The organism is Chryseobacterium sp. FG46, assembly GCF_057809135.1.
Genome location: NZ_JBMDJJ010000004.1, coordinates 1 through 210,569, shown reverse-complemented (window position 1 = coordinate 210,569; position 210,569 = coordinate 1). Strand labels below are relative to the sequence as shown.

General features: G+C 37.1%; 190 protein-coding genes, 1 pseudogene and 2 riboswitches. Of the genes and pseudogenes, 113 read left to right on the top strand and 78 right to left on the bottom strand.

The features are described 5' to 3' along the window. Positions 1-133: 133 nt before the first annotated feature. Positions 134-1,624, bottom strand: coding sequence for an RIP metalloprotease RseP (gene rseP, locus ACODR7_RS05245; protein ID WP_488837832.1), 1,491 nt, complete (start codon positions 1,622-1,624; stop codon positions 134-136). Positions 1,625-1,730: 106 nt separating this feature from the next. After that, positions 1,731-2,171 carry a DUF6646 family protein gene (locus ACODR7_RS05240; protein WP_076595321.1) on the bottom strand — a complete coding sequence of 147 codons (441 nt, stop codon included), beginning with the start codon at positions 2,169-2,171 and terminating at the stop codon, positions 1,731-1,733. 222 nt (positions 2,172-2,393) lie between these two features. Between ACODR7_RS05240 and ACODR7_RS05235 the strand changes: the two genes are divergently transcribed. Continuing rightward, positions 2,394-3,146 (top strand): nitrilase-related carbon-nitrogen hydrolase, encoded by a 753-nt coding sequence (locus ACODR7_RS05235; RefSeq protein ID WP_488837830.1) that lies wholly within the window; start codon positions 2,394-2,396, stop codon positions 3,144-3,146. Positions 3,147-3,279: 133 nt separating this feature from the next. Here ACODR7_RS05235 and ACODR7_RS05230 read toward each other — a convergent pair whose 3' ends face one another. From ACODR7_RS05230 to ACODR7_RS05220, 3 genes are read right to left on the bottom strand one after another with little or no spacing between them, the layout of a single operon-like run. Beyond that, positions 3,280-3,579 (bottom strand): thioredoxin family protein, encoded by a 300-nt coding sequence (locus tag ACODR7_RS05230; protein WP_411414543.1) that lies wholly within the window; start codon positions 3,577-3,579, stop codon positions 3,280-3,282. A 13-nt stretch (positions 3,580-3,592) separates the two neighbouring features. Next, positions 3,593-3,970 carry a rhodanese-like domain-containing protein gene (locus ACODR7_RS05225; protein WP_488837827.1) on the bottom strand — a complete coding sequence of 126 codons (378 nt, stop codon included), beginning with the start codon at positions 3,968-3,970 and terminating at the stop codon, positions 3,593-3,595. A 4-nt stretch (positions 3,971-3,974) separates the two neighbouring features. Further along, entirely contained in the window at positions 3,975-5,384 is a 1,410-nt protein-coding gene (locus ACODR7_RS05220) for an MBL fold metallo-hydrolase (protein WP_488837826.1), read from the bottom strand. A 346-nt stretch (positions 5,385-5,730) separates the two neighbouring features. On the opposite strand from ACODR7_RS05220, the gene ACODR7_RS05215 reads away from it, so the two are divergent. The 12 genes from ACODR7_RS05215 (at position 5,731) to ACODR7_RS05160 (ending at position 20,203) form a co-directional block, all read left to right on the top strand. Further along, a complete protein-coding gene (locus ACODR7_RS05215; protein ID WP_488837824.1) occupies positions 5,731-7,257 on the top strand; it encodes a helicase HerA-like domain-containing protein in 1,527 nt (508 codons plus the stop codon). A gap of 148 nt (positions 7,258-7,405) precedes the next feature. Then, a complete protein-coding gene (locus ACODR7_RS05210) occupies positions 7,406-8,629 on the top strand; it encodes a 3'-5' exonuclease (RefSeq protein ID WP_488837822.1) in 1,224 nt (407 codons plus the stop codon). 260 nt (positions 8,630-8,889) lie between these two features. Continuing rightward, a complete protein-coding gene (lysA, locus tag ACODR7_RS05205) occupies positions 8,890-10,092 on the top strand; it encodes a diaminopimelate decarboxylase (RefSeq protein WP_170872057.1) in 1,203 nt (400 codons plus the stop codon). 254 nt (positions 10,093-10,346) lie between these two features. After that, complete coding sequence (locus tag ACODR7_RS05200; protein ID WP_488837819.1) at positions 10,347-12,080, top strand: thiamine pyrophosphate-dependent enzyme; 1,734 nt, start codon at positions 10,347-10,349, stop codon at positions 12,078-12,080. Positions 12,081-12,219: 139 nt separating this feature from the next. Further along, complete coding sequence (locus ACODR7_RS05195; RefSeq protein WP_488837818.1) at positions 12,220-12,702, top strand: hypothetical protein; 483 nt, start codon at positions 12,220-12,222, stop codon at positions 12,700-12,702. A gap of 178 nt (positions 12,703-12,880) precedes the next feature. Then, positions 12,881-14,317 carry a tRNA (N6-isopentenyl adenosine(37)-C2)-methylthiotransferase MiaB gene (gene miaB / locus ACODR7_RS05190; protein ID WP_276966890.1) on the top strand — a complete coding sequence of 479 codons (1,437 nt, stop codon included), beginning with the start codon at positions 12,881-12,883 and terminating at the stop codon, positions 14,315-14,317. Between the two features lie 10 nt (positions 14,318-14,327). Next, a complete protein-coding gene (locus ACODR7_RS05185; RefSeq protein WP_488837815.1) occupies positions 14,328-14,840 on the top strand; it encodes a hypothetical protein in 513 nt (170 codons plus the stop codon). Then, positions 14,812-15,615 carry a tetratricopeptide repeat protein gene (locus tag ACODR7_RS05180; RefSeq protein ID WP_488837814.1) on the top strand — a complete coding sequence of 268 codons (804 nt, stop codon included), beginning with the start codon at positions 14,812-14,814 and terminating at the stop codon, positions 15,613-15,615. Before ACODR7_RS05185 ends, ACODR7_RS05180 begins: the two co-directional genes overlap by 29 nt. A gap of 25 nt (positions 15,616-15,640) precedes the next feature. Continuing rightward, the gene (locus tag ACODR7_RS05175) at positions 15,641-16,927 is read left to right on the top strand and encodes a sigma-54 interaction domain-containing protein (RefSeq protein WP_488837812.1); all 1,287 of its coding nucleotides are present in this window, start codon (positions 15,641-15,643) and stop codon (positions 16,925-16,927) included. Between the two features lie 13 nt (positions 16,928-16,940). Further along, on the top strand, positions 16,941-17,645 hold the full coding sequence (locus tag ACODR7_RS05170) for a hypothetical protein (RefSeq protein ID WP_076595335.1): 705 nt from the start codon (positions 16,941-16,943) through the stop codon (positions 17,643-17,645). After that, a complete protein-coding gene (locus ACODR7_RS05165) occupies positions 17,635-18,186 on the top strand; it encodes an LptE family protein (RefSeq protein WP_488837810.1) in 552 nt (183 codons plus the stop codon). Before ACODR7_RS05170 ends, ACODR7_RS05165 begins: the two co-directional genes overlap by 11 nt. A gap of 1 nt (position 18,187) precedes the next feature. Continuing rightward, positions 18,188-20,203, top strand: a complete 2,016-nt coding sequence (locus ACODR7_RS05160) for a DUF8458 domain-containing protein (protein WP_488837809.1) — start codon at positions 18,188-18,190, stop codon at positions 20,201-20,203. A gap of 37 nt (positions 20,204-20,240) precedes the next feature. Here the strand turns inward: ACODR7_RS05160 and ACODR7_RS05155 are convergent, their stop codons facing one another. The 4 genes from ACODR7_RS05155 to ACODR7_RS05140 form a co-directional block, all read right to left on the bottom strand. Continuing rightward, entirely contained in the window at positions 20,241-20,849 is a 609-nt protein-coding gene (locus ACODR7_RS05155; protein WP_488837808.1) for a DUF4126 domain-containing protein, read from the bottom strand. 81 nt (positions 20,850-20,930) lie between these two features. Continuing rightward, positions 20,931-21,302 (bottom strand): ribonuclease P protein component, encoded by a 372-nt coding sequence (gene rnpA, locus ACODR7_RS05150; protein WP_488837806.1) that lies wholly within the window; start codon positions 21,300-21,302, stop codon positions 20,931-20,933. Continuing rightward, the gene (locus tag ACODR7_RS05145; protein WP_488837805.1) at positions 21,302-22,033 is read right to left on the bottom strand and encodes a tRNA threonylcarbamoyladenosine dehydratase; all 732 of its coding nucleotides are present in this window, start codon (positions 22,031-22,033) and stop codon (positions 21,302-21,304) included. The genes rnpA and ACODR7_RS05145 overlap by 1 nt, the downstream gene beginning before the upstream one ends. Further along, on the bottom strand, positions 22,026-22,652 hold the full coding sequence (locus ACODR7_RS05140) for a TatD family hydrolase (RefSeq protein WP_488837803.1): 627 nt from the start codon (positions 22,650-22,652) through the stop codon (positions 22,026-22,028). Before ACODR7_RS05140 ends, ACODR7_RS05145 begins: the two co-directional genes overlap by 8 nt. 97 nt (positions 22,653-22,749) lie before the next feature. Between ACODR7_RS05140 and ACODR7_RS05135 the strand changes: the two genes are divergently transcribed. The 6 genes from ACODR7_RS05135 (at position 22,750) to ACODR7_RS05110 (ending at position 28,894) form a co-directional block, all read left to right on the top strand. After that, positions 22,750-23,379: a TetR/AcrR family transcriptional regulator gene (locus tag ACODR7_RS05135; RefSeq protein WP_110368414.1), complete on the top strand. Its 630-nt coding sequence runs from the start codon at positions 22,750-22,752 to the stop codon at positions 23,377-23,379. A gap of 103 nt (positions 23,380-23,482) precedes the next feature. Then, positions 23,483-24,478, top strand: a complete 996-nt coding sequence (locus ACODR7_RS05130) for an outer membrane protein assembly factor BamD (protein ID WP_076595346.1) — start codon at positions 23,483-23,485, stop codon at positions 24,476-24,478. Between the two features lie 42 nt (positions 24,479-24,520). Continuing rightward, positions 24,521-24,844, top strand: coding sequence for a DNA-directed RNA polymerase subunit omega (locus ACODR7_RS05125; protein ID WP_002983982.1), 324 nt, complete (start codon positions 24,521-24,523; stop codon positions 24,842-24,844). Between the two features lie 123 nt (positions 24,845-24,967). Next, complete coding sequence (gene coaBC, locus ACODR7_RS05120; RefSeq protein WP_488837801.1) at positions 24,968-26,173, top strand: bifunctional phosphopantothenoylcysteine decarboxylase/phosphopantothenate--cysteine ligase CoaBC; 1,206 nt, start codon at positions 24,968-24,970, stop codon at positions 26,171-26,173. A gap of 36 nt (positions 26,174-26,209) precedes the next feature. Next, the gene (gene porD, locus ACODR7_RS05115; RefSeq protein ID WP_488837799.1) at positions 26,210-27,115 is read left to right on the top strand and encodes a type IX secretion system protein PorD; all 906 of its coding nucleotides are present in this window, start codon (positions 26,210-26,212) and stop codon (positions 27,113-27,115) included. Between the two features lie 129 nt (positions 27,116-27,244). Then, entirely contained in the window at positions 27,245-28,894 is a 1,650-nt protein-coding gene (locus ACODR7_RS05110; RefSeq protein ID WP_488837798.1) for a DNA repair protein RecN, read from the top strand. 90 nt (positions 28,895-28,984) lie between these two features. Here the strand turns inward: ACODR7_RS05110 and ACODR7_RS05105 are convergent, their stop codons facing one another. Together ACODR7_RS05105 and ACODR7_RS05100 are read right to left on the bottom strand one after the other, a co-directional pair. After that, entirely contained in the window at positions 28,985-29,215 is a 231-nt protein-coding gene (locus ACODR7_RS05105) for a restriction endonuclease subunit S domain-containing protein (RefSeq protein WP_488837796.1), read from the bottom strand. 35 nt (positions 29,216-29,250) lie between these two features. After that, complete coding sequence (locus ACODR7_RS05100; protein ID WP_488837794.1) at positions 29,251-29,367, bottom strand: helix-turn-helix domain-containing protein; 117 nt, start codon at positions 29,365-29,367, stop codon at positions 29,251-29,253. A gap of 617 nt (positions 29,368-29,984) precedes the next feature. Here ACODR7_RS05100 and ACODR7_RS05095 point away from each other — a divergent pair. The 13 genes and pseudogenes from ACODR7_RS05095 (at position 29,985) to ACODR7_RS05035 (ending at position 46,347) form a co-directional block, all read left to right on the top strand. After that, positions 29,985-31,544 (top strand): T9SS type A sorting domain-containing protein, encoded by a 1,560-nt coding sequence (locus tag ACODR7_RS05095; RefSeq protein WP_488837793.1) that lies wholly within the window; start codon positions 29,985-29,987, stop codon positions 31,542-31,544. 12 nt (positions 31,545-31,556) lie between these two features. After that, positions 31,557-34,301 carry a hypothetical protein gene (locus tag ACODR7_RS05090; RefSeq protein ID WP_488837792.1) on the top strand — a complete coding sequence of 915 codons (2,745 nt, stop codon included), beginning with the start codon at positions 31,557-31,559 and terminating at the stop codon, positions 34,299-34,301. A 70-nt stretch (positions 34,302-34,371) separates the two neighbouring features. Further along, positions 34,372-37,917 (top strand): DUF6443 domain-containing protein, encoded by a 3,546-nt coding sequence (locus tag ACODR7_RS05085; RefSeq protein WP_488837791.1) that lies wholly within the window; start codon positions 34,372-34,374, stop codon positions 37,915-37,917. Between the two features lie 3 nt (positions 37,918-37,920). Further along, positions 37,921-38,304, top strand: coding sequence for a hypothetical protein (locus tag ACODR7_RS05080; protein WP_488837789.1), 384 nt, complete (start codon positions 37,921-37,923; stop codon positions 38,302-38,304). 35 nt (positions 38,305-38,339) lie between these two features. Next, complete coding sequence (locus ACODR7_RS05075; protein WP_488837787.1) at positions 38,340-39,395, top strand: RHS repeat-associated core domain-containing protein; 1,056 nt, start codon at positions 38,340-38,342, stop codon at positions 39,393-39,395. Positions 39,396-39,407: 12 nt separating this feature from the next. Then, positions 39,408-39,943 (top strand): annotated as a pseudogene (locus ACODR7_RS05070) (STM3941 family protein). Beyond that, positions 39,918-40,520: a hypothetical protein gene (locus ACODR7_RS05065; protein ID WP_488837785.1), complete on the top strand. Its 603-nt coding sequence runs from the start codon at positions 39,918-39,920 to the stop codon at positions 40,518-40,520. Before ACODR7_RS05070 ends, ACODR7_RS05065 begins: the two are co-directional and overlap by 26 nt. 331 nt (positions 40,521-40,851) lie before the next feature. Further along, a complete protein-coding gene (locus tag ACODR7_RS05060) occupies positions 40,852-42,318 on the top strand; it encodes a DUF5687 family protein (protein ID WP_488837783.1) in 1,467 nt (488 codons plus the stop codon). A gap of 3 nt (positions 42,319-42,321) precedes the next feature. Further along, the gene (locus tag ACODR7_RS05055) at positions 42,322-43,038 is read left to right on the top strand and encodes an ABC transporter ATP-binding protein (protein WP_488837781.1); all 717 of its coding nucleotides are present in this window, start codon (positions 42,322-42,324) and stop codon (positions 43,036-43,038) included. Between the two features lie 18 nt (positions 43,039-43,056). Next, positions 43,057-43,995 carry a Dyp-type peroxidase gene (locus tag ACODR7_RS05050; protein WP_488837779.1) on the top strand — a complete coding sequence of 313 codons (939 nt, stop codon included), beginning with the start codon at positions 43,057-43,059 and terminating at the stop codon, positions 43,993-43,995. Between the two features lie 122 nt (positions 43,996-44,117). Next, the gene (locus ACODR7_RS05045; protein ID WP_488837777.1) at positions 44,118-44,678 is read left to right on the top strand and encodes an RNA polymerase sigma factor; all 561 of its coding nucleotides are present in this window, start codon (positions 44,118-44,120) and stop codon (positions 44,676-44,678) included. Then, positions 44,665-45,276, top strand: coding sequence for a hypothetical protein (locus ACODR7_RS05040; RefSeq protein ID WP_488837776.1), 612 nt, complete (start codon positions 44,665-44,667; stop codon positions 45,274-45,276). Before ACODR7_RS05045 ends, ACODR7_RS05040 begins: the two co-directional genes overlap by 14 nt. Before the next feature lie 30 nt (positions 45,277-45,306). Further along, positions 45,307-46,347 (top strand): porin family protein, encoded by a 1,041-nt coding sequence (locus ACODR7_RS05035; RefSeq protein ID WP_488837774.1) that lies wholly within the window; start codon positions 45,307-45,309, stop codon positions 46,345-46,347. Between the two features lie 75 nt (positions 46,348-46,422). Here the strand turns inward: ACODR7_RS05035 and fumC are convergent, their stop codons facing one another. Continuing rightward, positions 46,423-47,817: a class II fumarate hydratase gene (gene fumC / locus ACODR7_RS05030; RefSeq protein WP_488837772.1), complete on the bottom strand. Its 1,395-nt coding sequence runs from the start codon at positions 47,815-47,817 to the stop codon at positions 46,423-46,425. A 227-nt stretch (positions 47,818-48,044) separates the two neighbouring features. Here fumC and ACODR7_RS05025 point away from each other — a divergent pair, with 227 nt between their 5' ends. From ACODR7_RS05025 to ACODR7_RS04950, 16 genes are all read left to right on the top strand, one after another. Then, entirely contained in the window at positions 48,045-49,652 is a 1,608-nt protein-coding gene (locus tag ACODR7_RS05025; RefSeq protein ID WP_277115522.1) for a fumarate hydratase, read from the top strand. A 93-nt stretch (positions 49,653-49,745) separates the two neighbouring features. Next, on the top strand, positions 49,746-50,030 hold the full coding sequence (locus tag ACODR7_RS05020; protein ID WP_170872059.1) for a hypothetical protein: 285 nt from the start codon (positions 49,746-49,748) through the stop codon (positions 50,028-50,030). Between the two features lie 249 nt (positions 50,031-50,279). Continuing rightward, the gene (locus ACODR7_RS05015) at positions 50,280-53,117 is read left to right on the top strand and encodes an alpha-amylase family glycosyl hydrolase (RefSeq protein ID WP_488837770.1); all 2,838 of its coding nucleotides are present in this window, start codon (positions 50,280-50,282) and stop codon (positions 53,115-53,117) included. 92 nt (positions 53,118-53,209) lie between these two features. Further along, positions 53,210-53,314: riboswitch (SAM riboswitch) on the top strand. A gap of 94 nt (positions 53,315-53,408) precedes the next feature. Beyond that, on the top strand, positions 53,409-55,841 hold the full coding sequence (locus ACODR7_RS05010; RefSeq protein WP_488837768.1) for a TonB-dependent receptor plug domain-containing protein: 2,433 nt from the start codon (positions 53,409-53,411) through the stop codon (positions 55,839-55,841). A gap of 7 nt (positions 55,842-55,848) precedes the next feature. Continuing rightward, complete coding sequence (locus tag ACODR7_RS05005; protein ID WP_488837766.1) at positions 55,849-57,147, top strand: APC family permease; 1,299 nt, start codon at positions 55,849-55,851, stop codon at positions 57,145-57,147. Positions 57,148-57,466: 319 nt separating this feature from the next. After that, entirely contained in the window at positions 57,467-58,552 is a 1,086-nt protein-coding gene (gene prfA, locus ACODR7_RS05000) for a peptide chain release factor 1 (RefSeq protein WP_110367628.1), read from the top strand. A gap of 77 nt (positions 58,553-58,629) precedes the next feature. After that, positions 58,630-59,307, top strand: a complete 678-nt coding sequence (locus tag ACODR7_RS04995; RefSeq protein ID WP_488837765.1) for a hypothetical protein — start codon at positions 58,630-58,632, stop codon at positions 59,305-59,307. 92 nt (positions 59,308-59,399) lie between these two features. After that, on the top strand, positions 59,400-61,502 hold the full coding sequence (locus ACODR7_RS04990) for a prolyl oligopeptidase family serine peptidase (protein WP_488837764.1): 2,103 nt from the start codon (positions 59,400-59,402) through the stop codon (positions 61,500-61,502). A gap of 137 nt (positions 61,503-61,639) precedes the next feature. Continuing rightward, positions 61,640-64,675, top strand: a complete 3,036-nt coding sequence (locus ACODR7_RS04985; RefSeq protein WP_488837762.1) for a reprolysin-like metallopeptidase — start codon at positions 61,640-61,642, stop codon at positions 64,673-64,675. 138 nt (positions 64,676-64,813) lie between these two features. Further along, positions 64,814-66,934 carry a methylmalonyl-CoA mutase gene (gene scpA / locus ACODR7_RS04980; protein WP_488837761.1) on the top strand — a complete coding sequence of 707 codons (2,121 nt, stop codon included), beginning with the start codon at positions 64,814-64,816 and terminating at the stop codon, positions 66,932-66,934. A gap of 42 nt (positions 66,935-66,976) precedes the next feature. Then, positions 66,977-67,963: a M28 family peptidase gene (locus ACODR7_RS04975; protein ID WP_488837759.1), complete on the top strand. Its 987-nt coding sequence runs from the start codon at positions 66,977-66,979 to the stop codon at positions 67,961-67,963. Positions 67,964-68,360: 397 nt separating this feature from the next. Further along, entirely contained in the window at positions 68,361-69,098 is a 738-nt protein-coding gene (locus ACODR7_RS04970; RefSeq protein WP_488837758.1) for a hypothetical protein, read from the top strand. Between the two features lie 27 nt (positions 69,099-69,125). After that, positions 69,126-70,517, top strand: coding sequence for an RtcB family protein (locus ACODR7_RS04965; RefSeq protein ID WP_488837756.1), 1,392 nt, complete (start codon positions 69,126-69,128; stop codon positions 70,515-70,517). 76 nt (positions 70,518-70,593) lie between these two features. Next, the gene (locus ACODR7_RS04960; protein ID WP_488837754.1) at positions 70,594-71,139 is read left to right on the top strand and encodes a hypothetical protein; all 546 of its coding nucleotides are present in this window, start codon (positions 70,594-70,596) and stop codon (positions 71,137-71,139) included. A gap of 3 nt (positions 71,140-71,142) precedes the next feature. Continuing rightward, positions 71,143-71,841 (top strand): peptide chain release factor H, encoded by a 699-nt coding sequence (gene prfH, locus ACODR7_RS04955; protein ID WP_488837752.1) that lies wholly within the window; start codon positions 71,143-71,145, stop codon positions 71,839-71,841. Beyond that, on the top strand, positions 71,828-72,334 hold the full coding sequence (locus tag ACODR7_RS04950; protein ID WP_488837750.1) for a tetratricopeptide repeat protein: 507 nt from the start codon (positions 71,828-71,830) through the stop codon (positions 72,332-72,334). The genes prfH and ACODR7_RS04950 overlap by 14 nt, the downstream gene beginning before the upstream one ends. Positions 72,335-72,381: 47 nt before the next feature. Here ACODR7_RS04950 and ACODR7_RS04945 read toward each other — a convergent pair whose 3' ends face one another. Both ACODR7_RS04945 and ACODR7_RS04940 read right to left on the bottom strand, forming a co-directional pair. Next, a complete protein-coding gene (locus ACODR7_RS04945; protein ID WP_034692685.1) occupies positions 72,382-72,669 on the bottom strand; it encodes a c-type cytochrome in 288 nt (95 codons plus the stop codon). A 22-nt stretch (positions 72,670-72,691) separates the two neighbouring features. Further along, positions 72,692-72,985 (bottom strand): c-type cytochrome, encoded by a 294-nt coding sequence (locus tag ACODR7_RS04940; RefSeq protein WP_076595387.1) that lies wholly within the window; start codon positions 72,983-72,985, stop codon positions 72,692-72,694. A 195-nt stretch (positions 72,986-73,180) separates the two neighbouring features. On the opposite strand from ACODR7_RS04940, the gene meaB reads away from it, so the two are divergent. Next, on the top strand, positions 73,181-74,173 hold the full coding sequence (meaB, locus tag ACODR7_RS04935) for a methylmalonyl Co-A mutase-associated GTPase MeaB (RefSeq protein WP_488837747.1): 993 nt from the start codon (positions 73,181-73,183) through the stop codon (positions 74,171-74,173). Here meaB and ACODR7_RS04930 read toward each other — a convergent pair. After that, complete coding sequence (locus ACODR7_RS04930; protein WP_488837745.1) at positions 74,170-74,718, bottom strand: DUF4251 domain-containing protein; 549 nt, start codon at positions 74,716-74,718, stop codon at positions 74,170-74,172. The genes meaB and ACODR7_RS04930 overlap by 4 nt on opposite strands. A 105-nt stretch (positions 74,719-74,823) precedes the next feature. Here ACODR7_RS04930 and ACODR7_RS04925 point away from each other — a divergent pair, with 105 nt between their 5' ends. Continuing rightward, positions 74,824-75,630, top strand: a complete 807-nt coding sequence (locus ACODR7_RS04925) for a M48 family metallopeptidase (protein WP_488837743.1) — start codon at positions 74,824-74,826, stop codon at positions 75,628-75,630. 86 nt (positions 75,631-75,716) lie between these two features. Beyond that, positions 75,717-76,031 carry a hypothetical protein gene (locus ACODR7_RS04920; protein ID WP_488837742.1) on the top strand — a complete coding sequence of 105 codons (315 nt, stop codon included), beginning with the start codon at positions 75,717-75,719 and terminating at the stop codon, positions 76,029-76,031. A 36-nt stretch (positions 76,032-76,067) separates the two neighbouring features. On the opposite strand, the gene ACODR7_RS04915 is transcribed toward ACODR7_RS04920, so the two are convergent. The 11 genes from ACODR7_RS04915 to ACODR7_RS04865 all read right to left on the bottom strand — a co-directional run bounded on the left by ACODR7_RS04915 (position 76,068) and on the right by ACODR7_RS04865 (position 86,232). After that, complete coding sequence (locus ACODR7_RS04915; protein WP_488837740.1) at positions 76,068-76,679, bottom strand: outer membrane beta-barrel protein; 612 nt, start codon at positions 76,677-76,679, stop codon at positions 76,068-76,070. Further along, positions 76,663-77,478: an ABC transporter ATP-binding protein gene (locus ACODR7_RS04910; protein ID WP_076595393.1), complete on the bottom strand. Its 816-nt coding sequence runs from the start codon at positions 77,476-77,478 to the stop codon at positions 76,663-76,665. Before ACODR7_RS04910 ends, ACODR7_RS04915 begins: the two co-directional genes overlap by 17 nt. Next, positions 77,478-78,230, bottom strand: a complete 753-nt coding sequence (locus tag ACODR7_RS04905) for an MlaE family ABC transporter permease (RefSeq protein WP_076595394.1) — start codon at positions 78,228-78,230, stop codon at positions 77,478-77,480. The genes ACODR7_RS04910 and ACODR7_RS04905 overlap by 1 nt, the downstream gene beginning before the upstream one ends. A gap of 103 nt (positions 78,231-78,333) precedes the next feature. Beyond that, positions 78,334-79,704: an exopolysaccharide biosynthesis polyprenyl glycosylphosphotransferase gene (locus ACODR7_RS04900; protein ID WP_488837737.1), complete on the bottom strand. Its 1,371-nt coding sequence runs from the start codon at positions 79,702-79,704 to the stop codon at positions 78,334-78,336. 43 nt (positions 79,705-79,747) lie between these two features. Next, positions 79,748-80,377, bottom strand: coding sequence for a 7-carboxy-7-deazaguanine synthase QueE (locus ACODR7_RS04895; RefSeq protein ID WP_277115512.1), 630 nt, complete (start codon positions 80,375-80,377; stop codon positions 79,748-79,750). Positions 80,378-80,384: 7 nt separating this feature from the next. Beyond that, positions 80,385-81,269, bottom strand: a complete 885-nt coding sequence (locus tag ACODR7_RS04890) for a bifunctional 5,10-methylenetetrahydrofolate dehydrogenase/5,10-methenyltetrahydrofolate cyclohydrolase (protein WP_488837735.1) — start codon at positions 81,267-81,269, stop codon at positions 80,385-80,387. Positions 81,270-81,316: 47 nt separating this feature from the next. After that, a complete protein-coding gene (gene pgi, locus ACODR7_RS04885; RefSeq protein WP_488837733.1) occupies positions 81,317-82,957 on the bottom strand; it encodes a glucose-6-phosphate isomerase in 1,641 nt (546 codons plus the stop codon). A gap of 206 nt (positions 82,958-83,163) precedes the next feature. Further along, positions 83,164-83,769 (bottom strand): hypothetical protein, encoded by a 606-nt coding sequence (locus ACODR7_RS04880; protein ID WP_488837731.1) that lies wholly within the window; start codon positions 83,767-83,769, stop codon positions 83,164-83,166. Next, positions 83,759-84,268 carry an RNA polymerase sigma factor gene (locus ACODR7_RS04875; protein WP_488837729.1) on the bottom strand — a complete coding sequence of 170 codons (510 nt, stop codon included), beginning with the start codon at positions 84,266-84,268 and terminating at the stop codon, positions 83,759-83,761. The genes ACODR7_RS04880 and ACODR7_RS04875 overlap by 11 nt, the downstream gene beginning before the upstream one ends. Positions 84,269-84,292: 24 nt before the next feature. Further along, positions 84,293-85,168 carry a TraB/GumN family protein gene (locus ACODR7_RS04870; RefSeq protein ID WP_488837727.1) on the bottom strand — a complete coding sequence of 292 codons (876 nt, stop codon included), beginning with the start codon at positions 85,166-85,168 and terminating at the stop codon, positions 84,293-84,295. A gap of 152 nt (positions 85,169-85,320) precedes the next feature. Further along, complete coding sequence (locus ACODR7_RS04865; RefSeq protein ID WP_488837725.1) at positions 85,321-86,232, bottom strand: DUF4349 domain-containing protein; 912 nt, start codon at positions 86,230-86,232, stop codon at positions 85,321-85,323. A gap of 208 nt (positions 86,233-86,440) precedes the next feature. Between ACODR7_RS04865 and ACODR7_RS04860 the strand changes: the two genes are divergently transcribed. After that, on the top strand, positions 86,441-87,799 hold the full coding sequence (locus ACODR7_RS04860) for an acyl-CoA dehydrogenase family protein (protein WP_488837724.1): 1,359 nt from the start codon (positions 86,441-86,443) through the stop codon (positions 87,797-87,799). Positions 87,800-87,857: 58 nt separating this feature from the next. Here the strand turns inward: ACODR7_RS04860 and ACODR7_RS04855 are convergent, their stop codons facing one another. Further along, the gene (locus ACODR7_RS04855) at positions 87,858-88,235 is read right to left on the bottom strand and encodes a DoxX family protein (protein ID WP_488837722.1); all 378 of its coding nucleotides are present in this window, start codon (positions 88,233-88,235) and stop codon (positions 87,858-87,860) included. Between the two features lie 151 nt (positions 88,236-88,386). On the opposite strand from ACODR7_RS04855, the gene ACODR7_RS04850 reads away from it, so the two are divergent. Beyond that, positions 88,387-88,629 (top strand): bacteriocin-like protein, encoded by a 243-nt coding sequence (locus ACODR7_RS04850; RefSeq protein ID WP_131436563.1) that lies wholly within the window; start codon positions 88,387-88,389, stop codon positions 88,627-88,629. A gap of 97 nt (positions 88,630-88,726) precedes the next feature. Here ACODR7_RS04850 and ACODR7_RS04845 read toward each other — a convergent pair whose 3' ends face one another. Both ACODR7_RS04845 and lon read right to left on the bottom strand, forming a co-directional pair. Then, on the bottom strand, positions 88,727-89,839 hold the full coding sequence (locus ACODR7_RS04845; RefSeq protein WP_488837720.1) for an AI-2E family transporter: 1,113 nt from the start codon (positions 89,837-89,839) through the stop codon (positions 88,727-88,729). Between the two features lie 204 nt (positions 89,840-90,043). Further along, positions 90,044-92,449, bottom strand: coding sequence for an endopeptidase La (gene lon, locus ACODR7_RS04840; protein ID WP_488837718.1), 2,406 nt, complete (start codon positions 92,447-92,449; stop codon positions 90,044-90,046). 260 nt (positions 92,450-92,709) lie between these two features. On the opposite strand from lon, the gene ACODR7_RS04835 reads away from it, so the two are divergent. The 11 genes from ACODR7_RS04835 (at position 92,710) to serS (ending at position 106,244) form a co-directional block, all read left to right on the top strand. Beyond that, on the top strand, positions 92,710-94,863 hold the full coding sequence (locus ACODR7_RS04835; protein ID WP_488837717.1) for a SurA N-terminal domain-containing protein: 2,154 nt from the start codon (positions 92,710-92,712) through the stop codon (positions 94,861-94,863). A 128-nt stretch (positions 94,864-94,991) separates the two neighbouring features. Further along, positions 94,992-95,942, top strand: a complete 951-nt coding sequence (locus ACODR7_RS04830) for an MlaD family protein (protein WP_488837715.1) — start codon at positions 94,992-94,994, stop codon at positions 95,940-95,942. Between the two features lie 8 nt (positions 95,943-95,950). Further along, positions 95,951-97,288 carry a 4Fe-4S dicluster domain-containing protein gene (locus tag ACODR7_RS04825; RefSeq protein WP_488837713.1) on the top strand — a complete coding sequence of 446 codons (1,338 nt, stop codon included), beginning with the start codon at positions 95,951-95,953 and terminating at the stop codon, positions 97,286-97,288. A gap of 89 nt (positions 97,289-97,377) precedes the next feature. Next, on the top strand, positions 97,378-98,163 hold the full coding sequence (locus ACODR7_RS04820) for a (Fe-S)-binding protein (protein WP_076595410.1): 786 nt from the start codon (positions 97,378-97,380) through the stop codon (positions 98,161-98,163). A 20-nt stretch (positions 98,164-98,183) separates the two neighbouring features. Next, positions 98,184-99,320: a hypothetical protein gene (locus tag ACODR7_RS04815; RefSeq protein ID WP_076595411.1), complete on the top strand. Its 1,137-nt coding sequence runs from the start codon at positions 98,184-98,186 to the stop codon at positions 99,318-99,320. Positions 99,321-99,406: 86 nt separating this feature from the next. Next, positions 99,407-99,895 (top strand): hypothetical protein, encoded by a 489-nt coding sequence (locus ACODR7_RS04810; RefSeq protein WP_488837711.1) that lies wholly within the window; start codon positions 99,407-99,409, stop codon positions 99,893-99,895. A 99-nt stretch (positions 99,896-99,994) separates the two neighbouring features. Then, positions 99,995-101,128: a glycosyltransferase gene (locus tag ACODR7_RS04805; protein WP_488837709.1), complete on the top strand. Its 1,134-nt coding sequence runs from the start codon at positions 99,995-99,997 to the stop codon at positions 101,126-101,128. A 5-nt stretch (positions 101,129-101,133) separates the two neighbouring features. After that, the gene (locus tag ACODR7_RS04800; protein ID WP_488837707.1) at positions 101,134-102,387 is read left to right on the top strand and encodes an MATE family efflux transporter; all 1,254 of its coding nucleotides are present in this window, start codon (positions 101,134-101,136) and stop codon (positions 102,385-102,387) included. Positions 102,388-102,453: 66 nt separating this feature from the next. Then, positions 102,454-104,352: an asparagine synthase (glutamine-hydrolyzing) gene (gene asnB / locus ACODR7_RS04795; RefSeq protein ID WP_488837705.1), complete on the top strand. Its 1,899-nt coding sequence runs from the start codon at positions 102,454-102,456 to the stop codon at positions 104,350-104,352. A gap of 38 nt (positions 104,353-104,390) precedes the next feature. After that, positions 104,391-104,909 (top strand): hypothetical protein, encoded by a 519-nt coding sequence (locus ACODR7_RS04790; protein WP_488837703.1) that lies wholly within the window; start codon positions 104,391-104,393, stop codon positions 104,907-104,909. A 66-nt stretch (positions 104,910-104,975) separates the two neighbouring features. Beyond that, the gene (gene serS / locus ACODR7_RS04785) at positions 104,976-106,244 is read left to right on the top strand and encodes a serine--tRNA ligase (protein WP_488837702.1); all 1,269 of its coding nucleotides are present in this window, start codon (positions 104,976-104,978) and stop codon (positions 106,242-106,244) included. Positions 106,245-106,294: 50 nt separating this feature from the next. Here the strand turns inward: serS and ACODR7_RS04780 are convergent, their stop codons facing one another. The 9 genes from ACODR7_RS04780 to ACODR7_RS04740 form a co-directional block, all read right to left on the bottom strand. Further along, on the bottom strand, positions 106,295-107,032 hold the full coding sequence (locus tag ACODR7_RS04780) for a hypothetical protein (RefSeq protein WP_488837700.1): 738 nt from the start codon (positions 107,030-107,032) through the stop codon (positions 106,295-106,297). A gap of 20 nt (positions 107,033-107,052) precedes the next feature. Beyond that, a complete protein-coding gene (locus tag ACODR7_RS04775) occupies positions 107,053-107,778 on the bottom strand; it encodes a sulfite exporter TauE/SafE family protein (protein ID WP_488837698.1) in 726 nt (241 codons plus the stop codon). Further along, positions 107,769-108,221 carry a FixH family protein gene (locus ACODR7_RS04770; protein WP_488837696.1) on the bottom strand — a complete coding sequence of 151 codons (453 nt, stop codon included), beginning with the start codon at positions 108,219-108,221 and terminating at the stop codon, positions 107,769-107,771. The genes ACODR7_RS04775 and ACODR7_RS04770 overlap by 10 nt, the downstream gene beginning before the upstream one ends. A 10-nt stretch (positions 108,222-108,231) precedes the next feature. Continuing rightward, on the bottom strand, positions 108,232-109,686 hold the full coding sequence (gene ccoG, locus ACODR7_RS04765; protein ID WP_488837694.1) for a cytochrome c oxidase accessory protein CcoG: 1,455 nt from the start codon (positions 109,684-109,686) through the stop codon (positions 108,232-108,234). A 95-nt stretch (positions 109,687-109,781) separates the two neighbouring features. Continuing rightward, positions 109,782-110,663 (bottom strand): cbb3-type cytochrome c oxidase N-terminal domain-containing protein, encoded by an 882-nt coding sequence (locus tag ACODR7_RS04760; protein ID WP_076595422.1) that lies wholly within the window; start codon positions 110,661-110,663, stop codon positions 109,782-109,784. 10 nt (positions 110,664-110,673) lie between these two features. Next, positions 110,674-110,874 (bottom strand): cbb3-type cytochrome oxidase subunit 3, encoded by a 201-nt coding sequence (locus ACODR7_RS04755; RefSeq protein WP_076595423.1) that lies wholly within the window; start codon positions 110,872-110,874, stop codon positions 110,674-110,676. Between the two features lie 22 nt (positions 110,875-110,896). Further along, positions 110,897-113,158, bottom strand: a complete 2,262-nt coding sequence (gene ccoN, locus ACODR7_RS04750) for a cytochrome-c oxidase, cbb3-type subunit I (RefSeq protein WP_076595424.1) — start codon at positions 113,156-113,158, stop codon at positions 110,897-110,899. A gap of 21 nt (positions 113,159-113,179) precedes the next feature. Continuing rightward, complete coding sequence (gene ccoS, locus ACODR7_RS04745) at positions 113,180-113,392, bottom strand: cbb3-type cytochrome oxidase assembly protein CcoS (protein WP_488837691.1); 213 nt, start codon at positions 113,390-113,392, stop codon at positions 113,180-113,182. A gap of 109 nt (positions 113,393-113,501) precedes the next feature. Further along, entirely contained in the window at positions 113,502-115,880 is a 2,379-nt protein-coding gene (locus tag ACODR7_RS04740; protein ID WP_488837689.1) for a heavy metal translocating P-type ATPase, read from the bottom strand. 88 nt (positions 115,881-115,968) lie between these two features. On the opposite strand from ACODR7_RS04740, the gene ACODR7_RS04735 reads away from it, so the two are divergent. From ACODR7_RS04735 to ACODR7_RS04675, 13 genes are all read left to right on the top strand, one after another. Next, positions 115,969-116,682: a Crp/Fnr family transcriptional regulator gene (locus tag ACODR7_RS04735; RefSeq protein ID WP_034692595.1), complete on the top strand. Its 714-nt coding sequence runs from the start codon at positions 115,969-115,971 to the stop codon at positions 116,680-116,682. Between the two features lie 61 nt (positions 116,683-116,743). Next, positions 116,744-117,559 (top strand): 3-methyl-2-oxobutanoate hydroxymethyltransferase, encoded by an 816-nt coding sequence (gene panB, locus ACODR7_RS04730; RefSeq protein WP_103232094.1) that lies wholly within the window; start codon positions 116,744-116,746, stop codon positions 117,557-117,559. A 3-nt stretch (positions 117,560-117,562) separates the two neighbouring features. After that, positions 117,563-117,877, top strand: coding sequence for a hypothetical protein (locus ACODR7_RS04725; protein WP_047377337.1), 315 nt, complete (start codon positions 117,563-117,565; stop codon positions 117,875-117,877). Between the two features lie 11 nt (positions 117,878-117,888). Next, positions 117,889-118,566, top strand: coding sequence for an RluA family pseudouridine synthase (locus ACODR7_RS04720; protein WP_488837687.1), 678 nt, complete (start codon positions 117,889-117,891; stop codon positions 118,564-118,566). 25 nt (positions 118,567-118,591) lie between these two features. Further along, entirely contained in the window at positions 118,592-119,434 is an 843-nt protein-coding gene (locus ACODR7_RS04715; protein ID WP_488837685.1) for a hypothetical protein, read from the top strand. A gap of 106 nt (positions 119,435-119,540) precedes the next feature. Beyond that, positions 119,541-119,637, top strand: a riboswitch (TPP riboswitch). 57 nt (positions 119,638-119,694) lie between these two features. Further along, positions 119,695-119,901, top strand: coding sequence for a sulfur carrier protein ThiS (gene thiS, locus ACODR7_RS04710; protein WP_488837684.1), 207 nt, complete (start codon positions 119,695-119,697; stop codon positions 119,899-119,901). Positions 119,902-119,925: 24 nt separating this feature from the next. After that, positions 119,926-121,737 carry a phosphomethylpyrimidine synthase ThiC gene (thiC, locus tag ACODR7_RS04705; RefSeq protein ID WP_488837682.1) on the top strand — a complete coding sequence of 604 codons (1,812 nt, stop codon included), beginning with the start codon at positions 119,926-119,928 and terminating at the stop codon, positions 121,735-121,737. After that, positions 121,734-122,321 carry a thiamine phosphate synthase gene (locus tag ACODR7_RS04700; RefSeq protein WP_488837681.1) on the top strand — a complete coding sequence of 196 codons (588 nt, stop codon included), beginning with the start codon at positions 121,734-121,736 and terminating at the stop codon, positions 122,319-122,321. Before thiC ends, ACODR7_RS04700 begins: the two co-directional genes overlap by 4 nt. After that, complete coding sequence (locus ACODR7_RS04695) at positions 122,297-123,037, top strand: hydroxymethylpyrimidine/phosphomethylpyrimidine kinase (RefSeq protein ID WP_488837679.1); 741 nt, start codon at positions 122,297-122,299, stop codon at positions 123,035-123,037. Before ACODR7_RS04700 ends, ACODR7_RS04695 begins: the two co-directional genes overlap by 25 nt. Before the next feature lie 2 nt (positions 123,038-123,039). Continuing rightward, positions 123,040-123,654 carry a thiamine phosphate synthase gene (thiE, locus tag ACODR7_RS04690; protein WP_488837677.1) on the top strand — a complete coding sequence of 205 codons (615 nt, stop codon included), beginning with the start codon at positions 123,040-123,042 and terminating at the stop codon, positions 123,652-123,654. Beyond that, positions 123,651-124,427 (top strand): thiazole synthase, encoded by a 777-nt coding sequence (locus ACODR7_RS04685; RefSeq protein ID WP_488837675.1) that lies wholly within the window; start codon positions 123,651-123,653, stop codon positions 124,425-124,427. The genes thiE and ACODR7_RS04685 overlap by 4 nt, the downstream gene beginning before the upstream one ends. A gap of 9 nt (positions 124,428-124,436) precedes the next feature. Further along, on the top strand, positions 124,437-125,555 hold the full coding sequence (gene thiH, locus ACODR7_RS04680; RefSeq protein WP_488837673.1) for a 2-iminoacetate synthase ThiH: 1,119 nt from the start codon (positions 124,437-124,439) through the stop codon (positions 125,553-125,555). 50 nt (positions 125,556-125,605) lie between these two features. Beyond that, on the top strand, positions 125,606-126,313 hold the full coding sequence (locus tag ACODR7_RS04675; protein ID WP_488837834.1) for a HesA/MoeB/ThiF family protein: 708 nt from the start codon (positions 125,606-125,608) through the stop codon (positions 126,311-126,313). A gap of 168 nt (positions 126,314-126,481) precedes the next feature. Here the strand turns inward: ACODR7_RS04675 and ACODR7_RS04670 are convergent, their stop codons facing one another. Continuing rightward, positions 126,482-128,704 carry an outer membrane beta-barrel protein gene (locus ACODR7_RS04670; RefSeq protein ID WP_488837672.1) on the bottom strand — a complete coding sequence of 741 codons (2,223 nt, stop codon included), beginning with the start codon at positions 128,702-128,704 and terminating at the stop codon, positions 126,482-126,484. A 122-nt stretch (positions 128,705-128,826) separates the two neighbouring features. On the opposite strand from ACODR7_RS04670, the gene ACODR7_RS04665 reads away from it, so the two are divergent. Continuing rightward, complete coding sequence (locus ACODR7_RS04665; RefSeq protein ID WP_488837670.1) at positions 128,827-129,060, top strand: LytTR family transcriptional regulator DNA-binding domain-containing protein; 234 nt, start codon at positions 128,827-128,829, stop codon at positions 129,058-129,060. Positions 129,061-129,119: 59 nt separating this feature from the next. Here ACODR7_RS04665 and ACODR7_RS04660 read toward each other — a convergent pair whose 3' ends face one another. Further along, entirely contained in the window at positions 129,120-131,387 is a 2,268-nt protein-coding gene (locus ACODR7_RS04660; RefSeq protein WP_488837669.1) for an aconitate hydratase, read from the bottom strand. A 318-nt stretch (positions 131,388-131,705) separates the two neighbouring features. Beyond that, a complete protein-coding gene (locus ACODR7_RS04655) occupies positions 131,706-134,489 on the bottom strand; it encodes a bifunctional aconitate hydratase 2/2-methylisocitrate dehydratase (protein WP_488837667.1) in 2,784 nt (927 codons plus the stop codon). 287 nt (positions 134,490-134,776) lie between these two features. Here ACODR7_RS04655 and ACODR7_RS04650 point away from each other — a divergent pair, with 287 nt between their 5' ends. The 8 genes from ACODR7_RS04650 to ACODR7_RS04615 all read left to right on the top strand — a co-directional run bounded on the left by ACODR7_RS04650 (position 134,777) and on the right by ACODR7_RS04615 (position 144,348). Further along, positions 134,777-135,547 carry a WG repeat-containing protein gene (locus tag ACODR7_RS04650; protein WP_488837665.1) on the top strand — a complete coding sequence of 257 codons (771 nt, stop codon included), beginning with the start codon at positions 134,777-134,779 and terminating at the stop codon, positions 135,545-135,547. Positions 135,548-135,947: 400 nt separating this feature from the next. Then, positions 135,948-138,065 carry a TonB-dependent receptor gene (locus tag ACODR7_RS04645; protein ID WP_488837664.1) on the top strand — a complete coding sequence of 706 codons (2,118 nt, stop codon included), beginning with the start codon at positions 135,948-135,950 and terminating at the stop codon, positions 138,063-138,065. A 179-nt stretch (positions 138,066-138,244) separates the two neighbouring features. Continuing rightward, on the top strand, positions 138,245-138,997 hold the full coding sequence (locus ACODR7_RS04640) for a hypothetical protein (RefSeq protein ID WP_488837662.1): 753 nt from the start codon (positions 138,245-138,247) through the stop codon (positions 138,995-138,997). Continuing rightward, positions 138,985-139,527, top strand: coding sequence for an acyl-CoA thioesterase (locus tag ACODR7_RS04635; RefSeq protein ID WP_034692538.1), 543 nt, complete (start codon positions 138,985-138,987; stop codon positions 139,525-139,527). Before ACODR7_RS04640 ends, ACODR7_RS04635 begins: the two co-directional genes overlap by 13 nt. Positions 139,528-139,690: 163 nt before the next feature. Next, positions 139,691-140,620, top strand: coding sequence for a 2-hydroxyacid dehydrogenase (locus ACODR7_RS04630; RefSeq protein WP_488837661.1), 930 nt, complete (start codon positions 139,691-139,693; stop codon positions 140,618-140,620). A gap of 171 nt (positions 140,621-140,791) precedes the next feature. Then, positions 140,792-142,054 (top strand): serine hydrolase domain-containing protein, encoded by a 1,263-nt coding sequence (locus ACODR7_RS04625; RefSeq protein WP_488837659.1) that lies wholly within the window; start codon positions 140,792-140,794, stop codon positions 142,052-142,054. 25 nt (positions 142,055-142,079) lie between these two features. Then, on the top strand, positions 142,080-143,885 hold the full coding sequence (locus tag ACODR7_RS04620) for an Ig-like domain-containing domain (RefSeq protein ID WP_488837657.1): 1,806 nt from the start codon (positions 142,080-142,082) through the stop codon (positions 143,883-143,885). Between the two features lie 4 nt (positions 143,886-143,889). Then, positions 143,890-144,348, top strand: coding sequence for a heme-binding domain-containing protein (locus ACODR7_RS04615; protein ID WP_488837655.1), 459 nt, complete (start codon positions 143,890-143,892; stop codon positions 144,346-144,348). Between the two features lie 103 nt (positions 144,349-144,451). On the opposite strand, the gene ACODR7_RS04610 is transcribed toward ACODR7_RS04615, so the two are convergent. From ACODR7_RS04610 to ACODR7_RS04590, 5 genes are all read right to left on the bottom strand, one after another. Beyond that, entirely contained in the window at positions 144,452-144,964 is a 513-nt protein-coding gene (locus ACODR7_RS04610; RefSeq protein WP_277115483.1) for an NUDIX hydrolase, read from the bottom strand. After that, positions 144,961-145,875, bottom strand: a complete 915-nt coding sequence (xerD, locus tag ACODR7_RS04605; protein ID WP_488837652.1) for a site-specific tyrosine recombinase XerD — start codon at positions 145,873-145,875, stop codon at positions 144,961-144,963. Before xerD ends, ACODR7_RS04610 begins: the two co-directional genes overlap by 4 nt. 6 nt (positions 145,876-145,881) lie before the next feature. Further along, positions 145,882-146,304, bottom strand: coding sequence for a deoxycytidylate deaminase (locus ACODR7_RS04600; RefSeq protein WP_488837651.1), 423 nt, complete (start codon positions 146,302-146,304; stop codon positions 145,882-145,884). Positions 146,305-146,358: 54 nt separating this feature from the next. Further along, positions 146,359-147,126, bottom strand: a complete 768-nt coding sequence (locus tag ACODR7_RS04595) for an enoyl-CoA hydratase/isomerase family protein (RefSeq protein WP_488837649.1) — start codon at positions 147,124-147,126, stop codon at positions 146,359-146,361. 105 nt (positions 147,127-147,231) lie between these two features. Then, positions 147,232-148,719 (bottom strand): catalase, encoded by a 1,488-nt coding sequence (locus ACODR7_RS04590; protein WP_488837648.1) that lies wholly within the window; start codon positions 148,717-148,719, stop codon positions 147,232-147,234. Between the two features lie 134 nt (positions 148,720-148,853). Between ACODR7_RS04590 and ACODR7_RS04585 the strand changes: the two genes are divergently transcribed. From ACODR7_RS04585 to porY, 9 genes are all read left to right on the top strand, one after another. Further along, positions 148,854-149,804, top strand: coding sequence for a LysR substrate-binding domain-containing protein (locus ACODR7_RS04585; protein ID WP_488837646.1), 951 nt, complete (start codon positions 148,854-148,856; stop codon positions 149,802-149,804). A 236-nt stretch (positions 149,805-150,040) separates the two neighbouring features. After that, on the top strand, positions 150,041-151,321 hold the full coding sequence (gene metK, locus ACODR7_RS04580; protein ID WP_488837645.1) for a methionine adenosyltransferase: 1,281 nt from the start codon (positions 150,041-150,043) through the stop codon (positions 151,319-151,321). An 85-nt stretch (positions 151,322-151,406) separates the two neighbouring features. After that, entirely contained in the window at positions 151,407-151,898 is a 492-nt protein-coding gene (locus ACODR7_RS04575; protein ID WP_488837643.1) for a hypothetical protein, read from the top strand. Positions 151,899-152,093: 195 nt separating this feature from the next. Then, entirely contained in the window at positions 152,094-152,684 is a 591-nt protein-coding gene (locus ACODR7_RS04570; RefSeq protein ID WP_105684157.1) for an RNA polymerase sigma factor, read from the top strand. Between the two features lie 202 nt (positions 152,685-152,886). Further along, the gene (locus ACODR7_RS04565; protein WP_488837641.1) at positions 152,887-153,582 is read left to right on the top strand and encodes a YjjG family noncanonical pyrimidine nucleotidase; all 696 of its coding nucleotides are present in this window, start codon (positions 152,887-152,889) and stop codon (positions 153,580-153,582) included. Positions 153,583-153,784: 202 nt separating this feature from the next. Then, positions 153,785-154,234, top strand: a complete 450-nt coding sequence (locus ACODR7_RS04560; RefSeq protein WP_488837639.1) for a PepSY-like domain-containing protein — start codon at positions 153,785-153,787, stop codon at positions 154,232-154,234. A 112-nt stretch (positions 154,235-154,346) separates the two neighbouring features. Beyond that, on the top strand, positions 154,347-154,475 hold the full coding sequence (locus ACODR7_RS04555; protein ID WP_488837638.1) for a hypothetical protein: 129 nt from the start codon (positions 154,347-154,349) through the stop codon (positions 154,473-154,475). Positions 154,476-154,637: 162 nt separating this feature from the next. After that, entirely contained in the window at positions 154,638-155,309 is a 672-nt protein-coding gene (locus tag ACODR7_RS04550; protein WP_488837636.1) for a response regulator transcription factor, read from the top strand. Beyond that, positions 155,309-156,595 carry a PorY family sensor histidine kinase gene (gene porY / locus ACODR7_RS04545; RefSeq protein ID WP_488837634.1) on the top strand — a complete coding sequence of 429 codons (1,287 nt, stop codon included), beginning with the start codon at positions 155,309-155,311 and terminating at the stop codon, positions 156,593-156,595. The genes ACODR7_RS04550 and porY overlap by 1 nt, the downstream gene beginning before the upstream one ends. A gap of 68 nt (positions 156,596-156,663) precedes the next feature. On the opposite strand, the gene trpS is transcribed toward porY, so the two are convergent. From trpS to ileS, 7 genes are all read right to left on the bottom strand, one after another. Further along, positions 156,664-157,632: a tryptophan--tRNA ligase gene (trpS, locus tag ACODR7_RS04540; protein ID WP_488837632.1), complete on the bottom strand. Its 969-nt coding sequence runs from the start codon at positions 157,630-157,632 to the stop codon at positions 156,664-156,666. 275 nt (positions 157,633-157,907) lie between these two features. Beyond that, entirely contained in the window at positions 157,908-158,552 is a 645-nt protein-coding gene (locus ACODR7_RS04535; protein ID WP_488837630.1) for a SanA/YdcF family protein, read from the bottom strand. Between the two features lie 14 nt (positions 158,553-158,566). Beyond that, positions 158,567-159,208, bottom strand: coding sequence for a lipoprotein signal peptidase (locus ACODR7_RS04530; protein ID WP_488837628.1), 642 nt, complete (start codon positions 159,206-159,208; stop codon positions 158,567-158,569). Further along, the gene (locus ACODR7_RS04525) at positions 159,208-159,402 is read right to left on the bottom strand and encodes a DUF2683 family protein (RefSeq protein WP_076595465.1); all 195 of its coding nucleotides are present in this window, start codon (positions 159,400-159,402) and stop codon (positions 159,208-159,210) included. The genes ACODR7_RS04530 and ACODR7_RS04525 overlap by 1 nt, the downstream gene beginning before the upstream one ends. Positions 159,403-159,419: 17 nt before the next feature. Continuing rightward, positions 159,420-159,665 carry a DUF6576 domain-containing protein gene (locus ACODR7_RS04520; RefSeq protein WP_488837626.1) on the bottom strand — a complete coding sequence of 82 codons (246 nt, stop codon included), beginning with the start codon at positions 159,663-159,665 and terminating at the stop codon, positions 159,420-159,422. Positions 159,666-159,743: 78 nt separating this feature from the next. Next, complete coding sequence (locus ACODR7_RS04515; protein WP_002983772.1) at positions 159,744-160,124, bottom strand: TraR/DksA family transcriptional regulator; 381 nt, start codon at positions 160,122-160,124, stop codon at positions 159,744-159,746. Between the two features lie 58 nt (positions 160,125-160,182). Next, positions 160,183-163,578, bottom strand: a complete 3,396-nt coding sequence (gene ileS / locus ACODR7_RS04510; RefSeq protein ID WP_488837624.1) for an isoleucine--tRNA ligase — start codon at positions 163,576-163,578, stop codon at positions 160,183-160,185. Between the two features lie 397 nt (positions 163,579-163,975). Between ileS and ACODR7_RS04505 the strand changes: the two genes are divergently transcribed. From ACODR7_RS04505 to ACODR7_RS04490, 4 genes are all read left to right on the top strand, one after another. Next, positions 163,976-165,664: a M23 family metallopeptidase gene (locus tag ACODR7_RS04505; RefSeq protein WP_488837622.1), complete on the top strand. Its 1,689-nt coding sequence runs from the start codon at positions 163,976-163,978 to the stop codon at positions 165,662-165,664. Positions 165,665-165,756: 92 nt separating this feature from the next. Further along, on the top strand, positions 165,757-167,049 hold the full coding sequence (gene flxY, locus ACODR7_RS04500) for a flexirubin biosynthesis putative acyl-CoA ligase FlxY (RefSeq protein ID WP_488837621.1): 1,293 nt from the start codon (positions 165,757-165,759) through the stop codon (positions 167,047-167,049). Positions 167,050-167,210: 161 nt separating this feature from the next. Next, positions 167,211-167,696, top strand: coding sequence for a hypothetical protein (locus tag ACODR7_RS04495; protein ID WP_488837619.1), 486 nt, complete (start codon positions 167,211-167,213; stop codon positions 167,694-167,696). Positions 167,697-167,798: 102 nt separating this feature from the next. Next, on the top strand, positions 167,799-168,404 hold the full coding sequence (locus tag ACODR7_RS04490) for a hypothetical protein (protein WP_488837617.1): 606 nt from the start codon (positions 167,799-167,801) through the stop codon (positions 168,402-168,404). Between the two features lie 33 nt (positions 168,405-168,437). Here the strand turns inward: ACODR7_RS04490 and ACODR7_RS04485 are convergent, their stop codons facing one another. Next, positions 168,438-169,694, bottom strand: coding sequence for an NAD(P)/FAD-dependent oxidoreductase (locus tag ACODR7_RS04485; RefSeq protein WP_488837615.1), 1,257 nt, complete (start codon positions 169,692-169,694; stop codon positions 168,438-168,440). Between the two features lie 98 nt (positions 169,695-169,792). Here ACODR7_RS04485 and flxA point away from each other — a divergent pair, with 98 nt between their 5' ends. From flxA to ACODR7_RS04440, 9 genes are all read left to right on the top strand, one after another. Further along, complete coding sequence (gene flxA / locus ACODR7_RS04480; protein ID WP_488837613.1) at positions 169,793-171,313, top strand: flexirubin biosynthesis tyrosine ammonia-lyase FlxA; 1,521 nt, start codon at positions 169,793-169,795, stop codon at positions 171,311-171,313. 78 nt (positions 171,314-171,391) lie between these two features. After that, positions 171,392-172,123: a flexirubin biosynthesis SDR family reductase FlxB gene (gene flxB / locus ACODR7_RS04475; RefSeq protein WP_076595473.1), complete on the top strand. Its 732-nt coding sequence runs from the start codon at positions 171,392-171,394 to the stop codon at positions 172,121-172,123. Position 172,124: 1 nt separating this feature from the next. Then, positions 172,125-173,345 carry a beta-ketoacyl-[acyl-carrier-protein] synthase family protein gene (locus ACODR7_RS04470; RefSeq protein ID WP_488837611.1) on the top strand — a complete coding sequence of 407 codons (1,221 nt, stop codon included), beginning with the start codon at positions 172,125-172,127 and terminating at the stop codon, positions 173,343-173,345. Positions 173,346-173,349: 4 nt separating this feature from the next. Further along, positions 173,350-173,604 carry an acyl carrier protein gene (locus tag ACODR7_RS04465; RefSeq protein ID WP_034692469.1) on the top strand — a complete coding sequence of 85 codons (255 nt, stop codon included), beginning with the start codon at positions 173,350-173,352 and terminating at the stop codon, positions 173,602-173,604. Positions 173,605-173,721: 117 nt separating this feature from the next. Next, positions 173,722-174,606: a lysophospholipid acyltransferase family protein gene (locus ACODR7_RS04460; protein ID WP_488837608.1), complete on the top strand. Its 885-nt coding sequence runs from the start codon at positions 173,722-173,724 to the stop codon at positions 174,604-174,606. Between the two features lie 160 nt (positions 174,607-174,766). After that, the gene (locus ACODR7_RS04455; protein ID WP_488837606.1) at positions 174,767-176,293 is read left to right on the top strand and encodes a phytoene desaturase family protein; all 1,527 of its coding nucleotides are present in this window, start codon (positions 174,767-174,769) and stop codon (positions 176,291-176,293) included. A gap of 1 nt (position 176,294) precedes the next feature. After that, entirely contained in the window at positions 176,295-177,983 is a 1,689-nt protein-coding gene (locus ACODR7_RS04450; RefSeq protein WP_488837604.1) for a C45 family autoproteolytic acyltransferase/hydrolase, read from the top strand. Further along, positions 177,980-178,345 (top strand): hypothetical protein, encoded by a 366-nt coding sequence (locus ACODR7_RS04445; protein ID WP_110367684.1) that lies wholly within the window; start codon positions 177,980-177,982, stop codon positions 178,343-178,345. The genes ACODR7_RS04450 and ACODR7_RS04445 overlap by 4 nt, the downstream gene beginning before the upstream one ends. Positions 178,346-178,351: 6 nt before the next feature. Beyond that, complete coding sequence (locus tag ACODR7_RS04440; protein WP_488837602.1) at positions 178,352-179,605, top strand: alpha/beta hydrolase; 1,254 nt, start codon at positions 178,352-178,354, stop codon at positions 179,603-179,605. 51 nt (positions 179,606-179,656) lie between these two features. On the opposite strand, the gene ACODR7_RS04435 is transcribed toward ACODR7_RS04440, so the two are convergent. The 19 genes from ACODR7_RS04435 to DarG all read right to left on the bottom strand — a co-directional run bounded on the left by ACODR7_RS04435 (position 179,657) and on the right by DarG (position 194,005). Continuing rightward, on the bottom strand, positions 179,657-180,829 hold the full coding sequence (locus tag ACODR7_RS04435) for a DUF2062 domain-containing protein (protein ID WP_488837600.1): 1,173 nt from the start codon (positions 180,827-180,829) through the stop codon (positions 179,657-179,659). A gap of 4 nt (positions 180,830-180,833) precedes the next feature. After that, the gene (locus tag ACODR7_RS04430; RefSeq protein WP_488837598.1) at positions 180,834-181,310 is read right to left on the bottom strand and encodes a hypothetical protein; all 477 of its coding nucleotides are present in this window, start codon (positions 181,308-181,310) and stop codon (positions 180,834-180,836) included. Between the two features lie 5 nt (positions 181,311-181,315). Beyond that, positions 181,316-181,687 carry an ApeI family dehydratase gene (locus ACODR7_RS04425; RefSeq protein ID WP_083688797.1) on the bottom strand — a complete coding sequence of 124 codons (372 nt, stop codon included), beginning with the start codon at positions 181,685-181,687 and terminating at the stop codon, positions 181,316-181,318. Between the two features lie 80 nt (positions 181,688-181,767). Then, positions 181,768-182,403 (bottom strand): flexirubin biosynthesis protein LolB2, encoded by a 636-nt coding sequence (gene lolB2 / locus ACODR7_RS04420; protein ID WP_488837596.1) that lies wholly within the window; start codon positions 182,401-182,403, stop codon positions 181,768-181,770. Further along, the gene (gene lolA2 / locus ACODR7_RS04415; protein ID WP_488837594.1) at positions 182,369-182,995 is read right to left on the bottom strand and encodes a flexirubin biosynthesis/transport protein LolA2; all 627 of its coding nucleotides are present in this window, start codon (positions 182,993-182,995) and stop codon (positions 182,369-182,371) included. The genes lolB2 and lolA2 overlap by 35 nt, the downstream gene beginning before the upstream one ends. Then, positions 182,988-183,743 (bottom strand): polysaccharide deacetylase family protein, encoded by a 756-nt coding sequence (locus ACODR7_RS04410; protein WP_488837592.1) that lies wholly within the window; start codon positions 183,741-183,743, stop codon positions 182,988-182,990. The genes lolA2 and ACODR7_RS04410 overlap by 8 nt, the downstream gene beginning before the upstream one ends. A 69-nt stretch (positions 183,744-183,812) precedes the next feature. After that, positions 183,813-184,085: a hypothetical protein gene (locus tag ACODR7_RS04405; RefSeq protein ID WP_076595483.1), complete on the bottom strand. Its 273-nt coding sequence runs from the start codon at positions 184,083-184,085 to the stop codon at positions 183,813-183,815. After that, positions 184,078-184,911 (bottom strand): alpha/beta hydrolase fold domain-containing protein, encoded by an 834-nt coding sequence (locus ACODR7_RS04400; protein ID WP_488837589.1) that lies wholly within the window; start codon positions 184,909-184,911, stop codon positions 184,078-184,080. The genes ACODR7_RS04405 and ACODR7_RS04400 overlap by 8 nt, the downstream gene beginning before the upstream one ends. Before the next feature lie 47 nt (positions 184,912-184,958). Further along, positions 184,959-185,681 (bottom strand): helix-turn-helix domain-containing protein, encoded by a 723-nt coding sequence (locus ACODR7_RS04395; RefSeq protein ID WP_488837587.1) that lies wholly within the window; start codon positions 185,679-185,681, stop codon positions 184,959-184,961. 42 nt (positions 185,682-185,723) lie between these two features. After that, complete coding sequence (locus ACODR7_RS04390; protein ID WP_488837585.1) at positions 185,724-186,785, bottom strand: beta-ketoacyl synthase N-terminal-like domain-containing protein; 1,062 nt, start codon at positions 186,783-186,785, stop codon at positions 185,724-185,726. Further along, positions 186,782-187,981 (bottom strand): beta-ketoacyl-[acyl-carrier-protein] synthase family protein, encoded by a 1,200-nt coding sequence (locus ACODR7_RS04385; protein ID WP_488837583.1) that lies wholly within the window; start codon positions 187,979-187,981, stop codon positions 186,782-186,784. The genes ACODR7_RS04390 and ACODR7_RS04385 overlap by 4 nt, the downstream gene beginning before the upstream one ends. Before the next feature lie 84 nt (positions 187,982-188,065). Next, the gene (locus ACODR7_RS04380) at positions 188,066-188,323 is read right to left on the bottom strand and encodes a phosphopantetheine-binding protein (RefSeq protein WP_034692439.1); all 258 of its coding nucleotides are present in this window, start codon (positions 188,321-188,323) and stop codon (positions 188,066-188,068) included. 83 nt (positions 188,324-188,406) lie between these two features. Next, on the bottom strand, positions 188,407-188,946 hold the full coding sequence (locus ACODR7_RS04375; protein ID WP_488837581.1) for a 3-oxoacyl-ACP synthase: 540 nt from the start codon (positions 188,944-188,946) through the stop codon (positions 188,407-188,409). A gap of 10 nt (positions 188,947-188,956) precedes the next feature. Beyond that, positions 188,957-190,114: a beta-ketoacyl synthase N-terminal-like domain-containing protein gene (locus tag ACODR7_RS04370; RefSeq protein WP_488837579.1), complete on the bottom strand. Its 1,158-nt coding sequence runs from the start codon at positions 190,112-190,114 to the stop codon at positions 188,957-188,959. Next, positions 190,111-190,539 carry an acyl-CoA thioesterase gene (locus ACODR7_RS04365; RefSeq protein WP_488837577.1) on the bottom strand — a complete coding sequence of 143 codons (429 nt, stop codon included), beginning with the start codon at positions 190,537-190,539 and terminating at the stop codon, positions 190,111-190,113. Before ACODR7_RS04365 ends, ACODR7_RS04370 begins: the two co-directional genes overlap by 4 nt. Further along, positions 190,529-191,797 carry an ABC transporter permease gene (locus tag ACODR7_RS04360; RefSeq protein ID WP_488837575.1) on the bottom strand — a complete coding sequence of 423 codons (1,269 nt, stop codon included), beginning with the start codon at positions 191,795-191,797 and terminating at the stop codon, positions 190,529-190,531. Before ACODR7_RS04360 ends, ACODR7_RS04365 begins: the two co-directional genes overlap by 11 nt. After that, a complete protein-coding gene (locus tag ACODR7_RS04355; RefSeq protein WP_488837573.1) occupies positions 191,784-192,542 on the bottom strand; it encodes an ABC transporter ATP-binding protein in 759 nt (252 codons plus the stop codon). Before ACODR7_RS04355 ends, ACODR7_RS04360 begins: the two co-directional genes overlap by 14 nt. Before the next feature lies 1 nt (position 192,543). Further along, positions 192,544-193,539 carry a BtrH-related acyltransferase DarH gene (gene darH / locus ACODR7_RS04350; RefSeq protein ID WP_488837571.1) on the bottom strand — a complete coding sequence of 332 codons (996 nt, stop codon included), beginning with the start codon at positions 193,537-193,539 and terminating at the stop codon, positions 192,544-192,546. A 61-nt stretch (positions 193,540-193,600) separates the two neighbouring features. Beyond that, the gene (gene DarG, locus ACODR7_RS04345) at positions 193,601-194,005 is read right to left on the bottom strand and encodes a flexirubin biosynthesis protein DarG (protein WP_488837569.1); all 405 of its coding nucleotides are present in this window, start codon (positions 194,003-194,005) and stop codon (positions 193,601-193,603) included. A gap of 300 nt (positions 194,006-194,305) precedes the next feature. Here DarG and ACODR7_RS04340 point away from each other — a divergent pair, with 300 nt between their 5' ends. Further along, positions 194,306-194,485: a bacteriocin-like protein gene (locus ACODR7_RS04340; protein WP_089695162.1), complete on the top strand. Its 180-nt coding sequence runs from the start codon at positions 194,306-194,308 to the stop codon at positions 194,483-194,485. A gap of 437 nt (positions 194,486-194,922) precedes the next feature. On the opposite strand, the gene ACODR7_RS04335 is transcribed toward ACODR7_RS04340, so the two are convergent. The 5 genes from ACODR7_RS04335 to ACODR7_RS04315 are packed head-to-tail and all read right to left on the bottom strand — an operon-like array spanning position 194,923 to position 201,556. Further along, positions 194,923-195,366 (bottom strand): hotdog family protein, encoded by a 444-nt coding sequence (locus tag ACODR7_RS04335; protein ID WP_488837567.1) that lies wholly within the window; start codon positions 195,364-195,366, stop codon positions 194,923-194,925. A gap of 7 nt (positions 195,367-195,373) precedes the next feature. Next, positions 195,374-195,805 (bottom strand): hotdog family protein, encoded by a 432-nt coding sequence (locus tag ACODR7_RS04330; RefSeq protein WP_488837565.1) that lies wholly within the window; start codon positions 195,803-195,805, stop codon positions 195,374-195,376. Then, positions 195,805-196,944, bottom strand: a complete 1,140-nt coding sequence (darB, locus tag ACODR7_RS04325; RefSeq protein ID WP_488837563.1) for a dialkylresorcinol biosynthesis protein DarB — start codon at positions 196,942-196,944, stop codon at positions 195,805-195,807. Before darB ends, ACODR7_RS04330 begins: the two co-directional genes overlap by 1 nt. A 1-nt stretch (position 196,945) precedes the next feature. After that, entirely contained in the window at positions 196,946-197,860 is a 915-nt protein-coding gene (locus tag ACODR7_RS04320) for a dialkylresorcinol condensing enzyme DarA (RefSeq protein ID WP_488837562.1), read from the bottom strand. 42 nt (positions 197,861-197,902) lie between these two features. Then, the gene (locus tag ACODR7_RS04315; RefSeq protein ID WP_488837560.1) at positions 197,903-201,556 is read right to left on the bottom strand and encodes an MMPL family transporter; all 3,654 of its coding nucleotides are present in this window, start codon (positions 201,554-201,556) and stop codon (positions 197,903-197,905) included. A gap of 192 nt (positions 201,557-201,748) precedes the next feature. Between ACODR7_RS04315 and ACODR7_RS04310 the strand changes: the two genes are divergently transcribed. From ACODR7_RS04310 to topA, 4 genes are all read left to right on the top strand, one after another. Further along, on the top strand, positions 201,749-202,756 hold the full coding sequence (locus ACODR7_RS04310; RefSeq protein WP_488837558.1) for a hypothetical protein: 1,008 nt from the start codon (positions 201,749-201,751) through the stop codon (positions 202,754-202,756). Between the two features lies 1 nt (position 202,757). Continuing rightward, positions 202,758-203,897, top strand: a complete 1,140-nt coding sequence (locus ACODR7_RS04305; protein ID WP_488837557.1) for an EpsG family protein — start codon at positions 202,758-202,760, stop codon at positions 203,895-203,897. Positions 203,898-204,099: 202 nt separating this feature from the next. After that, positions 204,100-207,546 (top strand): T9SS type A sorting domain-containing protein, encoded by a 3,447-nt coding sequence (locus tag ACODR7_RS04300; protein ID WP_488837556.1) that lies wholly within the window; start codon positions 204,100-204,102, stop codon positions 207,544-207,546. A gap of 276 nt (positions 207,547-207,822) precedes the next feature. Next, positions 207,823-210,384: a type I DNA topoisomerase gene (gene topA, locus ACODR7_RS04295; RefSeq protein WP_488837554.1), complete on the top strand. Its 2,562-nt coding sequence runs from the start codon at positions 207,823-207,825 to the stop codon at positions 210,382-210,384. The last annotated feature ends 185 nt before the right edge of the window (positions 210,385-210,569 follow it).

The window sequence follows — 210,569 nt, the reverse complement described above, 5'->3', positions numbered from 1 at the left end:
CAGCGACCCTCTGATTAACAGTCAGATGCTCTAACCAACTGAGCTAAGGAGGAATGTCCTTTGTTTTAAGTGGTGCAAATATAGGACGAATATTTATACCCTACAAATATTTTTAAGAAAAATTTAAAAAAAATTATAATTTCCCTGTAAATACCTTGAAGATGTCGCTTCCGAAGATCAGTAACATCAATCCTAACAGGAAGATAACTCCAATCATCTGTGCATTTTCCAACACTTTCTGTGGAACTGGTTTTCCTACAATCATTTCATATAAAGTAAATAAAACGTGTCCACCATCAAGTCCCGGAATCGGAATAAGGTTCAGGAATGCCAACCATACAGAGAACATTGCTGTAAAGCTCCAGAAAGCAACCCAGTTGATTTTAAAGCTTCCGTCAGCATCTTTATCTACAGGCATATTCTTTACAATGGCAATAGGACCTCCAACGTTCTTATACCCCTGAACTTTAGAGTTGAACATAATCTTGAATTGCTTAACCTGGGTGGTTAATGCTTCAATAGTTCTTGTAAATCCTCTTGGAATAGCTTCCCCGAAAGAATATTTTTTATTGGTTACAATATCTTTCGCAATGCTTTTTGTATCAATTGCGATCCCTAGTTTTCCGTTTTTATCAACAGAAACTGCCGGTAATGTCTGTAAAGCTCCGTTTCTTTCAACATCTACAGAAACTGTTTTTCCTTTATTTTCGCTTAAAAGAGTACTTACTTCATCAAAGAATGCTGCTTTTTTACCATTGATTCCTACAATTTTATCTCCTTTCGCAAGACCTGAAGCCTGAGAAGAAGGAGTTGCTAATGAATCAATAACCATAGAAACTCTTGGAGTGATGTATAGTTTTGCTTCCCTCTGCTTAAGAACATCTGCAACACCGTCTGCATTCACCGGGAAAGTAACTTCCTGCCCGTTTCTGTTTACGGTAACATGATCTCCTAAAAGAATATTGATAGAAGTGTTTTCAAGTCTTTCCGCTGGTTTTCCGTCTACACTGATGATTTTGTCACCATTCTGGAATCCCATTTTCTTTCCTGCAGAAGTAGCTTCAATACCGTTGTTAAATTTTGTGATATCCGTATAAGTTTCTCCGTTGAAAAAAGATAAACAGCTGTAGATGAGCCACGCCAGGAAAAAGTTAACCGTAACTCCTCCCAACATAATGATAAGTCTCTGCCAGGCAGGTTTGGATCTGAATTCCCATGGTTCTGCCGGTTTTTTCATCTGGGCAGTATCCATACTTTCGTCTACCATTCCTGCAATCTTCACATATCCTCCGAAAGGAAGCCATCCGATACCATATTTGGTTTGTTCAGGATGTTTTCTCCAGTCGTTGTCCGGAAGTTTTGATATATCGATAGGAACTTCTTCCTTCTTTCCGTTCACCTCTATTACTTCAGAATCCGGCAGGTTCTTGGATAGAAATTTATACTGCCATTTTCCGTTGATTTTCTTCATAGAGAATATGGAGAAGTAAGGATCAAAAAACAGGAAAAATTTCTCTGCTCTGGTCTTGAACCATATTGCTGGTAAAAAATGCCCAAGCTCATGAAGAAGCACAAGTATAGAGATGCTCAGAATGAACTGAAAAAGTTTGATTGCTATTTCCATTAATAAATTTTAGATTTTAATTTGCAAAGGTAACAATTATCAAAACTATGCCAAATAAAAAAGCTCCCCGAAACGAGAAGCTTTGTCATATTTAAAGACGATTTGATTATAAATTGAAAGAAACACCAAGGCTGCCATTATTACCTACCTCTGCAAATACTCCTATTTTCTCCGTAAAGAAATAACGGGCTCCTATGTGAGCTCCTACTCCAAAGTCTTTCCCAAGCACTCCAAGGTCTACTCCTGGATAAATGTCCCATTTAGCGGGCAAATTTAAAGCATCCTGTAAGTGAAAATTCAGTCTTCCGAAAACAAAAACACGATTATCCTTATCGTTATTTTTGTAATTATCAAAGTAACCGTTAATTCCGGCCCCTACTGAAATAAGTTGATTAAGTCCATAGTCATAAGTTCCCGTTATTCCGGTTCCGTATCCCCACGCACTCAGCCCCAGTTGTATTTTCTGATCCCCTTTTCCTGTCCAAGCCTGAGCATTAGCCATGGCACCAAAAAAGAAGATCGTCACCATAAAAAACAATTTCTTCATAAATTTCTAATTTTAAGGATAATTATAAAAAATATCTCTATCAAAAATGAAACCGAAAGAATATCTGTATTATAAAAATGGGAGACTTTAATAAATTATTAAGAAATATGGCTCTTTTTTCGGGGAAGAAACTAGCCTTTGAGCTATTTAATTCTCCTTTTGTAAAGATAAAAGCTGTATTTTTATACATCATATTTGGAATAATTTAAAAAAGAAAAAAAGATGAAAGTTGTAGGGCTAAATTTAGATATCATCTGGAAAAATAAAGCTGAGAATTTTAAACTCATAGAAAACGAACTGCAAAATGTAGAGGCAGATCTGTTTCTTCTCCCTGAAATGTTTTCAACAGGTTTCTGTATGGATGCTTCCGAAGTATCGGACAGGAATAATGAATCACTGGAGTTTTTGAAAAAGATCTCAAAAGAGAAAAATGCAGCATTCTGCGGAAGTAGTCCGGTAGAACAAAACGGAAACTTCTACAACAGAATGTTCTTTATAAGGCCGGATGGTGAAACAGCTTTCTACGATAAAAGGCACTTGTTTTCTTTTTCAGGAGAAGATAAAGTATATACACCCGGGAAGGATAGGGTGATAGTTGAATATCAAGGGATAAGATTCCTGCTTCAGGTCTGCTATGATCTGCGTTTTCCTGTTTTTGCAAGAAATAATGATGACTATGATGCTGTTTTATATGTTGCCAACTGGCCTGAGAAGAGAGTGGGAGCATGGGAACATCTGTTGAAAGCAAGAGCTATTGAAAATTTATCTTTTGTATTTGGTTTAAACAGAATCGGGACAGATGGAAATAACCTTTTTTATCAGGAAAGTTCTCACTGTTTCTTTGCTGACGGAAAAGAAATTTCTCAAAAGCAAGGTAATCTCGTAACCGCAGAATTGAATATGGAGGAACTGAAAGATTTCAGAAACCATTTCCAGTTTCTGAATGATAGAGATTCTTTTTCTATTAAATTTTAGATTTTTCCCACAGATTTCGCAGATCTTCACAGATTTTTAATTTCTATATAAAGAAAATAAGTATAAACATCTGTGAAAATCCGTGCGATCTGTGGGCATAATAAAAACAAAAAAACTGTGGAAAACCACAGTTTTAAGTATATTGTTGTAAAAGTTGTGTAAGGGTATTCACATCATGAACACCACTTTCCTTCCATAGCATTTCTCCTTTTTTGAAAATTGCCAGTGTAGGTACTCCACGCACTCCATATTGAGCTGCCAGTGCGGGATATTGATCTACATCTACCTTTATAATCCTGGCTCCTTCGCCTATATTTTCCTTTACCGTATTTAATACCGAAGACTGTACTTTACAAGGCTGGCACCATGTTGCGAAAAAATCTATCAGAACAGGTCTTTCGGAATCAATGATTTCCTGAAATTTTTGTGACATAATTTGGGGTTTATTAGTTTGCTTTTTTGTTTGTTTCGTCCTGGATTGCCTTTACATTTTTCCAGGTTGTACCATCATAAGCTTCCACACCATTTTTCTTCAGAATTTCCATCGCCTGATCTGCCTGAATTCCTTTATTGCAAAACACAACAACTTTTTTACCTTTTAGAGTCTCTATCTTGTTTTGAATCTCTGCCAATGGAATGTTAATGGCATTTTTCGCTGTTCCTGCTGCGTACTGCTCCGGAATCCTGACATCTATCAACATTACATCATAACTGTTGACAACTTCTTTAATGCTGGTTGTAGGGATTGCTGTCGCAGGTGATGTCTTACAGCTGCTTAGCATAAAAGCTAATGCTAAAAGTAATCCGGAAAACTGAATTTTCATGATCTTACAAGGTCTTAGATTGACATACGAAATCTGTAGTTGGGAGCTTTTCCGTTTTTTTGATTCCGTTAAAACCACCTTCTATTTCAGTGAAGTTTCTGATTCCGTATGAGTTAAGTATGCTTGCTGCAATCATGCTTCTGTATCCGCCGGCACAGTGAAGGAAGAAATGATCAGAATCATCAATGGTACGTGCCCAGTCACTGATAGTATCCAATGGCTTGTTATAAGCATTGTCAATATGCTCTGCAGAATATTCAGTCAATTTTCTTACATCAATTATGGTAGCTTCTTCTGTAAATTGCTCCGCAAATTCAGCCGGAGTTATTCTTTTGATCTCATCCGTCTCCTTTCCTGCGTTTTTCCATGCTGTAAAACTTCCCCTCAGGTATCCAATCACATTGTCAAAGCCTACTCTGCTTAGCCGGGTGATAACTTCCTCTTCGGTGCCCTCGTCAGTAACTAATAATAAAGGGTGCTTTACATCTACGATAAGAGTTCCTACCCATGGTGCGAAATCTCCTTTCAGTCCTATATTGATAGAGTTGGGAACAAATCCTTTGTGGAAGTCCGCTGGTCCTCTTGTATCTAAAATTAATGCCCCTGATTCTTCTGCCAGTGCTTCAAAGTCTTCCGGTGCAATGGGCTGTAAGCCTTTGTTCATTACAACATCAAGGCTTTCATAGCCGCCTTTGTTTAACGCGACATTCATTCCGAAATATTTTGGTGGAGCTGTTAAACCATCAAGAACTTCTCTGATGAAAGATTCTTTATCCGGTTGATTAAGAGCGTAATTGGTCTTCTTCTGGTTTCCCAGAATATCAACGGTCTCCTTCTGCATGTTTTTTCCACACGCAGATCCAGCTCCGTGAGCCGGATAAACAGTAATGCTGTCATCCAATGGCATGATTTTACTCTGAAGACTGTCATACAGAATCCCCGCAAGATCTTCCTGGGTAAGGTTAGTTGCCTTCTGTGCAAGATCCGGTCTTCCCACATCTCCAAGAAACAGTGTATCACCTGTAAAAATAGCAGTTTCAACACCATTTTCGTCTATTAAAAGGTAAGTGCTGCTTTCCATGGTGTGTCCCGGAGTGTGCATTACCTTTATCTTCACTTTCCCGATCTCAAAAATCTGATTGTCTTCAGCAATGATGGCATCAAATTCCGGAGCAGCAGTAGGTCCGTATACAATGGGAGCACCTGTCTTCTTGCTTAAATCCAAATGTCCTGATACGAAATCAGCATGGAAGTGAGTTTCAAAAATATATTTTAAAGTGACATTGTCTTTTTCGATACGATCCAGGTAAGGTTTTACTTCTCTTAAAGGATCAATAATTATTGCTTCATTCTCTGATACAATATAATAGGCACCCTGAGCCAGACAGCCCGTATATATTTGTTCAATTTTCATTGGAGTCTTTTTTTAATGAGTTAAAGATACGAAGTATTAGATAAATTCTAAATGAAATGTTAAATCCCATTGATAGTTTCTTTCAATACTTTGTTAAACGCGCGTTTAGTATGTTTTGTTGTTTTTCAGCAAAAAGAATGCCTTACATACAGATAATGGCAAATGCTGTTTTATATCATGTTAAGTTCTTATGATCTTCCTCATATTAAAAAACAGTAATCGTGGTTTAAAATTTGATTGTCTAAGGACAAATTTATTATCAAAAGGAATAGACAGAAGTTCTTCAGAAAATATCTTTACATATTTTACAAAAAATTTTATATTTATAAGTTAAAAAAGCGATCAAATGGCAGACAAAACACAATTTGTTGAAGAACTCAACGCTAGATACACTCCGAAAGGAGAACATATAATATTAGGAAAAGGAATGTTGGATGGTGAAGTGGTCACAGAAGTAAATGTAACCATTCCACTGAAAACAATTAACCGCCACGGTCTTATCGCCGGAGCTACCGGAACCGGTAAGACAAAAACATTACAGGTCTTTGCAGAACAGCTTTCTCATGCAGGAATTCCATCTCTGGTTCTGGATATTAAAGGAGACTTCTCCGGAATTGCAGAAGCAGGGCAAATGAATCCTATCATTGAGGAAAGATATGCCAAAACCCAGCTTCCTTATAATCCTCAAGGCTTTCCTGTAGAATTAATGAGCATTTCCGGAGGAAAAGGAGTGAAATTAAGAGCTACCGTTACAGAATTCGGACCAGTTTTATTAAGCAAAATCCTTGAATTGAATGATACGCAGCAAAGCATCATGTCTATTGTCTTCAAATACTGTGATGATAAAGGACTTCCCTTGATCGACCTTAACGATCTGAAAAAAGTGCTGCAATATGTAACGGATAATGCACAGGGAAAAGCAGAGCTGGCAGCCAATTACGGATCCATTGCATCAGCATCTCTCGGTGCTATTTTAAGATCTATTGTTGCTTTGGAACAGCAGGGAGCGGCAGGGTTTTTCGGAGAATTAAGCTTTGATGTTCATGATTTATTAGAAACAAGGGATGGAAAAGGAGTAGTGAATATTCTTAGAGTAGCAGATATTCAGAATAAGCCACAGCTTTTTTCGACGTTTATGCTTTCACTTTTTGCTGAAATTTATATGACGTTTCCGGAAGAAGGAGACAGTGGGAAACCAAAGCTAGTCCTTTTTATAGACGAGGCTCATCTGATTTTCAATGAAGCTTCCAAAGCCCTTCTTTCACAGATCGAAACAATGGTAAAATTAATCCGTTCCAAAGGAGTAGGAATTTATTTTATTACTCAGATTCCTGGGGATGTTCCTGAAAATGTACTTTCTCAGTTAGGACTGAAGATACAGCATGCGCTGAGAGGCTTTACGGCAAAAGATAAAAAAGAAATTACCAAAGCGGTTGAAAATTATCCTACCACAGAATATTACGATGCTTCCAGCCTGATCCAGAATCTGGGAATTGGAGAAGCATTTGTGACGGCTTTGGATGAGAAAGGCATACCAACACCATTAGTACATACTTACCTGATCTCTCCGGAATCGAGAATGGATGTTCTGAGTGAAACGGAAATCTCTGATCTGACTTCAAAATCAGCACTTGTAGCAAAATATGAGCAGGCGTTAGATAGAGAATCTGCTTACGAAATGCTTACCAACAGAATGGAACAGGCTGCGCAAAACCCGGCACCTACACAAAAGACAAAGCCGGTGAAGGAAGAACCTGGAATGTTTGAGCAGGTATTACAGAGTAAAGCAGGCCGTACTTTTACCTCCACATTAATGAGAGAAGGAGCAAAAGCTCTTCTCGGCATGTTCGGTCTGGGAGGCAGAAGAAGATAATTTTGAAAGTTAACTTGCTGTATTTTGACATATTTTTTGTTATTTTAGCAGGTTATCTTTACATAACAGTAAAAATAGAACCGGATTTTATTGGGGAATAAGATCGGTTTTACATATAAATGACAAAACAGCAGTTAACACACATTCAATGTATTCAATTATAGATATAGAAAGTAATGGTGCAGGTTATAGAAATGAATGCATTATAGATATCGCCATCTACAGATATGACGGTCAGAAAATTACAGACCAGTTTATATCTCTGGTAAACCCTGAAGGTGATATTACCCCTTTTGTACAAAAGCTGACCAGTATTACCCCAAAAATGGTCAAAACTGCTCCGAAATTTCATGAAATTGCCAAAAGAGTGATCGAAATTACTCAAAATACAACCCTGGTAGGCCATAATATTGATTTTGATTACAGGATGCTTCGCCAGTCATTCAAAAGGCTTGGTTATGATTTTAAAATCAATACTTTAGATACAATTCCGTTAGCAAAAAAACTGATTCCTGATGAAGTAAGTTATTCCTTGGGAAAACTGGTAAAATCATTGGGTATTCCATTGACCAACCATCACAGGGCGGAAGGCGATGCAAGAGCTACATTAGAACTTTTCAAACTTCTGATCTCAAAAGATATTGAAAATGAGATTATTCAGAAGCAGCATGATGAGTCTAATGCCAAAACGTATATCAACAAGATCAAAGAACTTACCCAGGATCTTCCTAATGACAAAGGTTTTGTGTATTTTCAGGATGAAGCAGGACGTATTATGTTTTCTGATTATGTTCAGGATATCAACAAATTTTCCAAAAAGGTTTTCAATTCCAAATCAAAAAAATGGGAACAGATCCAGAAAGAAGTTGAACAGATTAATTTTGAGCTTACCGGAACAGACATTATTGCCAAGCTGATTTTGAATTCCAAGAATATTAAAAAGAAAGAGGTTCTGCCTTTTGGGCTGTATTTCAGAAATAAAAAATATCTGGTTGAGAAAAATACACTTAATAAAACTGAGAAGCCGGTCTTGAAATTCAGATCATTTACTCAGGGAACAAAAGCTGTTCAGTTCATAGGTTCTCAGGAAGAATTTAAAGATTTTTCTGTATTGAAACAGAAAATTGAATTCAGAAAAAGGAATGAGCTTTGGTTGGGACCAGGAAGGAAATTAGGAGAAAAGTTATTTTTAATCATAGAAAACGGGAAAGTGATTTCCTTTGGTTTCTATGAACTGTTTACGCAGATTCAGACGCTGAGTAAACTGGCTAAGTTGAAAATTGATCTTTCACTATCTTCCACAGATTTGAATAACGAATTGCAGCTGGCACTGCTTCGTGGGGATTTTGAAACATTGCCACTACCGAAGTAATAGAGTGTCTACACTTTACAGATTGTATTCTGAATAGGATGCATTCAAATCAAGTTTCTTGAAATAGAAAATAAATAGTATTTTTGCAAAAAATAAATAGAAGCAATGCAAAATTTTAAACAAAATAAAACTGGAAAAAAGGGAGCTGTAAAGTTCTCTAAGGTTTGGAATATTTAAAAGAGTTGTCTTGCATAAAAAATAATCAATGTGGCAGGCTCTTTTTTATAAGAATCTGCCTTTTTTTATGTTAAAATGAAATTATGAATTCAAAAGAATTATTAAAGATTGCCAATGAGTTTGGCACACCAGTGTATGTTTATGATGCTGAATCCATCAAAATTCAATACGAAAAACTGACTTCTTCATTTTTAAAACACACTAAGTTCTTCTACGCTGCGAAGGCTTTAACGAATATCAATATTCTTAAGTATGTAAAGAATCTGGGTGCCTCTTTGGATTGTGTATCTATTAACGAAGTTAAGCTGGGCTTAAAGGCAGGTTTTTCGAAAGAAAAGATATTATTTACACCCAACTGTGTTGACCTTGCCGAAATAGAAGAAGCAATGACTTTCGGAGTTCATATTAACATTGATAACATTTCTATTCTTGAGCAATTCGGGAATAAATACGGAAACACTTATCCGATTTTAGTAAGAATCAATCCGCATATTTTTGCAGGAGGTAACTATAAGATTTCAACAGGGCATATCGATAGTAAATTCGGGATTTCCATTCACCAGGTTCGTCACATTGAAAGAGTGATGAAAAGTACCAACCTTAATGTTGAAGGGCTTCACATGCATACAGGAAGTGAAATTAAAGATCCGGATGTATTCCTTCAGGCTTTGGAGATCATGCTGGAGCTTTCTGAACATTTCCCGAATCTGAAATATCTGGATATGGGAAGCGGATTCAAAATCCCTTACCAGGATAGTGAAGAAGAAACTGATGTGAAAACATTAGGAAAAAAAGTTGAAAAAGTAATTTCTGAATTTTCAAAATCTACAGGAAAAAAATTCGAATTATGGTTTGAGCCTGGAAAATTCCTAGTGGGAAAAAGCGGATATTTACTAGTGAAAGCCAATGTGATCAAGCAGACGACAGCAACTGTTTTTGTTGGTGTGAATTCCGGATTTAATCACCTGATCCGTCCTATGTTCTACGATTCTTACCATATGATTGAAAACCTGTCCAATCCAAAAGGAGCAGAAAGGATTTATACGGTAGTAGGAAACATCTGCGAAACAGATACATTTGCATGGGACAGAAAACTGAATGAAGTAAGAGAAGGAGATATTCTTGCCTTCCATAACGCGGGAGCTTACGGTTTCGAGATGAGTTCCAACTTCAATTCAAGATTAAAGCCTGCTGAAGTATTATTCTTAGACGGAAAAGCTCATTTGATCCGTAAAAGAGACGAGTTTGAAGATTTATTGAGAAACCAGATTGAAATAGTGATGTAAAATCCGAAGCATATTTTATAAACAGCTGCCTTTTTGGGCGGCTGTTTTTTTTGTTTTACTGGTGGGCTAAACCTCACGGGTTTTCAAAACCCGTGAGGTTTCAATAGAAAAAGAACTCAAAATTAATTTACAAGTATTTAACATTGAATTAGGGATGAAGTCTCAACTTTATTAGCTAAATTTGATAGAAGTAGGGATTTACATTCATTACAATTCTCATTTTTCATAAAAAACAACACCAAAACAGACTAATTATGGCTAAAAACATAGCAGAGCAAATTGTTGAAATGCTCGAAAATGCCCATGTGAAAAGAATTTATGCAGTAACCGGCGACAGTCTTAATCATCTGAATATTGCCGTCAAAAAAAGCAGTATCCAATGGATTCATGTAAGACACGAAGAAGTAGGGGCTTATGCCGCAGCGGCAGAGGCTGAGCTTGATGGTTTGGCAGTTTGTGCCGGAAGCTGCGGCCCCGGACACGTTCATTTGATCAATGGAGTATATGAAGCTCATCGCTCTCATGTTCCTATGCTGGTGATTGCTTCCACCATTCCCAGTGATGAAATGGGCATGGATTACTTTCAGGAAACCAATACGATAAAGCTGTTTGATGACTGCAGCTATTATAATCAAATGATTACAAGACCTGAACAGGTACAGAGAACCGTGCAAACTGCTATTCAGCATGCTATATCCAAAAAAGGAGTTGCGGTAATAGGTCTCCCGGGAGATGTTTCTGAGCTGGATGCCGAAGAAGGCTCTACTTCCACCCAAATCTTTAAAACCAATCCTGTGATAAGACCATCGGATGATGAGCTGAAAAGCTTGTCGGAACTGGTGAATAAAAGCAAAAAAGTAACCCTATACTGTGGGATAGGTGCTGCTGAAGCCCGTGATGAGGTGATTGCTTTGTCAAAGCTGTTAAAGGCACCTGTAGGATATTCATTCCGTGGGAAAATGGCTATTCAGCCCAATAATCCCAATGAGGTAGGACTTACAGGATTACTGGGATTTCCTTCTGCCTATCACGCCATGCATGAAGCCGATCTTGTCATTCTTTTAGGGACAGATTTTCCTTATCAGAAATTCATGCCTGTAAAGAATAAAATAGTACAGATTGATGAAAGTCCTGAAAGATTAGGAAGAAGGGCAAAACTGGAGCTGGGGCTTTCCGGAGACGTCAAAGAAACCATTAAAGCGCTGCTTCCTTTACTAGAAGAAAAAACGGATGCTCATTTTCTGAATGAACAGCTGGCGTTTTATGATAAAGTAAAAGAAAACCAGCTGGAATATGTAAAGGATTTTGGAAAAGAGAACGCTATTCAGCCTGAATATGTAGCCCACACTTTGGATAAGCTTGCTGAAAATGACGCTATCTTTACCGTAGATACAGGAATGTGCTGCGTTTGGGGAGCCCGTTTTATTACAGGAACGGGTGAAAGAAAGATGCTGGGATCATTTAATCATGGCTCAATGGCTAATGCAATGCCAATGGCGATAGGGGCAGCCTTGGCTCATCCTGAAAAACAGGTAATTGCTCTATGTGGAGACGGAGGATTATCTATGCTGTTAGGAGATATGGCTACTATCTTTCAGTATAAACTTCCTGTGAAACTGATTGTATTCAACAACAGAACCCTTGGAATGGTAAAGCTGGAAATGGAAGTTGGCGGAATGCCAGACAATGAAACAGATATGATTAATCCTGATTTTGCCATGGTAGCACATGCAATGGGCTATCCCGGGAAAAATGTTCACCTTCCCGAAAAAGTGGAAAATGCTATCAAAGAATGTCTGGATCACGATGGACCTTATCTGCTGAATATTTTTACCAATCCCAATGCACTGGCTCTTCCTCCTAAGATTGAATTTGATCAGATCATGGGAATGTCCAAATCTATGGCTCAATTGATGCTTGGTGGTAAAATGGATGAGGTTTTTGAAACGGTAAAAAGCAATTATAAACATATTAAAGGTCTGCTGTAAGATGTAAAGAGCAATGATTTCAAAATTGGTCTCTCATTCACAATATATAAACTTTAAAACTTCATACTTTGTGTGAAGTTTTTCTTTTTTATAAAGAAGCTAAATATTTACCTTTGCTTATTATATAGGAAACAAAATTATGAGAACAATACTTTTATTTTTGGCTTTGTGTGTGGTGAATTTTTCCTTTGCACAGGATCAGGAAGAACGTGATGATTCTTTTATCAGGGAGAGCAATAAAAATGTTCTGAAAATAGATATCAAAGAACCTTTTATGCAGGTGGCTGTAAAATGTAATGATTTTAAACCCGCAGCCTATGAAGGAGGTGTTGCAGCCTATAAAGATATACTGAATAAATATATGTATGCCTATCTGAATTCTGATTTCTATGCTTTGACGGGAGATTTTACATTTACCTTAGTGCTTGATGAAAAAGGAAAAGTAGTTGATGTGAAAGGAATGCCTAAGGTGACCAACAGCGAAGTTTTCTTTGACGATATGCAGTACGTCGTAAGAAGGATAAAGAGAAACTGGATTCCGGCTTCGTGTAACGGGAAGCCAGTAGCTTCGCAGATTAAAGTTAAAATGAACTTCTCTTCAATGTCTGCAGATATCGATTAGGATTTATTAGTTTTCTTTTTCAAAATTAAAGTAAAGGGAGGTTCAATGAGAGAATTCCAACACTTTTTCAATTTATGATTTTGTTAAAATAATAGCGCTGACATTCTGTCACAATATTTTGTATCTTTGCAAACTTATTCGTTCGTAATTTTAAATTACGAACCTTAAATCGATTATCGTGCAGGAAAAATATATAGACGAAACAAAACAGGGCGAAGCTTTTGCTATTGCAGAAAGACCGGAGAACTCTAAAAAACTGTTTTTAGAAAGCTATGGTTGTCAGATGAACTTCTCTGACTCTGAAATTGTTGCATCCATTCTCAATGAACAGGGCTATAATACAACGATGAAAGTTGAAGAAGCTGACCTGATTCTTTTAAATACATGTTCCATCCGTGAAAAAGCAGAACAGACGGTAAGAATGCGTCTTTCTCAATTCAAAAATCTGAAAAAAGAAAAACCGAATATGACGGTAGGCGTTCTGGGATGTATGGCGGAAAGGTTGAAAACCAAATTCTTAGAAGAAGAACAATTGGTAGACCTTGTTGTAGGTCCGGATGCCTATAGAGACTTGCCGAATCTTTTAAAAGAAACTGATGACGGAAGAGATGCTATCAACGTAATTCTTTCCAAGGAAGAGACTTATGCAGATATCAATCCTGTTCGTTTAGGAGGAAACGGTGTTACCGCATTTGTTACCATTACCAGAGGTTGTGATAATATGTGTACATTCTGTGTAGTTCCTTTTACCAGAGGAAGAGAAAGAAGCCGTGATCCACACTCTATTATTGAAGAATGTAAAGATCTTGCCAATAACGGATATAAAGAAATTACCCTTTTAGGACAAAACGTAGACTCTTACCTTTGGTATGGAGGAGGTCCAAAGAAAGATTTTGCCAAAGCTTCTGAAATGCAGAAAGCAACAGCTGTAAACTTTGCTCAATTGCTTGATCTGGTGGCTAAAGCCGTACCGGAACTGAGAATCAGATTCTCTACTTCTAACCCTCAGGATATGAGCCTGGATGTATTCAGAATGATGGCAAAACATGACAACATCTGTAAATATGTACACCTTCCTGTACAAAGCGGAAGCAATAATATGCTTGAAGCAATGAACAGACAGCATACCCGTGAAGAATATCTTGATCTGATCAGAAAAGCGAAGGAAATTGTTCCGGAAGTAGCATTCTCTCAGGATATGATTGTTGGATTCTGTAATGAAACAGAAGAAGATCACCAGGATACCTTAAGCCTGATGAGAGAAGTAGAATATGACTACGGTTATATGTTTGCCTACTCGGAAAGACCGGGAACTCCGGCTCACAAGAAAATGGAAGACAATATTCCGGCTGATGTGAAGCAGAGACGTCTTGCTGAGGTTATTGCCCTTCAGGGAGAGCTTTCAAAACAAAGAATGAAATCTTACGTAGGAAGAGAACACCAGATTCTGATTGAAGGAATTTCCAAGAAGAACAAAAACCAGTGGAAAGGAAGAAACTCTCAGAATGCCGTATGTGTATTCGATCAACTGGAAGGACAGAAAATAGGTGACATTGTGAACGTTTTTGTATATGACAATACGCAAGGCACACTTTTAGGGAGAACAGTGAAGTAAAAAAAATCGGATGAAAAATCTTTTGTTTCTTTTATTTCTATTGCCTCTCTTGAGTAACTGCCAAACAGAAAAAGCATCTGTTTCAAAGTATCCAGCTCAGGTGGGCGATATCCTTTTTGACAAAAGAACTGATGATCCGAATTTTAAAAGATGTATTCCTGAAAATAAATATGCTTATCAATATTATAATGATTCTAAAGGATTTCAGTATAAGGATGAAAAGCTTGCGATTATTGAAAAACTTGCTAAAACTGATCTGACAGCAGATGGAAAATTCAATGGATATATAGTTGTAAGATTTTTAGTAAATTGTGAAGGAAAGACGGATTTGTTTAGAGTAAAACAAATTGATTCTGAATATCATGAAGTAAATCAGGACAATCAGTTGAAAGATAAACTTCTTAGTTTTACAAAGTCTTTGGACGCATGGATTCCTAAAGAAATAGAAGGAAAAAAAATAGATTATTATCAATATATTAACTATAAAATAGTAGATGGAAAAGTTTCAGAAATACTACCTTAGTGTTTTATTGGTAATACTTTACAGCAGCCATCTTTCTGCTCAGGTCAATTGTACTGCTGTAGAAGGGGAAAACTGTAAAAAAGCCTGTGAAATATTTAATTATTGGGGAGAATTTCAGGGATTCAGAGAATCTCAGGAAAAATTAGAACAAGCAATTGAGCTTTGTCCTACCTTTTCAAATGCGTATATGGAAAAGGCTGTTCCGTATTTGAAAAGAGGAGATTTCGAAACTTGGAAACAACTTATCGACAAAGCTGTAGAACTAGAGCCCCAAAAACATTTAGGGTACAGAGGTTGGTGCAAATATCAGTTTCTTCGGGATTATAAAGGAGCAATTGCAGACATCGAAGCGTTGGAAAAAATCTATCCTACAGGATATTTAGGATATTCGGCTAACGGTGATTATGAACTTCACATTGCAAAAGCAATTTGCTATTCTGCCTTGGGGCAGAAGGAAAAAGCCATAAGAATTATTGAGCAGCAAATTTCTGCAAAAGACCACAACATTGGATTTTTTGATTATTATCAGCTTGGAGTTACTTATTTTGAGCTAGGAAAATACGACAAAGCACTAGAAAATTTCGAAAAGCAAAGCAGGCAAAACGATTTTGCTGAAAATATATATTATAAAAGTAAAGTTTCAAAAATCAGGAATAAAGATTATTTAGATTTAAAAAAGTTAGCTTTAAAAAGCTATGACGAGGGTAAAACCATGAAAGATGGCTATACTCATCATTTCAATAAAGTTTACAGAGCTCAGATTGAAGAGCTGTAAAAAGTTAAATTTAAAAATCTAAAAAATGAACGAGCTACAAAACATAAAAAACCGTTTCGGAATTATCGGAAACTTTCCTGCACTCAACCGTGCCCTGGAAAAATCTATCCAGGTTGCACCCACAGATATCTCTGTACTTGTAATTGGAGAAAGTGGGGTGGGAAAAGAATTTATTCCTAAAATCATTCATTCAGAATCCAGAAGAAAACATCAGCCTTATATCGTAGTAAACTGCGGAGCAATTCCGGAAGGAACCATAGACTCTGAATTATTCGGGCACGAAAAAGGAGCCTTTACAGGGGCAACAGCTACGAGAAAAGGGTATTTTGAAGTGGCAGACGGCGGAACCATCTTTTTGGATGAGGTAGGAGAACTTCCTCTGCAGACTCAGGTACGTCTTTTAAGAGTTTTGGAAAGTGGTGAATTTATGAAAGTAGGTTCTTCACAGGTGCAGAAAACCAATGTGAGAATTGTGGCAGCTACCAACGTTAATATGATGAAAGCCATCCATGACGGAAGATTCCGTGAGGATTTATTTTACCGTTTGAATACTGTTCAGATTGATATGCCGCCTTTGAGAGAAAGAAAAGGAGATATCCATTTGTTATTCAGGAAGTTTGCTATAGATTTCGCTGAAAAGTACAGAATGCCGGAACTGGAACTGGAGCAGAGTGCTGTTCATTACATAGAAAGTTATTCTTTCCCCGGAAACGTCCGCCAGCTAAGAAATTTAGTAGAGCAGATGACCGTTGTGGAAAGAAACAGAAATATTACTGCTGAGAAACTTGCCGAGTATATTCCGATGGAAACCCATCTTCCAATGGTAGTAAATACTCAAAGCACACCTAAACAGAGTGATTTCGGAAGCGAAAGGGAAATCATGTATAAAATTCTGTTTGACATGAGGAATGATATTAATGATTTAAAATCCTTAACTTCGGAACTTATCAAGAACAGAGGAACAGCAGACCTGAGCAACCATGAGAAAAATCTGATCAACAGAATTTATACTTCTGATAGTCAGCCGCAGGTGAATTCCGGATCAATGTTATATTTTGAAAATAATAATGATACGCCGGCCGTTCAGACTCCTACGATTATTTCGAACCCTGATGACAGCTATGAAGATATTGAAGATATCGAAATTGAAGAAAACAGACCGGAATCCCTTTCTCTTCAGAATAATGAAAAAGATTTGATTATCAAAGCTTTGGAAAAGCATAAGGGACGTAGAAACAGAGCTGCAGACGAGCTGGGAATCTCACAAAGAACTTTATACAGAAAAATAAAACAATATAACCTGGAAGATTAACACAACATAAATAATGAAAGTCAATTTAAAACCTAAACCGGTCAATTTTAAGCTCGGAGAATATATTAACAAAGGGGTCGAACTTTTAAAGAAAGATTTCGGGAATATTTTTGTAGCATTTTTAGTGTGCTTTATCATGTCCATTATTCCGTTCTGCGGCTTATTGGCGATGGGCAATTTATACAAATATCTTCAAAGGCTGAACAGAAACCAGCCGGCAAGTCCCGGAGACATCTTTGATTTTAAAGACTTCATGCCTTATTTCATGTTGCAGTTAATTGTTTTCGGTGGTGTTTTACTGCTTTACATTCCTTTATTTGCTGTGCTGGGAATATCGGGTGCAATTTCCGGTAGTGATGAACCCAATCCAATGGTAATGCTTTTTGTATTTCCTTATATGTTTTTATTAATTGCGGCTATCTATTACTTTGTATTGAAGGGCTTTTATATCATACCACTAATCAGTCTCAAAGGAATAAGGGAAGTAAAAGAAGCCTGGACTATTTCAAAAATAATGAGCAAAGGAAACCTATTGTCAATTTTTCTTTTCTCATTGGTAGTGGGTATTTTGTCCCAGATTGGTATTATTGCTTGCGGGATAGGAATTTTTCTTACCTTACCATTCTTATACACAGCAAATTATTGTGCTTATGAAGATGCTATTCAACAAATTGAATATGATGAAATTATTGAAATCGGATCTAAAAATGAATTTTAAAATTAACAGTATCAGCCTGAAACAGTCATTGTTAACAGTGATGCTTTTTGCATTGCTGGGAATTTTAAACTCATGTTACAGCTTTACAGGATCGTCTCTTACAGATGAAAAGACAGTTCAGATCAATGAATTTCCCAATAATGCACCGCTTGTAAACCCTGCATTATCACAACAGTTTTCTACAGCAATACAAAACAGATTCCTTCAGAGAACCACTTTGAAAGGAACAAAAGAAAATCCTGATATTCTCATAGAGGGAGAAATTACTGACTATTCCATTACGCCTACCACAATTAGCTCCAATACCCAGACAAATCCTTCGGGTGGGGTGATTCAGCAGGCACAGAATAAACTTACGATTACAGTAAAGGTACATTATGAAAATAAAATTCATCCGGATGCAAGTTTTGACAGAACATATTCTGATGAAGCGGCTTTCAACAGTGATGTATCCCTAAGTCAGATCGAAGACCAGCAGGTAAAACTGGTAACAGATAGAATTATTAATAAGATATTTAACGACATTGTAGCGAACTGGTAAGATGAATCCAAGAGTTTTAGAATTAATAAAAAATCCGAAAAATATTCAGTTAGAAGACCTCGGTCTTTTGAAAGAAGAGATTCACACTTTTCCTTATATTCAGAATATCAGGGCACTTCACCTTTATGGGGTGCATCTGTACGAAAAAGAAAACTATCAGAAAGAGCTTTCTATCACGGCAGCGTATACTACTGATAAAAAGATTTTGTATCAACTGATCAATGGAAAGATCAGACAGGAGGTTAAATCTGAGATTGCTGAAGAGAAAAGACTTTCTAAAACAATTGAAAAACCTGCTCAAATGATACCAAAGACCCAATCCTTCCCTATCAGGAGAGAAGAGGAAATGTCTTTGGAAAAACCATCAGAGGAGGAGACAAATATTTGTGTGTTACCTACAGCACAAGAAGTTAAGCAAATCTATGTAAATGGTGAACGAAACAGAATTTTATTTGAAGGAGAAGAAAACTTCCTGGATGAAGAAAATGCTGAAATAATAGATCTTGAATCTACTCTGGAATCGGGAACATTGGTAACGCAAAAGGCAGAAGCTGTAATGGAAGAGCCGGCTCAGCAGGAAGCAGTATCAATACAGATTGAAACTGAGGAGAATGCCGGAGAAGGCTTTACCCCGGAAACCATCATCCACGAAGAGCAGATTTCTTCAGAAAAAGAGGAAGAGAAGATTGAAGAAGAGGAAAATACCAGCTTTCATGAGGTTGACCTATTACAACCTGCGGAAAGCATTGAAGCAGAAATAGTAGAAGAACCTATACATACAGAAGCAACGAATCATGAAACTATGCCTGTTTCAGAAGAAGAGCATGCTGTTGAAGAAGTATCAGATGCGGAAGTAAGTTTCCATGGAACAGAATCATTTATGCCGGACGTTAAAATCCAGGCCAATAATGAAGAAATAGCGGAGACCGCTGAAATTTCCCAACCGAATGTAAATAAGCACGAGGAGGAAATGAGACGTCTGATTGAGGAAGTTGAAAAGAAAATGAAGGAAGCCAAGCCTGTTGTTCAGGAAGAAAAGACAGAGCCTGAAGCTTCTGAAGATCATGAGATTAGCTTCGCTGATACCCAAAGCTTCCATTTCTGGTCAACAAGTGAGGATAAGCCTGAAGAAATAAAAGAAGAGTCTGTAAAGGAAAATGTTGTTGAAGATCAACCGCCTGTAACTGAGGAAACTGAACCCGAGACTGCAGAAGAAAAAATACAGGAAATACCGGAAGTGCAGACTGCATGGAAGCCAATGAGCGTGGAATCCAATTTGCCGGATTCACTCATCAGTAAAGCAGAAAAAGCATCTACCCCCGAAATTAAAACTCAGGAAACAGAAGATGCAGCTGTTGCAGAACCGGAAGTGGCTATTGAAGAACCAAAATCAACGGAAACAAATGAAATTGTTGCAGGAGCTGCCCAGGAAGAAATTAAGCCGGTAGAGAAAGAAATTTCTGAAGCTGAAGAAGATCATTCTGCCCCGGCTGAATCAGCTCAGGAAGAAAAAACGGAAACAGAAAAGCCAAAAGAAGATGTTCCCGTGATGAATGTTTCTTTCTTTGGAACCGATATTTCTACCCTTAAGGTTGAAGAAAAGAAACAGGAACCTGTAGAAAAAGTACAGGAGGTTACTATGAAAAATACTACTCAATCATCAATAGACAGTAATGTTCCGGGCTTTATCAATACATGGCAGAGCTGGCTTAAGATTGGCAGAGCAGAAGAAATCGTAAAGGAAAAAACCGAAATCAAAGAAAAGGCTATTGAAACCTTTATTGAGAACAATCCCAGAATCAGTCAGTTAAAAGAAGAAAGCACCTATGTTGTAAAAGAAAAGAATGACGATATCTCGCATCTGATGACAGAGACATTGGCCAATCTTTATTTTGAACAGAAACTCTATACAAAGGCAATAAAAGCATTTGAAATATTGATCAGAAAAAGTCCTGAAAAGAAAGAATATTTTGAATCCAAAATACAGGATATCAAGGATTTCAGAAGTAAAAATTAAAGAAAAAGGTACTGGTGAAAACAGTACCTTTTTTATTTTATAATCTCTGAGAAGTATCTTTACTATTTCTTAATTTTTTCCAGGCCTTTCGTCCCAATACGATTACAACAATTAACGTGATGATGGCAAATATTGCGGCCATTACCGGGGCAGCCATTGCAAGAATAGACATGATACCTGCACCTGCTGTCTCCGTTGTTCCCACCATGGAATTTCCCAAACCTCCGGTAGTCGCAGTAGAAGCGGCCCTTATTCCTGCAAATCCGGAGCTGATAGTAGCTGCTGTACCTCCACCGGCAATTAATGCCAGTGCCCATTGTGGAAACGTGCCAAGTTCAGCAAACTGACTGGCAAATAATATTGAGCCAGCCACTGTTGCCATAGGAATAGAAACGGTATCCAGCAAATGATCAACAAAAGGGATATAATAAGCCAGGATCTCAATAATAGTGGCTATTCCTGTTGTAATAAGCGTAGGAAGGCCTGCAAGCCATTCAAAATGCTCATTCATAGGAATCCAATCAAAATAAGAAGCAAGGCTTACAACAAACATGGGAAGAAATACCCGGAAGCCTGTAGCTGCCGCCAATCCAATACCTATAAATGCACTGATTATATAAGAAAAATAGGGAACATTGTCTAACATATTAATTTTCAGATTTACTGTTTTCCCTAAAAATACAAAAACTATGCGAAGATTTATATGAAACTTCAGTTCATATAAAAATTACTTTCTCTGAGCTTCACAAAGCTTTATAAACTGAGCCTCCACATCCTTGAATTTCGGAGGCATTTCAGGAGAAACCCAAAACAGCATTGCCATAGTTTTTTCTCCAAAGGCTTGCCTGAAAAGATCTTTATTCAGACGATAACACTCTCTCAGTAACCTTTTGATACGATTCCTGTGCACAGCTCTTTTAAAGTATCTTTTAGAAACAGAAACTCCGAATCTTGCAGCTTCTACCGGAAGATTAGGTTTATCTTTCAGAACAATGATCCGCAGATTTCCGTTCGTTCTCCATTTGCCTTTTTCAAAAAGCAAACTGATCTCCGTATTTTTTTTGAGCTTTTCCACTCCTGGATATTTGAAGTTCTGCATTAATCTTTCGTCTTTTTTACTAAATGATTAATCACTTCAGCGGCTGCATACAATCCGAAAATTGCAGGAATAAAGCTGATGGTGCCATAGAATGATCTCTTATAATTGCTTCCATCCGTCATTTTCAGGCTTTCTTCCTTTTGAATTTCATTAGAGAAAACACATCGTATGCCTTTATTGATCTTTTCCTTTTTTAATCTTTTTCTCACCTGTCTGGCAAGAAAACAGTTGTGGGTTTTACTGATATCCCTTACCATCACCATGCTTGGGTCTACTTTTCCTCCTGCTCCCATAGAACTTACAATCTTGATTTTTCTTCTTCTGGCAGCTTTCATCAAACAGATTTTCGGGGTCACACTGTCTATACAGTCAAGGATGTAATTAAACTTTTCAGAATCAAGTACTTCATCCATTCTTTCAGGGTTCAGAAACTCATTAATCCTGGTTAAATTAAGTTGTGGATTGATATCAAGAAGCCTTTCAGCAACAACGTCTACCTTGTGCTTTCCAACAGTAGAATGCAAAGCAGGAAGCTGTCTGTTGATATTCGTAATATCTACCGTGTCACCATCCACAATGGTCATATTTCCTACGCCGGCTCTGGCAAGAAATTCTGCGGCAAAAGAACCTACTCCGCCTAAGCCTACCACAAGCACATTGGCTTTGATCAGTTTTTCCAATCCATCCTCTTTTATCAAAAGTTCAGTTCTTTCCAGCCAGTATTTATCCATTTTTTATTCCGTGTAAATTTTCTAAAATTTGTTCATTAAGTTGTTCCAAAGAAACTTTTTTTATTTCCGAAACTTTACTATACAATTCTTCGATATTAAAGTCTTCATTGTCAGTTTCTAAAAATATTTTGTCTAAAGGAGTGTTTTTCAAAATGTCCTGCAAAGATAAATTATACAAAACAGCTTTTCCAAAACTCAGATAAAAATTATTGGTAAGAAGATCTTCAGCAATTTTCTGTTTCTTGTTAAAACCATGAATGATCATGGGCTGTTCCGCTTTCTTTTTAAATGAAATAACCTCATAAAATTTTCTTACACAATGAATAATCATAGGTTTTTTTACTTCATTGGCTATGTTAATCTGCCTTAAAAAAACTTCTTCCTGAATTTTCTGATCAATAGAAACCAAAGAATCCAGACCACATTCACCAATGGCAAAACAGTTTTCAAACACCATGTTTCTCATCCATGAGAACTGCTGTTCGAGATTGTTAACATCAATATCCTGGGGATGAATTCCAATAGAATAAGGGGAATCAGGCGGAATTTGCTCAATGTTCAGATTGTAAATTCCGTTTCTGATATATTTTTTATGATGGTGAAAATCAAAAAATTCCATATTCAAAAGTAAGTATTTTTAAGATTTAATCTAAAATCATTAAACAATCGTTTATAAATGTGTTAAAAATTTCTTAACTTTACTCAAAGTGCACTTCATGAAAAAAAAATTTACAGAAAAACAGATTCACATACTGGATATTGCGGAAGAACTTATCGCAAAAAAAGGATACGAAGGAACCTCTGTGAGAGATATTTGCTCTAAAGCCAATATCAACGTTGCCATGATCTCTTATTACTTCGGTTCCAAGGAGAAGATGATGTCTTATCTCTATCAGTACAGGGTGCTGAAGACCAGAGAGAACTTTTCAGAATTTGCAGATACCATCAAAGAGGGTAAACCGGAAATGCAATTGCGGGAAATGATTAAATATATCGTTTCTCAGCTTTTCAAGTATAATTATTTCCATGGTTTTGTGACCCAGGAGCTCCGTCATACAGAGAACCTGAAAGATGAACTGCTGGATTTTTATCAGTTATTTGTAAAAAAACTTGATGAAGTCATTAAGAAAGGGGTCGCATCAGGTGTTTTTACTTTTACCCCCAAACCCGAAGACATTCTTACCATGATTATCGGATCCACTTTATTTGTGATCAGGAATAAAAACTTTTATGAGCTGTATGTTCCGAGTAAAAATGAGGAAACCTACACCAAAGAGGCGGAGAAAAAGGTGAGAATGAATCTTTTATTAAGTGTTTTTGCGATTTTGGGATACGCTGCAGACTAAAATTACGTTAAATATTCATAAAAAAAAATCTATTGGCAAAAAAGTTATATTTTTGCAAATTAGTAAATCGGCTGTATAATCCGAAAACTGTTGAATTTTATATATGAAAAAATATATTTTAGGTCTTTTTGCTGTAGCGGTGGTTACATCTTGCGTAAGCCAGCAGGAAAGAGCAATGAGAAGTGCTGATAAAGAATTTATCTTAAAGGCAGCTAATGAAAATTTTGCTAAGAAAAAGTGGAAAAATGCATTGGCACTTTACGACAGACTTGCCAATCTTGTGGCAGGAACAGATGATTTTCCTAATGTAGGTTTCAACACAGCTTATGCCAACTATTATGACAAAAGTTATAAACTGGCAGGTCACCAATTTAAAAATTTCGCAGTAAGTTTTCCAAAAGACCCCAGAGCAGAAGAAGCGGCATATATGTCTGCCCTATGCTACTATGAAGGTTCTATGGATTATAACCTGGATCAGTCAAGTACAGAATTAGCGATCAATGAGCTTCAGGAATTCCTGAACAATTATCCTAACTCTGAAAGATCTAAGAATATCAGCCAGTTAATTGATGAATTGTCTTATAAACTTGAATTTAAAGCTTATGAAAACGGAAGACAATACTACAAAATGGGTGAGTATAAAGCAGCAAATGTAGCTTTTGACAATGTTTTGGAAGATTTTCCAAGTACAAAACTTCGTTCAAAAATTTATGACTATATCATGAAATCACGTTATGAACTGGCGATGAAATCTGTATATAATCTTAAAGATGAACGTATTGAGAGTGCACTTACTTACACAAAGCTGGTAGAGAAAGAGCTTCCTAACACAGAATATTCTAAAACTGCAGCAGATCTTAGAGAAAAGCTGGAAAAAGAAAAACAAAACTTCGCAGTTGTTAAAAAACAAACTGAAGCAAGAATGGCAGCTTTAACTGCAAGACAGAAAAAAGAAGCTGAAAAACTGGCAGATAAGAATAAAGCTGACCAGCAGATCAAAGATCAGATCAGCAATGAAAAGAAAGCAATGCAGTTACAGAGGGACAGTGCAGCACTTAAGACCCCTCCTCCTGCAGCGACTTTCAAAATTCAAAGATAATTCGTAAATTTGCCATCTTAAAATAAAAATAATTTTCTCAAAATGAGTGTAAAAGATACAAAAGCAGAAGTAAATACAATTACTTACGATAAAGATAAGATTGAAGATAAAGTAGGTTCAATCTATGAAGCTATTGTTATCATGGGAAAGAGAGCAGAGCAGATCAATGCGGAGATCCGTACGGAACTTCACAACAAATTGGATGAGTTTGCTGTTCACAATTCTACATTAGAAGAGGTTTTCGAAAACAGAGAACAAATTGAGATCTCTAAACATTACGAAAAGCTTCCGAAGCCAACTTCAATTGCTATTGAAGAATGGTTAAATGATGATGTCTATTTCAGAAAAACAGAAGAAAGAAAGTAATCTTCTGTATTTTAATAAATCAAGGTCATAAAGGAATTCACTTCTTTTATGACCTTTTGTTGTTTAAAACCTGATTGTGTGGGAAAAAATAAGTACTTTAGTGTTTCAAAAAATTAGAACTCAATGAGTGTTTCCGGTAAAAAAATACTGATCGCTGTCTCCGGAGGAATTGCGGCTTATAAAATCCACTTTCTCATCAGGGATTTTGTGAAGAAAGGTGCCGAAGTACAGGTTATTATGACTCCTGATGCAGAAAACTTTGTAACGAAGCTAAGCCTGTCTACATTATCCAGAAAACCGGTGTATTCGGACTTTTACAGTGATAACGGAACATGGAACAGCCATGTGGAAATGGCTCTGTGGGCGGATGTTATGATTGTAGCTCCATGCACAGCCAATACATTGTCTAAAATGGTTCACGGGATGTGTGATAATCTCGTTATTGCAACGTATATGTCCGCGAAATGTCAGGTATTCATTGCACCAGCAATGGACCTTGATATGTACGCACATCCGTCTACAAAAAAGAATCTGGAGCTGGCAGAAAGCTTCGGACATAGTATTATTCCTGCGGAAAGCGGAGAGCTGGCCAGCGGTCTGATCGGGCAGGGAAGAATGGCAGAGCCGGCAACAATTTTTAATGCTGTTGAGCATTATTTTAATTCAGATATTCAATCCCGAAGCCTTGAAGGAAAAACAGTTTTAATTACTGCAGGACCTACCTATGAAGCGATAGATCCTGTAAGATTCATCGGAAACCATTCATCCGGTAAAATGGGATTTTCTCTTGCAGAAGAAGCTTCAAAAAGAGGAGCAAAAGTAATCCTGATTTCAGGACCGAGTGTTCAAACCCTCAACGACCCGAATGTTGAACTTCATAAAGTGACTTCAGCCAAAGAAATGCTGGCCAAAGTATTTGAATTTTACGATACAATAGACATCGGAATTGCCAGTGCGGCAGTAGCAGATTATGCACCTAAAGAAGTGGCTCAGGAAAAGATTAAGAAAAATGATGAAAATCTGACGATAGAACTGGTGAAAAATCCGGATATTCTTAAAACAATGGGAGAAAAGAAGACCCATCAGTTTTTGGTAGGATTTGCATTGGAAACCCAAAATGAAGAAGAAAATGCCAAAGGAAAACTGGAAAAGAAAAATCTTGATATGATCGTTCTCAATTCCTTGCGTGATGAAGGAGCCGGTTTTAAAAATGACACCAATAAAATTAAAATATTTACCAAAACAGAGAAGAAGGAATTCAATTTGAAATCCAAGGATGATGTAGCGAAAGATATTCTCAATTTTGTTGAGACTCAACTTTTAAAATAATTTTAATAAATTTCCGTTCTCAATTTTTAATAGACAATGAAAAAAATTATAAGTTTATTTTTTCTGTTATTTCTATGCACCCAAAGTTTTTCTCAGGAGCTGCTGTCCACGGTACAGGTCAACTCCAATCAGTTGGGAGGAAGTAATCAGCAGGCCTATAAAGCATTGGAAAAAAGCCTCCGGGACTTTATCAATAATACAAGCTGGACAGGCAAAAAGCTTCAGAATTTTGAAAAAATAAAATGTGCTTTTTCTATTGTTATTTCTGAAAGAGACGTGAATAAATTCAAAGGAACTATTGTTATTCAGGCAGTAAGACCTGTTTATAATACCACCTACGAGTCTCCTTTGATTAATCTTCAGGATCAGAGATTTGCGTTTGAATATATTGAAAATGAGAGTCTTATTTTTAATGAAAGACAGTTCTCCGGCAAAAATCTTACGGATGTGATCAGTTTCTATATTTATGTTATTCTGGGTATGGATGCGGATAGTTTCCAGTCTATGGGAGGATCACAATGGTATGCGAAAGCGCAGCAGATTGCACAGAATTCCCAAAACAGGAACTATGAGGGCTGGAATACCATCAATGAGCCGAGAAGCCGTTCTATTTTGATCAACGAAATTATGAACCCTAACTGGAATCAGTTACGTTCCACTATTTATACGTACCACAGAGCAGGGCTGGATAACCTTTTCAATCAGGATCAGACTGCCGGGAAAAAAGTCATTTTTGATGCACTGATGCAATTAAAAATGTATGAGAATAACTTCCAGCAGGCATTCTTCTTTAATCTGTTCATGGATACCAAGAGCGATGAAATTTTCAATATTTTCAATTCCGGGAATAATGGAGGACTGATTCTTAATGATCTTAAACAAACAATGATCATCCTTTCACCGAAGAATATAGATAATAAGTGGAATAAATGGAAAGTCTAGGATTTCTGAGTAAGTTTAAAAACAGTTAGCATTATGGATGAGTGAACAGTCAAAAAACGATTTCTTAACTCATTAAAAAAACTTATTTTTACAGTTCAAATTCAAATTGGATCATAACCCGGATTATCAATGCTTTCGAGAATTTACATTAAAAACTTTGCCCTGATTGATACCCTTGAAGTATCATTGAAAAATGGTTTACAGGTCATTACCGGAGAAACGGGGGCGGGTAAATCTATTATTCTAGGTGCTCTCCGACTTATTTTAGGCGAAAGAGCAGATGTAAAATCCATTGCCAAAACTGAAGAAAAAAGTGTGGTGGAAACCGAGTTTTCTCTTAACAATCAGTTTAAAAAATTCTTTATTGAAAATGATCTGGACTACGAACTTCAGACGATTATCCGAAGAGAAATACTTCCTTCAGGGAAATCCCGGGCATTTATCAACGATGTACCGGTAACGCTGGATATCCTTAAAGAACTTTCTTCACAGTTGATCGATATCCATTCACAGTTTGAAACATCCAATCTTTTTACCTCAGAATATCAGTTTAAAATTATCGACGGACTTTCTGAAAATAAAAAGATTATTGAAGAGTATCAACAGGAATTTTCTGAGTTTCAAACGCTGAAATTGTTGTTGAAAAAATTAAAAACCCAACTTTCAGAATCCAATAAAGAAAGTGATTATAAAGAATTTTTACTCAACGAACTGGAAGAACTGAAACTTGATGATGTTGATTTTGAAGATGTTCAGAACCAGCTTTCCATTCAGGAAAATGCGGGAATGATCTCTGAAAACGTGGGGCAGATTCTATCAAGGTTTCATCAGGAGGAAATAGGAATTCTGTCATTCTTTAACGAAGCGACCAGCAAACTTTCTAAAATTTCCGAAGTTTCTACGAGCTTTGCTGAACTTGATGAAAGGCTGGAAACCTCTTTTGTAGAACTTAAAGACATCATTTCCGAACTGGAACATGAAGCGGAAAGAGTGGAAATCAATCCTCAAAACCTGATCTACCTTACCGATCTTAATAATAAAATCAACGCTTTATTCCTTAAACATAATGTTTCAGATCTTAGTGAACTCATTGAGATCAGAAACCAGCTTGCCGGAGACCAGAAAGGGGCTTCAGAATTAGAAGAGCAGATTGAAGAAACTGAGAAAAATATTTCTCAAAAGGAAAAAACACTTCAGAGTCTTGCTTCAAAACTTTCAAAAAACAGACATAAGAATGTTCCTGTTTTCATTAAAAAAGCAGAAGGACTTCTTAAAAAGCTAGGTCTCGAAAAGGCAAAAGTGGATATAGAATTACAGGACGCAGATGATTTCAATCCGTTTGGAAAAGAAAATATCCAGCTGTTGTTCCAGGCCAATTCAGGGTTCCCTTTAAAACCGATTCAAACGGCCATTTCCGGAGGAGAAAGATCAAGAGTAATGCTTGCAGTGAAGAAGATTATTGCAGAAAGTGATGAACTGCCCACCTTGATTCTTGACGAAATAGACACCGGAGTTTCAGGAAAAGTAGCTGAAGAAATCGGAAACCTGATGAGAGAAATGTCTGAAGATATGCAGCTGATTGTTATTTCCCACCTGGCGCAGGTTGCTGCCAAAGGAAATGATAATTACAAAGTTGTAAAACAGGATATTTCCGGCAGAACACAATCTACTATTATTCCTTTGAGCAGCGAAGAAAAACTGAACGAAATTGCGCAGTTACTTTCCGGAAGCAAAATTACGGAAGCAGCGCTGGCACAGGCTAAAGAATTAATAGGCTAATTCAGCCAATTATAAACCCGATTTCTCACCTCTGTAAACAGTTAGTATTAGCGATGTCATCCTGAGCCTGTCGAAGGATTTACTATTTTCCTAACTCTTCAATTCTTTTTTCAGAGCTTCTATGGCTGTATCTTTTTGCTGGATTTCCTTTTTCAGCATCTCAATGAATTCTTTCTGGCTTTCTAATAAGAATTCAGGAATGTTACAATAAAAAGTTCCTCCTATATTTCCGAATGAGCTGCTAGTGACAGTATTTTCAAAATAATTGTTTGTATTCTTTATATCGGTTTCTTTTATATCATCAACATGGGTATCCTGCAATTTTGAAATTCTTTCCCATTCCTCCTCAGAAGTTTCTACCTCCCCTTTTTTTTTCTGCTGTATTGGGTCTGGCTGATGTTAAGATATTCTGCCAGGTCTTTCTGGGTGAAAGCCTTTTCGTTTCTTTTTCTGATTAACTCTTCCTTTACCATAACGCATTTTTTACAAATGGAGAAATTATTCGAATATAACCGGATATAGAGGAATAAAAAAATCTGCTGTCCTATAATAAAAAATGAGTTACTTTGAGGAATTAAAATTCACGAAAAGATGAAAAATAGTATTGCAATAGCATTTATCCCCGGTTAAATTATAATGGGCAGGTCGCTGCTTCGGAACTATAATTTTAAAACAAATATGTCCTGTTAACTATTAGCTTCCAGTGGAGATTAATCTGGTCCTATCGGGATCTGCTGTTAATAAAAAAATGATGTCCCCGTCACCCATGAAGCTCCGGAGGAGCGACCTGTTAATTCATGCTGAAAATATTAAAATTTTCAATTTGTTGATACTTTTATCACACAGTCATGTTTCAATACTATATTTTTTTTTACAGTGGCGAAAATGTATTTGTAATACGACATGTTCTGTCGCTGCGCATAGATATTTTTGTATCAGAATGAAATAAAATTCAATATAAATAAACAGGATTTGATTATGAATAGTATGATTTGCATTAAAGCACACAAGAGTGATTTTTGTGTCTTAAAAAGTATTAAATTTACGCAGTTTTAATAAACTAATTACTAACTCAGAAAACAACACGGGAATGAGAAAATTTTATCTCGGCACATTTACTTTATGTGCAGCCTTGGGCTTATCTGCCCAGGAAGTAGTCTGGCAGAAGGACATCAGATCCTCTACCCAGGATTTTTTAAGTCAGGTTACTACAACCATTGATCAGCAGTATTTGATCACAGGTAGTTCTATACAGTCAGGAAGCGGGAAGCTGGAGGCTGGAAGTAAGCAGAACACGGGTTACGATTTTCACTTAATCAAACTTGATCAGCAAGGGAAAGAATCCTGGGAAAAATATTTTTCCGGACAGAATCATGATTATTTATCAGCAACTGTTACTACACAGGATGGAGGATTTCTTTTAGCCGGAACTTCTTATTCGGGAAAAGGACTCGACAAAAAAGAGGATTCCAAAGGAGGATCTGATATCTGGTTGATCCGTATCAATGAATTTGGGGATGAACTTTGGCAGAAAACGTTAGGCAGTTCTTCTGATGAAGAAGCAAGGGCTGTGATTCAGACTACTGATTTAGGATTCTTTGTGGCAGGATCCTTCGTCTCCGCTCAGGATTCCAAAATGAAAGGCTACGGTTCAAAAGATGCTTTGATCACAAAATTAGACAAAGATGGAAAAGAATTATCCCACCTTGTGTTAGGCGGAAAAGGTTTAGATGAAGTCGAGAAGATGATTCCAACAAAAGACGGAGGAGCCTTACTCGGAATTTATTCCAGAAGTGGTATTGGAGGATCAAAACAGACAGAGAATTACGGTGAAGGAGATTTTTACATTATCAAACTGGATAAAAATTTGAAGGTTCAGTGGGAAAAAAACCTTGGAGGCAAAGGGGATGATCATTTGAGAACATTAGCGTTAACCTCTGATGGATATGTCATCGGTGGCGAATCCAGATCAGAAAGATCAGGAAACAAAACGGTAGGAATAGAAGAAGGAACAGACCTTTGGCTTGTCTTTTTAAAGGAAAATGGCGATGAGAAATTCCAAAAGTCTTACAGTTTCGGAAACCGTGATTTGCTTATGGGAATGAACGTTATTCATTCAGCAGACGATCAATCTTCAAAAGGAATTCTTTTAGGGGGCTACACTCAGGCCGAGGGAAGAATGGAAACCAATGATGAGACTTTCTGGATGCTATACCTTGACCAAAACGGAAATGAACAGTGGAGAAAACATGTAAAAGGAGAATCCAGAAAGAAGGAAGAAAGGCTTTCTGATTTAAAGCTGAACAGAGATGGTTCTATTGTTTTAGCAGGAACTAGTGCAGAAGAACTTGGTAAAGAAAACTGGAAGATCGTAAAGCTTGGAGACAAGCAGATTGATCAGCTGATTGAAAAATACGATATCAAGATCTATCCAAACCCTGTCTCTGATTATGCTTATGTAGAAATTGGCTTTGATTTCAAAGATGCGGATATTCTTTTGTATGACATGAGTGGAAGGCAGCTTCAGAATCTGAAAACCAAGAACAAAGTGACTAAGATCAATACCCAGGCTTTGGTTCAGGGAGCTTATCTGGTGACGATAAAAACGGATGCCAATAAAACGGCAAATGCTAAACTGATTAAGAAATAAAAACACAGAATCATGAAAAAAACATTGCTATTACTGGTATGTATTTTATATTTTACTTTATATACCGGACAAAGTGCAAATATTGAAATTACACGGCCAACACCCTCTGCTGCAGGGCTGTCTACTTACACTACAATGCCTGTTTCGATACAGACCGGAATACCGGATATTTCTTATCCGTTAGTTAGCCTTGGAACGGGTAATAAGCCGGTTAGCATCAACTTAGGAATTAGTTATCATGCAGGTAATACCCTGAATGATGAATGGGTGAGTGAGGTAGGAAGAGGATGGTCGTTTTTAGGAGGCGGTGTTGTTTCCCGGGAGATCGTGGGAGACTTTGACGAATCATTTGATGATAGCAGTTATAGTCATTATATCAAAAATGAATTTAATGATATTTATAACTTCAGTACTCCTGAAGAATCGGGAAAATTTAAGATCGTCAGGGATATTGCCAATAATACGTTTAGTGTTGTAAAGCTTACCCCCTATACCTCTAAAGTAGAATATCAACGTACTGCCAATCAGGCAACTCTTATTTTAAACTCCTTTACGATAACAAGTGAAACGGGAACTCAATATATTTTCAGGGATTATGATATTAACCAGATGACGGTATGGAAATTCGAGCGTCCTTTCGGAGCTCAATATGCCGATCAGAAATACAGAAGTGCTTTTTATCTTTCCTATGTTCTTGACGAAAATGGTCAGGAACTGGTAAAGTATAATTATTTACGGGATCTGAAATATGCTCCCGGTTCAGGAAATCAGATTATCGATACAGAATCCAATAAACTAAGCCGTATAGAAGTGAAAGGGCGGGGAATTATAGAAATTAATTATGACAGAAATGAAGAATATGCTGAGCACAATGATATATTTGCTATTACCGGTATTGTATTAAAGACTGCAAATAATATTTTTGTAAAGAAATATACGTTCGATTATTCTTATAAGCCTGCAAGCGGGTCTCCTGCACTCCGGCGGTATTTGAATTCCTTCAGCCAGGTAGACCAGAACGGAGCTGTCATTGAAAAATATGCATTTACTTATGAGAATATATTCTATACTGATCAAAATAACCTGTCGGTGAATAGTGGTATTTCTGAATTGAAAAGAATTCAGTTACCAACGCGTGGAATGATTGAATATAATTTTGATTTTCCGACGATGGATACTAAAAGAACAGAAACGCTTCCCATTCCTAAGGTACTTCTCACAGATATTTCATTTACAAGAGCCAATGGACAAAGAAGATATGCTTTTACCTTAACAGATACCAAAACTCTTGATATAGATGCTTCGGGGATTGGGCAGGTAGCAGCTTTTTCTTGGGCGATTCAATTCTCGAAAAAAGAAGGAAGTACCTATGTGATTTCACATAGTTTGGGGGAGCCTATAGAACCTGTCCCAGGTTTTGAATATGTGCAAAGCAGAACATTTGAACCTGGGGAGTATTATCTTGATTTATATTGTAATGATATGTCATGTCCTACTACTACATTAAGTGATCCCGCTGTTGTTCAGATATGGCGTGAGGGGGACGGTCCGGCTGTTCAGGTCATTATTAAAGAACGCCAGATGACAGGTCCTGCAAGGATTAAAAACATCAAATATTATAATGCTTCTGTTATAGATGCTGCCAATCCTCCTGCACCTGCGAAAATAGAAGAATACGAATATAATAAGTTTGATGATCCCGGGGTTTCCAGTGGGGCTTCGGTGGGAGATACCAGAATTTATAAAAATGTAAAAGTTTCCAGGGGCAATAATATGGGGTATACCAAATATTATTTTAAAGCACCGGACGCTTATCCTCAGCAGGGGGATTTCTGGCCTCATTACAATCTTACCCGCGAAGGTCTCCTTGATAAAAAAGAAGTTTATAATGCCTCGAATCAAAAAATATCTGAGGATGCATATGATTATACAATAGAAGAATTTGACGGGCCGCTCTATAATTTACTTTCATTACAGGTAAAAACGTCATGGATCAAGAACAATAAAGTGACCTCTAAAAGTTATTTTGATTCTGGAACAATAGAGATGAAGAATGAGATCTTCAGAAATACCCATAACAATAAACCTAATCTTGAGCGGACTACTTCTTTTGATGGCAGTATCCAGGAGACCGCCTATCAATATGCGCTGGAGAAAAATAATCAGAAGCTGCTGAGCTCCAATATGGTTGGTCTGCCTTTAGAAACAACTTCCGTACTGAAGAAAAACGCTGCTGATCCCGGAAAAATAATGGCAAGAACAGAAACCATATATGAAAATCCGGGAAATAAATACCCCTCTTCAGTTAGATCGTATGATTCTCAGAATCTTTTATCTTCAGAAGTTACTTTCAACAGATATGATATCAGGGGGAATCTGGAGCAGTATACCACTAAGGACGGAATTCCTGTTTCGATGATCTGGGGCTATAATAAAACACAGCCTATTGCTAAAGTAGAGGGAGCTGCTTATGATCAGGTCCTTCCGTATTTGGGAGATATTATAGCAAAATCTGATGCGGCTGTTATCTCAGAACAGGATCTTCAAAATGCTTTGGATGCTTTCAGAAACAATGCCAATCTTAAAAATTATCAGATCACCACTTATGTATATGATTCCCTGGCAAGGATGAAAATGACGACTCCGCCTACGGGAATCCGTGTGATCTATCAATATGATACGGCAGGAAGGCTTGAAAAAATAGAAGATGAAACCGGGAAGCTGCTGAAGAAATACCAGTACAATACCGGACATTGATCATGAAGGATGAAGACTTTACTATAAGAATTTGTACATCCAATTTTTAACATCTAATATCTTAATTAAGATGAAAAAGCTAACACTTATATTCGGTTTCTTGTCCTTAGGCTTCTCAAACGCCCAGACAACGACAACAGAAAACTTTATATCGGCTACAGACTGTATGAATGAAGACTGTAGCAAAAACACACAAACAGTACAGTATTTTGACCTTCTGGGAAGACCCAGACAGATCGTGAATGTGAAAGCAACCCCATTAGGAAGGGATATAGTAACTCCCATTGTCTATGATGACCAGGGAAGGAAGACCAGAAGTTACCTCCCTGTTCCCCAAAGCTCTACATCTAACGGAGGGATGTACTCCCAGACTCAGGGGATGACCCCTTATCCGGTGGCTGATGTAACGAATATCTATTCCGGAGAAAAGATCTATACTGAGACTGTTCTTGAAAACTCTCCGTTACAGAGGGTTTTACAGCAAAAAATGACGGGGAACGACTGGAACGGAAAGGCTGTACTCTTGGGTTATGATCTCAATACGGCTGCTGATCATGTAAAAAAATACCAGGTAACAGCAGGTTGGGATACTGCGGGAAAACTCTACAGAAATGAATTACAGTATACCGTCGCAGAATATGCAGCCGGTCAGCTCGTAAAAAATACCGTTACCGATGAAGATGGTCATAAAGTGGTTGAATTTAAAGACGGATCCGGGCAGACCGTGCTTTCAAGGAAAATAGTGGATGCTGCCCAAAATGCAGATACCTATTACGTATACAATGATTACAAGCAGCTTGCCTATGTTATCCCGCCATTGGCATCAGCCGCAGCTTTGAATTCCGCAGCAGTAGATAATATATGCTATCAGTATAAGTATGACAGCAGAAACAGACTGGCAGAGAAAAAGCTTCCCGGAAAAGGCTGGGAGTACATGGTCTATGATAACCAGAACAGGCTGGTAGCTTCGCAGGATGCCAATCTTAAGGAAAAAGGACAGTGGATGTATGTAAAATATGATCAGTTTGGAAGAGTGGCTTTTACCGGAATAGCTTCCGGGGGAGAAAGAAATACGGAGCAGGGGCTGGCTGATGGAATCCCAAACAATAATGTGAAAATAAGCAGTTCGGTGGTCTTCAACAGGCAGGGAATGGATGTCTTTTATGATCCTGCCACTACCTATCCCCATGCTTCCAAATGGGTCACATTATTATCCGTGAATTATTATGACACCTATCCTGCTTACAGCTTTAATCCTGCTTTTCCCCAGACGATCCAGGGAGCTGCCGTTTTAAAAGATACTCCTGTTAATGGTAAAAGCAGCAAAGGACTTCCGGTGATGGGTTTTGTGAAAAATATTGAAGATGATAACTGGACAAAAAACTATATTTACTATGACCAGAAAGGAAGAACCGTAGGTTCTTACAGCATCAACCACCTTGGGGGATATACCAAAACAGAATCTGAGCTTGATTTTGCAGGAATTGTCCAGCGCACCAAAGTATATCATAAAAGACTGAATACGGATGCGGAAAAAGTAATTACTCAAACCTATTCCTATGATCATCAGAACAGGTTATTGGTGCATAAACATAAAGTAGATAATAACCCTGAAGAAATCCTGTCTCAGAATACCTATAACGAGCTTTCTCAGATTATCACCAAAAAAATAGGAGGTACAAATGGAAGTACTCCTCTTCAAAGTATAGATTATATGTACAATATAAGGGGATGGCTTACCAAAATCAATGATCCTGCCAATCTGAACGGAAAACTTTTTGGGTATGAGATCAGGTATAATACCCCGGCAAATCCGGCACAGGCTCCGGCAAAATACAATGGGGCGATTTCGGAAATAGACTGGAAAACATCCAATGATCAGATACTGAGAAGGTATGATTATCAATATGACGCACTCAACCGGATGAAAAAAGGAATTTATTCGGAGCCCGGTTCATCCGTACCACAGAACAGTTTCTTTAATGAAGCTTTGAACTATGACCAGAACGGGAATATCACAGCATTGCAGAGGAATGGGAAAAGTACGGCAGGAATGGCGGAAATGATAGATAATCTTAGCTATTCCTATACCGGCAACCGGCTTATTTCCGTTGCGGATGCCTCTTATAACTATAAAGGCTATCCTGATACTTCGGGAAAAACCATTACCTATGATAATAACGGGAATATGACCGCCCATCAGGACAAAGGTATTTTGCAGATTAATTACAATTTCCTGAACCTTCCGGATTATATGATGTTTGATAAGATGTACTATACCCGGGGGCTTTGGCAGAATGAAAATACCTATTATTTTTATAAAGCAGACGGCACAAAGCATAGAAAGGAGCATAGATACAGTGAAAATTCTGTATACAGAAAAAAAACGACGGATTATCTGGATGGGTTCCAGTATGAAGAAGTACAGAATGTAACGCCGTATACACTGAAATTTGTGCCTACCGCAGAAGGCTATTACAGTTTTCAGGATAATAAGTATATTTACAATTACAAAGACCATTTAGGAAATGTACGCTTAAGCTACTTCAACAATGGGAATGGAGCAGAAGTTCTTGAAGAAAACAACTACTATCCCTTTGGGATGAAGCATGAAGGGTATAATGTATTGGCTGGCAATCCTGCCTATAATTATAAGTATAACGGGAAAGAATTACAAAAAGAAACCGGCTGGCTGGATTACGGCTGGCGACAGTATATGCCGGAAACAGGCAAATGGAACGGGATAGATCAGCTGGCAGAAGCCTATACTTCTACAAGCACATATGCGTATGTTGGCAATAACCCGGTTTCACAGTTTGATGTAGACGGAAGATGGATGGATGATAATGGACATATCGACACTTCAGGAAATGCAAATCCTTTCAGAGATATGGCTCAGTCTCAGATGAGGATGACTCAGTTTATGGGACAAAATCCAGGAGAAGGTGCAGGCGGTGGTGGTTACACTTTTACTGGAACAGATGCCGGTTCCATATTCAATTATTTTGTAAATAGAGGAAACTTCTCCGAACTTAGCATTGGAGATGGTAATTTAACTTGGTGGAAGGGAACACCTACTTTAACCTCTTATAGTGGAACAGATATACATGGAGATATAGATCTTGGTATAGGATATAATGCAAAGTTTACTACTTATCAGTCTAGCTTTTTTGGAGATTTCCTTGAAGGTGTTAGATATTCAGATAAAAGTAACTTTTTATCAGCATCTGCGTTAATCGGCTACGGAGGCCTCCATCTAAATAAATATGAGGTTTTTTTAAAATTAGGAGCAAAAGGAGGATCTATAAGTACTCTAAGAAATTTATCAAAAAATTTAAAAACAATTGGAAAAGCTGGAAAGTATTTAGGGTATTTAGGCGTAGGTTTAAGTGTAATAGAAGATGTTTCGGATAACAAAGTAGGTTGGGGAACTGTCGCGAAGGTGGCCTTAGGTGTTGGACTTATATATGCAGGACCTATAGGTATAGCATATGGCATTACAGATTTAGCCGTAGGAGCTATAACAGGCACTACTATTACTGATAGAATTGCTTCAGGTATAGACAATAGTCGATTAGGTACTGATTTTAATATTTTTAGTTCATTAAATAAATAATTTATGAAAGATTTTTTTGACTACCATTATTATAGAGTTGCAAAATTTTATTATAAGAGGGATGGAGCAGATGCTACAACAGCATTAATAAGTGTATCATCTGTTCAGGCATGGATTGTAATTAATATTCTATTATTTATAAAGGGATTATTTCTCCAAGATATAAAACTTAAATATGGTTGGATTATATTTCTTATTGTGATGGTTGGAATTTTAATTTACAATAAGGTAAAATACAAAAACAAATATTTTGAATTAAGAAATAAATGGGCTGATGAGAATAAAAAAGTTAAGGCGAGTAAAGGATTAATAATTATTCTAACAATTATTATTTCATGGTTATTGATATTTTTTAATTTATTCATATTAAAAATAATCCACCAGTGATGATACTCAAAACTCACGAGTGACAAATTAGAGTATTGGTTTTCAATACTCTAATTTTTAAATATAACAGCGAAAAACTTCAGGAAACAGGTATGTACAGTTACGGCTGGAGACAGTATATGCCTGATTTAGGACGATGGAACGGTATGGATCAGTTGTCTGAAATATATGCTTCCACCAGTCCTTTTGCCTATGTAGCCAACAACCCAGTTTCAATGCCTGATCCTGATGGCAGATGGATGGATGCCAATGGGCATATCGACACTTCCGGAAATGCAAATCCTTTCAGAGATATGGCTCAGTCTCAGATGAGGATGACTCAATTCATGGGACAAAATCCGGGAGAAGGTGCAGGTGGTGGTTACACTTTTACTGGAACAGATGCCGGTTCCATATTCAATTATTTTGTAAATAGAGGAAACTTCTCCGAACTTAGCATTGGAGATGGTAATTTAACTTGGTGGAAGGGAACACCTACTTTAACCTCTTATAGTGGAACAGATATACATGGAGATATAGATCTCGGCATAGGGTATAACGCTAAATTTAAGGACATTCCATTAGATGCCTATAAAAACTGGGCAGATTGGGGAGCAAGTACTGCTGGAGGAGGATTTAAATATCTTGTCAAAAAGAGAACAGCACTTTATGATAGTGGATATTGGATAGATAATCTTGGACAAATGAGAAGTACAGCCTATGCAGGAAGAGCCAGAGGATCGTTGATAGGACTTAGAAGTGATTATGTGCGAACCACTACAATGCTTGGGAAATATTCCAAAAGAGCTGGTTATGTAGGATATGGAATCAGTGCTGCACAAATAGGATATGGAATGTATAAAGATGATTGGAAGTTTGGAGTTAGGGCCCAGATAGCAACAGCGAATGTGGCTGGAGGAATGGCTGGAGCAGCCGCAGGAGCTTGGGCGTTAGGTAAAGTTGGTGGATTCATAGGAACCCTTGTTGGACCTGAGGGAACAATTATTGGTGCCGCAGTTGGAGGCATTGTAGGAGGCATTGTAGGAGGAGTTTGGGGTGGTGATATTGCAGAAGGTTGGGCAAGTAGTGTGTTGAATAAAGCAGATTATTAAATATAATAAATAATGAATACAATTGAAATAAAAAGCAGTAAAACAAAATTAATATTATTAGTATCAGGCTCAATGATATTTATGATATTAGGTGTCTTTTTAGCCGTTAGTCCTCACAAATTTGCTTCTTCTATATTTAGAAGTGTAACATTCATACGAATGGTAGGAATTGTAGCAATATTGTTCTTTGGATTATGCTTGATAATTTTAATAAAAAGCTTGCTCACAAAGAAATTTAATCTAATAATAGACGAAAAAGGAATTATTGATAATTCTAGTTATGTAAGTGTAGGTGCAATTTTTTGGAGTGATATTAACTCAATAAAAAAAATGATGTTATGTCAACAAAATTTTTACTTATTAATGTAAAAGACCCCAATAAATACTTAAATAAAGAAAGTGGTATAAAGAGAAAAATATTAGAGAGAACATATAAAACATATGGTACGCCTATTTCGATTTCTTCCAATACACTATCTTATAATTTTGATGAGCTCGAAAAAGCAATTTCCAAATTTTATAATGAATATCAGAGTGCTCCGAAGTAAAAATAAAATAGTAGAAATACATGGAAAAAACTTGGAACTATATTCACTACTTTATTTATTTATTTATTTATTCGAAGTTAAAGCTTCCCAAATAATAACTTATCCTATTACACTAATTTTTGATTTGATTTATAAAATTCCTTTTATAGCAAATACGCTCAAAAAGAAAAATAGTTCACCAGAAGAAATAAGACTAGCTAGTGAAAATGCAATAAACAACCGTGTATATGGACAAAATATAACTATTTCAGGTATTCAAATGGGAGGTTTAATAATTCTTATAGAATATGGATTATTTAATATTTTTCAGGCAATATTAGGGAAATCGTTAATACAAATCTTTTGGGAGCCAGGAAGTCCCTATAAATGGATACTTGTAATAGCACTGTTAGCTGTGCCTTGGATTATTAATGAAAAATTACTGTTTAAGAATAATAAATATTTAAAATACTTTGATGAATTTGATAGAGAGCCTAAAAAAATAAGATATAAACATGCTTGGATTAGTTTAGGAATTATTATAGGAATTATCACGTTCTTTGTCTTAAGTTTTATTCCATTGTCAAAAGTATATTAATTAGATAATGTTCCAAACAGGTTGGTAATAAATTAGAGTATTGGTTTCCGGCAATGTTTCAGATATGTTGGCACGCAATATCCATGGAAATTATAAAAGGAAATCTCCATTAAATATTCAGAGAAAGAGTAACTATAACGGTTGCTCTTTCTATTTTTATGAAATAAACAGCTCTTTATGAATGTAAAAATCTATTGTGAAAGTTTTGTTCTCCTATATTGATAGTACAAAAAACATAAGATATCTTTATCTTTTATGAAAATTTATTTTACTTCTGATTAAATCTGTAACATATTTTGCATTATATTGACTAATGTAAAAAAACTAACATATGTTTCTAAAGTTCCTTAGGCTTGAAATTAAAAGCTTTTTTCGTGGTACATCTTTAGGGATCAATCTGACCATGAAAATTCTCCGTTTCATAGGAATTCTCTACTTTATAGGATGTCTTGTGGGCGGAGCATTTATTGCCTTTTTCTACATTCAGGAGGAAAGGCATCAAAATCCTTTACAAGTAGTTTCAAAATTCATGATCGCCGCCTGGATTATTGACCTTGTCCTTAAATATCTCTGGCAGGAAATTCCCACACAGAACATTAAACCATTCCTAACGATGAATATCCGGAAGAATACCTTGGTCAATTATATGCTGGCCAAGACCTTTCTTTCCGCATTCAGCTGGCTGAGTTCGTTATTCTTTATTACATTTTCACTGATTGCTATGTTCAATGGATATAGTATTTTGGGAATTTTGTTATGGCTTACAGGGGTGATTTCATTGTTATACCTGAATAATTTTATCAACATTTTTTTCAACGGTAAAGAAACTCTGGCAGTGATGATAGGAGTATGTTTTCTTGGCATAGGAGCTTTGGCATATTACAATATTGTTCCGGTTTTATCATATTCTGAGTCGGTTTTCTTTAGTTTCTATGAAAAGCCATACATTGTACTGATCCCTGTTGTTTTGTTCGTGATACTGTGGTGGATCTGTTTCCGTTACCTTCGTAATGAGTTTTATCTGGATCAGGGGCTTGAAGCGAAGAAAACAGTCGGGAAAACAGAAAATATTGCCTTCCTGAATAAATACGGCGTTATCGGGACATTCATCAATAATGATATTAAAATGTTGAGACGAAATAAAGTACCCAAAGGAATTTTGCTGGGCAGCTTTATGTTTCTGTTCTACGGATTGCTGATGTTTACTTCTTCAATGTACAAAACACCCGCAATGATGATGTTTATGGGGCTTTTTGTAACAGGGGGGTTCCAGTTTCTGTTTGGCCAGAGAGTTCCTGCTTTTGACAGTTCCTATTATCCGTTGATGATGACCCTGAATGTTCCCTACAAAGAATATCTGAAAGCAAAATGGTGGCTGATGAATATTGTAACAGGAGCTTCTGTGATTATAGCTGTTTGTTATGCCTATTTCGGGTGGGAAGTCTACGTTACATTTTTTGCAGCAGGATTATATAATATCGGTGTGAATTCTCAATTTACCTTGTGGTCCGGAGCCTTCAATAAAACTCAGATTGACCTTAATACAAAAGAAAAAAGATTGGGACAGAAAGGAAGCTTCAATATGATCGCCATGTTTCTGCTGATTCCTAAAATGTTACTTCCGATGGGTGTATTTGCCTTAACAAAATATATGTGGGGAATTACCGGAGGAGTAATCAGTATTGCCATTATCGGAATTATAGGATTTTTCCTGAGAGAGAAAATCTTCGATATTATCGTAAAACTTTACAAAAAAGAAAAATACAGCACACTGGATGCATTTAAAAATATAAGTTAAGCCATGATCAACATACAAAATTTATCCAAAACATACGGAACAGCAACCGTTCTTAATATTGAAAATCTTGAAATTCCCAATGGTGAAACATTTGGTCTCGTAGGAAATAACGGAGCAGGAAAAACAACGCTTTTCAGCCTCATGCTGGATCTGATTCAGGCTACCACAGGATTTGTAAGCATTGATGGAATTAAAGTCCATGAATCCGAAGCCTGGAAAAATAAAGTCTCAGCCTTTGTAGACGACACCTTTCTCATTGGTTACCTTACACCGGAAGAATATTTTTACTTCATCGGAGAGCTGAGAGGCCAGAACAAGTCTTCTGTAGACGAATTCCTGAAGCCTTTCCATGATTTTTTCAATGGTGAAATCCTGAAATCCGGGAAATATGTCCGAGACCTTTCAAAAGGGAATCAGAAAAAAGTAGGGATTGTGGGAGCTATTATTGGAAATCCTGAAATTATTATTCTTGATGAACCCTTTGCCAACCTTGATCCGTCTACCCAGATAAAACTTAAAAACCTGATCAAGGAATTATCAAAACAGGATGGTGTTACTTTTCTTATTTCCAGCCATGATCTTTCCCATACCACAGAAGTCTGCAACAGAATCGTGGTGGTGAACAAAGGGCTTCTGGTAAAAGATATTCAGACCAATCCGGAAACATTGAAAGATCTGGAACAATATTTTGCAGATCAGGTGGCAGTTTCGGATATTTAATACCACAAAAAGACAGGTATGAATACAATAGAATCACAGAATGTAACAGATTATCCTAACAGCAATACCATTTTCATGGTCTGGAAACTTAATAACAGCCCGCAGCTGAAAGACGTTTTTCAGGAACTATGCGCTTTGGTTTTAAATCTTAATAATTCAGTGTTTAACCGTTTTCCGGACAGCAGGGCAAGCTGTGTCATGGGAATTGGTGCAGAAGCATGGAAAAAACTGGAACTTCCAACCCCTCCACCAAAGGAATTAGTGAATTTTGAAGATATAAAAGGGATAAAACATACGGCTGTTTCCACTCCCGGAGACCTTCATTTTCATCTGAGAGCGGATAATAAAAGCCTGATTTTTGATATGGCTGTTGAGATCTCCCAATTATTAAGCTCAGTGGCAGAAAGTATTCTGGAGGTTCACGGATTCAAATACTGGGATGCACGTTCCATTCTTGGTTTTGTAGACGGAACGGAAAATCCGCATGGAGACGACCGGGATTATTTTGGAAAAATAGGAGATGAAGACCCTCAATATAAAGGAGGAAGTTATCTTTTCGTTCAGAAATACCTTCACAATATGGATGCCTGGAAGAGCTTGTCTACAGAAGATCAGGAAAAGGTCATCGGAAGATCAAAGGAAAATGATATTGAAATGTCTGATGCGGTAAAACCATCAAATTCGCATATTGCTTTAGCCAATATCGAGGGTGAAAATGGTGAAGAACTGAAAATAGTCAGAGATAATATGCCTTTCGGAAATCCCTCTACAAATGAGTTCGGAACTTATTTTATTGCCTATTCAAGTACATTTACAACAACAAAAAAGATGTTGACCAATATGTTTATCGGTGATCCTCCGGGAAATTATGACAGAATTTTAGATTTTAGCACAGCAGTGACAGGAACGCTTTTCTTTGTTCCTACCAGAAATATGCTTGATGAATTTTCAGGATAAAATGTAAGGCTGTCTCATTCTAAGACAGCTTTTTCTTTAATTAAATACTTCAACCAAGTTTTTTTTCAAAACTTGTAACCTTTTTTTGTTTTGATTGTCTTTAGTATAGAAACAATATAAGCATGAAACTCTTGTTCGGAAATAAAAAGAATGATTTATTGAGCCTCCTGAAGAAACAGGATCCGGCTGCACAGAAGATCTTCTATGAACAGAATGTCAGGAAATTTCTGAGTGTAAGCAAAAGCTATGTGAACGATTTGTATCAGGCGGAAGATTGTCTCATAAAAGCATTCTGTAAAATTTTTAAACATATAGAAAGCTTCAGAGGAGAATCGAATCTGGATAGCTGGGCAAGAAAAATTGTTGTGAATGAATGCCTGAACTTTATCAAAAGTCATAAAACAGTTTTCTATCTGGACGAGATCAACCCGTCTTTTCATGAAGACGTATATGATACAGAGATTGATTGTGATTTTAATGCGCAGGATCTTTTGGATCAGCTGCCTGATGCCTACAGAATGGTTTTTAACCTCTATGTGCTGGAAGGGTATTCTCATCAGGAAATTGCGGATACTTTGCAGATTTCAATTGCAGTGAGCAAGACACAGCTCTTCAGAGCAAAAGAAAAATTAAGAAAGATCTATTTTCAACAACAAAAAAAAGTGAAAAATGAAAACGTCTAAAGATACTATTGAATTTCAGATCAAAAAGCAGATTGAGGAAAGAGAAATTACTCCATCAAGGGATCTGTGGTCCGAAATTGAGCTTCAGAATAACAATAATCCACATTCCGGATCAAAAATGAACTGGCTTTTAATAGCGGCTTGTCTGATTTTGACATTCAGTTTGGGAAGCGTTCTTTTTTTTCTTAATCAACCTTCAGAAACCAGCCCGGTAATTGTAAAAGTAACAGGAGAAAATACAACAGAAGAAATGATAAAAGTTCCGGCTCAGAATACTGTTCCTTTGGCAGTTGAGCATAATAATAAAAAGGAAATAAGGAAAACACTTTCCCAGGATAAACAAGAAGTGATTTCTCCTGTGGCAATCGGCCAGACTCTACCTATTCCTAAAGAAACTCTTCCTTTGAAGAAATTGGATATCACCCAGATTTCCAATCCTAAACTTATGGCAAAGGCCGATTCTTTAAAAACTCCGGTTAAAAAGAAAAAATATGTAGACCCATCCACGCTTCTTTTCTCAGTAGAGCATAAAGATGTCATTGAAAAAACAAAAGATGGAAGTAATGTGGCAACTACTATTGATCTGAATGCCAGATAATGTATCCGTAAAAATTTAAAAATTAATATTATGATCAAGAAATTAATCGTAATGGGATTACTATGTTCTTTTTCAGCATCATTTTATGCACAAAAGACCTTTAATATTAATCTGTCTTCTAAAAAAGATACAGAGGTAAGCCCCATTGTAAAAGAAAAAGTAGAAGAATATGCAGCAAAAATCAATACCATTATTCAGGAAGAGAAAAAACTGATGGAAGATGAACTGTTGGTTCTACGGGCGAAAAACCTGGATAAAGCAGATTTTGACAGAGAAAAAGCTAAGATCGCAGACCGTTATTCCGAAAAAATGGATAAGAGAATTGAAGAGCTGGGATTCGATCTGGATGATGTTATTCAGAAGCAGGTAAGATATTCTCTCCTGAACACTGATGTGACTTCCAAAGAAGAGCTTAAAGAAGAATTGCTTAAAAAATTCCGTCCCAGCAGAAGCTTTACAGGGTATTTCTCTTACGGAATTATGACTTTAACAAACAGTTCTCCGGATAATGAACTCGATAAAAACATAGGATACGCCAATAATCTGGAGTTTGGCCTGAAACTGAACTACCAGCTCAGCAGAACAAGCCCATGGGCCATTGTTTCCGGATTAGGGTTTTCATGGAGAACGGTAAGAGCAGATAATAATATGCTTTTTACAAGAAGTACAGATCAGGGAGTTGCTTTGGGACAATACAATGGAAACCTTGAGAAAAGCAAGCTGAGAACAGGATATATCATGGTTCCTCTTGGAGTGCAGTATAATTTTTCTAAACTTAAAAATGCCGGAATGGATATCCAATACCGCAGTTATTATACCGGATTTAAGGTAGGAGCCAATGTATACGGTGGTGTAAAAATGTCTACCAATAATATTGTAAAAGGAAATGATGGCGAAACAAGAGACCGCGGAAATTATCAGGTAAATCCTTTTGTATATGGAGCGCAGATTACGTTTTCATACAACAGCTTCAGCCTGTTTGTGAAAAAAGATTTCAGCAACTTCTTTAAAGACAGTTATTTCAAAAATGATAAAGCGCTGATATTCGGGCTGGCTATTGGATTAAATTAAATAGATTTTGACAGCAAAATGAAAAACTCCGGGAAAGGCTCCCGGAGTTTTTGCATTGTATCAGTTATAGAATCATTATTTTAAGCTTCCTACCATATCTTCAGGTTTTACCCATTCGTCAAACTGTTCTGCAGTTAATAAACCAAGATTAATAGCCTCTTCTTTCAATGTTGTTCCGTTTTTATGGGCTGTTTTAGCAATTTTAGCCGCATTTTCATATCCGATATGAGTATTTAAAGCCGTTACAAGCATTAAAGATTTGTCTACCAGTTCTTTAATTCTCTCATGATTCGGCTCAATACCTATTGCACAGTGATCATTGAATGAAATACATGCATCGGCAATCAGTTGGGCAGACTGTAAAAAATTATAAGCCATCACCGGTTTGAAAACATTCAGTTCATAGTTTCCCTGAGTCCCCGCAAATGAAATGGTAGTATCATTTCCTAAAACCTGGGCACAAACCATCGTCATTGCTTCATTCTGAGTAGGATTTACTTTTCCGGGCATAATGGAAGATCCCGGCTCATTCTCTGGAATATGAATTTCCCCGATTCCGGAACGGGGACCTGATGCCAGTAATCTTATATCCTGAGCAATTTTGTATAAAGAAACAGCCAGCTGCTTTAACGCTCCGTGAGATTCAACAATGGCATCATGTGCAGCAAGGGCTTCAAATTTATTTTCTGCAGTAACAAAAGGATGTTTGGTAAATTGAGCGATATATTCTGCTACTTTTACATCATAGCCTTTAGGAGTATTCAAACCTGTTCCTACAGCAGTTCCTCCCAATGCCAGTTCAGAAAGATGAGGCAATGTATTTTTTAAAGCTCTCAATCCGAATTCCAATTGAGCCACATACCCGGAAAATTCCTGTCCAAGAGTAAGTGGAGTAGCATCCATCAGATGGGTTCTCCCGATCTTTACAACATCTTTGAATGCTTTTGACTTCTCAGCCAACGTGTTTTTTAGTTTCTCAACAGCCGGAATGGTTACTTCCACTACTTTTGTATACGCTGCAATATGCATGGCAGTAGGATAAGTATCATTCGAAGACTGGGATTTATTCACATCATCATTCGGATGAATTTCAGATTTTTCACCTAATGTTCCGCCGTTATTGACATGGGCCCTGTTGGAAATCACTTCATTCACATTCATGTTCGACTGTGTTCCGGAGCCCGTCTGCCAGATTACCAAAGGAAACTGGTCATTCAATTTTCCCTCCAGAATTTCATCACATACTTTCGCGATCATATCTCTTTTTTCCACAGGAAGCACTCCAAGATCCGTGTTGGCATAAGCTGCAGCCTTCTTCAGATAAGCAAATGCTTCAATGATTTCGTGCGGCATTGAACCTTCAGGTCCTATTTTAAAATTGTTTCTTGAACGTTCCGTCTGTGCTCCCCAAAGTTTATCTGCAGGTACCTGCACTTCTCCCATGGTGTCTTTTTCTATTCTGTAATTCATAGTGGTTAAAATTTGTACGATCTTTTATTTTTAAGGCCAAAAAAATGTTGATATTATTCATGTTTAATAAAAAAAATAATGTTTTGGCTTTGTTTATTTAGCTTTTATAAAGGTACTTATAAACTCATAAACCTCCAATTTATAATCATTATAAATATCAATTTAAGTGACTGATTTTACTCATATTTTTTTAAAGGAGGTGTATTTTTGTACAAACAAAAAATTGAATGGATTTTAGATATCAGGATCCGTATCCTATTCAGAAAGATGATACGGTGTACAAAAAACTTACATCAGACTATGTGAAGGTTGAAAAACTGGGTGACAGAGAAATTTTAACAGTAGATCCGAAAGGACTGGAGTTATTGGCTGAAGAAGCAATGGCAGATGTTTCTTTCATGCTTCGTTCTTCACACCTGGAAAGCCTTAGAAGAATCATTGATGATCCTGAAGCTACCGATAATGACAGATTTGTTGCCTATAACCTTTTGCAGAATGCTGCAGTAGCTGTAGAGGGAGCTCTTCCTTCATGTCAGGATACAGGTACAGCAATTGTAATGGGGAAAAAAGGAGAAAATGTTTACACAGGAGTAGATGATGGTGAATACCTGAGCAAAGGAATCTTCAATACCTATCAGAAGAGAAACCTAAGATATTCTCAGGTGGTTCCTTTGACGATGTTTGATGAGAAAAATTCCGGATCAAACCTTCCTGCACAGATTGATATCTATGCTAAAAAAGGAGATTACTACGAATTTTTATTCTTAACAAAAGGTGGAGGTTCTGCCAACAAAACATTCTTGTATCAAAAGACAAAATCTTTACTGAACGAAAAATCTCTTGAAGAATTCATCAAAGAAAAGATTTCAGACCTTGGTACGGCTGCATGCCCGCCTTACCACTTAGCATTGGTAATCGGAGGAACTTCAGCAGAAGCCAATCTTGCAGCTGTTAAAAAAGCGTCAGCAAAATATTATGACAATCTTCCTACAGAAGGAAATGAGGCCGGACAGGCTTTCAGAGACCTTGAATGGGAAGCAAAAGTTCAGAAAATCTGCCAGGAAAGTGCCATCGGAGCACAGTTTGGAGGAAAATATCTTACGCATGACGTAAGAGTAATCAGACTTCCGAGACACGCAGCATCCTGTCCTGTAGGAATGGGAGTTTCTTGTTCTGCAGACAGAAATATCAAAGGGAAAATCACAAAAGAAGGGATTTTCCTTGAGCAATTGGAACAGGATCCGAAAAGATTCTTACCTGATACTCCTCCACACCTGGAAGAAGCTGTTGAAATTAACCTTAACAAGCCAATGCCGGAAATTCTTGCCGAACTATCTAAATATCCGATCAAAACCAGATTAAAACTGAACGGAACTTTAATCGTAGCAAGAGATATCGCTCACGCAAAAATCAAAGAAATTATCGACAGCGGGAAGCCAATGCCGGAATATTTCAAAAACCACCCAATTTATTATGCAGGACCTGCAAAAACTCCGGAAGGAATGGCTTCAGGAAGTTTCGGACCTACTACTGCCGGAAGAATGGATGTTTACGTAGACGAGTTCCAAAGCCATGGCGGAAGTATGATCATGCTGGCAAAAGGAAACAGAAGTAAAGATGTTACCAATGCCTGCGGAAAATACGGAGGTTTCTATCTTGGATCTATCGGAGGGCCGGCTGCCATCCTTGCCAAAGACAATATTGTATCTGTAGATGTTGTAGACTTCCCTGAATTAGGAATGGAAGCCGTAAGAAAAATTGAAGTAAAAGACTTCCCTGCATTCATCATCACCGATGATAAAGGCAACGATTTCTTCGCAGATCTTGCCCACTAATTAGTTTAAAATTAAAATAAATAACAAAATAGAACGCTGATCTTTTGTGTAAAAGGGAAAAAAGTTCTATTTTTGCCTAAAATCTTTAAGAGAATGATAACGATATTATCAGCATTTTGGCCGTTCTACCAGTTCCTTTGGACTATATTCTTCATTACTATGTTCTTAGTAGGATTCTGGTGTATTTTCATGTTCTTCGGATTAGTAATCCCAATGTGGCTAACTGAAGGTTTGAAAGAGTATTTCGGAAAAGTAAAGCCTTTCGACCCTGAAGATATCAGAAGAAAGCTTATTTCTGAGCAGGAAGGTGTAGAAGTTATCTATAGCGAGCCTAAAGGAAACGGACCTTTCCTTCACGATCACGGACATCATCATTAATTGATTGTCATTGCTTTTTCACCTGAATTCTGAAAAAGTAATATCAAAGCAAAACAACATATATAAACCGCTTAAGCAATTAAGCGGTTTTTCTATTTATTATTCCTCAGGCTTTCCGGAGATATTCCGAATTTGTTTTTGAAGGGCCGCGTAAAGTTTTTCTCTTCTGTAAATGAAATATTTGATGTGCAGCGATGAAAATACTCGTCATGAAGAAAAATTTATACTATATTCGATAAAAAATAATAAATGAAAAAGTTTTATTCTGTTGTTTTTCTGCTGATTACATTGGGTGTTTTTGGGCAGATCAATTATACGATTTCTCCCAATCCATTCAATGAATCTGATGCTGTTACGCTTACGGTTCCGGGAGATCAGATTGATGAATCTTCCTGGGGAGTTTCCAATAATGCCATTTATATCTGGACATGGTCTTTTGATACCAATTATCAGAACAGTCAGGATTGTCCTACCAATGGAAGCTGGAACAATTCCAATGACCTGAATAAGCTGAATTATAATGCGGCAACAGACAGTTATTCACTTACTTTTGCTCCCACAGCTTTCTTTGGAAGAACGGGGATAGGAAGGTTTGGGTTTTTATTAAAAGATAAGACGGGATCACACCAGACTTCACCTGATATTTTTGTAAACGTAGGTACTTTAAGCTTAACGCTTACAAATCCATTAGTGAACAGCCTCACTTCAGTTCCTGTAGGAAATTCCATTACTGTTACTGCTACAACCAGTACCAATGCAACATTTCAGTTAAAAGCAAACGGAACTGTTGTTAATTCTACAACAACTCCTTCACAATCTTATTCTTACAGTTATACAGTCACTCAGGATGCCAGTATGGAACTTGTGGCAACACAGGGAATCAATTCCAAGGCAGCGGCATTTATTGTACAGGTTCCAAGAAATGTTGTTTCTCAGGCAATACCCAACTGGATCAGACAGGGAATCAATTATGATCCGACAGATCCTACCAAGGTGGGATTGGCTTTATATGCTCCGGGGAAAAGTTTTGTACATGTCATCGGAAGTTTCAATAACTGGACGGTGAATGATACGTATCTGATGAATAAAGATACCACAAATCCTGATCTGTACTGGATTGAGCTCAATGGAATTACCCCTCAGCAGCTCAATACTTTCCAATACAGAACCAATGATTTAAGAAAAGTAGCAGACCCCTATTCGCCGCAAATCTTATCTTCCTATGATGATCCTTGGATTTCGGCTTCTACCTATCCAAATTTGCCTGCATTTCCTGCCGGACAGGGCTTTGAAGTGTCAATATTTAAAACAGGTCAGACCGCTTATAACTGGCAGGTTACCAATTTTCAAAGACCTGCGAAACAGGATCTTGTAGTCTATGAATTACTATTGAGAGATTTTACACAGGAAAAGAACTGGCAGTCATTGATCAATAAAATTTCCTATTTAAAAAACTTAAAAATCAACGCTATAGAATTAATGCCCATCATGGAATTTGATGGAAATCTTTCATGGGGATACAATACTTCCTTCCATTATGCACTGGACAAAGCCTATGGTACTCCCGAAAAATTCAAAGAATTTGTAGATCTATGCCATCAGAACGGAATTGCAGTCATTCTGGATGTTGCATTTAATCACGCTACAGGACGTTCTCCTCTGGTAAGACTCTGGAATGTAGACCCGGATGGTGATGGCTATGGAGATGTTGCGGCCAACAATCCTTACTTCAATCAGGTTCCGAAACATTCATACAACGTATTTAATGATTTTAACCATACAAGCCTTTCAACGCAATATTACGTTGAGAGATGTCTTGAGCAATGGCTGACTGAATATCACATAGACGGATTCCGCTGGGATTTAACCAAAGGATTTACACAAAGCTGTTCCGAAAATGATGAACCCTGTACCAATGCCTATCAGCAGGACAGAGTGGATATTATGAAGCATTATGCAGACAGACAGTGGGCGATTGATCCCAATTCTTACATGATCTTTGAACATTTGGGAACAGATGCGGAAGAACAGCAATGGGCCAACTACAGAATAGCCGAAGGAAAAGGCGTTATGCTTTGGAACAAGCAGACAGATCCTTACAATCAGAATACGATGGGATATAAGGAAAACAGCAATTACGATCGAATGAACCACAGTCTTCACGGTTTTACCAATATGAGTGCTGTAGGCTACGGAGAAAGCCACGATGAAGAAAGACTGATGTTTAAAAATCTTGCATACGGTGCAGTGAACGGAAGCTACAATGTGAAAGACCTGAATACCGCTCTTGAAAGAATGAAAACCTTCGGTGCTACTTTCTTTACTATTCCAGGTCCGAAAATGATCTGGCAGTTTGGAGAATTAGGATATGAATTCAGCATCAACAGATGCGCAGACGGAACTATCAATAACGGATGCAGAACCGATGAAAAGCCTGTTGCATTCACTTTAGGATATGATACCAATGCGAACAGAAAGGCTGTTTATGATACATGGGCTAAAATCATCAATATCAGAAATACCTATCCGGTTTTTAAATCTAAGACCTACAGTATAGAATCCAATAACCTTACGAATGATCCTAATGGTCTCATCACAAGAATTTATGTATATGATGCAGCTATTACAACAGGAATAAAGAATGTTGTCGTATTGGCTAATTACACAACCTCAGCACAGAATGTAGTCCCTTATTTCCCTTACACAGGTCAATGGCAGAATCTGATGGACAACAGTATTTTGAATGTAGCTTCCACAACAACTCCGGTCACTTTACAGCCGGGAGAATTCAGAATCTTTGGAAATTATACAGGAGCTTTGTCTACTATAGATACCAATGCTGCCAATAAGTTATCCCTTCAGATTGCAGATAATCCTGTTCGGAACGGAATCGCTAAACTCATTTTCAGTAAAGCAAAAAACGGAGAGATTCTGATTTTTGATATGACGGGTAAAAAATTGGATACTTTCAAACTGGATAAAGAGAATGGAGCTTATAATATGAAGGTTAATTATCCGGCAGGAACGTATCTTGTGCAGTTGAAATCGGATACAGGAATAGCTATTCAAAAGATGATGATTCAATAAGCTAAAACATAGAATAATAATAAAGGCAAATTTGCAGATCAGCAGATTTGCCTTTTTTTGTAAGTTCAGAAAAATAGTCTACTTTTGCAGTAGATTTATCAAGAAAGGTGGAGGGATTTGGCCCGGAGAAACCTTAGCAACCTGCACAATTCCAGCGTGTAAAGGTGCTAATTCCAACCCTTTGGGAGAGATAATTGAAGTCAATACTCTATATGAATTCCATTTCTTGAAGTCTTGTATATCTGCGGAAAGATCCGTCAGATTGGTAGTATTAATTGGCAAGAACAAAAAATGAAAAAATTAAGCACAGCTGTACTATTGCTTGGAGCAATTCTGGTAGCCGCTCAGGAAAGTGAGGAAAAAGGAAAACAGATCGAAGATATCATCATCGTCGGAAACCGAAATGTTAAAAGAACAAAGCTGGAAACGCCGGTTCCTGTAGATGTTATCAATATCGATAAAATCCAGAGAAGTTCTCCGCAAATGACCGCCCAGGATCTCCTGAATTATGTGATCCCTTCATTTAATGCAGTGAGACAGTCTGCTTCTGATGGAACAGAGCATATTGATCCCGTAACGTTAAGAGGAATGGGTTCTGATCAGGTTTTAGTATTGCTTAACGGGAAAAGAAGACATTCTACTTCTTTGGTCAATTATCAGAATACAGTAGGAAATGGCTCTGTAGGAACAGATTTGAGCACTATTCCGGTTATTGCTATTGACCGGATTGAAGTCCTGAGAGACGGAGCCGCCGCACAATATGGCTCTGATGCTATTGCGGGAGTCATCAATATTATTCTTAAGAAAAATGCCGGAGCTTCAGCAAGTCTTACCTACGGATTAACCGGAAGAAATGATGGTGATACTTACCAGGCAGGAGTTAACTATGGAACTTCATTAGGAAAGAAAGAAGGGTATATTAATCTTTCATTACAGCTAAGCCACAGAGGAAAAACCACAAGAACACAAAATCACGACCTGGATATTTTCGGAGATAATTTTGCGTATGAATTTGCAGGTGACGCTGAAGCTGTAAAAGCAGCCAGAGCTGCGGATGATGCCGAAATTGAAAAAAGAGGGTTGACCCGTGATGATTTTAATTTTCAGATCGGAGATGCCCAGATCAGACAGGGACAGCTGTTTTTCAATTCAGAATACCCTTTTAATGATCATTTTAAACTCTATTCTTTCGGAGGTTTCAGTATTAAAGAAGGAGAAGGGTTTGGCTTCAGAAGACTGCCAAGCGAAAAGTCTAATGTGGTTTCATCCATTTACCCGAATGGTTTTCAGGCAATTCTTGGGTCTCAGGTATATGATATTTCTTATGCTGTAGGAGCAAAATATAATGTTAATGACTGGCTATTCGATGTAAGTAATACATTCGGGAGCAATACCTTCAATTATAATGTAAGCCATACCAATAATGCTTCTCTAGGAGCAAAATCACCAACAGATTTTTATGCCGGAGCACACAGCTTCCTTCAGAATACGGTGAATCTTGATGTTTCCAAAAATATAAACCGCTTCAATATTGCTTTCGGTGGTGAATTCAGGTTTGAGCAATACCAGATCAAAGCGGGTGACGAAGCATCTTATACTCAATATGACGTCAATGGAAACGTTGCCACTGAAGGATCTACAGTGTTGGGAGCAGGCGGATCTCAATCCTTTATCGGATTTTCTCCCAACAATGCACTAAAGAAAGACAGACATTCCACCGCGGTATATGCAGATATTTCTTATGATTTAGATAAAAAACTCAATATTGACGCCGCTGCCAGGTTTGAAAATTATTCGGATTTCGGAAATACCTTGAATGGAAAACTTGCGCTACGATATGAATTTGTAAAAAATTATGCCATAAGGGCAGCTGTTGGGACAGGATTCAGAGCACCATCATTGCAACAGCAGTATTTTAATAATTCCTATGCGGATATTTCTACTTCCGGTTCAAAGATTGTGACCAAAGGAATATTCAGCAACGATAGCGAAGCCGCTAAAATTCTTGGATTTGATAAACTCAAACAGGAAACCTCAGTCAATGCAAGTGCAGGATTGACATTAAAACCATTAAAAGGACTGTTTATTACAATAGATGGTTATTTCATTAAAGTAAAGGATAGAATCGTGATTACCAGCAATATTACAGATAAAAGGCTGGATCAGTTTAAGGTAGAAAGCGGAAGATTTTTCGCCAATGCTATTGATACAGAAACGAAAGGAGTAGATGTAGTGGTTTCCTATGACTGGATTCTTGGGAATGGAAAATTAAATATGAATCTTGCCGGAAACTATACGGAAACAAAAATTACAGATTTTCATTTTCCTGAAAACTTAGGAACGCCTCAGGATCAGTTTTTTGGTCCCGATCAGATCAATATCATTGAAACACTGTCTCCCAAAACAAAAGCTTCATTAGGATTAAATTATGGAATCGGAAAATTCAGTTTTCTCGTAAGAAATACCTATTTTGGTAAGGTAATAAGAGATGGTTATCCGTTTGGAGACGTGCAGGAATTCTCACCAAAAGTAGTGACAGATATCAGCGTTGGGTATGATATCACCAAAAGTATCAATTTTACAGTAGGAGCCAACAATATATTTGATGTCTTTCCGGACCGCCAGATTTATAAAAATTCATATTATGGAGTATTCAAATATGCACCGGTTCAGATGGGAACGTTGGGGAATTATTTCTTCGGAAGGCTTAATTTTAACTTTTAATCATTAAATGAGTACTGCCTCACATCAGATTGGCTGGAAAACAGCCGCAGCCATTGTCGTTTCCAATATGATCGGAACCGGAATTTTTACCACCCTGGGATTTCAGCTTTCTGATATTACCAATACCTACAGCATTTTCCTGCTGTGGAGCATCGGAGGAGTTCTCGCTTTGTTCGGGGCTTTTTGTTACGCAGAACTGGGTTCCCATTTTAAAGGAAACGGAGGCGATTTTATTTATCTCAAAGAAACCTATCATCCGATATTCGGATATCTCATAAGCTGGATTTCACTCATCATAGGATTTTCCTCTCCCGTAGCGCTGGCAGCTTTGGCTATGTCAAAATATCTTTCGGTATTTGATTATAGCTTCGGAAACGGTTTTGCGATATCTGTGATCTTTCTGGTTGCGGCCGCACTGTCATTTAGCTTGAAAACATCCAGCAGGTTTCATAACTTTTTTACCTTCATTAAGATAGCTTTTATTATTGTACTGATTATTCTTGGAGTAGGAATTTCAAATTCACCACAGATGGGCAATAGTCTTAATTTCAGCGACAGCTGGCAGAATGAGATCATGCTTCCTGCCTTTGCTACCTCTCTGGTATTTGTGACCTATTCCTATACAGGCTGGAATTCAGCTTCCTATATTGCCGGAGAAATAAAGGATGTGCAGAAAAACCTTCCGAAATCATTGATTATAGGAACTGTTTTTGTGACGGTGAGCTATATTCTGGTGAATTATATTATGCTGAAACATGCTCCTGTAAATCAGCTGGCAGGAAAAGAAGATGTGATGGGCGAAGCAGCAGTCAATATGCTTGGACCGGCTTTTGGAAAAATTGTCAATATTTTTATTGCTCTACAGCTGGTTGCAACGATTAGTGGGTATCTATGGGTAGGATCAAGATTAACACAGGCTTTTGCAAAACATACCTACATCTGGAAACCCTTATCTGCAGGTAACGAAAAAGGAATTCCGGTAAGAGCTATTTTTACCCATGCCGTGATTGCAGCCATCATTATTTTAACGGGAAGCTTTAAAGAAATTTTTGTTTATACTGCTTTTATTTTACAGCTTTTCGCAAGTCTTGCGATCTCAACGGTTTTCTTCCTGAAGAAAAAAGACAGAAAAATCTTTAAATCTAATGCTTTTCATATTTTTCCGGCTGTTTTTCTGTTATTCAGTATGTATATCCTTTATTTTACATTCATTCATAATCCTAAAGAAAGCCTGATAGGATTAGGAATTATTGCAGTAGGAATTGTTTTATATGTAATAGACAGAAGACTCTCCAAAAGATCTTAGAGCCTGAATTCAATATCATACACCATTTTATAATTAAGTTTTTCGCCTATCCCTTTTATTGATAATAGCATCGACAGGCTCAGCCTGACAATGCTCAAAAATTTGGGTTGGTATTCGGCTTGTCACCCTGAGCCTGTGGAAGGGTTCTTAATAAGAAAACCTTTGTTAATCATTAATCTCTAGTATTGATTAAAAGGATAAGCCAGAAAGTTTTTTTGACTGTTTGCCCTTTTACCCCTAATGCTCAAAAATTTATGATGATTCGGAATTTTAATTTTGAATTAATAATGCTTATCTTTGCACCCACAAAATTTCTACAATGTCTAAATCATTAATTCCAAAATTAGAAGCTATAAAACAAAGATATAATGAGGTGGCAGACCTTATTATACAGCCTGATGTCATTTCAGACCAAAAAAGATATTCTTCTTTGAACAAAGAATATAGTGATTTGGGAAAAATTGTAAGAGTTTATGACCAGTACAAAGGCGCTTTGGACAGTATCGCAGAATCTGAAGAAATCATTGCAGATGGTTCAGACAGAGATCTGGTAGATCTGGCTAAAGAAGAAAAAATGGAATCTCAGGCTAAACTTCCGGGATTGGAAGAAGAGCTGAAAGTATTGCTGATCCCTAAAGATCCTGCCGATGACAAAAACGTTATCGTAGAATTACGTGCCGGAACAGGAGGTGATGAGGCAGCTATCTTCGTGGAAGATATCTATAGAATGTATACCATGTATTTCAAAACAAAAGGATGGAGACATGAAGTGACAGATTCTAACGAAGCAGCGAAAGGATACAAAGAACTGATCATGAAAGTGGAAGGAGAGGGTGTTTACGGAATCATGAAGTTTGAATCCGGAGTTCACCGTGTGCAGCGTGTGCCTGAAACAGAATCTCAGGGAAGAGTACACACTTCCGCCATTACCGTTGCTGTTCTTCCTGAAGCTGAAGAAGTAGATTTCGAACTGAATCCTGCAGATATTGAAATGCAGACTTCCCGTTCAGGAGGTGCCGGAGGTCAGAACGTAAACAAAGTTGAAACGAAAGTTCAGCTTACCCACAAACCTTCAGGACTTGTTGTGGTTTGCCAGCAGGCTCGTTCTCAGCTCGCTAACCGTGAGTTGGCAATGGAAATGCTGAGAACAAAATTATACGATATCGAATTGCAAAAAGTGCAGGGGGATATTGCAGCACAGCGTAAGTCTATGGTGTCTACAGGAGACCGTTCTGCAAAAATTAAAACCTACAATTACCCGCAAGGTAGAGTTACAGACCACAGAATCAATAAGTCTATGTACAACCTTGACGCCTATATGAATGGTGATATTTCTGAAATGATTGATGCAGTAATCATGGCAGAAAATGCAGAGAAGATGAAAGGGGAAGAAGAAAATTATTAAAATTACAATCAATAAAAACAAAGCCTCTGACTTTTCAGGGGCTTTGTTTTTCCCAATAACAAAACAAAATATCAACTATGAAAAATTACAAAATTATTTTCCTGCTGCTGCTTACCGTGATGGGACAGCAGCTGATGGCTCAGACAGAAGTAAAAAAACCTAAAGAAGCCTTTGAACTCTTCTTTGGAACTTTTGTAAATAATGATGACACGGCATTGAATAAACTGAATGATTATTTAAAACCTACAGTAGACGGACAGATTGCCTATCAGGTGGATTTTAAAGAAACTTCACAGGAAATGATCAATGGCAGTGTAGATAATTTTCTTGCCGCTTTTCCTAAATCTACAGCAGCAGATTGTAAAAAAGAAGCTGAAGATTATTTCAACGCTATGTTTGGAAACTTTAAAACCGGAAAACTTACCGTTAAAGACGTAAAAGTAGTTCCGAATGAGCATGTTGAAGGGCAAAAAATTGCAGAAATAAACTATTCCGTAAGCTTCCTGGTGCCATCCAAACTGACTTCGGGCCCCAAAGGAGATCTGAAAAAAATAAAAACGGAAGACCTTAAAAAATATTTAATTCAGGCAGTTCAGGACTTTAAAAAGGCAGATAAAACTGTTACCACAGATCAGAAATTCAGCTTATACGAACTGAAAGAAGGTGATAAAATATATTACTGGAACGGAAGCCCGGATGAGATTGTTTCCAACCTTACCGATTTTTATTTTGAAAGCTTCGGAGCCAATGAATAACTCTATAAGATCATAAAGAATAGAAAGTCCCGATATAACGGGACTTTTTTTATTTCATATACTTTACGTATTTTTGAGAAAAACCGATCAGTATGAATTTTAAACCTATATTGTTAACGGCTGGAGTACTATTTTCAGCATCTTTTTATTCTCAGAAAATGAATTATCCTAAAGCGTTAAAAGGAAGCCAGACAGATACCTATTTTGGTACCGCTGTTTCTGATCCCTTCAGAGATCTGGAAAATGATTCCGAACCTACCAAAAAATGGGTGGACGAAGAAGTGGCTTACAGCCGGAATTACCTTTCTAAAATTCCGTTCAGGGATAAAATTAAAAATCAGTTGAAGGAAATCTGGAACTATGAAAAGATTTCAGCACCTTTCAAAGAAGGAGATTATACCTATTATTATAAAAATGACGGTCTGCAGGCACAGTCTGTTTTATACAGAACGAACAACAAGACCAATGCTACAGAAGTATTTTTAGATCCTAATAAATTTTCAGAAAAAGGAACTACTTCTCTTTCCAATCTTTCTTTCAACAAAAAAGGAAATCTTGCGGCGTATTCTATTTCTGAAGGCGGAAGTGACTGGAATAAGATCATCATCATTGATGCTGTTACCAAGAAACAAATTGACGAGACTTTACTGGATGTGAAATTCAGTGGAATTTCATGGCAGGGAGACGAAGGTTTCTATTATTCAAGCTATGATAAACCGAAAGAAGGAACTGTACTTTCCGGAATGACGGATAAGCATAAAGTATACTTTCACAAATTAGGAACAAAACAGTCTGAAGATAAACTGATTTTCGGAGGTGAAAAGACACCAAGAAGATACCTGAACGCTGGTGTTTCTGAAGACCAGAGATATCTTATCATTTCTGCAGCTAATGCAACCAATGGTAATGAATTATATATCAAAGACCTGAAAAAAGGAGGAGACTTTGTACAAATTGTAAGCGGATTCGATATCAATGCTGACATTGTAGATACACAAGGTGATGATCTTTTCATTTTTACAGATAAAGATGCCCCGAATATGCGTCTTGTAAAAACTACAATCGCTAATCCGGCTCCTGCAACATGGAAAGATGTAATTCCACAGACAGAAAATGTACTGGGAATCTCTTCTGGGGGAGGCTATTTCTTTGCAACTTATATGATTGATGCCATAGATCAGGTAAAGCAGTTTGATAAAACAGGAAAACTGGTTAGAGAAATTACACTACCGGGTAAAGGAAATATTTCAGGATTCGGAGGAAAAGAAAAAGAGAAAGATGTTTATTTCTCTTTCAGTAATTATATTACACCAGGAACTACTTATAAATTTAATGTAGACTCAGGAAAATCTGAAATCTATCAAAAGCCTAAAGTGAAGTTTAATCCGGATGATTATGTTTCAGAACAGGTATTTTACACGTCAAAAGACGGTACAAAAGTTCCTATGATGATCAACTATAAGAAAGGAACAAAGCTGGATGGTAAAAATCCTACTATTCTATACTCTTACGGAGGTTTCAATATCAGTCTGCAGCCTTCATTCTCTGTAGTAAACGCTATCTGGATGGAAAATGGCGGCATCTATGCTGTTCCAAACATCCGTGGAGGAGGAGAATATGGTAAGAAATGGCATGATGCAGGAACAAAACAGCAGAAGAAAAACGTTTTTGAAGACTTTATCGCTGCCGGAGAATACCTTCAGAGTAAAGGATATACTTCAAAAGAATACATGGCGTTGTCAGGAAGGTCAAACGGAGGATTACTGGTAGGAGCAACAATGACCATGAGACCGGATCTGGCAAGAGTTGCCTTCCCTGGAGTTGGAGTTTTGGATATGCTGAGGTATAATAAATTTACTGCCGGAGCAGGATGGTCTTACGACTATGGTACTGCAGAGGACAGCAAAGAAATGTTTGAATACCTTAAGTCCTACTCACCTGTACACAATGTAAAAGCAGGAACGTGCTATCCATCTACAATGATCATCACCAGTGATCATGATGACAGAGTAGTTCCGGCACACTCGTTCAAATTCGGAGCAGAACTTCAGGAGAAACAGGCATGTAAAAATCCTATTCTACTGAGAATTGAAAAAAATGCAGGTCATGGAGCCGGAAGATCAACAGATCAGGTAATCAGTGAAAATGCAGATCTTATATCATTTGCTTTATTTGAGATGGGAATAAAGAAATAATTCTAAAAAAGTGCAATATTTATTAAACCGACTAATTTGTTTAAAATTAGTCGGTTTTTTTATGGAGTTGTTGTTTATAATTCTTATTTTTATGCCGGATATTTAAAGTTTATTAATTCTAAATTAATTAGGTAATTATGAAAAAAAGAATTTTACTGGTTTGTGCATTGGCTGCTGGGCTGTCCAGCTTTAATGCGCAGAGGTGGGAACCGGCCTCGCAAAGAACATCAGAGATCAGAAAAGAAGTAGAAGTTCAGTATGCTTACAGGTTTGATTTGCAGTCTCTTAGAAATATTCTGAAAGACGCTGTAGAAACAGGAAAAGGAGCTCAGGCGGTTATTGTATCTCTACCAACTGCGGAGGGAAAAATTGAAAAATTTGCTGTTTATAGTGATCCTGTTATGGAAAAATCTATGGCAGAAAGATACCAGTTGGGTTCTTACGTTGGTGTAGGAGTAGATGATCCTGGTAAATATGTAAGATTCAGTACTGCACCTACTGAAATGCAGTCGATGATTATCAAAGACGGAAAATTCCAGTTTATAGAACCTATTACTACAGATAAGCAGGTTTATGGTGTTTTCTATAAAACGAAAAGAACAGAAGCGGACCATGGTTTTGAATGTACTACCGAAGAGAAAAATTTCAAAGATATTAAATCATTGGAAGCCTTTGGAAAAAAAAATCTTTCTAACGTAGGGATTACAAACAGACCTGCCAGTACAAAATTCAGAACCTATAGATTAGCTCTTTCTACTACAGGAGAGTATACAAAGAAATTTGATCCTACTGGGGGAGTAACCAATACAGTTACTCAGATGAACGCTACTATAACCCGTGTAAATGGCGTTTTTCAAAAAGATTTTGCAATTAAACTGATTATTCAGGATCTTCCCAACATTATATATACAGACCCAGCAACAGACCCTTATACTGGAAACTTAAACTTACAGCTTCAGCAAACCTTAACAGCTCAAGTAGGGAATGCGAATTATGATATGGGGCATGTATTCAATGCTGCTGGAGGTAACGGAAATGCTGGATCTATCGGATCTACATGTGTTGATCCTGCTACAGCTACTTCATTAGCAAAAGGATCTGCGTTTACACAGAATACCAATCCAACAGGAGATCTTTTTGATATTGATTATGTTGCGCATGAAATGGGACACCAGCTTGGAGGAAACCATACCTTTTCACATGCTACGGAAGGCTCTGGTGTAAATGTTGAGCCGGGCGGAGGAACAACAATTATGGGATATGCCGGAATTACTCAGGACAATGTACAGGCTAATTCGGATGCTTATTTCCATTATTCTTCAATTAATCAGATTCTTAATAGCTTAGATGCCAAGACTACTTGTGGGACGTCTGAAAATATTACAAATAATACTGCCCCTACTATTGCAGCCCTTACAGCATATACTATTCCAAAGGGGACACCTTATTACTTGGATGCATCTGCTACCGATGCTGAAGGTGATGCAATAAAATATACCTGGGAGCAATATGACAGTGTAAATAATCTTACTTCTATTTCCGGAGACAGTGGTTGGGGATACAATGCACAAGGCTCAATTGCAAGATCTTTCTTCGGAACAGCAAGTGGAAGAAGGTATTTTCCGAGCTTACCACTTGTAATGGCAGGAAAACTTACTAATAAAGCTACTTGGGAAACAGTTTCTTATATACCAAGAATACTTCACTATGCGGTAACTGCTAGAGATGAAAATGCTTTGAGACCAATGCTTGTTTCTTCAGAAACAACCCTTACTGTAGGAAATGACGGACCATTTAAATTTAATGGAATTACTTCTTCGACAACCCTATACAATAATGCATCAAATACAATTACCTGGGATGTTGCTAATACCAATGCCGCACCATATAATGCAAGTAATGTAAAGATTGAGTATACTACAGACCTTGTTAATGGATCTGCATGGACAGAATTAGTAGCCTCCACTCCAAATACAGGATCCTATACAGTACAGATGCCTGCAAATCTAACAGGCGCAATCAAATTAAAAATTTCAGCTATAGGAAACGTATTCTATGCAGTATCTCCACAAGTAACTGTAGGTACAGCCCCTACATCTACTACAGCAGCTCCTACAGGAGTATCTGCCTTAGCATCTGAAATCTTAAAAACTACAGCAAGATTGTCTTGGAATAACGTTCCGGGAGCTACTTATTCTATTAACTATAGAAAAGTAGGAGAAACAAACTGGCAGAATACAACAAGCTCTGTAAACTCTGTTTTATTAAGTAGTTTAGAGGATGAAACTAATTATGAAGCTCAGGTTGCAGCTGTTGTGAATAGTGTTCCGGGAACATTCTCAACAAACTATGTATTTAAAACAAAAGGATTAACTACAGGAGCAGATTATTGTCTTATGACTACAGGAGGAAATAACCTGAATGCACCGTATTATAGTGGCCTTATTCAGCTTAACTTATCTAATCTCGCTTATTTCTCTGGTAATCTCGCCACTGCAGCAAAAACTTATCTTGATTTCAGTGATGATCCAACGAAAATAGTTAATTTAACAAAAGGAACCCAATATACAGCTTCATTTAGAAATTTAGGTCATGATTTGGGTACATATAATGACTTCCTTGAAATCTGGATCGATTATAATAGAAACGGAGTTTTTGAATCTACGGAAAAAGTAGGGTCTAATTCAGCAGTTCCTGTATATAATGATGCAAGCCAGCTTAGCTTCCATGATGGAACAATTACATTTACGGTACCGGCAACTGCATACGCAGGTGATAAAACATTGAGAATGAGGGTTGCAAGTACATTCTTTAATGCAGCCACAGGACCATGTGGTGTTTCATCCGTTCCTGTACAGGGAGGAGGAGTTATTTCTACAGGAGGCTTCAGAGACTTTACTGTAAAAATTGCAGAAACTCTTGCTGTAAACGAAACAAAAGATGTAAAATCAACTGAAATTTCAATCTATCCAAACCCTGCAGATACTTTCGTAGAGGTGAAAAATCTGAAAGGAAAAGCAGATTATAAAATCTATACTGCTGACGGAAGATTAGCTCAGGAAGGTCAGATTGACGGACAAAGAATCAACGTTGCTTCATTAATCAAAGGGATGTATGTGATCACTATCAAAGATGATAAAAATACTTACAATACGAAGCTTATCAAAAAATAAGTAGAGTATATATCAATAAGAATGGCCGGGCATTTGCCCGGCCATTTTCTTTTACTAAATTAAAGTAAAACAGAATATTAACATAAGTTTCATGTTTCGTTCAAAAAAATTAACTTTACGGGGACAAAAATAATTGGAATGCGAAAGACAATTTCTGTGAAAAAACCGGATTTTAGTGTATCATCTCAGGAAAGAGAGATTTACAATTTTGAAAAAGACGGTCTTGAACTCAAATCATCCTATGAAAAAAAAGATGTAAAAGATGAATCATTAACGCAGACTTCTCCAGGAATTGCTCCCTATCTGAGAGGGCCGTATTCCACCATGTATGTTCAGAAGCCATGGACCATCCGTCAATATGCGGGATTTTCCACCGCCGAAGAATCCAATGCCTTCTATAGGAGAAACCTTGCCGCAGGTCAGAAAGGCCTTTCAGTTGCATTTGACCTTGCAACACACAGAGGATATGATTCCGACCATTCAAGAGTGGTAGGAGATGTAGGAAAAGCAGGAGTAGCCATCGACTCTGTGGAAGACATGAAGATCCTTTTCAATGAAATTCCACTGGATCAGATTTCAGTATCCATGACCATGAACGGCGCTGTACTTCCTATCTTGTCTTTCTATATCGTAGCAGCAGAAGAGCAAGGAGTAAAGCAGGAATTACTGTCAGGTACCATTCAAAATGACATTCTGAAAGAATTCATGGTAAGAAATACTTACATCTATCCGCCGGCACCTTCCATGAAGATCATCGCAGATATTTTTGAATATACTTCTCAAAACATTCCGAAATTCAACTCTATTTCCATTTCCGGATACCATATGCAGGAAGCGGGTGCTACACCGGTACTTGAAATGGCATACACGCTGGCAGACGGCCTTGAGTATGTAAGAACAGGAATAAAAGCAGGAATGAATGTAGACGATTTCGCGCCAAGACTCTCTTTCTTCTGGGCAATCGGGATGAATCATTTCATGGAAATTGCGAAAATGCGTGCCGCAAGATATATCTGGGCAACTCTTTTAAAACAGTTTAATCCTCAGAATCCAAAATCTCTGGCTTTAAGAACCCATTCCCAGACTTCCGGGTGGTCTTTAACAGAGCAGGAACCTTTCAATAATATTACAAGAACAGCTATTGAAGCGTTGTCTTCCGCATTAGGAGGAACACAGTCTCTTCATACCAATGCATTGGATGAGGCTATTGCCCTTCCTACAGATTATTCAGCAAAAATTGCAAGAAATACACAGATCATTCTTCAGCAGGAAAGCGGAATATGTGATGTGGTAGATCCAATGGGAGGAAGCAACCTCGTGGAGAGCCTTACTCAGCAAATGATCGAAGAGGCGATGAGGTACATTGATGAGGTAGAGCAGGAAGGAGGAATGACCAAAGCCATCGAAGCCGGAATTCCAAAAATGAGAATTGAAGAAGCTGCCGCGAAAAAACAGGCTAAGATCGACAGTGGTGAGGAATTCATTATCGGAGTCAATTCATTCAAGTCCTCACTGAAGCAGGATCAGATCGAAATCTTAGACATTGACAATACCGAAGTTCGCAGAAAACAGATTGAAAGACTGAATACAATCAAAGCAGAAAGAAATACTGAAGCTGTAGAGCAAATCCTGAACGAAATCCGCCAAAGCGCTCAGACAGGAAAAGGAAACCTGCTGGCATTATGCATCGAAGCAGCCAGAAGAAGAGTTACCCTTGGTGAGATGAGCGATGCCATGGAAGAAACATTCGGAAGATATAAAGCAAATATTAAAACAATCTCTGGTGTATACGCAATGAATGCCGGTAAAAATGAATACTTTGAAAAAGCCCTTCATCTGACTCAGAAATTTGAAGAAGAAGAAGGACGCCGCCCAAGACTTATGGTCGCTAAAATGGGACAGGATGGACACGACAGAGGTGCTAAAGTTGTAGCCACAGCATTTGCAGATATGGGATTTGACGTGGACGTTGCTCCATTATTCCAGACCCCTGAAGAAGTGGCAAAACAGGCTGTAGAAAATGATATTCACATTTTAGGTGTTTCTTCATTAGCCGCCGGACACAAAACATTAGTTCCGCAGGTTGTTGAAGAATTATCCAAACTGGGAGCAGATGATATTACCATCGTTGTGGGAGGAGTAATTCCGCAGCAGGATTATGAATTCCTGTATGCCAATGGGGCAGATTTTATTTTCGGGCCTGGAACCAACCTTCCGAAATGTGCTGTGGAAATTTTAGAAAGATTTTTAGAAAAATAATCAGAAAAGCTTTAATTTCAGGTTGAAATTAAAATGCAACCTATGAATCTGAAAAATATAATAAAGCCTGCAAGGAAAGAACTGTTTCTTCTTGTAGGCTTATTTATTATCGCTGGTGTTGTCCTGTTAGCGTCTGGAAACGAAAGTATATCTATACAAGGCTCAAAAATTGTGGCAGATCATTCTTTGGTAAAAAAACATTTAACAGCTCTTACCCAAACACCGCAATTTAGAAACCATAAAAATATAGACCAGCTGAATGCGGTTGCAGACTATATCCATCAGACTTTTAATACGTATGGTGACAGCACCGATTACCAGGAATATAAAGTGGATGGGAAAATATATAAGAACGTAATTACCTCTTTTGGAACAGAAAACAAAAAACGGATCATCATAGGAGCTCATTACGATGTTTGCGGAGATCAGCAGGGTGCAGATGATAACGCTACCGGAGTTACAGCGCTTCTGGAACTGGCAAGAATGCTTAAAGGACAAAAGCTGAACTACAGAATAGATCTTGTGGCTTATACCTTGGAAGAACCTCCTTATTTCAGAACCGAAAATATGGGAAGTTATGTCCATGCAAAATATTTAAAAGACAATAATATCGATGTGTATGGAATGGCCAGCGTTGAAATGATCGGCTATTTCAGAGATGAAAAGGGATCGCAGAGCTTTCCTTTAGGAATCCTTTCATGGTTCTACGGTGATAAAGGAGATTTTATTACTCTGGTTAAAAAGTTCAGTGGGGCAGGGTCTTTTGTGAGAAATTTTATAGATAATTTCAAAAATTCAAAGCAGATAAAAACCGAAACATTTTCAGCCCCAAAATTTGTTGCAGGAATAGACTTTTCCGATCATCTTAACTATTGGAATTTTGATTTTCCGGCACTCATGATTACTGATTCATCTTTTTTCAGAAATAAAAATTATCATGAGCCCACAGACACTCTGGAAACTCTCGATGCAAAGAGAATGACAAAGGTTATTGACGCCATTTTTCTCAGTATTATTCACCTTAAGTGAAAAAAAACATTTTGATTCTCAGAAAAATGTATATATTTGCACCTGAAAATCAAGTTTAACCAATAAAAACAACGAAGCAATGTTCAGAACTAAACAGAATTCTACAGTTGGATTGCCACTTATGGTGGTAAGGCTTCGCGGTTTGGTACATTCTTAGAATAACAGTACAATGAAATATCAAAACCCGAAGTCGTAGAGATTTCGGTTTTTTTATTGCGCAATATTTCAAACTCCAAGTTTCCCCGAAATCTTTTTTAGTGTCATTACAGACGAAACAGGTGAATTATATCCTCACACTGTAGCCGTCTATTATTAATGTGTTCAACTAATGTTTTAGTTGATTAAAAGTTGTGTGAGATAAAAAAATTTACAATCTCACATCATACTTCTGTGAACAATGGAAAATGATAACCTCCTGCATTTCCGTCTGAGGAGCGTAAGAAGCAGAAAAAGAACAATTAGAAAAGATGTAGAAAAGCAGATAAGAAAAAAATATCGACGTAGTGATGAACTTTGGGAGATAAGACGAAATATCCCATGGCTTCCTTTGGAAAAGCCTTATCAGAGGGGATTTGTAAGATTCTTTGCGGTAAGGGAAGATGTAATGAGATCTAAAGACGGAGATTTCTTTGAAGGAATTTTGAAGAAGATTAACACCTACATGTATTCGGAAAGTCGTCAGTTTTTGAAAAAGAAAAGAAAATTCGGTCGAAGAATATACGTAGAAAAAGTACAGAAGCTTAAACAACTCACTTCTTATTCCTGGAATGATCCAAAATTAGGACTCACGACAAGAGAAAGACAGTATTTTTTGAAACAGGAAGAATATTGCCCGGCCCGGAAGTCTTATGTTCCTTACTACGAATTTATTGAACCCTGGAGATTTACCCTGCGTACAAGACCCAATATGATTACCCATTATAAACCTGTAAACTTTGAATTGGAAAAAGAGTGTGCAGAACTGGATGATTATTTAGGACAGCATAAAATTGCAGGTATTATCCACAAGACAATTTATGGCAGATCATATCCATGGAAAAGGAAAAGAGAAGATATTTCACTTATCAAAAGCAGGAAATATGTTACCTGCACAATGTCTGCAACAGAGATTGCAGAAAGCTTACTGGACGTATAAGTCCAACTGTTATTTAAAACAAAAACAATGGGAAATTTAAAACTAAAAGGAAAAGATATATTAAAACTGGGCTATCCCAATAACCAAAGCGTAAACGTAGCATTGGAAGTCATGAAAAGAAATTTTGCAACGAAGAATATTCACCACGTAAAATCTCTTTTAAAGGAAATCCTGCTGAATCCGGAAGAATTCGAAAAAGATCTGACTTTCGGACAAATTGCAGAAACTTTGCTTTCATCCAAAAAAACAGAAAAAAGAATGCTGAATTCACAGCGGGCTTCATTTCAGGTTTTTGGTACCAACATTTCAGAAGAGGCAAAAAATCAGTTATACACTGCTTTGAAACTGCCAATTTCTACGCAGGGAGCATTAATGCCCGATGCCCACAGCGGCTATGGACTTCCCATCGGAGGTGTCTTGGCGGTGGAAAATGCAGTAATCCCTTACGGAGTAGGAATGGATATTGGCTGCAGAATGAGCCTCAGTATTTTGGATACACCCATTTCATATCTTGAAGGAGCAAGAGATAAATATGAAAAAGCGCTTGCCGAACATACAAAATTCGGGATGTATGAGACTCATAAATCTCACATAGACCATGAGATTTTTGAAAGAGATACATTCGATATGATCCCGATCTTAAGAAGATTAAAAGGAAAAGCCATCAAACAGATGGGATCCTCAGGCGGAGGAAATCATTTTGTAGAATTTGGAGAAGTGGAAATCACCGAAGAAGACGAACAGATTGGCCTGCCTAAAGGAAAATATCTGGGAATACTTTCTCACAGCGGCTCAAGAGGACTGGGAGCAGAAATCGCTCAATACTACTCCAGAGTTGCTACAGAACAATGTCCATTACCCAAAGAAGCCCAAAACTTCGCATGGCTGGATTTGAGTACACATCTTGGACTGGAATACTGGACGGCAATGAATCTGGCCGGAGATTATGCTTCAGCCTGTCATGATGATATTCACAGAAGGCTGATAAAGGCCGTTGGCGGAAGGGTAAAAGCCAGAATTGAAAATCATCACAACTTTGCATGGAAAGAAATCCATAATGGCAAAGAAGTGATTGTTCACCGAAAGGGAGCTACACCTGCCAATGAAAATGAATTAGGAATGATTCCTGGATCAATGACAGCAAAAGGATTCATCGTTCGCGGAAAAGGAAATCCGGAATCTTTGAATTCAGCATCACATGGTGCAGGAAGAGCTCATTCACGAGGAGAATGCAGAAGCCTTTTCACTCAGCATGATATCAAAAAAGAATTAAAACTTAAAAATGTCACACTGCTGGGCGGAAATGCTGAAGAAGCTCCTATGGCTTACAAAGACATTAATGAAGTGATGAATGCACAGAGTGAGCTGGTAGATATTCTGGGAACATTCCAGCCACGAATTGTGAGAATGGATAAGTAATTATCCTAATATTTTATAACCTTACAGGTTTCAAAAACCTGTAAGGTTTAATCAGGAAATATTTAAAAACAAAAAAATGGGAGCACCACATAACATTAAAAGATACGGTGAAGTCTGGCCGGAATTCAGAATTCAGTCAGGACTCGAAATTTTAAATCAATTAAAAGATAAAGTCATTATATCAGGGGGCTGGGCGTGGCATTTTATGTCGGAAAAAGGACATACGGAATACAAACATGCTCATGACCACAAGGATATTGATGTTTTTGTAAAAAAAGAAAATGTAGCAGAAGTAGTTATCATTCTTCAGCAGGAAGGATTCCAGAAAGTCTGGACTCGATATGACCATCTGCCGAGTGAAGAAAACTTTCGCAGGTATGAAAAAACGGTTGAGCTGGAAAATGAAAAACTTTACAGAATTACCATAGACTTCTTTGAAAGAGATGATCTAGAGACATTAGAAACCAATGGTTTTACCGTTGTGAGGCCTGATATTTTACTTTCTTTTTACAGAAATATTCACTCCAGTGACAAATGCTGGGCAGTGATGGCCGCAAAAGAACTATTACAAAAGGGAATAAATCCGGTAGGAAACCCTTTATTAAGCAAAATGCCAACATAAAAAATGGAAAAATTAATACAGATCACTTCAGGAAGAGGTCCTTTAGAATGCCAGTGGGTAGTAGCCAGGGTTCTGAAGACTTTTCTTGAAGAGGCAAAACAAAATACAATAGAATACGAAATCATTCATCGTGAAAACGGTGATGAAAATCTCACCTTGAAATCAGTGACTGTGCTTTTAACAGGAAAAGACCTAACCCCATTCTTAAAAAACTGGCTGGGAGGCGTCTGCTGGATTGGAAAAAGCACCTTCAGGAAGCTGCATAAAAGAAGCAACTGGTTCATCGGAATTTTTGAACTGGAAAATGTGAAAATGATTGATTTCAATGAAAAAGATATCCGGTTTCAAACAGCGAGAAGCCAGGGAAGCGGAGGACAAAACGTAAACAAAGTGAATACTGCAGTGCGTGCCACTCATATTCCCACTAAAGAAACTGTTTTTGTACAGGATTCCCGTTCACAGCTTGAGAATAAAAAACTATCCGTTAGCAGATTAAAAGAAAAGGTAACGGCAGTTTATATCCAACAGCTGGAAAGAAAGCTGAAAGAAACCTGGGCACTTCAAATGCAGGTAGAACGCGGAAATCCGGTTCGTACATTTTCAGGAACAGATTTTAAAAAGAATTATGAAGACAAGACATTCAAAAAACAAAGGAATGCCTTGAAAAATGACCTTAAAAACTACAAAAATGACCTTAACTAAAAGCAAATATTATTTTGAAGCATTAGACTATTTTCCATTCAATCTTTCTGAATGCCTGGATGCGCTTAACTACGCACTGTCTTATGAGCCTGAAGATGCAGACAGCCTTTGTCTGATGGGAAGAGTATATTCCGAAGAACTGAAGGATTATGAAACAGCAAAGAAATACTTTGATGAAGCTATGCAGAGTAAAATTTCAAATATCAATATTCCCAAATATTATATTGAATGTCTTTTGAATAATGAAGATTATAAAGAAGCAGAAAAATTGATAGCATTTGCCCTAAAACTAAAAGGCATTGACAAATCGGAAATTCTGAACTGTCTCTCGCTTCTGCAGGAAAGAAATTTTGAGTATAAACAGGCTTTGGCAACCCTTAAGGAAGCTAAAAAATTTGCTTACAGCCGGGCCGCACTCGAAATACTTGAGGATAGAGAAAAACTGGTCAAAGGAAAGGTTACCAGAACACGAACCGTAAAAAAGGCGGAATAATCTTTTTTTGACTTATACTTAAAAAAAATAAGCTTTCAATAGAAAGCTTATTTTTTATTAACAGAGATCAGATAATCATACACCATTTGATGCTGGTCGTCAGTAAGTTTAGCCTTTGGAGCCATTCTGCTTAATGTATTGATCCATCCCTGGTTGTCATGCTTGGTAGGTTCTGGCAGTTTATGGCATTTTGCACAGGAATTTTCAAAAATGGTTTTTCCTTGCGCCAATTGCTCAGATGAGGTGTACTTTGGCCCTGTAACAGCTACACTTTTTGGCCCGCAGGACACCAGAAACGCTGATGCTGCAATACCTGTTAAGATGAATTTTTTCATATCCTATCATTTTGTTTGATGATTATTTCTTCACAGAAACAATATAATCATAAACCCATTGATGCTGTTCATCCGTTAATTTTGCTTTTGGAGCCATAGAATTCATGATTCCTACCCACTGTACAGGATTGTGTGAAGCAGGATCAGGTAATTTATGACATCTTCCACAAGAGTTTTCAAAGATTGTTTTCCCCTGTGCAATCTGTTCCGCAGTAGATGTTGAAGTACCTGGAGCAGCACTGGATGTAGCGGCTTTCGGCGTACAGGAAACAAGCAAAATTGCAGTAAACGATGCCGCAGCGATGAGTTTTTTCATGTTTCTTTTTTGATATATAACAAATGTAATAAATTCCTCCAGCCTTTGATACAAGGCGTTCTAGTTTTAATTTAGAAGAAATAAAAATTAATCAATGGAAAAATTGCAATATTAAATCAAACAATTTTAGTCTTTTAGCCGATCAATATAAGCCGGGTATTGACCATTCGCATTTTAATTGTTAATTTTGAATCAATGAAATTTTCTACAGAAGAGTTAATAGAGGGAATACAGTCAGGAAACAAACGCCTGATTGCAAAAGCTATTACATTGGTTGAAAGTAAAAAAGCAGAACACAGAGTACAGGCGGAAGAACTTTTGAAGAAAATTATGCCTTTTACCGGAAACTCTGTGAGAGTAGGAGTAACGGGAGTTCCCGGAGCGGGAAAATCCACTTTTATAGAAAACTTCGGACGTCTCGTTATTGCACAAGGCAAGAAAGTGGCTGTTCTCGCTATTGATCCTAGTTCGGCAATCAACAAAGGAAGTATTTTGGGAGATAAAACCAGAATGGAGGAGCTTGCCAAAGAAGAAAATGCATTCATCCGTCCTTCTCCCAGCTCAGGATTTCTTGGAGGAGTAGCCAATACTACTTTTGAAACCATGATGATCTGCGAGGCTGCAGGATACGATTATATTTTAATAGAAACCGTTGGAGTAGGGCAGTCTGAAGTACTGGTAGCTGATATTACTGATGTTTTTTTATTCCTTAAAATCATTGGGGGAGGAGACGAACTTCAGGGTATTAAACGAGGAATCATGGAAATGGTTGACCTTATTTTTATCAATAAAGTGGATCAGGATAATCTTCAGAAAGCGAAAAATACAAGACTTGAACTGAAAAGAGCTTTAGATTTCATTCCCCCTAAAGAAAAAGGCTGGAAGATCCCTGTGCTATTAGGATCTGCTCTTCATAACGAAGGGCTGCAGGAAGTCTATGATACAATATTCGAATTTATTGACCTCAAAAAGAAAAGCGGCCGTTTTGAAGAAATCCGTGTTCAGCAGGCTGAAAAACGATTTGAATATTGGGTTCAGGAATATATTTTATACCTGATGAAAAAAAGCAATGTTGTGGAGGAAGCGTACCAGATGCACAAAAAAAATGCTTCAGACATGGTTTCCAATCCAAGTACTGAAGCAAAATTATTTGTTGAAAAATTTTTATCTAATGAAAACAGGGATTAAAGTTTCTCTTTTTCCTGTTTAGCCTCAGTTTTTGAAACATATCCGTCGTATGTGATAGGTTGTCTGTCGTTACTTCTCATAGAAACGAAAGCTTTACCGTTTTTAAAAATTTCTATATTTACTTCATCTACATTTCTTGCATTTTTAGGCTTGAATTTTAAAGTCCAGGTTCCCTTTTTATTCTGAGTTTTAGTTACAGTAAAATCTTTTGAAGTAAATCGGTAGCTGTTATCAATTGTGTTTCCGTAAGTTGGATTGAAAAGTCTTCCAAAATAGGGTAATACCACATCCAGTGTATTTTTACTGACATCAATGGTATAGTCTCCATTCAGATTCAGCATTCTTGTTGCAGTGGAATTAGGCATTGAGTTCATGACATTAATAACATCATAATTCGTAGGATTGGCTCTTTGTGCATAGAAGGTAAACTCCTGGGAATTCACCAAAGTGTCTACTGTTTTCGGATCTAATGAACCTTGTGAAGCACAGCTCTGAAATAAGAACAGGAATCCAAAAATCATCAGTAAAGAAATATACTTTTTCATAATGATATAATTATTAAATTTAAACAGCAAAATGTATGCAAATATATTCTTTCTGAAATATTTTGGAATAAAAATTGTTAAGGTTGAATTATTAACACTCAAACTATGAAAGTTACACATCTATTAGGAATAGGAGCTATTGCTCTGTCGGCTGTTGCCTGTACTACAAACCCTATTACGGGCAGGTCTTCTTTACAGCTGGCCAACAATTCGGAAATTTTAACAATGTCTTCACAGGAATACAGAACGACATTGTCTAAAGGTAAAGTAATTACCGGGACAGCAGATGCAAAGAGAGTGGTAAATGTAGGAAACAGAATTAAAAATGCAGCGGAAAGATATTATCAGAGTATTGGAAGATCAGCGGATCTTGCAAGTTATAGCTGGGAATTCAATCTTTTGCAAAGCAATGAGCTGAACGCCTGGTGTATGCCTGGTGGAAAAGTAGCGGTCTATACCGGAATACTGCCGGTAACAAAAGACGATAACGGACTTGCCGTAGTAATGGGACATGAAGTTTCTCACGCATTGGCAGGCCACGGAAATGAAAGAATTTCTCAGGCAATGGTAGCTCAGTATGGAGGTGCAATCCTGGGAGGAACAATCTCAAATTCACAATGGGCAAGTGTTTTCCAGAAGGTATATCCTATTGGTTCACAGGTTGCTTTGTTGAAATACGGAAGAGGTCAGGAATCTGAGGCGGATAAAATGGGACTTTACCTGATGTCTATGGCAGGATATGACCCGAGAGCAGCAATTCCTTTCTGGAACAGAATGGAAGCAGCATCTACAGGAGCAAGGCAGCCTGAGTTCTTATCTACCCACCCGAATCCGGAAACAAGAATTTCAGATATCAATAAAGATCTTCCGAAAGCTTTGGAATACTATAAGGCTGCGGGAGGTAAAATATAATTAGAATTTTAATCTTGAGTAAGGCCTTATTAAATTTTTAGTAAATTTGGTAAGGCTTTTTTATAAAATCACCTAAACACAATATTATGAAGAACTTATCAATTACGGGACTTATACTTTTAGCTATCTCAATTTTATTATTCTATTTAACGACTAATGGTTTTACGGCTAAAGAAATTGGGCTGCCTCATATTATGGGAATCATGGGAGGAATTGGGATAGGGCTTATCATCGGAGGAATGGTAGGATATATCAGCAAAGGAAGCGTTATAAAAGCAGACCAGAAGAAAAAAGAATTCAAACAGCTGCAGAAAGACAAAGAAGAGCTTGAGAAACAGGCTGCAGAAATTGCAAAACGCCAGGCTGAGCTTGAAGAACAAAATAGAAACCCTCAAATTTAAATTTGAGGGTTTACAGTTGTTATTTTCGATAATTTATTAGAATTTATATCCTAAACCTACCATAAAAAGGTTAGGCCTGTTGTCATATCTGATTTCCGAACCGGAAACTTTGTTGATGAAATTTCTTTCGTCTTTACTGAAAGCGCCTTCATATCTTGCATTGACAAGAAACTTTTTAATTTCAAGCTGTGCTCCAAACTGGTATCCCACTGTAAAATCATTTTTAGCATTTTCTTTGAAATCATTGTAAGTATTGTCTTTGTTTAAGTTAAAACTTCCTACAGGTCCTACAAAAACCCCAAGCATATTCCCCAGAAGGTTATATCCTAAAAGAACAGGAACATCAATACGGTTGCTTTTTACATCAAATGTAGTGTTTTCCGTAGTAAACTCATTTTTAAAGTGAGTGTAATAGATTTCCGGCATCACAAACAATGAAGTAGGAAGACCCACTTTTAATGAAAGCCCAACGTTGAAACCTACATTATTTTTACCTGTTCCTGCAATCGCATCATTTACTGTTCCTTTAATATTGGACCATGAAGGTGAGCCTGTCGGAAAAATTAAGTTGGCTTTACCTGCCAGTGAAATCTGTGCAGAAGCCCACATTGAAAACCCTAATAACGCTATACTAAGTGCCTTTTTCATTATCGTCTATTTTTGTATTTGTCGTTTCAATCGTTTTATTATTCTCAAGTAAATATTCTCTCAGCTCTTTAAACAGTTCTGAAGAATAAACGAAGTCAATCAGATTTTTATTGCCTGCAGTAATCAGAATGTCTTTGTTTCCTTCCCATTCTTTAATTCCCAGCCTTAGGTATACAATTTTCTCACCAATCGTCATTACAGAGTTCATATCGTGGGTATTGATGATGGTGGTGGTATTGTATTCTTTTGTGATTTCGTAAAGAAGATCATCGATTACTTTTGAAGTATAGGGATCGAGTCCGGAATTGGGTTCATCACAAAACAGATATTTGGGATTGTTCACAATAGCTCTCGCAATAGCTACCCTTTTCTGCATTCCTCCCGAAATTTCAGAAGGGTATTTTTTGTCGGCTTTATCAAGATGTACTCTTCCTATCACCTCAAAAACCCTTTTCTTTTTTTCCCTATAGGTAAGATTGGTAAACATGTCAAGAGGAAACATGATATTTTCTTCCACGGTTAAGGAGTCAAATAAAGCACTTCCCTGGAATACGGTCCCGATTTCTGAACGCAGATGCTGTTTTTCATCTCTGGTCATGGTATTGATATCCTTACCATCAAACAGGATTTCTCCGGAAGACGGCATGTAAACATTCAATAAACTTTTTAAAAAAACAGTTTTCCCGGAACCACTCTGCCCAATGATTAAGTTTACCTTTCCTTTATCAAATGAGGTTGAAATTCCCTTAAGTACTTCAACTTCATCAAAACTTTTCTTAAGATCTTTTACCTCAATCATCAGCTTAATATTAATTGGGTTAAAATTAATTCAGAAATGATAATGAATACCATTGTCCACACCACTGCCTGTGTACTGGCTCTACCTACTTCCAGAGATCCTCCTTTCACAAAATATCCGAAATAAGAAGGTACTGTTGCTATAATAAAGGCGAAGACTGTTGTTTTGGTAAATGCATAGTAAATAAACAAATTAGGCATATACATTTGAATACCCGTAATATAGTCGTTCTCCGTCCAGTTTCCTGTTAAAATTCCGGCAATATATCCTCCAAGAATACCAAATACAATACTGATGGCAATAAGGAGAGGATTAAAAAGCATACAGGCGATGATTTTCGGAAAGATCAGGAAGTTGGGTGAGTTTACTCCCATAATATCCAGTGCGTCAATCTGTTCTGAAACTCTCATCGTTCCGATACTGGAAGCAATATAGGACCCTACTTTACCGGCCAGAATAAGGCTGATAATGGTAGGCGCAAATTCCAATACCAACACCGCTTTTGTAGCATATCCTACAAATGACGGCGGAATAGGGAATGAAGAAGCATCAAAGTTGTTGAACATCTGAATAGCAACTACAGCCCCCACGAAAATTGAAGTGAAGACTACGAGCCCGAAAGAATTTACTCCCAAATCATTAATTTCTCTCATGAACAGCTTCCAGAAAACCCTCATTTTCTGAGGTTTCTGCAGGGATTTTCCCAAGAGGATAATGTATTCCCCTATCGCTGTGAAAAACTTTTTTAACATACTGCTAAATTAGACTTTTTTATTTAATTGGGCTAGAGTCAAGAATAAGACCAAAGCTTAGTTTTGTGTTAAAATTATTTCGATATTTATCCTGTCCCGTTCTTTATTTCGCATTTTTATCTCCTCCAATGACTAATAAAACGGTTTTTAAAATAATGACCAGATCGAGCACGAAACTCCAGTTTCTTACATAGAAAGCATCAGCCAGAAATCTTTTTTTCATTTCTACTTCTACATCTCCGAAGTCACCACGCAGTCCATTCGCCTGTGCTAATCCTGTAATACCCGGATTAACCATGCTTCTTAAGCTGTATCTTCCTATTTTGGGTTTGTAATAATTGTCAACCGAAAGCATATGGGGGCGTGGGCCTACTACAGACATTTCACCTTTCAATACATTAATGAATTGAGGAAGTTCATCAAGACTGGTTTTTCTTAAAAACTTACCCACTTTGGTAATTCTGGAGTCATTTACGGATGTGGTTTTGGTGGTAGATTCATCATTGACAACCATTGTTCTGAATTTAATACAATTAAAAACCTCTTCATGAAAACCATATCTTTTCTGAAGGAAAAAAACAGGTCCTTTGGAAGTTGTTTTGATCAAAATCGCAATAATTGGAAATACCCATGAGCAGATTAAAACCAATATAATAATAGAAAAGAAAATATCAAATGCTCTTTTCATCAGGAAATTAGAATAATAATCTAACGGATATCGGGCCTGATTAAGTACCGGCTGGGTCTGTATATATCCAAGATCATAAAGGAAAAAATCGCTTTGTGTAATGCTTGGGATCAATGAAATATGAATCTTATTATCCTCGGCCAGTCCGAAAATTTCATTTTCTAGGTTTTCATCATAGGAGTTTTCCATAGATAAAAATAAGGTATGAATTCCGTTTTTCTTCCAGAAAGAAACCAGTTCATTGATCCTGACGTCTGAATATTCGTATTCGAATATTCTGTAACCATAGTCTTTACGTTCTGTAAAGATATTCTTAAGAATTTCTGTAGAATGGCTGTCTCCCAAAAACATTACATTCCTGTAATTAGCTCCAAGGGATCGTAAATACTTGATTGCGAAATAGATTAATGATTTCACAAGGAAGATGGAAATAAAAAGGTAAAGTGAAAGCCAGTAAATATCCGAATTGAAAAATACATTCTTACTTACCTTTCCTATAAGCAGTACACCCAGTATAAAAAAAAGGAAATGGATTAAGAGGCGTTCAAGAAACAGGGTATAAGTAAGATTCCTCGGAATATTGTATATTTTTGTTCTACCGCTCAGCAGCACCCAGAACAAAAACAACAGCATGAGAGAAAAACTATTCTGATACCAGGTTTCTTCATTATATTTTAAACTTTCGTTTCTGCTTATAAAAAAGAATATGAAGATAGATGCAATAACCATGAGGTCAAGCAACATAATGATTGATTTCAGGTATCTGGAGTATCGAATTCTCTGCATCTATCGGTATTATAGCGAATAAGCCCGGCTAATTTACATTTTTTTACGGTATATTCAGATATTTGTGAGTCTGAACAGAAGCCTGCCATTCAGGGTTTTCCAGGATGAAATCTGTAATCTTAGGATACATATCATTTCTTTTGCTCCATTCACTCTGAAGATAAAGCTTACAGTTTTCAGAAACTTTTGCAGCCTGTTCCTGAGCAAAAGTAAAGTCATGCTGATTGAAAATGATTACTTTAAGCTCATTAGCCTTTTGATAAATTTCTTCTTTAGGAAGCCCGGTTTTCTTTGGTGAAAGAGTAATCCAGTCCAGCTGTCCGCTCATAGGATAAGCTCCTGAAGTTTCGATATGTACTGTACAGCCCAATTCTTTCAGTCTGGAGGTCAGGATATCTAAATTCCACATTAAAGGTTCACCGCCAGTCAACACTATTGTTTTACAGTGTTTAGCTGCAGTTTCTGCAATTTCTTCTGCATTCATCAGGGGATGAAGTTCAGGATCCCAGCTTTCTTTTACATCACACCAGTGACATCCTACATCACACCCTCCCAGCCTGATAAAGTATGCGGCTTTTCCGGTGTGTGCTCCTTCTCCCTGTAAAGTGTAAAAATGCTCCATCACAGGGAGCATTTTACCTTCTTTTAATAAAATATCTTCTTCTTTATTCATTGTAAAATTAGTCGTTATAGACCGAAGTTTTGTAAGCAATGATGGTGTTTTTCATCAACATCGCTCTTGTCATTGGGCCTACACCTCCAGGTACCGGAGTGATCCAGCTTGCTTTTGCAGCACAGCTGTCAAAATCTACATCACCTGCAAGGTAATATCCTTTCGGAGAGTCATTATCTACTCTTGTAATACCCACGTCTACGATTACGGCTCCTTCTTTGATCATATCTCCTTTTAAGAAGTGAGGATCTCCCAAAGCGGTAATGACGATGTCTGCTTTTCTTGTATATTCTTCGATGTCTTTCGTGTATGAGTGTGTAAGGGTAACAGTAGAGTTTCCAGGGAAATCTTTTCTTCCCATCAAAATACTCATTGGTCTTCCTACAATTTTACTTCTTCCGATAATGACACAGTCTTTTCCTTTGGTTTCAATATTAAATCTTTCCAATAATGTTAAAATCCCGAAAGGAGTCGCTGGTAAGAAAGTATCCATTTCAAGAGCCATTTTTCCGAAGTTTTCAGGGTGGAAACCATCCACGTCTTTTCTAGGGTCAATAGCGTTGATGATCTTCTCCTGGTCAATCTGGTCCGGCAAAGGCAGCTGAACGATAAATCCGTCTACTGCTTTAGATTTATTAAGCTCGTCAATTTTTTCCAACAGTTCAGATTCAGAAACAGTGCTTGGAAACTTGATTAAGCTGGATTGAAATCCTACTTCCTCACAGTCTTTCACTTTAGAGTTTACATAGGCTTTGCTTGCTCCATTATTTCCTACAAGAATAGCTACCAAATGTGGGGCTCTTCTTTTGCTTGCGAGAATCTTTTCTACTTCAACCTTGATCTCTGCTTTTATTTCCTTGGATACTTTAAGTCCGTCAAGAATTTCTGCCATTTTTACTTTTTTACTTTATAGATTTACTTTTACTTTCTTTTTACTTACTATTTATTTTCTTTATAGTAATTGATCAATCCATTGGTAGAGCTGTCATGAGAGCTTATAGCTTCATCATTTTCAAGCTCAGGAAGGATTTTATTGGCTAATACTTTTCCTAATTCCACTCCAAACTGGTCAAAGCTGAAAATATTCCAGATAACACCCTGAACAAAAATTTTATGTTCATACAGAGCAATCAGCTGTCCTAGTGAAAAAGGAGTTAATTCCTTGAATAATATGGAGTTAGTTGGAGTGTTTCCGTGGAAGACTTTGAAATTGATCAGTCGGTCTATTTCTTCGTCAGATTTTCCGGAATTTCTCAATTCTTCTTCCACTTCTTCTTCCAGTTTTCCAAAGGCAAGTGCTTCAGTCTGAGCGAAAAAGTTCGCTAATAATTTATCCTGGTGATCAGAAACATGGTTTGGGCTTTTTGCATAGGCAATAAAATCTGCCGGAATCAATTCTGTTCCCTGGTGGATTAACTGATAAAATGCATGCTGTCCATTGGTTCCAGGTTCTCCCCAGATGATCGGTCCTGTTTCATATTCTACGAATTCACCATTTCTGTCTACACACTTTCCGTTACTTTCCATATCTCCCTGCTGAAGATAGGCTGCAAATCTGTCCAGATATTGAGAATAAGGCAGGATTGCATACGTTGTAGCAGCATAGAAATTACGATACCAGATTCCCAAAAGTCCCATTAAAACAGGAACGTTTTCAGAGAATTCTGCCGTCTGGAAGTGCTGATCCGTATCATAAGCCCCTTTTAGAAGCTGTTCGAAATTTTCATATCCTACGGAAAGCACAATACTTAATCCAATGGCGCTCCAAAGGGAATATCTTCCGCCTACCCAGTCCCAGAACTCAAAAATATTTTCTTCTGCAATTCCGAACTTCTTAACTTCTTCAATATTAGTAGATAAAGCAACGAAGTGTTTCGCTACATCTTCCTGTTTTCCTGCTTTCAGAAACCAGTCTTTAGCTGAATTGGCATTCGTCATTGTTTCCTGAGTCGTGAAAGTTTTGGAAGCAATGATAAATAAAGTGGTTTCGGGATTTAAATCTTTCACCACTTCTGCGATATGATTTCCGTCTACGTTGGAAACAAAGTGAACGTTTAATCTTGTTTTAAAATGCTTTAAAGCCGAACATACCATTACAGGACCTAAGTCTGATCCTCCGATTCCGATGTTTACCACATCTGTGATCTCTTTTCCGCTGAAACCTTTATGTGATCCTGAAATAACTTTTTCAGAAAAAGATTTCATGTGCTCAAGAACTCTTTTGATCTGTGGCTTGATATTTTCCCCATCCACAAGAATTTCCCGGTCAGAGAAATCTCTCAATGCGGTGTGCAGAACAGCTCTTCCTTCTGTTTCATTGATTTTATCCCCAGAGAACATTCTGGAAATAGCATCTTTTAACTGGCTTTCTTCTGCCAACTGCAATAAAAGATCTTTTGTTCTGGAGTCGATCAGGTTTTTAGAATAATCAAAAAGATAGTTGTCCTTGTATAGAGAAAATTCATTAAAACGGTTCGGATTATACTGGAAAAGAGTTCTAAGATCAAAGTCATTTCCACCGAAGTGTTCATCAAGTGCTTTCCAGCTGCTAGTTTGTGTTGGATTTATTTTTGATAGCATATTACAGAATTTTTATCGTTCAGAAAATCATGTATTGGATGAGAATAGCCCATAATCCATAATGATTTATTTCTGATTTGCAAATTTACGGAAAAATAAAACCTCAGATAAATTTGAAGATAATAAATAACGTTTTTTTAAAAAACAAAACCTCAGAAAAGGCCTGAGGTTTTGTAAAATGTGTTTTGTGATAAGCATTTTCAATGTTATTCATCCATTTCGTTCAGAATGTTTTCAAGTTCTTTGGCACTCCTTCCGTAGATATACTTTGTCCATAAAACGATACTCGTTATGATTGCTAAAGTTCCGATGAGAACTGTGATAATTAATCCCTGTTGGTGAGAAGTGGTAAGTTCTGTCAGAGATTTTCCCTGTTTTTCCATCGTGTTATAAATAACCAATCCTACTGTTATCAGGAAATGGGGAAGTAATAAAAATCCGAAAGACTGATATCGTTCCATATTCAGACGAAGCTCATGATATATTTTCCAGAGGCTGTTTTTGGTGTTTCCTGTGTAAAGTTCCGTCTGTTTATAAAATTTATAAAATCCTAGCAGATAGTATGATGAGATAACGACCATCATGGTATAGGAAACATAATAAATAATATACTGTGAAGATGGAAACTGAAACTGGAGAGGAAAAAAAGCGATAAGAATAATAGCAAGAATCTGCATGGGAAATTCTCTTTTCATATTTTTCTGAATCTTTTCTATAGGGTGTTTGCTTTCCTTTAATTGCTTTATGGTGTCAGGAATATGGACATCACTGTCTTCTTTATTCCACTGTTCTTTTAATTGATCAAAATTCATAACCTGATTTTTTTATGATTTGCTGTATTTTATCTTTTGTTCTGTTAAGCTTTACGCGGGCATTACCTTCACTGAGTCCTAAGTTATTTCCTATTTCTTTGTGTGACATTCCTTCCATGAAATAAAATATGACGGCTTTTTCCAGAGAGTTCAGCTCCTGAACGGCACTGTAGAAAATTTCCAGCTGCCTGTCCTTTGCAGGGTTGTAATCCTCCTGCTGCACTTCAAAATGGGAGGGAGCATATGTATGATTATTGGATCTCTGTTTTTCTTTTTTTAAAAAGGTAATGGCGGTATTAATTGCAACACGATACATCCAGGTAGAGAATTCACTGTTTCCTTTGAAATTCTGATAAGATTTCCAAAGCTGGATAAGAATTTCCTGCTGAAGGTCTTCCCGGTCCTCTACGGAATCTGCATAAATCCGTGAGGCTTTGTATAGAATGCCCTTGTGCTGGTTGACGAGCTTTAAAAAAGTGGTTTCGTTTAAACTGCTCACAATTGTTTCATGGTTTGGTTATTGTTACAAGCCTGATACAGGTTTTACGGTAAATCCCTTTGCCTGAAGGAGAGGGATAATTCCGTTTTCACCCATAAGATGGGACCCTCCGACAGCAAAGAAAGAGCTTTCGTTTTTCATCATGTCCGGCATTATTTTTACCCAGTTTTGATTTCTATTGGTAAGCATAGCCTTTTCCTGTTGGGTATTCATGAATCTTTCATCCTTAAAAAGACTGTAAAGGGATTCTGCATTTTCATTTTTAAAAGCTTCAATCATCTGTCTGAACAATATTTGATATTCCTTGTCCATTTTCAGTTGAGCAATAATGCTCTTCAGGTCGTAAGCTTCATTGATGGATTTCATCTGATCTTCCACTTTTTCAAGTCCTTTGATGCTTTTTTTATCTTTGATCGCTTTCTGAAGAAGTTCCATCTCGTAAAGCTTTACTTCAGTCTGAGGACATGGGATGGCTTTGGTGGAAAGCAGTGCATATAGCGCCTGAGGACTTGAAGAATCTATGCTTTTCAGATCTGTTCCGTAATTGGCAAGAACAGTATTCAGTTCCCTGGCTTCTTCAGGTGAAAGCTGATCCGATATTTTTTTATCTGCTTTAAACATTTTCTGTAATGACATCATTTCTGCAGGATCTGTATAATTGATTTCCATAACAAGGTTTTCAGAACTCTCAAGAGCTTTCAGTACTTTAGGTTTGATTTCAAAATCTTTACTGCATAAGATATGAAAAGTCCCGGTAATATAAGAAGGCTTAGAAAGACCGTTTCCGGAAACCTCCCAAAGCAGGCTGTTTTCTTTGTTGCTGCCTTTATCTTGTGCATTGGATGTTATGAAATTCAATGACAATAATGCTGCAAATCCAAGTTTGATAAAATTTTTCATAGTATTTTTTTGATTTTCTGTTCTTTTAAACAGTAGGTAAAGCAGGCATTACAATCGTTACAGTTTTTTTTCAAAAAGAATAAAAACCTCCTGAAAACAGGAGGCTGTAAAATCTAAAATTATGATGATAACCAATTGGTTAGGATGGTTTTTTATTCCTGGTTTTTTGGATACTCAGGTTTTGAAATTTTTCTTTTTCGTAAAAAATAGAGGATTGCAGCAGCAATTAAAACCAGAGTCCACACATTGATAAGACCAACTATAATTCTCTGAATCAGATAGAAGCCATATACAAAACCATCTTTTGCATCATAGATGAAATTGTATTTATACTTATTGTCAATGCTGGTCGTATTGGTAACAGCAATTTCGGCAATACGGAATTGAGGCTCTTTGATGTAGATATCAATGGTGCTGTATTTCAGATCGTCTGTCATATTCAGACTCTGTAGTTTTTGAAGATTTCCTTCAGACATATTTTTGTCATCCAGCGTTACCTTATCTTTATTTGTTTTTAGCTTGCTGATATTCTCAGAAGTCTTTTGATTCCTTTTCCCTTCCAGTTCAGAATATTGGATGTTGGCTGTTACATCTTCTGCATTAATGGATCTTGAATTAAGAAATAACTTGTTTGTATTGATTGCTGTTAAAAGTTCCCCAAGTTTTTCCGTCGGAATACGCACCTGCATTCTGTTCTCTGTCTGGTATTTTTTAATCAGCATAGCCTCTTCGTCAGAAGTATTGTAGGTGTTTTCGGAAACCACATTGCTTTGCAGATTACTATTGGTAACAAAACCACCCAGTTCCTGCACAGATTTTTCAATAGCAATCGTTGCATTATACACATCTTTTACTTCCATATTCACATCTGCAGTTTTGATGAACTGTTTGTCTTTTACTTTCATCTCTGCAACAGATGAGATTCTGTCTGATACAATCGCTGCTGCTGAATCTGTAGCAGCATAAGCTTCAAGTTCTTTAGAGGAAACTTCTCCCTTTTTACATGAATAAATTCCTAATAAAAGAACAGCTGACAGAGATAACTGAATGTAAGTGGTTTTCATAGCGTTGATTTTTGTTGTTTTGCTTGAGTCAAAGTTCAGCCAGGATCTTTTGTAACGCTTGAAAATCAAAAGTAAAAAGCTTGTAAACGAAATTTTCGGTTTTAATGAATTGAAATGTAGTGTTTTGTAAAATAGGCTTAGGCTTTGGTCATTGCTTTCGGAGCAGTTTTTGCTTATCATTTACAAACCAAAACTACAATCTATCACTATGTCAAATACTTTTTCCAAAATCAGAAACGCAATAGAATTATTTAGATCCATAGATTTCGATCAGTTGAGCACCATCTCTCAAAAAGTAGACTTGCCAAAACTGATGCAAAATTTCTCAAAACTGGATGATAAACAGCTTTCCGGACTTATGAAAATGCTTGATCCGGAAAAGAAAAAGAAAGAATTACCACCTATTGATGGTGATTTTTATGATATCTACCATACCCTTACTCCAGAACAGCGTGAAATTCAGCTTAAAGTAAGAGCGTTCATGGAAAAAGAAGTCAAGCCTCTTGTTAATCACTATTGGCTCAGAGATGAATTTCCTTTTGAATTGATTCCAAAATTCCAGAAACTGGATATCTGCGGCGTTACTTATGAAGGATATGGCTGTCCGGGAATGCCTTTCCTGATGGAAGGTGTTATTGCGATGGAAATGGCAAGAGTAGATGCTTCTATTGCCACATTTTTTGGGGTACAATCCGGGCTGGCAATGGGTTCTATTTATATCTGCGGATCTGAAGAACAGAAACAAAAGTGGCTTCCGCAGATGCAGAAATTTGAAAAAATAGGAGCCTTTGGGCTTACAGAGCCGGAAGTTGGATCAGGAGCTGCGGGCGGACTTACAGTAACCTGTAAAAAAACACCGGAAGGCTGGATTCTTAATGGTCAGAAAAAATGGATTGGGAATGCTACTTTTGCTGATCTGGTTATTATCTGGGCAAGAGATCTGGACAGCGGAGAGGTGAAAGGATTTATTGTTGAAAAAGATAATCCGGGATATTCCGTAGAAAAAATTAAAGGAAAAATGGCTTTAAGGATTGTCCAGAACGGATTGATTACCTTAAAAGACTGTCTTGTAACCGAAGAAAACCGCCTGCAGAATGCCAATTCCTTTAAAGATACCGGGAAAGTACTGAGAATGACCAGAGCAGGAGTAGCATGGATGGCTACAGGCTGTGCCCGCGGAGCTTATGAAAGCGCATTGGATTATACCCGGAAAAGAGAGCAGTTTGGAAGACCTATTGCTTCATTCCAAATGATTCAGGGGCATCTGGTAGAAATGCTATCTAATCTTACTGCCATGCAGACGATGGTTTTCAGACTGTCTGAAATGCAGGATGAAGGAATTTTAAAAGATGAACATGCTTCTTTAGCTAAAGTCTTCTGTACCCTCAGAACAAGAGATATTGTTTCCAGAGCAAGAGAAGTAATGGGAGGAAATGGAATTCTCCTGGAATATGATGTAGCCCGATTTGTTGCCGATGCAGAAGCTATATATTCTTACGAAGGAACAAAAGAAATTAATTCGCTCATCGTAGGACGATCGATTACAGGTTTCAGTGCTTTTGTATGATACAGATAGCAGATGATAGGTTGTAGGTGCTGCAACCCGCAACCTATTATCTGCCACCTTAGGAAACTATGTGTTTATATTTTTCCTTGTTATCAATAATCATCCAAAGGTTGATCAGAAACATCACTCCGGCGATACCCATTCCCATGGGAGATTTATCCATTGTGAAAACATGGGTAACAATTCCTACCATAACAGGTAGGATAACAATAGCGCCCAAAGCTCTCGTTTTTGGGAAAATAAATAATAATCCGCCAATGACTTCTACAATCCCGACTAAAGGCATCAGCCAGCTGATTTCTCCAAAAGCAGCGAAAAGTTTCATCTGCTCAGGAGTAGGTTTTTCCATAGGCATATAATTAAAAAACTTGTTTAATCCGGCATTAATAAACATAAGCCCGAAAAGCAGACATAAGATGAGTTTTATTAATTTCATGATTGATGATTTTGTATCAAATGTAAAATAAAAATGATATATTCTGTATTTAATTTGATATAAAATATGAAATGGTTGTTAATGTGCGTTAATTAATGTTTTATGTGATTTTTATTCTATATCTTAGAGAGGTAAACTAATAATAAAAATCATGCTAAAAAATCTTAAAAAATTAAACCGTACGAGTTTAAGAGAAATTCATGGAGGAGTTGAAAAATGTGATATAGGACCAATAGGATGTCCGTGCAAGATTCCACCTGGAGATCCTTGTTTAGGAGGTCCCGGAGGAAATCCTGAAGGCCCGACTTATGGATACTGTCCGGATAACCCATCTTATATTCTCTGTACGGAAACCTGCCCAAATGGAACGAGTCCGTTGTGTCCTCTTCCATAATACAATAAAAAAAGACTGTCTCGAAAAAGGCAGTCTTTTTATTTAAAGTTAGGAGTATGTCAATTATTACTTATTGCTCATTACTCATTACTCATATTTAGTCTATTTCCTTCAACGTAATATTCTTGGAAATCTTATAGCTTTTTTTCTTCTTATGAGGTTTTGGTTCTTCGCCGAGTAATCTTCCCCAAGGTTTGAGATCGTCTACTCTTTCACAGATAATTTTTATAATAGCAATAGCTGGTATGCACAGGAACATGCCCGCAATTCCCCAAAGGTGTTCTCCTAAAAGGATTCCAATAAAAGAAAATAAAGCATTGATCTTTACTTTAGAACCCACTACAAATGGAAGAACAATATTGCCATCTACAGCATGAATAGCGATATAGCCCAAAGCAACATAAATACATGTTGAAGGCGTAGAAGTGGCAAACGCTATAAAACAGGAAATCAGAAGAGAAATAAAAATTCCCAGATAAGGAATGACGTTTAATAATCCCGTCAGAACTCCCAGAAGAATAGCATATTTCACTCCCAGAATCGTAAGAAGGATTGAGGTAAGAACAGATACAATAATCACCTGAAGGAAAAGACCAAAAATATATTTCTTGGTCATAACCCGGATTTCACTTACCGCTTCCTGTACACTGGCTTTATGTCTTTCGTTGAAAACTGTAACGATAAAATTGTTTAATAGTCTTCTGTAATTTAGAATAAAGATAAAAAACAGAGTGAAAAATATAATAAATCCAAATCCTGTTGAGAATACCCCAAATGTAAATCCTAAAATCACCCCTGAAGAAGACAGAAGTTTATTTAATCCCTGATTGATGTAATCTACCTGTTCATCTACTTTCACATTGAATGTTTTGGAAACCCAATGTTGAAGACCATTGAAAACAGTGGTGAACTGTTCTTTGAGATGTGGAAGATCTTTGCTAAAGTCAGAGAGCTGATTGGTAAAGAAGTAAATAATTCCGCCTAAAATCATCAGCATAATGAAGACTGAGGTCATTGTAGACATTGATCTTGGAAATCTCAGCTTTCTTTCCATAAAACTTGCCGCAGGTAAAAAAAGCATAGCCATCAGGAATGCCAGGAAAAACGGAGCTAAAATACTCTGTCCTAATGCCAGAAGATAGCCAAGTCCAATGATGGAAATCACCACGAGGGTAAGCTTGACAAGGAAAGGAAGTCTAAGAAAATTCATAATCTATAAATATGCAGTGTGGAATAAAAATAAGAAAACCCGTCTGAATTGAAAAAAAAATCATTCAATCCTTCGGAATTATCTAGTGTTCAGCAAATTTTATTCCACCTGATAGAACAATCTGCTTTTTTATAAAAAGAAAAACACGTACTGAATATCAGAACGTGTTTCATTATTGAGAAGTTAATATGTTATAAATTGTTTTTATTCTTCAATGGCGATGTCAATGACTTCCTCCATTCTGTTTACGTAGTGTACTCTCAGATTTTTCAGATAATCTTTTTTGATCTCTTCCACGTCTTTTCTGTTGGCTTCGCAAAGGATTACGTCTTTGATTCCTGCTCTTGTTGCTGCAAGAAGTTTTTCTTTGATTCCTCCCACCGGAAGCACTTTTCCTCTTAAAGTAATCTCTCCCGTCATCGCAAGGTGAGGTTTTACCTTCTTGTTTTTAAACGAAGAAACCATTGAAGTCAGCATGGCAATACCTGCAGACGGTCCATCTTTAGGGGTTGCTCCTTCAGGAACGTGCACGTGGATGTTTTTCTTTTCAATATCTTCCTGAGAAATCCCCAGTTCATCATGCTTAGCCTTAATGTATTCCAAAGCGATAGTTGCAGACTCTTTCATCACCGTTCCAAGATTTCCGGTCATTGTTAAAGTTCCTTTTCCGTTGCTCAAAATACTTTCAATATAAAGAATATCTCCTCCTACGCTTGTCCAGGCAAGACCTGTTACCACACCAGGAACTCCCGTAATCTCAGATAAGCTCTTCGGTCTTGGAACACCAAGAATTTCATCCACTTTTTCCAGTGAAATTTTGGGGTCATACTCCTTTACCAAAGCAGTCTGAAGAGCTACCCATCTCCCAATGGCTGCAATTCTTTTCTCCAGAGTTCTTACTCCACTTTCTGAAGTATGAGCTTCTATAATATGCTTAAGTTCTGCATTTCCGAGTTTGAATGATTTTGCATCCAGACCATTTTCTTCCTGTTGTTTCTTGATTAAATGTCTTTTGGCAATCTCAATCTTTTCTTCCAATGTATAACCGGCAATCTGAATGATCTCCGTTCTGTCCAAAAGAGGAGTCTGTATTGTTGAAAGTGAGTTGGCAGTAGCAATAAACATCACCTTTGAAAGGTCATAGCCCATCTCCAGGAAATTATCATAGAAAGACTTATTCTGTTCAGGATCAAGAACTTCTAAGAGTGCCGAGCTTGGATCTCCATGGAGACCCTGTCCGATTTTATCAATCTCATCAAGAACAATTACCGGGTTAGAAGTACCTGATTTTTTAATAGACTGTAAAATTCTTCCCGCCATAGCACCAATATATGTTTTCCTATGTCCGCGGATTTCACTCTCGTCATGAAGACCGCCTAATGATAATCTCACATATTTTCTTCCCAATGCATCAGCGATAGACTTTCCTAAAGATGTTTTACCAACACCCGGAGGCCCTACCAATAATAGGATGGGAGACTTCATATTGTTTTTTAGCTTTAAAACAGCCATGTGCTCCAGAATTCTTTTCTTGATATCTTCCAGTCCGAAGTGTGCTTTGTCAAGTACTTTTTCAGCTTTAGCAATGTCAAAAATATCTTTCGTGTAGGTTTCCCACGGAAGATCTGTAAAGAAATCCAGGTAGTTTCTCTGTACATTATAGTCCGGAGAATTAGGGTTCTGACGTTGAAGCCTGCCGATTTCTTTCTGGAAATGGTCTTCTACCTCCTGGCTCCATTTTTTTGTTTTAGCCTTAGCAATAAGGTCTTCCACATCACTTTCAGGTCCGCCACCCAGTTCTTCCTGGATCGTTCTGATCTGCTGATTCAGAAAATATTCTCTCTGCTGTTTATCAAGATCCTTCGATGTTTTCTGATGAATCTGATTTCTCAGTTCCAGTTTTCTGAAATCTTCATGCATCATTTCATAGCACTGGTTGGCTCTTGTCATCAGACTTTTTTCTTCAAGCAGTTTTTGTTTTGCTATTGAAGAGAAATTAGCATTCGTGCAGATGAAATTCAGAAGATCGTCATTATTGTTAATGTTTTTGATTGCGAAGTTTGCCGCATTTGGGATATTGGGATCCAGTTCAATAATCTTTAAAGCAAGATCCTTGATGTTCTCCAATAATGCTTCATACTCTTCCTGATCTTTAGGTCGGCTATCTTTTAATTTCGATATTTCCGCTTTAAAATAGGGTTGGTTATCGATGATTTTTTTAATCTTAAACCTGTGGAATCCTTTGGTAATAGCTGTAATATTGCCTTCCGGAAGCTTAATGATCTTAATGATCTTTGCCAGTGTACCGGTAGTATATATATCTTTTTCGGAAGGTTGTTCCATATCCGAGTTTTTCTGGCTTACAATTCCAATAAAATCTCCGTTCTTCTGTGCCTCTTCAAGAAGCTGTATGGAGGTTTTTCTCCCTGCAGTAATAGGAATTACAACATTAGGGAACATAACCATATTTCTTACTGGAAGTATCGGGAATATTTTCTGTTCGGAATTTTTATCAGTCTCTGCGAAGTCGGAAAGATTGATTTCTTCAGTTACGATATCAAATCCGTCACTGATCATTTCTTCTAAACTAATATCTTCAAATTCTGTCATAGTCAATCGAATGACAAATTGTCATTTTCGTTTTTTATCATTAAAGGAAATTTTTATAATATACTCTGAAAACGTGTGGCATATTATAATGTTTTAAAAATGCACAATACTTATGCCATTTGTTTTTTACTTAAAAATACGGTCAAAATTTCCTTTTTTAGTTAATCTTTGCATTAAAAATCAAAATAAAGCAGTTCTGTTTCTGTAATTTCTTAAAAATGTGTATTTTCGCAAACTGATAAAAAACTATAATTTATAAAATGGCAATTTTAGGACAGATTAGGAGTAAGCCTTGGCTTTTAATGGGAGTAATAGCCTTAGCGCTTTTGGCGTTCCTGGTAAACCCCGAGAGTATCGACAAGGTTTTTGGTAAGAATCCTGACGTTTTAGGAAAAGTAAACGGTGAGAAAATCACCCGCGAAGAGTTCAATGATCAGCTTTTCGTGTTGCAGCAGCAGGCTGAACAGCAGGGTCGTCCGAAAAACGGTCTTGAAGAGCAGGCATGGCAGTTACTTGTACAATCTAAACTTATCAAACAACAGTTTGAGAAATTGGGCTTTGAAATGACTGATGATTATTTCTGGAATCAAATCCAGTATGATCAGATGTTTGCTCAGAATCAACAATTCTTTGATGAGAAAGGTAATTTTAAAACTCAAGAGCTTAAAAAAGAAATTGAAACATTACAAAACACCAATCCCCAGGGATATACTCAATGGTTGAAAACAAGAAAGACAATTGAGTACAGACTAATGGCAAGACAGGTGTTTACCAATCTTTCAGCAGGTATTACTACAGGTAAGAAAGAAGCTGAAGAATTGATGAAGCAGAGAGATCAGCTTGCAGATATCGACTTTGTAAAAGTAGATTATGCGGCTTATCTTCAAAAAACAAAGATCAATGTTACCACACAGGATCTTGCTGATTACATCAAGAAGCATCCTGTTATGTTCAAAGCTGAGCCAAGCAGAAATATCGGTATTGTATTTTTCCCATCTAAACCTAGTGCAGCAGATGATGCGGCAGCCCTGAAAGAAATTACAAAATTATATTCAGGAGGTACAGATGCGAGTGGAGGAACTGAAAACTTCCAGAATACTAAAAACGATTCTATGTTTGTAGCAGCAAATTCTGATGCACCATTCAATCCTCAGTATTTGAATCCTGCTCAATTGCCTCCAACAATCAAAGATCAGATCACTACAGCAGCAGTAGGTCAGACTTTTGGTCCTTATAAAGAGCAAGATGTATATGTAGTCTCTAAATTGGTTGGTAAAAGACCTTCAGATTCTACTTTATCAAGACATATCCTTATTGCATTCAAAGGAAGCCCTGCAGGTGAAGGGGTAACAAGAACTAAAGAGCAGGCTAAGAAACTGGCAGACTCAATAGGTGCTATTGTAAAAGCTGCTCCTGCAAAATTCACAGAATTCCTTAAGCTTTCAAGCGATCCTAATTCTGCCGCTCAGGGAGGTAGCCTTGGATGGACAACACCAGAGACGCCTTTCGTTCCGGAATTCCTTGCTTACCTTGCCAATAATCCTAAAGGAGCTACAGGGGTGGTAGAAACACAGTTCGGTTACCATATCATCAATATTGAAGATAAAAAATCAGGATCAATGGGGTATAAAGTTGCGAACCTTGTGAAAGCAATCAAACCTTCAGATGCTACTGAGGCTGAAACAGACAAAAACTCAAGAAAATTCATTCAGCAGGTTCAGGGGAAATCTTTCAACGATTTCGTGAATATTGCTAAGAAAGGAAACTATCAGTTCTCTAATCCAAAAGCAGCGAAAAGATTTGAAGGTCAGCTTCAGGGCTTAGGTACTGAAAAAGATGGAGAAATCCTTGCATGGGCTTTTGATAAGAAAAGAGAAAAAGGAGATACTGAATTATTTACAGTAGAAGGAACAGGAGATAAAATTGTTGTGTATCTGAACGGAAAACAGGAAGCAGGTCTTGCTGATCCGGAATCTGTGAGAGATCAGATCGAAGTTATCGTTAAAAATAAATTGGCAGCAAAACAAATCTCTGATAAAATTGCAGCAGCAAAAGCTTCCAGCTTAGATCAGATTGCTAAATTGTTTGCCGCTCCAAAACAATCTGCTCAGGTGAATCTATTGAATCCTTCAGTAGCGGGTGCTATGGAACCTAAAGTTGCCGGTGCAGCATTCGGTGTTGCAAAAGGTAAACTTTCTAACCCGGTTGAAGGAGGAACAGGAGTTTATGTTTTGATCAAAAAATCAGAAACTGTAAACAAACAACCTGGAGATCTTAAGCAGTTTACAGAATCTCTTACCCAGAGAAGTGCCGGAATGTTCGGACAGGCCTGGATGAAGAGCCTTCAGGACAATGCAGATATCGAAGATTACAGAATTGAGATCTGGAACAAGCTGGGAAATCAGCAACAATAAGAAAATCATTTCAATGATATAAAAAGCGACAAAATTTTTTGTCGCTTTTTTTGTATTTAACGCAGAACAATAAAGGAAAACATTTATTTAAAATGTATTATATTTGCTTATTAGAAAAAAATTAGCAAGTGAAGTTCAGTAAAGAATTAAAAGCTGGTGTGATTGCACTTCTAGCTATCGTAGGCTTTGTGGTATTGTTTCAGTTTATGAAAGGGAAGAGCCTTTTTACTACCGATAATATATTTTACGCAAAATATGACAATGTAGAAGGCCTGGCGCAATCTTCTGCAGTTTCTATTAATGGTTTGAAAGTAGGACAGGTAGACAAGATTATTCCTATTACCGCAAAAGATGGAAAAATTAATTTTGTCGTAAAAATTACAGTAGACAACAAATTCGAATTTTCAAAAAACTCATCATTGGAGATCTTTGAACCTGGATTAATGTCTGGTAAAGAAATGAGAGTAAACCTTATGTATGGAGGGCCTACTGCAAAAGACGGTGACACTTTAAAAGGAACTTTCAAACTGGGAACGCTGGGAAGTCTTTCTTCTCAGGTGGGTCCGGTAAAAGATCAGCTACAGGTGGTTCTGCACAGAGTAGATTCTTTAATGGCGAATGCCAATCAGGTTTTTGATGCTCAGAACAGAGCTGAAATAAAAGCTTTATTGGCCAACCTTAATAAAACAGTAGGAGCATTACAGGCTACAGCAGGAAGTGTAAATACGCTTGTAGGGCATAATGATCCAAAACTGCAAAAGGTGCTGGATGATGCAAGCCTTACTATGCAGAGCGGAAAAGTTACCCTGGATAAATATGGAAATCTGGCGCAGAGCATAGATACTAAACAGTTAAATGCTACTATTGCTAATCTGGATGCTACAGTAGGAAAGTTGAATCAGGTGATTGGAGGTATTGATAAAGGAGAAGGAAGTTTAGGTAAACTGATGAAGGATGATCAGCTTTATAACAATCTGAATTCGGCTTCTACTAACTTGAATTCATTAATCGAAGATATGAAAGCGAATCCGAAGAGATATATCAACTTCTCGGTTTTCGGAAAAAATAACAAAGACTAATACGCCTTATGCAGTACATCGATAACATTATTTTCCTGATTTTATTAGTGGCGGGATTTGGGCTGTTTGCCAAAAGCCTGCAGAAAATTTATAGAAATATCAGGTTAGGTCGCGAAATCAATAGAAACGACAGAAAAGGAGAACGTTGGGAAACGATGGCCCGTGTAGCCATGGGACAGAGTAAAATGACAGCACGTCCTGTTGCAGGAGTTTTACACCTTTTTGTATATGTAGGTTTTGTGATTATTAATATTGAATTAATAGAAATTGTTGTTGATGGAATATTTGGTACTCACCGTTTTTTATCAAGCATTTTCGGTCACACATTTTATAACTTCTTTACGGCAACATTAGAAGTTCTGGCACTTTTAGTAGTGATTGGGGTTGTCATTTTCTTTATCCGTAGAAATTTTTACGGAGTGAAGAGATTGACGATGAAAGAACTTTTCGGCTGGCCAAAAAATGATGCCAACTGGATTTTGATTATTGAGTTCGCCTTAATGATGGCTTTCTTTATGATGAATGCTTCAGATTTTATTTTACAATCGAGAGGAGTTTTACCAGAGCATGGAAGCTTCCCGATCAGTGAGATGACATTTATTCCGTTCTTAGAAATTTTCAACTTTGATAGCGGATTCTTGATGTTCACAGAGAAAGCTGCGTGGTGGTTCCACTTTGTGGGGATTCTTTTCTTCATGAACTATCTTTATTACTCAAAACACCTGCATATTATCCTTGCATTTCCAAGTACATGGTATGCAAATCTTGATAAAAAAGGAAAATTCAATAACCTTGAGTCTGTAACAAAGGAGATCAAATTAATGATGGATCCTAATGCAGATCCATATGCTGCTCCGGCTGAAGGCGCTGAAACTGATGTCCCTTCCAAATTTGGAGCAGAAGATATTTTTGATCTGAACCAGGTACAATTGCTGAATGCGTATTCCTGTACAGAATGCGGACGTTGTACTTCTGTTTGTCCGGCGAATATTACCGGTAAAAAACTTTCTCCGAGACTGATACTGATGAAAACCAGAGACAGGCTGGAAGAAGTGGGTAGAAATATTGATCAAAACGGAAAATTCGTTGATGACGGTAAAAAACTGTTGAACGATTATATTACCAAAGAAGAACTTTGGGCTTGTACAACATGTAATGCATGTACAGATGCTTGTCCGGTATTGCTTGACCCGCTTTCCATTATTTTTGAAATGAGAAGATTCCTCGTAATGGAACAGTCTGCTGCTCCACAGGAACTGAACCTGATGATGACCAATGTGGAAAACAATGCAGCTCCTTGGCAGTATAATCAGGCTGACCGTCTGAACTGGGCATCGGAAAACTAGATAATTAATCAATTTGAAAATTTGAAATTGATTATTGTCTATATCACTTTCAAATTTCCAAATTCTCACATTTTCAAATTGAAAAAGAAATGGATTTCACTATAAAAACAATGGCAGAGTATGCTGCCGAAGGAAAAGCACCAGAAGTTTTATTCTGGGTTGGATGTGCGGGAAGTTTTGATGACCGTGCCAAAAAAATTACAAAAGCATTCTGCAAGATATTAAATAAAATAGGGGTAGAATTTGCCGTTCTGGGTCAGGAAGAAAGCTGTACCGGAGATCCTGCAAAAAGAGCCGGAAACGAATTCGTATTCCAGATGATGGCTCTTACCAATATCGAAGTGTTAAATGCTTACGAAGTAAAGAAAATCGTAACGGCTTGTCCACACTGTTTCAATACCCTGAAGAATGAATATCCAAGCCTTGGTGGACACTTTGAAGTAGTACACCATACTCAGTTCCTTAAAACCTTAATGGAAGAAGGAAGACTGAAAATTGAAGGTGGAGCATTCAGAGGGAAAAAAATTACTTTCCATGATCCATGTTATCTGGGACGTGCCAATGATGAATATGAAGCTCCAAGGATGCTTCTTGAAAAACTGGATGCAGAGCTTGTAGAAATGAAACGCTGTAAAACCAATGGGCTTTGCTGTGGAGCAGGAGGTGCACAGATGTTTAAAGAACCTGAAAAAGGAAATAAAGACATCAACATTGAAAGAACAGAAGAAGCGTTATCTTTTGAACCTAAGGTAATTGCAACTGGATGTCCTTTCTGTAATACCATGATGACGGATGGAGTAAAACATTTTAATAAAAATACTGAGGTAGCCGTAAAAGATATCGTAGAACTTCTTGCTGAAGCAGAAGACTTATAATTGTAATCTTATACAGGTTTATGAAGCTGAAATGGAGGCTATCCTTTTTGTTTATCATTTCTATACTTGCCCTTCTTACATTCTGGAATTATAAGAACAGAGTATATGATTGGGATATGCCCGGCTATATGGGATGTATGTATACTTCCGAGTTCCCGGATTCTCCGGATAAAGTCCGGATCATTACGTACGAAGACATAAAAAAAGAAGCTCCTGCAGAACATTATACAGACATCATCGGAATAAAGCAATGGGACATTCCAAGGCAGTATTTCGTAAAAAATACACAATCTTTTACAGAACAATTACCCTATTTTCAAATCAAAGTAGGGTATATTCTTGTAATAACTCTTTTTTATAAGCTTGGATTCACAGCGCCAATGGCAGTTCTGTTTACCAGCCTTATTTCTTACTTTTTTTCAGGAGTATTACTTTTTTATATCCTGAAACTTCTGTTCCCAAAGAAATATGGGCTTGCGATGATTGTAACGGTTGCCGCAATGCTTTTACCTCCAATGACTTATATGTCGAGAGTTTCTACGCCGGATATGTTTATTTTTCAGTTTATGCTGATCTTTATTATCGGTTTAATTAAAAAATGGAACAAATGGGGAATGTTTGTACTTTTATTCGGTATTACTTTTATTCGGCCGGATTATATTACATTCACGCTGACTTATATTATCGCTGTTTTCTTTTTCCATTATTTTCAGGAAAAGAAAATTGATGTTTCTTTTATTGTTCAGGGAACAGTGCTTCTGGCAATGTATCTCGCAATCATTAAGTTTTATCATTATCCTGGATGGAAAGATCTGTTTTATGATACTTTTATTGACCGAAGACCTATTATTTCAACACATCCCATCGATGTTACTTTAAAAGACTATCTAAGCATTATTTATATCAAAATCATTTATTTTAAAAAAGTAACTTTATCGTTAGCCATTATGATTGGAGTGATCTTCTGGCGTTCCAAAGACGTGTGGGTGAGGATGATTTCAGTTCTTTTTGTGGTGAATGTCTATATCAAATTCTTTTTCTTTCCACAGTCGGCAGCTTTAAGGTTCTTCTTCCCTTTTATCTTCCCGGTTTTTATTATGATGCTTTACGTACTGAGTATAAAATACAATGATCTTAAACTCGGGAAAATTGCGTAATTTTGTCTTTACAATGATACGGACATTCAATAGTAATTAAAATAAAAATTGATTGTTCAATGTATTGAAAAATAAATACTTACATTATGAAAATCGAAGAATCTAATATTGTAGAAACCAACGACTACAGAGTCATTATATATCCGGCTTCAAGACCTTTCGAAACCAAAGAAGCAAAAGCCGTTACCGAGAAACTATTTGATTTCCTTGCAACTTGGGCAGCTCATGGAAAACCACTTTCTTCTTCCTTTAAAATTGAGAAGAATCAGTTTATCATAGTATGTGTAGACGAAGAAAAGGAAATGGCTTCAGGATGCAGCATTGATGCTTTAGGAAAGGTGATGAGAGAAATTGATGAAGAATATCAATTGGGCCTTTTTGATAGGATGAAAGCAAGCTTTGTGGAGAATGGTGAAGTAAAGACTTTAAAATTAATTGATTTTAAAACAAAACTTAGAAATGGAGAGTTATCAGACGATATCCAGGTTTTTGACTTCTCCAAAAATACTTACCTTGACTTTTTAAGCCACTTTCTCCTTCCTTTGGAAAAGAGCTGGGCAGCTTCTATAAAATAATCGCTGTAGAGCTGATGCAAAAGAAATAATCATAAAGTGGAAAATATATTTCCACTTTTTTGTTTTAATGTATATTTGTACAGATTCGAGCAGATACTAATGCCTAAAGTACTTTTTTTAACGACATCACACAGCTATAATGATGACCGCATTTTTTATCATCAGGCAAAAGCTCTTAGAGATAACGGGTATAAAGTAAAAATATGCAGTTTATACACAGATTATAAAGGTGTTATGGATGGGATTGAAATAGAATCTTTCGCCGTTCTTGAAGAAAGTATAGGAACAAAAATGGAAACTTTCCAGAAAGTTTGTAACGATTTTCATCCTGAGTGTATCATTTGTTCTGAACCATTGGCTGTTGTGGCAGTAAAGAAGTTTGTAAAAGAACACAGGATAAGCTGCATCTATGATGTTACAGAATGGTATCCTTCCATGTCAATGCTTCAGAAGTACCGATTTCCGGCTACCATTTTTCAGGCCATAAAGTTTTCTCTTATTCAGCTGTGTGCAGGTTTTTTAAGTACCCATTTTATTTTTGGAGAAACTACAAAAAAGTTCCCTTTGGCCTATTTTTTTGGATTTAAAAAACAAATGATTCTGCCTTATTATCCGGATTCTGTTTATATTAATGAAAGTATAAAAGAACTCACTCCGGGAAACATCACATTATGTTACACGGGTCAGATTTCCAAAGATAAGGGAATTGAAAATTTCTTTAAAGCCGTAGATCTTCTCCGTCAAAAAGTTCCTGATCTTCATATTAAAATTCTGATCATAGGAGCAGCAATACACGAAAGTGATGATGTGTATTTTAGAACATTAGTAAAGAACTATTCTTTTGAAAATATAGATGTTAGAAAACCGACTGGTTTTGAGGAGTTTACAGAATCGTTTGCAGAGGCTGATCTTTGTTTTGATCTTCGGGAAATTAATTTTGAAAACAATCATTCGCTGCCGATAAAACTGTTTTATTTTATGGGAGCAGGAAAACCTGTGATTTATTCAGATTTGAAAGGGATCAGGGAGCATATGGGAGAGCTTTCGTTTGGAAGCCTTGTTGATCCTCATAATGCTGAAGCAATATCGGATGTTATTATCAATTATATCAGGAATCCTGAATGGTATCATTCCCATGCTCTCAATGCACGAAAAGAATTTAAAGAAAAATATAACTGGGAACTTATAAAAGATAAATTCGTTGATTTTGTAAAAAAATCTATGGATCCATAATCACCATGCAGCTTACTATTATTAAAACCTTTGTCTCACGCTTTCTTATTCTGATCCTCAGCTTCGGGCTGGTGATCTATTCAACGAATATGTGGGGAAGTGAAGGAAAGGGAACCATTTCGATTGTGGTGGCTAATGCTGCAGCAGTAAGTTTTTTCAGCAGTATCTTTTCCGGAAGCAGTGCTTCTTATTTCGCATCAAGGTTTAAAATAGAAAAGGTTTTATTGTTTGCCTATCTGTGGTCTCTTCTGACTGGTCTTTTAATCCCGTTTTTATTCAGTATTGCTTCTATTCAGGGTGAATATTTATATTATCTTATCGGAATTTCCGTTTTCTCTTCACTCTTATCCACCAATATCAGCTTGTTTATTGGAACACAGAATATTAAAAAGTTCAATCTTTATACTGTTTTACAACAGCTTGTTCATATTATATTTTTAGGAGTACTGGTGTATGTATTTGGGAAGAAAGATGTTTCAGTCTATTTTCTTGCGCAGATTGGCTGCCTGGCACTTCTTTTTATCACCAGTTTTTTTCAGATTATTAAAAAATGTAAGATTTCTGAGATATCATTCTGTAAAGACGTGGCCAGGAATATGTTTGAATATGGCTGGAAAACCCAATTAAGTGCTTTTGTTCAGTTTTTGAATTACAGGCTTTCATTTTATTTTTTAGAATATTTTGAAGGCATAGCCAGTGTTGGAATATTCTCCATCGGAGTTACTTTTTCGGAAGCGATATGGGCCATTACCCGCAGTATTGCTGTCATTTTATACTCGGATGTGGTCAATAGTAAAAGCAAGGAAGAATCTATAGGGAAAACCAAAGAATCTTTGAAACTGACTTTTTTTCTGATGATAGGTTTTGTATTGGGGATCATCATCATACCATCTCAGGCTTACGAGTTGATTTTCGGGAAAGAATTCAGAGATACCAAAGAAATAATGCTTCTTTTATCCCCGGGAATTTTTGCCATTGCGGTAAGTGATATGGTGGGACATTACTTTTCAGGAATACGGGAACTTAAGATCTTGAATATCAAGTCGATTGCGGGTCTTTTGGTTACCATTGTTTTTTCCTTCATTGCAATACCCAGATGGGGAATTTTGGGAGCATGTATTGCAACTACATCGTCTTATTTTGTTTCTGCGTTTCTGTTATTCAGAAAATTTTATAATTCCACTCCCTTTACTTTGAAAGATTATATCATTACAAAAGAAGAAATACAGGTTTTAAGGCAAAAATTTTTAAAGAAATAATTATTTCCGACACCTATATAAAATAAAGTCATTTTCCTATTTTTACAGATATATTAACTCATTACTATGTGCGGAATCAGCGGTTACTATTCATTTCATAAAAGTATTTCCTCAAAAAATATTCTGGAAATGAATAAGGCAATCAGACACCGTGGGCCGGATGATGAAGGATTCTGGATATATAGTAACGGAGAGGGAGTTTCTTTTTCAGGACATGATTCCACGCAAAAAATCAAAGAACAGTTTCCGGTTTTAAAAGATGAGAATTCTGCTATTGCTTTAGGTTTCCGAAGATTATCTATTATTGATCTGTCTGAAAAAGGGCATCAGCCTATGCTCTCGGAAGATGAAAAGATCATTATTACCTTTAACGGAGAGATTTATAATTTTAAAAAGTTAAGAACAGAACTTGAATCTTTAGGACTTTTCTTCCGCAGTAATTCTGATACTGAAGTTATTCTCAAAGCTTATCAGGAATGGGGAAATTCTGCCTTTGCAAAATTAGATGGGATGTTTTCCATTTGTATTGTGGATCTTATCTCGCAAAGACTTACCCTGGCAAGAGACAGGGTAGGGATGAAGCCGCTTTTTTACCATTACAGTAAGGAAGGTCTGGTTTGGGCATCAGAAATAAAAGCATTGCTTAAGAATGAACTGGTAAAGCCTGAAATCAATTGGAATGGAGTCTATACTAATTTTCTTTTTCAGACAACGTTGGCTCCGCAAACCTGTTTTCAGCATATTTTCTCTCTGGAATCTGCTTCTTTTATGACTGTTGATTTAAACAATCATAAAATCATCAAGGAGAAATTCTGGGAGATGCCTTCGCCGTCTGAAAAAAATATTTCTGAAGAAGAAGCTGTAAGAACAATAGATAAGCTGCTTTCCGAAAGTATTTCAGAACAATTGTATGCAGATGTTCCCGTAGCAGTAATGATGAGTGGCGGGATTGATTCTACCTTAATTGCTTCAAAATCAAAACCTTTTAACGCAGATATTAATACCTATACCATATCCTATCCATTTTCTGAAGAAGAAGTGAAAAATGCATCGTTAGCTGCCAGATATTTTGGTGTTTCACATGAGATAAAAAAAATATGTGATGATGAAGCGCTGAAAGATCTTAAAGAAAATATCCAGCACTTTGAAGAACCTTACAGCAGCTTTGAAGTCTTGATCAATGCTGCCAAATATGCACATGACAAAGATTTTAAAGTCGTATTAAGCGGAAATGGTGCCGATGAACTTTTTGCCGGCTATTCCCATACACTGAAGCTGAACAGATGGCTTCTGATGAGGAATTTTAATTTTATGAGTCCTTTTATCTTCACGAAAGGTAAGTTTTCACAGCGTGTAAAAAATTATTTCTCTCAGGATGATATGTTTGATTTCTTCCGGCAGAGCCAGATCAGTATGATGCCTTTGGAAGCTAAAAGTCTTATAAAATCGGATATTTATAGTAAAATTGATTCAAATCTTTCAAAATATCATCTTTCAGAAACAAAAAACTATTCCGGATACTTTGAATATGATATGAAATATTCCCTTTCATCCCATCATGTTTTCCGGGATGATCTGAGTGCCATGAAATACAGTGTTGAATTTCGTTATCCCTATTTAAGTAACAGTTTAATAGACTATGTTTCATCACTGCCTCAGAACATCAGATTTAATGGAACTCAGAATAAACCTTTATTGCGTAAAACAGCTGAGAAATATCTCCCCCAGGAAGTATTGAATATGCCTAAAAAAGGATTTTCATTTCCTGTCAATTATTTCATTAAAAACGAAAAAAGAGTAAGAGACTTTATCACGGAAAATCTTGAATGTTTAAAAAAGAGAAACTTCTTCAATGCTGAAGTAATTGACCAGTGGTGGAATCATCAGGAACATGAGTATGACTGGGTAAAAATATGGCAGCTGGTTACATTTGAGTTATGGTATCAGAAATATTTTGAAAAATAAAGCAGGAGTCTATAGATTAATATTTTACCTTTGTATTTATGATGAAATATTTTTGCGGCATTTTTGTAGCGTTTTTTGCACTCATCAGTTGTAAAAATGATGATGATTCTTTGCAGAGAATAGATCAGGCACTTAATATCTATATGAAAAACAGTGCGGGTCAGGATCTTCTGAACAGTAAAAAACCCGGATCTTTTACAGGATATTCGGTGAATGATATTTTTGGAAATAAAGATAATTCTCCGGTAAATATATCATTAAGAATGACAACCGATTCATTGTTTTATATGGATTATCTGGCAGGAGCTAAAAGAAGAAAGCTGGATTCGATAAGCCCGGACAATCCGGGGACAGGAACTTCCTATCATTCCAAAATGTTGATTACTTTTACAAAAAGCACCAACGTAAATGAAAATGTAACAGGGATTTTGGAAATTCAATATCGGAATACTCCTACTGTATTTCAGGTTTCAAAGGTATTGTATGACGGAAATGAAGTGTTTTCAAAAAATGCTGATGCACCAACTTCGATAAATACCGTTACGATCACAAAATAATTTTTAAATTTGTACAATTGTTAGCTGATTTTAAGCTAAACATCTAATATTTAACATCTAAATAAAATGTTACAAGTCAATTTTTTGCGCGACAATAAGGAACGCGTTTTAGAAGGTCTTAAGAAAAGACAGTTCAAAAATCTTGAGTTGGTAGACGAGGCTATCGCTGCCGACGACGAAAGAAAAAGAATCCAGTTTGAGCTAGATTCCCAGCTTTCCGAAATCAACAAAATTTCGAAAGAAATCGGTCTTTTGATGAAAGAAGGGAAAAAAGAAGAAGCGGAATCTGCAAAATCTAAAACAGCACAATACAAAGAGTCGAGCTCAGAATTGAAATCCCAGTTAGAAGTTAAAGAAAACGACTTGCTGAATATTCTGTACCAGCTTCCGAACATTCCAAATGAATTGGTAAAAAGCGGGGCTTCTGCTGATGATAACGAAATTATTTTCCAGTCTCATCCGGTGGAAGGTCTTGGTGATGGGGCTATTCCTCACTGGGAACTGGCAAAAAAATACAACCTTATCGATTTTGAATTGGGAGTTAAAATTGCCGGAGCCGGTTTCCCTGTCTATTTAGGGAAAGGAGCAAGATTGCAGAGAGCTTTGGTTCAGTATTTCTTAGACAAAAACGTAGAAAAAGGATACACAGAAGTGAATCCTCCTCACGTAGTAAATGAAGCATCTGGTTTTGGAACCGGGCAGCTGCCGGATAAAGAAGGACAGATGTATTATATCAACGAAGATAAATTATATTTGATTCCTACGGCAGAAGTTCCTGTAACAAATCTTTACCGTGACGTTTTGCTTGAGGAAAAGGATCTTCCTATCAAAAATACGGCATTCTCTCAGTGCTACAGAAGGGAAGCGGGAAGCTACGGAGCTCACGTAAGAGGATTGAACCGTCTTCACCAGTTTGAAAAGGTTGAAATCGTAAGAATTGAAAAACCTGAAAATTCTTATGCTGTTTTGGAGGAAATGGTAGAGCATATCAAAGAGATCCTTACAGATCTTGAGCTTCCATTCAGAGTATTAAGACTTTGCGGTGGTGATACAGGTTTTGCCTCTGCAATGACATATGACTTCGAAGTCTGGAGTGCGGCTCAGGAGATGTGGCTGGAAGTAAGCTCAGTGTCTAACTTTGAGACATTCCAGGCCAACAGATTGAAATGCCGTTATAAAGGAGACGGTAAATCTCAGCTGGTTCATACCTTAAATGGTTCAGCAATGGCATTACCAAGAATTATGGCAGCTTTGCTGGAAAACAACCAGACAGCGGAAGGAATCAAGCTTCCTAAGAAGATCGCAGAATACGCAAGATTTGATCTGATCAACTAAACGACTTTAGTTACCATAAAAAAGCCACCGGATTCCGGTGGCTTTTTGCTTTACTCAGTAACGATGATGATCTTCTTATCTTCGTTTTTGAGTTTTACATACTTATCATATAAGGCTTTCAGATCATATTCTATTCTTACAGAATAATCGTCAACCTGTTTTAACCAGTCATGTTTACCTGTAATTGACTTTATTTTATTTTCAAACTTTAATGTCGTTCCTATATTTTTGAAAAACATTATCATCATGCCGGCAATTTTTTCACTTTCTTCCTTTGAACTTTTGGTTTTGATAGCCTCTTCAATACTTTTAAGATTAAAATTATCTGTATTGATAGTGAGGGTTTTTCCATCCCAGCTATTGTATATATTTTGATCTAAAGGGATTTTTTCAGTCTTTGTAAAACTTTTCAAAACCAAATGATCTTCTGGAGTAAAATGTTCCATTTTAAAAGAAAATCCTGCCAGCTTGTTGTCTTCTTTTGTGGATTTCATGAAAACTTTTTTCATGATTCTGATGGAATCCGGATTTTCAGTTTTTAATTTTCCTTCCTGTTTGGCAAGGTCATACATACTTGTCCAGGCAGTCGGAAGCTTATCCATTTCTCCGAATTCCTTCTGCTTTAATGAGTCCGGTGTCATAGCCATCATTTCAGACATAAACTCTCTTGTATCGATATCGGTGATAGAAGAGGAGGCTGCATCTTTATGATAGACAATTTCAGAATTGACACTGCACGACTGCAATGTGAAAAGACTTATCAGAAATAAGATGATGGTTTTCTTCATGGTTTATTTAAAATACTAATTTAATGACAGTTTACAGCTCCGTTTGGATCTTTAATAATCTTCATAGCTTCTGCTTTTGGAGAAACATATGGAATTCCGAGTTCAAGACCTCTTAGAATAAATAATCCTCCCAGAATAATCATGATTACCGGAACTGCTTTTAAGACTTTTACTCTGAAAGCCTGATTCATGAGATTTCCGGCTAAAACTATGGCGAACATGAACGGAAGGGTTCCCAAACCAAATAACGCCATATATAAAGCTCCCTGCCATATTCCTCCGCCTGCAAGGCTTGCTGTAAGCGCCATATACACCATTCCGCAAGGTAAAAATCCATTAAGAAGCCCAGTGGTAAATCTTGAACGGTAATCTGCTTTCTGAAGTAATTTTCCCAGATTCATTTTCACACTGTACAGAAACCTGGATAGAAAAGGAATTTTTGAAGCAAAGTCTTTTCCACCAAAAGAAAATACAGCCATAATGATCAGAAGAACCCCGGCAGTAATGGTAAGATATTTTTGAAATCCTGCCATTTCAAATCCCTGCCCGATAATTCCCAGAAGCGCACCTAATAAGGAATAGGTAAAAATTCTTCCGAATTGATAGGTGAGGTTCTGAAGATAGAAGTTGGCAGCCTGTTTTTTGGTTAATCCCATCGATAAAGCAATAGGTCCGCACATTCCGATACAATGAAAACCGGAAGCAAAGCCTAAAGCAATAGCCGATACAATAAGTCCTATTTCCATATCACATCATAATCCATTCGGTAGTCTGTTTTATCTTTTGTCCAGCTTAGTCTTAACGTATAATTACCCATTTTCAATACCTGTGCAGGGATTGTAAAAGACTGGCCGGCATCAAGCTGTACAGATTTTTTAATGTCTAAATTCTGGTCGTCGGTTCTGTTTAAAACAAATTTTACCGTAGTATTTGAGTTATTATATTCTTTTGGAAAAGTAATTTTAATTCCCTTAATATCCTGGCTGTATACAGGTTTTTCCTGCAGATCATCTGCTTTTTTCTTAGCATCAATTACATCCTGGTATTTCAGCTCTTCTTCGTAATAGTTATCTGTTACCATTTCAGAGTTTTTTTGCCCGTTCGGGAAAAGAAACATCATGGATAATATAAAAACTATAAATGCTAATAATGCAATTACAACACCGTGTCCCCAACTAAAGTTCTTCATTTTTTTCTAATTAAAATTGCAGTTTGAAAGGTCCTTCAAAATAAGTCTGGTATGAATCAATCAGTTTACCTTTCATATCGTAAACACCAATGGTGATATTCTGCTTAGAGAGTTTCATATCACCTTCAGGGAAACTGATATTGATTGTTCCTTTTGAAATTTTATCTCTGTCTACCTGAATCTTACTTGATGCACTATACGTAATTTCCCCATGTGCCGGATTAATTACTTTAATGGTAACGATTTTTTTATCGTTTGTTTTATTAAGGAAAGTATAATTATAAGTATTGGTAATTTTACCGTCTCTTACAAAGAAAGTGCTACCTGCCGGTTTAATGAACTTGGCCTCCATTTCACCGCGGCTATACAGAAGATATCCTAGGAATCCTACAAGAAGGAACAGGAATATTGAAAAACCTTTCATTCTTCCTGTAAACTTGAACTGAGTTTCTTTTTCAATTTCATTTTCAGAAGCATATCGGATCAGTCCTTTTGGAAGGCCTACTTTTTCCATGACTTCATCACAAGCATCAATACACGCCGTACAGTTAATACATTCCAGCTGCTGTCCGTCCCTGATATCAATTCCTGTAGGACAAACTACGACGCATTGATGACAGTCTATACAGTCTCCTTTACCTGCCGCTTTTCTGTTTTCTCCTTTTCTCCATTTTGATCTGTTTTCTCCCCTTTTGAAATCGTAGAAAACATTGATGGTATCTTTATCAATCAATACACCCTGAAGTCTTCCGTAAGGACAAACCAATGTACAAACCTGTTCTCTGAACCATGCAAATACAAAGTAAAATGCTGCGGTAAGAAGAATCATTACAATAAAATTGGTAGGGTGTGCAAATGGTCCTTCACCAACAATTTTAAATACTTCTTCATATCCTACGATATACATGAACATGAAGTGAGTGATGATTAATGAAATGATAATGTAAACAGACCATTTTAAGCTTCTTTTCCAGATTTTTTCACTGTTCCACTCCTGTCTGTCCAGCTTCATTTGCTTGTTTCTGTCACCTTCAATCAGATATTCGATTTTACGGAAGATAGATTCCATAAAAATTGTCTGAGGGCAAATCCACCCGCAGAAAATTCTTCCGAACGCAATCGTAAAAACAATAATAAAGATTAAAGAGGCAATAGCACCTAAAGTGAGGATAAAAAAGTCCTGTGGATAGAAGGGCTGTCCAAAGATGAAAAACTCCCTGTCTATAACATTAAACATCAATAATGGGTTACCATTGATTTTGATGAATGGTAATGTAAAATAAACAATTAATAGTAAATAGCTTACAATATTTCTATAGTTGGTGTACTTTCCTTTAGGTTTTCTTGGAAAGACCCATCTTCTTTTTCCGGATTGCTCCATTGTCCCTATAGAATCTCTGTAAGTCTCAGGGTCCAGAACCTGTCCCTGTCCGCCGCGTACTTCTATTTCTTCTATGTCTGACATATGTAATAGGTTTTAAAAAAGAAAAAACATAATTCGTTACTATTTTAATCTAATAACAAATTATGTTTTTTTCATATATTTTCTAATTTTTTAAATTATTCTTTTTCCCAATGTGCTTCAGTTCCTTGAGGAGCTGCTCCTCCCTGAGCCGGAGTCACTGGTGGTTGTTCCTGGTTGATATGATATACATACGCTGCAATCTTCTCAATCTCTGCACCTGAAACTTCTCCGTTTTTACCGAATGCTCTCATCGAAGGGTTAGTAGGAGAACCGTTCCAGTCCATATGGAATACGTTTTTGAATAACGTTTTCTCAGGCTGGTTGATCCAGTAGTTATCAGTAAGGTTTGGTCCGATACCTCCACTACCGTCTTCTTTGTGACAAGATGCACAGTTTGTTTTGAATAATTCTTTACCTTCCGCAATGTTATCAGCTGAATATTTTGCTGTTTCAATTGTTACAGGAGGCTGAGATTTCTGGTATTCTTCAATACTAGCTAGCTGCTCTTTATATTCTTTTTCATATTCGCTTAACGGGTGAGCGAAGTCTGTGAAAGAGTAGGCTGCAATATATACAATACAAAAAGCGGTCCCAAAATAGAATAAACCTACCCACCATTTCGGTAACTGGTTATCCAACTCCATGATCCCGTCGAAACCATGGTCGATAAGGATATCCTTTTCTTCAGAAGCAGATTGCTTTTTGAATGCACTTTGGTACAATCTTTTGAAATAAGGAACTTTCTTTTCAGCTAAATAAGCTGCCTTTTCTTCAGGAGATAATTTCTTGAATTTGTTGTTCTCAATAAGGTCTCCGATAGCTGCATGAATATAAGCAAGGATCCCAGCGATTACAACAGTTCCCCAGAAGTAAGGTGAAGAAAGGAACGCGTAGCTCTGTACAAATAAATAATAAAAAACTATTAAAAGTCCGATTATTATTAAGATGTTTATAACAACAGGTGTTCTTTGTTTCATAAAAAATAGTTTAATTTTTTAAATTAAAATCGTCATCTTCATCATCCCCAAGCGGTGCCTCTTCTTCTTCTTTGTAATATTTTTTAGGTCTGCTAAAAACATAGATTACCAATGCGACGAAGAACAGCATAAAGAAAATCAGAGCCAGTGTCTGGTAGAAGCCAGCATTTTCAGTATTGGATAATATATCTTTAAAGTTCTGAGGAATCATAGTATGAACTTTTTAATGTTTTTTAGTTATTACTTGCTGTTTTGATTTCAGTTGTTTTGATATCTGTACCTAATCTCTGAAGATAAGAAATAAGAGCTACAATTTCTTTTTTCTCTAATTCTCCCTGAGGTCTCTTCGCGTAAGCCTGCTTAAGGTCATTCGCTTCAGAGAAGATATCTTTCACAATTTTTGCCGATTGGTTATTAGCCCACTTGTCTGCAGAATCAATTTCAGCCTTAGTATAAGGTACATCGAATACATTCTTCATCAGCTTCATTTTGTCTACCATCTTAGTTCTGTCTAAGTCAGTAGCAATTAACCAAGGGTAACGAGGCATGATAGAACCTGCAGAAGTTGATCTTGGGTTATACATGTGCTTGTAGTGCCAAGAACTTGGGTTTTTACCACCTTCTCTATGTAAATCCGGTCCTGTTCTCTTAGAACCCCATAGGAATGGTCTGTCGTATACGAATTCTCCAGCTTTGGAGTATTGTCCGTTTTTACCGTTGAATCTTGTAATCTCGTCTCTGAATGGTCTGATCATCTGAGAGTGACAAGCGTTACATCCTTCACGGATATAGATATCTCTACCTTCAAGTTCCAGTGGTGAATAAGGCTTCACTGCAGAAATCGTAGGTACACTTTTCTTAAGAGATAGTGTAGGGATAATTTCAATTGAACTACCGATAGATATCGTGATGAAAGATAGGATACCTAATAATACCGGAGTTCTTTCCAGCCAAAGGTGAGTGCCTTCTCCTTCTTTTCTGTTTTTGCTGATGTTTGCTAACGCAGGAGCTTCAGCAGGAACTTCTTTCTGGAATGATCCTTTTCTTACTGTAGCGATTACGTTTACAATCATTAATATAGATCCTGAGATATAGAATAAACCTCCTACGAATCTCATTTTGAAGTAAGGAATAATTGCCGTTACTGTATCCAACCAGTTTTTCCATAATAAGGTTCCGTCCGGGTTGAACTGCTTCCACATTAATCCTTGTGTAAATCCTGAAATATACATTGGAACTGCATAGAAAATAATTCCTAAAGTACCTAACCAGAAATGCCAGTTAGCTAATTTTACAGACCAAAGTTTTGTTCTCCACATGATTGGTACCAAATAATAGATAACTCCGAATGCCATGAAACCATTCCACCCAAGAGCTCCTAAGTGTACGTGACCGATAACCCAGTCTGTAAAGTGACCAATTTTGTTGATGTTTTTAGTTGCCAAAAGCGGTCCTTCAAACGTTGCCATACCATAACAGGTAACAGCTACTACGAAGAACTTAAGGATAGGGTTTTCTCTTACTTTATCCCAAGCTCCTCTTAGTGTAAGAAGACCATTTAACATACCTCCCCAAGATGGTGCAATAAGCATGATAGAGAAACCTGTTCCTACCGCCTGAGCCCAAGCTGGAAGAGCTGTATACTGAAGGTGGTGAGGACCAGCCCAGATATATACGAAAATTAATGACCAGAAGTGAATAATAGACAATTTATACGAGAATACCGGTCTGTCTGCAGCCTTCGGAAGGAAGTAATACATTAAACCTAGAACCGGAGTCGTCAATACGAATGCAACCGCATTGTGACCATACCACCACTGTACAATAGCATCTTTTACCCCAGCGTATGCTGAATAAGATTTCCAGCCTGTGAAAGATAAAGGTACTTCAAGGTTGTTGAAGATGTGAAGCATTGCTACTGCAATCCATGTACCAATGTAGAACCAGATGGCTACGTAAAGGTGTCTCACTCTTCTCTTAGAAATAGTCAGGAACATATTGATACCAAAAATGATCCATGAGAATGCGATCAATATGTCGATCGGCCACTCATGTTCAGCATATTCCTTAGAGGTATTGATTCCCATAAAGAACGTAACGAACGTAGCAACGATCATAAACTGCCAGGTCCAGAAATGTAACCAAGACAAGGTGTCACTGTACATTCTTGTTTTTAATAATCTCTGTAATGAGTAATAAATACCCGTGTAAACGATGTTACAAACGAATGCAAAGATTACGGTGTTGGTGTGCAGCATTCTGATTCTACCAAAACCAAACGCACCATGAGTGTTTATTAACCCTTCAATGTTACCCGATGCCAAACTTTTAATGGTTGTGTCATCCGTCCCGAAAAAGAATTCAGGTAATTCCGGGTAGAAAAGCATTAATGCCGCCGTAAGCCCGAACGTAAATCCAATGAGACCGAAAACTAAGGTCGCATAAAGGAACGCACGGACAATACTATTGTCATAACTAAACTTCTGTGTTTCCATATCAACTATTCACTATTTTTCTCAATTTTTATTATTTTCTCCTATTTCTTTCTCGTCTTTATTTTTGTCGCCGGTTTCATCTTTTTCTTTGACTTTTTCGTCATCAAAAAGGATTCTGACAGCAGGAGATTCATCATCTTCAAACTGTCCTTTTCGGGCATACACTATAAATACGACCAAGAAAATCGCAGCTAAAGAAACACTGCAGAGGATCATTAAATATAGAATATCCATTGGACAACAAAATTAACCTATTTTCGGGTTTCAAATTTAGTGAAAAATAATGACATTCATCACGAAATGCCGATTTCAGCTAATTTAAAATCAGTCTAAATAAGGGCTTTTACGCCTGTTTTTTGAAATATTTACGACCTAAAATCCAGGTAGAAACTGTGGTAAAGGTAACCACCGTAATCGAACTGATTGGCATAATGATTGCTGCGAAGAGCGGATGCATATGTCCTGTAACAGCGTAACTTAAACCAACAATATTGTATAAAAAACTGATTATAAATGTCATTTTCACAATCGTGATGGAGCCCTTACAGACGTTCAGATAATTGTCAAGAGTAACTACTTTATCTCCGTTCATAATGACATCAGAAGATGGGGTAAAGCTGTTTGTATCATCAGCAATAGCAATTCCTACATTACTTTGTTTTAACGCTCCAGCATCATTAAGTCCGTCTCCAAGCATTGCTACTTTTAAGTGCTGATCCTGAAGGGATTTGATGTAGTTTAGCTTATCTTCCGGACTTTGATTAAAGGCCATTCCTTTGTAGTTTGGAATAAGCTCTTTAAGCTGGTTTTCTTCTGAGGAATTGTCTCCACTCAGGATAAATATTTTGTAGTGGGTAAGCTTTGTGAAAAGCTCTCTCAGTTTCGGACGATATTCATTCTTAAAGATAAATTTACCTAAGTATTCCCCATTTTTGCTGATGTAAACTGCTGTTTCGAGATTTTTAGGCTCCTGGTTGTTGTAGCGGGCAGATCCGATTTTATACAGATTTCCCCTTATGCTGGCTTCATATCCCTTCCCTGAAATTTCAATAAATTTCTCTACAGGGAAATATTCATCTTTCACTTCAATGAATTCGTACAATGATTTTGAAAGCGGGTGGTTGGAGTTCTTCAATAACGTCTTAATGTTCAGAGTATCAAATTCGTTGATCTCAGATCCTTCGTACTTGATATTGGATTTTTTCCTGTGAGTGATCGTTCCTGTTTTATCGAAAACAATCGTATCAAGTCTCGCGATTTTTTCAATCGTTAAAGTATCTTTTACATAAAACTTGTTTCGGCCTAAAATCCTCATAATGTGTCCAAAAGTGAACGGTGCAGACAGGGCAAGTGCACAGGGACATGCAATGATCAGAATGGCAGAAATAACCTGGAACATCTTCTCTAAATCAATAAATGCCCAATAAATTCCTGCAACAAGAGCAATGCCTAAAATGATGAATGTGAAATATTTACTGATGTTGTTAGTCAACGTGTCAAGTCCGGTTTCATGTTTCTTGAATGCTTCTTTATTCCAAAGCTGAGTAAGGTAGCTCTGGTCAACATCTTTGATAACTTCCAGTTCCAGAGACGATCCTATCTGCTTTCCTCCGGCAAAAATCTTATCACCAGGCTGTTTGCTGATACTTTCACTTTCTCCGGTGATGAAACTGTTGTCGATGTTTCCCTCTCCGTTGATCAGAATAGCATCTACCGGGATAATTTCCTGATTTCTAACCAGAATTCTATCACCCACTTTTATTTCAGACAATAGAATATTGTCCTGTTTTCCCTCGAAATCAACTTTGGTTACGGCAATCGGGTAGAAAGATTTGTAATCCCGGTCATAGGAAAGGGCACTGTATGTTCGTTTTTGGAAAATTTTCCCAAGAAGCATGAAGAACAATAACCCGCAAAGAGTATCGAAATATCCTGGACCATAATCTGTTACTACTTCGTAGATACTTCTTCCGTAGAGAACAAAAATTCCTAAGACAATCGGAACATCAATGTTGACGATCTTATTTTTTAAACCGTACCATGCAGATTTATAATAGTCTGAAGCTGAATAAAATACAACAGGTGTTGCCAAAAGGAATATCAAGGTTCTGAATAATCCCTTATAATGGTCCATCCAATAATCTTCTCCACCTATGTACTCAGGAAAGGCAAGGAACATTCCGTTACCAAAAGCAAAAGCAGCGATGGCAAACTTTACCAATAAAGATTTGTCAAGATGATCTTCATTTTTATCAGCAGTTTCGAGGCTGATGACCGGTTTATATCCTAGATTGGTTAAGAATTTAGCCAGTTCGCTTAATTTCAGATCGTTATGATTGAATGAAATCTGTAAGGTCTTTCTTGTGAAATTGACCTGCGAATATTTAATATGCTTATTTAACGTATGAAGGCTTTCCAATAGCCAGATACAAGAAGAGCAGTGAATAACAGGGATTTTGAACGTAACAAGACTGGTGCTTCCTTCAGAAAAATCAGTCACTTTTTCAAAGATTTCAGGTGTGTCCAGGTAGTCAAATTGAGAAGAATTTTCATCATTCGGACGAATTCCCGCTCCTTTATTAAGCTCATAGAAGTTGCCTAAATGATTTAAATTTAGAATCTCGTAAACAGACTTACATCCGTTACAGCAGAAAGTCTTTTCGTCAAATAAAATTCTTTCTTTTTCTATCCCTTGACCACAATGAAAACAGTTCTCGCTCACCCCATAAAATATTGAACTACAAAATTATAACAATTTTTTTTGTTTATCGCGTTAAAAAGTTCTATTTTTGTGATAAATATCATATAAAATGCCGCAGGAACAACAGATAGCAATTGAAGAGAGGTTCGCCAGAGTTTTTAATGATAAATCATTTAAAGAAAGACTTTCTAGCGCAGATTTTGAAAAATATATTAATGGCAAAAAGAAACTGAGTTTTCAGAAACATGATACCATTTTCGAGGATGGCGAAACTCCGAAAGGAGTGTTTGTTCTGGAGAAAGGTGCTGCCAAGCTTTCGAAATCAGGTGCGTTCGGTAAAGATCAGATTTTAAGATTTATCAAAGAAGGAGATATCATCGGCTATCGTTCTTTGCTTTGCGGGGAAAACTTCCAGGCCAAAGCAGAAGCCATGACAGATATTGAATGTGTATTCTTACCTGCGGATATCTTTATGTATCTGCTTGAAGTAGATCCACAGCTGTCTTTCGTAATGCTTCAGAAAATCTCCTACGAATTAGGAGAATCTTCCAATACCATTACTTTCCTTGCTCAGAAAACGGTAAGAGAAAGACTGGCAGAAATTCTTTTGCTGCTGGAACAGAAACTGGGGGTAGACCCTGAAGGCTTTATTAAGATCTCATTAACGAGAGAAGAAATTGCCAATATTATCGGTACTGCTACGGAAAGTGCCATCCGTCTGATCTCCGAATTCAAACAGGATAGTCTCATTGAAGTTGACGGAAGAAATATCAAGATTTTAAATCACGACAAACTCATGAAACTCGGTCACGTAGTTTTATAAATCATACAAAAACTTAAGTCGGCTCAAGGCCGACTTTTTAACTTTTAAAAATAGATAAATTATGTCTGTTCACTCTGAAATTAAAAAAGTTACGACTGAAACCTTGCGTAAAATGAAATTCGACAAGGAAAAAATAACAATGCTTACCGCCTATGATTTTACCACTGCAAAGATGGTAGATGCAGGGGGAGTAGATGCTATTTTAATTGGAGACTCTGCGGCGAATGTAATGGCTGGTTTTGAAACTACATTGCCCATTACGCTGGATCAAATGATCTATCATGCTCAAAGTGTGGTAAGAGGAACCGACAGAGCTTTGGTGGTAGCAGATTTACCTTTCGGAACTTATCAGAGTAATCCTGAAAAAGCATTGGAATCTGCGGTAAGAATGATGAAGGAAGGTGGAGCGCATGCGGTGAAAATTGAAGGTGGAAAAGAAATCTCTAAATCTATCAAGAAAATTATCAATGCCGGAATTCCGGTAATGGGACATTTGGGATTAACACCACAGTCTATCTATAAATTCGGAACGTATAAAGTAAGAGCAAAGGAAGAGGCAGAAGCTGAAAAACTGATTGCTGATGCTCAACTTTTGGAAGAATTAGGCTGTTTTTCTGTAGTACTGGAAAAAATACCTGCGGAATTGGCGAAAAAAGTGACAGAAAGTATTTCTATTCCTACTATCGGAATCGGTGCCGGAGCAGATTGTGACGGGCAGGTTTTGGTGTATCATGATATGGTAGGAATGAACAAAGGCTTCAGTCCGAAATTCTTAAGAAGATATCTTGACCTTTATACAGAAATTACAGGAGCTGTTGCTCAATATGTAAAAGATGTGAAAAGTGTAGAGTTTCCCAACGAAAACGAAAGCTATTAATCTATGCAGAATCAACAATCTATTCAGGGAATATTATCTATTGCAGCACTGATTTGTCTTGCTGTAGGGTGGTTTAATTTATTCTCTCCGGAAATCAATCATTTACTTTCAAGAAAAGTATTTTATGTGCTGATAGGAGCGAGCTTCTTTATTCAGGCTCCGCTACTTACGAATAAGAATTTTGTTTATGCTATGTATGCTGCTGCAGCAATCTGTGTATTCGGAGCATTTATTCCGGAAGGCTCAAAACTTTCGGCTGTAAAAACTGTGGGGCTTTTGGCGGGAATTATCCTGTCATTATCCAACAGAAGAAGATAGACTGAAAAAGTATGAAGGAGCAGATTATATATGAGGACAACCATCTTCTGGTGATTAATAAAAAGGTGGGTCAGCTTGTTCAGGGTGATAAAACCGGAGATGAATCACTATTAGAATCCATCAAGAACTTTATAAAAATAAGAGATGCTAAGCCGGGAAATGTTTTTCTCGGCTTGGTTCATCGTATAGACCGCCCAACCTCCGGGCTGGTAATCTATGCAAAAACTTCCAAAGCGCTTTCCCGTCTTACGCAAATGGTGAAAAACCGTGAAGTGAAAAAGACATATTGGGCAGTTGTGGGAAAAGAAATGATTCCTCAAAGCCAGAGACTGGTTCATTATTTAAAGAAAAACGAAAAGAATAATAAAGCCATTGTTTTTCCCAAAGCTACCGAAGGAGCAAAAGAAGCTATTCTTACCTATCATGTGGTCAAAACACTGGATAATTACCTTCTCTTGGAAATAGATCTTGAAACCGGAAGACATCACCAGATCAGAGCGCAGCTATCTAAAACCGGAGTTCCGATTAAGGGTGATCTGAAATATGGAGCACCACGCTCTAACCCTGATGGAGGAATCAATCTTCATGCAAGAAAACTGGAATTTATTCATCCGGTAACCAAAGAAAACATTGAAATCATAGCTCCTGTTCCACAGAATGATGCGATCTGGAGGGCTTGTGAAGAATAAGCAAATAATTTTTACGATCTATAATATGAAATTTAAATCACTTTTCTTAGTCACAGTGTTGGTTATGGGATCTTGTTCAGACAATAATGAAATACCTGTTGATAATTCAGAACAAACTGTTATTGATAATACAAATAAAGTATCGTGGAATTATCCTGTTTTATCTCCTGCTTTTAACGGTTTGGAACAAAACTATATTTTTGAATATGATTCTCAGGGAAGAGTTTATAAAAAAAATGGAGGGATTTTGAAGTCTGCAGGAGCGTCAGGAGCTCCGGACCGATTTACAAATCTGATTTATACTAAAATATCTTATACAGGGAATACTGCTGTAGTAGGAAGTTATAGCTCTGATCCATCATTTAATGTTCAATTAAATGAAAGGAAATTTGAGTTTGACAGTCAAGGAAAAATTACTAAATCAACTATTCCTTCAATTTATAATATACAACAGGAAAAACGTTTGACATACAATTATGATACCTCAGGAAAGCTCGTTGATGTTTTGACAGAATTCCCTAATATAACTTATGATCCTACAGATCCTGATGATTATATTTTAACATTTTTAGAAAAATTTACTTATAACACTGCTGGAAATCTGGAAAAAACGGTTACTATAGAAAAACATAATAATGTTGATTTTAAAACCATTCAGGAGCTGCAGTTTAGTAATTTTGATGCAGTCCAGAATCCATTTAAAAACCTGGGAATTTTCACTGACTATTTTTACATGTCATTATCTAAAAATAATTTTCAAAAGATGATTATAAAAGAGTTTAATTACTCAGGACAGATAAGCTCTACAAATGAATTATCCTGGGCTAATCAATATAATACCAATGGCTGCTTAAAGCTTTTTTATTAACGCATTTTGAATAAATATCAATAAGATCCATCTCCAAAGTTGAGATGGATTTTTTGTTGAATATCATCTGAAATTTTGTCCATTCTGAAAAAATGTCTAACTTCGTTGCCAACTTTAGGGGTGTCTGTTACCAACAGACTGAGACTTTACCCTTTGAACCTGATCTGGATCATACCAGCGTAGGGAAAAGTAGATGACTTTTGCTGTACATTCTATTGTACAATAATGGCCATTCCTAAAGTATATGTAAAATATTAGGAATGGAACTTATAATCAACCACACCCGAAAAACATTTAATGTACTTCCCGCAAACCTGGAAGCATTACTGGCTATTGAGCTGCCTGGAAAGAAAAAAGGTATTGCTGTAGCTCTCAACAATCGCATTATTCCCCTGTCAGTCTGGGCGGAAACCATCCTTAACCACAACGATTCAGTTTTAATCATTACTGCCACTCAAGGCGGTTAATTCTCATAATTAATACCAATACTTATGGCTCACTCCATTACATGTTCGCCATTTCCGAACTCAAAGAAAATCTATGTTGAAGGAACATTACATCCTATCAATGTAGCCATGCGTGAAATACAGCTTAGTCCGACCAAATTGACCAATGGCGGCTTTGAATATAATGCTCCGGTGACGATTTACGACACTTCAGGACCTTATACCGATGAAAATGCAGTCATTGATATCCAGAAAGGACTTCCGAGAATCAGAGAAAAATGGATTCTGGACAGAAATGATGTAAATATCCTTGATGGAATTACGTCTGAATATGGAAAGGCACGTTTAGCAGATCCTCGTCTTAATGAATTAAGATTCTCTTATGATCATAAGCCTAAAGTTGCGCAGCAAGGAAAAGAAGTTACACAGCTTTATTATGCAAAACAGGGAATCATTACTCCGGAAATGGAATATGTGGCGATCAGGGAAAATCAAAGAATAGAACAGCTTGATTCTGTATCTAAAGAAATGGCTTTTCAACATCCGGGACACAGCTTTGGAGCCAATACCCCAAAAAGTAAAATTACACCAGAGTTTGTAAGAGACGAAATTGCTGCCGGAAGAGCCATTATTCCCAATAACATCAACCATCCGGAAAGCGAACCGATGATCATCGGAAGAAATTTCCTGGTGAAAATCAATGCAAATATCGGAAACAGTGCCGTTTCATCCAGTATTGAAGAAGAAGTAGAAAAAGCGGTGTGGGCCTGCCGATGGGGTGCTGATACTATTATGGATCTTTCAACCGGAAAAAATATTCACGAAACAAGAGAGTGGATCATCAGAAACAGTCCGGTTCCTATTGGTACAGTTCCTATTTATCAGGCCCTGGAAAAAGTGAAAGGTGTTCCGGAAGACCTGACGTGGGAAATCTTCAGAGATACCCTTATTGAACAGGCAGAGCAGGGAGTTTCCTATTTCACGATCCATGCCGGAGTTCTGTTGAGATATATCCATTTAACCGCAAAAAGAGTGACCGGAATTGTCTCCAGAGGAGGATCTATTATGGCAAAATGGTGTTTATTCCATCATGAAGAAAGTTTCTTATACACTCATTTTGAGGAGATTTGCGAGATCATGAAGAAGTATGACGTAGCTTTCTCTTTAGGAGATGGTCTTCGTCCCGGATCTATTGCAGATGCTAATGATGCCGCTCAGTTTGCAGAACTGGAAACTTTAGGTGAACTGACAAAAATTGCCTGGAAACATAATGTGCAGGTGATGATTGAAGGACCCGGCCATGTTCCGATGCACATGATCAAAGAAAATATGGAAAAGCAATTGGAAGAATGCCATGAAGCTCCTTTCTATACTTTAGGGCCGTTAACAACGGATATTGCTCCAGGTTATGATCATATTACTTCAGGAATCGGGGCAGCTATGATTGGTTGGTTTGGTTGTGCCATGCTTTGCTATGTAACACCGAAAGAACATTTAGGTCTTCCGAATAAAGATGATGTAAAAGTTGGGGTAATCACTTATAAACTGGCAGCCCACGCAGCGGATTTAGCAAAAGGTCATCCGGGCGCACAGTACAGAGACAACGCATTAAGTAAAGCCAGGTTTGAATTCAGATGGGAAGATCAGTTTAACCTTTCGTTAGATCCTGAGACGGCAAGAGCTTATCACGATGAAACATTACCAGCGGAAGGTGCAAAAATTGCCCATTTCTGTTCCATGTGCGGACCGAAATTCTGTTCCATGAAAATTACTCAGGAAATTCGTGAATCTGCAGAACAGGGTATGCTGGATAAATCACAGGAATTTATTGAAAAAGGGAAAGAAATCTATATATGATCATCGTTATCACTCCTGAATGGATTGTCCCGAATGAAACTGATATTATTAACCAAATGTTTCAGGAGGGTCTTGATCTGCTTCACATCCGGAAACCATGGATCAGCCGGAATGAAATGACTGAATTCATCACACAGATTGATGAAGTTTTTCGTTCACAGCTGGTGCTGCATACGCATTACGACCCGGGGAAGGAATTTACTATTTCAAGATTTCATTTCAGGGAGATTGATCGAAAGGAAGGAACATATAAACCTTTTGCGGAAGAAAATACCATTTCAACTTCGGTACACGATATCGCAACGTACAATATTTTGGATAAAGAATGGGAATATGCTTTCATAAGCCCGTTCTTTCCAAGTATCTCCAAAAAAGGATATGGATTGGATTCCACTATTAAAGATGAAATAAAACATAGAAAGCATTCGGATGTAAAATTGATTGCTCTTGGAGGAATTGATCAGGATAATATCCATGAAGTTTTCGAAACAGGAGCAGATGGAGCGGCCTTATTAGGTGCTGTCTGGGAAAGTGAAGAACCCTTAAAAGTATTCAAAAAATGCAGGAACGTCCTTATGTCATAAGTATCGCAGGCTTCGATCCCAGTGGTGGAGCGGGCTTGCTGTCAGATAGTAAAACTTTTGAACAATCGAAAGTGATGGGATTGGGAATATGTACCGCATTGACATTGCAAACGGCTTCCAAATGCTTGAGCTTAGAATGGCGGCCTATAGATGAAGTAACCAAAGCAATTCAGGTGTTGAGGGAAAACTATACCATTTCAGCAGTGAAAATCGGAATTGTGAAAGATGCGGAATTTCTGGGTAAAATTATAAAAGCAGTAAAGGCTGGTAACTCTGAAGCAAAAATCGTTTGGGATCCGGTTATGAAAAGTACTTCTGAATTTACCTTTTTTGACCTTGAAACACTTTCACAGCTGAAGGATATTGTAAACGACATCAGTTTAATGACTCCCAATTACAATGAATATGTGGTTTTAAAAGAAAATAATCTTTTGCCGGATACCAATAAATGTTCATTACTGATCAAAGGAGGACATAGAAAAGACCTTTTGGGAACGGATGTTTTAGTTGAAAATGGAACAGAAACTCTTTTAAAACCAAAAGATGATAGTGAGATCTATTTTCCCAAGCATGGTTCGGGCTGTGTTTTATCTTCAGCCATCACAGCTGAACTTGCCAAAGGGAAAAGTATGGAAACGGCCTGCAAGCAGGGAAAACGATACATCGAAAAATTTTTACAAAGCAATCCCTCTTTACTGGGAACGCATTCATCATAAACATGGAAAAATTACAATACATATCACAGGGAAATACTCTGCAGGAACAGGACCTTTATATCCGAAAAGCCTTAGATAATGGGATCAAATGGGTACAGGTTCGATGGAAAAATGCTCCTGAAAACGAATTAATCAAACTCTGTGAAATTTCAAAACAACTTTGTTCAGAATATCAGGCGGTTTGTATCATCAATGATCATGTACAAATAGCCAGAGAAATAGATGCAGACGGCGTTCATTTAGGATTGGACGACAGTGCCATTAAAGACGCAAGGTTGATCTTGGGCGAAAATAAAATGATTGGCGGAACGGCTAATACCCTTTCAGATGTCATTCAGAGAATCAACGAATCTTGTGATTATATCGGTTTAGGACCATTGAGATTTACCACAACCAAAGAAAAACTCAGTCCTGTTCTTGGATTTGAAGGATATCAGCATATCATTGATGGATTAAGGGAAAAATTAATAGATGTCCCTAAGATATTTGCCATCGGAAGTGTTACTCTCGAAGATATTTTACCGTTACAGGAGATCGGGATTTATGGTATTGCAGTTTCCGGACTGATTACAAAACAGCCATCAATTATTAATGAACTAAAAAAAGTAATGATATGAACCATCAGAAATTAGAAATCGCAGGAAGAATTTTTGAATCAAGACTGTTTTTAGGAACAGGAAAATTCGGAAGTATGGGAGATATGGTACAATCTGTCATCGCATCTGAAACCAATATGGTAACAATGGCGCTCAAAAGAATTGATGCGAAATCCAGTGAAGACAGCCTGCTTGATTCATTAAAAGAAACCAACGTTCACCTTCTGCCGAATACTTCCGGAGCAAGAACTGCCAAAGAAGCTGTATTGGCCGCACAGTTAGCCAGAGAAGCACTGGAAACGAACTGGGTAAAACTGGAAATTCATCCGGATCCAAAATATTTACTGCCGGATCCTATTGAAACCTTATATGCAACGGAAGAATTAGCCAAATTAGGATTTGTTGTAATGCCTTACATTCATGCCGATCCTGTTTTATGCAAACGTCTGGAAGACGCCGGAACTGCAGTGGTAATGCCTTTGGGAGCACCTATCGGGACGAATAAAGGATTAAGAACACAAGACTTTCTGGAAATCATCATCAGTCAGAGTAATGTTCCTGTCGTAGTAGATGCAGGTATCGGGGCACCATCAGATGCAGCAAAAGCTATGGAAATGGGAGCAGACGCCGTTTTGGTGAACACAGCCATTGCCGTTGCCGGAAACCCGCTGAATATGGCTTTAGCTTTTAAAGAAGGTGTGATTGCAGGAAGAAGAGCCTTTGAATCTGGATTGGGAGCCATTGCTAACCATGCTGAAGCTTCAAGTCCGCTGACTTCATTTTTATTTGAATAAAGCAGACTCATGAAAAGCTTTAAAGATGTTTTTGAACACTATCGATGGGACGAGGTAAAGGATAAACTTGAAAAAGTAAGCCTGGCTGATGTAAGGTACAGTCTTCAGAAAAAGAATAAAACCCTTGATGATTTCCTGAACCTTTTGTCACCAGCGGCTTCTCAGGAACTTGAGCTGATGGCAGGAATGACGCAGGCTCTTACCCAAAAAAGATTTGGAAAAACCATTCAGCTCTATGCTCCGCTGTATCTCAGTAATGAATGTCAGAATATCTGTACCTATTGCGGATTCAGTCTGGACAATCACCTGAAAAGGAAAACACTTTCCGATATGGAGCTGATGATTGAAGCATCAGTCCTGAAATCTATGGGAGTGAATCATGTGTTACTGGTAAGCGGTGAAGCCAATAAAATTGTGGGTGTACCTTATTTTCAGAACGCTGTCCGTAAGCTAAAGCCTCATTTTTCCAACATTTCCATTGAAGTGCAGCCATTACTGGAAGAAGAATATAAGCTGCTCCATGAAGAAGGAGTACATTCTGTTCTGGTATATCAGGAAACCTACCATCAGGATGTGTACAGGGAATATCATCCGAAAGGCAAAAAATCAAATTTTCATTTTCGCCTTGAAACTCCTGACAGAATTGGAAGGGCAGGCATTCATAAAATAGGGCTGGGAGTTCTTCTTGGGCTTGAAGATTGGAGAATAGACAGCTTTTTCAATGCCTTACACATCGATTACCTCCAGAAACAGTACTGGAAAAGCAAGTTTTCTGTTTCATTTCCCAGGCTCAGACCCGCTGAAGGGATTATTGAACCGAATTTCATTATGGAAGATAAAGACCTTCTTCAGCTCATTTGTGCCTACAGAATCTGGAATGAAGACCTTGAAATCTCCATTTCTACCAGGGAAAATGAAATTTTTAGGAATAATATTGTATCTCTGGGAGCAACTGCTATGAGTGCAGGTTCCAAAACAAACCCCGGAGGATATGCTGTGGATAAAGAATCTCTGGAACAGTTTGAAACCAGTGATGAACGAAGTATGGAGGAGATTAAAATGATGATTAAAAAAGCAGGTTATGATCCTGTGATGAAAGATTGGGATTCCGTATACAGTGGATTTTAAAATTTTAAACCATTAAGAACTTTAAAAACCTTAATGGTTCTATGATAATTATGAAACAAGACCAGTTTGCACGGTACAGCCGGCAGATATTTATCGAAGAAATCGGATTGGAAGGGCAAAAGAAAATAAAGTCATCCAAAGTTCTTGTCATTGGGGCAGGAGGCTTGGGAAGTCCCGTTATTCAATATCTGGCGGCTGCAGGAGTAGGAACTTTAGGTGTTATCGATTTTGACCATGTAGAACTTCATAACCTGAACCGCCAGATCATTCATACTGAAAATAGGGTAGGATTATCCAAAGTGAAGAGCGCAGAAACATTTGTAAAAGAACTCAATCATCAGGTTAAACTGATAGGAATTGATGAAAAACTCAATAGAAATAATGCCGAAGAAATCATTTCTCAGTACGATATTATTGTTGATGGCTCAGACAACTTCTCTACACGATATCTGGTGAATGATACCTGTGTACAATTAAAAAAAGCTCTGGTTTACGGAAGTATTTTAGGATTTTCAGGACAGGTAGCTATATTTAATCTTAACGGAAGTAAAAACTTACGGGATGTTTTCCCTGAGCCACCTTTCGATGATGATGTACCGGATTGTGACAGCCTTGGTGTTTTGGGAGCCCTTCCAGGGATCATAGGCAGCATGATGGCACTGCAGACGTTGAAGATTATAACAGATCTTCCGGTAAGTGTCAATCAACTCACATTGGTAGATACGCTGAGCTGGAGATTTCAGACGATAGATTTCTGATGTAAATGTAAACACTAATGTTACTAATATTTTCATCAATAACACGAATTCAATATCAATAGGAACGGGCTGGTCATCCTGAGTGTAAACGAAGGAAGCCCGTTTTGCTTTTATAAAAAACAGGTGGTAAAATGATTACCACCTGTTTTTATTATTAAAAAAAATGAATTACTGTGCCTGCTGCATTACCCCTCCGGTATCCTCTTTTTTCGTCTGGTTAAGGATGCTCGGATCCTCTTTTGCCAGTTTATTCCTTGTTGGAATTTTATAGTTGATGGAAAGCCCGAAATTTCTGGTGTCATATTTACTGTAGATCATCACCGGGTTTCCTGATGGTGGATTAGAGCGTACCTGCATCATCTGCCCGTTGAAAATGTCATTCGCAAAAACAGAAAGTGTCAGGCGGTTATTCATAAACTTCTTCGTCAGCGTAATATCAAGAGAGTTGTTAAACGGTTTTTCTGCCGTAAAGTAGAAATATCCGGCCTTTGGAGTCAGATAGCTGTAGTTGGCTGTCAGTTTGATGTCCTTAGGTAAAATAATCTGGGTCATGATATTGAAGATCCAGAATCCTTTATTATTCAAATTGTCGATTTCATGTTTCTGATAACCAGCATACAGGTACATGAAATTAATTTTATCAGGATTGAAATTAAATTTCATGATTTCACTAAACGGCTTGCTGAAAATCATAAAAGGAACAGGTAATCCCACGTTGAAATTGTGAATTTTCATATTCGAAATATTCACTTGCTCGTTGAATAGTTTTCTTCCGTCTTTTCGGATGATCTGTGCCACCTGGTTGCTTGCTGAACTTACACTATATCCGATGAATGCATAATCAAAAGCTGAAATTTTCAACTCATAATTATCAAAAATAGTAGGCTGTAGATTCGGGTTACCGTTTACTTCCGTACTTGGTCCGGAGAATGTTACGTTGTTTGGGTTCAAAGCAGAAATACTTGGCAGGCTGATTTTCCTGTTGTAATTCGCAGCAATATAAACCTGATTCATCATGTTATATTGTACACTTGCATTCGGGAAAAATTTAAACTTATTGAAAGGAATCAAATCAGCTTCAACCACCTTTTTATCTTTAATATATCTTGTTACGCCGGAAATATCATAGTTTTCAGCACGGGTGCCCAAAGTGAAATCAAACTTTTTCAGTTTAGCCTGAAACTCCAAGTAGGTTGAAGCAGTCTGTCTCTGATATTCAAGATTAGTCAGTCCAAAGCTTTCCGTATCATAGTCCTGTCTTTCATACAATCCCCCAAAGCTTACCTTTCCACCGTCAAGAAGTTTGATAGGCTGGGCATAATCTACTTTAAGATTCGCAATATTCATTACAGATTTATTGTTAAGAATATCTTTTAATCCATTAGTAGGGCTATCGAGAGGTTCATTGGGATAAGCTACAAATGTTCCATCTTGAAAATAATTATCCTGAGAAAACTTGCTGTCTGATCTTGTATAGCCAAACTGAAAATCCAGTTTTTGAGATTTGTCAGCAAAACGCTTCTGATACGTTACAACGGCTTCCTGTCTCAAATTATTGGTATGCGCAACATCGGAAGAAGTATAAAAAGCTTCTTTTAAATCCTCCGGATTTCTCTTGAAAGGCAAATCTCCATGACCATTACTTAAAGTGTAGTTGTCGTTATTGTTATGATAAATATCGTAGTTTAATAATAATCTGTCTTGACCAAGATCAAAAGTTAATCCGGATTTTGCAAAATATCCACGGCCGTATCTGTCGGTATGGCTGTTCAAAAGCTCATCCTGTTGCCCGTTAAGCATACTTTCACGGTAATTTTGCCCCACATTCAGCTGCCATCCGAAATATTTATTTCTGGCGTTTAAGTTAACAGAGTTTGTGGTTCTGCTTCTGTATTTATCATAATTCGTGAAAGAATAATTTCCAGAATAAGTAGCCGTTAAATATTTATTAGCGTTTTTGTTCGTGATGATATTCATGATTGCTCCTCCGGAAGTTGCCGGAAACTCCGCGCCGGGCTGAGTAATCACTTCAATTCTTTCTACAGAATTGGCAGGCATTCCTTCCAGAAAGGAGTTTAATTCATTGGATGTGATGTTCAAAGGTCTTCCATTCAGGTATACTTCCAGCATTTTTCCCTGATACATCATTCCTGCGATGTCCGTAGATACAAGTCCCGGAAGTTTTTTAATTCCTTCCAGTACGTTTCCGTTATTCAGCTGAGGTTGCTCGGAAAAGTCAAAAATAGTACGGTCTGCCTTTTGTTCAACGGCTTTTTTAGTTTTGGTGATGACTACACCTTCAATTTGTTTTTCCTGAGGTTTATTATTTTTTTCTTGTGAAAAAACAAAAACAGAGGTTAATAAGGATAAAGCGAAAATCGTTTTTTTCATGATGTTTTTTACTGATATCTGGTTAGACGACGAAAAATAAATTTTGTTACAATCATTACAATAATTTTAATTATTTGAATGAAGAAAATTATTACAATCGTATTTCACTGAAGAATTGACAGATGTTTCCTGATATCAAAAGCTATTTCAATATCCATGCGGAAAATAAGGAGTTCATTGTTCCGGATACTCTTGAGTCTATGGAAAACCAACTTTCTGAAAGGTCTCTAAGAATTCATAAATCTTTCATCACCAATCTGGATAGAATTAAAAGTATCGGAGCTGAAAAGTATTTCTTCATGAGTATGAAATTCCTATTGGAAAAAGTTACAGAGCAAGTCTTATGTATAAATTAAAACAAAAAAGACGACTTCTGATGAAGCCGCCTTTCTATTAATTAGTCTAACAATTAATCTTATTTTTCCTGTTGTTTGATAAGGTTCAGAGCAGAACCAGCCTTAAACCAGTCAATTTGCTGATCATTGTAAGTATGGTTGGCCATGATGATATCTTTAGTTCCGTCCGCATGAACGAACTCTAATGTCAGTTGTTTTCCTGGTGCAAACTGATCAAGATCTAAGAAGTTAACAGTGTCATCTTCCTGGATTTTGTCATAGTCAGCCTCATTAGCGAAAGTGATGCCAAGCATTCCTTGTTTTTTAAGGTTCGTTTCGTGAATTCTCGCGAATGATTTTACCAATACCGCTTTTACACCAAGATGTCTAGGCTCCATGGCAGCGTGTTCTCTTGAAGAACCTTCACCGTAGTTCTGGTCTCCTACAACGATTGTTGGAATGCCTGCTGCTTTGTAAGCTCTTTGTACAGCCGGAACTTCACCGTATTCACCGGTTAATTCGTTTTTAACTTTATTGGTTTCCATGTTGTAAGCATTCACTGCACCAATCAACATGTTGTTTGAAATATTATCCAGGTGTCCTCTGTATTTCAACCATGGTCCTGCCATAGAAATGTGGTCTGTAGTACATTTTCCAAAAGCTTTGATCAATACTTTAGCGCCTTCAATATTTTTACCATCCCAAGCCGGGAATTCTTCCAATAACTGAAGTCTGTCTGAAGTAGGGCTTACGTTAACAACAACGCTTGAGCCATCTTCTGATGGTGCCTGATATCCGTTGTCATCTACCGCAAATCCTTTTGAAGGAAGTTCGAAACCTCTAGGCTCGTTAAGTTTTACCTGTTCACCTGCTTCGTTAGTTAAAGTATCCGTAATCGGGTTAAAGTCTAATCTACCTGAGATCGCCACAGCAGCTACCATTTCCGGAGAAGCTACAAAGGCGTGAGTATTCGGGTTGCCGTCAGCTCTTTTGGCAAAGTTTCTGTTGAAAGAGTGAATAATAGAGTTTTTCTCTCCTTTTTCAGCACCTTCTCTGTCCCACTGTCCAATACATGGTCCACAAGCATTGGTAAAGATTCTTGCGTTTTCAAATTTTCTGAAAGAATCTAAGAAACCGTCTCTTTCCGCGGTGAATTTCACCTGCTCAGAACCTGGATTGATTCCTAAGATTGCTTTAGGCTTTACTCCTTTTGATACCGCGTCCTCTACGATGGAAGCTGCTCTTGATAAATCTTCATAAGAAGAGTTGGTACAAGAACCGATAAGTGCCCATTCCACTTCTATCGGCCATCCGTTTGCTTCAGCTTTAGCTTTGAATTCCGCAACTGGCGTCGCTAAATCCGGAGTGAAAGGTCCGTTTAAGTGAGGAGTCAGTTCAGAAAGGTTGATTTCTATTAATTGATCGAAATATTGTTCAGGGTTGGCATATACTTCAGCATCACCTGTTAAATGTTCAGCAATTTTATCAGCGGCATCTACTACGTCCTGTCTTCCTGTTGCGGAAAGATATCTTCTCATAGAATCATCATATCCGAAAGTAGACGTTGTAGCTCCGATTTCAGCACCCATGTTGCAGATAGTTCCTTTACCGGTTGCAGAAAGAGATTCTGCCCCTTCACCGAAATATTCTACGATGCATCCCGTACCTCCTTTTACAGTCAGGATTCCTGCTACTTTTAAGATGACGTCTTTTGCAGAAGTCCATCCGTTCATTTTACCGGTTAATTTTACTCCGATAAGTTTTGGCATTTTAAGCTCCCAGGCCATTCCTGCCATTACGTCTACGGCATCAGCTCCTCCTACACCAATAGCTACCATTCCTAATCCACCTGCGTTTACCGTGTGAGAATCAGTACCAATCATCATTCCTCCGGGGAAGGCATAATTTTCCAGTACAACCTGGTGAATGATACCAGCACCTGGTTTCCAGAATCCGATTCCGTATTTATCACATACAGAACTTAAGAAGTTGAATACTTCGGAGTTTTTGTTGATTCCTTCCTGTAAATCTTTGTCAGCACCTACTTTTGCCTGGATCAGGTGATCAGCATGTGCCGTGGAAGGAACCGCTACTTTAGCTTTTCCTGCCTGCATAAACTGTAAAAGGGCCATCTGTGCGGTAGCATCCTGCATCGCTACTCTGTCCGGTGCAAAGTCCACATAAGAGTTTCCTCTTTCATACGCTTGTGTAGCATTTCCTTCCCAAAGGTGGGTGTAAAGAATTTTTTCTGAAAGGGTAAGAGGTTTTCCCACGATTTGTCTTGCGGCTGCAATTCTTTCCGGGTAACGCTCGTACACTTTTTTGATCATATCAATATCAAAAGTCATATCGTATTTTAGTTTTGTTCTTGTTCTTTTAATGCTTCTTTCTCTGATGTTGAAAAAGAAAAATCATTTATCTATGCATCAAAAAACGTTCCTATAATCTATCAACAGGGTATTTTTGATTCTAAAATCAATAGATTTTATAACTTTCAATTTAAGAAAAATTAGAATTTATTTTCCTGATTTTATCAGAAAAAAAATGTAATTATCTTAAAATAGAAACATTCTAAACAAAAAAATGGAAGATTTTAAATCCTAAAGGACCAAAATCTTCCAATTATATAGTTTTTCAATAGGTCTTTCGACGTATTTGTTATTCTCTTAGTGAGCGCTTGTACTTGTTAATTCTTTAATAGAAGGAACAAAAGTAGTAAGGTCAATTCCCTCAACAGCAGCTTTGTACTCCTCAATACTAGGAATTCTTCCGATGATTGCAGAAAGAACAACAACCGGAGTTGAAGCAAGCAGAGATTCTCCTTTTTTACGTTCAGAATCTTCCACTACTCTTCCCTGGAAAAGACGCGTAGAAGTAGCTAAAACAGTATCTCCTTTAGCTGCTTTTTCCTGGTTACCCATACAAAGGTTGCATCCAGGACGCTCAAGATACATTACGTTTTTGTATTCAACACGAGCTTCTCCTTTTGGAGCGTTATCATCAAATTCAAAAGCTGAATATTTTTCTAATAATTCCCAGTCTCCTTCTGCCTTTAATTCATCAATGATGTTGTAAGTAGGAGCAGCTACGACAAGAGGGGCGCTAAATTCTACCTTACCTTGTTGCTTTTCAATATTTCTAAGCATTTGAGAAACAATCTTAAGGTCTCCTTTGTGAACCATACAAGATCCTACGAAACCAAGGTCTACTTTTTTCTCACCTCCATAGTAAGAAAGATCTCTGATGGTATCGTGAGTATATCTCTTAGATACATCTTCGTTGTTTACATCCGGGTCAGCAATCATAGGTTCTACGATTACATCAAGATCTACAACTACTTCAGCATAATATTTAGCGTTTGAATCCGGAGTTAAAGCAGGTTTTTCCCCTGATCTGATTTCTTCGATTCTCTTGTTTGCTTTGTCAATTAATCCCTGAAGAACTTTATTGTGGTTATCCATTCCCTTGTCGATCATGATCTGGATTCTGCCTTTTGCAATTTCCAGTGATTCAATCAGTGTATTATCTTCAGAAATGTTGATAGAAGCTTTTGCTTTCATTTCGGCAGTCCAGTCTGTAAAGGTAAATGCCTGGTCAGCAGGAAGTGTACCGATGTGAACCTCAATGATTCTACCCTGGAATACGTTTTCTCCTCCAAACTGCTTCAACATCTGAGCCTGTGTAGCATGAACCACATCACGGAAATCCATGTGTTCTTTCATGTTTCCTTTGAAGGTTACTTTTACAGATTCAGGAATCGGCATTGATGCTTCACCGGTAGCTAATGCAAGAGCCACAGTTCCAGAGTCAGCTCCGAAAGCTACTCCTTTAGACATTCTTGTGTGAGAATCTCCACCAATAATGATAGCCCACTCGTCTACAGTGATGTCGTTAAGAACTTTGTGGATAACGTCAGTCATTGCGTGGTATTCACCTTTCGGATCGCGGGCTGTAATCAGACCGAACTCGTTCATGAACTTCATTAGCTTAGGAATGTTTGCCTGAGCTTTTTTATCCCAAACTGAAGCCGTGTGACATCCTGACTGGTAAGCTCCGTCTACAGTAGGGGAGATTACAGTTGCAGCCATAGATTCAAGCTCCTGGGCAGTCATAAGACCTGTGGTATCCTGTGAACCTACGATATTAACTTTTACACGAACGTCTGATCCGGCGTGCAGAACTTTTCCTGGTGTAGTTCCAACAGCATTTCTGTTGAAAATCTTTTCTACAGCGGTAAGTCCCTGTCCTTCATGAGAAATTTCTTTTGAAGGAGCAAAAACTGCTGGCGCCTCAACTCCTAAAAGCTGAGCGGCAAATGTCTGCAGTTTCTTACCAAATACAATCGCGTAAGATCCTCCCGCTTTGATGAATTCCATCTTTTGCGGAGTGAAAGATTTGGTAAGGTCGATCAATTCTTTGTCGCCGTTATATAATTTCTTTTCTTTTGTATTAATCGTTAAAACAGTTCCTGTTGCTACTGAATATGCTTCTTCAAGAACGATGTCTCCATTTTCGTTACGAATTGGATTTCCGTTTTCGTCAACTTTCTTTACCCAGTTTTTAAGGTCGATACCAATACCTCCGGTAACGTCTACTGTAGTAAGGAAGATTGGAGAAATACCGTTTGTTCCTCCTACAATTGGAGCAATGTTTACGAATGGCACATATGGACTAGCCTGCTTTCCTGTCCAAAGTGCAACGTTGTTTACTCCGGACATTCTTGATGAGCCTACCCCCATTGTTCCTTTTTCTGCGATAAGCATAACGCTTGCATCAGGATGTTTTGCCTGTAAAGCTTTGATCTCTTCCTGAGCCTCAGGAGTGATCATACATTTACCGTGAAGTTCACGGTCTGATCTTGAGTGAGCCTGGTTACCCGGAGAAAGTAAATCTGTAGAGATGTCTCCTTCACCAGCGATATAGGTAACTACTTTGATTTCTTCAGCCACTTCAGGAAGTTTAGTGAAGAATTCAGCTTTAGCGTAGCTTTCAATGATTTCTTTTGCAATTTCGTTACCGCTGTTGAATGCTTCTTTCAGACGGTTAGTATCTGCTTCATAAAGGAAAACCTGAGTTTTAAGAACATTGGCAGCTTCTTGAGCAATAGCTGCATCACTACCTAAAGCAAGGTCCAGCAGCACCTCAATGGAAGGTCCGCCTTTCATATGAGACAATAGTTCAAAGGCGAAAGCCGGGGAAATTTCTTCTACTACGGATTCACCCAGAATAATTTCTTTTAAAAATTTGGCTTTTACTCCCGCTGCACTTGTTGTTCCGGGTAGTGTGTTATAAATGAAAAATTGAAGAGAATCGGTTCGGTCAGCATTACCTGAATCTTTAATTTGCTTAATGATTTCGCTTAGTAATTCAGCACCATCAATTGGCTTTGGATGAAGCCCCTGGGTTTTTCTTTCTTCAATCTCTTTGATGTAATCCTTATAAATACTCATAATAGAAGGTCTTTCAAAATTAAAGGTAGGCCTGCTTTTTCTTTACCGGTGTGTATAAATACAATTAATGACATTTTGAGTTCTCGCATTTTGATGCAACATTAACCGAATAAAGTCAGCATAATCTACACTTTTTCAAAAGTTTTTTAAAATTATCAAACAATTCAAAATGTTCCCAAAATTACGAAATTTTACAATTTTATAAGAATTAAATTATTTAGATTCTTTATAAATATGATTTTTATAATATCTATTTTTGGTCGTATTTTTGAACCCAAATGGAGAATATGAAAAATATCCTGAATGTTTTATGTGTTTTCATTTCGATTTTCGTTTTCTCACAGACCCAATCTGTGAAGAAAAATCCAGCGAAAAAAGGAACGAAAACTACCGTTAAAAAAACACTTTCAGCCAGCAAACCTAATGCTGATCTGGTAGTGATTAATAAAGATCTTCCTGTTTTGATTCCCAAGAAGAGAGGAGATCAGTTCGGGTATGTCAATCAGAACGGGAAATTTATTATTCAGCCGGAATATCATATTGCCGTATTTTTTTATGAAGACTGCAACCTTCTGAATTCACCTAATGAAAAAGTGAGAAAATTTGGAACAAAAGACTATGCCACGGTAGAGAAAAATATGATTTCTTACCGTATAGATCAGTCTGGGAAGAGAGTATATCAGTTCAAAGAAACAGATTTTGGAAAATGTAAATTCGAAGAATATAAACAACAGCTATTTCAGGCTTACATCCTCAATGGTTTTTACGGAATCATTGAAAAATCAAAATTTGTAAATGCAGCAGATTACAGACAATTCCAGATCTATCCTCAATATCAGTATCTGTTCATTCTTGAAGGTGATGATGTCGCTAATCCAATGATTGTAGCTTCCAATAATGATAAATTTGGAATCATTGATGTTAATAACAGGATTATCATTCCGTTTGAATATTCCAATATTAAACGAAATTTCAGCTGGAAACTGGGGAAGATGTTTGAAGTGACAAAAGACGGCTCGAATTACTACTATATCGACGCCAACAACAAAACTTACTAAATAATTATTAATGATGAATGATGAATGATGAATGATGAATGATGAATGATGAATGATGAATGATTCATTTGATAGCTCCTGTTTTCGTAGTATTTTTTCCATTGCGTAACCCGCAACCTAACACCCCGAATCTCGCACCTCGTAACCCACTATCCTGCATCTCGAAACCTGAATTCCAATTCATATATTTTTTGTAATTTTGCGGCTGAAATAAAGGGGTGCTTTAACAGGCTGAGATTATACCCAATGAACCTGGAACAGGTAATGCTGTTTAGGGAACCATTTAAATAATTGATAGATGATTAGCGATAAATGATCGATAAACATTCATTATCATTTGCTATTTGTCAATTATCTCGTAATCACCCCTTTTATTCATTAAATGTTAAAGATTTATAGAATGAAAGGATTATTTTTTTTAGGACTTACCATAGGAGCTGCATCTTTTATACAGGCTCAGAATAAAGATTCATTAAAGGTCAGAGAAATTGAAGCCGTCAGCTTTACCAAAAGACTTCCGGTTGCAAAGGAAATTATCAATGTACAGAAAGATCTGGACAGTAAAAATCTGGGACAGGATCTTCCTATTCTTTTGAAAAACCAAACCTCCATTATTTCTACTTCTGATGCCGGAAATGGAGTAGGATATACAGGTTTCAGAATCCGTGGTGTTTCGGGAAGTGCCATCAATGTTATGATGAATGGTGTTCCATATAACGACTCTGAAAGCCAGGGAACCTTTTTTGTCAACGTTCCGGATTTGACAAGTTCTGCGTCACAGATTGTCATCCAGAGAGGAGTAGGAACTTCCAATAACGGAGTTTCTGCCTTCGGAGCTAGTATTAATGTACTTTCTAAAGATCCGGAAGAGAAGTTTTATTTTAAAACGGACGATAGCTACGGATCATTTAATACTTATAAATATTCAGCTGAAATAGGCTCGGGGAAGTTCTGGAAAAACAGGCTTTCTGTAATGGGAAGATATACCCATATTCACTCTGATGGCTATATAGACAGAGCTTCATCCAATTTGCATTCTTATAATTTCACTGCTTTATTTGAAGAAGGAAATACAAAGCTGCGTTTAATGGCTTTTGGTGGAAAAGAGAAAACCTATCAGGCATGGAACGGGATTGACCGTAAAACCTGGGAAACCGATCCGAAATTCAATATTTCCGGAGCGATCTATGATGCCAATTGGGAGAATATTGTAAGTTTCTATGATAATGAAACGGATAACTACAGACAGAATCATTATCAGTTGCTGTGGGAACAAAAATTCAGCGACCGCTGGAACCTTGAAACCACATTTCACTATACAAAAGGAAAAGGATATTACGAAAATTACAAGCAGGGAGACCCTTTTTCAAGATATAACCTTCCCAATATAACAGAAGGAGGACAAACGGTAAAATATTCAGACTTTATCAGAAAAAAATGGCTGAACAACGATTTCTACGGAATGGTTTCAACGCTTTACGGGAAATTTGAAAATCTTGATCTGAACTTTGGTGCTGTGGTCAATCAGTATTACGGAAGACACTATGGAAATGTAACAGGAGTATTTTTTCCTCAGATTGATGAAAGTGAATACTACAGAAACCGCTCTGTAAAGAATGAGGTGTCTGGTTTTGCAAAAGCTTTACTAAGATTGGATAATTTTGAATTCTTTGGTGATTTGCAGCTCAGAAAAATCAATTACAACACAAAGATTCTGACGGCTGGTGATGGTGAAGGAGCAGATTTAAGTAAAAACTGGCTGTTTTTTAATCCAAAAGCCGGAGTAAATTACAAAATTGACGGAGGTAAAATATTCCTTTCCTACGCTCATGCTCACCGTGAGCCTAACAGAGATGATCTGATGGCCAATAATGATGTGAAAGCTGAAAAACTTCATGACATTGAAGCCGGTTTTGAAAAACAGTTCGGAATTGTTTCTTTGACAGCGAATGTTTATTATATGTATTATGTGAATCAATTGGTTTTGAATGGAGAGCTTAATAACGTAGGAGCATTTATCAGAACCAACTCAGGAAAGAGCTACAGAAGAGGGATTGAGGTAGGTGCTTTGGCGAAACTATCCCAACAATGGGAGGTTTCAGGAAATGTAACCTTAAGCCAGAACAGAAACCAGGATTTCAATATTCAGAATGGTGATGTGGCTAAAAGCCTTGGAAATACCCAGATTTCATTTTCTCCGAATGTAATTGCCAATCTAAGCCTGAGATTCAATCCTACCAAAAACTTCCAGTTTGCTTTAATGAATCAGTATGTTGGAAAACAATATCTGGATAACACAGAGGATGCCAATCTGCAGCTTAAAGATTATTTCCTGACAGATTTCAATGCTCAATACCAATTTAAAATTGCTAATAACGAAATTGCATTAAAGCTATTGGTGAATAACCTGTTCAATAAAAAATACGTCAACAATGGTTCTGTTTATGAAGGACAGCCTTACTATTTTTCACAGGCAGGAACAAACTTTATGTTTGGAGTAAGCTGGAAAATTCAATAATTGACCAATATATCTTTTTTGCTTTTTAGCAGATTTGATCTTTTTAAGCTTAAAAAAAGCAGTTTGAACAACGGTATATCTGTTTTAATACAGAATAATTAAAAGGCAGCTCCGGCAGTCTTTTTTATATCCGTTAAATATTACAAAAAGTCCCGAAAAAGTTATAAATTTGCTGCCAAATGAATATTTCAGCATATATTTTAGAATACTTAAAACAATTTGGAACTGCCACAGTTCCAGGCTTTGGGGTGTTTTCACTGAAAAATTCTAAGGCAATTATTAATTCTGAAAACGGAAGCATCTTACCTCCGGCCAGTCAGATTGAATTTGCAATAGATTATGAAGTACGGACTGAAGACCTTACTGCTTTTATTGCAGAACAAAAACAGATGTCTCTGGAAGCTTCAAGAAGCGATCTTAAAATTCAGACTGATTTTTGGAAGAAAAAACTTCAGGCCGAACAGGTTCTTGAAATTCAAAACCTTGGAACCGTCTTTATTGAAGAAGGGCATACTCATTTCAAGGGAAAAAGAATAGAATCCGGACGTCCGGACTTTTATGGATTGGAAGAAATCAGATTTTCAGATATCAATAACGGAGAAAAAGTGAATACCACAGTGAATCGCGAAAAGGATTTTAAATTCAAAAAAACAATTCTTTGGATTTTCCTTCTGGTTATTCCGGTTCTTGGAATTGTATACCTGGCGTTTACCCAGCAGGAATTTCTTTTTGGAAAAAAATCTTTCAATAATGTTTCTGTACAAACTTCTACCCACAGAATTGTAAAAGATACTGTGAAAGTGATGGTACATACCCCGGAAACACCCGTTTCGGATTCTTTGAAAAAAGATTCATTAGTAAAACCTGTCGGAAAAGAAATGAAAACTGCTCCGGCCGTTCCAAACAACACTAAGACTAGATGGCAAAAATAAAAAAAGCGTCAGAATCTCTGACTATTATGACCAATATCGTTCTTCCGAACGAAACCAACTCTTTAAGAAACCTTTTCGGGGGTGAACTTCTGGCAAAAATGGACCGTTGTGCGTCTATTTCAGCAGCAAGACACTGTGAGAGAAGAGTAGTAACGGCTTCTGTAAACCATGTATCTTTTAACCATCCGATTCCGGAAGGAGGAGTCGTGGTATTGGAATCCAAAGTTTCTAGAGCATTCTCTACTTCCATGGAAGTGTATGTAGATGTGTGGTTGGATGACCCGATTAATCAGAAGAAGATTCATACGAATGCTGGGATTTATACTTTCGTTGCGGTGGATGAGTTCAACCGTCCGATTCCTATTCCTGAAATGATTCCTGAAACAGAGGAAGAGAAAGAAAGATTTGCAGCGGCATTCCGTAGAAAAGAACTTTCATTAATCCTTTCCGGAAGAATGAAACCATTGGAATCTGTAGAGCTTAAAAAGTTATTCCAGGAACCACAGGAATCTAAGAAAGATAAAAAGTAAGCTTATATACTTTATCAATAAAAATGCTTTTAAACTTTGCTGAGTGCTAACGCCTTTGCGAGCTTAAAAGCATTTGTTTTTTCAGAAATTTGCGAACTTTGCGGTAGAATAAAATTGTAATCATTTAGGAATCTGTTCCTATCTCTAAAATCATTTATAAAAAATGAAAATACTTCTTTTAGATAAAAATCATCCTCTTATCACTGATCAGCTGCTTGCTAAGAACTTTATATTGGAAGAGGATTTCACGTCAACTTATGATGAGGTTTGTGAGAAAATTGAAAATTATGACGGAATCATCATCAGAAGCCGTATTCCATTAGATCAGAATTTTCTGGAAAAAGGTAAAAACCTGAAGTTCATTGCAAGAGTAGGGGCCGGAATGGAAAATATTGACATTCCTGTTGCTGAAAAACTGGGAATTCAGCTGATTAATTCTCCGGAGGGAAACAGAGATTCTGTGGCAGAACACGTTGTGGGGATGCTTCTGGTGATCATGAACAGACTTTTTATTGCTTCCCAGGAAGTGAAAAACGCGATCTGGAAGCGTGAAGAAAACAGAGGAGATGAATTGTTGGGAAAAACAGTAGGGCTTATCGGATATGGAAATATGGGAAAAGCTACTGCGAAAAGACTTTCAGGATTCGGATGTAAGGTGATTTTCCATGATATACTTCCTGGTCTTTCAGATGAATATGCAACACAGGTTTCATTGCAGGAATTAAAACAATCTTCTGAGGTTCTAAGTTTACACATTCCACTGACGTCAGAAACTCATTACCTTATTGATAAAACATTCATTCAGGAAATGGAAAATGACTTTTATTTCGTGAATACAGCAAGAGGAAAGAATGTTGAAACTAAAAGTTTAGTAGAAGGATTGAAATCAGGAAAGGTGAAAGGTGCTTGTCTGGATGTTTTGGAATATGAAAAGTCTTCTTTCGAGAACATTGAATCAGAAAATGAAGATTTAAAATATCTTCTGGAATCAGAGAAAGCGATTGTCACGCCCCATATTGCCGGATGGACGCATCAGAGCAAAGAAAAGCTGGCTCAGTTTATTGTAGATAAAATTGTAGCATCTTATTGCTAAGGCTGGATTACGAAGTTATATAAAGAGTGAAAAAAAGAATTACACAAGTGTGAATTTGCCCTTTCATATTTTTGTTCTTTTCACTCATTTATGTTAAATTATTCATAATATCCACCTCATATTTATTATTTATTTTGAGTTTTATTAAATTGCCGCTCATTTTTGAATCTCATGACGACGCGTAATTTTGTACTTATCTTAACTGTTCTTTTATCGATATTTTCATGTAAAAAAAAGGCTGAAGCTAAAGAAGTTTCAGCAGAAAATACAACCAACCTGCCCAACTATGGAAATGTAGATCTGGGTGATATTTTCACAAAAGGAGATGGGCAGCTCCTGAACAGACAAACTACCGTTAGCTATATAGATCAGTATTACAAAAAAATATGGGAAGCAGGAGATCTTAGCGGGGGGATTCTTGTTGCCAAAGGTGATGAAATCCTGTATGAAAATTACAGAGGTTTCGGAAGAGAAGGAAACCAGATGCCTATCGATAAAAATACACCTTTACATGTTGCTTCAGTTTCGAAGACTTTAACGGCAATGGCCATGATGAAGCTGATAGAAGCCGGGAAAATAAAACTGACTGATCACCTTACTCAGTTTTTTCCGGGGTTTCCCTATCCGAATGTTACCGTTCAGACTTTATTGGATCAAAGAAGCGGTCTTCCAAAATATGAATATTTTATTACCAGGATACAACCTGCTCCGGCAGAACTTTCCAAGCCATTTATTACGAATGAGGATGTATTGAACATGATCATTAAATATAAACCTGATCTGGCAAGAGATACGGATACTGGATTTATGTATTGCAATACGAACTTTGCTTTATTGGCCTTATTAATTGAGAAAGTGACCCGAACTCCTTTTCCACAGGCGATGAAAGAAATGGTTTTCACACCATTGAAAATGAATAATACTTACATCTTTCAGGAAAAAGATATTCCAACAGCATCACAGTCTTTTTATTATGGAGGAAATAAGCTCTATCCTTTAGACAGGCTTGATCTTATTTATGGAGATAAAAATGTGTACACCACGCCGAGAGATCTATACAATTTCTCAAAAGCCATGTTTTCGAAAGATTTCCTGAAGCCGGAACTCATGCAGATGGTATTCACTCCTTATAGTAATGAAAAAGCAGGAATGAATAATTATGGATTGGGATTCAGAATGAAAATATTCGATAACGGTGAAAAGCTTACTTATCACAACGGATGGTGGCATGGTACCAACTCTGTATTTGCCCACCTTTTAAAATCTAAGGTTACCATTGTAGCTATTGGAAATAAATACTCAAACAAAGTATATACAGCTCTTGCATTATCCGGATTATTTGAGGATTTCCCTTTGCAGAAGGAGAAGCTTCATACCGTTATGCATGACAATAAAGATACTTTGAATTCCGGACAGGAAGTTTTTGGAGAATAATGTTTACTTTTGCCTAAACATTTTCATGAAAAGGTTTCTTTTATTATTCGTTATCTGTTTTCTTGTACATTCATGTGCGAGAGTAGGATCGCCTGTTGGTGGGCCTAAAGATACCCTGGCACCGAAGTTTTTAAGCTCAAACATTGATACAACAAGAATTAATGTCAAAAGAGATATTCGTGAACTCCGTCTGGATTTTGATGAATATGTGACATTGAAGGATATCAATAAGAACCTGATTATTTCACCTCCTATCAAAGGGATAACGAGGATTCTTCCCTCCAATATTGCCAATAAATTTGTTCTGATTCAATGGTCAGATACCCTTCAGGCTAATACAACCTATAACTTCAATTTTGGAAACTCAATTGTTGATAATAATGAATCCAATATATTAAAGTATTTCAATTTTGCTTTTTCTACAGGAGATAAACTGGATGACCTTTATATCAGCGGTGAAATAAGGGATGCACTGGATACTAAAAAGAAAACAGGAACTACATCAACTGAAAATAAACTTGTGGTAGGATTGTATCAGGTAAAAGATACAATGGATTACAAGAAAAAGCCTTACTACATCACTAAGGTAGATGAAGATGGATATTACGAATTAAACTATCTTACCCCTGGAAAATATAAAATTATTGCTTTTGAAGACGAGAATGGAAACTCTATGTATGATCCGGGAAAAGAGAAAGTAGGATTTCAGAAAGATCCGATCCATTTTGAGAAATCTATTTCAGGACTGAATCTAAAGGTGTATCCTTCCAAAAAACCTGTGAAATATCAGGAAATGAAGGAAATTGCAGGAGGAGTTTTGATGACATTTGAAGGAAATCCTGATGATGTAAAAGTTCAGTCGCTGAACGAGAAATTAAAGGATGTCAAGATAACACACAATCCGAAATCAGACTCTGTAAGAATCTGGTTTGATGCCGTAAAAGATAATGTAGGGCAGGAAGCAAATGAAAAGCTGATCTTCACCCATAATAGAGGTCCGAAAAAAGACAGTGCTTACAGTGTATCTTTATTTTACAGATACAATAAAAAGAATGCAATGGACATCAACAGTGATAATGGAGGTGAATCATTAGCTCCGAAGTCAGATTTTAAAATATCTTCCAACTATATTGTTGATAAAATAGATCCTTCAAAATGGACACTGAAGATTAAAGGAGATAGTTTAACAACCTTACCATTTACTGCTAAAATTTCAGAAACAAATCCATACCAGATTCAGGTTCAGTCAGATTTTGTGATGGGTAAAAGTTACGAGCTTACTGTACCTAAGGAGACGATATCTTCTTTCTATGCAAAAAATGCACAATCTAAGCGTTTCGATTTTGATATTGCCAAAATAGACCAGTTTGGAAGTGTTGAGTTCTCCATTTCAAATGCACCAGAGACAAATTATTGGATTCAGCTGCTGGATTCTTCAGATAAGGTTGCATATCAGAGGTACATAAAAGGTGATAAAGTGAAATTTGATATCCTTAAGCCGGGAGAATATATTGTGAGAATTCTGGTGGATAATAATGGGAATAAATACTGGGATGAAGCCGATTTTGCGAATGATATTTTTGCTGAAGATGCCTATATTTTCTATAAGAAGGTTATTGTCAGAGGTTTATGGGAAACAAGAGAGGATTGGGATCTGAAGGATACCAGAACTCTTGATAGTCCGAAATCTCCAACTGTAACAACGCCTGCTCCGGCATCTTCCACTTCTTCTCCATCAGAAACGCCTGTGTCTGCTCAATCTGTAACAACGAAGCAAGTGCAGAAAAAAGAATTCAAATCGGATAATGCGGTTTTAACTCCAGCCAAGTAAGCAGATGAAGATGACTAAAAAAATAGTATTCTGGACGCTGGTGGCATTTGCCCTGATTCAGTTCTTTCCTATCGATAGAACCAATCAGCCTGTGGATAGGAAGGTGAACTTTGTGGATACAAGGAATTCGCCGGAAAAGATCAGAACACTGCTTAAAAATGCCTGTTATGACTGTCACTCCAATGAAACGGTTTATCCGAAATATGCATTTATAGCACCCATTTCATGGTCCGTAAAAAGCCATGTGAATGAAGGCAGAGAACATCTTAATTTTTCTACCTGGGGAAATTATAATAAGGATTTGAAGGAGAATATGTTGACTAAATCCATTCAGACCATTCAGAACAAAACAATGCCGATGCCCGGTTATATTGTTTATCATAAGGAAGCTAATCTTTCAGAAGCAGAAAGAGCATTGCTGATTCAGTATTTTGTAGAAATGCTGAAGACTAAAACGTATTAGTTTCTATCATAAAAAACTCCCGCAGATTTTGGAAATCAGGCAGATAATTGTGTTATACAATCTGCTTAACATGCAAAATCTACGGGAGAATATTTTACAAAAATTATTTCTTTACATAGCTCTCGAAAAATCTCTTCTGAGAATCGAAAGCGATATCTTCAAGATCCAGATCCCGTAAAGGAATCCAGACTGCTTCCGAGATCTCGGAGATTTCAAGACTTACCTCAAACTTTTCCGAAACATTGTATTCATAAAAGAGATCAATTGTATTGTAATCAATTTCTTTGTATTGATAGATGTTGGGAAGGCTCGTAAGGTATTTCAGATTAGAAATATCGATATCAAGCTGAAGTTCTTCAAAAAGTTCTCTTTTACAGGTTTCTTCCGCACTTTCTTTAGGGTCGACAAATCCTCCCGCAAGATCCAGTTTCCCTTTTTTAGGATCTCTGTTTCTTCTGGTAAGATAAATTTCGTCTCCACATCTGATGACAACCGCTACAGCGCCCGCCACATTATTGTACAAAGTAAAACCACATTCCGGACAGCTCCATTTCTTTTCACCATCCCAGTGTAAGGACTCTTTGCCACAGCTTGGGCAATATTTCAATAGTTTCATTGAGTAATATTAATATTTCTCGGGTGATAACTCAAAATAACATCCCTTAATTCTTCCGTTTTCAGGTGTGTATAGATCTCCGTTGTTGTAATACTGGAATGTCCCAGCATCTCCTGAATATAACGTAAATCTGCTCCATTCTGTAATAAATGGGTCGCAAATGAATGTCTGAAGGTGTGTGGTGATATTTTTTTGTTAACCCCAGCTTTATCTGTAAGTTCTTTAATAATAAGAAATACGATTACTCTGGACATAGATGTCCCACGGCTGTTCAAAAACAGAGTATCTTCATACTTTTTATTGACCTTACCTTTAGAACGTACCTCTTTGATATAACTTTCAAGCATATCTGCGGTATAATCAGCTAAAGGGACAAAACGGGTTTTGTTTCCTTTTCCGTGTACCTTGATGTATTGTTCTTTAAAGTTGATATTGGAGATCTTAAGATCTATCAGTTCAGAAACACGAAGTCCACACCCATATAGTACCTCTATAATGGAGTGGTTTCTTTTTCCGATATCTGTATTAACCTCAATAGCCGCAATAATTTTGTTGATATCAGTGAGGCTTAATGTATCAGGTAAATATAATCCCAGTTTAGGGCCTTCAAGTAACGCCGCAGGATTGTCTTCACGATATTCATCTTCAAGCAGAAATTTAAAGAAAGCTTTAATGGAAGATATCCATCTTGCTTGTGATCTCTCACTGAATTTCTGTTTGGAAAGATTGAAAATGTATTCCTGCAGGTTTTCGTAACCGATGGAGTCTGGACCGACGTTTTCCAGATCCTCTTCTGCGTAATCTTTTAATTTCTTAATGTCCCGAACGTAGGCGTCGAGTGTGTTTTCTGAAAAATTTCTTTCAAAACGAAGAAATATTTCAAAATCTTTGATCTTTTCATCCCAAGTCATTTGTGCTTATTTTTTTAGTTCACAGTCCGATATTTGTTCTATTTCAATGTTATGGTTTCTCAGAAACGATATTCCATCGTCATCCGAATACTCATTAATATACACCAGTCTCGTAATCCCTGCCTGAAGAATCAGTTTGCTACATTCTTTACAGGGAGAGAGCGTTAAATATAACGTTGCTCCTTTTGCAGATTGGGTAGAGCCAGCCAGCTTTAATATAGCGTTGGCCTCCGCATGCAATACGTACCAGTGTGTTTTTCCTTCTCCATCTTCACAGCAGTTTTCAAATCCCGAAGGAGTTCCGTTGTAACCATCTGAAATAATCATCCTATCTTTTACGATAAGAGCTCCCACCTGTTTTCTCTTACAGTAGGAGAGTTTTGCCCATTCCTGAGCCATTTTTAGATAAGCTTTATCAAACTTATTCATACCGCAGCATTGTTTTTTTTCGAAATAATTTGGATTAAAATCTTTTAGAAAGATTTAGAAGTTGGGCTTTCTCTTCTCTAGAAACGCGGTAACTCCTTCTTTCTTATCTTCCATTTCAAAAAGTTCTCCGAAACATTTGATTTCAGTTTCAAAACCTTTCTCCGTGTCAGATAAATTCACGGCGTTTATAGCCTTGGATATTGCCATTGGTGAATTATGGGCAATCGTGTTTGCTAATTCTTTTGTTTTAGTTAATAATTCTTCAATAGGGTATACTTCATTCACCAGTCCGATCTCTTTTGCTTTTTGAGCAGGGATCATTTTGGCAGAGAAGATCATTTCATTGGCAATACCTTTTCCTACAAGCTTTGGAAGCCTCTGGGTTCCTCCATATCCCGGAATTAATCCAAGAGTTACTTCAGGAAGTCCTAATCTGGCATTCTCTGATGCATATCTGATGTGGCATGCCATGGCAAGCTCTAAACCTCCTCCTAATGCAAAACCATTTACGGCTGCTATGACAGGTTTAGACATGTTTTCAATTTTGTTGAACAATATATTTTGTCCGTTTCTTGCAAGTTCTTCAGCTTTTTCCTGCCCGAAGTCACTGAATTCCTTGATATCAGCTCCCGCTACAAAAGATTTTTCGCCACTTCCGGTAAGAATAATTACTCTGCATGAAGTGTCAGCGTTAAGCTCATCAAGCGCGGTACTCATTTCCTGAATTGTTTTTGCATTCAAAGCATTTAAACTTTCAGGTCTATTTATGGTAATAATAGATAATTTATCTTCTTTTTTTAATAATATGTTCTCGTAACTCATTTTTCCACTTTAAAATATCATCCTTTGCAAATTATGAATTTTTTACAAAAAAAAGGAAAAAATATTATTTTTTTTTCCTTTTTTTTAATTTATCATTCAAAATGATTATTTGGAATGATTCATCATATTTGCATCAATATTGACGTTTAGTTGAGATGCCACTTTCATGCCAAGTTCAATGTTAGCACGGAAAAAGTGACATAGCTGTCGGTTGATAATCTCATCTCTTTTCGGCCCTGTAATACCATTCATGCTGCCTACAATATTTTTGATCAAATGATCTCTGTCCTCTGCATTCATTGCTTTTGAATATAAAAGTCCCGGTTGAGTATAGTGATCACTGTCGTTATCATTTCTGTTGTAACTGGCAACATGAGCACTGTCTAGCTCATATTCGTAGTTCTTATAAGATGAATCCGGCTTGATGTCATCAAAACTGTTCGGGTGGTAATTCGGTTTGTCCTGATAGTGACTTGAGTCTGCCATAAAACCATCTCTTTGGTAATTGTTCACCGCAAAAGGACATCTGTTTACTTCCAGCTGATGAGCGTTAACTCCCACTCTGTAACGGTGAGCATCAGGATAGGAGAATAACCTTCCCTGCAGCATTTTGTCCGGTGAGAAGCTAATTCCGTTAATTAAGCTGCTTGGTGAAAAAGTAGACTGTTCCACGTGGGCAAAATAATTTACGGGTACTTCGTTCAGTTCCATTTCTCCTACCTCAATCAGAGGAAAGTCATCATGGAACCATACTTTGGTTACATCAAACGGATTCCATCTGAAGTCTTTTGCCTGTTCCTCCGTCATTACTTGTATATATAATGTCCATTTCGGGAAGTTGCCATTTTCAATAGCATTGCAAAGATCTTCCTGTGCAAAGTCCGGGTTTTCTCCGGCCATTTTTACTGCTTCTTCATCTGTAAAGTTTTTTACTCCCTGCTTGGTTTTAAAATGGAATTTCACCCATACTCTTTCATCTTTATCATTGATCATAGAGAAAGTATGAGATCCGAAACCATGCATATGTCTGTAGCCATACGGAGTTCCTCTGTCTGACATTAATATAAGAACCTGATGAAGTGATTCAGGGTTTAAGCTCCAGAAATCCCACATCATTGTGGCGCTTTTTAAATTGGTTTTCGGAACTCTTTTCTGAGTATGAATAAAATCCGGAAATTTTTTTGCATCCTTAATAAAGAATACGGGAGTATTATTTCCTACAAGATCCCAGTTCCCGTCTTCGGTATAAAATTTTAAGGCAAATCCTCTTGGGTCTCTCGCGGTATCTGCGCTTCCTTTTTCACCTCCCACTGTAGAAAATCTTGCAAACATTCTGCATGAGTTCCCTACTTTTGAAAACAGTTTCGCTTTCGTGTACTGGCTGATGTCATGTGTTACGGTGAAAGTTCCGTACGCTCCGCTTCCTTTGGCGTGCACAATCCTTTCAGGAATTCTTTCCCTAACGAAATGCGCAAGATTTTCCTGAAGAATAAAGTCCTGCAGCAATACCGGGCCTCTTGGTCCTACCGTCTGTGAATCCTGATGTTCATAATAAGGTGATCCGTTACTTAACGTTAATTTTTTAGAATCCATATCTATATAATGATTTGTAATTGTTTTTCTTTTTTTTAAATCCAAGTGTAAAGGTAATGAATATCAAATTTACTTGAATTTTTAATTGCTAATAGCAAAAACGTTATATCTTTGTAATAGATAATATTAATCAAATGAACATTCAGCAACTGGAGTATCTTATCGCTGTTGATAAGTATAAACATTTTGGTAAGGCCGCTCAGGCGTGTTTTATTACCCAACCTACGTTAAGTGCCATGATACAGAAATTTGAGGATGAACTGGATGTAAAGGTTTTCGACAGAACTACTCACCCGATTCGTACCACGGATGTAGGGCTTCAGATTATTGATCAGGCAAAGGTAATTATCGAATCTGTCAATGAGCTGAAGAACAAAGCGAACCTTTTGAATAATATTTTAGGAGGTACCATCAATCTGGGAATCATTCCTACCGTTTCTTCTTTCATTCTGCCAACGGAGATTTTCAAATTTCTGGAGGATAATCCGAAGATTCAGATGAATGTAAAAGAAATGACAACTGATAATATTATTAAAGCTTTAAAAGCAGGAGAGTTGGATGCGGGAATTATTTCTACTCCTTACGATACTGCTGATGAGTTCTACCAGGATTTCCTTTTCAACGAAGAGCTGATGATTTACAGCTCCAATACTGAAGCTAATAAAAAGAATTCCTACATCATTCCGGAAGATCTGAATGTAGAGAAAGTATGGCTGCTTGAAGAAGGAAACTGTCTGAGAAATCAGTTTGAAAATATCTGTCACCTGAAAGAAAATACCCTGAAACCTAAAAATCTGGATTTCTTAGCTTCCAATATCCAGACGTTGGTACACATGGTAGATAAAGTAGGAGGAATCAGTATTTTGCCGGAATTGGCGCTGAGTCAGCTTTCTGAAGAACAGAAGAAAAATGTTTTCAGATTCAAAAAACCTTTCCCTTATAGAGAAATCAGTATTATTTATTATAAACCCACTTTTAAACAAAAAATTATTGATGAATTATCACACTCTATCAAAGCCTCTTTAGAACTTAAGCTGAATTATCACGAAAGTCCGAAAGAATTTGTAAGCATTAAGCCTCAGTAATGGAAATGCTTTAAAGTGATAGAAATCATCAATTTAAATAAAAGTATAATTAATAAACAAAATTTTTGAGTATTAGGAAAATAGTACTTAAATTTGCTGACGTTTATTACGAGGAAAAATTTGACCTGATTGCAACCTCTATAAAAAAATGCTAAAACAGTATTCTTTTTTCGGGCAATTTCATTCATATTTTTCGCAAACATTATTTTTTTTAATTTTAAAAACAAAAGAATTATATGTCTTATTTATTTACATCTGAATCAGTTTCAGAAGGACATCCGGATAAAATTGCCGATCAAATTTCCGATGCTTTAATCGACCATTTCTTAGCATATGATAAAGATTCAAAAGTAGCATGTGAAACTCTTGTAACTACCGGGCAGGTGGTATTGGCAGGAGAAGTAAAATCAGATGCTTACCTTGATGTACAGACTATTGCCAGAGAAGTAATCAACGGAATCGGGTACACGAAAGGAGAGTATATGTTCAATGGAGATTCTTGCGGAGTTATTTCTGCGATCCATGAACAGTCGCCTGATATCAACCAGGGAGTTGACAGAGCGGTAAATGACGAGTCTTTCGAGGCTAAAGCAAATGCACAGGGAGCCGGAGACCAGGGAATGATGTTCGGGTATGCTACCAATGAGACGGCTAACTATATGCCTCTTGCATTGGATCTTGCCCACACGATTCTGAAAGAACTTTCTGCTATCAGAAGAGAAAATAAGGAGATTACTTATCTTCGTCCGGATGCAAAAAGCCAGGTAACCATTGAGTATTCTGATGATCATAAACCAATCAGAATTGACTCTATTGTAGTTTCTACTCAACATGACGACTTTGGAAGCGAAGAAGAAATGCTGAATAAGATCCGTGAGGATATCAAAAATATTCTGGTTCCAAGAGTGGTTGCACAGCAAACTGAAGAAATCAAAGCCTTATTTAACGATCAGATCAAATATCACATCAATCCTACTGGGAAATTTGTAATCGGAGGACCTCACGGAGATACAGGTCTTACAGGTAGAAAAATCATCGTTGATACATACGGAGGTAAAGGAGCTCACGGTGGTGGTGCTTTCTCTGGAAAAGATCCTTCTAAAGTTGACAGAAGTGCTGCTTATGCAACAAGACATATTGCTAAAAACTTAGTAGCTGCAGGTGTAGCTGATGAAGTTTTAGTGCAGGTTTCTTATGCCATTGGGGTAGCTGAACCTTGTGGTTTATATATCAATACTTACGGAACGGCAAAAGTGGATCTTCATGATGGGGATATTGCGAAAAAAGTTTCTGCTATTTTTGATTTAAGACCTTATGCTATCGAACAGAACTTAAAATTAAGAAACCCTATTTATCAGGAAACAGCTTCTTACGGACACATGGGTAAAGAGCATTATGTAGCTGATAAAACTTTCAATAAGGGACATAAAAACGAACTTACATTGAAAGATCTTGAATTTTTCACCTGGGAAAAACTTGACAAAGTAGAGGAGATTAAAGCCGCTTTTGGAATTTAATTTCTCTTTAAACCATAATAAATGAACTGCTTTATCTCAGGATAAGGCAGTTTTTTTTAATTTTACACCTTAATAATATAGAAAGATGATGAATTTTCGAACTGTAGCTGCCGCCCTGTCACTGTTTGTACTAAGTACAATAGCAAAAGCTCAATATACCATGCATAAAATGATTAGTGTGGGATATACTTACCAGAACCAGAGTTTCGGAGAAGTAGGAGGTAAATTGCTTTTTCTTAAAAATGATGACGTAATTTACAGACTGGGAGGTGCTGCAATGATGGGTTCTGTAGATTCTAAATTTGCTGTTATGCCGAAACTGCAGGCAGATGTACTTCTTAATTTTGAAAAGAACGTGGATTTCTATCACTCATATTACTTTTTAGCCGGAGTGGAAGGAACCAATAAATATGTTGCCCCTAAGATAGGAGTTACTTTATTCGGGATGCTGGATCTTACAGGTGGATATGCTTTTCCTATAGGAAACACCCGACTGAATGGAAAAGAAATGAAAGGGCTTAATGTTAATTTTACATTAAATATTCCTACAGTATTCATTCATGATATGTTTAAGTGATTTTTTTTAGATTTTTCTCTATAAAATTTAATAATAGATTAACAGTTATTAAAAAATTATTATATTTACATCATAATAATTGTACTAACGCCTATAGAAGAGACTCTACTCTAGAACTGTTTTGTTTATACAGCAAAGGCCAGAAGAAATATCTGGTAGAATGCCTGTCTGCAAATATTTATATTGAGAAGAGTTATGAAATCAAAATCGGATAGTTTACTAATTTCCCTTTACCAAAAAGGAGACGAGGGTGCATTGTCAACCCTTATTCATCGACATCAGAGAGAACTGTTTACATTCATTTTTTACAAAATTAATGATGAAGATTTGGCTAATGATATCTTTCAGGATACATTCATGAAGATTATTGTAATGCTAAAAGAAGGGCGCTATAACGAAGAAGGTAAATTTATTCTTTGGGCAAAAAGAATTTCTCACAATTTAATCATTGATCATTTTAGATCAAAAGCAAAGAATATCAAAGTTTCAGAAACTACTTTTGAAACAGATGAGTATTCTATTTTTGATTTGATCAGAGAACCATCAGAAAATATTGAAGACCAGCTGGTAACCAATCAGATTCAGGAGGATCTTCTGAGAATGCTGCAGTTTTTGCCGCAAAACCAACAGGAAGTAATCAAACTGAGGTTTTTCGATGGTTTAAGCTTCAAAGAAATTGCAGATCATACAGAGATGAGTATTAATACAACTTTAGGAAGAGTAAGATATGCACTCATAAACCTGAGAAAAATCATGGATGAAAACAACATAATATTAACCAGATAGATAATATTTAGTGAAATTTCACGTTTTAAGGAAAACATACTTCGCTTATGAAAAAAAATGACTCCTTAAAAGTGAAAACTTTGAAACCTAAGAAACAAACCATTGATTTTTTGCTGAATTTTTCTAAAAGCCTTGAGATTGTGAAAAGCAAGAGCAAAAATTATCCTATTACAAAAAATTAAAATTATTAACTTTGTGCTGTATGAAAATGCAGCACGTTTTTTTTGACCTGGATAATACACTCTGGGATCACCGCAGAAATGCCTATCTTACCATCAAAGATCTTTTTGAAAAACAGGAAATTACTTCAAAGTATCATATAGATTTTGAAGAGTTTCACTCTGTATATCACGATATCAACGAAGAGTTGTGGGAAAAGATCAGAGACGGTATTATCGGCAAAGAGTACCTGAGAGAACACCGTTTTTATGATTCATTTAAACATTTTGGAGTAGATGATAAAGAGCTTGCCCTTTATTTTGAAGAAAATTTCCTTGATAATATTGTGAGTTATAACGAATTGGTGGAAGGAGCTGAAGATGTTTTGGAATATCTGAAAGCTAAGAATTATACATTACATATTATTTCCAACGGATTTCAGGAAGTGACAGAAAGAAAATGTACACTTTCCGGAATTGCCCCTTATTTTAAAACCATTACCAGTGCAGATGCTGTAGGAGTAAGAAAACCTAATCCAAGAATCTTTGAATACTCACTAAGCCTTTCCAAAGCAAAAAAAGAAGAAAGTATCCTGATTGGTGACGACTGGATTGCAGATGCCATGGGAGCTACGGATTTCGGAATGGATGCTATTTTCTTTGATGTATATAAAGAAGACAAACAGAAGGAAGGTTTAAAAGCCATTACCCATCTTCAGCAGATTAAAGAATATTTATAGAGTATAAGATCATAGAATCTGATAAAAGCCACTAAGACCACCTTAGTGGCTTTTCTGTTTTCAATACACTTCGGAAATCAATACAAACATTTGTGATCATCCGTGGTTAAATTAAATATTTTCCACCAAAATCATTTTTCCCAATTCTTTCCCAAATTGATCAGGAACTTTGCTCCATAATAATAACAGAAAATGTAATAGTATGAAAAATGTAAAGAAAATCACAGGAGTATTAATGATTATTTTTTTATTAATTGGAGGCTTAATTTCTGCGCAGGACAGAGCAATCCATGCTAATCAGTTACCCAAAACAGCTAAAAACTTTCTTGCAGCTCATTTTAAAGGCATCCCTGTAAACTCAGCCATCGAAGACAGAGAAATCTATGGAGTAGATGAGTATAAAGTATACCTGACTAATGGAATGAAAATGGAGTTCGACAGTAATGGAAACTGGAAAGAAGTAGATGGAAAACATCAGAAAATTCCTTATGGCTTCATTCCTGCGTCCATCAGAAATTACAGTACAAAGAATTTTCCTAATACTTATATCATCAAGATTGAAAAGAAAAGATGGTCTTATAAAGCAGAACTTTCCAATGGATTGGAACTTGAATTTGACAGGAATGGAAATTTTAAAAGAATCGATGATTAACATTTAACCGAATACAAACACTAAATATTAATATTATGGTCAACTGGAATTTAATAAACAGTAGCGGAAGAAAGGTTTCTTCTGCTAAGATTAGAAAAGTATGGTGTCTTTTATGACAAAGTATCACCCTGGTAGCGTGATTGATTCTATTGAGAAAAAATATAATGCCTATAAAATCAATCTGATGAATGGCTTATGCCTTGTTTTTGATGCAGACGGCCGATATGTCAAATCGAATTAATTTTAGGGATGGAAGGTGGAGGCTGGAAGAGGGAAGTGATATAAAATTTCAAAGATTGATGGAGTTTGAATAGCTTCCAGCTTCCCTCTTCAATTCTTCCAGCTTTTAATTTCATATATTTGATATACATTAATGAAGTAGCAAAATATACAGATCCAGAATATGAAGATTTTAATAGTAGAAGATGAACCCGAACTGAAAGATACCGTACAGAAGTTTCTGGAAGCAGAACATTTCATTGTAGAATATGCGGAGAACTACAGTGGAGGGCTGGACAAAATTATTTCCTATGAATACGATTGTATTTTGCTGGATATTATGCTGCCTGACGGAAACGGAATAGATCTTCTGAAAGAGATCAAAAAAATGCATAAGAAAGACCCTGTAATCATTCTTTCAGCCAAAGACTCAGTAGATGATAAGGTGGCCGGACTGGAAATAGGAGCAGATGATTATCTTGCTAAACCTTTCCATCTTGCAGAGCTGATGGCGAGAATCAAATCTGTGATCAGAAGAAAAAATCAGGATGGAGAAAACATCATCCGCTACAAAAATATCAGCATTGATCCGGAAAACAGAACAGTGAAAGTAGGGAATGATGAGCTTGTTCTTAACCGAAAAGAATATGACCTTCTGTATTATTTTGTCATTCATCCGGAGAAAACCTTACAGAAAACCACATTGGCAGAAGCAATCTGGGGAGATTATATCGACCAGGCAGACAGTCTGGATTTTATTTATTCCCAGATTAAAAATCTTCGTAAAAAATTGAAAACCCTCAATGCAGAAGCTGATTTCCAGGCTGTATACGGAATAGGATATAAATTCATCTGATGAAAACCTCATTAAAATATTACACGATAAAATATCTGATCATGATACTGCTGTTTATTATAGCAGTGTGGGCAGGTCTTTTTTATGCCTATATCCTGGATGAAGTGCATGATAATGTGGATGATGGTTTAAGAGATAGAAAGATTCAGATTATTAAAGCGGTTTATCTTAATCCCCAGCTGTTGAAGAATAATGAGTTTGGATTCAATGAATTTAAAATCAACCCGATCAAAGCTGGAGATTATCAAAACAAAAGCAGGCTCTACAATAAGATGTACTATATGGAGTATGATGACAAAGATCAGCCTTACCGGGTTCTTGAGGCCGACTTTATTGATCAGTTCAAAGGTCATCAGCGGCTTGTTATCAGAACATCAACGGTAGAAGAGGATGAATTGATATATGATCTCACAACAGCGCTGATTGTGCTTTATATCCTTTTGGTGATAAGTATCGTAGCTGTTAACGGATATCTGCTTAATAAAGCCATGAGGCCGTTCTATCTGATTTTGGATAAACTTAAAAAATATCAGTTTGGAATTCCTTTTTCTCAGGAAAAGCAGAATTATAAGATCACCGAATTTGAAGAGTTAAATGTGGAGATCAATGAAATGATTGAACGTAATGAATTGGTTTTCTATCAGCAAAAACAGTTTATTGAAAACGCTTCCCATGAGCTTCAGACTCCTTTGGCTATTGTGATTAATAAGATTGATCTGATGATCCAGAATGACGATCTTGATAAAAAGAATCTTACCTTCCTTACTGAAGTGAAGAACGACCTGAGAAGAATGGTTGGCCTTAATAAATCCTTACTCATGCTTTCCAGGATTGAAAACAGCCAGTTTAATAAAACTTCAGATGTTGATTTTAACGGAATGATTACCCAGCTTGTTCAGAATTATGAAGATTTTATTGCCTTTAAAAAAGTAGAGGTCAGTATTATAGAGAAAGGAAAATTTGTTGCAGATTTCAATCAGGATCTTGCCGATATTTTGTTGTCTAATCTTCTTAAAAATGCAGTAAAATATAATAACGAAGAAGGAACTCTGAACATTATCATTGAAAATAACAGAATCGCATTTCAAAACAGTGGAAATCCTGTGTCTTTAGATCAATCGAGGATATTTAACCGCTTTTATAAACAAGGATCAGATCATACGTCTACCGGATTGGGATTGTCTATCATTAAGACCATTATCAAACAATATCCTGGCTGGGATGTTAGTTATGAATATGGAGATCAGATGCATTACTTTATCCTGACAAAGAATAATACCCATTAAAAGTAACAATTTACATCAATAGAAAAAGCCTTTCAAACGAAAGGCTTTCTTATGTTTAAAACTCAGAATTAAAATCCTAAGCTTTTTCTTACTCTGTTAAGTGTTTCCAACGCAATAGGTCTGGTTTTCTCAGCACCCTGTTGCAGTTTTGCTTCCAGATCATCAAGATTGTTCATATAATAAGCAAACATTTCTCTTTCTTTCTCAAAACGTACCAGGATAAGATCTAAAAGTTCTTTCTTAGCATGTCCGTATCCGAAGTTTCCGGCAAGATATTTTGCTCTTAATTCTTCAGTCTGTTCAGGCGTAGCAACAAGCTGATAAATCTGGAACGTTTTATCCGTTTCAGGATCCTTAGGTTCCTCCAGGGATTTCGAATCCGACTCAATACTCATTACCTGTTTTTTCAATTCCTTTTCAGGTAAGAAAATATTGATAATGTTTCCCATTGATTTAGACATTTTCCGCCCATCAGTTCCAGGAACATATTTCGTATCCTGCTGAAGTTCTGCTTGTGGTAATACAAGAACTTCTCCCATTTGGTTGTTAAACCTGGAAGCTACATCTCTTGCAATTTCCAGATGCTGAAGCTGATCCTTTCCTACAGGTACAATCTCTGCATCATACAGTAAAATATCTGCAGCCATCAGAATAGGGTAGGTAAACAAACCTGCATTCACATCCTGAAGTCTGTCTGCCTTATCCTTAAATGAATGAGCCAATGTTAATCTTTGATAAGGAAAAAAACATGATAAATGCCAAGAAAGTTCACAGGTTTCAGCGATATCACTTTGTCTGTAGAAATATGTTTTTTCGGTATCTAATCCACAAGCAAGCCAAGCCGCAGCTATCTCGTAGGTATTTTGTCTTAAAGTCTGCGCGTCTTTAATCTGGGTAAGTGAATGAAGATTCGCAATAAATAAAAATGATTCGTTTCCTTCCTGCTTGGATAGTTCGATAGCAGGGAGAATTGCCCCTAATAAGTTTCCAAGATGGGGTGTTCCGGTGGCTTGAATGCCGGTAAGAATTCTTGACATTTGTTTAAAATTTATATTAAAAAATTAATGAATAGCAAATTTACGAGGTTTGGCGGGAATAATGAAAGATAAAAGATAAAAGATAAAAGATAAAAGATAAAAGATAAAAGATAAAAGATGTTGTTATTAAAATTCAATAGGGGTGGACAATAATTCTGAGCGGAGCCGAAGAAAGCCCGGCCAGCTTAAAATTCAACATCCATCCATCGGCTTTATCCAAAACCTATCAACTCACCAATCATCCGTGAAGATCTGTGTAATCCGCGGGAAAAATATCAGGGAATCACAATCTTCTCTCCTCCAAATTTCGGATCCACACCAAAAAGAAGATCCCAATAGGCTTTAGCTTTTGCAAGGTACTCTCTCAAATTCGTCTTTAAGCCTGCATACTTATTCACATCCGCTGCATTATACCCGAAAGCTTCCATCCCGTTTTTTCTGGCCAGAAAAACAGCTCTTTCATTGTGGAATTTCTGAGAGATAATGACCAGTTTTGTCTGGCTGAAAATATCTTTTGCCCTCACCACAGAATCCAGCGTTCTGAATCCGGCATGGTCTAAAATAATTTTATCCTGTGGAATTCCCTCCTGCATCAATGCCAGCTGCATATCTTCAGGTTCATTATAATCTTTGGTACTGTTATCACCACTAACGATGATGTATTGTATTTTCCCGCTTTTGTATAAATCACTTGCAGCCTTAATTCTGTTGTAGAAATAAGCATTCGGGGTTCCGTTGCTCAGAAGTTTCCCTGTTCCCAGTAATAATGCAGTCTTTGATTCCGGTACATCAGCAATAGTGTAGGAAACAAATGGTGCGCTGTCTTTTTTGATGCTGTAATTCGCCCAGGCAATAAAAATAATTCCTGCAACCAGAAGAAGCAGGAAAAATTTAAAAATATTTTTGATTATTTTTTTCATCCGAAAATATATATTTAAAACTCCAGTCCGTTCGGGAAAGCTTTTTTTCTGAATATTAATAAGAATGCTGCCCCTACGGTAATAGCAGAATCGGCAACATTGAAAATATATTTGAAGAACTCAATATGTTTTCCTCCAATTAAAGGCCAGCTTTCAGGAACGTACCAGTCTACCACAGGAAAATGAAGCATATCTACTACACATCCTTTCATAAAGGTGGAATATCCGTGTCCGAAAGGAACAAGCTTAGAAATTCCGCCGTAGCCAATCCATCGGTCAGTGCTGGCATCATAAACAGTACCGCTGTCGAAGATCATTCCGTAGAACATTCCGTCAATAAGATTTCCGATAGCTCCGGCAAAAATGACAGCCATTGGAACCAAAAGATAATTAGATGCTCCTTCTTTCAGCCATTTTTTGAACATATAGATCATCCCTCCGATCAGGAAAACTCTAAGGATAACCAGAAAATATTTCCCGATAATTCCTCCGAAGTGAAATCCATAAGCCATTCCCGGGTTTTCAACAAAAGTTTTGTTAAAGAAACCGTTGATGACAGGAATACTCTCATTCAGTTCAAAATGAGTTTTGATATAAATTTTTGAAGCCTGGTCAATGAGCAACACTAAAAATGTTATTGCTAAGATCTTTTTCATTACTGTCCTTTAGGTTTTGATGGCTTTGATGCCGGCTTTATATTGTTGTTGTCGCTTGCTTTCTTAACCACTTTCTGTCCATTGAATGAGCTTTTAACATGAGCTTTTTCAAATTTAATACCCATTTCCTTCAGAACAGTTTTCAGTGCACTCAGCTCCATAGAATTTTTAGGATGTACTATGATAGATTCCATTTCTTATATTTATTTTTTTACATTTTGGACAGTTCATCAAGTCTTTTCCTGTCTTTTTCAGACAGATCATTCACTCCGTTTTTGCCCATCTTACTCAAAAGTCTGTCGATTTCTTTCTCCCGTTCCCGTTTATCAGAATTGAATCGGTCATCAATAGTGTAATTCTTTTTCTGATCAGGGAAGAATCTGTTTTTGATCCATTCTCTGTTGACAAATAATACAACTACGGTGATGATGAGTCCCAAAATTAATAATTCGCTCATGGGTATACATTAAAAATTAGGTTTATAAAGTATCCGTAAATACGATATAAACCCAATGTTATTTTACAACCCTTACGGTTATTTTTGCATGTTTTTCGCTTCGATGCTCAGCGTAGCGTGAGGAACGGCCAAAAGTCTTTCCTTAGGAATCAGTTTTCCTGTTACTCTGCAAACACCATACGTTTTATTTTCGATTCTGATCAAAGCATTTTTAAGATCACGCACGAATTTTTCCTGTCTTCCTGCCAAAATAGAGTTTTGCTCTTTGCTTAGCGTTTCAGCTCCTTCCTCAAAGGCTTTGAAAGTAGGAGAAGTATCATCAGTACCATTATTCTGGTCGTTGATAAAACTTTCTCTGATAAGCTGAAGATCTTTTTCTGCTTTTTCTATTTTTTCTTTAATGATCGCTTTAAATTCCTGTAAATCAGCATCGCTGTATCTTACTCTTTCGTCTGACATATTCTTTCTCTTTTTTAATAAAATTATGAAATGGAATTTGAAATATAATAACTATAGATTAATTTTTTTCAACATTTATCTTAAAATTAACCTCATCTATTTCGATTTCGTTAAAATTTGAAAGTGAAGATACAATTTCTATTTTATTTGACAAGACTTCGGAAGAAATATATTCCTCATTTTTCTTAATCTCATTCAGGAAAGGAGAACTTTCTTCCAATGTGATTGAAATTCTGTCTGTCAGTTCAAAGTCTTTATCTTTTCGCAGGTTTTGAATTCTGTTGATGAATTCTCTTGCGATACCTTCAGATTTTAATTCATCGGTTAACGTCAAATCTAATGCCACAGTTGTTTTTCCATCGGAAGTAACGGTCCATCCCGGGATATCTTTTGTAGAAATTTCCACATCATCAAGGGTAATTTCATATCCCTGAACGTCCAGTTTTCCTTCTTTTTCAAGAGCGGAAATCTGTTCTGCAGTAAGATTTGCAATCTCGGCACCTACCACTTTCATGTCTTTTCCTAATTTAGGACCAAGAGCTTTGAAGTTAGGTTTTATCTGTTTTACAATTAAGTGTGATGCTTCTTCGGCATTAATTAACTGTAATTCTTTCACGTTGACTTCCTGCTTGATTAAGTCTGCAACAGCAATAATCTGTTCTTCTGTTTTAGAATCCAATACAGGAATCAATACTTTTTGTAACGGTTGACGAACTTTTACATTTTCTTTCTTTCTCAAAGAGAAAACCATACTTGTAATGTTCTGTGCCAAATGCGTTTTTTCCACCAGATCCTGATCAATTAAGCTTTCATCAGCTATCGGGAAGTCTGTAAGGTGTACAGATTCACAGTTTTCTTTTCCTGTTACCCTGTTCAAATCCTGATATAACTGATCCATGAAGAACGGAGCAATAGGAGCGGAAAGCTTAGCTACTGTTTCAAGACAAGTGTATAACGTCTGGTAAGCAGAGATTTTGTCATCAGAATAATCTCCTTTCCAGAAACGTCTTCTGCATAATCTTACATACCAGTTACTCAGGTTGTCGTTCACAAAAGTACTGATCGCTCTTGCAACTCTTGTTGGCTCATAATCTTCATAGAAAGCTTTTACGTCCTTGATCAGAAGATTAAGTTCAGAAAGGATCCATCTGTCGATTTCAGGACGGTTCTCCACTTCTTTTTCTGAATATTTGAAGCCGTCCACATTTGCATATAGAGCAAAGAATGAATAGGTATTGTAAAGTGTTCCGAAGAACTTTCTTCTTACCTCGTCAATTCCTTCAATGTCAAACTTCAGGTTTTCCCATGGATTTGCGTTAGATATCATATACCAACGCGTTGCATCCGGTCCGTATACAGAAAGGGTTTCGAACGGATCGACAGCATTTCCTAAACGTTTTGACATCTTCTGTCCGTTCTTATCCAGAACAAGACCGTTACTCATTACATTTTTATAAGCAACAGAATCAAACACAGCCGTACCAATAGCGTGAAGCGTATAGAACCATCCACGCGTCTGGTCAACACCCTCTGCGATGAAATCAGCAGGGAATGCTTTATTATTGTCGATTAATTCTTTGTTTTCGAAAGGATAATGCAACTGTGCATAAGGCATAGAACCTGAATCGAACCAAACGTCGATCAGGTCGCTTTCACGCTTCATTGCTTTTCCTGAATCAGAAACCAATACCACTTTGTCTACTACGTTTTTGTGAAGATCCACAAGTTCATAATTAGACTCAGACATATTCCCGATGATGAAACCTTTGAACGGGTTTTCAGTCATCAATCCAGCCGCAATTGATTTCTCGATTTCGTTATATAATTCTTCTACAGAACCGATAATTTTTTCTTCTTTCAAATCATCTGTTCTCCAGATTGGCAACGGAATGCCCCAATATCTTGAACGGGAAAGGTTCCAGTCGTTTACATTTTCCAACCAGTTCGCAAAACGTCCTTCTCCGGTAGCTTTTGGCTTCCAGTTGATGTCTTTGTTTAAATTAACCAGTCTCTCTTTTACAGCAGTCATTTTCACAAACCATGAATCAAGCGGATAGTACAATACCGGCTTATCTGTTCTCCAGCAGTGTGGATAAGAGTGGACATATTTTTCTACTTTGAAAGCCTTGTTCTCCGTTTTCAACAGGATCGCAAGTTCTACATCCCATGATTTCTCAGGAGCAGTTCCTTCATCGTAGTATTCATTTTTGATATAAGTTCCGGAAAATACCGCAGGAACATTTTCTCCTTTGATGAATCTACCCTGTAAATCTACCAATGGTACAAGGTTGTCATTTTCATCTTTTACCAACATTGGCGGAATTTCTGGCTGAGCCATTTTAGCTACTCTCGCATCATCAGCACCAAAAGTAGGAGCCGTGTGAACGATACCTGTACCATCCTCAGTCGTTACGAAATCCCCTAAGATTACTCTGAATGCATTCTCAGGATTGTCGTTGGGTGTAAACCAGGGAACTAATTGCTCATATCTTGTATCAACAAGCTTTTCTCCAGTAAATTCTTTTAGTATTCTGAAAGGAATTACTTTCGTTTCCGGAGTATAGTTGGCAAAATCTTCATCCGTACCTTCTGCAAATTTTTTACCGAAAACCTTAGGTAAAAGAACGCTTGATAATACTACTGTTACAGGTTCAAATGTATATTGATTGAAGGTTTTCACTACAACATATTCTATATCTCTGCCTACGGTAAGAGCAGTATTGGATGGAAGCGTCCATGGAGTTGTCGTCCATGCAAGGATATGTACATCTCCGTCAACATCATTGAACAATGTTGAAGAGTCTTTCTTTACTTTAAACTGAGCTACAACCGTTGTGTCTGAGACATCACGATAGGTCCCGGGCTGATTCAGCTCGTGAGAAGAAAGTCCTGTTCCTGCTTTTGGAGAGTAAGGCTGGATGGTGTAACCTTTGTACAACAAGTCTTTGCTGTACAACTGCTTCAATAACCACCAAACGGTTTCCATATATTTTGACTTGTATGTGATGTACGGATCATCAAGGTCTACCCAATATCCGATTTTCTCCGTAAGGTTATTCCATACGTCGGTATAACGCATTACCGCTTCACGACAAGCTTTGTTATAGTCTTCAATAGAGATTTTTTTGCCAATATCTTCTTTTGTGATTCCTAATTCTTTTTCCACACCCAGTTCCACAGGAAGACCATGCGTATCCCAGCCTGCTTTACGGAAAACCTGCTTTCCGTTTTGAGTCTGGTAACGGCAGAAAATATCTTTCAATGCTCTTGCCATTACGTGGTGAATTCCAGGCATACCGTTTGCTGAAGGCGGACCTTCATAAAAAACAAACTCAGGATTTCCCTGACGAATCTCAACACTCTTATTGAAAGTTTTATTTTGTTTCCAAAATTCCGCTACATTCTCTGCTACGTCAATAAGGTTGAGGTTTTTGTATTCTTTAAATTGGCTCATTGTAAATATCTCAATATCGTTGATTAATTAAGTCTGCAAATTTACTAAAATTTGTCGGTTTATAATATATGTTTTATGTAGGTAATTTCTATTAAAAAGTTCAATTTCAGAAATATAAATGGGAAAGGTGAGAAAAAGTGAATAGTGAATCGTCAATACGTGAATTTTTCTGGGTGTTTTTTATATAAAAATTAATGCGATTTATTCAATTTTATTCAATAGGAGTGGGCTATTATCCTGAGCATAGTCGAAGGAAGCCCATTTAAATAATAAAAATATATCCAACGGCTTTAGAGCCAAAACCTACAACATAATCATCTGTGAAATCTGCGGTCAAAAAAATAAGCATAACTTAAAAATTCGTATATTTAATTAGACGTATAAATCCAAATGCTGTATGAAAATCTTTTATTACCTGATGCTTTTTGTTTGTTTTATCAACACAGGCATTGTACAAGCTCAAAATAATTACCCCCAGAATTATTTCAGAAATCCTTTAAATATTCCCATGCAGCTGGCAGCTAACTTTGGAGCTATCCGGACCAATCACTTTCATATGGGGCTGGATTTAAGAACCAATAGCCAGGAAAATCTTCCTGTTCTTGCGGCGGCTGATGGCTATGTGAGCAGAATAAAAGTAGAGCGCTACGGATTTGGAAATGCAGTGTACATTACTCATCCCAATGGCTATACAACGGTATATGCTCACCTGAACAAATATTTTAATGCACTTGATGAATATGTAAAGGAAAGACAATACAAAAACGAAAAATGGGAACAGGATATTACTTTTCAATCTGGGCAGTTTCCGGTAGAAAAAGGACAACAGATTGCACTGAGCGGAAATACAGGAGGATCTGCAGGGCCGCATCTGCATTTCGAAATAAGAGATACCCAAACAGAAGAATGCCTTAATCCTTTACTTTTCGGTTTTGCTATTTCGGACAATATAGCACCCATTATCAGTGGTCTTTATTGGTATGACCGGCGTTTCAGTACGTATGAACCAGGAGCGAATAGTATTGCAGTAAAAAAAGCAGGAAGTATTTATACTGCTGGTCTCGTTCAGGTCAATTCTCCGGAAATAAGTTTGGGCATTAAAGCTGTAGATAAGGCCAATCAAGGGTTTAATCTGGGGATTTATAATGCAGAGTTATTGATGGATGACAAGCTGATTTACAGTTTTAAAATTGACAAAATCCACTATGATGATACCCGATACATCAACGGCTGTATAGATTATACCAAATTCATCAGAGATAAAATAGGAATTCAGCACCTGTCCGATTTACCGGGAATGAAACTGCAGAATTATAGCCTTCCAAATTTAACAGGAATGATCAAACTTCATGATGAAAATGTGCATACCATTGAAATTGTTCTAAAAGATGTCAAAGGAAACACAAGCCGGTTAACAACCAAACTTCAGTTAAGCAAAACCTCAGACAAAATATCTTCTACAGCAAAAACGATAATGGCTAACGAAGCCAAAACCATTACCACAGAAAATACAGAGATTAATTTCAGCAAAAATGCAGTGTATGATGCCATAAATTTCAATGCCTATGAAAAACCTGATACAGATCCGAATGCTGTTTCAAATACGATTGTTTTACAAAGTCCATACATTCCCATTCAGGATGAGTATACTTTGAAAATAAAACCGAATAGAAAATTAACCAATACAGAAAAAGATAAAGCTGTTATTCTTCTTGACTATGGCAGTGATAAGAATGTAGTCAAGGTGAAATGGAATGGTGATTGGGCAGAAGGAAAATTCAACAGATTGGGTACTGCAAAACTCTTAATAGACAATTACCTGCCATCTGTTTCATCAGCTTGGACAGAAGGAGCAATGGTTAATAACAGCTCTTTGCTGTTGAAAGGAACTTCTAAAATAGGAGATATTGTTTCATTTCGTGCCGAACTGGATGGTAAATGGCTGCGTTTTGCCCGTGTAAAAGATAATTTCATCTACACTTTTGATGAAAAATGTCCTAAAGGAAGCGGTTCTCATACTTTAAAAGTGACAACCATCAATACTGCCGGGAATACCAATACACAAACTTTTACGTTTCAAAGATAAAACTGTAGCTGCAATCATGAATACATTTTACATGAATACATCTTTACAATCATGTAATTTTAAATAAATTTGCCTTTTAAAAATTAAAATCATTGGAATTTCATCCGTCAATCGAGAAAGCAGGGATTCAGGAAATCAAATTGTTTCAGGAAGAAAAACTTCGTGAACTTTTGATCTATCTTGAAACTCATTCGCCGTTTTATCAGAAACTGTTCAAAGAAAATAATATTACTATTGAGGATATTCATACTTTGGAAGATCTTCAGAAGATTCCTACCACCACAAAGAATGATCTTCAGCAGTATAACCATGATTTTTTCTGCATAACACCGGATAAAATTGTGGATTACAGTACCACTTCCGGAACATTGGGAGATCCGGTAACTTTCGGATTGTCTGACAATGATCTTGAGAGGCTTGCGTACAATGAAGCAATCTCTTTTGCCTGTGCGGGAATTCAGAAAGGTGATGTTGTGCAGATGATTACCACCATAGATAAAAGGTTTATGGCTGGGCTTGCTTATTTTCTTGGTTTAAGAAAAATGGGGGCAAGCGTGGTGAGAATGGGACCTGGAATTCCGGAACTTCAGTGGGATTCTATTTTCAGATACAAACCAAAATATCTGATTACCGTACCTTCTTTTCTGCTGAAAATGATTGATTATGCCGAAAAACACGGATTGGATTATAAAAACTCCAGTGTTTATGGGGCTGTATGTATTGGAGAAAGCATCAAAAATCAAGATTTTACAGATAATATTCTTTCACAGAAAATCAAAGAAAAGTTGGATATCAAACTCTTTTCTACTTACGCGTCTACCGAAATGAGTACCGCTTTTACAGAGTGTGAATTTCAAATCGGAGGACATCACCATCCGGAACTCATCATTACAGAAATTCTTGATGATGAAGGAAATCCGGTAAAAGAAGGAGGAATTGGTGAACTGACGATTACAACATTGGGAGTAGAAGCCATTCCTTTGTTGAGATTTAAAACCGGAGATCTTGTAAAAGCTCACTATGAGCCGTGCCAGTGTGGAAGAAATACGATGAGGTTGGGACCTGTAGTCGGAAGAAAACAACAGATGATCAAATACAAAGGAACAACGCTGTATCCACCTGCTATGAACGATATTCTGAATGATTTCAACAAAATCTTATGCTACCAGATCGTTATTCAGGCTAACGAAATCGGGCTTGACGAAATTATTATTAAACTGAGCACAGAAGAAGAGCACGACAGCTTTGTGAATGAAGTAAGAGACCATTTCCGTGCAAAATTGAGAGTAAGTCCCAAAATTGAAATCATAGACTTTGGCATTCTTTCTAAAGCAGTTTTTAATCCAAACAGCAGAAAACCAATTAATTTTATTGATTTACGGTGACCTGCCTTTCTTTAAAATTAATGTTATTCTTTTTATTTTACACTTATTCTGGCTAAAATTACCGGGATTTTTTTCTTATCATGTAAATAAAATGTCTTTTTTACAAAAACCTGTTATTTAGAGTCTTATTGAGTAATTTTACTGGAATTAAACATAAAAAAATGAAAAAGAATTTAATTCTGATGGCTGGCTTAACTGTAGGCCTTGTATTAGCATCCTGTAAAAAATCAGGTACTGAACTTGAAAAAGAACTTTCGGCAGCACATGCTAAATTGCAATCTGATCATAGCAAATTAGAAGCAGCTCATTCGGTAATGGAAAAAGAACATGCTGCTTTTACCAGTATTCATCACCTGCAGAATGAACCTGCTACCAGTGAGCATAACAAAATCGAGGCTTTGCATAAGGATATTCTGCAGCAGCATGCAGACCTGCTTACCAGGCATTCTGAAATTATGAAAAAACATGATGAACTGGAGAAAAAGCATGCTACTGAAAATTTTGATATCAATCAATTGAAAGCTGATCATGATCAAATGATGAAAGAGGATGAAGAACTGATACAGGAACATACAAAAATGACAGCAGATCATACAAAAATGATGGCAGAAGATGCTAAGATAAAAAAAGAAGATAAATTGAAATAATTTTGTAAAAAAACGGTCTGAACTTTCAGACTGTTTTTTTACGGTTACTTATCAATAAAAGTAAATATCTTTGGGTGTTTAAGTAAAAACTAATTTAAAAATATGAGAAAATTAATGTTGTTGCTCTTCATGGCAATTGGAGTGGTAGCCTTTGCACAAAATCAAATTAATGTTGAATCCGGAAATTTTGATTTTTTAAAAGATCAAAACGAAGTGAATGTTCAGTTGGTGTTTGATAATGCAGTCTATCAGGAGAAGAACATGACGGAAGCTCAATACCTGGAAAACAGGAAAGCGGATATTACAGCCAAAAAAAGCGAAGCTGTATGGAAAAACTGGATTTATCAGTGGGGACAGTTTAAAAATTCTGAATATTTGGACTATTTCCTTAAAGGCATAAATGGGAAATCCAAAAAAGTAGTTTTCAAAAAGGATGCAAAGACAAAATACACGCTGATTATTGATGCAAAATGGATTTATGCCGGCTGGTATGGCGGAATGATAGGTTCTCAGGAAGCAAAATTAACAGCAGATATGAAGTTTGTGGAAACTGATGATCCTTCGAAAGTAGTGATGAGATTACAAGCAGATAAAATAGGAGGCAAGCAAATGAATAAAGAATTTGCATGGGAATACGGAAGAATAGCTGCGGCCTATGAAGTTACCGGAAAAAAATTGGGAAAGGAAATCAAAGAAGTTATAAAATAAACAAAAAACGGTCTGAAAAATTCAGACCGTTTTTTATGCTTGATTTTGCTGTTCCTGTTTTTCTAGCTTGATCAGGTTCGCAAGATTTTTAATGACAGTATCATGCTTTTTCACAAAAGGATTGTCCTTATTCCAGACATATCCGGCTAAGACCGCACAGATCTTTTTCTTTACATCAGGATTTTCCGGCTGATGGAAAAATAACTCCTGAAGATTTCCGGTGTACCATTCTTTTACATAGGTGGTGAAAACGTCAACACCATATAAGATATAATCTGAGTATTCTTTCTGCCAATCAATTTTTTCTCCGTTTAGTTGTCTTAAAGCCAGTTTTGCGGCCAGCATTCCGGATTCTGTGGCAAAAGCCATTCCTGAAGAGAAAACCGGATCAAGGAATTCTGAAGCATTTCCTGTTAAAGCAAATCCGTCACCGAATAAACTTTTAACCGAGCATGAATAATCTTTCAGGTGTTTAGGTTCAAAAATAAATTCTACATCCCCAAAACGTTTTACATAATAATCAGAAAGAGAAATGGCTTTTCTCAAAGCTTCTGTGGGATCTCCGTTTTCAGATAATTTGTCAATGTATTCAGTAGGGCCTACAATTCCTAAACTGGTATTTCCATTGGAAAAAGGAATTACCCAAAGCCATACTTCTGTTTCAATGATGTCAAAAGAAATTAAAGTTCCTTCCTCTCCCGGTGCTCTGTTGATATCGTTTACATGAGAGAAAATAGCAGAGTGAGGAGAAAGTTTTGAAGGTTTTTCCAAATCAAGAAGACGAGGTAATACTCTTCCGTAGCCGCTGGAATCGATAACGAATTTGGCATGGATTTCTTTTGTTTCTCCATCCTTGCTTTTTACCGTAGTTACAGAATCTGTTCCGTCAAATTGAATGTCAATAACCTCAGTTTCAAATTCAAGATCAATTCCTTTGTTAATGACTTCCTGAGCAAGCGTATTATCAAAATCAGCTCTTGGAATCTGCCAGGTCCAGTCCCAACCTTCCCCGAATTTGTTGCTGAAATCAAAAATGCAGACTTCCTCACCACGAAGGAAACGAGCCCCAAGCTTTTTTTCAAAGCCCATTTTGTCTAATGCAGGGAAAAGCCCAGCCTCATCAAAGTGGTCCATTACCCTTGGGATTAAGCTTTCTCCGACTACCAGTCTTGGGAATTTTGTCTTTTCAACTACTTTTACGTTGACGTTATTCTTCTTTAAGTACGAAGAAGACACGCATCCGGAAGGTCCGGCTCCGATTACAAGAACGTCAACAAATTCTTTGCTCATCTTTGATTTTTTATTTTAATAATAACTTTTATCTTTGCCGCAAAATTAGTGACAAATAATTAATATTTTACAAAATTATCAACTATTACTTTTAATTGATGAAAATAAATAACTTTTTAGAACTGAAAGACTTTCAAAAAATTATCATTGAGAATGAAAAAATAGAACTGGATGAATCACTTTTGTCAAGAGTGGATAAAAGTTTTCAGTTTTTAAAAGAGTTTTCAAAAAATAAAGTAATATATGGTGTGAACACCGGTTTTGGTCCGATGGCCCAGTTCAAAATCAGTGATGAAGATACGCACCAGCTTCAGTACAACCTTATCAGAAGCCATTCTTCAGGGATTGGAAATCCTTTGCCTGCGGAAGAAGTAAAGGCATGTATGCTGGCAAGACTGAATACCCTATCACTAGGAAATTCAGGAGTACACCAATCGGTTATTTATTTGCTTCAGGAACTGATCAACAGAAATATTACTCCGTTGATATTTGAGCATGGAGGGGTAGGAGCAAGCGGCGATCTTGTTCAGCTGGCTCATCTGGCTTTGGTACTGATTGGAGAAGGAGAAGTATTTTATAAAGGGGAAAGAAAATCTACCAAAGAGGTTTTTGAAACAGAAGGCTTAGAACCGATAAAAGTAGAGATCCGTGAAGGGCTTGCTTTGATGAACGGAACTTCCGTGATGTCAGGAATCGGTATCGTAAATGCCTATAAAGCCAATCAGCTGACTGATATTTCTCTCAGACTTTCCTGTGCCATCAACGAAATTGTACAGGCTTATGATGACCATTTGTCAGCAGCATTGAACGGGACAAAAAAACATTACGGCCAGCAGAAAGTAGCGGAAAGAATGCGTGCTCACCTGGCAGACAGTAAACTGATCAGGAAAAGAGAAGAACATCTTTATACCCATTTTGAAGAACAGGAAAAAGTATTCAAGGAAAAAGTGCAGGAATATTATTCATTAAGATGTGTTCCTCAGATTCTAGGTCCGGTACTGGATACGTTGGAATACACAGAAAAAGTTCTTGAGAATGAGATTAATTCAGCGAATGATAACCCGATTATCAATGTTGAAGACCAGCATGTTTACCATGGAGGAAACTTCCATGGCGATTATATCTCTCTGGAAATGGACAAGCTTAAAATTGTAGTAACCAAACTGACCATGCTTGCAGAAAGACAGCTCAACTATCTTTTGAACTCGAAAATCAATGAGATTTTGCCTCCTTTTGTGAATTTAGGTAAATTAGGTTTCAATTTCGGAATGCAGGGAGTACAGTTTACGGCAACTTCTACTACGGCAGAAAGCCAGATGCTGTCAAATTCTATGTATGTTCACAGTATTCCGAACAATAACGATAATCAGGATATCGTTAGTATGGGAACAAACGCTGCAGTGATCTGCAGAAAAGTCATTGAAAATGCCTTTGAAGTTTTGGCCATTGAAGCTATTACGATCATCCAGGCTGTTGAATATCTTGGATTTCAGGATAAGGTTTCATCCTCTACAAAAGAACTGTATGATGAAATCAGAAAAATTATTCCTGCTTTCTCAGACGATATGGTCATGTATCCGTATCTGGAAAAAGTAAAGAAATACCTGAAAGGAATGTAACTATTGCCTGCTATGGATTGTCTTCCAAGAAAGGCATAGCATAAGATTAAAAAACTAAAACGATATAAACACTAACGCATGAAATGTGCAATTGTAACAGGTGGCTCCAGAGGGATCGGGAGAGCAATCTGTATAAAACTGGCTGAAGAGAAAAACTATCACATCCTTATCAACTACGCTTCAAACGAAATCGCAGCCAACGAAACATTGGCTAAAGTGGAAGAACTTGGAGCAACGGGAGAAATTCTTAAATTTGATGTAGGAAATACCGAAGAAACACAATCTGTTTTAACGGAATGGCAGGAGAAAAATCCAGATGCCGTGGTAGAAGTGATCGTCAATAATGCCGGAATCACAAGAGACGGTCTTTTTATGTGGATGCAGAAAGAAGACTGGAACAGTGTGATCAATACAAGTCTGGACGGATTCTTCAATGTAACCAATTTCTTTATTCAAAAGCTGCTTCGTAACAAATACGGAAGAATCATCAATATGGTTTCCGTATCGGGAGTAAAAGGAACAGCAGGCCAGACGAATTATTCCGCGGCAAAAGGCGCTTTGGTGGGAGCTACAAAGGCTCTTGCTCAGGAAGTTGCGAAGAGAAATGTTACCGTAAATGCTGTAGCGCCTGGTTTCATCAAAACAGATATGACTCAGGAGTTCAATGAAGAAGAACTGAAAGCAATGATTCCGGCCAACAGATTCGGAGAAGCGGAAGAAGTAGCAGATCTTGTCGCATTTTTAGCATCTAAAAAATCTTCATACATAACAGGAGAAGTGATTAATATTAACGGAGGAATTTATTCATAACATGGAAAATAGGGTTGTAATTACCGGAATGGGAATTTATTCCTGCATCGGGACATCTTTAGAAGAGGTCAGGGAATCCCTATATCAAGGAAAATCTGGTATTGTTTTAGATCAGGACAGGAAAGAGTTTGGTTTCAGGTCCGGCCTTACAGGAGTAGTTCCGAAGCCCGATCTGAAAAATCTTTTAAACAGACGCCAGCGTGTCAGCATGGGAGAGGAAAGTGAGTACGCTTATCTCGCTACCCTTGATGCATTGAAACAGGCGAATCTGGACGAAGAATTCCTGGATACGCATGAAGTGGGAATCTTATACGGAAATGACAGTGTTTCCCAGGCAGTGGTAGAAGCTATCGATATTGCAAGGGAAAAGAAAGATACAACATTGATGGGATCGGGAGCGATCTTCAAATCAATGAACTCAACAGTAACGATGAACCTTTCTACGATTTTTAAGCTGAAAGGAATCAATCTTACCATCAGTGCAGCATGTGCAAGCGGTTCACACTCATTGGGGCTGGCTTATATGATGATCAAAAATGGTTTCCAGGACATGATTATCTGCGGCGGAGCTCAGGAAACCAACAAATATTCCATGGCGAGCTTTGACGGACTGGGTGTATTCTCAGCCAGGGAAGATGAGCCTGCAAAAGCATCCAGACCTTTCGATGCAGAAAGAGACGGATTGATTCCAAGTGGAGGTGCAGCTACTCTGATTGTTGAAAGCTTGGAATCTGCCCAAAGAAGAGGTGCTCCGATCATTGCCGAAATTATCGGATATGGTTTTTCTTCAAACGGAGGCCATATTTCAACACCTAATGTGGACGGACCGGCTTTGGCAATGGACAGAGCCTTAAAACAGTCAGGATTAAAAGCTTCAGACATCGATTATATCAATGCTCATGCAACTTCTACTCCAATTGGTGATGCCAACGAGGCAAAAGCCATCTATGAGATCTTCGGGAGTGAAGTTCCGGTAAGTTCTACCAAATCTATGACCGGACACGAATGCTGGATGGCAGGTGCAAGTGAAGTTATCTACTCCATTCTGATGATGCAGAACGATTTTGTAGCACCCAATATCAATCTGGAAAACCCTGATAATGAAGCACAAAAGATAAATTTAGTCGCAAAAACAATAAATCAAAAAATTGATGTATTTTTGTCGAATTCTTTTGGGTTTGGGGGAACCAATTCTGCACTAATAGTTAAAAAATTTGATTAAAAACATGGAAAGGGAAAAAATTGTTGCTATTGTTAATGATTTTCTTGTCAACGAATTCGAGGTAGACGGAGACGAAATCAGTAATGATGCCAACCTTAAAAATACACTGGGCTTAGACAGTCTGGATTATATCGACATGGTAGTCGTGATTGAATCCAATTTCGGCGTGAAATTAGGAGAAGCAGATTTCAAAAAAATGGTAACATTTGATGATTTCTATACAACGATTGAACATAAGATTGCTGAAAAAAACGCTTAGTTATTGAGTAAATCTTTATTCTATACAATGGGCCAATGTAATAATATCACCGTGATCTGCCTGCAGACACTTTAAAGGTATTGTTACATTGGTTCTCTCTTATATTAAATTCTATCTATGAACAAGTGGAAAGGTAAATCTAAAGGAACAGTGCTCGGATACAGAATATTCGTCTGGTGTATTAGAAATATCGGGATCAGAAGTTCATATGGGGTGCTGTATTTTGTGGCCGCCTATTATTCGCTGTTTCAGAAGAAAAGTAACCAATACATTCTTTATTACTTTCAGAAAAGACTGAATTACGGATACTGGAAATCCAAAGCTTCCATCTTTAAAAGCTATTTTACTTTCGGAAAAGTTCTGATTGATAAAACGGCTATTTCTGCCGGACTCAGAGAAAAATATACCTATGAATTTGATGGTATTGAAAACCTCAGAAATCTTTTAGCAGCTAAAAAAGGAGGAGTGCTCATCAGTGCGCATATCGGTAATTTTGAGATTGCAGAACATTTTTTTGCTGATATCGACTTCGACTGCCAGATCAATCTGGTCACTACAGATCAGGAAGTTACTGTCATTAAGGAATATCTGGAAAGTGTTGCCGTAAAAAAGAGTAACATCAAGTTCATCTATGTAAAAGAAGATATGTCTCATATTTTTGAGATCAATCAGGCTTTGTCCAATAATGAGCTTATCTGCTTTACCGGAGACCGTTATTTCGAAGGATCTAAATTTCTGGAGGCAGAACTGCTTGGGAAAAGTGCAAAATTTCCGGCTGGTCCGTTTTTGATTGCCTCAAGATTAGGCGTTCCGGTAGTATATGTTTATGTAATGAAAGAGGATAATCTTCATTACCATCTGTATGCAAGAGTGGCACAGAATATCAAAAACCGCGATTCACAAGGACTTTTACAATCTTATGTCCGGAATCTTGAAACTATGGTTAAAAAATACCCGCTCCAATGGTTTAATTATTTTGATTTTTGGGACGATGTTGATTAATTTTTCTATTTTTATCCCATAAAAAACGAATAAAAACTAAAAACCATTAAGATGTACCGAGATTTAAGAGAAACCATGAAATTTCTATGCTTACTTTACTGAAATAAGCTTTAAATATCTTAAATTCCCTGTTTCTTAATTATTTAAAACACATTCTCTTTTGAAGAAAGAATACGACATACTTGTAATCGGCAGCGGATTGGGAGGTCTTGTTTCAGCTCTTATTTTGGCGAAAGAAGGTCTGAAAGTATGCGTTCTGGAGAAAAATAACCAATATGGAGGAAATCTGCAGACCTTTTCAAGAGATAAACTTATTTTTGATACCGGAGTCCATTATCTTGGAGGTTTATCCAAAGGGCAGAATTTAAATCAGTTTTTTTCCTATCTGGAAATCATGGATGATCTTGAACTTCAGCTGATGGATGAAGACGGCTATGACAAAATCAGTTTTGGGGATGATGAAATAGAATATCCTCACGCTCAGGGCTATCAGAATTTTGTTGAACAGCTTTCCAAATATTTCCCCGAAGAAAAAGAAAACCTTGAAAACTACTGTGAAGAAATTCAGTATGTATGCAGCCAGTTTCCAAGGTATCATGTGGTGGGAAAAGACAGTTACAACGAGGAAATACTGCACCTCAATACCAAAAGATTTATAGAATCCGTTACCCAGAACAAAAAGCTTCAGGCTGTTTTACTGGGTTCGAATTTTTTATATGCCGGAGACTCGGAGAATGTTCCCTTTTATGTGCATGCTTTGACGGTAAATTCTTATATCCAAAGTGCTCACAAATGCGTGAAAGGAGGAAGCCAGATCTCTAAACTTTTAATCAGAAAACTTCGGGAATATGGAGCTGAAGTACACAAGCATTCAGAAGTTTCAGAATTTGTTTTTAATGAAAATAATACACTGACCTCAGTCAAAACAAAAACAGGAAAAGAATACACCGCAAAACAGTTCATTTCAAATATTGAGATTCGTTCCACTATTAAGCTGATAGGAGAGGAAAGACTTAAGAAATCCTTTCTGAACAGGGTGTTAAGCTGGAAACCGGTTTCATCGTGCTTTAGTATTTATATTGTTTTAAAACCTCATTATCTTCCTAATTTTAATTATAACAGATACCACTATTCATCAGAAGACCTGGTCTGGAATGCCTTCCGGTACCGAAAAGAAGCGTGGCCGGAGACTTACATGCTTTCGTCTACTCCTTCGAAGCATCATCCTGAATTTGCAGAAAGCCTTACCGCGATTTCTTATATGGATTTTGATGAGGTTAAAGAATGGGAGAATACGTTCAATACCGTTGCCGATGAGCATGAGAGAGGAACAGCCTATGCAAGATTTAAACTTGAAAGAACAGAAAAAATGCTTGATGCCCTGGAACATAAAATCCCTAACATAAGGCATGCCATCAAAACAATATATACTTCTTCTCCCTTATCATACAGAGACTATATCGGGAACTTTGAAGGAAATATGTACGGATACATGAAAAGCTCGGAAAATCCTCTTAAAACAATGGTTTCTCCCCGTACCAAAATTGACAATCTTTTTCTGACGGGACAATCTGTGAATATGCATGGGATCTTAGGTGTTACTATTGGAGCCTTTAATACCTGTGCTGAGATGATTGGAAAAGAAACCATAGATATGCGGCTGACCCAAATGATTAATAAAAACTAAAGTGAAAAAAACTAAAACCATTTATACATCCTTTCAAAGAACTTTTCTTTATCTTACGCTCTGTTTTTTCCTCATATCCTGTGGAATATCAAAATCTGTCCGGCATATTCCTGAGGTAAAACAATATGCTCTTGAGATCCCGAAAGTAAATCAAATCAATGATAGTACCTTCAGTTACAGGCAGAATTACCTTACCAAAAATAAACAGCAGCTCTGGGAACTTTACATTCAGGGAAATCCTTTACAATTAGGATATAATAATGGAGCATTGACACAAAGTTTAATGCAGAAGCAGGAAAACATCTTTTTTTCAAAAGTGGAAGGTTTTGTTCCTTCAAAATTCAGACAAAGGTTATTAAGAGGCTTTTTAAAATGGTACAACAGAAAAATGTACCTCAATGTAAGAGAAGATTATCAGGCAGAATTATTTGGCTTGTCACAATATTCATCCGATCAGTATGACTTTATTGCCCCTAAATATTTAAGAAACCTTTACCTGCACGGTGCTCATGATATTGGACATGCTATGCAGGATCTGGCCATGGTAGGCTGTACTTCTCTTGCTGTATGGAACGAAAATACGGAAGATGGAGACCTGTTGATCGGAAGAAATTTCGACTTTTATGTGGGAGATGATTTTGCTAAAAATAAACTGGTGGAATTTGTGCAACCGCAAGAAGGAATTCCCTACATGTCAGTAAGCTGGCCGGGAATGATTGGTGTAGTGTCCGGAATGAATAAAGAAGGAATTACGGTGACCATTAACGCTGGAAAATCAAAAATCCCTCTGACTGCAAAAACGCCTATCTCCCTTGTTACAAGAGAAATTTTGCAGTATGCTAAAAATATAGATGAAGCCATTGCTATTGCTAAAAAAAGAAAAGTTTTCGTTTCAGAATCTATTCTTGTTGGCAGTGCAGCAGATAAAAATGCAGTCATTATTGAAGTTTCACCTAAAAATCTCGGAGTATATAAGGTGCAGAATACCAGCCAGATTCTTTGCACCAATCATTTCCAGTCTGAAACTTACAAAGACGACAAAAGAAATCAGAAACAGATTGAAGAAAGCCACTCAGAATACCGTTATGAAAAACTTCAGGAGCTTTTGCAGGAAGAAAAAAAGATCACTCCAGAAAAGATGGCTTCTATTTTAAGAAATAAATCCGGCTTAAAAGATGAAAGCATTGGTTATGGAAATGAAAAAGCGCTTAATCAGCTGCTTGCTCACCATGCTGTTATATTTTCCCCTCAGAAAAAATTGGTTTGGGTTTCTTCCAATCCTTATCAGCTGGGAGAATTTGTTTGTTATGACCTGAATGAGATTTTTTCCGGTAAGCCACTATCACAAAGTCTGCTGGCGAAAACAGGTTTGAATATCACAAGAGATCCATTTGCCGATTCTGAAGAATTTCAAAATTATGAACTGTCTAAAATGTTGGGTAAAGAAATCAATGAGGCAGCGGAAAATAAAGGTATATTGTTGACAGATGATTTCATTTCTTATTATGAATCTATGAATCCCGATTTTTGGCTGGTCTATTATCAGTCAGGAAAATATTATTTTAGCAAAAAAGAATATTCAAACGCAAAAATGGAGTTTGAGAAAGCTTTTACGAAAGAAATTACAACGATCCCCGATAGAAAAAATGTTGAAAAATACCTGAAGAAAACTTTAAAGAAACTGAAATGATCCCCAAATATATAAAACTGCTTTTCTGCATTCCTTTCCTCATTATCATCTGCCATTCAGTATACCTGTGTACGGTTTACAGCTCTATACCTGACATTATCCCGATTCACGGGTACGGAAATATGAAAGATAATGATGGAAGCAAAATATTTGTGGTGTTTCCTGTACTGATGAATTTGGCTGTTCTTATTTTTATCTGGCTGATCATCAGAAGACCGGATAAAATAAAGTTTACTTTTGAAATCAACGAGGACGAAAAAGAAAAAACCTACCATATCACCCAGTTAGCTCTGGTAATTATTGCGATATTTGTTACCATCATGATGACACCGCTATCATTTTACGATGTGGTTTATAAATAATAGATTATGAAAAAACTTTTAACCTTATTCTTTACAGCATATGCTTTGTTATCATTTTCTCAGGACAGAAAAGAGATCGGAAATACTTTCATCAAAGCTTTATTGGTGGATAAGAATATAGAAAAAGCACATTCTTATTTCGATCCTTCCGTAGCAGGACAGATTCCGGTGGATCAGCTTAAAGCTGTTACGGAACAGTTACAAGGACAGATTGGAGGTTTGAAAAATATCCTTGAAGTAAATAATGAAGGAAACACCTATTATTACTATTCCGAATTTGAAAAAACAAAACTGGATGTTCAGCTTACTTTTGGAGAAAATAATAAACTACTGGGCTTCTTCCTGGTTCCTCATAAATCATTTGAAAAACCTGATGAGAAAACCACACTAAAAATTAAAAGTGATGGCATTGAACTGAATGGAACCCTGTTGATTCCTCCCTCCAACAATAAAAATAAACTGGTTATTTTCGTTCACGGTTCCGGAGCGCATGACAGAGACGAAACCATTGGAGAAAACAAACCGTTTAAAGACATTGCAGAATATCTTTTAGCCAACGGAATTGCTTCCTACCGATATGATAAAAGAACCTATTCCTATCCTGAGACATTTAATGAAAAATCTACCGTAGAAGATGAAACCATCAATGATGCGGTAAATGCAGCTCTTTATTTTAAAAATAATGCTGATTATAAAGACTACCAGATTATTATTCTGGGACATAGCCAGGGAGCGTATATGATGCCAAAAATTGCAGAAAAAGCGCAGGTTTCAAAATATGTTTTTATGGCTGGAAATGCAAGACCATTACAGGATTTATTAGTAGAACAGTATGAGTATCTTCATGCTATAGATCCAGCTCTGGTACCTGCTGATGCGGTGCAGGAAGTAAAAACTAAGGTAGCCTTTTTAAATTCATCTAAATTTAATATAAGTTCACCATCATCAGAACTTCCTTTGGGACAATCTGCTGCTTATTGGAAATATATAAAGGATTACAATCAGCTTAATGAGATTAAAAAAGTAAAAGCTCCCATGCTTTTTGCACAAGGGGGAAGAGATTATCAGGTGACAGAGAAAGACTTCAACCTTTGGAAAGAAACATTGAAAAATGATAAAACAGCGGAGTTTAAATTCTATCCTGCATTAAGCCACTTGTTTATTGCCGGAACCGGAAAACCATCTCCAAAGGTTTATGAAACAAAAGGGAAGGTGGATGAACAGTTTTTAAAAGACCTTGCAGATTTTATTCTGAAATAAATGCAATGAGATTATTGCTCTCATAAGCCTGGAAAATTATTCCGGGCTTTTTCAATTATTTTCCGGGCTTACTTTATTAAGGAACAAAAAAGAGGCTATCCCTGCAATAGCAGAAAGTGTAATACTTAAAATAAAACTCCCGATAACATATTGCAGAAGATTGTTCTTAATCAGTTCAAAATTCAAATCCTGACTTAAAATATCACTGTCACCACTTACAAACGGTGCTCCCAGAAAAAGAGAAGCCGCAATGATAAAGGGAATAAAAGGCGGAAGACTTACATTGGATGCTACAAAGGCTAGTACTTTATTAAGTTTGAAAAGTACAGACAAACTGATAACCAGAAGGGTCTGAAATCCCCAGAAAGGAGATAACCCTATAAATACTCCCAAAGCTATGGAAAATGCTTTTGTACGGTTACTACCGTCACTTTCTAAGACATCTTCCTGAATGAATCTTTTAAAGCTTTTTTTTTTGAAATTATTCACAAAGTTTCTCGGAATAATATAAAGTAAGGTAATCGTCACGAGAATTGTATTCAGAATACTGATCCTTGTAAAATCTTTGAAAGGTCTGAAATGTGAAACCCGTTCCTTCGGATCGTATAACACTTTAATAGGAACATTTTTTACGGGAACATGCCTCCACGCAGTTCTTACAATGATTTCAATTTCAAATTCAAACTTAGGCGTGAAATATTTCTTGGGAATTGTATGCAAAGGATAGAGCCTGTAGCCGGACTGTGTATCTTCCAGTCTGATGCCGGTTTCGAACCAGAACCAGAAATTGGAAAAACGGTTTCCGAAACTGCTTTTCTTAGGAATACCATCCTGAGACATATTTCTGTTTCCAATCAGAAGAACGTCCTCTTTTTCCTGAAGAAGAGCCTCTACAAATACCGGAATATCATCCGGATAATGCTGTCCATCCGAATCAATCGTGATAGCGTAATCATATCCTGAATTCTTTGCTGCCCTGAAACCTGTTTTAAGACCATTTCCTTTCCCTTTGTTCTCCGGCAGGGAAATGATAGTAATCTGAGGATATTGAGCAAGAATCTGAGGGGTGGAATCTGTAGAACCATCATTAACCACAATAATACTTTCGGTGTACTCGAGAACACCGTCAATCACCCTTTTCAGAGTTTTTTCATTATTGTAGGTAGGTATTAAAACGCATATTTTCTTTTCAGAAATAGCATTTTGTACTTCAGCAAGGAACATTTTTTTATTTTAAAGTGGCTCTTTCCGTCTCTGTCATGGTTTTAGATTGCATTGCAAACCTTTTGATATAGCCTTTTAATGCTGTATTCTGTTTGCTGTAATTGTTCAACAGGAAAGCTTTATCATCCTTCAGACTTCCACGGTATCCTACAATCTTTGGAATATTTTCCTGAACGCTCATTCTGATCAGGCGAAGTTCTGCATTATTAGGATTACTTTTGATAACGCTTTCAAGGCTTGTAGCTCCCGTTTTTACCAGAGATTTTCTGTTGCTTTTGGCAATTTTGGCTTCCATAATCTTCGCCGCTGCTTTATACCCAACCGTTACAGCGTCAGAACCGGATTGTTTTTCCGCAGTTTCAATAAAGCTGGCAGTATTGCTACTGGATTCGTTCGCTTTTGCATAGCTGTTTCTCAGCGTTTCAAGATCAGATTGAAAGAAAAAAACAAATGCTGCTATGAATGAAAAGATTAGTTTCATGATGCTTATTTTTTATAGCTTACAGACATTTTCAATGCAATAGTCTCGCCAAAAGAAGTGGTGTTTTTTACTTTAACATCTTCTTCATTTTCAGTAATATCAAGCTGAAGAACCAGATCAGGTGTTTCAAAAGGATTGATAATCGCCATGAATTTTACATTGGAAGCTGTTTTCAGGAATAATTTCGAACCTGTAAATTCTTCAGTGAGTTCCTTAATGATCTGCATCATACAAACACCGGGAGTTACGGGATTTCCAGGGAAATGTCCTTTGAAAATATCGTGGTCTTTATTAAGATGAATATGAGCAGTAAACTTTCCGTCTTCTGCCTTATCGTATGATGTTAAAGTATAAAAGTCTGTAAGAATGGTTTGCATGATCTTATTTTTTTAAGATTAAAGTATAATCAATTTCTTTTCAAAAAAAACAGGTATATCCATAGATTTGAGAGCAGAAATTATTCCGTTTCGGTTATTTGAAATAGTTTTATGTTGATCTTAAAATCCTTATGCTGCAGGTTCAAGCTGTCTGCGAAGATAGGTTTTTTTGCATCAAAAGTAAAATCGATTTTCTCTTTGTTATTTTTCGTGTAAACAATCTCTTTCAGTAAGCCATTTTCTTTGCTGAAGAAAAGATAATAGCTCTTATTGCCAATTTTTGAAAGGTAGATTCTAGCATTCTCATTTTCAAAACTTTCATTGACCGGATATCTTCTTTTCAGAAGCTGACGGAAATCGTTTTTCAGGAAATTGATGACTATTTTTTTATCCAGATCAGGAAGTACATAATTCAGTTTGAAATCGTTCTCAGAAACTTCAAAATCAATCAGTTTGTTCCCAAAATCTGAAGTTAAAGCGACACGGTGCGTTGTTTCATTCAGTTTTTTGATAATCAGAATTCCGCTCACATGGTTTTTATAGATATCCATCTGGCATTTGTAGACATAATCTTCACCGGAAGAAAAGTATAAATTTTCAACCGTTTTTTCAGAGGTTGAGGCAGGCTTTACATCAGTAAGCTTATAAGTTTTACAGGAAAGAGCCAGGATCAGAATCAGGCTATAAAGAAAACTCTGACGCAGGAATGGAAGCATTGATCTTTGTATTTTTGAAAACAATATTCGTAGTATCTCCGGAAGCCTCAGTCATATTCACCTGTGAAACGGTCGACTGGTTCTTTGGGAAATACAGCTCAATCTGTTTGATATATTTCAACAGCTGGGATGTTTTAGGAATAAACTTCGCTATGTTGTAATTCCCGTTCTTAAAATACGTTACAGTGAACTCCGGATCATTGAACATTGTTCCGTTTGAGCTTCCTACAATCAGTTTATTGATTTTTTCAAATGTTTTACTCTTCGCATCTACAGACGATTTTTTCCCCTGATCATTGATGAAAATTTTATTGCTTTTAAAAACAATGCTGTACTGATAAGGCTTAGTATATTTCCAGCTCAGCATATTGGGGGTCTGCAAAGACATTTTCCCATAAGTAACAATATTTTTATCCAGGAAATCCATTTTTTTGGTCTGGGTAAAATCACTCTGCAAAGTTTTAATCTCTTTCGTCTCAGAAGATACCTTCGATATAAATGCTTTAGCTTCAGCTCCTGACATGGCCGTGTTTTGGGCAAAAAAGAAACCGGAAAACAGTAAGAATGCTCCGAAAGCAATATTTTTAATCATTTTTATTTGAATTTATCACTGTGTCAACAGTAAAGGTTGAATATTTTTTATCCTTCAAAAATACTAATAAATCGGTCAGCACACGATAAGTCTTTTCCGAAGTGTCGTGAAGGAGGATAATACTCCCTTTTTTCAGGCCTTTGGTCACTCTGCTGTATATTTTCTTTTCATCATCAGTAATGGTATCCAGAGAGCGGACATTCCATCCGATACTTATTTTATTTGTTTTTTTGATTGCTTTTGCAATATTAGGATTCGTTACTCCGAAAGGTGGCCTGTAGAGACTGGTCTTGATATTCCCCACATTCTTCATGATTTCATCACATCTTTCAATTTCCTCAATCATTTTTGAGGTTGATAAGAAACCTGTGGAATTGGAATGCGATAATGTATGGTTACCAATCGTATGACCTTCTGCAATGATCCTCTGAAAAGTTTCAGGATATTTTTCAATCTGTTTTCCGATACAGAAAAAGGTGGCTTTTACCTGATGTTCTTTAAGCAGATCTAAAAACTTTGGAGTAAATTCAGTAGGGCCGTCATCAAAAGTAAGCGCTGCTTCTTTAATTTTGGTTCGCTTATGAGTGATGCTGTTGACGAAATATCCCAGTTCAATATCAAATGAGCCCCATATTACTACCGCAGAAAAAGCAAAAAAACAAAACAGGTATACCCAGAAACTTCCGTGGAACGCATAAATAAAAACGTTACAGAAAATATAAAACAGAATAAACGGATAATGCTTCACCTTATTTTCTTTGAATATGAGGATTCAAATGTAGCTAAAAGTTCAATAGAATCCTAAATGATCAAATCTTTAAAATTGCTTATCCAGAATGTGATACTCTGTTTTTTGCATGAAAGGATAGTAAGGCAATATTGCTATACGTTCTTTTGCGTCCAGCTCATCAATATTTCTGAAAATAAGAACTGCATCTTTTTTTGAAACGGAGATAAAGAAATTTTCCAAAACTCCTTCTTTCTTCCAGGTGTGGATAAATTCCATTTCTTTTTTCGGAAGCTCAGGGTTTGCTTTTATCTGTTGAATTCCCTCATCAGAGAGGGTAATTAAAACCAATATGTTATTCATTTTCTGTACTATTAAAAAAGTTATTAATATTCATCATCAGATCCTGAGATGAGTGGCTGAAAATATTCATCTGCGTTAGGACATGTCCTTCTGCTCCATAAATTTTAAGCTGGGATTTTGGCTGGATCTTATATACCATTTCAAAAAATTGAATGGAGTCATCAAACAAAATTTCGTGAGTTCCTACCGCTATAAATACAGGAGGAAAGCTCTCAAAATGGACTTTACTGGGGTCCGCTGGTCCCAAATCATTACCTGAATAGGCGTAGGCGAAGTTTTTTACCATCTCTTTATTTAAAATCTGATCCAAATGCTGACGGTTTTCTGAGGATGGATTATTGGTTTCAAGATTATACCACGGTGAAATAAGGGCAACTGCTTTTGGAGATTTTATTTCTCTGCGGCTGATTTCATACACTGATTTTATAATTAAGCCACCTCCTGCACTGTCTCCGAATAAATAAAAATGATGATCAGGATATTGGTGAAATGCCCATTCATAAATATTCAATACATCATTTAACCCATTCGGGAAGGGTTTTTCAGGAGCCAGAGAATACTCTATGAAAAGAACTGACCGGTTGAGTTCTTTAGCAAAATGCGAAACCATTGCTTTATGAGACCGGATGGAGCCTACGGCATAGCCGCCTCCATGTATATAAATGATAAGCTCGTTGGGATGAGGGTTTTCAGGCTGAAACCAATAGCATTTGATTCCGTTTATTATTTCTTCCGAAATGGCAATACTTTGTTCTGGAGGGTAAATAGTACCGACACTGTCATATAAAGCTCTGTTTTCTTCAATTAATTGATTATTGATGCTCATTGTGTAATTTATTTAATAATTAAACTTAAGCAAATTTAATTGAAGATTTATTCTAAAAATTGTATCAGATCACTTTTCTTTCTAAGCTTTAAGGGAGATATGCCAAACATCTGATACATGTATTTATTCATTTGAGAAGAATCGTAAAATCCGCACTCGTGGGCAATTGAGGTTAATGAAATATCTTTTTGGGAAAGAATAAGAAAGATAGCCCTCCTGATTCTGGTCCATAGTAAAAACTTCATAATACTGCTTCCGGTCTGCTGCTTAAACAAAAAAGCAAGACGGGATGAAGAGAGTGAGACGGTCTTCGATATTTGATCAAGAGTTAATCTGGTAGACCTGTATTCATTATTAATGATAGCAATGGCACTGTTTACTCTATCGTCTGTGATCTGGAAATTTTCATCAGCATTCATTGATCTGATGAGATCCCGGATGTTGATTTCGCTTCCTGTGATCCCGAAAAAATTCATAAAACTTTCCCTGGTGAGAAATATTTCAGTGTTTTTGCTTCCTAATTTTTCAGATATATTTTTTCCTGCAATGGAGTATGCTTCTACATTCATTACAATCAAATTACTATTTGTACAAATACAGGAATGAGAAACCTGAGGTCTTATGATAAAGCCAAAGATATTCTCACAGTATTTATTTCCAGATATGGTATGAAAAGGATTGTCCGAAGTATATACAATCTGATAGGCAGAATGTCTGTGTACATCAACATTTGATTTATGGGCTTTTAACGCTAATATTAAATTATTCATAAACTGGCTGTTGAAATAACTGCAATTTTTTTAATTATAGAATTAAACCCTTTCCAGCAGAACCAGGCTGTGATCATTTCCACCCAGATGATTGTAAAGAAGAACATTATTCAGATTTTCTTTTTTCTGAGAATTGATCATCATGATTTCAGGGATCTGCTGTTCCTTAAGCATATGACAGGCTATAAAGGTAGAAAACCCACTTGCCGTATTGAATTCTCCACTCAGATGTTTATAATACAGCTGTGCGGAATCCGGAAAGATATCCATTGCTTTTGTATAGTAGATATCTGAATCTGCATCTCCGCTGAACCCTAAGATTACAGCATCAATCTCTGCGTTGGAAAGATTGTTCTGAACTAAGAAATTCTGGATAAAATCCTGTACTTCATTCAATTCAACCTTATTATTAATTTGGATATTCTTAAGCTTGGCGTAGGAACTTTCGGTCTTTTCTTTTCCTATAATAAAAAAGCTGGCACCTTCACCCCAGATCACTCCATTAGTCGTAGAGTTTAAATAATCTGCAGGAAGATCAGTTTCTTTTTTGATGGTATTATTCAGACGGTAAAGCTCCATTATTCTGTTCGTCTGTTCATCTGTAGAACCTGCCAGAACATTTTCTGCTTCTCCGTCATTGATCTGAAGCTGAGCATCCAGTAATGAAAACTCAAGGGAAGAAGATGTATTTACGTACGTGAAGTTATACGCATGACACTGTAATCCCAGGGCAATCTGTCCTGCTACCGTGTTATGGGTAGACTGGATAAAAAAGGTAGGCGTAAGGAATTCTTCATGGTTGTCAATTACGTTTTTCAGGAATTTTTCAGAATCCTGCGAGCAGCCCATTCCGGTTCCTACGATAATGGCATCCGGCTGTTCAATCCCTGCTTCCTTCAGAGCGTAATGCGATGCTACAGAACTCATTTTTACCGTTTTAGACATTCTCCTGATCATCGCAGGCGGAATGAACTCTTTGTAAATGGGTTCTATGGCCTTAAGGATGTTTGAAGAATTTTCAGGATGAAGGTTCTGAAGAATATTTTCATTTAAAGTGTCCTGAACCGAGATACAGGACGCACTGTTGATGTATACTGCACTCATGATTTTGAGAAAATTAAGGTAGAACAGTTTCCTCCGAATCCAAATGAATTGGAAAGAACATGATGAATGTTTTTTTCTTTCAGTTCGGTAACAGGAGTAAGGTCAAACTCTTCCATTTTTGTTTTGAAATTCAGGTTCGGGAAGATCACGCTGTTTTGCATGGCTAAAATTGAAAATACAGCTTCAATTCCTGCCGCAGCGGCCAGCGTGTGGCCTGTAAATGCTTTGGTAGAACTGAATTCAGGAACCTGGTTTTCCCCGAAGATTCTGATCATGGCAATTCCTTCTGATAAATCATTGTTGGGCGTTGCCGTTCCGTGAACGTTGATATAATCTATATTTTCTTTTTCCAATCCTGAGATTTTAAGGGCTTGCTGCATGGCTAAAAATGCACCCTGTCCGTTTTCTGAAGAGGCTGTCTGATGGTGGGCATCATTGGCATTTCCATAGCCGGAAAGATAGGCCAGAACTTTTTTATTTTCTTTTTTTACCATTTCTTCAGACTCAAGCACTAAGAAAGCCGCAGCTTCCCCAAGATTCAGCCCTTTTCTGTTGTGGTCAAAAGGAGTGTTGTAAGAATCGGTAAGGATCATCAGGGTGTTGAATCCGTTCAAAGTAAATTTTGAAAGAGAATCTGTTCCTCCCACAATAACGCGGTCCAAAACTCCGTTTTTAATCAGTTTAGCGCCCATCATAATGGCATTGGCAGCTGATGAACAGGCTGTACTGATGGTAGAAACCATTCCTTTTAATCCCAGATAACCGGCAATCGCCAATGAAGAATTTCCGGCATCGTGTGCGTCAATATATTTTTGCTTTTCGGGAAAGTCTTCGTAAGAGTAGAAATATTTTTCGGTGATATCCATCCCGGCTACACTGGTAGAGGAGATCAGCCCTGTTCTGCAGCTATTAATATCTGATATTCCGGCACTTTCTACAGCTTCTTTTGCAGCAACCATTCCTAATAAAGACGTTCTTGTTATATTGTTGTCTTCATCAAGCTGAAGCTGCTGTACAAGGTCTTCATTGGATAATTTTATTTCACCCGTTTTAATGCTTCCGGCGTGGCGGGTCTCAACCATTTCAATATCTGAAATTCCGTGTTTTCCGGATTGTAATGAAATAAAATTTTCCTCCACATTGTTTCCGATGGAGGAAATGATGCCCATTCCTGTTATGGCAATTTTTTGACTCATGACATTAAATAATGTAACAGTTCAGCAATCTAACAATTGATCAATAATTGCTACATTGATATACTGTTAGATTGTTATAGTAATTTATTTCGTTCTGTTATCCTCGATGAATTTCGCCATCGTATCGATAGACTGGAAAATCTCTTTTCCTTTTTTAGGATCGGCTAATTTTATTCCGTAGTCTTTATCAAGAAGAACGATCAATTCCAAAGCATCAATAGAATCTAATCCTAAACCTCCTCCGAATAACGGATCTGTATCTTTGATTTCTTCTACAGATACATCTTCAAGGTTAAGAACTTCAATAATTTTGTGCTTCAATTCTGTTTTTAAGTTTTCCATAAATAGTATTTTAATGTAACAATATATCAATGTACCAGTTTACCAATGGTTGTTATTGCCTTTAGCATTGGTACATTGTTAAATTATAATGTGAGCAAATATACAAAAGCTTTGTAATTTTCCTGATACAATTCCACCCAGCCGCACAATACTTTGTCAGCTTTTCCGGAGTGCAGAATCTGTTCAGAATAATCGTTTAAAAAATTTTCATCAAATTCGTCCAAAACGAAAAAAGCATTTTCAGTCTGCATTTTGTGTTTAATACTGATTTCGCCTACGCAGATATTGGGCAAAGTGTAGACAAAAACGGCAGGACTCGGATAGAAGTTATCCTGATCGTTGATACTTTCCTGATATTTGAAATCCGTATCCAGACTGGATGACCTGTTGGCAAAAACGATGGCCGTTCTGCTGTGATCATCGTCTTTCAAAATAGTTTCAGCGGAAAGAAAAGCAAGCTTGCTCAGATTATCCATTTTATGAAATTTAGGATAGCTGAGATCCAAACTTTTATACGCTTCTTTGGCAAATTCCTGAAAGGTTTCGCTTGGGCTTTCAAAAATAAGATTTCCGTCAACGGTTATTTTTGAATGTTCTATGGTACAGCTGTTGAGTTTCTTCATTACGTTCAGTTTAACATTTTTCCAGTACAATAGCTGAATTACATCCACCAAACCCAGAAGCGGTCTTTAGAATATATTTAATCTCTGCAGTCTGGCTTTCTTTGATGATATTTAAAGGCTGGATTACTCCCATTTCTTCAAAATTCATTGAAGGAAGCAACGTGTTGTGAAGAGCACTTTCCATAGAAATAATACTTTCCAGAAGTCCGGAAGCACCCAGGCAGTGTCCGTAATATCCTTTCATACTGTTGAGCGGAATATTCTGGAGATTCATTCTGTTGAAGGCAATGGCTTCCATTTCGTCATTATATAAAGTGGCTGTTCCGTGGGCAGAAATAAAATCAATCTGTTCTGAAGAAACCTTCGCTTCAGTCATGGCATTTTTGATACTGGTATACAATCCGTCACCTGTTCTTGATGGTCCGGAAATGTGATTGGCATCATTGACTGCAGAATCTCCAAGGACTTTAAACCTGGGTTTTTCGTTTTGTGTGATTCTTTCTTCGTCAGAATGACAACCAGTTACATAAACTGCGGCAGCTGCTTCACCGATATTAATTCCGTCTCTGTTTTTATCATAAGGTTGGCAAGGCCCTGATCCTATTGCCTGAAATGAATTGAATCCTGAAATAACAAATTCAGAAAGTTCATCACCTGCCACTACAAAGGCATCTTTATATCTTCCTGCCTGAATCATATTCTTAGCAACAGCAATAGCCATTACTCCTGAAACACAGGCATTGGAAATAACAATAGGTTTTGTTTTGAATCCAAAGAAGTCGGCTATTTTTTGTGCGAGTTTTGATAAATAAACGCCTTCTGGTAGCTCGGACTGGTTTTTTAACAGGCTGATATTTCCTTTTGTGGTGGAAAGAATAAATGCAGTATCTTCTGATATAGTATGTTTTCCCACAAGAGGCTGTAAGCTTAAAAGAAGCATCTTCTCCAGTCTTGTGAAATTGATTGTATTCTGAGTGAAGAATCTGTTGAATTCTTCATTCAGTTTTTCAGAATCAATCACAGAAGCATAAAAAGCCTCCTGATTGTCTATGATTTTATGTAAGGCAACTCCCGATTTTCCTTCTGAAAGAGCATTCCAGTTGGAATCAACATTTAAGCCCAACGGAGTCACACAATTGTAGTCTGTGATATAAATTTCCTTTTTCATGATAATCCCATTTTATCTTTCCAGTTTTGAAAAAACTCCGGATTGTACAGGCATAAGCTTCCGTTACTATCAAGAAATACCTGAATGGTTTCTCCACTGCATACCAGTTGATCTTCCTGATTGAAAAGCTCATATCTGTAAATAAGTTTGGCAGATACAGAATTGATAAAAGTGGTCACAATTCTGAATGTTTCTCCATACTTTAAAGGAAGAAAATGCTCACAAGTACTTTTTACGATCGGTGTTACAAATCCTGCATCCTGAATGTCAAGATAGGTAAGACCGTGCAGACGACCGAAAGCTTCTCTTCCGTCTTCAAAATACACGATATAATGCCCATGCCAGACAATTCCCAGCGGATCTGTCTCATTGAACCGTACTCTGACTTCTTCAGTACAGGTTAATATATTTTCTTTAGACTGCATTTTGTTTTTTTTCGTAAAAAAGGGAAATAGCGACGGTGGCAATATAGAACAGGAAAAGGAAAATCAGTTCTTTGGCAATCCCAGCAATTCCGCTGTTCCTTAAAATAATATCATAATAAGCATTCAGTCCCCAGTTCATAGGAGAGAATTTCGCTACGGTCTGCATGAATTCCGGCATTAAAAATACAGGAACCCAGATTCCGCCAATGGCTGCCAGAACCACTACGGAAGTAGCACCAAATGGGGCAGACTGCTCCTGTGTATCGGCAATCGTTCCTAATAAAACACCAAATCCAATTGCTGCCAGTCCTGCAAAAAGCGTTACTGTAACAAGCTGGAGCATTTTTCCGGATACATCAAAAGCCGGAAGATCCATATAAGGGAAAAGGTAAATTCCTACGGCAACCATCAGTAAAAACTGAATAAGACAGATGATAAGATAGGTAAATGTTTTTCCTAAAATATGGACAAAATAAGGAGTAGGACTTATTCTTGCTCTTACACTTGTGCCCTGGCTTTTTTCTTTTACCAGATTGATGGATAAAGGGACTACAATAAAGAAGATGGCAAAAAGTGTCCATGCAGGAACGTTGTGCTGAACAGAATTCGGCATTACATCCATTTCTCCTTTCCTGGGAGTGATTTCTTTAAAGCTGATCAGGTTTTTATTTTCGTCAAGATTCTCCGTTGTTCCCAGCTGATCCTGGAATGCTTTGTAAATCTTTTTATTTTCAATCTCAAAAACCATTTTGTTGACAGAATTCATCACTGAATTTTTGAAGCCGGCATTAGTTGCAGGATCAAAGTACAAATGAATTTCTTTCGCCTTAGGAGCTGCTGTTTTTACCTTTGCAGAATCTCCTTCCAGCCCGAATGAACTTACAATGGTCTGAACTTTAGAATCAATATTGGAATTTAAATCTTTCGTTAAATTTTCAGGAATGACAATCGCCATCTGATAATCTCCGGAAAAGACAGCATCCTGAGCTGATTTTTCATTAAAATTGGTCAGAAGCTGAAATGTTTTGCTGTTTTCCAGTTCCGCTTTTATGTTTTTTGAAACTTCAGATTTGTCCTGATCAATAAAAATAATAGGAATCTTTGACCCTTCAAGGTTTTTAAAGGTAGAATCCTGAATAAGGGTAATGGTGACAATCAAAAGCAAAGGCATCACAAAGATGATGACGATTCCTCCGATATCTCTTTTCAGCAGCTGGATTTCTTTAATAAAGCTTCTCCACAGTTTATACAACAACATCTCTTAATTCTTTTCCGGTTAATGAAATGAAAACATCCTCAAGGTTTTCTGCATGGGAAATCTGTGAAACAAGTTCTTCAGGAGTTCCTACAGCATGAATTTTTCCATGATCGATGATGGCAATTTTAGTACAAAACTCTTCTGCTTCTGAAAGGTGATGGGAAGTATAAATAATACAGGTTCCCTGTTTGTTTAAATCCAGAAGATAGTCGATAATTGCTTTTTTAGACTGAACATCCACACCAACGGTTGGCTCGTCCAGAAAGAGAACTTTAGGGTTATGAAGTGTTCCTGCGATGAGGTTGCAGCGGCGTTTCATTCCTCCTGAGAATTGTCCCACCTGTTTGTTGGCAAATTTTGAAAGTCCCATGATTTCCAGTGATTCATCAATGGCTTTTTTAAGCGGGTTATGCTTTAAGCCATACAAACTTCCAAAAAACATCAGATTTTCTTTGGCTGTAAGCGTTGGATATAAAGCGTATTCCTGCGGAACGATACCGATAATCTGTCTTATTTTGAAACCATCATTCTGAGGAGATAAGCCATTAATGGTAAACTGTCCTGAAGTAGGTTTTATCAATCCTGAAAGCATCGAAATCAATGTTGTTTTTCCGGCTCCGTTGGGTCCGAGAATTCCGTAGATTTCATTTTTGCTGATGCTCAAAGAGATATCATTTACAGAAAACTCATCAGAATTTTTGTATTTTTTGTACAGGTTTTTAATCTCAATCATATTTTCCGCCATATCAGATCGCTTTTCTCAGTTTTTTATAAAAAGCTTCTTCCAGATCAGCAATGTGCAGCATCGTTTTTGAAAGTTCGTTGTAGATATTGCTTTTAGAGTTTCTGTTTTTATAAACTCGGGCAATATCAACAGCAAAATCTCTCCAAAGATCACCAATAGAAGTTATTTCTTTTGATAATTCCTTAAGCTCTTCATTTTTAAGAATGACCGCCGCTTCCTGAAGAAACGCTCCGTAAATAAACCTGAATCCTCCGCCTCCGGTTCCAATTTCTTCCTGCATTCTGATCAATTGCCCCAAATAATGATTGGTCACTTTTGTTCCTTTCTTCTCAGCCCATTTGGGGATGCTTTTCGCTACCCATCTCATGGCTTTTACCCCAATAAGCGGTACGGGTGCGAGCATATTTTTGCAGGTATCTTTGATCCCTTTTTTGATGGCTTCTTCAAGATTCACATTTTCAGGGACATAAACAGGGTAGTACATATGCCCTTTCGGAGGAAGTGCTCCTTTTGCATATCTTACTTTCTCCAGTTCGGCTTCGGAAAGGAATGTTGTATAATCCATCACCGGGTCGCTGATCAGAAATTTTCCGTCTTCTTTTCCGTATACCACGAGGTTATGGGCATTGAAGTGAAATTTGTATTCTTCAGGAAAATAAGTAAGGTTGAAAACGCCCACCTGAAGTCCTGTAGGAATATTTTGTTCCAGATTTCTTTCAAGAGCTTTTTGGGCATCTTTAGGATTTGAGAATTTTTCTCTTTTGATTTTAATTCCTAATCTTTTAGCTGCTTTACTGAAAATTGCACCCGGCATCGGACGATAGCTGAAGCCCGGAGCAAAATTCACCTTTAAAAAAGGAAGGTAGACAAAAAACAGTCCTGAACCAATCCCGAAGATCATAGGCTCGCTTAGTTTCAGGCCTTTATTAAGCAGTAGATTAGAAGCAACACCGTTTTCGCAATGCGCAGTCTGATGGTGTTCAAAGTTTAATTTCATTTGCTGATTGTATCTTTTCATGGGGTCAAATGGAACAGGCTTTATTTGAGCCTTATCTCATTTATTTCCCGTTGAAGTTCTTTAATTCATCCACCGAAATACCGAAAGCATCGGCATATTTTTTCAGTGCATTTTCGCTTAGTGTTTTAAATACTTTTGGTTTAAAATGTCTTTTTACCCTCCATTGCCACATTCCTACATATGAAGCAAGAACGCCAATATCCATTTTGTTCAGTTCCATAAAATAAACAATGGGGCTTGCTGTATTATTGGCAACGCTTTGTTTTGCTTCCTCAATTCTTTCATAAATAAGTTCCATCGATTCATCCAGAGCAGCTTTTTTGGCATCCCAGCCCGTACTGTTTGCTGTCGTGTAGTTGTCGTTCTCATCCGTCACATACAGAACTTCAGTCATGTTGGCGGATTTCAGGTTACTTTCGTCTTGAGGCAGATCTTGTTTTTTCATCTAAATAATGTTCATTTTTTTAGATTACAGATGGGAAATAATCACCTGTTTTTTGATTCTTTTTAATCAGGTGGCTAAAATAGTGAAAATACATTATATCGTTATCGTAATTACAAAAATCCACTATTATAACATTACTGAATATTATGATATACTGAAGCAGGACCTGATTAAATTGCATTATGTTAAATTATAAATTTTGTTAAAAAGGCTGGTGATTAATCGTATTGTGTTGGGTTTTTGGTTAATTTATTTATATTTGTTTGTGTAAATGATTAAAAAACTAATAAAACAAAAACCATGAAAAACTTAAGACAGCTTACAAAAAATCAATTAAAAAAAGTAAAAGGAGGTTTAACTGCTTATATTTCGTGTGCTAACGGAACTAATGGACAAATACGTAATGTAGGAGTGAACACGGATATTGCAACTGCTGCTGAGCAGATTTGCGGAGGCAACGATTATGAAGTTATTATCTAAAAAAGAAATTAAGTAAACTTCAATTAAGAAACATGCTGTTTAGATTCTAAACAGCATGTTTTTTTGTGTTTCTCCCTGACCATCAGAGTTTCACGGATTTCTCCAATGTTTCACGTGAAATAATTTATCTTATGATGAGGTTTTGTAAGTGTAATTTGTTGTTTATCAGTTGTCTTTCGAAAATATTATAAGAGAGGAAATGAAGAAAAAATGTATATTTTTATTGTAAAGCTTTTGTAATCAATTCAATAGGAGTGGGCTTTAGCCCACTTGCAAAAAATGAAAAAATTCAACTGGCTTTAGCCAAAACATATATTTTAAACACAATGGGACAAATGAGTTGCACGAATTTTCACAAATCCATTTAAGATTAATATTTAGAACAAAAAAAACTGTACGTTTTGTACAGCTTTTCTATATCTATATTCAATTGAATTTTACGATTTTACCTCCTGAATAAACAGGTTGATTTCTGCTCTGATCAATAATTCATCATGAGTAAAAGTTTCACAGAAAATATGGCAGATGTTCTCAAACTGTGAAATAAGCGAAGCTTTGGAAATGATTTTATCATTTACTTTCGGAAGGGCGAATATCTCAATCTTCTTGATATTGGTAATGAACCCGATTACTTTTGTATCGGCTTCAGGATTTTCAAAGAAGCTTTGTCCAAGAATAGATGAGCAGGTTTGGGCCATATTTTCGATTAAGCCGGCTTCTGCAAACTCATTGTTGTGAACAAATATATTATCTTCTTTTATTTCAAAGGAAGTCACCACTTTTTCTTTGGTCAGTTCAAGGATATAATCTGCCATCAGCATCGGTTCACGATGTGGTAAAAAGTTGTGTATATTGATGATATTTTCTTCCTTTATTTCCATTTTCAGTTTATTTTACAGCGGTTTTCATTTGAGATTTTGCAATCACTTCACCGTTCAGTTTCGTAACGATATTTACCAGGGTTACTCCCATTACTTCGTTAAGGATGGTTACCTCAGATTTCAGATGATCCCCTACTTTAGGCAGTATTTCAGCTTCAAAAGATTTGATGGCTCCGATATATCCGGTGGGAGCATCTTTTCCCAGCAGATAATATTTATATCCGGTATGAAGGGCAACGCTCTGCGCCTGATGCTCAATCAGTCCCGAAGCCTGGAATAGTCCGTCCTGGATAAAAAGGTTGTCTTCCTTTATCTCAAAACCGGATAAAAGGTGGCTTTCAGAATATTCTGACAATTCATGAACCATTACAAAAGGAAACCTTTGCGGGATCAGGCTTTCTACAAAATCTTTATCGGATGTCGGCAGTTTGTTCTCCATTAGCAAACGGTTAATAAAGCACAAGAATAAGCGAATCTTCCGCTTTCAGGCACACAAAGAAGTACTTTTTCTCCTTTTTTTAGTTTTCCTGAATTCATCAGCTCTTCAAGGGCAATAAATATAGATCCTGCGCCGATGTTTCCAACCTCAGAAAGGTTATAGAACCATTTCTCTGCAGGGAAATCCATTCCTTTTTTAGCAAACTCTTCTTTCAGTCCGTCTTTAAAGTATCCGGAAGAAATATGAGCCAGTACGTGGTCAATTTTTTCCGGGTCCAGATTATGTTTATCGAAAGATGATCTTAAACTTTCAGCTCCTTTTACCAGAATGTATTTATCAAGGATTTTAGTATCCTGTTTAATGGCAAAAATAGATTGCTTCAGCCATTCATCAGAAGGGTAGTCTGCCCATGATTTCAGGCTTCCGTCTTCCAGCTTGTCGCATCCGGCATACATACATGCTTCAATTTCGTGTGCATAAGAATAGAAATCAATGAATTCTACTTTTAAAGAAGTGCTGTTTTCTCTCGGTTTATTTTCTAATAAGAAAGCTCCTGCTCCATCAGAAAGCATCCATCTCAGGAATTCTCTTTTGAAAGCAATAATAGGTCTTTCCTCCAGTAATTTTAAATTTTCAGCTTCATGGTTGAACTTGTCAGCAGTCATCCACGAAGACATTCTTTCAGAACCTGCGCATACTGCATTTTCCTGTACACCGGCTTTTACGGAAAGGAATCCATAGTTCAGGGCATTCATCCCTGAGTTACAAAGACCCGTTGAAGTATTAATTTCAATAGATTTTCCGATGTTCAGTTCACCATGTACCATAGAAGCGTGGGAAGGCTGGATCTGGTCCGGTGAAGTAGTTCCTACAGATAATAATTTCATATCTTCCTTTTTGAAATTTTCGTCAAAAAGTCCTTCGATTGCTTTTGCAGTAAGCTGCGCATTAGAGTGGGTAGGGTTTCCTTCTTTATCTAAAGCGTAGTATCTTGTGGTAATTTTATTATTTCTCAGGATAAGTGATTTTGCTTTAGATGGCGCATCATTGATAAGCCCAAGATAAGTCTCCATTTCATCATTCGCTACCGGCTCATTGGGTAAGTATTTTGATGCTTTTGTTATAAATACGTCGTACATTCTATTTTAAATTAATTCCTTGTAAATATCTTTTTTGTTTTTGTCTTTTAAACCAAAATATAGGGGTTGTAAGCAGGTGTAAAACCAAAACGACAGGTGAAATAATCCATATCGCTGCCATCAAATATACCTTAAAGAATTTTATCAGCAATGGGCGTTTCTCTTTTTTCTTGATAATCAGATTAGACCACACTGTAAAAATTTTGTTTCCTACCTTCTCTACACGTACCAAAAAAGGGCGTATTTCAATGGCTCCGTTTTTCACAAGAAGCGGCTGTAGATTATTAAGGTCGTTATTATTAAAATGTCTTTCAATAATCTCGCCATACTTTACAGAACCTGTGATTTCTTCATCGGAAACTCCTGCAGCAGGAAGCATTCCTGATTTTTTTTTCTGGCCTGTGGTAAGCCATCGGAGAATGGTTAATACACTGGTATAATTGTCGTGTCTGTCTACCAAAGCAATATTCCCTACCAGTTTAGCCTGTAAATCTCTTAAGTAAACCTTTAATTTTTCCTGGGAAAGCATCCACATATTTCTGGTTCCTGAGATGGTAACTACCGGAGTATCTTTAAGAATGCGGCTTGCATATTCGCTTTTTAAGAAAGAAATAATAGGAATGGATGGTGTGAGATACCATACCTGATAACCAAACAGGATAAGGTCATACTTTTTGTTCAGAATTTCTTCCGAAGGAGGCAGGATTTCTTTTGGAATCTGTAAATAAGATTCAGGAAAAGTGTTGAAAAAGACATCGCCTGGCCAGGGAAAAGGAAAATCTTCCTTGAGCTGAATGTTGTAATACGTAATATCATATGCCTCCTTTTTAGCTTCAAAAGGTTTGGCTATATTTTTCACGATATCTTCGAGTTGCCCGGTTTGTGAATAATATATGACAAGTATATTTTTCTTCATTGGTTTTCTTTAGCGTTTACAAAAATATGTTTTTCATATTTATTATTTAGTTTTAAATACTTTTAATGATTCAGAACTAAATTTTAATGCATAATTATCACTTACAAACGAAGTGTTTTTTGTATTTACAAAAATGATCGTCTCTGGCAGATCCTGAATTTCATTCAGGGTAAAGTGTTTATCTGAAATCAAAAGAACATCAATCTTTTTGGTCACTTCCGAAACATCTTTTATATACTGTATCTTTCTTCTTTTTACCAGATAGCTGTGTGCAGCGGTTGCTCTTTTTTGATCATCTTGAATCAGAGAAAAAACTTTTCGGCTGGACTGATATAAAGTTAACAGAGCATCTTTTTGTCCAAAATCATCAGCCATATGAAGGATATTGGCTTCATTGGAAATATGTTTGTTCAGTTCGAAATATACGGATTTGTTGGCATTAAAGTCTTCTTTTACTTCTTTTACCACTTCGCTGTCTTTATACAGGTAGCTCAGGAATAATTTCTTTTTAAAATAATTTTCATCCTCAATCTCTTCACGCAGTTTGGCAAATTCTTTTCTGAAATAAGCATTGATCTTCTTTGTTCTCTCAGAATAATTTTGTCCAAAACTCATGTCGTCTTTGCTGATTCTGCTGCCTACTTTTACGGTAATACTTCCGTCATAGATAATGAAATCTCCTTTCGGCAGCACCTCAGAATTTCCGTGGATGTAGAGCGGAAGAATATCCAGCCCGAACTGCTCGGCAAGATAAAATGCTCCCTTATGGAATCTTTTCACATCATTGGTGTAAGAGCGTTCTGCTTCCGGGAAAACAACCAGGGAATATCCTTGTTCTACTTTTTCTTTCAGTTTGTCCATTCCATTTTCGATTCCCTGCGAAACAGGGTAAAAGCCCAGTGCTCTTACCAGTTTCCCAAAAACAGGAGACTGATACACCCAGTCATTCACCAGGTAAATGATTTTATGAGTAGCCATTGCAATAGCTAACGTATCCAGAAAGGAGGTATGATTGGCAATGATGACAGCGGGTTTACTGAAATCCTCAGCTGCATTTTTAATGACCTTCTTCTTTACAAATGGATTAGAATAAAGAACAGAAGTTAAAAATCTGGCTAAAATAAGCTTGATAATATTTAATGTCGGTCCTTTGGAGTTCTTAACAAAGAAGCTGCCAAATGCTGAAAATATGATTCCCCCAAGTCCGTAATATAAAAATGATAAGACTGAATTAAGGAACAATCTCAAAGTAATTGGAGAAAGTCCTTTTTTGGCCCTGTTGGTAATGAATAGTCTGAACCAGAAAGGATATAAGGTAGAGGTAATGATAATAACCGAGAACATTCCTATCAGGGCTACCAATGCTAAAGAATGCAGTGCCGGATGTTTGGCAAAAATCAGGGAGCCAATTGAAAGGATGGTTGTGAAAACAGCCAGAATAATAGAAATTCTATATGTAGGTAATTCATTTTTTCCTGTAGTATGTTCTTTCTGCATAGCTTGGGTAAGGAAAATACTGAAGTCGTCTCCCACTCCAAATACCAGTGTACAGACTACGGTGCTGAAAATATTTAATTCTAATCCTAAGAAATAAAGAATTCCGGCCGTTACAACTCCTGTTAAAACAATCGGGAACATGGTAAGAACCGTTAATTCAAAATTCCTGAAGAAAACGATGATGGTTAAAATGATCGCAAGAAGAGAATAATTGATCAGGGTATTGAAATCCCTTTTCAGCAAGCCAAGAAAATTTTCGTTCATCTGCTGGCGGTCAATGGCTATGGCATCATGCTTCTTTTCAATGTCTTTAATGAAAGTATCTCTTTTTTTCTCGTTTACTTTTACCACATTGGAAACCGTATAGAAACCATTTTCGTTGCTTATGAATTCTGAGATCTGAAGTGCTTTCACTTGTTGATAATCCTTCAGACTTAATGCGGTGTAGTTCTTATGCAAAGTTTCATTGAAATTATCAAAAGCAGAACTGTTGAAACCCAATTTATTTCCATTACTTACAAGCTCGGAGACGGTTTGATTCTTCTTCTGGTCATTCCAGAAACGGTTCCATTTCTCAATCTTTTTTTGCTGATCCTTTTCAGAAAGGACTATACTTCCGATAGAATTATAGCTTAAAATCTTACCTTCTTTCTTCTCTTTTTCAAGGAAGCCGCTCAATTCAGAATTCCTGGTTAATGCTTCTTCTTCTGAGTTTCCATAAGAAATAGTATAAATAGATTTGGAAGTAATATCAGAAAGTTTCTGAAGTTTTGCTTCGCTGATTTTTAATTCTTTTGGGATATAATTCAGGTCACCAATATCTTCATTAAAACCTACATGCCTGAAACCAAAAAGGCAGGCAAGAATAATAATGGAACAGCCTATAATCAAAGGCTTGTTTTTCTCGTAGGGATAAGACCCGATCCTGTCAATAAAGTTCGTATTGAGATGTTCTCCTTTTTCTTTTGGCTTGTAAAGCTGGGGAACGATAATTAATGCTGTGATTGAAGAAAGAATCACTGTAATGGCAGCAAACATACCTAAGTCCTTCAATGCTTCCGAGCGAACAAAGATCAGGCATAGGAATGAAACGGCTGTCGTTGCACTACTCAAAATAATTGGTTGGGTGATCTCTTTGTAAAGCTCCTCAATATTATTGTTGTGCTTATAATGGGTAAGAATATGCAGGGCATAATCAATGGTAATTCCAATCAGAATGGCTCCCACACTTAATGAAATTGCCGAAATCTTATCTTTAATAAAATAAAGGACTAAGAGAGCAAGCAGTACTGAAAATACGGTCGGGAGAAATACGATGATTGGAGTGAAAATATTTCTGAAATAATAGATCAGAAGGATTAAAAGAACCGTCATGGAAATGACTACCGTGTTCTGAATGTCTTTTTTGATCTGCTTCGCATTGGCCACTGCAATCACCGGAGAACCGAAATAGCTGATCTCTGTTTTTCCTTTGAACTGTTTGTTGATTCCGTCTTTGATGGAATTAAGCTGATCTATAAAGGCCTCATTAGCTTTCGTATCATTGCTTTTGTTTTTGGGATCAATGAAAAGCAATAGATTCTTACCATCTTTCGTTACAATATAGCTGTCTTCAAGTTTGAAATCTTTGCTGATGTTTAGAGCATTTAATTTTTTGATTCCCAGAAAAGTAAGTCCCAGAGGGTCTTTTTTAATAAATTCTTTGGTAACAAGACTTGTAGGAGAAACCAATGATATATAATTATCCTCTACCTGCCTGGCAATGCTGTCTTTCTGAAGTTTCTTGTCAATTTCATTATAATCACTATCATTAAGGAATAAAGGTAAATTCTGATTAACAAAATCAAAGGTTTCGGAGATTTCGTTATCATTCACTTTGCCCTGAACAGAACCGATGTATTTTTGTAACGGATCTATTTTTTTCAGGAAAGTATCTGCCGTTTCAGAAAGCTGGAAGCTGTCTTCACTGGATTTGTTCTCAATAATAACAATAATCTTATCCGAAAAATTAAGCTGTTTCAAAACCTTTGCAGTGAGATCTGACTTTTCATTTTTAGGAATAATCTGATTGATGTCTTCCTCAAAATTGATCTTTGACGCAAAGAAAATGCATAAAACGGCAATTCCCAGAGCTGCAAATACAGACAGGACTTTATTTTTGGAAATCAGATAATATAAAAATATAAAAAAGCGATGCATTGCATTTAAATCAAGTCTGCAAATTTAATTTTTTAAGCATTAGTTCAAAATAGTTAGCGATAAGTTTTAACTGAAAATCAATAAAATATTCTAGGAAGAATGAAAAAATATTCTACTTTTGCAAAAGTTCCCTTTTGAAAAAATGTATTTTAAACCACCATTATTATTAAAAAATAAGAATCTGTTTTAGATATGTTGAAAAGAAATGATGAGAAAATAAACGGATTTCTATTTGTAATAGTACTTCCGATTCTGTTGTTTGCTATGTCTTATTATGGATTTGAATCTTCCTATACAAGACTGAAAACATCAGAGACAACCCCTGATTTTTTATTTTCCTCGGTATATGCTTACAGAGTGATTCCTAATTATCTGAGTGTACAGATGACAGATTTGATGTACAATCTGATCAACGGGCCACTTTCTTTCTTCAAAGATTTCTTATCAAAAAACGGAACCCCTTTTTATCATGGGCTTTTCCTGATGAACAGTGTGTTCTTTATTTTGTGTTCTTTGACTTTGAATGCTATTTTCCGGATGAAATCAACAGGGCTTTTGTTGAATCTTAATGCAAGGAGAATTATTCATCTTCTATCTGTGTTTTTTATTGTGATAACACAGTTTGCACCTACAAACTGTGATACCATTGCGCTCTTCTGTTATCTTGCAGGCGTGTTTTTGACTCTTAAATATGTAGACACGAGAAAAAAAGTTTTCTATTTTATTCTCATTGGTCTTATCGGAATCTCTACTTTGGTAAGAGAAACGGCTTGCCTGAATATTGCTTTTTTTGCTGCAGTTTTTTTCAATATAGATGAGTTGAAAAAAGGAAATTATAAGGTTGTCTGGAAAATTATACCACTGGTTGTTGCTTTTCTGGTTCCTTATCTGGGGTTGAGAGTCTTGCTTGTTCAGGATGAAACTACTTTTGTGGAAGGGTTTTATATTAACAGAAACTTTTCCAGTCCTTTTAACCTTGCAGGATTAACCTTTGCATTAATAGTGATTTATTTTATATATGGTCTTTGTTCTGAAGAAGAAAACAGAAGTGTTTTTGGAAAGTATTTTTTCTTTTCCATTCCTTATCTTCTTATGATTACTTTAGTAGGGCTTTTCTGGGAAGTGAGGCTTTTCCTGCCATTAATTCTGACCGGGATAATCACAGCATATCATCAGTTTAAAAAAACATCAGAGATTTAGCATGAGTTTACTACATCCATATTATATAATTGCAATCGTCTACATGCTGTTCTTCAGTATTCAGGAAGTGTATGGGAAGAAGGTTGATAAAAAGTGGTTCTGGTTTCTTGCTGTTTATTTTATTATTATTGTTGGTCTCAGAGACCATGTAGGTCCGGATTACGGAAGTTACAAGGGAATTTATATTTACTCTGATACCAAAAGCTACTACAGTATCTTTATGAAGATGCTCCATATGGAAGGTACGGAAACACTGGATGTAGAATGGTTATATACTTTGATTAATAAAGTACTTCTCAACTTTTTTGATGCACCTTTTTATATGTTAACACTGGTTATTGCTATTTTTGCGATGATCTTTAAAGTAGAATATACAGAAGATAATACTTTTTATCCCTTTACTTTTACCCTTTTCATGTTTATTCCCAACTTCTTTATCGGGGAAAGTGGGCAGATCAGACAAAACCTGGGTACCTTTATCGTTTATTTTGCAATACGGTATATTAAAGAACGAAAACTCTGGCATTACCTGTTTTTTATTTTTATAGGATCTGGTATACATAGTGTTTGTTATTTATTTCTGCCGATGTACTGGCTGGCTCGCGTTCCGTTAAATAGAACAGTGATGTTGATTATGATTGTAGGTTCTGTCTTTTTGTCTCCATTTGAAATATACAGGAGCTTTGGTGGTTTATTAGATGGTATGGTCTCTAACAGTACGCTTGTGGAAGGATTCAATGGTTATATGGATGAAACGGTACAACGACTTAACGGAGGGATAGGAATCCCGGAGGTAATGATGGCCATCCTTACTTTCTTCCTTTTTGTCTTTGATACCAAGATGAAAGAGCTGTATCCCTACTATGAATACCATAGGAACTATGCTGTAATTGGTATATGTCTTTATTTTATTTTCAGAAATAACCCCATCTTCTCATCCAGACTTGCAGGAGCATTTATTGGGTTTTCGTATATCATTATTCCGAATGCAATGTATGTTGTTTCCGGAAGGGTTAAAAATATGATATATGCATTTATCATTGCACTTGTTGTCTTTAATTTTGTTATCTTCTCTATATTTAATAATATTACAGCCGGACGATTTTCTATTGACCGTTATCAAAATCATATTCTTCCATAGAATTTTGTAGATTAAAATATAAAGGCAGCTTAAGGCTGTCTTTTTTGTTTAAAGACTTTTTGTTATTTACTTTGTTTACTGGGTTTGTTTTGTATTATTAATAACATAATTTAAATATGATGTTTTTATTTATACAATAAATCACTTTTTATTGAATCAGGCTTAAAAATTGCATTCGTTAATGACACTAAAACCCTAAGGTATGAAAAGGTTAGCTGGAAAATTAGCGGCAGTCATCTGCCTGATATTATTTGGAATCAGTTCCAAAGGTAATATCAAAGAAGATCTTCGCTCAGTTGGACATATAAGAACAATATGGCTTACTGAGAATAAGGACTCATTGAATAAGCCACTGTATGAAATAGTCCCATTATTTCTTCCGGATTGGAAAAAAGCACCTAACAGTTACATCTTTGATCCCAGTCAGAACAATGAAGGATTATTGATTCCTGTAAAAAAAGCCTATGCTATGTGGGAAGGAGGCGGATATCTTAACGGAACCGGTATTCCGGCTGGGACGGTAACAGCAGATGTTTTGTGGGAAGATGTTCACGGACTTATAAAATCCGGGGTAAATTACACTCTTGAAATAACAGGAGTGGGGCAGGATGCCAAGATAAAAGTGCCTGTCAATAAAACAAAGAAAGGAAATGCTGTGATTGCCCTCAAAGTAAACGGGGAGATTTATTGGAGCTGGCATATCTGGGTAACGGATGATCCTACCAATGGAGTTACCTATAGAAGTTTCAATAACGTTAAAAGAATGAAATCAGATGGCACAACAGAAGTTATCCCGGACTCCGACTGGAAATGGATGGACAGGAACCTGGGTGCACTTTCCAATTCTATTACAGCTTCAGACTGGAACAGGAATAACGGACTGCTTTATCAGTGGGGAAGGAAGGATCCAATTCCACCCCTGGTAACAAGAGGAAATGATTTTTATGAGGCTTCCGGTTCTATAGGACGGGTCAGGCACCGCGGCGCAAAAAATTTCACCAATGCTATAAGTATTGATGCTCTCACAAAGATAGTTCTGTACTCTGCAGCAGAACTTACCAGTAATATCAGGCTTTCAGTGAAAAATCCTCTGAGTCTAATATATGTTAATAAAGATGATAACTCCGGGCAGGCGTACTACAACAATAACGTCAATCTGCCTGTTAATTGGTTTGGAAGAACCGCTGCTTTGCCGGATAACAGACTCTCGGAGCTTAACCTTTGGTCTGATAATGCACAGGGTAAAATTGAAACAGTATATAATAGTGACAGCAGTGCAAAACCTTATAGAGATAAATCATCTTATGATCCCTGCCCCAATGGATGGCGTGTTCCTTCAATGCTTGTGGCTAACCTCGCTTCTGCTGCGTATGTAGATGATATCAGATTAGACTTTTCCCCTTTTGGGTTTAGAACCAATATGCCCAAAAATATTTATGAAGCCAATCAATATTATATCGTAAAACCTACAGATGCGGGAACTCCTGTATTTATGAAGGGGATAAAGCTCTATCCTAATATTGGATTAGACCTTTCCAGTGTCGGGGGATATAATATGGGGATATTCCCGGGAACAGGACAGCTGATCAGAGGAGCTCATTTAGGTCAGTACAGTGACCAGCATCATACGGCATTGTGGACTGCTACGATGACCAGGCATTTTGATGCAACTCCTTCAGTAGGAGTAAGAGCTGTTACCATGATTCCGGATAAAGGGCAGCCCGATATTCCGGATCCTGCTTACCCCAATATTCAGGGCAGATATTATTATATGCCGATGGGAGGAGTATATACCTCAGATGCCAATGGCTGCAGGTGTATTAAAGATCCGCTTTATATCATTAATGATTATAACTTTCCTACGGAATATATGCCGGCTGCAACCACAGAGTATAAAGAAGGAATCAATAATCCCAATACTTACCAGGTTGTTAAAAGTGCAATACCATACAGTATAGAAATTCCGGTGAGTAAAGCGTTTTCAGTACAAAGCCAATTATTGAATAATCAGAATATATTAAACCCCACAAGTTTTAATAACCTCAAGGCAAATGTTCTGTGGACTACCAATGTTAACTTGATCAGTAAAATATCTGTTGTCAACTCTTCTCCTGCCGCACTGCAGAACCTTAAAGACTCAAGGATATCTGTAGAAATACAGGCAAACCAAAGTGGAAACGCAGTGGTTACATTGCATAATGGCAGTATTGCCAATCCGGTGTACTGGAGCTGGCATATTTGGGTTACCGATACTCCGGTAGCTTCCTATACCTATACTACGGAGCTCCCGGTACAGGAAGCTGTGAATTATGTGAATTATGTTAAAAAGGCAGATATTGTTATGACAACAGAGTTTTTGGACCGTAATATTGGCGCAACAACCGCTTTCCCCACAGTTGGAAACCCTCTGTCGCCTACCACGTCTGAACTTGCTGAGATCAGAGGCTCCACAGGCCTGCATTACCAATGGGGAAGAAAAGACCCTATTCCAACGTTTCAGTATGCAGACAATAAGGCTTCGTACAATGTGTTTTTAGGAAGTGTGCAGAGTAACGGGACTGTTTCATATACTATACTTACTGCTGCGACCTATAATAACCTGACAAGTGGATATATTGTTAATTACAATACTTATGCAGCAGAGGCTGGGGTACAGGGTACGGATAAACCTGGTGATAAAGTGAATAAAGTATTGTCGTACTCCGTACAAAATCCACTGGTTTTTATGATTCCAAGTACTTTTGCTCCTTTTAACAGTGCTGTGCCTAGTTATACAAACGGAACGGACTGGATCGCTAATGAACCTAACCTGGCTCTTGACAGATGGGGAAGAGGAGGAGTGAAATCTCCTTTTGACCCTTGTCCCGATGGCTGGAGAATTCCAGACCTTTTAAGTGTGGCATTGGTTTCAGGACAGGATTTCGGACAGACGCCATGGTATAAAAAAGATAAGAATATTGCAACTTCCTATAACCTGATTACCGACTATCAGGGAATCAGGGTGAGAAATCCGTCTACTACTTCCACAATTGGATACCAGTTTTTGGATCCATCCTATAAAATCGGAAACTATCCCGATTCCGGCTCACGTGCATTCAGAAGCGTGGTGGCAAATCAGTCTCCGCAGGGAACTTTTAATGTTGTCAATTTTCAATATCCGGGAACCTGGACGGATGCGCTGGCTGCCAACTACCTAGGTAGACCTGTCAATATACTATTTAATGCAGCTTCTACAGCCAACCGGCTGATCGTCTTTCATGATAATAACGATCCCTACTTCGGGATGAGTTGCAGGTGTGTGAGAATCAGATATAATGCTTTTGGGAAAGAAGAAGGACCGATTCCGGGTTTTGTTATCAATGCAATGCGAAGTGAGTTGACACCCCCTTTACAATTTAGCAGAATACAGGCTAAAAAAGAGGTAGAGACCAATCCTGTTGTATTTTTTCCCGATCCCGTTAAGGATATTCTTTATATTAAAGTGCAGGAAGACAAAGAGTATCATTTTCAAATTTTTAATGCCCTTGGACAATTTGTAAAATCAGGACAGTTTATCAATAATCAGACAGATCTTTCATCTCTAAGCACAGGAGTGTATTTAATAAGAATAAATAACTCAGAAGCAATTGTGAAAATTATAAAACAATAAATCTTACAAATAAAGTATGAAAAGCAGAATAAGGTTTCTTTTTCTGCTTTTTTATTGAGCAGAATATTTCTTACATCTATTATGGCTGATGAAAAATTCTATACCAATGAATGTTGATCATTGTATAACAGTCTAAAACCTATGCTGTAAAGGATTTGTTTCTTTAAAGAACAAGCACTGAAAGAGAGCATAAACTACTCTGATTGATAAATTAAACCCGTTTAACAAAAAGTATATAATAAAAAAGCTTTACTTTTGCAAAAATTTTTAGTTAGAATGTCGAAAAATTTAGTAATCGTAGAGTCCCCGGCAAAAGCAAAAACTATTCAGAAATATCTAGGAAAGGATTTTGAAGTGAAATCCAGTTTCGGACACATCCGTGATCTTCCTAAAAAAGGAATGGGGATAGACCTTGCCACATTCAGTCCTGATTACGAAGTTTCAGCAGACAAAAAGAAATTAGTAACCGAATTGAAGGCCGCCGTAAAGAAAGCCGATATGGTATGGCTTGCTTCCGATGAGGACCGCGAAGGAGAAGCTATTGCATGGCATCTTGCGGATGAATTGAAACTGAAACCTGAAAACAGAAAAAGAATTGTTTTCCACGAGATTACCAAAAACGCCATTCTAAAAGCAATCGACAATCCAAGAGATATTGATCAGAATTTAGTGAATGCACAGCAGGCGAGAAGAGTGCTGGACAGAATCGTAGGTTTTGAAATGTCACCCGTTTTATGGAAAAAAGTAAAACCGGGGCTGTCTGCAGGTAGAGTTCAGTCTGTAGCAGTTAGGCTAATTGTTGAAAGAGAAAAAGAAATCCGTGAGTTTACGCCAAAGGCAAGCTTTAAACTTGATGGGATCTTTTTAAATAAAACAGAGCAGGAAATTGCTGCCAAACTGAAAAAAGATTTCGAAAAAGAAGAAGAAGCAGAAAAATTCCTGGAGCAGGCAAAAACTACAGAATTTAAAGTTCTGAATGTGGAAACCAAGCCAGGTACACGTTCAGCTTCGGCTCCGTTTACAACCTCTACATTACAGCAGGAAGCTTCATCAAGGCTTGGATATAATGTAACCAATACCATGCGTCTGGCACAGAGACTGTACGAAGAAGGGTTTATTACCTATATGAGAACAGACTCCGTAAACCTTTCCCAGGAAGCTATTGAAGGAGCTAAAAAACAAATCATATCAGAATACGGAGCAGAATATTCTTCTCCAAGAAACTATACTACAAAATCAGCTTCAGCACAGGAAGCCCACGAAGCCATCCGTCCTACAGATTTTGGAGTAAAAACTGTAGCTGATGCACAATTAAACAGATTGTATCAATTAATTTACAGAAGAACACTGGCTTCTCAGATGGCTAATGCCAAAATTGAAAAGACAGTGATTGAAATAGGAAATACATCATTGCCGCATCATTTTGAAGCACAGGGAGAGGTGATCATATTCGACGGTTTCCTGAAAGCTTACGGAATTGTGAAGACTGAAGAGGAAGATGAGGAAAACAATGATAAGTTGTTGCCGAAAGTAAGTGTGGGAGAAGTCTTGAACTATAAAACCATTACTGCTACTGAAAAGTTTACAAGACCAAGTGCAAGGTATACTGAAGCCGGATTGGTGAGAAAACTTGAAGAATTAGGGATTGGTAGACCTTCTACTTATGCTCCCACAATTCAGACGATTCAGAACAGAGAGTACGTAGATAAAAGAGAAATCGAACCCCATACCCGTGAAGTGATCAAAATGTCTTTAGCAAAAGATAAGATCAAAAAAGTAGTTCTTGAAGAGAAATTCGGTGGGGATAAAAATAAATTCGTTCCTACAGACATCGGTGAAGTGGTAAATGATTTCTTAACAGATAATTTCAGAGAAATCCTGGACTATGGTTTCACAGCAAGAGTTGAAGAAAGCTTTGACGAAATTGCGAGCGGTGATCAGAAATGGAAAGAAATGATGACTAATTTCTACTCAAAATTCCACCCAAGAATTGAAGATGTAGAAGAAAATGCAGATCGTGCAACCGGAGACAGACTATTAGGTGTAGATCCAAAGACTGGTAAAAATGTTCATGCAAGAATCGGAAGATTTGGAGCGATGATCCAGATTGGAGAAACTGATGATGAAGAAAAACCAATCTTTGCTTCATTAATGACAGGGCAGAATATTGCAACGATTACTTTTGAAGAAGCATTGGAATTGTTCAAGTTGCCTTTCGATTTAAATGAAGTTGACGGACAGCCAGTTTCTGTAGGTGTTGGTAGATTTGGACCTTATGTGAAATGGGGCGAAACATATATCAGTATTCCGAAAGGTGAAGATCCGCTTTCTGTAGATCAGAAACGTGCCGAGGAAATCATCAATGAAAAGAAGATTGCTGATGCTCCGATTGCTACGTATAAAGGAGAACCGGTAACAAAAGGATCTGGAAGATTCGGACCGTTTATCAAGTACAAAGATATCTTTGTAAATGTTCCCAAAAGATATGATTTCGAAAACCTTTCACAAAGTGATATCAATGAACTGATTGATGCTAAATTGGAGAAAGAAGCCAACCGATATATCCAGCAATGGGAAAAAGAAAAGATTTCCATTGAAAACGGAAGATGGGGACCTTTCATTAAGTTTGGAAAAGCTATGTTCAAAATTCCGAAGAAAGCAGACGATACAAAATATGATACAGAAGAATTAAAAGAGCTTTCTTTAGAGGAGGTTAAAAAATGGATTACAGATCAGGATCCTAAAGCTTTTGCAGAAAAGAAAAAACCTGCAGCTAAAAAATCCACTACTGCAAAGAAAACAACAGCAGCAAAGAAACCAGCTGCCAAGAAAAAGTAAATATAAAATAATGATAATAAGCCGTTAACAGATGTTGGCGGCTTTTTTTGGATCAGTCTCAAAAGTTGGGGGGAATGTTTAGTCATTGTATCTTTGTAATATGCTAAGCGATCACGACCTTCTTAAATTCTTACTTCCAGAATTTTTAATTGAACACTTTGATATCCTCAAAGCAGAACCCCATG

Coding starts and splice junctions, on each gene's coding strand:
- ACODR7_RS04360 (WP_488837575.1), bottom strand. CDS start 191,797: ATGTTGTTGTATAAACTGTGGAGAAGCTTTATTAAAGAAATCCAGCTG.
- panB (WP_103232094.1), top strand. CDS start 116,744: ATGTCTGTTCACTCTGAAATTAAAAAAGTTACGACTGAAACCTTGCGT.
- ACODR7_RS04550 (WP_488837636.1), top strand. CDS start 154,638: ATGAAGATTTTAATAGTAGAAGATGAACCCGAACTGAAAGATACCGTA.
- ACODR7_RS04305 (WP_488837557.1), top strand. CDS start 202,758: ATGAGTTTACTACATCCATATTATATAATTGCAATCGTCTACATGCTG.
- ACODR7_RS05180 (WP_488837814.1), top strand. CDS start 14,812: ATGGAAAAGTTTCAGAAATACTACCTTAGTGTTTTATTGGTAATACTT.
- ccoS (WP_488837691.1), bottom strand. CDS start 113,392: ATGGATATTCTATATTTAATGATCCTCTGCAGTGTTTCTTTAGCTGCG.
- ACODR7_RS04390 (WP_488837585.1), bottom strand. CDS start 186,785: ATGAGTGCAGTATACATCAACAGTGCGTCCTGTATCTCGGTTCAGGAC.
- ACODR7_RS04495 (WP_488837619.1), top strand. CDS start 167,211: ATGAAAAAGAATTTAATTCTGATGGCTGGCTTAACTGTAGGCCTTGTA.
- ACODR7_RS04575 (WP_488837643.1), top strand. CDS start 151,407: ATGATGAATTTTCGAACTGTAGCTGCCGCCCTGTCACTGTTTGTACTA.
- ACODR7_RS04535 (WP_488837630.1), bottom strand. CDS start 158,552: ATGAAAAAAATAATCAAAAATATTTTTAAATTTTTCCTGCTTCTTCTG.
- ACODR7_RS04315 (WP_488837560.1), bottom strand. CDS start 201,556: ATGCATCGCTTTTTTATATTTTTATATTATCTGATTTCCAAAAATAAA.
- ACODR7_RS04650 (WP_488837665.1), top strand. CDS start 134,777: ATGAAAAATATCCTGAATGTTTTATGTGTTTTCATTTCGATTTTCGTT.
- prfH (WP_488837752.1), top strand. CDS start 71,143: ATGGAAAAATTAATACAGATCACTTCAGGAAGAGGTCCTTTAGAATGC.
- ACODR7_RS05215 (WP_488837824.1), top strand. CDS start 5,731: ATGGCAGACAAAACACAATTTGTTGAAGAACTCAACGCTAGATACACT.
- ACODR7_RS04395 (WP_488837587.1), bottom strand. CDS start 185,681: ATGAATAATTTAATATTAGCGTTAAAAGCCCATAAATCAAATGTTGAT.
- xerD (WP_488837652.1), bottom strand. CDS start 145,875: ATGACTTGGGATGAAAAGATCAAAGATTTTGAAATATTTCTTCGTTTT.
- ACODR7_RS05040 (WP_488837776.1), top strand. CDS start 44,665: ATGAAAACGTCTAAAGATACTATTGAATTTCAGATCAAAAAGCAGATT.
- ACODR7_RS04630 (WP_488837661.1), top strand. CDS start 139,691: ATGAAAATACTTCTTTTAGATAAAAATCATCCTCTTATCACTGATCAG.
- ACODR7_RS04635 (WP_034692538.1), top strand. CDS start 138,985: ATGGCAAAAATAAAAAAAGCGTCAGAATCTCTGACTATTATGACCAAT.
- ACODR7_RS04645 (WP_488837664.1), top strand. CDS start 135,948: ATGAAAGGATTATTTTTTTTAGGACTTACCATAGGAGCTGCATCTTTT.
- ileS (WP_488837624.1), bottom strand. CDS start 163,578: ATGAGCCAATTTAAAGAATACAAAAACCTCAACCTTATTGACGTAGCA.
- ACODR7_RS04930 (WP_488837745.1), bottom strand. CDS start 74,718: ATGAAAAAGTATATTTCTTTACTGATGATTTTTGGATTCCTGTTCTTA.
- ACODR7_RS05035 (WP_488837774.1), top strand. CDS start 45,307: ATGATCAAGAAATTAATCGTAATGGGATTACTATGTTCTTTTTCAGCA.
- ACODR7_RS05080 (WP_488837789.1), top strand. CDS start 37,921: ATGAAAGATTTTTTTGACTACCATTATTATAGAGTTGCAAAATTTTAT.
- ACODR7_RS04855 (WP_488837722.1), bottom strand. CDS start 88,235: ATGAAATTAATAAAACTCATCTTATGTCTGCTTTTCGGGCTTATGTTT.
- ACODR7_RS04950 (WP_488837750.1), top strand. CDS start 71,828: ATGACCTTAACTAAAAGCAAATATTATTTTGAAGCATTAGACTATTTT.
- ACODR7_RS04435 (WP_488837600.1), bottom strand. CDS start 180,829: ATGTTCCTTGCTGAAGTACAAAATGCTATTTCTGAAAAGAAAATATGC.
- ACODR7_RS04860 (WP_488837724.1), top strand. CDS start 86,441: ATGTCAAATACTTTTTCCAAAATCAGAAACGCAATAGAATTATTTAGA.
- ACODR7_RS04775 (WP_488837698.1), bottom strand. CDS start 107,778: ATGGAAATAGGACTTATTGTATCGGCTATTGCTTTAGGCTTTGCTTCC.
- ACODR7_RS05225 (WP_488837827.1), bottom strand. CDS start 3,970: ATGAAAATTCAGTTTTCCGGATTACTTTTAGCATTAGCTTTTATGCTA.
- ACODR7_RS04555 (WP_488837638.1), top strand. CDS start 154,347: ATGACAAAGTATCACCCTGGTAGCGTGATTGATTCTATTGAGAAAAAA.
- fumC (WP_488837772.1), bottom strand. CDS start 47,817: ATGAATTACAGAATAGAAAAAGACACCATGGGAGAAGTGCAGGTACCT.
- serS (WP_488837702.1), top strand. CDS start 104,976: ATGTTACAAGTCAATTTTTTGCGCGACAATAAGGAACGCGTTTTAGAA.
- ACODR7_RS05010 (WP_488837768.1), top strand. CDS start 53,409: ATGAAAAAATTAAGCACAGCTGTACTATTGCTTGGAGCAATTCTGGTA.
- ACODR7_RS04525 (WP_076595465.1), bottom strand. CDS start 159,402: ATGGAATCTATCATAGTACATCCTAAAAATTCTATGGAGCTGAGTGCA.
- ACODR7_RS04850 (WP_131436563.1), top strand. CDS start 88,387: ATGCTAAAAAATCTTAAAAAATTAAACCGTACGAGTTTAAGAGAAATT.
- ACODR7_RS04365 (WP_488837577.1), bottom strand. CDS start 190,539: ATGCAGTCTAAAGAAAATATATTAACCTGTACTGAAGAAGTCAGAGTA.
- ACODR7_RS04595 (WP_488837649.1), bottom strand. CDS start 147,126: ATGAGTTACGAGAACATATTATTAAAAAAAGAAGATAAATTATCTATT.
- ACODR7_RS04975 (WP_488837759.1), top strand. CDS start 66,977: ATGAATCTGAAAAATATAATAAAGCCTGCAAGGAAAGAACTGTTTCTT.
- ACODR7_RS05100 (WP_488837794.1), bottom strand. CDS start 29,367: ATGGTAAAGGAAGAGTTAATCAGAAAAAGAAACGAAAAGGCTTTCACC.
- pgi (WP_488837733.1), bottom strand. CDS start 82,957: ATGCTATCAAAAATAAATCCAACACAAACTAGCAGCTGGAAAGCACTT.
- thiC (WP_488837682.1), top strand. CDS start 119,926: ATGGCTCACTCCATTACATGTTCGCCATTTCCGAACTCAAAGAAAATC.
- ACODR7_RS04670 (WP_488837672.1), bottom strand. CDS start 128,704: ATGAAAAAAACGATTTTCGCTTTATCCTTATTAACCTCTGTTTTTGTT.
- ACODR7_RS05160 (WP_488837809.1), top strand. CDS start 18,188: ATGAATCCAAGAGTTTTAGAATTAATAAAAAATCCGAAAAATATTCAG.
- ACODR7_RS05240 (WP_076595321.1), bottom strand. CDS start 2,171: ATGAAGAAATTGTTTTTTATGGTGACGATCTTCTTTTTTGGTGCCATG.
- ACODR7_RS05025 (WP_277115522.1), top strand. CDS start 48,045: ATGGATTTTAGATATCAGGATCCGTATCCTATTCAGAAAGATGATACG.
- ACODR7_RS04370 (WP_488837579.1), bottom strand. CDS start 190,114: ATGAAAAAGGAAATTTATATCACAGACTACAATTGTGTGACTCCGTTG.
- ACODR7_RS04310 (WP_488837558.1), top strand. CDS start 201,749: ATGTTGAAAAGAAATGATGAGAAAATAAACGGATTTCTATTTGTAATA.
- ACODR7_RS04915 (WP_488837740.1), bottom strand. CDS start 76,679: ATGAAAAAGGCACTTAGTATAGCGTTATTAGGGTTTTCAATGTGGGCT.
- ACODR7_RS05095 (WP_488837793.1), top strand. CDS start 29,985: ATGAGAAAATTTTATCTCGGCACATTTACTTTATGTGCAGCCTTGGGC.
- ACODR7_RS04490 (WP_488837617.1), top strand. CDS start 167,799: ATGAGAAAATTAATGTTGTTGCTCTTCATGGCAATTGGAGTGGTAGCC.
- thiH (WP_488837673.1), top strand. CDS start 124,437: ATGAAAAGCTTTAAAGATGTTTTTGAACACTATCGATGGGACGAGGTA.
- ACODR7_RS05185 (WP_488837815.1), top strand. CDS start 14,328: ATGAAAAATCTTTTGTTTCTTTTATTTCTATTGCCTCTCTTGAGTAAC.
- ACODR7_RS05055 (WP_488837781.1), top strand. CDS start 42,322: ATGATCAACATACAAAATTTATCCAAAACATACGGAACAGCAACCGTT.
- ACODR7_RS04810 (WP_488837711.1), top strand. CDS start 99,407: ATGAAAATCGAAGAATCTAATATTGTAGAAACCAACGACTACAGAGTC.
- ACODR7_RS04620 (WP_488837657.1), top strand. CDS start 142,080: ATGAAAAGGTTTCTTTTATTATTCGTTATCTGTTTTCTTGTACATTCA.
- ACODR7_RS04610 (WP_277115483.1), bottom strand. CDS start 144,964: ATGAAACTATTGAAATATTGCCCAAGCTGTGGCAAAGAGTCCTTACAC.
- ACODR7_RS04835 (WP_488837717.1), top strand. CDS start 92,710: ATGGCAATTTTAGGACAGATTAGGAGTAAGCCTTGGCTTTTAATGGGA.
- ACODR7_RS04640 (WP_488837662.1), top strand. CDS start 138,245: ATGAATATTTCAGCATATATTTTAGAATACTTAAAACAATTTGGAACT.
- lon (WP_488837718.1), bottom strand. CDS start 92,449: ATGACAGAATTTGAAGATATTAGTTTAGAAGAAATGATCAGTGACGGA.
- ACODR7_RS04815 (WP_076595411.1), top strand. CDS start 98,184: ATGAAGCTGAAATGGAGGCTATCCTTTTTGTTTATCATTTCTATACTT.
- ACODR7_RS04900 (WP_488837737.1), bottom strand. CDS start 79,704: ATGCAGAGAATTCGATACTCCAGATACCTGAAATCAATCATTATGTTG.
- ACODR7_RS05235 (WP_488837830.1), top strand. CDS start 2,394: ATGAAAGTTGTAGGGCTAAATTTAGATATCATCTGGAAAAATAAAGCT.
- ACODR7_RS05170 (WP_076595335.1), top strand. CDS start 16,941: ATGAAAGTCAATTTAAAACCTAAACCGGTCAATTTTAAGCTCGGAGAA.
- ACODR7_RS04760 (WP_076595422.1), bottom strand. CDS start 110,663: ATGAAACAAAGAACACCTGTTGTTATAAACATCTTAATAATAATCGGA.
- ACODR7_RS04845 (WP_488837720.1), bottom strand. CDS start 89,839: ATGAATTTTCTTAGACTTCCTTTCCTTGTCAAGCTTACCCTCGTGGTG.
- ACODR7_RS05065 (WP_488837785.1), top strand. CDS start 39,918: ATGAATATCAGAGTGCTCCGAAGTAAAAATAAAATAGTAGAAATACAT.
- flxB (WP_076595473.1), top strand. CDS start 171,392: ATGAAATGTGCAATTGTAACAGGTGGCTCCAGAGGGATCGGGAGAGCA.
- ACODR7_RS04505 (WP_488837622.1), top strand. CDS start 163,976: ATGAAAATCTTTTATTACCTGATGCTTTTTGTTTGTTTTATCAACACA.
- ACODR7_RS04780 (WP_488837700.1), bottom strand. CDS start 107,032: ATGAAGAAAACCATCATCTTATTTCTGATAAGTCTTTTCACATTGCAG.
- scpA (WP_488837761.1), top strand. CDS start 64,814: ATGCGAAAGACAATTTCTGTGAAAAAACCGGATTTTAGTGTATCATCT.
- darH (WP_488837571.1), bottom strand. CDS start 193,539: ATGAAATTAAACTTTGAACACCATCAGACTGCGCATTGCGAAAACGGT.
- ACODR7_RS04470 (WP_488837611.1), top strand. CDS start 172,125: ATGGAAAATAGGGTTGTAATTACCGGAATGGGAATTTATTCCTGCATC.
- thiE (WP_488837677.1), top strand. CDS start 123,040: ATGGAAAAATTACAATACATATCACAGGGAAATACTCTGCAGGAACAG.
- ACODR7_RS04920 (WP_488837742.1), top strand. CDS start 75,717: ATGAAGAACTTATCAATTACGGGACTTATACTTTTAGCTATCTCAATT.
- ACODR7_RS04925 (WP_488837743.1), top strand. CDS start 74,824: ATGAAAGTTACACATCTATTAGGAATAGGAGCTATTGCTCTGTCGGCT.
- ACODR7_RS04560 (WP_488837639.1), top strand. CDS start 153,785: ATGAAAAATGTAAAGAAAATCACAGGAGTATTAATGATTATTTTTTTA.
- ACODR7_RS04515 (WP_002983772.1), bottom strand. CDS start 160,124: ATGTCAGACGAAAGAGTAAGATACAGCGATGCTGATTTACAGGAATTT.
- ACODR7_RS04790 (WP_488837703.1), top strand. CDS start 104,391: ATGATGAAATATTTTTGCGGCATTTTTGTAGCGTTTTTTGCACTCATC.
- ACODR7_RS05060 (WP_488837783.1), top strand. CDS start 40,852: ATGTTTCTAAAGTTCCTTAGGCTTGAAATTAAAAGCTTTTTTCGTGGT.
- ACODR7_RS04960 (WP_488837754.1), top strand. CDS start 70,594: ATGGGAGCACCACATAACATTAAAAGATACGGTGAAGTCTGGCCGGAA.
- ACODR7_RS04945 (WP_034692685.1), bottom strand. CDS start 72,669: ATGAAAAAATTCATCTTAACAGGTATTGCAGCATCAGCGTTTCTGGTG.
- ACODR7_RS04965 (WP_488837756.1), top strand. CDS start 69,126: ATGGGAAATTTAAAACTAAAAGGAAAAGATATATTAAAACTGGGCTAT.
- ACODR7_RS05140 (WP_488837803.1), bottom strand. CDS start 22,652: ATGGAATTTTTTGATTTTCACCATCATAAAAAATATATCAGAAACGGA.
- ACODR7_RS04385 (WP_488837583.1), bottom strand. CDS start 187,981: ATGAGTCAAAAAATTGCCATAACAGGAATGGGCATCATTTCCTCCATC.
- ACODR7_RS05200 (WP_488837819.1), top strand. CDS start 10,347: ATGGCTAAAAACATAGCAGAGCAAATTGTTGAAATGCTCGAAAATGCC.
- ACODR7_RS05175 (WP_488837812.1), top strand. CDS start 15,641: ATGAACGAGCTACAAAACATAAAAAACCGTTTCGGAATTATCGGAAAC.
- coaBC (WP_488837801.1), top strand. CDS start 24,968: ATGAGTGTTTCCGGTAAAAAAATACTGATCGCTGTCTCCGGAGGAATT.
- ACODR7_RS04355 (WP_488837573.1), bottom strand. CDS start 192,542: ATGGCGGAAAATATGATTGAGATTAAAAACCTGTACAAAAAATACAAA.
- ACODR7_RS04820 (WP_076595410.1), top strand. CDS start 97,378: ATGGATTTCACTATAAAAACAATGGCAGAGTATGCTGCCGAAGGAAAA.
- ACODR7_RS04590 (WP_488837648.1), bottom strand. CDS start 148,719: ATGGATTCTAAAAAATTAACGTTAAGTAACGGATCACCTTATTATGAA.
- ACODR7_RS04910 (WP_076595393.1), bottom strand. CDS start 77,478: ATGATTGAGGTAAAAGATCTTAAGAAAAGTTTTGATGAAGTTGAAGTA.
- ACODR7_RS04400 (WP_488837589.1), bottom strand. CDS start 184,911: ATGAGCATCAATAATCAATTAATTGAAGAAAACAGAGCTTTATATGAC.
- ACODR7_RS04425 (WP_083688797.1), bottom strand. CDS start 181,687: ATGCAAACCATTCTTACAGACTTTTATACTTTAACATCATACGATAAG.
- ACODR7_RS05230 (WP_411414543.1), bottom strand. CDS start 3,579: ATGTCACAAAAATTTCAGGAAATCATTGATTCCGAAAGACCTGTTCTG.
- ACODR7_RS04520 (WP_488837626.1), bottom strand. CDS start 159,665: ATGAGCGAATTATTAATTTTGGGACTCATCATCACCGTAGTTGTATTA.
- ACODR7_RS04340 (WP_089695162.1), top strand. CDS start 194,306: ATGAAAAACTTAAGACAGCTTACAAAAAATCAATTAAAAAAAGTAAAA.
- ACODR7_RS04985 (WP_488837762.1), top strand. CDS start 61,640: ATGAAAAAAAGAATTTTACTGGTTTGTGCATTGGCTGCTGGGCTGTCC.
- ACODR7_RS04970 (WP_488837758.1), top strand. CDS start 68,361: ATGGAAAATGATAACCTCCTGCATTTCCGTCTGAGGAGCGTAAGAAGC.
- ACODR7_RS04725 (WP_047377337.1), top strand. CDS start 117,563: ATGCAGAATCAACAATCTATTCAGGGAATATTATCTATTGCAGCACTG.
- ACODR7_RS04445 (WP_110367684.1), top strand. CDS start 177,980: ATGATCCCCAAATATATAAAACTGCTTTTCTGCATTCCTTTCCTCATT.
- ACODR7_RS04320 (WP_488837562.1), bottom strand. CDS start 197,860: ATGAAGAAAAATATACTTGTCATATATTATTCACAAACCGGGCAACTC.
- ACODR7_RS04695 (WP_488837679.1), top strand. CDS start 122,297: ATGCAGGAACGTCCTTATGTCATAAGTATCGCAGGCTTCGATCCCAGT.
- ACODR7_RS04570 (WP_105684157.1), top strand. CDS start 152,094: ATGAAATCAAAATCGGATAGTTTACTAATTTCCCTTTACCAAAAAGGA.
- ccoN (WP_076595424.1), bottom strand. CDS start 113,158: ATGGAAACACAGAAGTTTAGTTATGACAATAGTATTGTCCGTGCGTTC.
- ACODR7_RS04895 (WP_277115512.1), bottom strand. CDS start 80,377: ATGAATAAAGAAGAAGATATTTTATTAAAAGAAGGTAAAATGCTCCCT.
- ACODR7_RS04440 (WP_488837602.1), top strand. CDS start 178,352: ATGAAAAAACTTTTAACCTTATTCTTTACAGCATATGCTTTGTTATCA.
- ACODR7_RS04905 (WP_076595394.1), bottom strand. CDS start 78,230: ATGTTAAAAAAGTTTTTCACAGCGATAGGGGAATACATTATCCTCTTG.
- ACODR7_RS04825 (WP_488837713.1), top strand. CDS start 95,951: ATGCAGTACATCGATAACATTATTTTCCTGATTTTATTAGTGGCGGGA.
- ACODR7_RS04465 (WP_034692469.1), top strand. CDS start 173,350: ATGGAAAGGGAAAAAATTGTTGCTATTGTTAATGATTTTCTTGTCAAC.
- ACODR7_RS05020 (WP_170872059.1), top strand. CDS start 49,746: ATGATAACGATATTATCAGCATTTTGGCCGTTCTACCAGTTCCTTTGG.
- ACODR7_RS04940 (WP_076595387.1), bottom strand. CDS start 72,985: ATGAAAAAACTCATCGCTGCGGCATCGTTTACTGCAATTTTGCTTGTT.
- ACODR7_RS04335 (WP_488837567.1), bottom strand. CDS start 195,366: ATGGAAATAAAGGAAGAAAATATCATCAATATACACAACTTTTTACCA.
- ACODR7_RS04625 (WP_488837659.1), top strand. CDS start 140,792: ATGACGACGCGTAATTTTGTACTTATCTTAACTGTTCTTTTATCGATA.
- porY (WP_488837634.1), top strand. CDS start 155,309: ATGAAAACCTCATTAAAATATTACACGATAAAATATCTGATCATGATA.
- ACODR7_RS05015 (WP_488837770.1), top strand. CDS start 50,280: ATGAAAAAGTTTTATTCTGTTGTTTTTCTGCTGATTACATTGGGTGTT.
- ccoG (WP_488837694.1), bottom strand. CDS start 109,686: ATGTCAGACATAGAAGAAATAGAAGTACGCGGCGGACAGGGACAGGTT.
- topA (WP_488837554.1), top strand. CDS start 207,823: ATGTCGAAAAATTTAGTAATCGTAGAGTCCCCGGCAAAAGCAAAAACT.
- ACODR7_RS05220 (WP_488837826.1), bottom strand. CDS start 5,384: ATGAAAATTGAACAAATATATACGGGCTGTCTGGCTCAGGGTGCCTAT.
- meaB (WP_488837747.1), top strand. CDS start 73,181: ATGAAATTTTCTACAGAAGAGTTAATAGAGGGAATACAGTCAGGAAAC.
- ACODR7_RS04330 (WP_488837565.1), bottom strand. CDS start 195,805: ATGGAGAACAAACTGCCGACATCCGATAAAGATTTTGTAGAAAGCCTG.
- asnB (WP_488837705.1), top strand. CDS start 102,454: ATGTGCGGAATCAGCGGTTACTATTCATTTCATAAAAGTATTTCCTCA.
- ACODR7_RS04660 (WP_488837669.1), bottom strand. CDS start 131,387: ATGACTTTTGATATTGATATGATCAAAAAAGTGTACGAGCGTTACCCG.
- rseP (WP_488837832.1), bottom strand. CDS start 1,624: ATGGAAATAGCAATCAAACTTTTTCAGTTCATTCTGAGCATCTCTATA.
- metK (WP_488837645.1), top strand. CDS start 150,041: ATGTCTTATTTATTTACATCTGAATCAGTTTCAGAAGGACATCCGGAT.
- ACODR7_RS04880 (WP_488837731.1), bottom strand. CDS start 83,769: ATGAATTTTGATCAATTAAAAGAACAGTGGAATAAAGAAGACAGTGAT.
- ACODR7_RS04485 (WP_488837615.1), bottom strand. CDS start 169,694: ATGAGCAAAGAATTTGTTGACGTTCTTGTAATCGGAGCCGGACCTTCC.
- trpS (WP_488837632.1), bottom strand. CDS start 157,632: ATGTCAAGAATTCTTACCGGCATTCAAGCCACCGGAACACCCCATCTT.
- ACODR7_RS04460 (WP_488837608.1), top strand. CDS start 173,722: ATGAACAAGTGGAAAGGTAAATCTAAAGGAACAGTGCTCGGATACAGA.
- DarG (WP_488837569.1), bottom strand. CDS start 194,005: ATGAAAAAACAAGATCTGCCTCAAGACGAAAGTAACCTGAAATCCGCC.
- flxA (WP_488837613.1), top strand. CDS start 169,793: ATGAAAATAAATAACTTTTTAGAACTGAAAGACTTTCAAAAAATTATC.
- ACODR7_RS04800 (WP_488837707.1), top strand. CDS start 101,134: ATGCAGCTTACTATTATTAAAACCTTTGTCTCACGCTTTCTTATTCTG.
- ACODR7_RS04735 (WP_034692595.1), top strand. CDS start 115,969: ATGCCGCAGGAACAACAGATAGCAATTGAAGAGAGGTTCGCCAGAGTT.
- ACODR7_RS04770 (WP_488837696.1), bottom strand. CDS start 108,221: ATGAAGAACTTTAGTTGGGGACACGGTGTTGTAATTGCATTATTAGCA.
- ACODR7_RS05195 (WP_488837818.1), top strand. CDS start 12,220: ATGAGAACAATACTTTTATTTTTGGCTTTGTGTGTGGTGAATTTTTCC.
- ACODR7_RS04715 (WP_488837685.1), top strand. CDS start 118,592: ATGAAATTTAAATCACTTTTCTTAGTCACAGTGTTGGTTATGGGATCT.
- lolB2 (WP_488837596.1), bottom strand. CDS start 182,403: ATGCTTCCATTCCTGCGTCAGAGTTTTCTTTATAGCCTGATTCTGATC.
- ACODR7_RS05005 (WP_488837766.1), top strand. CDS start 55,849: ATGAGTACTGCCTCACATCAGATTGGCTGGAAAACAGCCGCAGCCATT.
- darB (WP_488837563.1), bottom strand. CDS start 196,944: ATGTACGACGTATTTATAACAAAAGCATCAAAATACTTACCCAATGAG.
- ACODR7_RS05210 (WP_488837822.1), top strand. CDS start 7,406: ATGTATTCAATTATAGATATAGAAAGTAATGGTGCAGGTTATAGAAAT.
- ACODR7_RS04405 (WP_076595483.1), bottom strand. CDS start 184,085: ATGAATAACATATTGGTTTTAATTACCCTCTCTGATGAGGGAATTCAA.
- ACODR7_RS05165 (WP_488837810.1), top strand. CDS start 17,635: ATGAATTTTAAAATTAACAGTATCAGCCTGAAACAGTCATTGTTAACA.
- rnpA (WP_488837806.1), bottom strand. CDS start 21,302: ATGCAGAACTTCAAATATCCAGGAGTGGAAAAGCTCAAAAAAAATACG.
- thiS (WP_488837684.1), top strand. CDS start 119,695: ATGGAACTTATAATCAACCACACCCGAAAAACATTTAATGTACTTCCC.
- lolA2 (WP_488837594.1), bottom strand. CDS start 182,995: ATGATTAAAAATATTGCTTTCGGAGCATTCTTACTGTTTTCCGGTTTC.
- lysA (WP_170872057.1), top strand. CDS start 8,890: ATGAATTCAAAAGAATTATTAAAGATTGCCAATGAGTTTGGCACACCA.
- ACODR7_RS04430 (WP_488837598.1), bottom strand. CDS start 181,310: ATGAAACTAATCTTTTCATTCATAGCAGCATTTGTTTTTTTCTTTCAA.
- ACODR7_RS04870 (WP_488837727.1), bottom strand. CDS start 85,168: ATGAAAAATTTTATCAAACTTGGATTTGCAGCATTATTGTCATTGAAT.
- ACODR7_RS05110 (WP_488837798.1), top strand. CDS start 27,245: ATGCTTTCGAGAATTTACATTAAAAACTTTGCCCTGATTGATACCCTT.
- ACODR7_RS05135 (WP_110368414.1), top strand. CDS start 22,750: ATGAAAAAAAAATTTACAGAAAAACAGATTCACATACTGGATATTGCG.
- ACODR7_RS04380 (WP_034692439.1), bottom strand. CDS start 188,323: ATGGAAAACTTAAAAACAGAATTGAAGCACAAAATTATTGAAGTTCTT.
- ACODR7_RS04300 (WP_488837556.1), top strand. CDS start 204,100: ATGAAAAGGTTAGCTGGAAAATTAGCGGCAGTCATCTGCCTGATATTA.
- ACODR7_RS04890 (WP_488837735.1), bottom strand. CDS start 81,269: ATGGCAGAAATTCTTGACGGACTTAAAGTATCCAAGGAAATAAAAGCA.
- ACODR7_RS05155 (WP_488837808.1), bottom strand. CDS start 20,849: ATGTTAGACAATGTTCCCTATTTTTCTTATATAATCAGTGCATTTATA.
- ACODR7_RS04675 (WP_488837834.1), top strand. CDS start 125,606: ATGAAACAAGACCAGTTTGCACGGTACAGCCGGCAGATATTTATCGAA.
- ACODR7_RS05145 (WP_488837805.1), bottom strand. CDS start 22,033: ATGGATAAATACTGGCTGGAAAGAACTGAACTTTTGATAAAAGAGGAT.
- ACODR7_RS04720 (WP_488837687.1), top strand. CDS start 117,889: ATGAAGGAGCAGATTATATATGAGGACAACCATCTTCTGGTGATTAAT.
- prfA (WP_110367628.1), top strand. CDS start 57,467: ATGTCTAAATCATTAATTCCAAAATTAGAAGCTATAAAACAAAGATAT.
- ACODR7_RS04565 (WP_488837641.1), top strand. CDS start 152,887: ATGAAAATGCAGCACGTTTTTTTTGACCTGGATAATACACTCTGGGAT.
- ACODR7_RS05130 (WP_076595346.1), top strand. CDS start 23,483: ATGAAAAAATATATTTTAGGTCTTTTTGCTGTAGCGGTGGTTACATCT.
- ACODR7_RS04685 (WP_488837675.1), top strand. CDS start 123,651: ATGAACCATCAGAAATTAGAAATCGCAGGAAGAATTTTTGAATCAAGA.
- ACODR7_RS04615 (WP_488837655.1), top strand. CDS start 143,890: ATGAAGATGACTAAAAAAATAGTATTCTGGACGCTGGTGGCATTTGCC.
- ACODR7_RS04375 (WP_488837581.1), bottom strand. CDS start 188,946: ATGAAGAAACTCAACAGCTGTACCATAGAACATTCAAAAATAACCGTT.
- ACODR7_RS04530 (WP_488837628.1), bottom strand. CDS start 159,208: ATGAAAAAGATCTTAGCAATAACATTTTTAGTGTTGCTCATTGACCAG.
- ACODR7_RS04995 (WP_488837765.1), top strand. CDS start 58,630: ATGAAAAATTACAAAATTATTTTCCTGCTGCTGCTTACCGTGATGGGA.
- ACODR7_RS04585 (WP_488837646.1), top strand. CDS start 148,854: ATGAACATTCAGCAACTGGAGTATCTTATCGCTGTTGATAAGTATAAA.
- ACODR7_RS05050 (WP_488837779.1), top strand. CDS start 43,057: ATGAATACAATAGAATCACAGAATGTAACAGATTATCCTAACAGCAAT.
- ACODR7_RS04865 (WP_488837725.1), bottom strand. CDS start 86,232: ATGAAAACCACTTACATTCAGTTATCTCTGTCAGCTGTTCTTTTATTA.
- ACODR7_RS04700 (WP_488837681.1), top strand. CDS start 121,734: ATGATCATCGTTATCACTCCTGAATGGATTGTCCCGAATGAAACTGAT.
- ACODR7_RS04655 (WP_488837667.1), bottom strand. CDS start 134,489: ATGAGTATTTATAAGGATTACATCAAAGAGATTGAAGAAAGAAAAACC.
- ACODR7_RS05045 (WP_488837777.1), top strand. CDS start 44,118: ATGAAACTCTTGTTCGGAAATAAAAAGAATGATTTATTGAGCCTCCTG.
- ACODR7_RS04755 (WP_076595423.1), bottom strand. CDS start 110,874: ATGATTCCTCAGAACTTTAAAGATATATTATCCAATACTGAAAATGCT.
- ACODR7_RS04990 (WP_488837764.1), top strand. CDS start 59,400: ATGAATTTTAAACCTATATTGTTAACGGCTGGAGTACTATTTTCAGCA.
- ACODR7_RS04805 (WP_488837709.1), top strand. CDS start 99,995: ATGCCTAAAGTACTTTTTTTAACGACATCACACAGCTATAATGATGAC.
- ACODR7_RS05085 (WP_488837791.1), top strand. CDS start 34,372: ATGAAAAAGCTAACACTTATATTCGGTTTCTTGTCCTTAGGCTTCTCA.
- porD (WP_488837799.1), top strand. CDS start 26,210: ATGAAAAAAATTATAAGTTTATTTTTTCTGTTATTTCTATGCACCCAA.
- ACODR7_RS05090 (WP_488837792.1), top strand. CDS start 31,557: ATGAAAAAAACATTGCTATTACTGGTATGTATTTTATATTTTACTTTA.
- ACODR7_RS04665 (WP_488837670.1), top strand. CDS start 128,827: ATGTTTCCTGATATCAAAAGCTATTTCAATATCCATGCGGAAAATAAG.
- ACODR7_RS04600 (WP_488837651.1), bottom strand. CDS start 146,304: ATGAATAAGTTTGATAAAGCTTATCTAAAAATGGCTCAGGAATGGGCA.
- ACODR7_RS05125 (WP_002983982.1), top strand. CDS start 24,521: ATGAGTGTAAAAGATACAAAAGCAGAAGTAAATACAATTACTTACGAT.